The sequence below is a fragment of the Paenibacillus xylanilyticus genome, from assembly GCF_013359935.1.
In the GTDB taxonomy this organism is placed as follows: domain Bacteria; phylum Bacillota; class Bacilli; order Paenibacillales; family Paenibacillaceae; genus Paenibacillus; species Paenibacillus xylanilyticus.
In genome coordinates, this window is record NZ_JABMCB010000206.1 from 57,066 (window position 1) to 287,751 (window position 230,686).

The 230,686-nt window shown below is 47.0% G+C and carries 226 protein-coding genes, 2 tRNA genes, 1 pseudogene and 1 riboswitch (1 of these 230 running past the window's edge); of the genes and pseudogenes, 193 read left to right on the top strand and 36 right to left on the bottom strand.

Annotated elements, in window-relative coordinates:
• Positions 1 to 2: 2 nt before the first annotated feature.
• The 38 genes from HP552_RS32020 (at position 3) to HP552_RS32200 (ending at position 23,663) form a co-directional block, all read left to right on the top strand.
• A complete protein-coding gene (locus tag HP552_RS32020) occupies positions 3 to 491 on the top strand; it encodes a cysteine hydrolase family protein (RefSeq protein WP_175399387.1) in 489 nt (162 codons plus the stop codon).
• A gap of 226 nt (positions 492 to 717) precedes the next feature.
• Entirely contained in the window at positions 718 to 1,203 is a 486-nt protein-coding gene (locus tag HP552_RS32025; RefSeq protein WP_175399388.1) for a hypothetical protein, read from the top strand.
• A 44-nt stretch (positions 1,204 to 1,247) separates the two neighbouring features.
• Positions 1,248 to 1,391, top strand: coding sequence for an NUDIX domain-containing protein (locus HP552_RS35220; protein ID WP_246311153.1), 144 nt, complete (start codon positions 1,248 to 1,250; stop codon positions 1,389 to 1,391).
• A gap of 165 nt (positions 1,392 to 1,556) precedes the next feature.
• Positions 1,557 to 2,204 (top strand): hypothetical protein, encoded by a 648-nt coding sequence (locus HP552_RS32035; protein WP_175399389.1) that lies wholly within the window; start codon positions 1,557 to 1,559, stop codon positions 2,202 to 2,204.
• A complete protein-coding gene (locus HP552_RS32040; protein ID WP_175399390.1) occupies positions 2,192 to 2,674 on the top strand; it encodes a GNAT family N-acetyltransferase in 483 nt (160 codons plus the stop codon). Before HP552_RS32035 ends, HP552_RS32040 begins: the two co-directional genes overlap by 13 nt.
• A gap of 99 nt (positions 2,675 to 2,773) precedes the next feature.
• Positions 2,774 to 3,280 carry a DUF4188 domain-containing protein gene (locus tag HP552_RS32045; protein WP_175399391.1) on the top strand — a complete coding sequence of 169 codons (507 nt, stop codon included), beginning with the start codon at positions 2,774 to 2,776 and terminating at the stop codon, positions 3,278 to 3,280.
• A 50-nt stretch (positions 3,281 to 3,330) separates the two neighbouring features.
• Positions 3,331 to 3,837 (top strand): hypothetical protein, encoded by a 507-nt coding sequence (locus HP552_RS32050; RefSeq protein ID WP_175399392.1) that lies wholly within the window; start codon positions 3,331 to 3,333, stop codon positions 3,835 to 3,837.
• A 53-nt stretch (positions 3,838 to 3,890) separates the two neighbouring features.
• A complete protein-coding gene (locus HP552_RS32055) occupies positions 3,891 to 4,235 on the top strand; it encodes a hypothetical protein (RefSeq protein ID WP_175399393.1) in 345 nt (114 codons plus the stop codon).
• Positions 4,236 to 4,449: 214 nt separating this feature from the next.
• Positions 4,450 to 4,893: a LytTR family DNA-binding domain-containing protein gene (locus HP552_RS35690; RefSeq protein WP_175399394.1), complete on the top strand. Its 444-nt coding sequence runs from the start codon at positions 4,450 to 4,452 to the stop codon at positions 4,891 to 4,893.
• Positions 4,890 to 5,303 carry a hypothetical protein gene (locus HP552_RS32065; protein ID WP_246311154.1) on the top strand — a complete coding sequence of 138 codons (414 nt, stop codon included), beginning with the start codon at positions 4,890 to 4,892 and terminating at the stop codon, positions 5,301 to 5,303. Before HP552_RS35690 ends, HP552_RS32065 begins: the two co-directional genes overlap by 4 nt.
• 15 nt (positions 5,304 to 5,318) lie before the next feature.
• Entirely contained in the window at positions 5,319 to 5,723 is a 405-nt protein-coding gene (locus tag HP552_RS32070) for a hypothetical protein (protein ID WP_175399395.1), read from the top strand.
• On the top strand, positions 5,720 to 5,929 hold the full coding sequence (locus HP552_RS35955) for an immunity protein Imm33 domain-containing protein (RefSeq protein ID WP_446686457.1): 210 nt from the start codon (positions 5,720 to 5,722) through the stop codon (positions 5,927 to 5,929). Before HP552_RS32070 ends, HP552_RS35955 begins: the two co-directional genes overlap by 4 nt.
• A 29-nt stretch (positions 5,930 to 5,958) precedes the next feature.
• A complete protein-coding gene (locus HP552_RS32075) occupies positions 5,959 to 6,462 on the top strand; it encodes a GNAT family N-acetyltransferase (RefSeq protein ID WP_175399396.1) in 504 nt (167 codons plus the stop codon).
• Between the two features lie 183 nt (positions 6,463 to 6,645).
• Positions 6,646 to 7,311 carry an HAD family hydrolase gene (locus tag HP552_RS32080; RefSeq protein WP_175399397.1) on the top strand — a complete coding sequence of 222 codons (666 nt, stop codon included), beginning with the start codon at positions 6,646 to 6,648 and terminating at the stop codon, positions 7,309 to 7,311.
• A gap of 44 nt (positions 7,312 to 7,355) precedes the next feature.
• Positions 7,356 to 8,066, top strand: coding sequence for a class I SAM-dependent methyltransferase (locus tag HP552_RS32085; RefSeq protein ID WP_175399398.1), 711 nt, complete (start codon positions 7,356 to 7,358; stop codon positions 8,064 to 8,066).
• A 36-nt stretch (positions 8,067 to 8,102) separates the two neighbouring features.
• Complete coding sequence (locus HP552_RS32090) at positions 8,103 to 8,612, top strand: hypothetical protein (protein ID WP_175399399.1); 510 nt, start codon at positions 8,103 to 8,105, stop codon at positions 8,610 to 8,612.
• 60 nt (positions 8,613 to 8,672) lie between these two features.
• Positions 8,673 to 9,521, top strand: a complete 849-nt coding sequence (locus HP552_RS32095) for an adenylyl-sulfate kinase (RefSeq protein WP_175399400.1) — start codon at positions 8,673 to 8,675, stop codon at positions 9,519 to 9,521.
• A 26-nt stretch (positions 9,522 to 9,547) separates the two neighbouring features.
• The gene (locus HP552_RS32100) at positions 9,548 to 9,799 is read left to right on the top strand and encodes a DUF7660 family protein (RefSeq protein WP_175399401.1); all 252 of its coding nucleotides are present in this window, start codon (positions 9,548 to 9,550) and stop codon (positions 9,797 to 9,799) included.
• A gap of 267 nt (positions 9,800 to 10,066) precedes the next feature.
• A complete protein-coding gene (locus HP552_RS32105) occupies positions 10,067 to 10,558 on the top strand; it encodes an NUDIX hydrolase (RefSeq protein ID WP_175399402.1) in 492 nt (163 codons plus the stop codon).
• A 7-nt stretch (positions 10,559 to 10,565) separates the two neighbouring features.
• On the top strand, positions 10,566 to 11,132 hold the full coding sequence (locus tag HP552_RS32110) for a histidine phosphatase family protein (protein WP_175399403.1): 567 nt from the start codon (positions 10,566 to 10,568) through the stop codon (positions 11,130 to 11,132).
• A gap of 20 nt (positions 11,133 to 11,152) precedes the next feature.
• Positions 11,153 to 11,665 (top strand): GNAT family N-acetyltransferase, encoded by a 513-nt coding sequence (locus HP552_RS32115; RefSeq protein WP_175399404.1) that lies wholly within the window; start codon positions 11,153 to 11,155, stop codon positions 11,663 to 11,665.
• Positions 11,666 to 11,691: 26 nt separating this feature from the next.
• Complete coding sequence (locus tag HP552_RS32120; RefSeq protein ID WP_175399405.1) at positions 11,692 to 12,066, top strand: hypothetical protein; 375 nt, start codon at positions 11,692 to 11,694, stop codon at positions 12,064 to 12,066.
• A gap of 100 nt (positions 12,067 to 12,166) precedes the next feature.
• Positions 12,167 to 12,832 carry a Type 1 glutamine amidotransferase-like domain-containing protein gene (locus tag HP552_RS32125; RefSeq protein WP_175399406.1) on the top strand — a complete coding sequence of 222 codons (666 nt, stop codon included), beginning with the start codon at positions 12,167 to 12,169 and terminating at the stop codon, positions 12,830 to 12,832.
• Positions 12,825 to 13,718 (top strand): PhzF family protein, encoded by an 894-nt coding sequence (locus HP552_RS32130; protein ID WP_175399407.1) that lies wholly within the window; start codon positions 12,825 to 12,827, stop codon positions 13,716 to 13,718. Before HP552_RS32125 ends, HP552_RS32130 begins: the two co-directional genes overlap by 8 nt.
• 24 nt (positions 13,719 to 13,742) lie before the next feature.
• Positions 13,743 to 14,513 (top strand): aminoglycoside adenylyltransferase domain-containing protein, encoded by a 771-nt coding sequence (locus HP552_RS32135; protein WP_312884383.1) that lies wholly within the window; start codon positions 13,743 to 13,745, stop codon positions 14,511 to 14,513.
• A 76-nt stretch (positions 14,514 to 14,589) separates the two neighbouring features.
• Positions 14,590 to 15,021 (top strand): cytidine deaminase, encoded by a 432-nt coding sequence (locus HP552_RS32140; RefSeq protein ID WP_175399408.1) that lies wholly within the window; start codon positions 14,590 to 14,592, stop codon positions 15,019 to 15,021.
• Between the two features lie 16 nt (positions 15,022 to 15,037).
• Positions 15,038 to 15,349, top strand: coding sequence for a GNAT family N-acetyltransferase (locus HP552_RS32145; protein WP_246311155.1), 312 nt, complete (start codon positions 15,038 to 15,040; stop codon positions 15,347 to 15,349).
• A complete protein-coding gene (locus HP552_RS32150; protein ID WP_175399409.1) occupies positions 15,333 to 16,331 on the top strand; it encodes a phosphotransferase in 999 nt (332 codons plus the stop codon). Before HP552_RS32145 ends, HP552_RS32150 begins: the two co-directional genes overlap by 17 nt.
• Positions 16,332 to 16,473: 142 nt before the next feature.
• Positions 16,474 to 17,175, top strand: coding sequence for an inositol monophosphatase family protein (locus HP552_RS32155; RefSeq protein WP_312884384.1), 702 nt, complete (start codon positions 16,474 to 16,476; stop codon positions 17,173 to 17,175).
• A 77-nt stretch (positions 17,176 to 17,252) separates the two neighbouring features.
• The gene (locus HP552_RS32160; RefSeq protein ID WP_175399410.1) at positions 17,253 to 17,843 is read left to right on the top strand and encodes an HD domain-containing protein; all 591 of its coding nucleotides are present in this window, start codon (positions 17,253 to 17,255) and stop codon (positions 17,841 to 17,843) included.
• Between the two features lie 45 nt (positions 17,844 to 17,888).
• Entirely contained in the window at positions 17,889 to 18,344 is a 456-nt protein-coding gene (locus tag HP552_RS32165; protein WP_175399411.1) for an NUDIX hydrolase, read from the top strand.
• 18 nt (positions 18,345 to 18,362) lie between these two features.
• Complete coding sequence (locus HP552_RS32170; protein ID WP_175399412.1) at positions 18,363 to 18,701, top strand: HIT family protein; 339 nt, start codon at positions 18,363 to 18,365, stop codon at positions 18,699 to 18,701.
• A gap of 481 nt (positions 18,702 to 19,182) precedes the next feature.
• Positions 19,183 to 19,962, top strand: coding sequence for a hypothetical protein (locus HP552_RS32175; protein ID WP_175399413.1), 780 nt, complete (start codon positions 19,183 to 19,185; stop codon positions 19,960 to 19,962).
• Positions 19,963 to 20,049: 87 nt separating this feature from the next.
• Positions 20,050 to 20,751: a hypothetical protein gene (locus HP552_RS32180; protein WP_175399414.1), complete on the top strand. Its 702-nt coding sequence runs from the start codon at positions 20,050 to 20,052 to the stop codon at positions 20,749 to 20,751.
• 14 nt (positions 20,752 to 20,765) lie between these two features.
• Entirely contained in the window at positions 20,766 to 21,182 is a 417-nt protein-coding gene (locus HP552_RS32185) for a YhfM domain-containing protein (RefSeq protein ID WP_175399415.1), read from the top strand.
• Positions 21,183 to 21,214: 32 nt separating this feature from the next.
• Positions 21,215 to 21,775, top strand: coding sequence for a GNAT family N-acetyltransferase (locus tag HP552_RS32190; protein ID WP_175399416.1), 561 nt, complete (start codon positions 21,215 to 21,217; stop codon positions 21,773 to 21,775).
• Between the two features lie 120 nt (positions 21,776 to 21,895).
• Positions 21,896 to 22,672 carry a Cof-type HAD-IIB family hydrolase gene (locus tag HP552_RS32195; protein WP_175399835.1) on the top strand — a complete coding sequence of 259 codons (777 nt, stop codon included), beginning with the start codon at positions 21,896 to 21,898 and terminating at the stop codon, positions 22,670 to 22,672.
• A 328-nt stretch (positions 22,673 to 23,000) separates the two neighbouring features.
• Complete coding sequence (locus tag HP552_RS32200; protein WP_175399417.1) at positions 23,001 to 23,663, top strand: HAD family hydrolase; 663 nt, start codon at positions 23,001 to 23,003, stop codon at positions 23,661 to 23,663.
• A gap of 177 nt (positions 23,664 to 23,840) precedes the next feature.
• On the opposite strand, the gene HP552_RS32205 is transcribed toward HP552_RS32200, so the two are convergent.
• Positions 23,841 to 24,998, bottom strand: a complete 1,158-nt coding sequence (locus HP552_RS32205) for a glycosyltransferase family 4 protein (protein WP_175399418.1) — start codon at positions 24,996 to 24,998, stop codon at positions 23,841 to 23,843.
• 230 nt (positions 24,999 to 25,228) lie between these two features.
• Between HP552_RS32205 and HP552_RS32210 the strand changes: the two genes are divergently transcribed.
• The 3 genes from HP552_RS32210 to HP552_RS32220 are packed head-to-tail and all read left to right on the top strand — an operon-like array spanning position 25,229 to position 26,669.
• Positions 25,229 to 25,798, top strand: coding sequence for a DMP19 family protein (locus HP552_RS32210; RefSeq protein ID WP_175399419.1), 570 nt, complete (start codon positions 25,229 to 25,231; stop codon positions 25,796 to 25,798).
• A 25-nt stretch (positions 25,799 to 25,823) separates the two neighbouring features.
• A complete protein-coding gene (locus HP552_RS32215) occupies positions 25,824 to 26,351 on the top strand; it encodes an AAA family ATPase (RefSeq protein ID WP_175399420.1) in 528 nt (175 codons plus the stop codon).
• 24 nt (positions 26,352 to 26,375) lie between these two features.
• Entirely contained in the window at positions 26,376 to 26,669 is a 294-nt protein-coding gene (locus HP552_RS32220; protein WP_175399421.1) for a hypothetical protein, read from the top strand.
• A 117-nt stretch (positions 26,670 to 26,786) separates the two neighbouring features.
• Here HP552_RS32220 and HP552_RS32225 read toward each other — a convergent pair whose 3' ends face one another.
• Together HP552_RS32225 and HP552_RS32230 are read right to left on the bottom strand one after the other, a co-directional pair.
• Positions 26,787 to 28,157, bottom strand: a complete 1,371-nt coding sequence (locus HP552_RS32225; RefSeq protein WP_217506630.1) for a hydroxysqualene dehydroxylase — start codon at positions 28,155 to 28,157, stop codon at positions 26,787 to 26,789.
• 173 nt (positions 28,158 to 28,330) lie between these two features.
• On the bottom strand, positions 28,331 to 29,104 hold the full coding sequence (locus HP552_RS32230; protein WP_175399422.1) for a sporulation protein: 774 nt from the start codon (positions 29,102 to 29,104) through the stop codon (positions 28,331 to 28,333).
• A 224-nt stretch (positions 29,105 to 29,328) separates the two neighbouring features.
• On the opposite strand from HP552_RS32230, the gene HP552_RS32235 reads away from it, so the two are divergent.
• The 15 genes and pseudogenes from HP552_RS32235 (at position 29,329) to HP552_RS32300 (ending at position 41,536) form a co-directional block, all read left to right on the top strand.
• Complete coding sequence (locus HP552_RS32235) at positions 29,329 to 30,027, top strand: class I SAM-dependent methyltransferase (RefSeq protein WP_175399423.1); 699 nt, start codon at positions 29,329 to 29,331, stop codon at positions 30,025 to 30,027.
• A 60-nt stretch (positions 30,028 to 30,087) separates the two neighbouring features.
• Entirely contained in the window at positions 30,088 to 30,639 is a 552-nt protein-coding gene (locus HP552_RS32240; RefSeq protein WP_175399424.1) for a hypothetical protein, read from the top strand.
• Positions 30,636 to 31,097: pseudogene (locus HP552_RS35230) on the top strand (GNAT family N-acetyltransferase); the annotation flags it as partial. The gene HP552_RS32240 and the pseudogene HP552_RS35230, both read left to right, overlap by 4 nt.
• 90 nt (positions 31,098 to 31,187) lie before the next feature.
• A complete protein-coding gene (locus HP552_RS35235; protein ID WP_246311210.1) occupies positions 31,188 to 31,712 on the top strand; it encodes a YfiT family bacillithiol transferase in 525 nt (174 codons plus the stop codon).
• A gap of 18 nt (positions 31,713 to 31,730) precedes the next feature.
• Positions 31,731 to 32,207, top strand: a complete 477-nt coding sequence (locus HP552_RS32250; protein ID WP_175399426.1) for an NUDIX domain-containing protein — start codon at positions 31,731 to 31,733, stop codon at positions 32,205 to 32,207.
• Between the two features lie 54 nt (positions 32,208 to 32,261).
• Positions 32,262 to 32,753 (top strand): GNAT family N-acetyltransferase, encoded by a 492-nt coding sequence (locus HP552_RS32255; RefSeq protein WP_217506632.1) that lies wholly within the window; start codon positions 32,262 to 32,264, stop codon positions 32,751 to 32,753.
• A 291-nt stretch (positions 32,754 to 33,044) separates the two neighbouring features.
• A complete protein-coding gene (locus HP552_RS32260) occupies positions 33,045 to 33,782 on the top strand; it encodes a class I SAM-dependent methyltransferase (RefSeq protein WP_175399427.1) in 738 nt (245 codons plus the stop codon).
• A gap of 2 nt (positions 33,783 to 33,784) precedes the next feature.
• Positions 33,785 to 34,525, top strand: coding sequence for an SDR family NAD(P)-dependent oxidoreductase (locus HP552_RS32265; RefSeq protein ID WP_175399428.1), 741 nt, complete (start codon positions 33,785 to 33,787; stop codon positions 34,523 to 34,525).
• Positions 34,526 to 34,741: 216 nt separating this feature from the next.
• A complete protein-coding gene (locus HP552_RS32270) occupies positions 34,742 to 35,431 on the top strand; it encodes a response regulator transcription factor (protein WP_175399429.1) in 690 nt (229 codons plus the stop codon).
• Positions 35,428 to 36,432 carry a sensor histidine kinase gene (locus HP552_RS32275; protein WP_175399430.1) on the top strand — a complete coding sequence of 335 codons (1,005 nt, stop codon included), beginning with the start codon at positions 35,428 to 35,430 and terminating at the stop codon, positions 36,430 to 36,432. Before HP552_RS32270 ends, HP552_RS32275 begins: the two co-directional genes overlap by 4 nt.
• Before the next feature lie 100 nt (positions 36,433 to 36,532).
• Entirely contained in the window at positions 36,533 to 37,288 is a 756-nt protein-coding gene (locus HP552_RS32280) for an ABC transporter ATP-binding protein (RefSeq protein WP_175399431.1), read from the top strand.
• Positions 37,285 to 39,210 carry an FtsX-like permease family protein gene (locus HP552_RS32285; RefSeq protein ID WP_175399432.1) on the top strand — a complete coding sequence of 642 codons (1,926 nt, stop codon included), beginning with the start codon at positions 37,285 to 37,287 and terminating at the stop codon, positions 39,208 to 39,210. The genes HP552_RS32280 and HP552_RS32285 overlap by 4 nt, the downstream gene beginning before the upstream one ends.
• A 428-nt stretch (positions 39,211 to 39,638) precedes the next feature.
• The gene (locus HP552_RS32290; protein WP_175399433.1) at positions 39,639 to 40,262 is read left to right on the top strand and encodes a hypothetical protein; all 624 of its coding nucleotides are present in this window, start codon (positions 39,639 to 39,641) and stop codon (positions 40,260 to 40,262) included.
• A gap of 237 nt (positions 40,263 to 40,499) precedes the next feature.
• A complete protein-coding gene (locus HP552_RS32295; protein WP_175399434.1) occupies positions 40,500 to 40,937 on the top strand; it encodes a GNAT family N-acetyltransferase in 438 nt (145 codons plus the stop codon).
• 176 nt (positions 40,938 to 41,113) lie between these two features.
• The gene (locus tag HP552_RS32300; protein WP_312884385.1) at positions 41,114 to 41,536 is read left to right on the top strand and encodes a hypothetical protein; all 423 of its coding nucleotides are present in this window, start codon (positions 41,114 to 41,116) and stop codon (positions 41,534 to 41,536) included.
• A gap of 51 nt (positions 41,537 to 41,587) precedes the next feature.
• Here the strand turns inward: HP552_RS32300 and HP552_RS32305 are convergent, their stop codons facing one another.
• From HP552_RS32305 to HP552_RS32315, 3 genes are read right to left on the bottom strand one after another with little or no spacing between them, the layout of a single operon-like run.
• Entirely contained in the window at positions 41,588 to 43,045 is a 1,458-nt protein-coding gene (locus tag HP552_RS32305; protein ID WP_246311156.1) for an erythromycin esterase family protein, read from the bottom strand.
• A gap of 60 nt (positions 43,046 to 43,105) precedes the next feature.
• Complete coding sequence (locus HP552_RS32310) at positions 43,106 to 43,309, bottom strand: helix-turn-helix transcriptional regulator (RefSeq protein ID WP_175399435.1); 204 nt, start codon at positions 43,307 to 43,309, stop codon at positions 43,106 to 43,108.
• Positions 43,310 to 43,332: 23 nt separating this feature from the next.
• Entirely contained in the window at positions 43,333 to 43,839 is a 507-nt protein-coding gene (locus tag HP552_RS32315; protein WP_175399436.1) for a DUF6773 family protein, read from the bottom strand.
• 298 nt (positions 43,840 to 44,137) lie between these two features.
• Here HP552_RS32315 and HP552_RS32320 point away from each other — a divergent pair, with 298 nt between their 5' ends.
• Both HP552_RS32320 and HP552_RS32325 read left to right on the top strand, forming a co-directional pair.
• Positions 44,138 to 45,358 (top strand): RtcB family protein, encoded by a 1,221-nt coding sequence (locus HP552_RS32320; protein ID WP_175399437.1) that lies wholly within the window; start codon positions 44,138 to 44,140, stop codon positions 45,356 to 45,358.
• A 247-nt stretch (positions 45,359 to 45,605) separates the two neighbouring features.
• Positions 45,606 to 46,784 (top strand): DUF4272 domain-containing protein, encoded by a 1,179-nt coding sequence (locus tag HP552_RS32325; RefSeq protein ID WP_175399438.1) that lies wholly within the window; start codon positions 45,606 to 45,608, stop codon positions 46,782 to 46,784.
• Between the two features lie 95 nt (positions 46,785 to 46,879).
• On the opposite strand, the gene HP552_RS32330 is transcribed toward HP552_RS32325, so the two are convergent.
• Positions 46,880 to 47,920, bottom strand: a complete 1,041-nt coding sequence (locus tag HP552_RS32330) for a LacI family DNA-binding transcriptional regulator (RefSeq protein WP_246311157.1) — start codon at positions 47,918 to 47,920, stop codon at positions 46,880 to 46,882.
• Positions 47,921 to 48,439: 519 nt separating this feature from the next.
• Between HP552_RS32330 and HP552_RS32335 the strand changes: the two genes are divergently transcribed.
• The 10 genes from HP552_RS32335 (at position 48,440) to HP552_RS32380 (ending at position 62,388) form a co-directional block, all read left to right on the top strand.
• Positions 48,440 to 49,822: an ABC transporter substrate-binding protein gene (locus HP552_RS32335; RefSeq protein ID WP_175399439.1), complete on the top strand. Its 1,383-nt coding sequence runs from the start codon at positions 48,440 to 48,442 to the stop codon at positions 49,820 to 49,822.
• A gap of 117 nt (positions 49,823 to 49,939) precedes the next feature.
• Positions 49,940 to 52,867 carry an extracellular solute-binding protein gene (locus tag HP552_RS32340; RefSeq protein ID WP_175399440.1) on the top strand — a complete coding sequence of 976 codons (2,928 nt, stop codon included), beginning with the start codon at positions 49,940 to 49,942 and terminating at the stop codon, positions 52,865 to 52,867.
• A 75-nt stretch (positions 52,868 to 52,942) separates the two neighbouring features.
• A complete protein-coding gene (locus HP552_RS32345) occupies positions 52,943 to 53,854 on the top strand; it encodes a carbohydrate ABC transporter permease (RefSeq protein ID WP_175399841.1) in 912 nt (303 codons plus the stop codon).
• A gap of 2 nt (positions 53,855 to 53,856) precedes the next feature.
• Entirely contained in the window at positions 53,857 to 54,720 is an 864-nt protein-coding gene (locus HP552_RS32350; protein ID WP_017689719.1) for a carbohydrate ABC transporter permease, read from the top strand.
• Between the two features lie 11 nt (positions 54,721 to 54,731).
• Positions 54,732 to 56,198 carry an NHL repeat-containing protein gene (locus HP552_RS32355; RefSeq protein ID WP_175399441.1) on the top strand — a complete coding sequence of 489 codons (1,467 nt, stop codon included), beginning with the start codon at positions 54,732 to 54,734 and terminating at the stop codon, positions 56,196 to 56,198.
• Positions 56,179 to 56,799: a YIP1 family protein gene (locus tag HP552_RS32360; protein WP_175399442.1), complete on the top strand. Its 621-nt coding sequence runs from the start codon at positions 56,179 to 56,181 to the stop codon at positions 56,797 to 56,799. The genes HP552_RS32355 and HP552_RS32360 overlap by 20 nt, the downstream gene beginning before the upstream one ends.
• 14 nt (positions 56,800 to 56,813) lie before the next feature.
• Positions 56,814 to 59,399 (top strand): DUF5696 domain-containing protein, encoded by a 2,586-nt coding sequence (locus HP552_RS32365; protein WP_175399443.1) that lies wholly within the window; start codon positions 56,814 to 56,816, stop codon positions 59,397 to 59,399.
• The gene (locus HP552_RS32370; protein WP_175399444.1) at positions 59,396 to 60,295 is read left to right on the top strand and encodes a carbohydrate ABC transporter permease; all 900 of its coding nucleotides are present in this window, start codon (positions 59,396 to 59,398) and stop codon (positions 60,293 to 60,295) included. Before HP552_RS32365 ends, HP552_RS32370 begins: the two co-directional genes overlap by 4 nt.
• Before the next feature lie 82 nt (positions 60,296 to 60,377).
• The gene (locus HP552_RS32375) at positions 60,378 to 61,334 is read left to right on the top strand and encodes a carbohydrate ABC transporter permease (protein ID WP_376769005.1); all 957 of its coding nucleotides are present in this window, start codon (positions 60,378 to 60,380) and stop codon (positions 61,332 to 61,334) included.
• 91 nt (positions 61,335 to 61,425) lie between these two features.
• Positions 61,426 to 62,388 carry a glycosyl hydrolase gene (locus HP552_RS32380; protein ID WP_217506634.1) on the top strand — a complete coding sequence of 321 codons (963 nt, stop codon included), beginning with the start codon at positions 61,426 to 61,428 and terminating at the stop codon, positions 62,386 to 62,388.
• Positions 62,389 to 62,539: 151 nt separating this feature from the next.
• Here HP552_RS32380 and HP552_RS32385 read toward each other — a convergent pair whose 3' ends face one another.
• Positions 62,540 to 63,850 (bottom strand): amidohydrolase family protein, encoded by a 1,311-nt coding sequence (locus HP552_RS32385; RefSeq protein WP_175399446.1) that lies wholly within the window; start codon positions 63,848 to 63,850, stop codon positions 62,540 to 62,542.
• Positions 63,851 to 64,011: 161 nt separating this feature from the next.
• On the opposite strand from HP552_RS32385, the gene HP552_RS32390 reads away from it, so the two are divergent.
• The 9 genes from HP552_RS32390 to HP552_RS32430 all read left to right on the top strand — a co-directional run bounded on the left by HP552_RS32390 (position 64,012) and on the right by HP552_RS32430 (position 74,787).
• A complete protein-coding gene (locus HP552_RS32390) occupies positions 64,012 to 64,440 on the top strand; it encodes a MarR family winged helix-turn-helix transcriptional regulator (RefSeq protein ID WP_175399447.1) in 429 nt (142 codons plus the stop codon).
• Between the two features lie 183 nt (positions 64,441 to 64,623).
• Positions 64,624 to 65,142: a GrpB family protein gene (locus HP552_RS32395; RefSeq protein WP_175399448.1), complete on the top strand. Its 519-nt coding sequence runs from the start codon at positions 64,624 to 64,626 to the stop codon at positions 65,140 to 65,142.
• Positions 65,143 to 65,672: 530 nt separating this feature from the next.
• The gene (locus HP552_RS32400) at positions 65,673 to 67,253 is read left to right on the top strand and encodes an extracellular solute-binding protein (RefSeq protein ID WP_246311158.1); all 1,581 of its coding nucleotides are present in this window, start codon (positions 65,673 to 65,675) and stop codon (positions 67,251 to 67,253) included.
• Between the two features lie 24 nt (positions 67,254 to 67,277).
• Entirely contained in the window at positions 67,278 to 68,249 is a 972-nt protein-coding gene (locus HP552_RS32405; protein ID WP_175399450.1) for an ABC transporter permease, read from the top strand.
• Positions 68,250 to 68,304: 55 nt separating this feature from the next.
• Complete coding sequence (locus HP552_RS32410) at positions 68,305 to 69,177, top strand: carbohydrate ABC transporter permease (protein ID WP_175399451.1); 873 nt, start codon at positions 68,305 to 68,307, stop codon at positions 69,175 to 69,177.
• 43 nt (positions 69,178 to 69,220) lie between these two features.
• Positions 69,221 to 71,638 (top strand): helix-turn-helix domain-containing protein, encoded by a 2,418-nt coding sequence (locus HP552_RS32415; RefSeq protein WP_175399452.1) that lies wholly within the window; start codon positions 69,221 to 69,223, stop codon positions 71,636 to 71,638.
• A 30-nt stretch (positions 71,639 to 71,668) separates the two neighbouring features.
• Positions 71,669 to 73,186 (top strand): sulfatase family protein, encoded by a 1,518-nt coding sequence (locus HP552_RS32420; RefSeq protein WP_175399453.1) that lies wholly within the window; start codon positions 71,669 to 71,671, stop codon positions 73,184 to 73,186.
• A 39-nt stretch (positions 73,187 to 73,225) separates the two neighbouring features.
• Positions 73,226 to 73,681: a rhamnogalacturonan lyase family protein gene (locus HP552_RS32425; RefSeq protein ID WP_376769006.1), complete on the top strand. Its 456-nt coding sequence runs from the start codon at positions 73,226 to 73,228 to the stop codon at positions 73,679 to 73,681.
• Between the two features lie 23 nt (positions 73,682 to 73,704).
• Positions 73,705 to 74,787, top strand: a complete 1,083-nt coding sequence (locus HP552_RS32430; RefSeq protein WP_175399455.1) for a formylglycine-generating enzyme family protein — start codon at positions 73,705 to 73,707, stop codon at positions 74,785 to 74,787.
• Positions 74,788 to 74,799: 12 nt separating this feature from the next.
• Here the strand turns inward: HP552_RS32430 and HP552_RS32435 are convergent, their stop codons facing one another.
• The 3 genes from HP552_RS32435 to HP552_RS32445 form a co-directional block, all read right to left on the bottom strand.
• A complete protein-coding gene (locus HP552_RS32435) occupies positions 74,800 to 75,918 on the bottom strand; it encodes an MFS transporter (protein ID WP_246311160.1) in 1,119 nt (372 codons plus the stop codon).
• Positions 75,919 to 76,004: 86 nt separating this feature from the next.
• On the bottom strand, positions 76,005 to 76,535 hold the full coding sequence (locus tag HP552_RS32440) for a TetR/AcrR family transcriptional regulator (protein ID WP_175399456.1): 531 nt from the start codon (positions 76,533 to 76,535) through the stop codon (positions 76,005 to 76,007).
• Positions 76,536 to 76,612: 77 nt separating this feature from the next.
• Positions 76,613 to 77,383: a DeoR/GlpR family DNA-binding transcription regulator gene (locus HP552_RS32445; RefSeq protein WP_175399457.1), complete on the bottom strand. Its 771-nt coding sequence runs from the start codon at positions 77,381 to 77,383 to the stop codon at positions 76,613 to 76,615.
• A gap of 201 nt (positions 77,384 to 77,584) precedes the next feature.
• Between HP552_RS32445 and HP552_RS32450 the strand changes: the two genes are divergently transcribed.
• The 19 genes from HP552_RS32450 to HP552_RS32535 all read left to right on the top strand — a co-directional run bounded on the left by HP552_RS32450 (position 77,585) and on the right by HP552_RS32535 (position 90,484).
• Positions 77,585 to 78,550, top strand: coding sequence for a metallophosphoesterase family protein (locus HP552_RS32450; RefSeq protein WP_175399458.1), 966 nt, complete (start codon positions 77,585 to 77,587; stop codon positions 78,548 to 78,550).
• A 34-nt stretch (positions 78,551 to 78,584) separates the two neighbouring features.
• Positions 78,585 to 79,445: a DMT family transporter gene (locus HP552_RS32455; RefSeq protein ID WP_175399459.1), complete on the top strand. Its 861-nt coding sequence runs from the start codon at positions 78,585 to 78,587 to the stop codon at positions 79,443 to 79,445.
• Positions 79,446 to 79,524: 79 nt separating this feature from the next.
• Positions 79,525 to 80,409 (top strand): glycoside hydrolase family 43 protein, encoded by an 885-nt coding sequence (locus HP552_RS32460; RefSeq protein ID WP_175399844.1) that lies wholly within the window; start codon positions 79,525 to 79,527, stop codon positions 80,407 to 80,409.
• A gap of 201 nt (positions 80,410 to 80,610) precedes the next feature.
• Positions 80,611 to 81,162 carry a nucleotidyltransferase family protein gene (locus HP552_RS32465; RefSeq protein WP_312884386.1) on the top strand — a complete coding sequence of 184 codons (552 nt, stop codon included), beginning with the start codon at positions 80,611 to 80,613 and terminating at the stop codon, positions 81,160 to 81,162.
• Between the two features lie 91 nt (positions 81,163 to 81,253).
• Positions 81,254 to 81,985, top strand: a complete 732-nt coding sequence (locus tag HP552_RS32470; RefSeq protein WP_175399460.1) for a YdcF family protein — start codon at positions 81,254 to 81,256, stop codon at positions 81,983 to 81,985.
• 189 nt (positions 81,986 to 82,174) lie between these two features.
• Positions 82,175 to 82,693, top strand: a complete 519-nt coding sequence (locus tag HP552_RS32475; protein WP_175399461.1) for a hypothetical protein — start codon at positions 82,175 to 82,177, stop codon at positions 82,691 to 82,693.
• Positions 82,694 to 82,772: 79 nt separating this feature from the next.
• A complete protein-coding gene (locus tag HP552_RS32480) occupies positions 82,773 to 83,657 on the top strand; it encodes a TIGR01777 family oxidoreductase (RefSeq protein WP_175399462.1) in 885 nt (294 codons plus the stop codon).
• A 251-nt stretch (positions 83,658 to 83,908) separates the two neighbouring features.
• Positions 83,909 to 84,079 (top strand): hypothetical protein, encoded by a 171-nt coding sequence (locus HP552_RS32485; protein WP_175399463.1) that lies wholly within the window; start codon positions 83,909 to 83,911, stop codon positions 84,077 to 84,079.
• A gap of 24 nt (positions 84,080 to 84,103) precedes the next feature.
• Positions 84,104 to 84,973, top strand: coding sequence for an SDR family oxidoreductase (locus HP552_RS32490; RefSeq protein WP_312884387.1), 870 nt, complete (start codon positions 84,104 to 84,106; stop codon positions 84,971 to 84,973).
• Positions 84,974 to 85,008: 35 nt separating this feature from the next.
• Positions 85,009 to 85,131 (top strand): hypothetical protein, encoded by a 123-nt coding sequence (locus HP552_RS35500; RefSeq protein WP_281366175.1) that lies wholly within the window; start codon positions 85,009 to 85,011, stop codon positions 85,129 to 85,131.
• Between the two features lie 20 nt (positions 85,132 to 85,151).
• Entirely contained in the window at positions 85,152 to 85,733 is a 582-nt protein-coding gene (locus HP552_RS32495; protein WP_175399464.1) for a DJ-1/PfpI family protein, read from the top strand.
• Positions 85,730 to 86,278 carry a GNAT family N-acetyltransferase gene (locus tag HP552_RS32500; protein WP_246311161.1) on the top strand — a complete coding sequence of 183 codons (549 nt, stop codon included), beginning with the start codon at positions 85,730 to 85,732 and terminating at the stop codon, positions 86,276 to 86,278. The genes HP552_RS32495 and HP552_RS32500 overlap by 4 nt, the downstream gene beginning before the upstream one ends.
• Positions 86,275 to 87,159: a serine/threonine-protein kinase gene (locus HP552_RS32505; protein ID WP_175399465.1), complete on the top strand. Its 885-nt coding sequence runs from the start codon at positions 86,275 to 86,277 to the stop codon at positions 87,157 to 87,159. Before HP552_RS32500 ends, HP552_RS32505 begins: the two co-directional genes overlap by 4 nt.
• Positions 87,160 to 87,286: 127 nt before the next feature.
• On the top strand, positions 87,287 to 87,982 hold the full coding sequence (locus HP552_RS32510; protein WP_175399466.1) for a GNAT family N-acetyltransferase: 696 nt from the start codon (positions 87,287 to 87,289) through the stop codon (positions 87,980 to 87,982).
• Positions 87,983 to 87,995: 13 nt separating this feature from the next.
• Complete coding sequence (locus tag HP552_RS32515) at positions 87,996 to 88,175, top strand: hypothetical protein (protein WP_175399467.1); 180 nt, start codon at positions 87,996 to 87,998, stop codon at positions 88,173 to 88,175.
• 2 nt (positions 88,176 to 88,177) lie between these two features.
• Entirely contained in the window at positions 88,178 to 88,618 is a 441-nt protein-coding gene (locus HP552_RS32520) for a hypothetical protein (RefSeq protein ID WP_175399468.1), read from the top strand.
• A gap of 25 nt (positions 88,619 to 88,643) precedes the next feature.
• A complete protein-coding gene (locus HP552_RS32525; RefSeq protein WP_175399469.1) occupies positions 88,644 to 89,030 on the top strand; it encodes a hypothetical protein in 387 nt (128 codons plus the stop codon).
• 95 nt (positions 89,031 to 89,125) lie between these two features.
• Positions 89,126 to 89,908: a glutamate racemase gene (gene murI / locus HP552_RS32530; protein WP_175399470.1), complete on the top strand. Its 783-nt coding sequence runs from the start codon at positions 89,126 to 89,128 to the stop codon at positions 89,906 to 89,908.
• Positions 89,909 to 89,923: 15 nt separating this feature from the next.
• On the top strand, positions 89,924 to 90,484 hold the full coding sequence (locus HP552_RS32535; RefSeq protein WP_312884388.1) for a histidine phosphatase family protein: 561 nt from the start codon (positions 89,924 to 89,926) through the stop codon (positions 90,482 to 90,484).
• A 72-nt stretch (positions 90,485 to 90,556) separates the two neighbouring features.
• On the opposite strand, the gene HP552_RS32540 is transcribed toward HP552_RS32535, so the two are convergent.
• Positions 90,557 to 90,919, bottom strand: a complete 363-nt coding sequence (locus HP552_RS32540) for a DUF423 domain-containing protein (protein ID WP_175399471.1) — start codon at positions 90,917 to 90,919, stop codon at positions 90,557 to 90,559.
• Positions 90,920 to 90,980: 61 nt separating this feature from the next.
• Positions 90,981 to 91,910 (bottom strand): type I pantothenate kinase, encoded by a 930-nt coding sequence (coaA, locus tag HP552_RS32545; protein WP_175399472.1) that lies wholly within the window; start codon positions 91,908 to 91,910, stop codon positions 90,981 to 90,983.
• Positions 91,911 to 92,105: 195 nt separating this feature from the next.
• On the opposite strand from coaA, the gene HP552_RS32550 reads away from it, so the two are divergent.
• The 9 genes from HP552_RS32550 (at position 92,106) to odhB (ending at position 100,706) form a co-directional block, all read left to right on the top strand.
• Positions 92,106 to 92,891: a DUF3891 family protein gene (locus tag HP552_RS32550; RefSeq protein ID WP_175399473.1), complete on the top strand. Its 786-nt coding sequence runs from the start codon at positions 92,106 to 92,108 to the stop codon at positions 92,889 to 92,891.
• Positions 92,892 to 93,037: 146 nt separating this feature from the next.
• Positions 93,038 to 93,532 carry an 8-oxo-dGTP diphosphatase gene (locus HP552_RS32555; protein WP_175399474.1) on the top strand — a complete coding sequence of 165 codons (495 nt, stop codon included), beginning with the start codon at positions 93,038 to 93,040 and terminating at the stop codon, positions 93,530 to 93,532.
• Positions 93,533 to 93,672: 140 nt separating this feature from the next.
• A complete protein-coding gene (locus HP552_RS32560) occupies positions 93,673 to 94,095 on the top strand; it encodes a GNAT family N-acetyltransferase (protein ID WP_175399475.1) in 423 nt (140 codons plus the stop codon).
• 180 nt (positions 94,096 to 94,275) lie between these two features.
• On the top strand, positions 94,276 to 94,761 hold the full coding sequence (locus HP552_RS32565; protein ID WP_175399476.1) for a GNAT family N-acetyltransferase: 486 nt from the start codon (positions 94,276 to 94,278) through the stop codon (positions 94,759 to 94,761).
• Positions 94,758 to 95,135, top strand: a complete 378-nt coding sequence (locus tag HP552_RS32570; protein WP_175399477.1) for a cupin domain-containing protein — start codon at positions 94,758 to 94,760, stop codon at positions 95,133 to 95,135. Before HP552_RS32565 ends, HP552_RS32570 begins: the two co-directional genes overlap by 4 nt.
• Positions 95,136 to 95,271: 136 nt before the next feature.
• On the top strand, positions 95,272 to 95,703 hold the full coding sequence (locus HP552_RS32575; protein WP_175399478.1) for an NUDIX domain-containing protein: 432 nt from the start codon (positions 95,272 to 95,274) through the stop codon (positions 95,701 to 95,703).
• Positions 95,704 to 95,910: 207 nt separating this feature from the next.
• Positions 95,911 to 95,984: transfer RNA gene (locus HP552_RS32580), tRNA-Pro, on the top strand.
• A 559-nt stretch (positions 95,985 to 96,543) separates the two neighbouring features.
• A complete protein-coding gene (locus HP552_RS32585; RefSeq protein ID WP_175399479.1) occupies positions 96,544 to 99,417 on the top strand; it encodes a 2-oxoglutarate dehydrogenase E1 component in 2,874 nt (957 codons plus the stop codon).
• A 5-nt stretch (positions 99,418 to 99,422) separates the two neighbouring features.
• Entirely contained in the window at positions 99,423 to 100,706 is a 1,284-nt protein-coding gene (gene odhB / locus HP552_RS32590; protein ID WP_175399480.1) for a 2-oxoglutarate dehydrogenase complex dihydrolipoyllysine-residue succinyltransferase, read from the top strand.
• A 122-nt stretch (positions 100,707 to 100,828) separates the two neighbouring features.
• On the opposite strand, the gene HP552_RS32595 is transcribed toward odhB, so the two are convergent.
• The 4 genes from HP552_RS32595 to mnmL form a co-directional block, all read right to left on the bottom strand.
• Entirely contained in the window at positions 100,829 to 101,809 is a 981-nt protein-coding gene (locus HP552_RS32595; protein WP_175399481.1) for an alpha/beta fold hydrolase, read from the bottom strand.
• Between the two features lie 27 nt (positions 101,810 to 101,836).
• The gene (locus HP552_RS32600; protein WP_175399482.1) at positions 101,837 to 102,814 is read right to left on the bottom strand and encodes a type I phosphomannose isomerase catalytic subunit; all 978 of its coding nucleotides are present in this window, start codon (positions 102,812 to 102,814) and stop codon (positions 101,837 to 101,839) included.
• A gap of 212 nt (positions 102,815 to 103,026) precedes the next feature.
• Positions 103,027 to 103,611, bottom strand: coding sequence for a tRNA 5-(aminomethyl)-2-thiouridylate-methyltransferase MnmM (gene mnmM, locus HP552_RS32605; protein ID WP_175399483.1), 585 nt, complete (start codon positions 103,609 to 103,611; stop codon positions 103,027 to 103,029).
• Between the two features lies 1 nt (position 103,612).
• Complete coding sequence (gene mnmL / locus HP552_RS32610) at positions 103,613 to 104,566, bottom strand: tRNA modification radical SAM protein MnmL/YtqA (protein WP_175399484.1); 954 nt, start codon at positions 104,564 to 104,566, stop codon at positions 103,613 to 103,615.
• A 304-nt stretch (positions 104,567 to 104,870) separates the two neighbouring features.
• Here mnmL and HP552_RS32615 point away from each other — a divergent pair, with 304 nt between their 5' ends.
• Both HP552_RS32615 and trmB read left to right on the top strand, forming a co-directional pair.
• A complete protein-coding gene (locus tag HP552_RS32615; RefSeq protein ID WP_175399485.1) occupies positions 104,871 to 105,071 on the top strand; it encodes a hypothetical protein in 201 nt (66 codons plus the stop codon).
• A gap of 151 nt (positions 105,072 to 105,222) precedes the next feature.
• Positions 105,223 to 105,972, top strand: a complete 750-nt coding sequence (gene trmB / locus HP552_RS32620; RefSeq protein ID WP_175399486.1) for a tRNA (guanosine(46)-N7)-methyltransferase TrmB — start codon at positions 105,223 to 105,225, stop codon at positions 105,970 to 105,972.
• A gap of 323 nt (positions 105,973 to 106,295) precedes the next feature.
• On the opposite strand, the gene HP552_RS32625 is transcribed toward trmB, so the two are convergent.
• Both HP552_RS32625 and HP552_RS32630 read right to left on the bottom strand, forming a co-directional pair.
• On the bottom strand, positions 106,296 to 107,438 hold the full coding sequence (locus tag HP552_RS32625) for an MGDG synthase family glycosyltransferase (protein WP_175399487.1): 1,143 nt from the start codon (positions 107,436 to 107,438) through the stop codon (positions 106,296 to 106,298).
• Between the two features lie 50 nt (positions 107,439 to 107,488).
• Positions 107,489 to 108,016 carry a phosphatase PAP2 family protein gene (locus HP552_RS32630; RefSeq protein WP_175399488.1) on the bottom strand — a complete coding sequence of 176 codons (528 nt, stop codon included), beginning with the start codon at positions 108,014 to 108,016 and terminating at the stop codon, positions 107,489 to 107,491.
• Positions 108,017 to 108,715: 699 nt separating this feature from the next.
• Between HP552_RS32630 and HP552_RS32635 the strand changes: the two genes are divergently transcribed.
• From HP552_RS32635 to HP552_RS32675, 9 genes are all read left to right on the top strand, one after another.
• Entirely contained in the window at positions 108,716 to 109,954 is a 1,239-nt protein-coding gene (locus HP552_RS32635; protein ID WP_175399489.1) for a glycosyltransferase family 2 protein, read from the top strand.
• 309 nt (positions 109,955 to 110,263) lie between these two features.
• Positions 110,264 to 110,758 (top strand): translation initiation factor IF-3, encoded by a 495-nt coding sequence (infC, locus tag HP552_RS32640; protein WP_110821116.1) that lies wholly within the window; start codon positions 110,264 to 110,266, stop codon positions 110,756 to 110,758.
• A gap of 24 nt (positions 110,759 to 110,782) precedes the next feature.
• On the top strand, positions 110,783 to 110,986 hold the full coding sequence (gene rpmI, locus HP552_RS32645; protein ID WP_017689665.1) for a 50S ribosomal protein L35: 204 nt from the start codon (positions 110,783 to 110,785) through the stop codon (positions 110,984 to 110,986).
• 90 nt (positions 110,987 to 111,076) lie between these two features.
• Entirely contained in the window at positions 111,077 to 111,436 is a 360-nt protein-coding gene (gene rplT, locus HP552_RS32650; protein WP_095288335.1) for a 50S ribosomal protein L20, read from the top strand.
• A 556-nt stretch (positions 111,437 to 111,992) separates the two neighbouring features.
• Positions 111,993 to 113,033, top strand: a complete 1,041-nt coding sequence (locus tag HP552_RS32655) for a BMP family lipoprotein (protein ID WP_175399490.1) — start codon at positions 111,993 to 111,995, stop codon at positions 113,031 to 113,033.
• Between the two features lie 333 nt (positions 113,034 to 113,366).
• Positions 113,367 to 114,905 (top strand): ABC transporter ATP-binding protein, encoded by a 1,539-nt coding sequence (locus HP552_RS32660; protein WP_175399491.1) that lies wholly within the window; start codon positions 113,367 to 113,369, stop codon positions 114,903 to 114,905.
• The gene (locus tag HP552_RS32665) at positions 114,898 to 115,977 is read left to right on the top strand and encodes an ABC transporter permease (protein ID WP_095359125.1); all 1,080 of its coding nucleotides are present in this window, start codon (positions 114,898 to 114,900) and stop codon (positions 115,975 to 115,977) included. The genes HP552_RS32660 and HP552_RS32665 overlap by 8 nt, the downstream gene beginning before the upstream one ends.
• Complete coding sequence (locus tag HP552_RS32670) at positions 115,978 to 116,940, top strand: ABC transporter permease (RefSeq protein WP_175399492.1); 963 nt, start codon at positions 115,978 to 115,980, stop codon at positions 116,938 to 116,940.
• A 208-nt stretch (positions 116,941 to 117,148) separates the two neighbouring features.
• Positions 117,149 to 117,529 (top strand): hypothetical protein, encoded by a 381-nt coding sequence (locus tag HP552_RS32675; protein ID WP_175399493.1) that lies wholly within the window; start codon positions 117,149 to 117,151, stop codon positions 117,527 to 117,529.
• 6 nt (positions 117,530 to 117,535) lie between these two features.
• On the opposite strand, the gene HP552_RS32680 is transcribed toward HP552_RS32675, so the two are convergent.
• Positions 117,536 to 117,979: a GNAT family N-acetyltransferase gene (locus HP552_RS32680; RefSeq protein ID WP_175399849.1), complete on the bottom strand. Its 444-nt coding sequence runs from the start codon at positions 117,977 to 117,979 to the stop codon at positions 117,536 to 117,538.
• 601 nt (positions 117,980 to 118,580) lie between these two features.
• Between HP552_RS32680 and ilvB the strand changes: the two genes are divergently transcribed.
• The 4 genes from ilvB to HP552_RS32700 all read left to right on the top strand — a co-directional run bounded on the left by ilvB (position 118,581) and on the right by HP552_RS32700 (position 123,886).
• Complete coding sequence (ilvB, locus tag HP552_RS32685) at positions 118,581 to 120,332, top strand: biosynthetic-type acetolactate synthase large subunit (RefSeq protein WP_175399494.1); 1,752 nt, start codon at positions 118,581 to 118,583, stop codon at positions 120,330 to 120,332.
• On the top strand, positions 120,329 to 120,811 hold the full coding sequence (gene ilvN / locus HP552_RS32690; RefSeq protein WP_175399495.1) for an acetolactate synthase small subunit: 483 nt from the start codon (positions 120,329 to 120,331) through the stop codon (positions 120,809 to 120,811). The genes ilvB and ilvN overlap by 4 nt, the downstream gene beginning before the upstream one ends.
• A gap of 301 nt (positions 120,812 to 121,112) precedes the next feature.
• A complete protein-coding gene (gene ilvC / locus HP552_RS32695) occupies positions 121,113 to 122,105 on the top strand; it encodes a ketol-acid reductoisomerase (RefSeq protein WP_095288327.1) in 993 nt (330 codons plus the stop codon).
• 239 nt (positions 122,106 to 122,344) lie between these two features.
• The gene (locus HP552_RS32700; protein ID WP_175399496.1) at positions 122,345 to 123,886 is read left to right on the top strand and encodes a 2-isopropylmalate synthase; all 1,542 of its coding nucleotides are present in this window, start codon (positions 122,345 to 122,347) and stop codon (positions 123,884 to 123,886) included.
• Positions 123,887 to 124,057: 171 nt separating this feature from the next.
• Here HP552_RS32700 and HP552_RS32705 read toward each other — a convergent pair whose 3' ends face one another.
• On the bottom strand, positions 124,058 to 125,038 hold the full coding sequence (locus tag HP552_RS32705) for an aldo/keto reductase (protein WP_175399497.1): 981 nt from the start codon (positions 125,036 to 125,038) through the stop codon (positions 124,058 to 124,060).
• Positions 125,039 to 125,248: 210 nt separating this feature from the next.
• Here HP552_RS32705 and leuB point away from each other — a divergent pair, with 210 nt between their 5' ends.
• The 14 genes from leuB (at position 125,249) to HP552_RS32775 (ending at position 146,137) form a co-directional block, all read left to right on the top strand.
• Positions 125,249 to 126,331: a 3-isopropylmalate dehydrogenase gene (gene leuB, locus HP552_RS32710; RefSeq protein ID WP_175399498.1), complete on the top strand. Its 1,083-nt coding sequence runs from the start codon at positions 125,249 to 125,251 to the stop codon at positions 126,329 to 126,331.
• Positions 126,332 to 126,604: 273 nt separating this feature from the next.
• Positions 126,605 to 127,144 (top strand): peroxiredoxin, encoded by a 540-nt coding sequence (locus HP552_RS32715; protein WP_062320195.1) that lies wholly within the window; start codon positions 126,605 to 126,607, stop codon positions 127,142 to 127,144.
• Positions 127,145 to 127,503: 359 nt separating this feature from the next.
• Positions 127,504 to 127,920 (top strand): hypothetical protein, encoded by a 417-nt coding sequence (locus HP552_RS32720; protein ID WP_175399499.1) that lies wholly within the window; start codon positions 127,504 to 127,506, stop codon positions 127,918 to 127,920.
• Between the two features lie 449 nt (positions 127,921 to 128,369).
• Entirely contained in the window at positions 128,370 to 129,473 is a 1,104-nt protein-coding gene (locus tag HP552_RS32725) for an ATP-binding protein (RefSeq protein WP_175399500.1), read from the top strand.
• Positions 129,474 to 129,595: 122 nt separating this feature from the next.
• On the top strand, positions 129,596 to 130,564 hold the full coding sequence (locus HP552_RS32730; protein ID WP_175399501.1) for an AAA family ATPase: 969 nt from the start codon (positions 129,596 to 129,598) through the stop codon (positions 130,562 to 130,564).
• Between the two features lie 2 nt (positions 130,565 to 130,566).
• A complete protein-coding gene (locus HP552_RS32735; RefSeq protein WP_175399502.1) occupies positions 130,567 to 131,691 on the top strand; it encodes a DUF58 domain-containing protein in 1,125 nt (374 codons plus the stop codon).
• Positions 131,688 to 132,995, top strand: a complete 1,308-nt coding sequence (locus HP552_RS32740; protein ID WP_175399503.1) for a DUF4129 domain-containing protein — start codon at positions 131,688 to 131,690, stop codon at positions 132,993 to 132,995. Before HP552_RS32735 ends, HP552_RS32740 begins: the two co-directional genes overlap by 4 nt.
• Before the next feature lie 108 nt (positions 132,996 to 133,103).
• On the top strand, positions 133,104 to 134,060 hold the full coding sequence (locus HP552_RS32745) for an aldolase catalytic domain-containing protein (protein WP_175399504.1): 957 nt from the start codon (positions 133,104 to 133,106) through the stop codon (positions 134,058 to 134,060).
• Between the two features lie 382 nt (positions 134,061 to 134,442).
• Positions 134,443 to 136,569 (top strand): bifunctional diguanylate cyclase/phosphodiesterase, encoded by a 2,127-nt coding sequence (locus HP552_RS32750; RefSeq protein ID WP_175399505.1) that lies wholly within the window; start codon positions 134,443 to 134,445, stop codon positions 136,567 to 136,569.
• Positions 136,570 to 136,789: 220 nt separating this feature from the next.
• Positions 136,790 to 136,860 (top strand) — tRNA-Gly (locus HP552_RS32755).
• Between the two features lie 560 nt (positions 136,861 to 137,420).
• Positions 137,421 to 139,316 (top strand): ribosomal protection-like ABC-F family protein, encoded by a 1,896-nt coding sequence (abc-f, locus tag HP552_RS32760; RefSeq protein ID WP_175399506.1) that lies wholly within the window; start codon positions 137,421 to 137,423, stop codon positions 139,314 to 139,316.
• A 418-nt stretch (positions 139,317 to 139,734) separates the two neighbouring features.
• Positions 139,735 to 140,769, top strand: coding sequence for a phenylalanine--tRNA ligase subunit alpha (pheS, locus tag HP552_RS32765; protein ID WP_175399507.1), 1,035 nt, complete (start codon positions 139,735 to 139,737; stop codon positions 140,767 to 140,769).
• Between the two features lie 67 nt (positions 140,770 to 140,836).
• A complete protein-coding gene (gene pheT, locus HP552_RS32770) occupies positions 140,837 to 143,290 on the top strand; it encodes a phenylalanine--tRNA ligase subunit beta (protein WP_175399508.1) in 2,454 nt (817 codons plus the stop codon).
• Between the two features lie 138 nt (positions 143,291 to 143,428).
• Positions 143,429 to 146,137: a cell division protein ZapA gene (locus HP552_RS32775; protein WP_175399509.1), complete on the top strand. Its 2,709-nt coding sequence runs from the start codon at positions 143,429 to 143,431 to the stop codon at positions 146,135 to 146,137.
• A 105-nt stretch (positions 146,138 to 146,242) separates the two neighbouring features.
• On the opposite strand, the gene HP552_RS32780 is transcribed toward HP552_RS32775, so the two are convergent.
• Both HP552_RS32780 and HP552_RS32785 read right to left on the bottom strand, forming a co-directional pair.
• Positions 146,243 to 146,635 (bottom strand): cytochrome C oxidase subunit II, encoded by a 393-nt coding sequence (locus HP552_RS32780; RefSeq protein ID WP_312884389.1) that lies wholly within the window; start codon positions 146,633 to 146,635, stop codon positions 146,243 to 146,245.
• Positions 146,636 to 146,880: 245 nt separating this feature from the next.
• Entirely contained in the window at positions 146,881 to 147,243 is a 363-nt protein-coding gene (locus HP552_RS32785; RefSeq protein ID WP_127539412.1) for a phage holin family protein, read from the bottom strand.
• A gap of 189 nt (positions 147,244 to 147,432) precedes the next feature.
• Here HP552_RS32785 and HP552_RS32790 point away from each other — a divergent pair, with 189 nt between their 5' ends.
• From HP552_RS32790 to HP552_RS32805, 4 genes are all read left to right on the top strand, one after another.
• Entirely contained in the window at positions 147,433 to 149,799 is a 2,367-nt protein-coding gene (locus tag HP552_RS32790; RefSeq protein ID WP_175399510.1) for an endonuclease MutS2, read from the top strand.
• Positions 149,800 to 149,871: 72 nt separating this feature from the next.
• On the top strand, positions 149,872 to 150,291 hold the full coding sequence (locus HP552_RS32795) for a DUF350 domain-containing protein (RefSeq protein ID WP_312884390.1): 420 nt from the start codon (positions 149,872 to 149,874) through the stop codon (positions 150,289 to 150,291).
• Between the two features lie 125 nt (positions 150,292 to 150,416).
• A complete protein-coding gene (locus tag HP552_RS32800; protein ID WP_175399511.1) occupies positions 150,417 to 150,980 on the top strand; it encodes a hypothetical protein in 564 nt (187 codons plus the stop codon).
• 122 nt (positions 150,981 to 151,102) lie between these two features.
• Positions 151,103 to 152,302, top strand: coding sequence for an MFS transporter (locus HP552_RS32805; RefSeq protein WP_175399512.1), 1,200 nt, complete (start codon positions 151,103 to 151,105; stop codon positions 152,300 to 152,302).
• 80 nt (positions 152,303 to 152,382) lie between these two features.
• On the opposite strand, the gene HP552_RS32810 is transcribed toward HP552_RS32805, so the two are convergent.
• Positions 152,383 to 153,603, bottom strand: coding sequence for an NAD(P)/FAD-dependent oxidoreductase (locus HP552_RS32810; RefSeq protein WP_175399513.1), 1,221 nt, complete (start codon positions 153,601 to 153,603; stop codon positions 152,383 to 152,385).
• A gap of 98 nt (positions 153,604 to 153,701) precedes the next feature.
• Here HP552_RS32810 and HP552_RS32815 point away from each other — a divergent pair, with 98 nt between their 5' ends.
• From HP552_RS32815 to HP552_RS32845, 7 genes are all read left to right on the top strand, one after another.
• Positions 153,702 to 153,935, top strand: coding sequence for a hypothetical protein (locus tag HP552_RS32815; protein ID WP_175399514.1), 234 nt, complete (start codon positions 153,702 to 153,704; stop codon positions 153,933 to 153,935).
• A gap of 33 nt (positions 153,936 to 153,968) precedes the next feature.
• A complete protein-coding gene (locus HP552_RS32820) occupies positions 153,969 to 154,364 on the top strand; it encodes a spore coat protein (protein WP_175399515.1) in 396 nt (131 codons plus the stop codon).
• Positions 154,365 to 154,510: 146 nt separating this feature from the next.
• On the top strand, positions 154,511 to 155,011 hold the full coding sequence (locus tag HP552_RS32825; protein WP_095288304.1) for an Lrp/AsnC family transcriptional regulator: 501 nt from the start codon (positions 154,511 to 154,513) through the stop codon (positions 155,009 to 155,011).
• Positions 155,012 to 155,024: 13 nt separating this feature from the next.
• Positions 155,025 to 156,233 (top strand): aminotransferase class I/II-fold pyridoxal phosphate-dependent enzyme, encoded by a 1,209-nt coding sequence (locus HP552_RS32830; protein WP_175399516.1) that lies wholly within the window; start codon positions 155,025 to 155,027, stop codon positions 156,231 to 156,233.
• Between the two features lie 222 nt (positions 156,234 to 156,455).
• Positions 156,456 to 156,644, top strand: a complete 189-nt coding sequence (locus tag HP552_RS32835; protein WP_312884395.1) for an aspartyl-phosphate phosphatase Spo0E family protein — start codon at positions 156,456 to 156,458, stop codon at positions 156,642 to 156,644.
• A gap of 158 nt (positions 156,645 to 156,802) precedes the next feature.
• A complete protein-coding gene (locus HP552_RS32840; RefSeq protein ID WP_175399517.1) occupies positions 156,803 to 157,354 on the top strand; it encodes a hypothetical protein in 552 nt (183 codons plus the stop codon).
• 36 nt (positions 157,355 to 157,390) lie between these two features.
• On the top strand, positions 157,391 to 157,927 hold the full coding sequence (locus HP552_RS32845) for a bifunctional adenosylcobinamide kinase/adenosylcobinamide-phosphate guanylyltransferase (RefSeq protein WP_175399518.1): 537 nt from the start codon (positions 157,391 to 157,393) through the stop codon (positions 157,925 to 157,927).
• A gap of 120 nt (positions 157,928 to 158,047) precedes the next feature.
• Here the strand turns inward: HP552_RS32845 and HP552_RS32850 are convergent, their stop codons facing one another.
• Complete coding sequence (locus HP552_RS32850; RefSeq protein ID WP_175399519.1) at positions 158,048 to 158,659, bottom strand: DedA family protein; 612 nt, start codon at positions 158,657 to 158,659, stop codon at positions 158,048 to 158,050.
• A 236-nt stretch (positions 158,660 to 158,895) separates the two neighbouring features.
• Between HP552_RS32850 and HP552_RS32855 the strand changes: the two genes are divergently transcribed.
• The 8 genes from HP552_RS32855 (at position 158,896) to HP552_RS32890 (ending at position 166,181) form a co-directional block, all read left to right on the top strand.
• On the top strand, positions 158,896 to 159,471 hold the full coding sequence (locus HP552_RS32855) for a cob(I)yrinic acid a,c-diamide adenosyltransferase (RefSeq protein ID WP_175399520.1): 576 nt from the start codon (positions 158,896 to 158,898) through the stop codon (positions 159,469 to 159,471).
• Complete coding sequence (locus HP552_RS32860; protein WP_175399521.1) at positions 159,468 to 160,454, top strand: RluA family pseudouridine synthase; 987 nt, start codon at positions 159,468 to 159,470, stop codon at positions 160,452 to 160,454. Before HP552_RS32855 ends, HP552_RS32860 begins: the two co-directional genes overlap by 4 nt.
• 134 nt (positions 160,455 to 160,588) lie before the next feature.
• Positions 160,589 to 160,954: an arsenate reductase family protein gene (locus HP552_RS32865; RefSeq protein WP_175399522.1), complete on the top strand. Its 366-nt coding sequence runs from the start codon at positions 160,589 to 160,591 to the stop codon at positions 160,952 to 160,954.
• A 366-nt stretch (positions 160,955 to 161,320) separates the two neighbouring features.
• Positions 161,321 to 162,214, top strand: coding sequence for a 5'-3' exonuclease (locus HP552_RS32870; protein WP_175399523.1), 894 nt, complete (start codon positions 161,321 to 161,323; stop codon positions 162,212 to 162,214).
• Positions 162,215 to 162,219: 5 nt separating this feature from the next.
• A complete protein-coding gene (locus HP552_RS32875) occupies positions 162,220 to 163,326 on the top strand; it encodes a phosphodiester glycosidase family protein (protein ID WP_217506636.1) in 1,107 nt (368 codons plus the stop codon).
• Positions 163,327 to 163,358: 32 nt separating this feature from the next.
• Positions 163,359 to 164,048, top strand: a complete 690-nt coding sequence (locus HP552_RS32880) for an MOSC domain-containing protein (RefSeq protein WP_175399525.1) — start codon at positions 163,359 to 163,361, stop codon at positions 164,046 to 164,048.
• Between the two features lie 72 nt (positions 164,049 to 164,120).
• On the top strand, positions 164,121 to 164,999 hold the full coding sequence (locus HP552_RS32885) for an ROK family protein (protein WP_217506637.1): 879 nt from the start codon (positions 164,121 to 164,123) through the stop codon (positions 164,997 to 164,999).
• 180 nt (positions 165,000 to 165,179) lie between these two features.
• Positions 165,180 to 166,181: an HRDC domain-containing protein gene (locus HP552_RS32890; RefSeq protein ID WP_175399526.1), complete on the top strand. Its 1,002-nt coding sequence runs from the start codon at positions 165,180 to 165,182 to the stop codon at positions 166,179 to 166,181.
• 101 nt (positions 166,182 to 166,282) lie between these two features.
• On the opposite strand, the gene corA is transcribed toward HP552_RS32890, so the two are convergent.
• Positions 166,283 to 167,218: a magnesium/cobalt transporter CorA gene (corA, locus tag HP552_RS32895; RefSeq protein WP_175399527.1), complete on the bottom strand. Its 936-nt coding sequence runs from the start codon at positions 167,216 to 167,218 to the stop codon at positions 166,283 to 166,285.
• A 49-nt stretch (positions 167,219 to 167,267) separates the two neighbouring features.
• Here corA and HP552_RS32900 point away from each other — a divergent pair, with 49 nt between their 5' ends.
• The 7 genes from HP552_RS32900 (at position 167,268) to HP552_RS32930 (ending at position 175,048) form a co-directional block, all read left to right on the top strand.
• On the top strand, positions 167,268 to 167,411 hold the full coding sequence (locus tag HP552_RS32900; protein WP_175399528.1) for a hypothetical protein: 144 nt from the start codon (positions 167,268 to 167,270) through the stop codon (positions 167,409 to 167,411).
• 261 nt (positions 167,412 to 167,672) lie between these two features.
• Positions 167,673 to 167,798: riboswitch (SAM riboswitch) on the top strand.
• Positions 167,799 to 168,029: 231 nt separating this feature from the next.
• The gene (metA, locus tag HP552_RS32905) at positions 168,030 to 168,947 is read left to right on the top strand and encodes a homoserine O-acetyltransferase MetA (RefSeq protein ID WP_175399529.1); all 918 of its coding nucleotides are present in this window, start codon (positions 168,030 to 168,032) and stop codon (positions 168,945 to 168,947) included.
• Between the two features lie 24 nt (positions 168,948 to 168,971).
• Positions 168,972 to 170,159 (top strand): PLP-dependent transferase, encoded by a 1,188-nt coding sequence (locus HP552_RS32910; RefSeq protein ID WP_175399530.1) that lies wholly within the window; start codon positions 168,972 to 168,974, stop codon positions 170,157 to 170,159.
• Entirely contained in the window at positions 170,152 to 171,339 is a 1,188-nt protein-coding gene (locus HP552_RS32915; RefSeq protein ID WP_175399531.1) for a trans-sulfuration enzyme family protein, read from the top strand. The genes HP552_RS32910 and HP552_RS32915 overlap by 8 nt, the downstream gene beginning before the upstream one ends.
• 371 nt (positions 171,340 to 171,710) lie before the next feature.
• Positions 171,711 to 172,850: a cyclic dehypoxanthinyl futalosine synthase gene (mqnC, locus tag HP552_RS32920; protein WP_175399532.1), complete on the top strand. Its 1,140-nt coding sequence runs from the start codon at positions 171,711 to 171,713 to the stop codon at positions 172,848 to 172,850.
• 222 nt (positions 172,851 to 173,072) lie between these two features.
• The gene (locus HP552_RS32925) at positions 173,073 to 174,035 is read left to right on the top strand and encodes an aldo/keto reductase (protein ID WP_175399533.1); all 963 of its coding nucleotides are present in this window, start codon (positions 173,073 to 173,075) and stop codon (positions 174,033 to 174,035) included.
• Entirely contained in the window at positions 174,035 to 175,048 is a 1,014-nt protein-coding gene (locus tag HP552_RS32930) for a zinc-binding alcohol dehydrogenase family protein (protein ID WP_175399534.1), read from the top strand. The genes HP552_RS32925 and HP552_RS32930 overlap by 1 nt, the downstream gene beginning before the upstream one ends.
• A gap of 123 nt (positions 175,049 to 175,171) precedes the next feature.
• Here the strand turns inward: HP552_RS32930 and HP552_RS32935 are convergent, their stop codons facing one another.
• The 4 genes from HP552_RS32935 to HP552_RS32950 all read right to left on the bottom strand — a co-directional run bounded on the left by HP552_RS32935 (position 175,172) and on the right by HP552_RS32950 (position 178,635).
• Positions 175,172 to 176,077 (bottom strand): YitT family protein, encoded by a 906-nt coding sequence (locus HP552_RS32935; protein WP_175399535.1) that lies wholly within the window; start codon positions 176,075 to 176,077, stop codon positions 175,172 to 175,174.
• 112 nt (positions 176,078 to 176,189) lie between these two features.
• Positions 176,190 to 177,428 (bottom strand): cation:proton antiporter, encoded by a 1,239-nt coding sequence (locus HP552_RS32940; protein ID WP_175399536.1) that lies wholly within the window; start codon positions 177,426 to 177,428, stop codon positions 176,190 to 176,192.
• A gap of 4 nt (positions 177,429 to 177,432) precedes the next feature.
• A complete protein-coding gene (locus HP552_RS32945; RefSeq protein ID WP_175399537.1) occupies positions 177,433 to 177,927 on the bottom strand; it encodes a cation:proton antiporter regulatory subunit in 495 nt (164 codons plus the stop codon).
• Between the two features lie 303 nt (positions 177,928 to 178,230).
• Positions 178,231 to 178,635, bottom strand: coding sequence for a hypothetical protein (locus HP552_RS32950; protein ID WP_175399538.1), 405 nt, complete (start codon positions 178,633 to 178,635; stop codon positions 178,231 to 178,233).
• 173 nt (positions 178,636 to 178,808) lie between these two features.
• Here HP552_RS32950 and HP552_RS32955 point away from each other — a divergent pair, with 173 nt between their 5' ends.
• The 16 genes from HP552_RS32955 to HP552_RS33030 all read left to right on the top strand — a co-directional run bounded on the left by HP552_RS32955 (position 178,809) and on the right by HP552_RS33030 (position 197,005).
• Positions 178,809 to 179,762, top strand: coding sequence for a putative sporulation protein YtxC (locus tag HP552_RS32955; RefSeq protein ID WP_175399539.1), 954 nt, complete (start codon positions 178,809 to 178,811; stop codon positions 179,760 to 179,762).
• A gap of 442 nt (positions 179,763 to 180,204) precedes the next feature.
• The gene (thrS, locus tag HP552_RS32960; RefSeq protein ID WP_175399540.1) at positions 180,205 to 182,142 is read left to right on the top strand and encodes a threonine--tRNA ligase; all 1,938 of its coding nucleotides are present in this window, start codon (positions 180,205 to 180,207) and stop codon (positions 182,140 to 182,142) included.
• 400 nt (positions 182,143 to 182,542) lie between these two features.
• Complete coding sequence (locus HP552_RS35505; RefSeq protein ID WP_175399854.1) at positions 182,543 to 183,085, top strand: 3D domain-containing protein; 543 nt, start codon at positions 182,543 to 182,545, stop codon at positions 183,083 to 183,085.
• Positions 183,086 to 183,198: 113 nt separating this feature from the next.
• Positions 183,199 to 183,417, top strand: a complete 219-nt coding sequence (locus HP552_RS32970) for a hypothetical protein (protein WP_175399541.1) — start codon at positions 183,199 to 183,201, stop codon at positions 183,415 to 183,417.
• Positions 183,418 to 183,595: 178 nt separating this feature from the next.
• Positions 183,596 to 184,633 (top strand): cell wall-active antibiotics response protein LiaF, encoded by a 1,038-nt coding sequence (gene liaF, locus HP552_RS32975; RefSeq protein WP_175399542.1) that lies wholly within the window; start codon positions 183,596 to 183,598, stop codon positions 184,631 to 184,633.
• Between the two features lie 3 nt (positions 184,634 to 184,636).
• Positions 184,637 to 185,674, top strand: coding sequence for a HAMP domain-containing sensor histidine kinase (locus tag HP552_RS32980; RefSeq protein WP_175399543.1), 1,038 nt, complete (start codon positions 184,637 to 184,639; stop codon positions 185,672 to 185,674).
• On the top strand, positions 185,671 to 186,333 hold the full coding sequence (locus HP552_RS32985) for a response regulator (RefSeq protein ID WP_175399544.1): 663 nt from the start codon (positions 185,671 to 185,673) through the stop codon (positions 186,331 to 186,333). The genes HP552_RS32980 and HP552_RS32985 overlap by 4 nt, the downstream gene beginning before the upstream one ends.
• A gap of 147 nt (positions 186,334 to 186,480) precedes the next feature.
• Positions 186,481 to 188,157, top strand: coding sequence for a S1C family serine protease (locus HP552_RS32990; RefSeq protein WP_175399545.1), 1,677 nt, complete (start codon positions 186,481 to 186,483; stop codon positions 188,155 to 188,157).
• A 187-nt stretch (positions 188,158 to 188,344) separates the two neighbouring features.
• Entirely contained in the window at positions 188,345 to 189,034 is a 690-nt protein-coding gene (locus HP552_RS32995; protein ID WP_175399546.1) for a response regulator transcription factor, read from the top strand.
• A gap of 1 nt (position 189,035) precedes the next feature.
• Positions 189,036 to 190,496, top strand: a complete 1,461-nt coding sequence (locus tag HP552_RS33000; RefSeq protein WP_175399547.1) for a sensor histidine kinase — start codon at positions 189,036 to 189,038, stop codon at positions 190,494 to 190,496.
• 68 nt (positions 190,497 to 190,564) lie between these two features.
• Complete coding sequence (locus tag HP552_RS33005; RefSeq protein WP_175399548.1) at positions 190,565 to 191,518, top strand: 4-hydroxy-3-methylbut-2-enyl diphosphate reductase; 954 nt, start codon at positions 190,565 to 190,567, stop codon at positions 191,516 to 191,518.
• Positions 191,519 to 191,752: 234 nt separating this feature from the next.
• Positions 191,753 to 192,817 carry a 3-deoxy-7-phosphoheptulonate synthase gene (aroF, locus tag HP552_RS33010; RefSeq protein WP_175399549.1) on the top strand — a complete coding sequence of 355 codons (1,065 nt, stop codon included), beginning with the start codon at positions 191,753 to 191,755 and terminating at the stop codon, positions 192,815 to 192,817.
• 404 nt (positions 192,818 to 193,221) lie between these two features.
• Positions 193,222 to 194,646 (top strand): type I glutamate--ammonia ligase, encoded by a 1,425-nt coding sequence (gene glnA / locus HP552_RS33015; RefSeq protein WP_175399550.1) that lies wholly within the window; start codon positions 193,222 to 193,224, stop codon positions 194,644 to 194,646.
• 232 nt (positions 194,647 to 194,878) lie between these two features.
• Positions 194,879 to 195,967 (top strand): 3-phosphoserine/phosphohydroxythreonine transaminase, encoded by a 1,089-nt coding sequence (serC, locus tag HP552_RS33020; protein ID WP_175399551.1) that lies wholly within the window; start codon positions 194,879 to 194,881, stop codon positions 195,965 to 195,967.
• A 147-nt stretch (positions 195,968 to 196,114) separates the two neighbouring features.
• On the top strand, positions 196,115 to 196,579 hold the full coding sequence (trmL, locus tag HP552_RS33025; protein ID WP_175399552.1) for a tRNA (uridine(34)/cytosine(34)/5-carboxymethylaminomethyluridine(34)-2'-O)-methyltransferase TrmL: 465 nt from the start codon (positions 196,115 to 196,117) through the stop codon (positions 196,577 to 196,579).
• Positions 196,580 to 196,750: 171 nt separating this feature from the next.
• The gene (locus HP552_RS33030) at positions 196,751 to 197,005 is read left to right on the top strand and encodes an AbrB/MazE/SpoVT family DNA-binding domain-containing protein (protein WP_024629045.1); all 255 of its coding nucleotides are present in this window, start codon (positions 196,751 to 196,753) and stop codon (positions 197,003 to 197,005) included.
• 105 nt (positions 197,006 to 197,110) lie between these two features.
• Here HP552_RS33030 and HP552_RS33035 read toward each other — a convergent pair whose 3' ends face one another.
• Positions 197,111 to 198,028: a serine hydrolase domain-containing protein gene (locus tag HP552_RS33035; protein WP_175399553.1), complete on the bottom strand. Its 918-nt coding sequence runs from the start codon at positions 198,026 to 198,028 to the stop codon at positions 197,111 to 197,113.
• Positions 198,029 to 198,495: 467 nt separating this feature from the next.
• Here HP552_RS33035 and HP552_RS33040 point away from each other — a divergent pair, with 467 nt between their 5' ends.
• From HP552_RS33040 to HP552_RS33070, 7 genes are all read left to right on the top strand, one after another.
• Positions 198,496 to 199,260: an alpha/beta hydrolase gene (locus HP552_RS33040; RefSeq protein WP_175399554.1), complete on the top strand. Its 765-nt coding sequence runs from the start codon at positions 198,496 to 198,498 to the stop codon at positions 199,258 to 199,260.
• Positions 199,261 to 199,271: 11 nt separating this feature from the next.
• Positions 199,272 to 200,231 (top strand): ABC transporter permease, encoded by a 960-nt coding sequence (locus tag HP552_RS33045; protein ID WP_175399555.1) that lies wholly within the window; start codon positions 199,272 to 199,274, stop codon positions 200,229 to 200,231.
• Between the two features lie 18 nt (positions 200,232 to 200,249).
• Positions 200,250 to 201,152: a carbohydrate ABC transporter permease gene (locus HP552_RS33050; protein WP_175399556.1), complete on the top strand. Its 903-nt coding sequence runs from the start codon at positions 200,250 to 200,252 to the stop codon at positions 201,150 to 201,152.
• 54 nt (positions 201,153 to 201,206) lie between these two features.
• On the top strand, positions 201,207 to 202,805 hold the full coding sequence (locus HP552_RS33055) for a type 2 periplasmic-binding domain-containing protein (protein WP_175399557.1): 1,599 nt from the start codon (positions 201,207 to 201,209) through the stop codon (positions 202,803 to 202,805).
• 133 nt (positions 202,806 to 202,938) lie between these two features.
• On the top strand, positions 202,939 to 205,104 hold the full coding sequence (gene bglX, locus HP552_RS33060; protein ID WP_175399558.1) for a beta-glucosidase BglX: 2,166 nt from the start codon (positions 202,939 to 202,941) through the stop codon (positions 205,102 to 205,104).
• Positions 205,105 to 205,231: 127 nt separating this feature from the next.
• Positions 205,232 to 208,603 (top strand): GH36-type glycosyl hydrolase domain-containing protein, encoded by a 3,372-nt coding sequence (locus HP552_RS33065; RefSeq protein ID WP_175399559.1) that lies wholly within the window; start codon positions 205,232 to 205,234, stop codon positions 208,601 to 208,603.
• A gap of 60 nt (positions 208,604 to 208,663) precedes the next feature.
• Positions 208,664 to 209,680, top strand: coding sequence for a LacI family DNA-binding transcriptional regulator (locus HP552_RS33070; RefSeq protein ID WP_175399560.1), 1,017 nt, complete (start codon positions 208,664 to 208,666; stop codon positions 209,678 to 209,680).
• Between the two features lie 354 nt (positions 209,681 to 210,034).
• On the opposite strand, the gene HP552_RS33075 is transcribed toward HP552_RS33070, so the two are convergent.
• Both HP552_RS33075 and HP552_RS33080 read right to left on the bottom strand, forming a co-directional pair.
• Entirely contained in the window at positions 210,035 to 211,099 is a 1,065-nt protein-coding gene (locus HP552_RS33075) for a phosphodiester glycosidase family protein (protein ID WP_175399561.1), read from the bottom strand.
• Positions 211,096 to 211,506: a uroporphyrinogen-III C-methyltransferase gene (locus tag HP552_RS33080; protein ID WP_175399562.1), complete on the bottom strand. Its 411-nt coding sequence runs from the start codon at positions 211,504 to 211,506 to the stop codon at positions 211,096 to 211,098. The genes HP552_RS33075 and HP552_RS33080 overlap by 4 nt, the downstream gene beginning before the upstream one ends.
• A 441-nt stretch (positions 211,507 to 211,947) precedes the next feature.
• Here HP552_RS33080 and HP552_RS33085 point away from each other — a divergent pair, with 441 nt between their 5' ends.
• From HP552_RS33085 to HP552_RS33095, 3 genes are all read left to right on the top strand, one after another.
• Positions 211,948 to 212,604 (top strand): response regulator transcription factor, encoded by a 657-nt coding sequence (locus HP552_RS33085; RefSeq protein ID WP_175399563.1) that lies wholly within the window; start codon positions 211,948 to 211,950, stop codon positions 212,602 to 212,604.
• Positions 212,605 to 212,746: 142 nt separating this feature from the next.
• The gene (locus tag HP552_RS33090; protein WP_175399564.1) at positions 212,747 to 213,970 is read left to right on the top strand and encodes an aminotransferase-like domain-containing protein; all 1,224 of its coding nucleotides are present in this window, start codon (positions 212,747 to 212,749) and stop codon (positions 213,968 to 213,970) included.
• Between the two features lie 245 nt (positions 213,971 to 214,215).
• Entirely contained in the window at positions 214,216 to 214,842 is a 627-nt protein-coding gene (locus HP552_RS33095) for an FMN-dependent NADH-azoreductase (RefSeq protein WP_175399565.1), read from the top strand.
• 89 nt (positions 214,843 to 214,931) lie between these two features.
• On the opposite strand, the gene HP552_RS33100 is transcribed toward HP552_RS33095, so the two are convergent.
• Entirely contained in the window at positions 214,932 to 215,792 is an 861-nt protein-coding gene (locus tag HP552_RS33100; protein WP_175399566.1) for a DUF2161 domain-containing phosphodiesterase, read from the bottom strand.
• Positions 215,793 to 216,150: 358 nt separating this feature from the next.
• Here HP552_RS33100 and HP552_RS33105 point away from each other — a divergent pair, with 358 nt between their 5' ends.
• From HP552_RS33105 to HP552_RS33120, 4 genes are all read left to right on the top strand, one after another.
• Positions 216,151 to 218,046 carry an ATP-dependent protease PrkA gene (locus tag HP552_RS33105; protein WP_175399567.1) on the top strand — a complete coding sequence of 632 codons (1,896 nt, stop codon included), beginning with the start codon at positions 216,151 to 216,153 and terminating at the stop codon, positions 218,044 to 218,046.
• A gap of 244 nt (positions 218,047 to 218,290) precedes the next feature.
• Positions 218,291 to 219,295, top strand: a complete 1,005-nt coding sequence (locus tag HP552_RS33110; protein ID WP_175399568.1) for a globin-coupled sensor protein — start codon at positions 218,291 to 218,293, stop codon at positions 219,293 to 219,295.
• Positions 219,296 to 219,423: 128 nt separating this feature from the next.
• Positions 219,424 to 220,428, top strand: a complete 1,005-nt coding sequence (locus HP552_RS33115; RefSeq protein ID WP_175399569.1) for a LacI family DNA-binding transcriptional regulator — start codon at positions 219,424 to 219,426, stop codon at positions 220,426 to 220,428.
• 373 nt (positions 220,429 to 220,801) lie between these two features.
• Positions 220,802 to 223,285, top strand: a complete 2,484-nt coding sequence (locus HP552_RS33120) for a bifunctional diguanylate cyclase/phosphodiesterase (RefSeq protein ID WP_175399570.1) — start codon at positions 220,802 to 220,804, stop codon at positions 223,283 to 223,285.
• An 80-nt stretch (positions 223,286 to 223,365) separates the two neighbouring features.
• Here HP552_RS33120 and HP552_RS33125 read toward each other — a convergent pair whose 3' ends face one another.
• Both HP552_RS33125 and yhbH read right to left on the bottom strand, forming a co-directional pair.
• Positions 223,366 to 224,802: a SpoVR family protein gene (locus HP552_RS33125; RefSeq protein ID WP_175399571.1), complete on the bottom strand. Its 1,437-nt coding sequence runs from the start codon at positions 224,800 to 224,802 to the stop codon at positions 223,366 to 223,368.
• Complete coding sequence (yhbH, locus tag HP552_RS33130; RefSeq protein ID WP_095288248.1) at positions 224,799 to 225,965, bottom strand: sporulation protein YhbH; 1,167 nt, start codon at positions 225,963 to 225,965, stop codon at positions 224,799 to 224,801. Before yhbH ends, HP552_RS33125 begins: the two co-directional genes overlap by 4 nt.
• A 259-nt stretch (positions 225,966 to 226,224) precedes the next feature.
• Between yhbH and HP552_RS33135 the strand changes: the two genes are divergently transcribed.
• From HP552_RS33135 to HP552_RS33145, 3 genes are all read left to right on the top strand, one after another.
• Entirely contained in the window at positions 226,225 to 227,562 is a 1,338-nt protein-coding gene (locus tag HP552_RS33135; protein WP_175399572.1) for an MFS transporter, read from the top strand.
• Positions 227,563 to 227,926: 364 nt separating this feature from the next.
• On the top strand, positions 227,927 to 229,198 hold the full coding sequence (locus tag HP552_RS33140) for a sulfotransferase family protein (RefSeq protein ID WP_217506639.1): 1,272 nt from the start codon (positions 227,927 to 227,929) through the stop codon (positions 229,196 to 229,198).
• Positions 229,195 to 230,686, top strand: the 5' portion of a protein-coding gene (locus HP552_RS33145) for an asparagine synthase-related protein (RefSeq protein WP_175399574.1). 446 nt of this gene lie beyond the right edge of the window; 1,492 of the gene's 1,938 nt are visible here — the first part of the coding sequence; its start codon is at positions 229,195 to 229,197; its stop codon lies off the right edge, out of view. The genes HP552_RS33140 and HP552_RS33145 overlap by 4 nt, the downstream gene beginning before the upstream one ends.

The following is a 230,686-nucleotide window of genomic DNA, read 5'->3' on the forward strand; positions in this document are numbered from 1 at the left end:
GGATGAAAATAGGCTTTTTAATCGTGGATATGCAAGAAGTCATCGTGCGGGATCGACTGGAGAAAAGAGTGCTGGACCATGCCTGTGAATATATCAACCATGTGGCAGACGTGCTGCGTTCCAACAATCATGTTGTAATCCATGTTCAGGATGTGGAGGGCATGGAGGAATCGAATCGGGAAGTGTATCGGATTATACCCGAGGTTGACATACACGAGCAGGATCACACGATCACCAAGGAAAGCTCTAATGCATTCTGGCAGACCAACCTGGAGGAAGTTTTACGCAGTCTTGGTGTCGAGCTGCTGATCATTTCCGGTTTTGCCGCAGAGGAATGTGTCCTGTTTACCTATAACGGGGCGAGCGAGCGTGGATTCAAACCGGTTATGCTGCAAAATGGAATTCTCAGTACACATCACGAAGCGGTGACGTCAACGTACAGGGACCGAAATGTTATCTCGTATCCTGTCGTTGATTATTTGATCCAATAAGCGAGGGGAACTAAAGTGTTCATCGTTATCGCTGCTGGAGCAGTTCCACAATAATCTAAAAGAAAGATCCTGATATCGCCTTAGAAGAGAGGCCTTACCGGGGTCTTTTTCGATTGAGCAGGAATAGGAAGTTTGAACGTGAAACAACTTCGCAATTTCCAAAACATGGGTTATGATGAATGGGAAAGGAAGCGAAAACAAATTCAATAGTGTGGGGGAGCAATATATGCCGATGATCCATAACTTTGTTATTGAAAATATATCGGATATAAGCGAAGTTATCCATACTTCCTACTCAAGGGATAGACACGGGAAAATACATAAAGGTGGACTCTCACCAGACAACCAAGCTCACTTGGATGACGACTTTATTTCGTATATACAGGATTCCCTTCAATGGTTAGATACCGGAAATCCGTCTACGGGCGAGAGAACAAGCGGATTAAACTATTATGGCATTACTGTTATTGAAGATAAACAAGTGTTGCAAAGGCTTCATCATATCATGCATGCATGGATTGATTTATTCAGTTCAGCACCTGATCCGATCATACTTAGAGGGAATTACTGTATTGTTGGTGGAGAGAACAAAGGTTACTACGAGAAATTGGTGTATACCAAAACTGACCTGATCACTGAATTAAAAAAGCTTGCCATGATGGCAAAACACGCTGATGAGCATGGGAAGTGTATTATGCATTTTGGTATTTAACAGTAAGTTATCTCATATTCAATGACGAGAGAAGGGCGGCGGAGATGACAAGTCGAATTGTGGTTACAGGCGGGGCCATTATTAGAGATGATGGTGGGAGAATTCTACTGCAGCGAAGGTCCGATTATGGGGACTGGGGATTGCCTGGTGGGGGTATGGAGCCCGGAGAGTGTATTGAAGAGACTTGAAGACGAACACCAGGAGTCGTTGCAATTGATTTTTACAAGCTTGGATGAAGTCGATATCGATAGGATTAATAAGGTACAGAAGCCTGTATTCATGGATTTGCTTCAAGAGAAGCAGGGGATTCTGCGTTAGTAAGGCTATAAATTAACGAAAATGGAGTGATTTCAATGCCTTGGCCCATGGTTCATTTTGCGATTGCATCCGAATTTATATCTAATCCATCCCCGGAATTCCTACTGGGAAGCCTCGCTCCTGACTCCATCCATGTGAGAAGCAATGTGCGCAGTGAAAAGGCCAAAACACATCTAATGATCGAAGAAGGCAGGTTCGCGACAGATGAAGAACTGCGGGCATTTGTGGAGTCCAATAGGCTGCAGGCGGAGCATGATCCTGCATTCTTGCAGTATTTGTGTGGTTACATCGCCCATGTTTATACGGATCGCGTGTGGACCTTCAACATCTATCCTGCATATGAGGAACACACCGATGGAAGAAGTATATATACGCATGACGTGACGAAGTTGGAATTTATGATTTTGCGGAATCACTCTGGAGCCTACGATCTACTGAATAAACTGGGTACTGGTAAAGCTTATGATTTGGGTGGTTTGCTGGAACTGGAGGTGTATCAGTATAGGGAAGAGAAGGTTGATTTTTTAAACAATCCTGCCCATGAGCCGCTAGGAGATTTGAGGATTTTGTCCATGGAAGTTCTGGAAGGATTCATTCATGCAACTGCCAAGGAACTGAAACAGCTACTGGCCGGATGGATCGACCAAATTGAAAATAGAGGTGAGCCCCTATGGAAAAGTTGATTCATCTCACCATGTATCATGAACGATATGATGAAGCATTAGCTCGTTTTTCACTGACGGGGGAACAGTTTACGTTTACGGCACTGCCTGCAGAAGTCATTGAGGAGGCCATTTCGAACCCCGACAAGTTTCCCATTGTTATTCTAAAAGAGGAGACGCCGGTGGGCTTCTTTATTTTACATAAAAATTCGGAATACGCTGAAGGAAAGAGATATTCCAGTGCCATCTTAATACGAGCTCTATCTATTACATTGGAGCATCAGGGTAAAGGATATGCGCTGGCTGCCATGAATGCACTTACCCCATTGCTTCAGCAAATTGACCCCGAAATGAAGGAAGTCATACTCGCTGTAAATGAACAGAATGTTGCAGCACAGAGCCTGTATTTGAAAGCAGGTTTTCGGGACACGGGAATTCGCAGGATTGGTGCACATGGTCTCCAGTTCGTTTTTCATCGAAAGGTGGATTAAGGAAGACCTGATGAAGAGCGAAGCCATTCAAATGGCCGGCAATATCAAGTTTGTTGAACTGGAAACCAGGACCAAGTTGTCTGAAAAAGGAGACGTGACGTGGGGAATATTCATAAGGGAAGACATACGGCTGAGATTGATGGAGAGTTTGTTGTTTTTATCATTGGTATGCGAATAAACCGCCTATGGGCCGTACATAAGTGGTTGCCTGTATTTAAGGCAATGGGGCCGATGATCAGAGAACTGTACATGAATCCAGATACTGGATTTCTGGGGACGGAATATTTTATAAGCTGGCGGGGTGTCACCCTTCTGCAGTACTGGAGATCTTATGATGAACTGGAGAAATACGCACGTGGCGGTCTGCACCTGGAGGCATGGAAACGATTTAATAAGTCGATTGGTTCAGATGGAAGTGTTGGGATCTATCATGAAACGTACAAGGCTGGGCCAGGTTCCTATGAATCCATCTATGCCAACATGCCGAAATTTGGTTTAGCCAAAGTATCCAACCATGTTCCCGCGACAGGCAGAATGGAGACATCCAGGCGCAGAATGGGGGGCGAGAACGAACCGGCTGTGCAGACACCTGATCATGAAAAGTAAGGATTCTAGTAATTGTGTTACATTCATTGGAGAGAAGAGAGGAGCATGTTATGAGGGCAAAAATCAAACAAGCAGACCTGGGATCAACGCAGCTTAGCTGGTTGTGTGTTCAGCCGATGCTAATTTCTGTTCGAGGTAAAGATGTTGCAGCCAAAACAGAGATGTACCGTCAGTTAAATGAAGGCCAGCAAGCATTATTTCTGTTTTATTCCTATCATAACCATACGAAAAGTCTGGCGGAGTTTTATTGGTTTTCGGCCTACAATATCATTGAGATGAAGAGTTGGAGCGGCATAAAGAACGGAATGTTTTATTTTAATCAAGATGAAATGGCAGCTCTGCTAAACGAAATCGAACGTGTAATTACAGAGAAAAATAGAGCCGGGGAAGAATGGCGAGAGTTTTCGCCAACGGATTTAGAGCAAGATCCACACTTGTTCCAATTAATCGAAGATCTGTTCATTCGATATCGAGCGAAGGCTCAGGAAGTCATTGCAAGGATGAATGAGAAGATCCAGCAAAATCAGGAGATGTATCTTGAAATCAAGGAAGAGTAGCGGCTCCGACTTAATAAGTATATAGATAGAGATTGTGGTAAGGGGACTACAATATGAGATTTGAATATCAGAATTTTTCATGCGATGTGGATGTATTTCGTAGGGATCTGGATATTGTGGTGAGGTTCTATGATGGATCAAGAGAACCTGCCGAAGAAGAGATTGTTAACTTGGTGATTGCCGATCCAGGATATGGCTACCTTATGCTGAAATTCAAAGGGGATGCTGCGTTATTGAGTGGTTTCTTGGATGAGTCCGTTTTCGCATCAGATGAAATGGTAGAGGCTGCGATTGATTTTATCGAACATTTGTCACCTTATTCTCAGAGTGTGTATATGCCATATCATGTCGCACGCTTCAGACAAACGAGTTATGTAGAATACAACGGGGAATATTGAACATTCCCCGTTTGGTATCCTTGAAGAGTTTGATATCTGATGAATAATTCTCATAACAACGTTAAAAGGATTTGTTTAATTATGTGCGAATTATCCACTTCTTGTACGAGAACTAGCTAAGTGCAACAAACCTGCAATTTCTTGCAACAAAACGCAATTCAGTATGCCAGGTTCAAGTTTGCCTGTAATATGAGTTGTGAGAGGAGGACAACACGTGAAAGTGATTTTTGAAACAGATTCATCCATGGAACGAAGGATCGCCAAGGTCGTTACCAACCCTTCGGAACAACTGCATTGGGAGGGGATCGATGAAGCAATCAGTCAATTGGAAAGAAAGCTGGTCGTCATCAATCCGAAGAATAACCGGAATGTCCAGATTCAGCCAAGTTCAATCCTTGCCATTGAGTCCGAGGACCGAATGTGCAATGTACGTTTGATTTCGGGAGAGCGCTATCTGCTGGGCAAACGTCTTAAATTTGTGGAAGAAGATATCGATTCGTCCCACTTTCTGAAGATTAACAACTCGACGATCATCAACACGAAACACATTAAGGCGTTCGCCGCAACAGACCATGCCAGAATTCAAGTTGAACTTGCAGATGGTTCCAGCTACTACGTCAGTCGATACTATATCAAAAATTTCAGGGGGAAATTATGATGATCGCAAATCTCAAACATTCGTTTTTTCAGGTATTTACAGTAACTTCGTTATGGGTCACGCTGCTGCTAACCCTATTCTTCAAAGATCATACACTCCAGATGGGGTATCTATGGAACTTGGCCGGAATTGCGTTCATAGCAGCCGTAGTATTTGGAGTCATGTACAATGCGCTGTGGAACTACTTTACGTTGAAACCGATTTGGAATATTGCGATCTCGTCCACATTTAATATTCTCGGAGGCATGGCAGGTGTGTGGTTGTTTTCAGAGGAAATGTTCCAGCTTATTGCACCGTGGTTCCCTGGCATGTGGCTTTTATCGATTGTGCTGCACACGATTGCCTTTTATTTTTATGCTAGAATAGATAGCAAGAAAAAAGCGGAAGAATTAAACAAAATACTGAAGTAGACAAGAGGAATCCATATGAACGAAGAAGAGGCGCTTCAGGAGTTCGGCTTGGAGCCGGGCTCCGGGGACAGGGAGCGCATTCGCAGACTGCTGCAGCAAGAGTTCGACAATACAAGTGCGGAGGACAACGATTATCTCAAAACTTTATGTATTATGCTGTTTGCGATCGGTCACGTAGAGGACACTCAGCTAATCTGGCAGGCCAAAAGAAAGAACCAGGATACGGGCAGTTATGTGGAAGTACAGCTGCTGTGTGGTGCCGGGTTTGAGGACACGATCATGTATCTGGAACAAAAGGGCGGTCAGCAAGCAGGGGAACAGTTACAATATCTCAGACAGTGTGAAGCTTATGATTTTGTAGACTTCTCCAAAGAGGAATGGCTCTCAAACTATAAGCAGTATTATGATTTTGAAAACTGAGGTTATCCAGTTGGGCGGATGAATATTCAGATGAAGGTGCAAATGACTTTTCCGTACCTCTACATACAGCGCATGTGGATGAATGGGACCCTAAAATCAAGAAATCCCTAGGGCTCGCGCCAGGTTGGCGCTTTCTAATTGCGGAAGAGGATGAGGATGTATGGTTTGATGAACAGTTGCTAGGCAGGGAACTTAAGAACAGGTGAATAACGATACCATCCAAGGAGAAAACATCATGAATAGCCCCACTATCGATATAAAAGAGTACTCTTCCAAGTATCAATCCCAAGTCCTTGATTTGATTTTGCAGATTCAACAGCAGGAATACCATATTCCCATTACCAGAGAGGATCAACCGGATCTGCTTGCAATCGAAACCTTTTATCAAAAAGGGAACGGGAACTTCTGGGTCGCTGTTGCCAATGACGAAGTGGTGGGCACGATTGCTTTGCTTGATATTGGAGAAGCGAACGTTGCGCTTAGAAAGATGTTTGTGGCTGAAAATTATAGAGGTAAGACACTGCAAGTATCGAGCAGACTCCTGCATCAGGCATTTCAGTGGGCCCGGGAAAACGCTGTGCATGACATCTATCTTGGAACGACTCAGCAGTTCGTGGCAGCCCATCGGTTTTATGAGAAAAATGGATTTGTTTCGGTTACACGTGAGGAATTACCTGATGCTTTTCCGTTGATGAAAGTAGATACAAAATTTTATCACAACACCACGCCCTTTGCATGAGGCAAGTCATGCACAGCGGCGTGTTTTTTTTATTCGAGAGAGTTAGGGAATGAAAAGATAGCGTACTTGGATCATTCGCAAATTCCACATTATGGGTTATGATGTATCAAAGAGAAAATGTAACATACATAGGAAGTTTGAATCGTACGGTTTTGGATTTTGAATGATTGGGGAGGAAGCGGGATGAAAGCCATTTTTCTTGATTTCTACGGGACGATTGTGCACGAGGATGACGATATTCTTCCGGTGATTTACGAACAGGTACAATCTACGGCGCGTGTTGAATGTACTGCAGATGAAATAGGCGATTATTGGTGGAAGGCATTTTCAGAAATGTTTTATGCAAGCCATGGCAGTCAGTTTACTACGCAAAGAGTTCTTAATGTGCAGTCCTTGGCAGAAACGATTCGGCATTTTCAATCGGATGCTGTCGCAGCGCTGCTTAATCAGGAGCAGTTGGCTCACTGGCGTAATCCGGGGATATTTGAGGATTCCATTCCCTTTTTGCAATCGGTGGAAATCCCGGTGTATATCCTCTCCAATATCGATACAGATGATGTAAGAGCGGCAATGAAGAAGCATGGCATCAAGGCAGCAGGTGTGGTTACCAGTGAAGATGTTCGATCTTACAAACCGAGAACCGAGATGTTTAATGAAGCATTAGCCAAATATGATTTATCCCGAAACGATGTCATTCATATAGGAGATTCGCTGACAAGTGACGTTCAGGGAGCACAAAATGCAGGAATCCAGGCTGTCTGGTTAAATCGAAAAGGTAAATCCAAACCTGGGCATATCCATCCGGAATATGTGTGTAGGGATCTGATAGAGGTCCTGAACATCTTGTAGTGATTCGGGTATTGGATAAAGTCATATTGGGGACGGTGCTATCCATGGATGAGTTGAAAAAGCAGTTGGCAACGCATCATGCAGGGCAGGTGTTGGAGGTTGGTACAGGATCAGGGAAATTTATACCTACCCTACTTGAGATTTTAAGTCGTATCGAACAGATCACGGGCATTGATACCGACACGGATTCTTTACGCAAGGCAGCCGCTGCATATGCGATCAACGATAAGATCCAGTTTAAGCCAATGAACGCATCAAAGATGGAGTTTGCAGATCAAACTTTTGATACTGTCTGTATTTCGAACGCATTGCATCATTTACCCCCTTACGCAAACGTCATAAAAGAGATGAAGCGCGTGGTGAAGAGCAGCGGTCTAATTCTCATTAATGAGCTGGTCAGTGATGATCCCAATGAAGCCCAGCTGACGCACATCATGTATCACCACTTTAGTGCCGATATAGATCAGCGTTTGGGAATTTATCATCGTCATACGTATACACGTCAGGAAGTTAAAGATATCGTAACTTGTGGAGGAATAAGCATCCGTTGGACTTACGAATATAACGAGCCAAAACAGGATGTCATGGCAGAACAAGACATTCGGTTGGTATCCGAGGCCTGTAAGAAGCACATGGAAAGGGCAACAGCGTTCGAAGATTATGCAGCGTTTGCTGAACGCGGTAATTCCATCATGGAGCGTCTGAAGACCGTTGGTATCCAGCGACCAACACAGATCATGATCTTGGGTGTTTGAAAGAATAATAGAAGCAGGAATGTGAGGGATAGGACTGTGAAAAAGTTAACCATAATGCTTGGTCTATTTCTATTCTTAATCGCCTGTCAGGATAAAACCAATCATGAAGATGCACAGAAACCGACGGAGCCTGTATCGGAAAGTGTCACTGCAGAAGAAACGCAAAAGAAGGGAGAAGGTTTGACATCTGAAGAAGACGAAGACATCCCGCCTGTATACATCGATGAAACGAAATATACAGGTGATGAACTGGAAATCGTCAAACTTATGAACACCCGCTTACGTTACTTATGGGAAGAGGATGAAAAGGGGTACATGAGCCTTATTGATCCACAATCGCCCGTATCGGGCATGAGCCGAACCAAAGTCCGCAAGGTTATCTCCATGAGCGACATTACCATTCAGGAACAAAAGAAACTCTACGAGGGGGTAGTAGAGGTTACTGAACTAAAGGAGAACGACGTTGAATCCAGCAGCATAATGGTTTTTTGGAAAAAGAAAGAAGATGGGGATTCGGCACAATGGATTATTGCAGATATTGATTAACAATAGGTCATGATCATTAAAATCTAGCAAATTTAAAATGAAGTTAAGGGTGATGACATAATGGCAAGACGATTAATACTTGTTGAAGGGTTACCAGGTTCAGGAAAGTCCACGATTGCCAAGATGGTTTCCGACATTCTGATCCAGCAAGGGCTGCAGGTGCAGCTTTTCCAAGAAGGTAATCTGGATCATCCCGCTGATTATGAAGGTGTTGCTTTTTATGCAGCAGAAGAATTTGAGGATTTATTGAGTACTCATGAGGCATGCAGAGGCATATTGGAGAGCGGAGCCACAACTTATCATAATGGTTATCTGATTCCTTATCGGAAAATAAAAGAGGAACGTGGACAGGATTTTCCCGACGATGTGGTGCAAGAGATATTCAGCCGGGATATTTACGAGTTACCTTTTGAACAAAATGTAGACCTAATCACCGCAAAATGGCGGAGCTTCGCCGAAAGTGTGTTAAGCGCTCCGGATGATTCTATCACCATATTTGAATGTTGTTTTATTCAGAATCCACTAACGATAGGTTTGGTCAAATGCAATCAATCGAGAGAAGATAACATGCAGTATGTATTGGATTTGGAACGCATCACTGCGCCATTAAATCCGCTATTAATCTATATTCATCAGCAGGATATCGCCTATACCTTTGACAAAGCGGTGAAGGAACGGCCCAAGGAATGGTCCGATGGTTTCATACACTATTACACGAATCAGGGGCTGGGAAATTCAAAAGGGTATCAGGGAATTGAAGGCACGGTGGAGGTTCTTCAGGCAAGAAAAGAGTTGGAAACCGAGATTTATCATATGCTGAAGATCGATAAACACTGGCTGGATAATTCGGATTATAATCTGGTTGCTTGCCGGGAGGAGTTGGAGGGAATTTTAAGAGAGGCGTTTTAAAATACGGAAGGAGAACAGTGTAAGAAATGGGGAAGACGTTATTTGAGCTTGTTAACGAAGTCGAGAGTGAAGCGACTTTTATGGATTTTTTACTAGAATTAAGCAAGGACCGTGAAGAGCAAACCGATGAATGGCAAAATGATTCGATAGAATCGTTTCTGGAAGCGGCTGCCCGGTGGGGACAGGATTCGGTGGATGGATTACGACATTACGAGAAGTCTGACAACCCATGGGAGAGGTGTGCTCAGATTCTGTATATGGGCAAGATTTATGAGTAGCATGGTTCCGTCAGTTTTTGCAATTTAGAAAGGAGGAAAGCCGAAGCATGATTGAAATGCCAATACATAACGGAGGTTCAGATTTATGACATTTGTTGAGGTAGTACTAATCGCAACAACCGCCCTATTGTTGATCATAGGTGTGAGGGGCAAACGAAGATCAGTTCTCATATGGGGGATCGTCAGTTTCATAGCATTGCTTGTCCTCATTATTCCTTCGTTCATGAACGGATTCGTAGATGGATTTTCCGATGGGTGGTCAGAGAGATGACAAATTCAGATATCAATAACATATCGTATGAGCGAAACAACAACAAATTCAACTTCCGCGTGGCAGGCATTGTGATGGATGCGGGAAGAGTTCTTTTGCATACGACGGAACAGGACGATTTCTGGAATCTGCCCGGAGGACGGGTCGAATTGAACGAGACGACAGAAGCGGCCCTTGTTCGAGAGATGACAGAGGAACTAGGCATCCATGTTGAAGTGAAAAGACTTGCATTTGTTAGTGAGGATTTCTTTGAGTATGATGGCCTGAAGGTTCATGAGATTGGATTTTACTATGTCATTACGTCACCGGAAGCTCATAAGCTCTATAGTGAAATTGAATTCAAAGGGCTGGAGGATAACGGCAAGTTAATATTCCGTTGGTTCTCCTTAGAGGAGCTTGAGCAGATGGAGGTCTACCCAGTCTTTTTGAAAAAGGAACTGAGTAACCTGCATGATGCGAAGAGCATCCAACACTACATTCAGAAATAGAGGGTCTATGGACATTACATTTATTCGTCATGGGCATGCTGAGCATTTGCTTGATTACCCGAACCAATTAAATTGGCTTCATCCGGGACTCACTGAACTGGGGAAAAGTCAGGTGACAGCGTTGCGAAAACAGGTGATGCTTGAGCCTAAAGACGTCATTTTGGTGAGCCCAACGAAACGTACCATTGAAACAGCACTTCTTCTAACTGCAAGAGAAAATCTTATGATCTGTCCACTTGTTGGCCCAAGAATGTTTCCTCAGAATCCGGAGTTCGTTCCTTTAGTCTGCGATCAGATCTATTCAAAAGATGAACTTCATGCTCAGTTTGCCGGTATACGATTGGTTGACTTGGGATTGAATTGTTGGGATGAAGGTATTAATCGGATGGAGGAACATCGATTTGAAGTTTATGCCGAACAGCTGCTTCAATGGTGCAGGGAACAGGATGGCAATACCGTTATCATTTCACATGATGGCACGATAACCAACTACAGGATTTTACTCGGAGAAAAAGGATTAACAAGGAGAGATTTTCTTGGTGAGGCGGGGATGTACACAATCAGGAACTTTTAACGATGGAAGGGGCCTCCATTATGATTCATTTTCCGAAAATAGAGACTGAGCGATTGGTACTGAGGGAGCTGAATTTGGCAGACAGTGAAGCAGTGCTTATCCATTTTGCTAATCCGGAAGTCACGCGATTTATGGATATTGAGCCTTGCCGCAGCATCAAGGAAGCAGAAGAAATAATACAGTTCCATATGGATGATTCGGGTTGCAGATATGGTCTGTTTGATAAAACAAATGGTGGTCTCATTGGAACAGCAGGGTTTCACTGTTGGGCTCCAGAGTCACCGTCCAGTGCGGAGATTGGATTCGATTTATCCCCTTCATATTGGGGACAGGGCTTAATGCAAGAAGCTTTGAATGAAGTGATTAAGCTCGGATGGCATGTGATGAATCTGGAATATATCGAAGCGACGGTGGAACCGGAGAATGTTCGATCACAACACTTGCTGCACAAGCTGCATTTTCTGAAATCTGTTGAATTAAAAGACAATCTGTTCTACTACACATTAAAGAAGGAAGACTTTATTTGTGATTAATATCAGTTTTCTAATAGGGGGAGTATATGAAGTCCATTCCAATCTCAATTCTGATTGCTAGTGCTATTTTAGGAATTTCATTTATTATTGGCTGTCTATTACTATCGAACCAGGAGAGTGCCAACGAGCCGACTCAAGTGGCACAAGAAGAAGTTACAAGCGATAAAGCGTTAATGACGATTCATGAAACAGCGGAGTATCTGAGTATGACTGAAGAACAGGTGATGAGCATTATACGGGCCGAACAACAAAGTTTTACTATAGCAGGCTCCTTTGACGGCAAAATGTTTCCATTCATTAAGGTTCAGGATGAGCTTTTTGTTAGTAGAATCGAATTGGAGCTGTGGGTTCAGAATGCCTCTACATATCATAGAAGATACATTAACGGACAGATGCAGTGATCTGCTTGTATTTCAGATGTAGTCAAAGGGGATAGAATGTCATGGAATGGGTAGGAGAGAAGGTAAGACTAGCAACAGTTACAGGGCAGGAGGAACAACGATGGCCAAGTTGGTTTTGTTAAGTGACGTATACTTTAAAACAAATGAGGAACTGGATCAGAAAATATTGAATTTGCTGGATTGTGACGAGCCTTCCATAGGTTATATTCCTTCCTGTTCCGACCCTGATCGGAAATATTTTGAGCATACCGTGCGTTACTACAATCAACTGGGTATTGAAAGCATTCATTATTATGATCTGGACTTGGAATATGACCAAAGTACATTTGAGCGGATTTTTGAAGCCGATGCGATTCATTTATCAGGGGGAAATACATTTTATTTTCTAAGTCTATTACAGAAGAGAAATGTACTAGGATTATTGCGTTCCTATGTGAAGAGAGGCGGTATTCTGATCGGGGTTAGCGCAGGCAGTATTCTAACTACACCAACCATTGAAATAGCTGAATATGGCCAAGATGCAGACGAGAACCATGTGGACCTTCATGACAAAAAGGCTCTTGGACTCGTTGACTTCGAGTTTGCACCGCACTGGGACGGAGAGGAAGCCAGTCTCGATTCGCTCAGAGACTATGCAGATGCTAACGCTGCAAAAGTCTATGCCTGCCAAGACGGTGATGGGATTGTGATCGATGGAGAAGAAGTAGAGCTATATGGGGATGTGCGTCTACTTAATCACAGAGAGGGCGGTTCTAATTATGAGTGAGGTTACGGTCTATCATTATGATGCATTCTCCACCATTCCGGGCCAAGGTAATCCGGCAGGAGTGGTCTTCCATGCTGATGATTTAAGTGAGACGGTGATGCAGCAGATTGCGCATAAGGTTGGTTTTAATGAAACGGTGTTTGTGCTCAGCTCCGAAGCAGCCGACGTGAGACTGCGTTATTTTACGCCAGGCCATGAGATTAATCTGTGCGGACATGCGACGATGGCATCGCTGTATGGTTTGAAGACAAGAGGTCTGTTGGAGGGCAAAGAGTCAATCACAATCCAAACCAATGTAGGCATACTACCTATTCGATTTGAGCAGGATGGCGATACGATCAACATGGAGATGAAGCAGGACCAACCGCGTTTTGTGCCGTTCCAGGGTGATATCCAGAAACTGGCGAGTGCCATTAATCTAACTCTGGACGACCTGGATCTGTCCACGCCTATCGTTTATGGAAGTACCGGAACCTGGACATTATTAATACCCATTCGTAAACTGAATTCTTTTACAAAAATGAAACCGGATACTTCCCGATTCCCTGATATTTTACTTGAAAACCCCAAGGCTTCCCTACATCCGTTTACCTTTGAAACCCGTGATTCCGATGCGATGATGCATGCCAGACATTTCTCTTCACCATACTCAGGCACCACGGAAGATCCAGTGACAGGAACAGCCTCCGGGGTGATGGGCGCCTATTATTTAACGTATGTGAACCGTGAGGTTGATCAGGTGCAATTGGTCATAGAGCAGGGACATGAGGCCGGAAGAGAAGGAAAGGTTGAAGTGAGTGTGACGCGTGATGGGCAGGACATGGATGTAAGAATTATAGGGACGGCTGTTTTTGTTGGTGAAATGAATATTGAATTTAATACCTAATACATATCTGAAAGGGTGTCTGTCGTGGAACAGGTAATTTTGCAGCCCGTTATTCATGTGTTAAAAGAAGAGTTATCGGATTCCCTGGTGGGAATCTATCTGCACGGCTCCATGGCCATGGGATGCTTCCATCCGAATGAGAGCGATATCGATATATTGGTGGTATGCCGGGATAAACAATCTGCTGAGACCTATCGAAGCATTGCCATAAAGTTAATGCATATTGAAGAGGCGCAGAACATTACGAAAGGTTTTGAGATCAGTATTGTATTGGAATCCACAATTGCGAACTTGGCATACCCAACTCCATTCGAATTTCATTATTCAGCCTATCACCGGGAAAAGTATAGAACTGATGAACAATATCTCTGCGGCGGATATGAAGATCCGGATTTGGTAGCACACATGGCTGTCATTTATGACCGAGGTGTAGTCTTATATGGCAAACCCATTATGGATCTATTCCATCCTGTACCTCGTGAATATATGATTGCCTCCATTACATCAGATGTGGGAGCAGCTCTGGAAGAGATTGCGGACAACCCTGTCTACTATGTACTGAATTTGTCACGTGTTTTGTTGTATGTGAGAGATTCGGTGATTTATTCCAAGCGAGAGGCAGGAGAACGCGCCCTAACAGAGTTTCCGTCTAAGTACCAGGGCGTCATCTCGCAATGTCTTGCAAAGTATAATGGTGAACTGGAAGAATTAGATCTTAGCGAACCGTTACTTCTGGAATATGCAGAATATATGTTGAGTGAGATAAATATCTGGACGGAGAAAACGGCTCAATAGTCTTCGTATATTGGTATTGTGCATTATTGATTTTACACATATTGAAAATTAATGAATTTTAGAAGGAGACACCAAGATGACCATAACAACAGAAGATATGGAACTGATTGAAGCAGCGAAGAATGTAATCAAGCGGTTATACAGAGAGGGTAAACATCACATCGGTGCAGCAGTACGAACGCAATCTGGAAGGATATATACTGCGGTGCATTTGGAAGCCTACATTGGTCGTGTTTCGGTATGCGCGGAAGCTATTGCGATTGGCAAAGCCATTTCAGAAGGTGAAACTGAATTTGCAACCATTGTTGCTGTTCGGCATCCAGAGATCGATCCGGACGATTCAACGGAAACTTCTGACCTGCAGTTGGATGTAGTATCACCGTGTGGCATTTGTAGAGAATTGATCAGTGATTATGGGAAGGACACACAGGTTATTTTGCAAGGGGAAGAGGGTTATACCAAAACAATGATTGGGCATTTGCTGCCACAAAAATACACAAGGACATAGTGAAGAAAGGAAGGTCATGATGTTCGAAATTGTTGATATTCGGCAAAAGCCGGACATGCTGCAGGCAGCTGTTCAATATTTTTGGAATAGCCGACAGGATCTCTTTCCTTGGTTTGCATGCCTTCACGTGGAGCCGGAGTACCGGGGCCAAAATCTGGGCGGACAATTACAGAATCACGCGATGAACGAGGCAAAGGCAAAGGGCTATGACAAGCTCTATTTGTGTACGGATTTGACGGACTATTATGAGAAACATAACTGGGCGTACATTGGCAAAGGTTATTTGCTTGATGATGCGGAGACACGAATCTATGAACTGCAAATTTGATGAGGTCATTCAGCATTACTTCGAAGATACCGAGTACACGTTACGAGCCGTTCCATTTGGCCTGACCAACTCGACCAAGGTCCTCGAGATCAATGGACAGAGATTTGTCGTACGAATCTATAACCGGCACATCAAAACAATCGAGGGCATTGAGCTCGAATCCCAAGTGACCGCATTACTTGCTGGCGCACATACTTCCTTCCAAGTTCCAAACTTTCTCAATACTCGTGAAGGCGAGAAATATGTGGTATTGAGAGACGGTTCGCTTGCGGCAATCACTACTTTTCTGGAGGGCAAGCTCCCACAGCTGTCTGACCTGGAAAGAGCAAAGAAGTTTGGCAGTTTGGTGGGAGAGTTTTCGTCTGAAATAAGTGTGTTCCCAATGGAAAAGAACGTTTACCGGGGCACATCATTTACTAAAATGTATGAAATTCACCCGCTGGCTAATCGTCAATCAATTAGGGCTTTTTTTGCGAGTATACCTTTTGAAATATCAGAAGAACTTTTTACCTTTTACCAAACGATGATTACCGACATGGAGAACTCCAATCTTGATCTCGAGGTATTACCGCAGCAGTTTGTTCATCATGATCTATTGATTTATAATCTGCTCGCTCAATTGGATGAGATTACAGGTGTATTGGATTTTGATTTTATTGGGATGGACGCTGCTTTTATGGAAGTGGTGATCAGCTTCAATCATATGATTCAGGAATCCGGAGGATCACTGGAAATGATGGAGGCGTTCCTTCAGGGATATTCTGTTAAACGAAAACATTCCGCACTTGAGATCAGTTACTTACCGTTACTTACCCAAATCTATTTTATAGCCGTTTTACATTTTTATATTGGTCAGTATTACGCGGGAGCAACGATTGAATATAACTTTGCCTACATGCTCAATCAGTTTGAGAGGAACATGAACTGGCTTGAAAAGCATGATTCGAAGGTTAAACAACTGCTACATAAGTATTTGGTTTAAGGGAATGCACATTTGAAGTCTAGTAATCGAACGGAGTGATGGTTATTGAACAGACCATTCGTCTAGCTCAAGAGCTTGCCGAAAGAGTGATTCGTAAAGCTGGACAGGTAGCCAAGATGGTTTTGATCGAATTACCTGTGCAATGGAAAAGGACCAATTCGGTGATGTTGTTACTGATGTGGACCATGAAGCAGAGCGGATCATATGTGATGAAATTAGCAGTACGTTTCCCGCGCATGAGATTCATAGTGAAGAACTGGGACATAATGGACAGAAGAGTGATTGGTTGTGGATGATAGATCCACTGGATGGGACAAACAACTTTGCAATTGGTTTTCCTGTGTTCTCTGTTTCCATTACACTGATATACCGTTCAGAGCCTGTGCTAGGGGTTATTTATGAACCAATGGTAGATCGTTTATTTGTAGCATCACGGGGAAATGGGGCGAGTTGTAACCTGAATCCAATGACTGTCAAAAAGAAAGAGAATATCCGTAAAGGAACAATGGGCTGGATACAGGGTCATCAGGTACAAAATGAAGGGAATGCTGTGCGGTTGCGTCAGTATCTGGATTTGCATTTTAAAAGAGTGATGAGATTGTGGGCTCCGACCTTACAGTGGTGCATGCTAGCCAAAGGAGATATCGATGGCATTGTGCTCTACAATTCAGAGGGGGACGATCTCTACTCAGGAATCCTGATGGTGAAAGAAGCCGGTGCCATCGTAATGGATTTTCAAGGGACTCCCTTCGAGGGTATGAGTTCAGAGCCTTATCTGATTGCCTGTCATCCGGAGCATCGCGACTATTTTCTGAGTGTCGTTCGGGAAGGAATGAACCTATGATTACCGAGCTTAACCAATAGGATGAATCTGGGACAGATCTATGTAGAGTTGGTATCGAATTTAAAGGAGGCTGTAATATGAACAAATCATTACAAGATCAGATACAATTTCTCGTTGAGATTGATAAACTGAAAACGATTGAACGGAGAACAAGAATTATCCATGGCGAGAGACGTGAAAATGATGCGGAGCATTCATGGCATCTGGCGATGATGGCGTTGGTTTTGCAGAGTCATGCCAACAAGGATGTGGATATCCTCAAAGTCATTAAGATGCTTCTCGTTCATGATCTGGTCGAGATCGATGCCGGAGATACCTTTGCTTATGATACGGTTGGGTACACGGATAAATACGATCGCGAGATCAAGGCGGCTCATCGGCTGTTTGGCATGCTGCCTGAGGCACAGGCTGAAGAACTGCTGAATCTGTGGTTAGAGTTTGAGGCGAAGGAGACGGATGAGGCACAATTCGCTTCGTCTCTGGATCGGTTACAGCCTTTGATTCACAATTATCAGAATGAAGGAGACACGTGGCAGAAATACAACATAACAAGTGAACAGGTCTTAAACCGAAATCGTGAAATAGCGAACGCTTCCGATACATTGTGGACGTATGCACAGCAGCTCATTCAACACTCTGTGGATCAGGGAATCCTGACCAAATCATAAGAATGCAGTGGAACTTATCCGTTAAGAGAAGAGGAAGGAGCTAATATGGGGTACATAATGGAACTTCGAAAACTGGTTGGTTCGCGACCGTTAATCATGGCTGGTTCGTGTGTGCTGGTGTTCAATGAACAGGGACATCTGCTGCTGCAAAGACGTACAAACAGTCTGGATTGGGGAACACTCGGTGGTTCGCTTGAACCCGGCGAGTCGCTGGAAGAGGCTGCTGCACGTGAACTGTATGAGGAGGCAGGATTGAAGGCAGAAGCGTACAGACTCATTACTGTTTTCTCAGGACCAGACATGTATTACAAATATCCGCATGGGGACGAAGTGTATAATGTGATGGCTGTTTATGAAGCTAAGGGGATCATGGGTACTCCAACGGTCATGGACGATGAAGGGCTCGAGCTCCGATACTTTGATCTGAACCAGCCGGTTCCAGAGATTAATCCGTTTACGGAATATGTGTTAAAAAAGGCAGGGTACATTCAATCCCAGTAAAAGAAAGGATGATGTGCATTGACACAGGATTTTTATTGTGACGAAGTGCTCAGTGGCAAAACAAAAGTGGAAATTGTCATGGAGACGGATACAGTGCTGGCCTACCACCATACTCGGCCGTACTACGAACATCATATTGTAGTTATTCCTAAGAACCATATTCAATCACTCATTTCCGAAGAAGAAGAGAACAACGATGAGTTGCTACTTGAAATCATGAGGGTTATTAAAAAGATTTCTGCAGGTCTGGTGGAACAGACGGGCGCTGCCAAAATTGTGACTAACCTTGGCCGGTACCAGGATTCGAAGCATCAGCATTGGCATGTAGTCAGTGGTGATCGGATTATGAATGATTAAATGATTAAAGGTCTGTTAGAAATCTTCCCTTTCCCTTTATGTGGGATGGGGATTTTTTATTTTTTCGGTACCCGCAGGCTATAACGAGGTTACTCAATGATCTACCAGAAAGTAAATTAAGGGAAAATATGCTAGAATAGGAACAATAACTAAAAATAAGAATGACCGCCTGTAGCTTTGCTGTTCTACAAATGTAGCAGGTTGATTAGGAGGAATAAGTGTGTTTTCTATCGTTTCTATATTTGCAATTATATTTAACTTGGTGTTATACGGATTGGGGTTTTATGCACTAATCTTATTTATAAAATTGGCTCAACGTGGCATTCAAGCGCTTGATATTTACTTGAGTGAAAAACGCGGAGAACGATTCTAAAACTCGTAAAATGAATCAACCATAAGATTATCATTTTTCTCTCAGTGTTTTATTTTTTCTGTTTTAGTATGATTAACACATTATTTAAGTTAAGAGAGGGCGAGTGACATGGTGGATACTTTTTTAGAGCAAATCAATGAGTTGAACGAGCTTCAAAAGGATTTGGTTACCATACATCCTTTATTTGCAGAGCATTATCCCGTGGTTGTCGCATTTGAGTCCCTATTATATATATATGATTACTCCGCAGAGAAAGGGCAATATGAATGGGTGAAAACCGTTCCGGATGATCTTCACATCCCTGACGAGTGCCTGGCAGCCATGCCAGTGCCTCATATGGACGAACGAATGTGTGCCATTGTGACGGACTCAGCCTTCCAAAATTTTGAGCAGAAAGTGTACCTGTTTCACGAGTATGTTCATTGTTACGTCTATGAGAAGTATGAGCAGATCAGGAATCGTCTTCAGATTAAACATACCATGGAGAAAATTAAACGTGTGACATGGGAGCTGGATTACGAATTCCCTTATGAGGATGAGAATGTGGTCCAGCGGATCAATTCGCTGTTGTCTATCTTAAAGAGCGGAGACTTAATCCAGGTACAAACTGCAAGAAAAGCATTGTTCAGTTCCTTAACTGAAGAACAAGGGGAGTACTGGAACTGGCTGGAATGGAACGAAGGTTATGCGAGATATATCGAGAATCGGATACGAGAAAAATACGAGCTTGAACTGAATCATTGGGGAGATACTGCCCCATATAATCGTTTGGTTTTCTATGAGTGCGGATCGGAGTACATAAGTCTGTTGGTTCGCGAACAGCCGGCTCTTCATACGGATTTGGAACAGTTGTTTAATACATTTGTGGTGGAACGAGTGCAGGGATGATCTTGCTGTTCCTTGGCTAAATGCTGTTAAGTCACAATTCAAGTCGTTACTAAGAGCAGCAGACTCTTATATAAAGGAGAAAGATCCATGCCACTGCCTATGGTTCACTTACATGTAGCTGTGCTATTTGCTAATGCTTGTCCAGAACATGTCGAACGAGGTTCATTCTATCTTGGGAATATCGCACCGGATTCGATCCATATGCGTGAAGGTACAACGAGGGAGGACAAGGAATACACTCACTTCAACCCTAAGGGTGATGAAAATTATGTCGCACGCTTACAAGAGGTTTACTCCACCTACATGGAGCAACGTTCAGATGAAGGATGGAAGTGGTTTGTACGCGGCTATTTTATGCATGTCCTGACGGATTATTTCTGGTTTCGGAGTCTGTATCCCGAATTCGTGGAGCGAGTTACCCGCACGGATGACAACAATGGTGTGAAGCGAACCAAGGATGAACTTGGCCGTTTGTACTACCAGGAGACGGATCAGATCGATTTTAACCTCTACCATCATGCTGGTTGGAGCGGTGATGTATGGCGTCTGCTTAAATGCACGCCGAGTTATGATGTAGTGGGTCGTTTAACCGCGGAAGAGATTCTGCGCTGGCGGGATCGTACCGTTTCTTTTTTTAACGAGCAAGCCAACGAGCCCGGAATTGTGCCCGCATACATGACTGATGACATGGTAAGTTCGTTTGTGACAGATACGGTGCAGCGATTAATCGTGTTAATCCATTCCTGGGACCCTGAGTTGCAGCGTCTGGATGTGAACCTGGGAAGCTAGGGAGGTGTCTACGAATGAAAAAAGCAGCGATCCTCTTATGTTTATTCGCTGTTTTCCTTGCGAGTTGTACTCATACCAATACTTCTGGTTCAGATGAAAATCTTCCTTCGCTCATTACCTTAACTTGCAACCCGGATTACACATATGAACCCTGCCAAGATGTTCAGTTCGATGAGCATGACGAGATTCGGATGATCATGGGTGCGATAGAAAACGCTGAACTTATACCCGGAAATCTTAATTATGGAGCGCAATACAAGATGAGCATAACGAATACGGACGATTCTGTGACTAAATATGATTTCTCAATAGGAACTGATCCTGAAATGAATGCCCTGTTGGTAGACGGTATAGACACCACCACGGGATATAGCATACCGCTAGAGGATGCAAATCAAATAAGATCATTAATCGAGAGACGCACAAATTAACCAGACATCGTGAAATGGAGAGGCAGTTATATATGAATCAACAGATTATCATTCAAGACTTAACCTCATCGGATGTGGAGAGTGCCTATCTGGTATTTGAACGTTCCATTACGGAGGCGTTTAATCAAGAAGGGCTGGGTTCGCTTCATGATGATATCAGGGACGAAATTGAACACAAGAAGGCACTGCTTCAATCCACATTGCACTCCGACAAGTCCAATAATTCCGATTCTTTTTTTCTGCTGGCTAAACGGGGAAATAGCGTAGTTGGGACGATTTCATATGCGCCCTGCGGTGAGGAGATCCGAATTCTGAGTGAAAATCGACTGAATCATATCGGTGAATTGGGCAGCTTATACGTACTGCCGGAAGCTCAAGGACAAGGAATTGGTTCAATGCTCATTGAGGCCCTCGCAACCGAACTTCGGAAGCGAGGCATTCAGCAATTTTGCCTGGATAGCGGCTACCGGACAGCGCAGAAGAAATGGCAGCGAAAGTTTGGACAACCCTACGCCGTTGCGCGAAATTATTGGGGCGAGGGAACAGACCATATGGTGTGGTTATGTGATGTGAAGGATTTTGCTGCAAACTAGAAACGTACAAAAAGAGATGACAACCTGGCTCGGACAGGAGTCATCTCTTTTACTAAGTTGTGATTTTTTAAGTACATCATGAAGTCCTGCAAATGACCAAGAGTAAAGGAGGAAAAACATCTGATTAGAATCGTATTTTTCGATGTTGACGGTACTTTGTTGAGCGAAACGGATCATAGTTTATCGTCGGCCACGGCGGAGTCCATTCGTGAATTGATACGTAAAGGCATTCGAATCGTGCTTGTCACAGGCAGGCCCTACAGTTTGTGTAAGGAATTCAGTGATTTGGGGATCGATACCATTATTTCAGCCAACGGGGCATTGATCAAAATCGGTGATGAAGTTATACATAAGTCCGTACTTTCCGCACAGATGATCCATGAATTTAGTGAATTTGCCGAATTGAACGGTCACAGCATTTCCTATTTTACAGAGTCATTTGCGACGAATGGATTATGTGCCACCGATATCCGCGTGAGCGATGCCTTGCGGGAAACCCTTGGAGTAACGGTTCCTCCGCAGAAAATGAATTCTTTGGAGCAGGAGGTGGTTTGCATTTGCTTATATGCGGATGAATATGAGGCAGAGAAATTCCAAACCAGATTTCCCTCATTACGATTCGTGAGATTTCATCCGTATGTCTGCAACGTTCTGGAAGAAAACGAAGTGTCCAAATCACTAGCTGCAGCAAGAGTACTTGACTACCTGAAGATACCCAGAGAGGAAGCCATGGCCTTCGGCGATGGGGGAAATGATATCGATCTGCTGGAGTATGTGGGCCTTGGCATCGCCATGGGAAATGGAGGAGAACGGCTTAAACAAAGGGCGGATTACGTTACTCTAAGAGCAAGTGAGGATGGAGTGACCCATGCTTTGAGGAAGTTTAAGTTGATATAAGGGTCTTTCATGGGGTGTGGAGGATATCCCAATTATGGATTTTAATATAAAATGATGGATATAGGTATGTGACAAGTTTTTTGATAAGTTGGAATTAGGATGCCGGTGATAAATAAAGCCATAAGTAGAGGTGAGAGAGATACTGGGATTAATTAGTTTCATATGTATCTTAATGATGACGGTCACATTACTTAGCATCGAAGTGAAAACCAAAAAAATAATGCAGGAGCAAGCCCGAATGAATCGGAAGCTGGAGCAGCTTATGGAGAAAGACACGTAACGGTGGCCAGAGACAAATTTGAGTAAAAGGGTAGGGTGATGAAGCACGATGGATCAGATTAAAGCGGTTATTTTTGACTTGGACAATACCATTTTGAACAGAACGCGAACTTTTGAAGGTTTTACCCAAAGCCTGATTAAGACGTATTTCAGTCACATGGAGACCACTGCCGATATCAGTCAGCGAATTATTGAACTTGATCAGGACGGTTATAAGGATAAACCACTTCTATTCACTGAGTTGCTGCAGGAATTGCCTTGGGCCGTATCCCCACCGCATACAGAGCTTATGGAATTCTATGGCACGGAGTATGTAAGAAGCGCGGTGCTGATGGAAGAGGCGCGAGAAGTTGTACAACAACTCCGAAGCAAATACCAAACGGGATTAATCACCAATGGAAAAACAGATATTCAGTATGGCAAAATCGATCAGCTCGGAATCCGTGATGATTTTGACTGCATTATTGTTTCTGAAGAGGCTGGAGTGAAGAAGCCAGATCCTCGGATATTCCAGCTTGCACTGGATCATTTCGGCCTATCTCCTGAGCAATGCATTTACATAGGAGATCATCCGGTGAACGATGTGGAGGGCGCTGCCAAAGTAGGCATGAACACCATCTGGATGGAGGTCAACCAGCCTTGGCAGGAAAGCATCACAGCGCGCCCTTTGCATGCCATTACGCATCTACGAGAATTGGTGGCATTGCTCTAGCGAAAAAGTATACCGGCAAAATCGGCTGTTTCTGTCCTCGAAACCACACAGAGCACCACTCTTTGAAGAGGTTGTTGTAGAGAGTGAGGAGGCTTGCCGCATCCTCACTCCTTTTTGCATATCCTGAGTAACTGCAAAGCTTAAACGTTCAAAATGCTTTGCCAAAGGACTAGATGATCAGGCAGTAATGATTCGAGACTTTGAGCGTCTGCTGCGGTTCTCAATCGCTTCTTCATAATCCCCGATCAATCCGTCAAAAATATGCTCCCAGGACCGCTGCAGAGCCAGCTTCCTGCCTTCCAGACCCATCAGCCGCAATTGATCCATGTGATTGCCCCAGAGACATATTTCACGGATCAAGGCCTCAGGATTACCTGGCTCAAACAAAACACCACTGCGGTGATGTGCCACGAGATCCTTAACACCTCCAGCATTCGCTGCGAGAACAGGGAGTCCCGAAGCCATGGCTTCCAACACCACATTTCCAAAGGTCTCTGTGCAGGAAGGAAATACAAACCAATCGGCCGAAGCATACATAGCCGCAAGCTCTTCACCATGCATATAACCGGTATAGGTAACATTGGGTGGGCATTGAGAACGCATTTTGGGAAGTAGAGGTCCGTCTCCGACAATGAGCCAGTGCACTCGGGACTGCATGTTTTCGGGCAGGTGCTGCATGGCAACCGTGAGCGTAGCCATGTCTTTTTCGGGGGCAATTCGTCCAACGTAGAGTAAAATAAGAGGGGCCGTTATATTGTAGCGAGTGCGAATCGCATCACTTCGTTTATCTGGTGTGTACAGATTGCAATCGATTCCGCGTGACCACAGCTTAAGCCGCTGAATGCCTTGCAATTGCAGTGTGTTTAAGGTCTCCTCGGATGGTGTTAGGGTTGCATCACAGGTTCGGTGAAACCACTTGATGTACTTCCAATAGAGAGGGATCATGCTTTTTAATTTGTAGTATTCGAGGTAGCGATCGAAATGGGTATGGTAGGAGATCACATGCGGAAGTTGATGTTTGAGTGCATACTTGAGACCAAGAAGGCCCATATTGAACGGTGTGGCGATGTGCAGCAGATCCGGCTGAAAGGCTTGCAGTTCTTGATAAATGGAGGCCCGGTTAGGGAAGGCGATCCGGCATTCCGGATACAGAAAAAAGGGGATATTGGCGACCGGTCTGACCGAAGCGGAATGGCTGCCATCGATGACAGACTTCGGAGTAAACAGCAGATGTTCAATACCTCTGCGGTTCATGTGATTACTCAAGCGGTGCAGCGTACCCGCAACACCATTGGTTTCGGGAACGTAGGTGTCGGTAAACAAGGCCAGGCGCATCTTTACCCCTCCCATGACTCTTGATGTCAAGATCATAACAACGGATCGTTTTCCGAAGGTCAAATGCAGGTTAACTTCAAGACGCTTTATGTAAATTTGAAGATAGCCTGTACTGGTGTAATCATGGATGTGTTCAATTGAAATAGCATATTCTGCTATGATGTATAGGGTAAGTGAGCGATAGATTTTTTTCTACGCATAGTGGGCAAGTGTATATAGGAGGCAGATCGATGAATAAGTTACAGGAAGAATTACAGCAATTGTTACCTTTGGATCAGCTTGAAGCCATGTCGGGTGAAGAAGTGGTGGGAAGTATTGCCATGGATTTATACCGCGCGGAGTTTGCGACGACTCGGGAATGTGGACCTGAACTTCCGATAGTCCTGCGTGACGCCATTCTGATTATTGATCTGGATACCGAGCTGTCCATGAATGGCATTACCGGATTTTTGGAAAATGCAAGCGGGCAGTTTTTGGAGGAAACGATAGAAGCCATGCAGCGAGTTGGAAATGAGGCTGATGCCGATATATTAAAAAAAATCCAGCAAGAGCTATCGGAAAATGGGGTGACCCCTGAGCAATTGAGGGAGAATGTAAATGCATTGTCTGAGCATGACGTAACAACGTCGCTGAAGACGCATGGCCCGCACATACATGAGGTCATCCAGCGGGTTGAATTGCAAGCCGGGAACTTAAGCATGCAGGAGGATAATGAAGAAAGTTTCGATCTTCTGTATCAATATGTGGAACATAACAAAGAGAGCTTGAAACAGGAATTGGAGCACATCTTGATGAATTAATTCCAGATACCAGGAGAGAGATGCCATGATTGTGATGATTAACGGCGCATTTGGCTCAGGGAAAACATCGGCTGCCAATAAGCTGCAACCGCTCCTCCCGACCAGCATGATCTACGATCCTGAAGAGATTGGTTATATGCTGAGAAATGTGATCGTGGATGATGTGAAAATGGATGAGGAGAAAACGGACGATTTTCAGGATATGGAGCTCTGGAAAGTCCTTACCGTGCAAGTCGCCCGTGAAATCAAGCAGAAGTACGGTAAACACCTGATCGTACCAATGACGATCTATAAATCCGATCAATTCGAGTACATCCATCGTGGCCTGAAAGAGCTGGATCCTAAGCTGTTCCACTTTACGCTGATGACTTCCATGGATACGTTACACGAAAGGTTGCTGAAGCGTGGGGATGCGCCTGGCGGCTGGACATTTAGACAAGCTGAGAAGTGTGCTGAAGCTTTCCATGGGGCTCGTTTTGAGGAGTATGTGGTGACCGACAGCCTAACGACAGATGAAGTGGTGAGTCATATATTCCCCAGAGTGACCGGATGAACTAACCATGTATAAGGGGGCCAAATGATGAGGATCAATAAACGTTTGTGCGTAGAATCATTACTGGTTACGATGTTCATGACTTTGGGTATCATCGGATGGAACATAGCTCAGGGTATGCTGCTGACAGCGAGTTATAAACCTGATTTGTCGGTGGCCTATTCCTCTTCAACGAACTTGCAATCCCAAGTCGCTTTTGGAGCCGTTGTTCAATGGGATTTCGCGTTAATTCTTTTCTGGGCTGCCGGTTTCATTCTATTTGCAGCCGCTTATTATGGAGTCCGGTCAGGACTTCAACACTGGAGGAAGCGTACATAGAAACGTAGTTACCTTAAATGGTCTTTATACTCGAAGGGCAGCCCTCTCGTCAGGTCATTGACGTAAAATGCTGCCCATTTTACTTTTGAATTCATCTAGGAGTTTTCTGTTCCAACCTTACGTCGATTCGTCAAGAATGCCAGCTGCGGCCTTCTGACCGGATAACACGGCGCCTTCCATCGTGGTGAACATCGGCTGTTTGGTGTAGTCACCAGCAAGATACAGTCCCCGAATAGGAGTCACCTGCTCAGGACGCTTACGTTCATTGCCTGGGGCGATCCGGTAAAAGTTTTCGTTACCCCGTACGATGCGGTAGTCTGTTACGGAAGACACTCCTTCGGCAAGACCAATATCAATTAAGCCTTTCTGAGTTCGATTCCAGATCTCTTCATCGGACAGGTCAATCAGTTCATCCGGATTTACCAAAATGATGGAGGCTCTCCCTGGACGCCCGCGAAATGTCGTGCGGGATTGTTCTCCAAACGACCCAATGTCGGTACCTGGCCCAAAAGTAGTCCGGTCCTCAGGAAGAAGAGGGAGTTCCGATTCAAACTGAACCGTAACATGCGGCATGGCATCCAGGCTCAGGAAAGGCTGAAACCATTCATGCTCACTGAAGTGCTCTTCAAGCAATTGTTGGGAACGACGAATATTGGCGGCAACAACAACACGAGTGGCCGGGATCAGTTCGCCGTCTTCCATTTCCACACCTTCCAGACCATCCATACCATACAGCAATCGGGTAACGGGAGCGTTGGTGCGAATTCGTCCTCCTTTTTGTTCGATTGCAGCAGCGAGAGGCGAGCACATTACATCGGTCATGCCTCCGGTGAAGGCACCGATACGCATTTTATGAATTCGCGGAATGCCCGGAAGGAAGAGGCCGAAGAAGGCGTAAGCCGAATATTGTTCAAGTGGCATGAAGAAAATACCGGAAGATAACGGTTCAACGATTCGCTGCAGAGCCTGCTCGTTTACCCCGTGCTGGTTTGCAAAATCAAGCAGCGATATCTCATCCAGTTCCTCTGGACGTGAGACGCAATCCTTGAAGCCGGCAGCAAGGAACGGTACAAGGGAAGCCTTATCTCCGGGCGTAATAAAATCATTGTTGCCTAGCATACCTGATAGTGTTTTAAGCGGAGCATGAATGATGTCCAGTCCAAATTCGCCGTACTCCTCTGCATCTGGATGGCGAACCTGCATCGTCGTTTCCCATACCAGCATCTCGTCCAGATCGATGCCTGCACGTTCAAGTAATTTTGGTAATTCTTTATAATATCCTATGAATTTATGAAATCCGGATTCCACTTCCATTCCACGCTCATTCCAATTGCCTGTTCGGCCTCCTACATAGGGTGCGGCTTCTAGTATCAGTACGGACTTTCCCTGATCCACAAGTTCAAAAGCACAGCTCAATCCAGCCAGACCTGCACCAATAATAATCGTTTGATCTTCGTTTCTTCCTAGTTCGTGGAGTTGTGCATTCAATGAATTCGCCTCCTCTTTTTGTATTTAATATACCCATTATTTCCAGAAGGAAAGCTGGCTTGAAAGATCACGGATGAGACTGTTTATGAAGCAGGCCGCTCTATACAAGAGAAAACAGCCCTCTAGCCGCATGAAATGCAGCCGGAGAGCTGTTGATATTGGGAAAAGGAAAATTACAGATGCTTGGAAATCACTTCTTCGATACCCTGGGCAACGGAATGAGCTCCCCGCTCCAGATGTCTATCGTATAAATGCAGGCGTACGAAGCTTTCATCGGTGCCCATCGCCTCCGAGAAAATGCCGCCAAGTCCGCGAGCGCGGCGGTCGATCTGCAGAAGCAGTTCCATGGAATCACCCATCGGGTAGAACATCACTTCCAGTTCATCCAGATATCCACGGAACTTGTTTGTCGGCACAAATTCGAATTCCTGTACAAATGGCAAATTGCCGCCAAGTTTTGGAGCGTAATCATTGGTCACTTCGCGCAATCGGAATCCAAGTATGTCGATGGCATCCAGCACGGTGCGCATATCCTGAGTAGGTACAACACGAAGTCTGTCCCGATCCGAAGGGTCTACGGCGCTTGAGATATCGAGGCCCGTCTCTACCCATACCTCTGCACTGTGGAGCGTGATTGGGAGATTTTCAGGCAGGTCAAACGTGAATTTCTTTTCCAGCTTCGTCCCGGGTTGAAGCGTAAATCCTTCAGTTAGTAAATATTTGGCCACTACGGCTGTTTCCTTCACTTTACGATCATCGCGTTCCCTTATGTAATGGGTGTTGATGGTGAGGTAGATCCGGTCCACATTTTGTTCCACATCTCCGCCTTGTATATATACGGTCCCCGAGAGAACCCCTCCAGGCATAACTTCGGGTGTATCGAGTTCCGTGTTGACCTTAGCTGCCCCCACACCTACACTGGCTAACATTTTCTTAAAAAAAGACATCCGCTCAACCTCCAGATCATATTGGTTTGTACATGGGAAAAAATACGACTTCGACCTTAATACGGAATCCGTGAGATTGTCGTTTCAAATTTAATGTGATTTGATGTAGTGAATCCAAAAGAAATTTTGGCCAGGCAAAAAGTTCGGGAAAAAGACAGGAGAATCAAACTCAGGTTGTCGAATATGGTTTAATCAGGAATTTCCTTCTGGAAGGAGAGCGGACGATGGGGATGGATTGGTATGATATGATTGCGCTTCGTAACGGGGGTTATAAGGGCAGGTCTATATATACTTGGGAGGGTCAATCAGCTGAAGACGTTTTTGAAGAACGGTTGATCCGAATGCTCTCACAACACCAATCCGTACTCGACGCAGGCTGTGGTCACGGTGAGTTTACATTAAAAATGTCCGCCCATACCGATCATATCACGGGTTTTGATAATTCCAAGGAACTGCTTCACATCGCTCAGGCTGGACTTGAAGCAAGTGACGTGAAGAACGTTAATTATGTGTACGCCACAACGAAGTCGAGGATGCCTTTTGAAGACGAACAGTTTGATCTGATTTATGATCGCAGAGGTCCTACTTCCATTATTGAACATGGGAGAGTACTGCGAAAGGGCGGCATCATTTTCGGCATACATACGGATGTAACCAAAGTAAAGGAACGATTGCATAATAACCGTTATGAGCAGATCAAGATTGAGGAGTTCAACGAGGCGTTGATGATTTTTTCGGATGAAAAAGAGTTCGCACTCTTTCTCTCTGATGTTCCAGGCAATCCGGATTACACATTGCCTGAGTACCATGAACAACTAAGGGCTAAGATTCAGGAGAATCTAATGGACGGAAGAATCGCTGTGCGAGAGCACAAGTACATCTGGAAAGCCGTAAAACCTGGCAATTACAATTCAATGGTTTGAGGTGCGACGATATGAATCGGAAATGGACTCGATTAAGTTAACACAGCGAGGGGCAGACATATGCGAAAACAAACGATATTTTGGATCACGGGAATTGCTATTGCAGTTGTTGTAGTACTGCTTGTTTACAACAACTTGGCCCCCAGTGTGAAAGAGCAGGATGTTAGCATGAAAGGCACAATCCGGCAGATCGGTACGGATGCGTACCAGGTGAATATGCAGATTATCCGTACCAAAGAAGACAACGATATTCACATGGTATACCCCGTGATCTTCGGGTGGGGCAACATGTCTTTCAGTGAAGAACAGGATGGTCCATATTTCCGTCCGTCTTCTGTTGGCACCTCAAGTACAACGGAACAGTTGCTTCATCAAGCATTGCAAGACGAGGGGATCAACACGAGTAACGAAAATGGGGAATTTTGGGGATTCTCCATACCTGATGAAGTGGGTACTTACAAAATGCGTTTCACGATTACTCCTTTAAGTGAAGGAGTCGATTCATTAGAAAATCCCATGATCTACTATGTGCATAAAGAGAAACTGCTCGGAAAAAATCTCAATTGGGTCAAGGGAGAACGCCTGGAGATGATGAAGGAGAATGCCGAGTGAAGCGAATATACAAGTCAAATGAGATCCTAGTACGATTGTTGGAAGAAGCAGACGAGCTTCAGCTCGTTCAGTGGTTAACTGACCCGGCGGTACTGCAATATTACGAAGGCCGTGATCGGCCGCAAAACCTCGATCTGGTAAGAGAACATTTTTACAGTCAGGATGATGTTGCGAATCGTTGCCTAATTGAATATGAAGGTAAGCCTATAGGCTATATTCAGTTTTACGAGCTTGAAGAAAACGAACGGAAGGAATATGGTTATGGAGACACGGATGAGATTGTTTATGGAACAGATCAATTTATTGGCGATGTTGAGTACTGGAACAGGGGCATTGGCACCAAACTAGTGCGATCCATGGTAGCCTTTTTGGTAAATGAGAAGCAGGCGCAGAAAGTGGTAATGGATCCTCAGGCATGGAATGTACGTGCGATAGCCTGCTATGAGAAGTGTGGTTTCAGAAAAATGAAGTTGTTAAAGGAACATGAGCAGCACGAAGGTCAGATGAGAGACTGCTGGTTGATGGAGTATGACAAGGAGGAATCGAAGATGGATTTGAGATATCCGATTGGCACATTTGAACACACAGGTGAGGTCACACCCGCACAGAGGGAACGGTGGATTAAGGATATTGCCGAGCTGCCGGAGCAGGCGAGAGAAGCTGTAAAAGGGTTAAGCGAAGAACAATTGAGCCTGCCCTACCGGGAAGGTGGCTGGATGGTCAAACAGGTTATCCACCATATGGCAGATAGCCACATGAACAGCATGATTCGTTTCAAGCTGGCGCTGACTGAGGATACACCAACGATAAGACCTTATTATGAAGAGCGTTGGGCAGAGCTCAGTGACTCACGGGATCTGGATATCGAGGTTTCTCTGCAACTACTGGATGCGCTGCATCGGCGTTGGACAGCGCTGCTAAACACATTGACCGATGCTGATTATGCCAAACAATTCTACCATCCGGGTTCACAGGAAACGACGCGACTGGATTACAACCTTGGGGTATATTCCTGGCATGGCAGACACCATGTTGCTCACATTACTTCGCTCAGAGACAGGCTGGGGATTTAACAGAGAGGTGTAACTATTATGGTGGAGCGGCAATGGTTGAGTTTGAATGAAGTAGTCCAATCGGAACGAGGAATTGCATTCGTTATTATGATTGCACAATTTCAGGAGAAATACGTCATCGTTTACAACAATAAACGCAATGGCTGGGAGTTTCCCGGGGGCACATGTGAACCTGGGGAAACTCCACTGGAAGCTGCAGGCAGGGAACTGTATGAAGAGACAGGAGCAGTAAGATTCATGCTGGAGCCCTTTGGAATCTACGAAATGAATGGGAACCTAGGTAAGGTTTATTACGCAGCAGTTGATCAGTTCGATTCCATGTCGTTAGAGCTTCCAAATCAGGAAATTGGAGAACTGAAGTTGGTAGATACCTTGCCGGCAGGCATGAGTTTCGGAGATATGTTTTATACCTTTTTGGATTACTGGACAGCGTATTCATTCAAGGGAACAAATCAGCTTAATATCGATCTGACGGGAGTTCACTTAATAAAATGAAATGAAATGATGCAGTTAAGGGAGCACACCTGATGAACACACATATTAAGAAGATTGAATGAGAATGATCCTGTCATCATCTCGCATGCATTTCAGGAACAAGGTTGGGAAAAACCCGTAGAACAGTATCTTCGCTATCTCGTAGAACAGCATAAGGGTGAACGGGTTACCTTGGTAGCCGAGCTGGATGGGGCGTTTGCGGGTTACGTCAATGTACTGTGGAACTCACACTATCCTTCTTTCAGGGAGCAGGGGATTCCGGAAATTAATGATTTCAATGTGCTGATCAAATACCAGCGTCAAGGAATAGGCTCACGATTAATGGACCGTGCCGAGGAATTGATTCGAGAACGAACAGATACAGCAGGGATTGGGGTCGGTGTATTCTCCGATTATGGCAAAGCTCAGATCCTATACGCCCACCGCGGATATATTCCGGATGGCAAGGGAATTCATAGGTATGATCGCTACCTTATGCCAGGCGATGAAACTGTAATCGATGATGATGTCGTGCTCTATTTAACGAAAAAGTTGAAGACCGTTTAACTATTTTCCACCTGAGTATGGAAGAAAAAGCACAGCTTAAGCAGAAGTTAATCACTGCTCTAGTTCTGTTTTTTTGTATGGATAAAAGCAGTCTACCCAAGGGAAAAAGTTACAGGAAAAAAAGAGAATTTTAGGTGGAAATGGTATAATAGAGTGAGGCTTTAAAGCTATAAAACGAGATAGAAGGGCCAATCCCTATAAAGTTTTTATTTTTTGAGATCAACAATGAGATTCATACATAAGAGGAGAACAGACAGAATCATGTTGAGGAATTCGAGGAGGAGTGAAGGCATGGAGAAAACGATCAAACATGTGCAGGATCTGTACGATATGCTCGATGCAGAGTTCAGATCAGCGAAGCAATTCTGGGAGCCATTTTATGAAGATCGGAATCGTTCGATTCCCTTTTTCCCTAACAAGCCCGATGAAAATCTGGTTGATCAAGTGAACTCAGGTTTGCTGACCGGAGGGAAAGCGATGGAACTGGGCTGCGGGCCAGGACGGAATGCGATTTATTTAACACAAGCAGGGTATAGCGTGGATGCGTATGACCTTTCGGAAACGGCGATTGCGTGGGCCAAGGAACGAGCTGCGGAAGAGCAAGTAAGTGTGAATTTTGAATGCCGATCTGTGTTTGAACTGGAACCGCAGCAGGAGTATGATCTCGTCTATGACTCCGGCTGCATGCACCACTTACTGCCACACCAGCGTATCCCATACATTCAGATGATTAACGATGCACTTAAGCCTGGAGGCTATTTTGGCATGACTTGTTTTGCTCCGGGTTATGGAGATATGGGTGGGCCAGAGAGCGTGATGAACGACTGGGAAGTATACCAGGAGAAGTCCATGAAGGGTGGACTCGCCTTTACGGAAGAGAAGCTTCGCTATTTGCTGGAAAATCCGTTTGAATGTGTGGAGCTGCGGCCGATGATTGCGATGGGGCAGGATGACCCTCGATTCGGCCTGCCGATCCTGTGGGTGACGTTGTGGAGAAAACCACTGTCTGGTGAAGAAAAGGGGGACTGAACGTGGAAAACAGGAGCTTTATTGTTACAGGAGCTTCCAAAGGAATTGGTATGCAGCTGGCTCAGTTGTTACTGGAACAGGGAGATCGAGTCTATGGAATTTCGCGAGGGGCTGCTGAGCATCTGTATGGCCATGATTTGTATAAGCATTTTCAGTATAATCTGAGTGATCTAACGGGTATAGAGCTGTTGGTGACAAGAATATTGGAGCATATTCCTTTGCAGGAAACCGGGTTCATAGGACTTATTAATAATGCGGCAATGCTTGAACCCCTGAAGCCGTTAGATCAATGCAGTACAGAGGAGATCATCCGGAATTTGAATATCAGTTTGGCAGCTCCTATGATTTTGAGTTCATCATTTATTCGTCAAACCAACCACCTTACCGCACGGCGGAAGATTGTGAATTTGACCTCTGGTTCAGGCAGTTATCCGGCACCTTCCATGGCTGCATACTGTACCTCAAAAGCCGGAATGAACATGTTTTCGGAGTGTGTAGCGATGGAGCAAGCCGAGAGGCTGAATCCGGTTGAGGTCATTGCATTTGATCCCGGCATGGTGGATACGGAACTACAGGCAGTGGCGAGAGGCAAAAGTACCGGTGAATTTGCGCTATCCGGTTTATTTAATCAAGTGTATGAAGCAGGCCAATTAAGATCACCACGAGATGTGGCGAAGCGGCTAATGGAACGAATCGAAGAGGATAGTGATAAAGGTAAGGTCTTACACACCATGGAAAGCTAATATAATACAGTTTTTATTTTCGCTTTTACTGCTCAGCATGCAGATCCCTTTGATATAACTCCATCTTCCCTGTAAACTGACAACATAGTGTACGCGTGGATATTAATCAGCGGGCATAATCTATTTCAAAATTAGTAAGCCGTAACGGCTATCCCGTAACAGCCGAGTCTAATTACCCTATCCAGCTTTAGAAGAACAGAAATGTGGTGAAGGAATTTGTTTAAAATTATGCTCATTGAAGACGATGAATCCTTATTCAGTGAGATCAGGGAACGGTTATCCCAGTGGTCTTATGACGTATACGGCATACAGGACTTCGGTAAAGTCATGCAGGAGTATAGTGATGTCCAACCACAGCTGGTCATCATTGATATACAATTGCCCAAGTATGACGGTTTTCACTGGTGCCGCATGATTCGTGCCCACTCGAATGTGCCCATTATCTTTCTGTCCTCACGGGATCATCCTACGGATATGGTCATGTCCATGCAGCTGGGTGCGGATGATTTTATCCAGAAGCCCTTTCATTTTGACGTCTTAATCGCCAAAATCCAGGCCACGTTACGGAGAGTATACAATTACAACACGGAGCGGATCGAACTTCGAACCTGGCGGGGGGCTGCGATAGAGTATGTGAAGAATACACTTACGCTGGGAGCAGAATCAGTCCTTTTGACCAAAAACGAGATGTTGATTCTCAAAGTGCTGGTGGAGCACAAAAATCAGATTGTCACCCGCGAGGAACTCATCCGGAGCTTGTGGGATCATGAGCATTTTGTGAGTGATAATACGCTGACGGTCAATGTTAATCGGCTGCGCAAAAAGCTCGAGCCATTAGGGCTGGATGGGCATATCGAAACCAAAGTCGGTCAGGGATATGTCGCAACGGAAGAGGCTGAAGCATGATCGGCAAATATATCAGAGAAAAACTCAGCTGGATCTTATTGCTGGTATGCATACAGCTCATCATTTTGTTTGTGGCGTATATTGATTCATCCATACCCATTCGCTCATTAGCATACGTGGTCATTCTGAATGCGGTAGTCTGCATCAGTTTTATCTGGGCGAGATATCCGAGGGAGACACGATTCTATAAAAAATTAACGACCTGGGACCATACATACGATCTAGGGGAGCTCGATATAGCGGAAAGTCCGTACGAACTTATCGTGCATGATGCCGTAACCTCCCAGACCGAGCGTTATCGGAAGGAGTCTTCATCCTACCTTATTTTGCTCGAACAGGAGAAGGACGAGATGTTATCCTGGATCCATGAAGTGAAGACACCCCTTACAGCGTTACAGTTAATGATTGAACGTACGCCGGATGATAAACTGCGGAATCAAATGACGTATGAATGGCTGCGAATTCATCAACTGCTGGATCAGCAGCTGCATCAGAAACGAATTCCGTTTATGCATAATGACCTGTATATTGAGGAGACCGAACTTGAACCGATACTGAATGCAGAGATTCGAGCCTTGAAGTCCTGGTGCATCTCCAAAGGCATAGGTTTTGATATGTCACTGAATATTACGCGCGTGCTGACGGACAGCAAATGGCTGGGTTTCATCATCCGGCAGCTGCTGAGCAATGCGGTAAAATACAGTGATTCCTCGGATATTATTATCGAAAGCTGGGAACAGGATGGACATCACGTTCTCTCGATTCAGGATCATGGACGAGGGATCGAAGCGCAGGATTTACCGCGTATTTTCGACAAAGGCTTCACTTCAACCCGGGGAAGGCTGGAAGGTGCGGCTACCGGAATGGGGCTGTATCTGACCCGACAGGTGGCACAAACGCTGCATATGGACATTCACGTAGAGTCTGCCCCCGGCGAAGGGACAACCGTCAAACTAACCTTTCCCCGGATAAATGACATGGTGCATCTTGCGGGCGTGTGACAACAATGTCACATGCTTTTTCGTTTTGTTCGGTGAATCGCACGATAAATTGGCAGATCCCGCCTATGATAGAGACATACCAAAGGAGAGTGTATGGGATATGTGGATACTGGAAGCCAAAAAAATCAGTAAAGTATATGGCAACAAACTCAATAAGCAGGAAGTTCTGAAAGGAATCGATCTTGGTGTTGGCAAAGGAGAATTTGTAGGGATTATGGGACCCTCGGGTTCCGGAAAAACGACACTGCTTAATGTGCTCTCCTCAATCGATCGTGTAAGCCAAGGCACCATTGACATCGAAGGCAAGGAGTTTACCGGAATGAAGGAGAAACAGCTCGCTGAATTCCGTAAACATCATCTCGGTTTTATTTTTCAGGAATATAACTTGCTTGATACGCTTACCGTGAAGGAAAATGTGCTGCTGCCGCTTTCCATTACGAGCATCCCGAAGCAGGAGGCACATCGGAAGTTCGAAGAAATTGCCCGTGAACTGGGCATCTACGAATTGAAAGACAAATATCCATCCGAAATTTCAGGTGGTCAAAAACAGCGGACTTCAGCTGCGCGTGCATTTGTCCACGATCCAAGCATTATATTTGCGGATGAGCCGACAGGCGCACTGGATTCCAAATCCGCTTCGGATCTGCTTGGCAAATTAAGCGACATGAACATTAAACACAAGGCTACCATCGTGATGGTCACTCATGATCCGGTTGCCGCGAGTTATTGCAGCAGGGTGATTTTCATTCGGGACGGGCAGATTTACACCCAATTGAATAAAGGAGACGAATCCCGGCAGTCCTTCTTCAACGACATTATCAAAACCCAAGGCGTGTTGGGTGGTGTGCAGCAATGAGTTTGCGATACATCATCTTCCGTAACCTGAGAAAAAACCTGAAGAGTTATTATTTATATGTATTTGCGCTGATCTTTAGCGTGGCCTTGTATTTTTCCTTCGTGACGTTGCAGTATGATCCTTCCATGGATGAGGTGGCGGCTTCGACCAAAGGAGCGGCTGCGATTGGTGCTTCTTCGGTGCTGCTGATTGTCATCGTGGGCATCTTCCTGCTCTATGCCAATACCATTTTCATCAAGAGACGCAGCAAGGAGATTGGACTGTTTCAGCTCATCGGGCTGACGAAAGGAAGAATTTTTGGCATCTTGAGTGCGGAAAATTGCATCCTCTACTTTGGCTCCATGGCGGTAGGTGTTCTCATCGGTTTTCATAGCTCCAAGCTGGTGCTGATGATTTTGTTCAAAATTCTCGGCATTGATGCGATTACGAAACTATACTTCTCACCGATGGCACTCGTCCAGACATTGATTGTATTTGCGGTATTGTATCTGCTCATTATGCTGATGAACTATGCCTTCATTAAGGCGCAGAGCATTCTCTCGCTCTTTCGGGTAACGGCCAAGGCTGAGCAGCAGGTGCAGAAGATGTCCGCCGGACAGATGATCATCGGCATTCTGGGTATAGCCCTGATTGTGTTTGGATATGTATTATCAGCAAGGATGTTCAGCGGTGAGGCGCTGGATATGCAGCAGCTGATGTATATGATGTTGATGATTTTGTTCTCGGTCATTCTGGGGACGTATCTATTCTATAAGGGATCGGTCAGTTTTTTGTTTAATCTGATTCGCAAAAGCAAAAACGGCTACCTTTCCATCCATGAGGTTCTGTCATTGTCCTCCATCATGTTCCGAATGAAATCGAATGCACTGCTGCTTACCATTATTACGACGGTGTCCGCGCTTGCGATTGGCATGCTGTCACTTAGCTATATTTCGTATTATTCGGCAGAATCTCAAGCGAAAGAAAGCTTGCCGGAGGATTTCTCTTTTGCTCAAGCGGATGTGAAGAATCGTTTTGTAGCAGAACTTGAGAATAAGCAGATCCCATATGAGGAGAAGCACAGACAGCCTGTTTATATTGATATTGATGCCAAAGAAGTAATGGATGATTCCTTTCCGGAAGAATTTTTGTTCAGCAGCGTGGTCAGCGACAGCATGGTAGATGATATCGATCTGAAACCGGGTGAAGTGATCTTCATGGGTTACGGAAGTGCCATTCAGCAGATGATTACCATTCAGGAAAAGGGTCCAATCGTGCTGCATGGCTCAAAACAAACCATTGATCAACAATTGATCGGCACGACCAAAAAAGGAATTCTTCCTGTCTACTACACCAAAGGTACACCTGTAGCTGTTGTCGATGAAACCGTTTATCAGCAGCTTCAGAAGGATCTCGATCCCAAGCTGCAGGAAGGCGAGTCGACTGACTATTATGGAGTTCGTATTATAAACGAGGATCAGGCTGAGAAGGCATATGCCATTTTTGAGGAGCAGCAATTGGAGGCGCCAAGCTTCTCGCAGATTGAGTTCAGAAATAACCAACGTACCAATATGGGCCTAATTATGTTCATTGTCGGTTTCCTTGGTCTGACCTTCCTGATTACATCAGGATGTATTCTGTACTTCAAGCAAATGAATGAGAGTGAAGAAGAGAAACCGAGCTATACCATTCTGCGCAAACTGGGATTCACCCAGGGCAATCTGTTGAAGGGTATCCAGTTCAAGCAGGTCTTTAATTTCGGGATCCCACTTGTAGTGGGGCTGAGTCATAGTTATTTTGCGGTAAAATCAGGGTGGTTCTTCTTCGGTACTGAACTGATGACACCTACGGTCATTGTCATGATTGTGTACACACTATTGTATTCGATCTTTGGTCTGTTATCTGTGTGGTATTATAAACGGGTGATTAAGGAAGCACTATAGATCGGAATAAGTATCATGACAAAACAAAATTCGAAAAGGGTCATGCTGTCTGTGAAGGACAGCATGACCTTTTTTTCATTGTAATGGATAATCAATTTTACCTTCTTCCAGCAGTTGTTTTAATCCATCAAACATCAAACTCCAACCCTGCTCTGAGCACAGGAAAGAAATTTTTGGGAAAACAGGTGATAGAGGGACTGAGGACGAAATGGTTGTAAAGTGGAATACGTCGATGGATATCGTAAAGCGGAAGGGGCATGTACGATGAATTTGGCTAATCGAATCACGCTGGCAAGGATGGCTTTAATCCCGTTATTTATGTTGTGCTTTGTTCCTTTATCGCCTTCAAATGTGGGATGAATTACATAAGGGTGAACTACAAAATGCTTCAATGAGGGAAGTAGAGAGACAAAGAATTCCGTTATTTTTTGGGTGAAGGAGGCGGAGGGCAACTGATTACAGCTAGAGTTATGCTGGTTAAACCAGGGTCATTCATTGAAGAGGAGACAGGGATAGATAACTGGTTAGCTGCTGTGAAACAAATGCCGGAAGTGCGGTATGCCGATGTAAATGATCGCATACAGGTAGAACGGTTGATGATGAGTCAAAAATTTGGACTAGATGCTCTTCAGATGGCTATTCATGTATTCGACGAGAGTGGACATCCATTAATCGGATATGAGGTCCCAAGTGGAATGAATATATGGCAAGATTATCTGCGAGCTATTCGCAAGTTGATGGAGCAGCGTAAAGCCTGTGTGAGTTACGGGATTGATCCTTATTTGCTCGAAATGGAGTACGTGGCTAATGGAAAATTAAGGTGTGCTATTCGTATGGAATTGGCCCCTCAGGATGTGCTCACTCAGTTCGTTACATCTGAAAAGGCGTTTTTACTAGAGCTGTTGAGAGCTATTGAATTTCTATGGAACAAGCTGCTGCATGAGTACCATACACAGAGTGGGCTCGATATAGCCAAACTGAGAAACAATGGAGAAGATATATTTATAGAGATTGATTCTTTGCGTGAATGGGTTTCTCAGTTACCCCAATAGTTTCTGATCCAATTTATATGTCTGACTAGCTTGGAAATATTGGGTTTTGGAGGGAAATGGAGATGTCCCAAGGAACGATGAATCACAGTACTGCGGAAAATTCAGCCTACGTTCGTCATCAATTGATGGCTACCATTGAAAATGCACCAACAGGGCATCGTCATTATTATTTAAAAAGGATCTCAGATAGGGTAGAGTAGAGTACGGAATAAGACAGAAAGTCAGGGGGATGGCTCTATGGTTACAATCAAAGCTATTGAATTTCAGGATTTACCGGCCTTAAGCAAACTGTACAATGAGTTAATGGGGACACCTACCAATGAGCAGCAGATGCAAAAAATGTTTCGCTACATACAGCAAAATGGTCATTATCACGTGCTGGGTGCTTTTTATAATGGCGAGCTGGCTGGATCTGTCATGGGGATCGAATGTATGGACCTCGTGGGTCAATGCAAGCCTTTCATGGTCGTGGAGAATGTGATCGTATCGGATCAGGTCCGCAGGCAGGGGATTGGTCAGAAGCTGATGCTCCAGATTGAACGGATTGCGAAGGATCTCGGGTGTGAGTACATGATTTTGGTATCTGGCGATCAGCGCAAGGAAGCCCATGTTTTCTATGAAAAGCTTGGATTCAAGGATGAGAAGGTTCAAGGGTACCGGAAGCATTTGAACTGAGATTTTGCATCCATTCAATAAGCGACTAACAATCTCAATATATAGCTCGAATCATTGAAAATGCTGAACTAATCTACAGGACGTAGAAATGTTTTTTGCCAGGAGGATTACTTAAGGAGTAAGGCGAATAAGGCATAGTCATAAATCAACAGTATGGATATGAGGGAGGCACTCTCGTGTTTAAAAAATGGGCTAATGTCTTGATGATTCTGAGTTTGGTATTTGCCGTATGTTCCCCAACATCCTACGCTGCCGCCAAAACGGTTAATGTAACCGTGACACTGGTCAGCGCGGAACTGGTAGAGAACAACTCCGTCGGTAACGATTGGGCCGTAGGTGCAAGTGTGAACGGTAAAAACCTAAATGAAGGTTCTTCTGTTACATTAAAGCTGAAATCAACTGATACGTTGAAATTAAAAGCGATTGCCGAAGAACAGGACAAGATTCCCGATATCGGAAGCAAAAGCACCAACGTTAAAGTATCCTCTTTCTCCAAATCGACCAATAAGACCCTTTCCGTTATTGTGAAAGAGAACAGGGGCCGTTATTCGGGTAACACGGCGATGTGGGAGTTCAAGTTCAAGATTAGCAAAAAGTAAAAACAGGAAAATGGTAAGAAAAAAAGAGAGCTGTCAGCTCTCTTTTTGTATTTATTCCTTACTTTGTTCTTTGGAGCCTGATGAGGAGGATCGAATATATTGCGGTGGATGAACGTCGCCAATCATTAAAATGCCGTCATACTGATCTCGCGGGACAAAACTCTCAGGGATCATGCCCCAGCTGTATGCAAATCGTGGTTCGAACATCCATGAGTTGCCTGTTTCCCTGTTCTGATACCGCAGGTCCAGGAAACTGTAGGGGGTATTCGTTGCTGACATGATGCCTTCAATGGAACCGGGTTTTGCCGGCTCAACGGCATGAAGTCCGCCGGAATTATCGGCCGTTTGACCGCTGGATGCATACAATCCCAAAACATAACTGGATTTTTTTATTTCTTCCGAAAGTTTTTCTCCCATCATGGTTATGGGATAAGGTGAGCCCATGACTTCGCTATGCGCCTTTCTTATGTGATCGTTATGTCCCCAAACTATAAATTTTTCGTTTGGATACACTTCGGTTGCGAGCCACATGAGATTGTCATGCATCGCCTGATCGCGCCACTCCATGGAGTCAAAAAACGTCTCATATTTTCCTTCATTCATTTCAGCCGCTGCACGGATCGAAAGATCGACATATTCCCTTGCTACATGAATTCGATCACTGAGGCTTCGCTCCAGCAGCATGGAAAGTTTCGGTTGATCCGGGTATTCTTTTTGCAGATAGGCCTGGTTCGATTTGGATTTCAGGGATTGAAGGACGTCTTTGTATACCTTGATAATTTCATTTTTCTCAGCGCGATAGGCTTTCAGATCCGTTCCGGCAGAGAAATTGGACAGCTTTTGTTCCGTTTGTGCGAGTCGCTTGGCGAGCTCTTTATCCTTCAGCCAGTTACCATCCAACAGCGGGAATTGCAGCTGCATGTCGAAACCGGTTAGAATCAGGGGTTGTTCAGTCTGTGCGCTCGTTTTGAGATAATCGAATAAAGGCATGATTTCCTTGGACCACCAGACGCCGAAGATGGAGTTTTTCATCGTTTGTTCGGGAAGTTGCTGTTTTACCATGGCATTAGCAAGCGATGTGTTGGAAAGGCCGCTTTCGAAGGCAAGAATGTTGTATCCCATTTCCTGATGCAAAAACTGGATCAGCCGGGTTTTCGCCAGATTAAATTCGGCAACCCCATGGGAGCTTTCACCCAGAAACACAATTCGCTTGTCATAGAGTAGAGGTTTCAGCATCTCCAGATCCGAGAAGGAATCAGGCTCCTGACCTGTCTTCACAGGCTGGATGCTATCCAGTCGATATGCGTGATCTCTAGCCCATTCGTTCCATTCTGCAATTTTCTCATCCGATGTTTTTGCGGATTGCACCTGAGTTACCTGCCCCTGAATGGTCTCCATGGTAGCTGATGCTGCAGCACCTGCAAGCCCTGTTGGATAGAGCGAACTTGTCAGTATGGCGGTAGTCAGAGCAAGTACAGCAGCCGTTTTTCTTTTCCTGAAATCGATCAAAATAATGCCTCCTTCATCATGTGCTTGATAATAAATGATTTCGTAATGGAACCATCCAGCTTATGTTTGTTCTTCGTCCCAGAACAGGTCATTCAGTGTTCTTGAGAGTGCCTTGCATATGGCAATACATAAGCTGAGGGACGGATTATACTTTCCCAGTTCAATGAGACCAATGGTTTGCCTCGATACACCAACGATCCGTGCCAGATCGTCCTGCGATAGATCCTTTTCGACCCGGGCGACTTTCAATCGTATATTTTTCATGCCCATTCACCCTTGTATCCTTTCTATGAATCCCACTGATCTTTTCGAGCGGCTTTTTGACTCGCCTTGTTTGCGAAGTGATGAACGATGACATTGAATCCTGCAAAGAGCGGAATATAAAGCAGCAGTGAAATAATAAAAACGAGGAAGAAATACCACCACTTCTCATGCGCCGTATCGGCAAACAAAACGGAACTTCTTATGCCCAGGAACAAGGCCATTGAGATACCGATAATCAGACCCGTAATTATGTTGCGCAGGCTATATGAAATTTTGCTCGTCTGGTCATGGACCTCAACTTCATCCGAATAAATGCCCAGCATGACGGAACGAACTCCGAAATAGATACTTCCTGCGAGAAGCACGATCACTTCCGTCAGCATGGAGTAAGTCTCCCAACTGAGAAAGCTTTTGATCAGGATGGAGATGCCGCAGATCCACATGATTAAAGTGTAAGCTTCCTTATACACCTTGTTTTTCAGATTGACGATACGCTCATCCTGATTTCCATTTGTTTTAAACCATTTCATGATTGACCTCTCCCTTCATAGAGATTGAGAATAATGTGGTAAATATTTCTTATGGGCTTCATGATAATACTATTTGAGTCTTTTTGCAATATATATATGTCATTTTGTTCGGTATAGAATACAATGTGATAAGATAAAACAATCTAAGGTTACACAATAACGTACAGCGAATGGTAGAGGACACTGTAATCGAAATGGCAATGTGTGTCATCCAACAGGAATTGATTTACTGCCCATATGGTATGGTTTTTGGTAATATATACAAAGTGTTTGATAAGACAGGAGGTTTACATAGAGGATGAGAATCGTGGATAACATCAAAGTTTGGGGGGAGCCGCTGGAGAATGCGGTTAGTCAGGCAGTGACCTGTTCACAACATGGAGATGTGCTGGGTGTTGCGCTCATGGCTGACCATCACAAAGGATACTCGCAGCCGATCGGTGGCGTGGTCGCCTACCGTAACATGATCAGTCCGTCAGGTGTTGGATATGACATTGCCTGCGGTAACAAAGCGGTACGCACCAACCTCTTGTGGGAGGAGATCAAGGATCAGATTGGCGTTATCATGGACGATATCAATGCAAACGTATCGTTCGGCGTGGGCCGGAATAATCCAACCCCAGTCGATCATGATCTGTTTGATGATGCCAGCTGGAAGTTGTTCGATACAATCGAGCCTGGATTACAGCACAAATTAAAAACACTGGCACGTAACCAGCTTGGCACGGTAGGCAGTGGCAACCACTTTGTAGATATTTTCGTAGAAGAATCAACGGGCAAAGTATGGGTTGCGAATCATTTCGGCAGTCGTGGGTTTGGTCATAAAGTCGCGAGCGGATTTCTCAATCTGGCTGCGGGTCGTGAGTTTAGCGGGAAGGCACCCGGAGAATCCATGGATCAGCCGCCTACGTTGTTTGACCTGAACAGTGAAATGGGTGAGATGTATTGGGACGGGATGACTCTCGCAGGCCGTTACGCCTATGCAGGCCGGGATTACGTTATCGACCAGGTGCTTGGTATTCTTGGAGCAAGTGCGGAGTATTCGGTGCACAACCATCATAACTTTGCATGGAAAGAACAGCATATGGGCGAAGATGTGGTCGTCGTCCGCAAGGGAGCAACACCGCTGGCTCCCGGGCAGCTTGGTTTTGTTGGAGGCAGCATGGGAGATATTTCGGTAATCGTCGAGGGAATTCACAGCGAGGAGAATACCGAGTCATTCCGAAGCACTGTACATGGGGCTGGCCGGATCATGAGTCGTACCCAGGCTGCTGGCAAAATGAATTACAAGCTGCGCACACGCATGGGCGGCGAAATCAGTGAGGAACAGATGCAGGCAGCAATTCGTGCCTATGGTGTCGAGCTGAGGGGCGCAGGCACAGACGAAAGTCCGTTTGTGTATAAAAAGCTGCAGGATGTATTGAATGCTCACGAACATACTTTGAAAATCAATCATATTCTGCGTCCCGTCGGTGTCGCGATGGCCGGAGGCAATGAATTCGATCCGTATAAGGACTAGTTATATAAGTTCAACTAACATTTACACAATAACGGAGAGGACAGAAATAACCTGAAGAATCGAAGCGTTCGCCTAAAAGCTTTCTGAAAAGAAAGCTACATCGGAAGCATAAGCTATCTCCGGATGTTCTCCTTTAAAAAAGGGAATCAAAAAATCTGGGGATACAGCGATCGGAAAGTTGTTCTTTCATCGGAGTGCCAGTGTAAATTTTCATTAGTTGAACTTATAGAAAGAAGAAGGTGACATAATGAGAAACTGCGCATTGTACAGCTCCCAGTTGGACCTGGATCAGCTGTTTGAACTCATTCAATCCATCTATCCACAGGATAAGATCGAGCGCAAGGAAGACAAAACCCATATTCAGGTGATTCGCAAAAAGTGGCTTAGCAAGAAAACCAAAGGTTTCAACATCATGACAAGTCAGACCAACCCCGGGGAATTCACCTCAATGATTCAGGGCATGATGGGCTTCCTGAGTCAAATTGAGGGACGTAATCTGGCAGTGCAGGAGAAAGTGCTGATCAAATGCTCGACCCTGAACATGGTCGTTGGCATTGAGGCTGAAGAGGACATATCCGAGGAGTTCTTCGAGGAATTATTGACGCTTGCCCAAGGACTGGATGCGGTTATTTTCTGGGGCGGAGGGTCCCTACTGAACGCACAAGGGCAGTTATTGTTGGATGTCAACGGAGAATCCGAGGTGGAAGATTACAAGGTAACGGCGCACACCAGCTTTTTGGATGATGTCAGACCGCATTCCGAGTCTGGAGCCCGGCGAAAAGAAAAATCCGAGTCCATTTTGGCAAAACAGGGCATTCCATTCAATGTTCATTTGCCCGCCAGGGCCGGAGATGAGCACACAATGATCCGAAGCGCAGAAGAAGTGGCACAGCGTGCAGTTGCCCTCTGTATCGCAGCACTCAAGGGTGAATGTCTGGGTGCCGGAGAGAGTGCGGAAGATACGGCAGCGCTGGTTCAGGAAGTCATCGACAAGTATGATGCGGCCTCATTTTTCTCACCTGTCGAGAAGAGGTTTATCGCGCAGCATGGGGCGGAACAACAGGATGTAATTTCTTTTTCATGGGGGTACGAGGCTTATCATGTGATGTTATGGGCGCTTGGTTACGTCGAGGAACTTGGAGCTCCAGTAGATCTGTGTAACGTTGGACAGGCTGTAGGATATTTGCAGCAAAAGGACACTTTTGAGGATTTTCTGGCCGAAGCATCCCTGCGCAGCAAAAGTGAAATTCTGGACGCTGCTGACCTGATCTACCGTTACAACTGGGTATGTGTAGACAGCCGTGTGAATGACCAGGCACCTCCTGCCGGGTTGAATGGTGGAGTCGCCTATGAACGTCACCGTGCGTTAAATTGGCTGATATGTTATCTGGATCAGGAATGGGATGATGTACGGACAGATACGTAACGTGGATACCCTAAACTGGATATATCTAATTTCAAATACCCCCAGCCAGTAACGTAAACCACTGGAATGGGGGTGTTTTTTGTCTATGCAGCTGTTTAACCGCTATGCCTGCTATATTGTTCCCGAATGATGACGTCTGCCATGATCAATTTTTTCTCCACATTACTCTCGGGGTTTACGATGCGCCACAACATCTGGTCCACTGCACGCGCACCAAGCAATTCCTTGTTTACGTTGACCGTGGCGAGCACCGGAATGTTGTCGTACAAATTATCAAAACCCGTGACAACACATTGGTCAGGTACGGTTATTCCCATACTCTCCAGTGCTTCAATCGTATAGAGCGCGGAGAAGTCATTCGCACATACAAACACCTCTGGCAAGTTGGCCTCATGAACTACCGACGTGAACGTTTGGCGGAAATCATCGACGGCTGGACTGCACAACTCCGGTATCTGATTCATTTCTATACCGTTGCCCATAAGCACAGAACTGTACGCGATCCATCGTTCATAGAAGCTGTGAGCATCGCTGATATTCCCGACAAATTGAAAGCTCTTGAAACCCTTACGAAGGAGATACAGCATGATTTCACGCATCGAAGTAAAGTTGTCTGTAAAAATGCTGTCACTGTGGAAGACCGGATCGAGATGATCAACCATAACGACGGGAATCCCCAGGCGCTTAATTTCAAGCAATATGGGGGTGGTGATTGAACCCACCGTAATAATGCCCCGAATGGCATCGGGATTGAGCAGTGTAAATAATTGGTCCGCAGAAGGCTCCGTCAGGGTAAGAATATTGATCCCTTTCTGGTTCAGTCTGGATGATATCCCGTTAAAGACGGGCCCCCAGTAGACAGACTCCTGGTTTTGGTAACGAACATTTGGAAACAAAATGAGGATCGTTCCGCTCCAACGCATGTGTTGTGGGTCGTGAAGATCATTGCTGTTGTTCATATCGCCAGATAACATGCTGTTATCTTTGAAATATCCAAGTTTGCCAGCGGCCTTAAGGATAATGTCCCGTGTCTGATCACTCACACCGGATTTCCCAGAGAGTGCACGTGAGACCGCAAATTTTGACAGACCCGTAAAATGTGCTATTTCCTGAATTGTTACCTTCGTCTTCATCATACCATCCTTACATTCTTAGTTCTGCCGTATTCTTGACCATGTAGCATGAAACTGATTCCAGTATATCATGATATATTTCCTCTAATCTAATAACGGACACAGAATAATAAATGTTAGTGGTCCCCAGGATTGTACGATGGAAATGGAACGACAGAGATGAAGTTTTTTGAGAGTAAAGCACGAATATTGTCTTAAAAATTATCAATTTGTTATTTTGTAAAATAACAAATTGTGAAGATTTAAAATTGCTTAATTATCGATACACTCAAAAGATAATGTGATTAAAATGCTGTTGAATAGCCTTTTTTTACTGGTTTAATCAGCATCATAACAGAAACAATAGAAAATGTTAACAATAAAATGTTGACGCTTACATTTTGCTATGTTAAATTTTGTTTGTTCAAAACAAACGATGAAATAACAAATGGCGGTGATGTTCTGATTTTATTAGGTGGGGTGAGGTTAGTTGTTTTTGCGTGACCGTATTAGACAAACACATTCGGGGAGGTTGTACAAATCATGAGAAGAAAGTGGAACGTTCTGCCGCTGATGTTACTGGCCGTGATGCTTTTTGTATCCGCTTGCAGTGGTGGGGGTACAACGCAGACGGGGACCGATGCAAGTGGAGCAACTAACTCAGGAAACAGCACCGAAGTCGCTGAGACAGATAAAGAAGGCGGAGCAGAAGAAGCGGCAGTCACTGTGCCGGATATGGGTGGACGCGTCATCAAGGTTGCTGCCTGGTGGGATCTGAAGCCCGCGGGGGAGACAGCCTCAGATAAGGCTCGTCTCGATAAGATTGCTGAAGTCGAGAAGAAATATAACGTGAAAATCGAGTTTGTAAATGTCCCGTTTGAAGAATACATGAATAAATTCACAACGACTGCACTGGCTGGCGAACCATTCGCAGACATCGTGCAGATGGAATACAAATCCGCACTTCCCGCCATCCTCAAAGGGCAGCTGCTGCCAATCTCCGAATTTACCACAGCTGAGAACAACATCAATCAGGAGGCTAACCTGATCACAAAATATCCTGCCATTGCAGGTGATTACTACTCATTCGATAACCCGATCAGCATCGGTCTGGGACTTCACTATAACCGCGATTTATTCAAAAAAATGTCGCTGCCTGATCCACAGGAGCTATATAGCAAAGGCGAGTGGGATTGGGACAAATTCATGGAACTGGCCAAACAGGCAACCAAAGATACGGATAATGACGGCAAGATTGACGTATACGGATTCTCCGGCTGGCCGATCGACGTGCTTCGTCACTTTACCGCTGCCAATGGCGGCACGATCGTAGATGACGAGAACGCAAAAGAAGGGTTGTCCGACCCCAAAACCATTGAGGCTGCCGAATTCGTTAAACGCCTGTTTAACGTGGAGAATGTCGTGAAGGTCAAGACAGGCGACAAAACCAACTGGGAGGAAAGCAATACATTCAAGGATGGAGACGTTGCCCTGTTCACCGCCGCTGAATGGCAGCTTGGGGATATCACCTTTGCTGCTGGTGTAGTCCCTATTCCGAACGGACCTCAAGGCAGCAAGGATGTGACTTACGCCAACAACGCAGCCTCCGCCAAGTTCATTCCCAAAGGTGTAGAAGATCCTAAGATGGTATACCAAATTTACGAAGAGACCTTCGACATCCCGCAGATTGAAGAATACCCGGGTCAGGATTACCTGGAGAGTCGTTACACCGATGAGAAGGACATCGCCATGATTCGCGAACATATTGCGGGCACTGGACGCATCTTACTGGATGATGCCTACACAGCCTATCCGATCGGTGATTATGTCAACGATATCATCAAAGATAATGCTTCCGTTACTGCAACAGCCGAGAAGTATAAAGCGCAGGCACAAGCTGCGATTGATAAACTCGGCAAACAATAACACCAGCCGTATATCAGGCAGAGGTGCTGCGTGCCCGAGAGTTTGCGCGGCGCCTCTTTTCCTGAACCCTGAAACAGGGTGGAGCTGGCATCAGCCTTGATGAGGAGGACTCGTAGAATGGCTGGAATTCTACAACGAAAGAAATGGATCCTGCCCACAGTAATCGTAGCAGCGGCAGCCTGCGTCATACTGTATTTCACCTCCGGTACGGACGTAGAGAGTGCAGATGTTCCGCCTGGCAGTCTGCCTGCCATTGAGGTGGATGCCATTTTGCAGCAGACGAGGCAGAAGAAAGGGTATGAACAATATCTGTCCAAAGCAGGTGAGGCCCCACTGCCGAATGTGGACATTCTCATTGAAGCAGAGGACTACAAACGGGCGGAAGGTGAAGAGGTACGCAAACTGAGTGATTATGAGGGCATGGCAGGTGTATCGCTTCATACCGGAGAGACGGGAGAGGTTGACTGGGTTGTGGATGTGCCGGAAACCGGACTGTATAACCTATCCGCTGTTTATTTTCCCGTAGAAGGCAAGAGTTCTGCAATTGAGCGCGCATTGTATATTGACGGTGAACTTCCGTTTGCAGAAGCCGCCTATTTGCAGTTTGACCGGGTATGGGGCAATGAGAAAGAAGCCGCCCAACAGGATAATCAGGGCAATGATCTTCGTCCCAAACAAGTGGAGAAACCACGCTGGATGGAAGAAACGTTTCAGGACTCAGACGGGTACGAACAGGCTCCATTCAAGTTTCATTTGGAAAAAGGGGAACACACCCTAACGCTGAAATCATCGCGTGAACCGATGGTGATTCGATCGATACGGCTATTCAATGAGAAGCCTGCCGTTCCATATAAGGAGACCGCAGGGGCGCAGCAGCCGGATTCTACCGGGCAACCGAAAGATGTGCTCATTCGGGTTGAAGGAGAAGCGGCAGTGGCCAAATCTTCACCTACGCTATACCCGACCAGTGAAAGATCAAGTTCAGCGGTATCTCCTTACAGTGCTTCCCAGGTACGCATCAATACGATTGGTGGCTATAACTGGCGTCTGCCAGGACAGTGGATCGAATGGGAAGTGGATGTGCCGGAGAGTGGACTTTATCATATCGGTTTTACTGCACAGCAAAATTTCGTAAAAGGCATATATTCCACGCGCAAGCTGACCATCGATGGTGAAGTTCCGTTTGCCGAGATGACCAAAGCGCCTTTCCGTTACCAAAGTGACTATCGCATTGACGTGATGGGAGGCAAGGAAGCTTACAAGTTTCAGCTCGAAAAAGGCAAACACGTCATACGGCTGGAGAACAGCCTTGGTGACTTCGCGCCACTCATCCGCAATGTGGAGGACAGTCTGTATAACCTGAACTCCATGTATCGGCGAATCCTGATGATCACGGGGACCAAGCCTGATGAATTCCGGGATTACCGGGTGGAGAAGCAGATTCCGAATCTGCTGGAGGTGTTCAGCGGGGAGAGCAAACGCTTGAAGGAAGTAGCCGCGCAGCTTCGCATTCTGTCAGGTCAGTCCAGTGATCAGGAAGCATTGATCAAAACGATGGCCCAGCAGCTGGATGAGATGATCGACAAGCCGGATACCATTCCAAGAAGGCTTGCCGCTTACAAAACGAACACAGGCGGGCTCGGTACATGGGTGCAGCAGGCTCGTGAGCAACCGCTCGAAATTGATGCCCTGTATGTTGCGTCCCTCGACCGCAGCATTCCCGATACAGGCATGGGAGCGCTGGCGAAGATCGGCCACGAAGCAAAGACTTTTTATAATTCATTTTTCATCGATTATAACCAGATCGGAAACGTATCCACATCAGAAGATCAGCGCACGGTGACGGTATGGATCGGGAGTGGACGTGATCAGGCCAATACAATGAAAGCAATGATTGATGAGACGTTCACACCGGAGAGTGGGATCAGCGTCAATCTGAAGCTGGTTAACATGGGCACGTTATTGCCAGCCACTTTATCGGGTGAAGGGCCGGATGTAGCGATGCAGATCGGCAATGATCTGCCGGTGAACTTTGCCATGCGTAACTCGGCCGTTGATCTGACCAAATTCAGTGACTATACCTCGGTGGAACAGGAATTCCGGGAAAGTGCGATCGTACCGTACGTCTATGATTCAGGCGTATATGCCTTGCCGGAAACACAGACCTTCAATATGTTGTTTTACCGAAAAGATGTCATGGAAGAGTTGGGCCTTGAAGTTCCTCAAACGTGGGATGATGTCGAGAGCCTGCTGGCGATACTGAGCAAAAATCATATGGAATTTGGCATGCCTGTGGTGGCCCAGGCCAACATGCAGGGCGTCAACATTCCGCCTAACTCGCAGTATGCAACGATGCTCCTGCAGAACGGAGGCTCGTTCTATCGCAATGACGGCAAGGAATCGGATCTGGATTCCCGCATCGGTATTGAGACATTTAAGAAATGGACAGAGTTTTACACCGATTACAAGCTGGAGCGGGAATACGACTTTGCCAACCGTTTCCGGACAGGGCAGATGCCGATTGGTCTGACGGATTACACGATGTATAACCAGCTGTCCGTATTTGCACCGGAGATCCGCGGATTATGGGGGTTTGTTCCTGTCCCAGGTACTGTGCAGTCGGATGGAATATTGAATCGGGACGTTCCGGGCGGCGGCAGCGCGGTCATGATGCTCGAGAGTGCCAAAGATCAGGAAGCTGCATGGGAGTTCATGAAGTGGTGGACGAGTACACCGGTCCAGGCCGAGTTTGGTCGTGAGATGGAAGGGCTGATGGGTGCAGCCGCGCGTTATCCAACCGCCAACATCAAAGCACTTGATTCGCTCCCGTGGCCTGCTGAGGATTATGCGAACCTGAAGGCACAATTCGAGACGGTGAAGGGTATTCCTGAAGTGCCTGGTGGTTATTTTACCGGACGCCATCTGTTCAATGCCTTTTACAAGACGGTTGTCGGCCAAGTGGAGGCAAGGGAATCCATTATGGACTACACCCAGTATATTCAGGACGAGATTCGCGTCAAGCGTAATGAATTTGGTCTTCCGTAAGCAGAGGGAGGGTTAACCGTGTCACAAATATCACTCCGAGATGGGCAAAACAGTCCTCCTGAGAAAGCATCAAGGATGGGCATGAAATCATGGTGGAGCTGGAAGCTGCAGGAGATGAAGGCCAGCAAACATTCCTATGTCCTGCTGGCCCCCTATATGATCCTGTTCACCATGTTCACCGTGATTCCGGTAGTTATCTCGATCATACTCAGCTTCACCTATTTCAACATGCTGGAGTTTCCGCGTTTTATTGGCTGGCAGAACTATACACGGCTGTTTCTGGAAGATGACGTATTCCTGATTGCCATCAAGAATACGCTGCTCTTCGCAATTATTACCGGACCCATCAGTTATATTGCCTGTTTCGTGTTTGCATGGATCATTAATGAATTAACACCGAAATGGAGGGCGTTCATGACGCTGATTTTCTATGCGCCGTCCATTTCAGGGAATGTCTATTTCATCTGGCTGATGATTTTCTCAGGGGATCGTTATGGTATAGCCAATGGACTCCTGATCAAATGGGGCTTTCTGCTCGAGCCAATTCAGTGGTTGAAGACGGAAGCCTACATTATGCCGATCCTCATTCTGGTGCAATTGTGGCTGAGTCTGGGCACGGGCTTCCTGGCATTTATCGCCGGTTTGCAGACGGTTGACCGGACTTTATATGAAGCGGGAGCCGTGGATGGGATCAAGAATCGCTGGCAGGAGCTATGGTATATTACCTTGCCTTCAATGCGTCCACAGCTGATGTTCGGCGCAGTCATTCAGCTCACGACCTCGTTTGCCGTGGCAGATGTGTCGATAGCACTTGCCGGGTTTCCGAGCGTGAACTATGCGGCAGAGACTGTGGTCACCCATTTGATCGACTTCGGTACAACACGGTTTGAGATGGGTTACGCCTCGGCCATTGCAACCGTGCTGTTCATGATTATGGTAGGCACCAACCTGCTGGTACAGAAACTGCTTCGAAGGGTGGGAGAATAGCTATGGCTGCAATTGCGACAGGCAAAAAGCGGGTAAATCGCTCGCTGTCGGGAAGTCTCTCCCTGTTTGCCCTTCTGCTCGTATTTGGTGCCTTCATGGTGCTGCCGCTGATCTATGCAATCAACAATGCATTTAAACCGCTGGATGAGATTTTTACCTTTCCGCCAACACTTTTTGTCAAAAATCCCACGTTCAGCAACTTTACGGATCTGCTGAATCTGCTAAGTGACTCGTGGGTGCCGTTCTCGCGCTATATATTCAATACGGTATTTATTACGGGTATTGGCATCGTGGGTCATGTGCTCCTGGCTTCCGCAGCGGCTTACCCGCTGGCTAAACACAAATTTCCAGGCAAAGTGTTCATGTTCCAGGTGGTTGTACTGTCGTTGATGTTCACACCTGCTGTGACGGCGATCCCGAACTATATGATCATGTCATGGCTTGGATGGATCGATACGTACTGGGCTGTCATTATCCCGGCATTTGCCTATTCATTAGGTTTATATCTCATGAAACAGTTCATGGAGCAAATTCCGGATGCGCTGCTGGAAGCAGCCAAGATTGATGGTGCCAGCGAATACCGGATCTTCTGGTCCATCGTCATGCCGAATGTGAAGCCAGCCTGGCTTACATTGATTATTCTGCTGTTTCAGATGCTGTGGGGCAGTGACGGCAATGGATACATCTACAGCGAGCAGCTCAAGACACTGCATTATGCAGCAGGCCAGATTATTCAGGGCGGAATATCCCGGGCAGGAGCGGGTGCAGCGGTAGCACTTATTTTGATGAGTGTGCCGATCACGCTATTTATTTTCTCTCAGAGCCGAATCATTGAGACGATGGCGAGCTCGGGCATGAAGGATTAAGGGGGAACGATATGGCACGCACAGTGAAAAGATGGCTTGTTCTCCTGGCGACAGTATCTCTGCTGCTGGTGAATGCCGTGCCTGCGGCGGCCTCCCCGGCGCCGTATGAGAGTTATAACTACAACTATTGGAAAGAAGCCGTTCCTTCGCCGGATGCCTATCTGCCCGAGCGTACCATATCAGGCAGCGACCTCGGCATTAGTGAGTTCAAAGACCCCGGTGATGTGAACGTTTCTCCCTCCGGGTTGATCTATATTTTGGATACCGGCAACAGTCGAATTATCGTATTGGACACCGATTATAAACTGCGGCGCGTCATTGATGAATTTGTGATGGATGGCAGCAAGGAGACATTCAACCTTCCAGGCGGATTGTTTGTGGATGAAGAAGAACACATATACGTTGCAGATACGGGCAACAGTCGCGTGGTCGTCCTTGATGGAGAAGGTGGGCTGATCCATACCATTACGAAGCCCGAGTCCGATATTCTCGCGACCAATTTTCAGTTCCAACCGCTGAAGCTGACCGTTGACCGTGTAGGTCGGGTATTCGTGGTGGCTCAGGGTGTGTATGAGGGAATTATGCAATTCGATGAAAAGGGGAAGTTCATTGGATACGTCGGCACCAACAAGGTAGAACGGGACTACGGCGAATATATCTGGCGGATGTTATCGACCAAAGCCCAGCGGGCACAGATGGTCCTGTTTGTCCCAACAGAGTTTTCCAATGTGGATATGGACCATAAAGGATTTGTATATGCAACGAATATTGACCCCGGCTCGAATGAACCGATCAAACGCCTGAATCCCTCCGGTGAAGATGTGCTGAAGCGTTTTGGTTATTTTGACGTCAAAGGAGACATCCGATTCCGCAATAACCCCGGGCCATCCAAGCTGATTGATGTGAAAGTTCTCGGCAACGGCATGTATAGTGTACTGGATGCGACCCAGAACAGGGTGTTCACTTATGACGATGAAGGTCATCTGCTCTACATATATGGTGGCAAAGGAAATCAGGTAGGCACACTCAAAACTCCCGTCGCCATTGAGCAATCCGGTGAGCATCAGTTGGTCCTTGACCGGGGCAGAAGCAATCTGGTTGTCTATGAGCCGACACGGTTCGGAGCGAGCGTGAATGAGGCGGTTGCTCTTCACTATCAGGGCGAGGATACAGAGGCCGTCCATATTTGGAGAGAAGTGCTGAAGCTGAATGCCAACTATGATATCGCTTATATCGGGATCGGTAAGTCCCTGCTGATGGAGAAGAAAAACGAGGAAGCGCTGGGTTACTTCGAACTTGGGATGGATCGCAAGAGTTATTCTGTCGCGTTCAAAAGGTATCGGCGGGAGATGATGAAGGAACACTTCGGAACGTTCCTGACCGCCTCGATCGCGTTGATTTTCATTCTGATCCTGACCCGGGTGGCGGTTAAATGGAGACGGAGGAGGCAGGTTGATCGTGAAGCAGGACTACATTAAGTTTCCGCTGCATCTCATTTTTCACCCCATCGATGCATTCTGGGATCTCAAGTCGGATAACCGTGGCCGGCTGCTTGTCGCTTTTGCAGCATTGGCGCTTACCATTGTCATGATGATTTTGCAAAAGCAATACGCGGGATTTCTCGTGAATTACATCGATCCTCGCACAATCAACAGCATAGGGGAGATCGTAACGGTTGCGGTACCGTTCTTTCTTTGGTGCATCGCCAACTGGTCGGTAACCACCCTGATGGAAGGGGAAGGAAAGTTCAGGGAAATCGTTCTGGCCACAGGATACTCGCTGATTCCGATTATTGTGATCTACGCCCCGATGATTATCGTTAGCAGGTTTATGGTACAGGAAGAAACGGCTTTTTATTATCTGTTCAATGCCATTGCGTTCTTCTGGTTTATGCTGCTTTTGTTCATCGGCATGATGACGGTACACCAGTACACGGTGATCAAAACGTTGATGACCATACTGCTGACGGTCATCGTCATGGGCATTATCGTATTCCTTGGAGCGCTCGTCTTCAGCATGCTGCAGCAATTATATGAATTCGGTTACAACATCTATCGCGAGTTGATTTTTCGGACCTAAAGGAGGCGGCATCCGTGAACAAAAGGCAACGATTATATACGGTGCTGGCCAGTGGTGCAGCTGTGATCCTGATTGCAGCCGGACTGCTGTATATGAACAACAGGGGAGTTCCTGCCGTGGAAGCAGCGGCTTATCTTGAAGCGACAACCGAGGCCGTCCCAACCGAAACGGAGCCACTGCAATTCCTTACAGATTCTTCTCAGGGGGTTCCTGGTATGCAGCTGATTGCCGAAGATCAGGGACTGGCACTGTACTATAACGAGGAGACAACGGAAATCGCAGTACGTGACGGGAAGAGCGGAGAGATCTGGTACAGCAATCCAAAAGAGCGTCATCAGGATGGTCTGGCATCCGCTTATGAAAAGGAAGTTCTGTCCTCCCAGCTGAATGTGTCCTACCGGGATACAATCGGTACGTTAGAGAATTTCCCCAACTTCAGCTCCAGTATTAGTAACAAACAATTTGTTGCTGCCAACGTGGATCAGGGAATTCGGATTACCTATACGCTTGGAGATACCTCGCTCGGGATTGATGCGCTGCCCAAGTTGATTAGCAAGCAGCGTCTGGAAGAGAAGGTTCTTTCGAAACTGGATGCTACAGTCGCAAGATACACGTCTGCCCGTTACTATCCGACCAAGAACAATCCGGATGTGCTGGAAAGGCTCGATGGACAGATTTCGAAGCAGCTTGTCCTGAACAAGATGCTGGATGCCTTTGAGACAGCAGGTTATACCGCTGATGATCTTGCTTTTGACAATCAGGAGAACGGGGTGGAAGGCGGTGGCGCATCGGATAAGCCAACCTTCGTCATTCCGGTAGAATACCGGCTGGATCAAGGCTCGCTGATGGTGACCGTACCTCTGAACCAAGTGGAAGAAAGTGGACCATACCGTATTCGTAATATCGACTTGCTTGCTTACTTTGGGGCAGCGGATACGGAGGGAGAGGGCTATATGTTCGTGCCTGACGGTTCAGGCAGCCTGATTCACCTGAACAACGGAAAGATCAAGGAAGAACAGTATGTACAACGCGTATATGGTGCAGACCCCAACGATAATTCGCTTAGTCGCCCGCAGGTTAGTGAATCTGCACATATGCCTGTGTTTGGTTTGAAGAACGGGGAAAATGCCTGGTTTGCGGTAATTGAAAAAGGGGACGGCATGGCAAGCATCACTGCGGATATTGGAGGCAGACAGAACAGCTACAATCATGTTCATGCGACCTTTTCTCTACGCGGCGAGGGTGAACTGGAAATGTACACCTCGCAGAATATGCAGGAGATTCAGCTGCTAAGTGAAGAGCCTTATCGAGGAGATCTTCAGGTCCGGTACCATTTCCTTCATGGAGAAGATGCCAGTTACTCTGGCATGGCCCGCTTGTATCAGCAGCAGTTGGTAGAGCAGGATGTACTAAAACCGTTGACAGAACAGATGGAGCTGCCATTTTATGTGGATGTGCTTGGTGCCGTGGACAAAAAAGCTTCGTTTCTTGGCGTTCCCTATCGGACCACGTTAGCCATGACCACATACGAACAGGCAGCCGAAATGGCCGCGAAGTTACAGCAGGAAGGTGTGAATCACGTGCAAATGCGATATCAGGGATGGTTCGGCGGTGGTATTAGCCATCATATGCCAACCCGGGTGAAGCTGGACAGTGAATTGGGCAGTCGTTCCGAGTTACAGGACCTGTCCGCCCAGTTGAAGCAGTCCGGGGGTGCATTATTTCCTGATGTGGCATTTCAACGGATCTATCACGATGACTGGCGTTTTGCGCCATCTTCCGATGCAGCACGTTTTGTAACCAAGGAGACAGCTGAATTGTATCCTTACAGTCCTGCACTCAACCGGATGGATCAGAGCAAGGACAGTTATTATCTCCTTTCGGCTGCCAAGCTTCCTTATGTGGTGAGCGAGTTTGCCGCGAAAACAAGAAAATTGAAACTAAGTGGATTGTCACTTCGTGATCTCGGGCAGGTTCTGGCTTCCGATTATCGGGATAGCCGTGTAATCCACCGAGAGACCGCGAAGAACATTGTGAAGGAGCAGCTCGGCAAGCTGCAGCAGGAATATCCGGACATGATGTTATCATCGGCTAACGCTTATGCGTGGGGATATGGGCAGCACATTGTTGATGTGCCATCAGGCTCCAGCCGATTCAACATTACCGATGAGGAAGTTCCTTTTTACGAAATGGTCATTCATGGATATATCAACTATGCCGCTTCTCCAATGAATACTTCCGGGGATCAGGACTTGCGCAAGAAGCTGCTGCAAAGTCTCGAACTTGGTGCAGCTCCGCAATTCCAGTGGACCTATGAACCGTCATCCAGGCTGAAGTTAACGAATTATGATTCGGCTTATGCTACAGCGTATGGAGACTGGGTGGATGATGCGGTTGCCTTGTATAAGGAAGCGAATGAGGTGTTAAAAGGACTGGGAAACCAGCAGATCTCCAAACATGAACGGATTCAGGATGGCGTGGTCCGGGTCACGTACAGCGGCGGTGGTTCAATTCTCGTGAATTACACGAACCAGCCGGTTAACGTGGGGGGAATTACGGTTGGCGGTGCAGATTACGCGGTGGAAGGAGTGAGCCGATGAGAACCCTTCGTTTATCGTTGAAATCTCGGAGAGCGCTGCTTGGCCTTGCGTTTATCTCGCCATGGCTGATTGGTTTCATCTTCCTTTTTGCGACACCACTGCTGCAATCGATCCGGTTTAGTTTCAGCAATCTGTCGGTTGCTCCGGGAGGGTATGTTCTCGACTTTATCGGATTGAAAAATTTCAAGGATGCACTTCTGGTTGACGCCACATTTAACCGGATATTGATTGATTCGGTTGGGGCGATGCTGCTGAATGTGCCCATGATTCTGTTTTTCAGCCTGTTTACAGCAACACTGCTCAACCAGAAATTCAAGGGCAGAACCATGGCGCGAGCCATCTTCTTCCTGCCTGTCATTCTGGCCTCCAGTGCAGTGGCAGCAGCGGAGTCAGCCGGGTTAATCAACTTGATGGGGGACGCCAGTGCTGTTGAGTCGACTGCGGATGGGGGAGCTTCGTTCAACGTTGTTTCCATCGTCAGGATGCTGGCCAATGTTGGTTTGCCGATGGCCTATGTGGATTACATTGTCGAAGCGATCATGCGAATTTACGAGATCATCAGCAGCTCGGGCGTTCAGATTCTGATTTTTCTCGCCGCATTGCAATCGGTACCGGGTTCCATGTACGAAGTAGCCAAAATTGAAGGGGCAACAGCCTATGAATCATTCTGGAAGATTACATTTCCCATGGTCAGTCCGTTGATATTGACGAATGTGATCTATACCATTATTGATTCATTTGCAGGAAGTCCGGTCACAGAGGCCATTTATCAAACGGCATTTAAAACCCAAAATTTCGGACTGAGCTCGGCTATGTCCTGGCTGTATACGCTGGTCATTGGCCTCGTATTGATCGTGGTTGGCTGGGTGCTGTCACGGCGGGTACATTACAACTGACGGTTAACGTTAAAGGAGGGCATCAGACATGGCTGTGTCGGGAACGGATCGCATGGTGGTGGTTCCGAAGCAGAATTATCACATGCAGCGGGTGCGAAACAAAACATCGGACCTCCTGTATTCCATATTCAGATATGCACTGGTCATTGGCATTTCTTTTATTATTTTGTACCCGTTATTTCTTAAAATATCGGTTGCGTTCAAAGATAAACAGGACATCTACAATCCGACCATCTATATGATTCCCCAGCATTTTACGCTGGACAATATCAAACTTGCGGCGCAGGTGATGGATTACCTGCCTTTGCTGGCAAACACTTTGCTGTTTGTCACGATCACGACGCTCTTGACGGCCATGTCCTGTGCGCTTGCCGGATATGGCTTCGCCCGGTTTACTTTTCCAGGCAGCAATATACTCTTTGTACTGGTTATCCTCACCATTCTGGTTCCGACAAGTACCCTGATGGTGCCGATGTATCTGCATTTTCGCAGTTTTGACTTTCTGGGCATCATTCATCTGTTTACGGGGCGTGAAGGGATCAACCTGTTAAATACGTACTGGCCTTCCATGATTACCGCAGCGACGGCAGGAGGGCTCAAGGCAGGACTGTTCATTTATATTTTCCGTCAGTTCTTCAAGGGCATGCCGAAGGAAATTGAAGAAGCTGCGCTGATTGATGGTGCAGGCGGTTTCCGGACATTTGCCCGGATCATGCTGCCCAACGCCATTTCACCACTGATCACGGTCATTCTGTTCTCCTTTGTCTGGCAGTATAATGATACGTTCTATTCGGCGCTATTCATGAGCGAAAGTCCGCTGATCTCGCTGAAGGTGGCATCCTTACCCGCTCAGGCGAACCAATTGATTCCGCAACTCATGGGTTTTGGTTCAAGTTCCGGCATGAAGGCCGATCCGAACTATGTTGCCATGATTGTGGATACGGGCATTTTGCTGGCGATTGCGCCGCTGATTATTTTGTATCTCTTTGTACAGCGCTATTTCGTGGAGAGTATTGAACGTTCCGGTGTTGTTGGGTAAGTGGGCTTGGAGTAGGCGTATAGGAAGCGTAATTCGGGTGTTTTTGATATTTGGGTTGCTATGTATCATGCCTTGGAATGGGGGATTATCAATGACGGAACAAAAGATAAGCAGGACTTTGGTGAATAAAGATGCGACTTCCGAGGCCAGAGAACTGATGAAGTACCTGGCAGAGCACTATGGGAAAGGGGTTCTGTCGGGTCAGCAGGATTACGGCAATCTGAACTGGATTAATGAAAACACAGGCCGGAAGCCCGCTGTGATTGGCTTTGATCTCATGGAATACTCTCCTTCAAGAACCGAGCGGGGGGCAACCTCCGAGGAGATTCGGGATATGATTGCATGGCACCGGCAAGGCGGGATCGTGACTTTATGCTGGCATTGGAATTCACCATCCAATCTTATCGATGAACCAGGTAAGGAATGGTGGCGGGGATTCTATACGGAGGCTACGACATTTGATCTCGCTGCCGCGCTGGCTCACCCCGAATCGGATGAGTATGCGTTGTTGATCCGGGATATCGATGTGATCGCCGGGCATCTGCAGGAGCTTAAGGACGTTGGAGTGCCTGTGTTATTTCGGCCCCTTCATGAAGCTGAAGGAGGTTGGTTCTGGTGGGGAGCGAAAGGGCCCGAGTCGGCCAAACAGTTATATCGTCTGATGTACGATCGATTAGTCAACAAGCATGAGCTGGGCAATCTCATCTGGGTATGGAACTCGGAAAAGCCAGAGTGGTATCCGGGTGATGATCTGGTGGACATCGTGAGTGTTGATGTATATCCGGAGGCAGGGAATCACAGCCCGCTTGCTGAACGCTATGAGAATCTGCGTGAACTGGTGAATGACAGTAAAATTATTGCACTGGCCGAGAACGGCTCCATTCCTGATCCGCAGCAGATGAAGGAGCAGGGCGTTCATTGGAGCTGGTTCTGTACCTGGACAGGAGAATTCCTGAGGGGCGGCCAGCATAATACAGTGGATTTCTTAAAGGAAGTGTACAATAGCAAATATGTCGTAACTTTGGATCAGCTGCCAGAGTGGAGTTGGAAATAGTCATTCCAACTTAAACTGTACAGCACATCGTGAACCTAAAAAAGCGTTAGCATGGCATAAGAATTTATGCGGCTGCTGACGCTTTTTTTATTGTTTATTGTGTACGATACGATGTGGCCTGAATGAATGAAACAGGGCATTTTCTCTGGTTCTAGCCTAGTTGCTGCGAACCATTGAACCAGACCGATTTGATTGACAATGTATCCGAAATATTAGTGGTCGGATCACCATTAACGAGAATAAGATCTGCACGAGCACCTTCGGTAATCCGGCCGCGATCATGGAGACCGAAGCAACGGGCTGGTTTCGAAGTAGCCGACTGAAGAGCTTCGATCGGAGTGAACCCGGCCTTCACCAGCAGCTGCATTTCATGGTGAACACTGGCCCCATGAGCAAGGCCGCCAAGGTTCGGAACGGGAACCGGTGCAACATCCGTCCCTACCAGAATATCAACTCCGGCACGGTGAAGGTCCATCACATTCTTAAAGCTGTTCTCCAAATTGCCTTGCGGGAACGTATTGAAGCTTGAGTTCAAAATATCGATCCAATCCGGACTTAATTTGGAATGAACACGAGGATCATTTGCCAATTCCGATGCCGGATTTCCAATAATCGATGAGTTCAACACCAAGCACGGTGTAACAAAAGCACCTGAATCGGCAATGGATCTTACTACATCGTGCGTGTACTCGGGTCTGTCGATAAACAAGTGGCCCAAACCGTCGACTCCAAAATCGATGGCTTCTTGCGATGAAAGAGCGGTCAAGACGTGAGCGATGACCAGCTTATCGAACTTGTGTGCTTCGGTCACGGCTGTTTTTAGAATCTCGTCGCTAAGTACTGGTAGGCCAGGTGCACCCATGACCGTTCCTTCTTCAATCATAATCTTAATATAGTCGGCTCCATTTTCCACTTGAGTATGCACATGTTTAATCGCTTCTTCCACTGTCGTCACTTGCGGTATTTCTTCATGATCGTGAGCGTATGCGGCCAGCATTGCTTCCCGGTCTTGCTCCGACAACTTCTCTAGTTCCTTTAATATGAATTCAGGTATTTCACCATCATCAGGCACTAATTCATCCGGATGTCCGCCCGGAGCGCTGATCGCGGTGCCAGCAGAACGGACGTCTGCGACGTCATTCAAATTATTCAGCTGAATTTCGCGCCCTCTTTGAGTAAAATCACCGTTCATTTCGAGTTCTGTTGTAACGCCAAATTTTAAGGCATCTCGTAATCCGCCGATTGAGGTATGGACATGTGCATCAATCAGACCAGGTATCAGAGTCGCATTTTCTCCATTTATAATCGTTGCATTGGCTGGAATGTCTCCGCCCACTGAAATAATGGACTCCGCTTTAATGACAACATGCCTGGGTGTAATCATTTGATATCCATCAAATATACGTACATTTGTAATCGCCGTGACTTGTTCTGACGCAGAATTTCGAGTTAACTTTTCCATTTGAATTCTATCCCCCTAAGTGTTTGGCTTCCAACAATTCGGAGTATAACTGTTAGGTTTCTAACTGTCAATGAACTAATGTTTTTTTGACAATCTTAAACGATCGCTTTATAGTTTATTTACTTACAATTAGACTTCTAACAATCGGAGGAGGGGCGATAATGGAATCTCGAAAGGATACGCCTTATCTGGATTTGTTTCAGATTATCGGACTTAAGCTAAAAAAAAGAGCGGACGAGAGTATAAAAGAGCTAGGATTAAGCTCTCAACAAGGAAAAGTAATCGACTACATTTACGAGAATCAAGACAAGGATATTATTCAAAAGGATCTAGCAGATCGGTTTCATCTGCGTGGGGCTAGCATTACAAGCATGCTTCAGGGTCTAGAGCAAAAAGGGTACATTGAGCGCAAAATCCCGGCCAATAATGAACGGCAAAAAAATATATATGTATTACCAAAAGCGATTGAATTGATTCAAAGCTTTAATGATTCATTCCAAAAGGTGGAGGATGAAATCGTTCAAGCCCTTACTGACGAGGAAAAGCAAATCTTAAAGAAATTGCTGACCAAAATTAATGAAAGCATATAAAGAAGAGGATTCCCGATGAGAATATGGAGGCGTGTAGAAATAAGATGGAAAACCCAATGAATTGGCAACAGGCTCTCCAGTGATAAAAGAAAGATGGAGGAACGATAATATCATTTCAATCAAAGTTCACATGATGTACACTATGGCTAATAAAAGTAAGAGACTGAAAGGCGTAAACCTATTATGAAAGAAGAAGTGATTGTATCCGAATATGACCCAAGTTGGGTAGAGGATTATAACGCAGAACGCGTAGAAATCATGAGGGTCCTGACAGATATCTGTGTGGATTTCGAACACATCGGAAGTACATCCGTGCCGGGTCTGGGCGCGAAACCATTAATCGATATGATGGCAGGAGTGCATGATTTGGCTGATGTACAAACATTACATATTGAAGCTTTGGCGGAACTGGGTTATGAATATGTGCCCAAGCCGGAATTTACGGAGCGCCTGTTTTTTCGTAAAGGGCAATGGAGAGCAGGTACCCACCATCTTCATGTATATAAGTATAAGAGTGTGGAATGGAATGAACATTTGCTGTTTCGCAATGCTCTCAGGAGAGACCCTGAAGTTAGGCAAGCGTATTATGTATTGAAAAAGAAGCTGGAACAGCAGTTCAGGCATGACCGTGTTGGATACACGGCTGCCAAGGCTCCGTTTATTCAATCTATTATTCAGAAAACCAGGCTGTACGAGGAATAGACGATGTAAACGCAAAATACATACACACATTAACGGAGAGGCAGAACCGGAAGATGGTACTGCACTCGCAGTGGCCTTGTGTGATTGAGTAGTGAGGTTTATAAAGAATTTGTATTCACATCGCTAACAAAAAAGGCCGTGATCTGTATGACAGAATTGAACGCATATCATTATTTTGAAAAAAGTGTCGGACCGTTCGCTACTTATCGGAAATCCTAGACGTCATTCAATCCTATGGATGGCCTCAGGAATGGAACCGAAATGGCGATCTCGGTCCGGAGCGTTATATTGAAGTACAGGTGTGGGACGAGCGTATCATCCAACCGTACACGGGTATATAAGGCTGGTTGAAAGCCGATTTACGAGTGCAAAAAAGTGCAATTGCAGGAAATACGGGTGTTCGTTATAGTGAGTGAAAGCTTTGATTTGGCAAGGAGGATCCTTCCTCATTAGCCTGTCAAAGCCCCTTTTTTAATCGTTAATCCGATTAATACGATAGGTTTAAGAGACTAAGGAGGATGAGGAAGCCTATGCAAAAAGTGGGGAGACGTAACACCCGTAATCTGGCCTGGATCATATCCATTGTCATGGTCATGTCTGTCGTTCTCAGTGCATGCGGAAGTAAAGGAGAAGCGCAGACGAATGGAAGCAGCAGCGGAAATCCAGATGCTCCATTGGAAGTTAGCATCATGACGATTACACCAAGTGCAGTTCCTGCAGCTGATGATAATGTAATCAAACGCGCGATTGAAAAAGCAACCAACTCCAAAATGAGTATTCAGTGGGTCTCGAACAATATTTATGGCGACAAGCTGAACCTGACGCTTGCATCCGGGGATCTTCCCGATTTAATCATGATTAATGATCCGTTTGGAAGCACCTTCACCAAGATGGTCAAGCAAGGTGCATTCTGGGATATAACACCTTACATCCAGGACTATCCAAACCTGAGCAAGGGCATTCCGGATATTGCCTGGGAAACAACTAAGGCAGCAGACGGCAACAATTACGGCATACCGCGGCCTCGGCCGGTAACGGGAGATTCTTTTTTCATTATCCGCAAGGACTGGCTCGACAAATTAAACCTGCAGGTGCCGGAGACGACAGATGAATTGTTCGATGTGATGAAGGCGTTTGTGGAACAGGACCCGGATGGAAACGGACAATCCGATACCACGGCACTTGCCGCTTATGTCAGTCCGGATGATCTGGGTTGGGGCGGTAATCTGGGACCGGTACTGGGTGCCATTGAAAGTTCTTTTATTGGAACCAACAGCAGTTGGAAGTGGGATGAAACAGAGGGCAAATTGGTCTACAGGGAACTGCTGCCCGAGGTAAGAGAGTCCCTTCAATATCTGACGAAAGCCTACAGCAGCGGCATGATGCCTGAGGATCTTCTTTCGCTCAAGCTGACGCAGGCAAGAGAACTGTTCAAGCGTAATCAGGCGGGCATTATTGTGGACAAGACAGGCACGATGCGCAAAATCTATGCCGATGATCTGAAAAAGGTTGATCCTTCTTTTAAGTATACGGATTTTTATCCTCTGACCAATCTGAATGGATATAACCCGAAAGGATCAGGGTACAACGGCATTTTGGCGATCCCTGCTAGCGTGCCGGAAGAGAAAATGAAACGAATTCTCCAACTCGTCGACACCTGGATGAATCCGGAAGTGTTTGAAATTCAGCAGTTCGGAATTGAAGGTACGCATTATAAAGTGGTCGATGGCAAAAAGGTAGCGAGTACCGAGAAATTAACGGCGGACAACGCCTCGGATTTCAATCATATCGTTAACGTCATTGATCTGCCTTGGGATACCACAGGCGAAACGGATGAGGAGACACAGGCGAATGAACTGTTCAAGAAAGTGGAGGCCGAACGGGACAAAACGAGTGTGGCCGACCTATCCGCTGGTCTTCAATCGGAAACAGGACAGAAGATTCTGCCTGAACTGAACAAGAAGATCCAGGATCTCAAGGCGAAAATTATTTTGGGTCGTGAGCCAATTGAAGCATGGGATACCTTTGTGGAGTCCCTGCGTAATGATCCGAATGTTCAGGCTATGAGTGATGAGATGACGGAGGCTTACAAGAAAAGAAACGGACAGTGAATCTGAGGGAAGGAGCTGCTAACCATGAGCGTAACCGAGCAACACCTTAGCACCCACAAGGGAAAGCAGACTTCAGCCAAAAGAAACAGACGGACGAAATGGCTCTCCGCGCTGCGGCGCGATCGATCGTTATATTTGCTTGCACTGCCCGGCATCCTGTTCTTTCTCGTTTTCAAATATATCCCGATGTGGGGCATTGTCATTGCGTTCCAGGACTATTCCCCCTTCAGGGGGATTCAGGGCAGCGAATGGGTTGGATTGCAGCACTTTACTGCGCTATTTGCCAACCCGGACTTTGCCTTACTGTTTCGAAATACCCTTGCCATCAGCCTGCTGAATCTGATCTTGTTTTTTCCTTTTCCGATTCTGATCTCGCTGGGGCTCAATGAACTCCGCAATGTGACGTACAAGAGACTGATCCAGACGGTCATATACATGCCGCACTTCCTCTCCTGGGTGATTATTGCAGGACTGACGTTCCTTCTGTTCGCCAAGGGAACAGGACTGGTCAACGAGCTATTTGCCTTATGGGGCTGGCCGAGGGTGGACATTCTAACGAACCCGGACAGCTTCTGGATCATGGTCACCTTGCAAGCCATGTGGAAGGAAGCGGGCTGGGGAACGATCGTGTTTCTGGCCGCCATGGCGAGTGTAGACACCCAACTATATGAGGCAGCACGAATGGATGGAGCAGGGCGGCTGCGCCAGATCTGGCACATTACGCTGCCTGCCATCCGCAGTGTCATTATAGTGCTCTTTATTTTAAGACTGGGGGACATCATGGAGGTCGGGTTCGAGCAGATTTTCCTCATGTATAACGGCGCTGTATCTGAAGTGGCCGAAGTATTCGACACCTATGTATATCGTACGGGGATCGAGCAGGGCGATTTCAGCTATAGTACGGCGGTTGGACTGTTTAAATCAGTTGTCGGGCTGGTGCTCGTAGTGGCTGCAAACCGTTTGGTGAAACGCATGGGTCAGGAAGGGGTTTATTAGTGTCCGCTTCAGCCCATGCCCTTAACCATATCAAATAAAGGGAGGAGGATTAGGAATGTATCGCTTGAAATGGAGTGAGAGGATCGGTCAGTCCCTGAATGCTGTCGTGCTTGGGCTGCTGGCAGTGGTCATGTTTTTTCCGCTTTATTATGTTTTTGTTGTTTCGTTCACGGATCCCGGAGAATATTTGCAAAAGAAAATCGTACTTTTCCCGGAACAATGGTCTGTCGAAGCATATACCTATTTGTTGTCCACGCCTGCCTTTGCACGCTCACTGGGAAACAGTGCCTTTCTGGCAACCGTAGGTACAGTGTGCAGCCTGGCTGTATCCTCTTCCCTGGCCTATGCCCTTTCCCAGAAGAGGTTTTATTTCAGAAAAGTACTGATGTTCCTGATTGTACTGACCATTTTGTTCAGTCCGGGAATTATTCCGAATTACCTGCTGGTCCGGGAACTGGGGCTGATTAATAACATCTGGGCATTGATTCTGCCTGCGCTCGCCAATGGCTGGACGGTGCTGCTCATGAAAAATTTCTTCGACAGCCTGCCTGCGGAGATCAGCGAGGCGGCTTCCATTGACGGTTGCAGTGCAATCCGAACCTGGTACACCATTGTGCTGCCTTTGTCGATGCCGGCGCTTGCTGCATTTGGTTTGTTTTTCGCGGTGGGGTACTGGAACCAATTTTTCGCGGCACTGTTATATCTGAACGATTCTGCGAAGTGGCCCATCCAGGTGCTGCTGCAAAACATGCTGCTGAACGCGTCGAACATTGACCTGGTTGCACCTGGACAGCAGGTGGAGACACCTCCGACAGAAATGTTGAAGATGGCAGCTATCATTGTAGCCATTTTGCCTGTGCTGGTGGTATACCCTTTTGTACAAAAGCACTTTGCCAAAGGAGCCATGATCGGCTCGGTCAAAGGATAAATCTGCATTCAGGCCGGTATTCCCGGGAAGGAGGTACAGACAGATGTTATTCAAGCGCACAGGAGACCCCATGCCCAAAGGGCGTTATTTCAGGCGCAGCCTGATGATGATTCTGTTGATCGCCTGCATTCCGGGAGTCATTACAGGGGTACTGCTGTATGGATGGGTTACCGTCAAAATGGAAAATATTCTGCAGCAAATCCATCTGCGACAGTTTGAACAACGCACCGCATGGGTCGGCGGACAATTGGATGCGCTTGAACTGACTTTCTCCCAGTGGGCTTTCGATCCGGTTTTCGATAATCGCCTGAAAGAACTCGATTTTGTATACAAGTATAAGCAGGTTCATGAGCTCTACCGTTTGCTGCTGATGATTCAGAATTCCAATACACTCATTGGCAAGGTTCAACTGTATCTTGAAGGACCAAGAGAAGTGAAGATGGATTCAGAGCGCTATGATTTTATGGATGACCCTAATGAAATTGAGAAGTATAACAAGTTAACGGAACAGCCGCGGGCCACCTATTGGTCTCGTTCCATGGATGGCGTGTCCATGATGATGGTGAATCGACTTCCGGGTGGAAGTGACGATGCTCTGGGGGCATTAACCATTACGCTGGATAACAAGCAGCTTGGCATTATGATGCAGACCTTGTCTCCGTATGAAGGCGGGACGACATTTTTGCTGGATGAGCAGGGAAAGCCCATGCTTCCACAGGACCAAGAGCTGGGTGGATTACAGAATGCAGTCCGTGATCATGTGCTCAATCTTGAAGAGAAACCTGCTTCCTTCCTGATGGAACACGAGGGCATAACCTATTCGGTGCAATCAGGTACTTTTCGCAGATTGGGTACAGATTGGACCTATGTGTCCGCCGCTCCGTTAAACGAAATTGTAGCTCCGATTGTGTCGGTACCCCGAATCGTTCTGCTCGTAAACGGATGTGGACTATTACTGGCTTTACTCCTGTCATGGATCGGTTCGCTTCAGCTCTACAAACCGTTCACGAAATTGCTGCGAATGTTTACCGCAACCGGAGAATCTGCAGAGGCTGTAAAACCTGTTCAGCCTTCATGGCAAAGAGGAACGGCAGCTTCTGCGCTGCCTCAAAGCCCGTCCCTGCAACTTGATGAAATTAAGCATATTGAACAGCACTGGATTGGTGTGAATCGGGAACGGGCATCCTTGCAGCAGCGCTTGGAGGAACATCTCCCGCTCGCGAGGGAAAGCCTGCTGCTCCAGCTGACATTAGGTCATCTGTTGTTACCCTCTGATCGTGAATGGAGGGAACGTTTGTCACAGCTGGGATGGGCTCTGCATGATGAGCAGTTCATAATCATGCTGGCCCAGATTCGGCCGGGTGCTGCTGTCCTTCATGGGAGTGGCTACCCAAATCGGAGTGAATCACAGGAATGGATCAGCCTGGCTGCAGCTGATATTTTGAAAACACAGCTGGAGGAATTTGCTTACCGAGCAGAAACGCTCAATTATCACGACATGTCGATCGCTCTGCTGCTCGCCGTTCCTCCAGAGGCCCAGCCAGAGACTCTTGCATTCCGCGAGGAATTAATGGGAATGGGGCAGCATTGGTTGGAGACATTGCAGTCCGAATTGGATGTGCGCATGATGATCGTTATCAGCAAGCCCACATCGGATGCCTCGCATATTCCACAGCTGGTCAGAGAGTCAAGATCTGTTTTGAGGCAAAAGCAATTTTCTTCAGGTCCAGCCATTATCGATATGAGTGAAGAGGCAGAAGAGCATGTGAAGGAACAGGGGGTTTATCCGCTTGAATTGGAACAGGACATCCTCTCGGCATTACGAAACGGCGATCAGGAAGCAGCCATGGAGCATTTCCGATTGTTCATTGGCAGCTACGCCCGTTCTGAGTCAGCAGAAGATCATGCCAGGCAGGCTCTGTTTCAACTGCTCGCCCGGATCCAACATACGCTTTTGCAGTTAGGCGAAGACCCGGTTAAACTGTTCGGTTTGGCGGTATATGAAGAGGTTATGCAGCTGTATGAGCTGGAGGAGTTGTTCCTATGGTTCAGGGAACGAATCGTGCACGTATGTGTAGAGGAATTCACGGGCAAGGAGGAGAAGCAGATACAGATGGCAGTTCATCAGATCAAGGAGCATGCCGACCAGCAGTATGCTGAAGCGTTATCGCTGGATGAACTGGCAGACCTTCTCGGGATTCACTCCTACACGTTAAGCCGGGCGTTCAAGCAGGCATTCGGGCAAAATTTTGTGGATTATTTGACAGAGGTGAGACTCAATCGGGCAAAGATGCTGCTTGAATCCACTGACGTCAAGATTAATGAAATTGCGGAGCAGGTCGGCTATCAGCCCAGTTATTTTAACCGTTTGTTCAAAAAAAGCGAGGGAACAACGCCCAGTCGTTACCGGGAGGACGTTCGTAAGCAGAGCGGGCATACTCGGGGCAACTGCTCCGTCTAATTTTCCGATCAAGGGAGAGTGGAATGCATTGTGTCACAGGACAAACCGAACATTATTTTTCTCATGACGGATCAACAGCGATGGGACTGTATTGGAACATTTAACGAACATATTCATACGCCGAACCTGGATCGGCTGGCTTCCGAGGGAATCACATTCCGTGAAGCTGTATGCCAATCCCCCATGTGTGCACCAAGCCGGAGTTCCATGATGATGGGATATTATCCCTCACAGCTTGGGGTTCGCACGAATTACGGCGGTTTGTTTGAGGAAGACAAATTGCCATCCGAGCCATTGCCGGCATTGATGAAGCGTGCGGGGTATCAGACAGCCGGATTTGGGAAAACGCATTGGAATCATAGCGAAGGTGTAGACGAGCCGTCCACGCGCGGGTTTGAGGTGAGGTCGATCGGTCTCTCCCGTCAGAGCGGTCATTATGAGCAGGGTGCAACGATGATGGGGGACACTCATCCTGAAGCGCTTGAAGCGTATCATCAGGAGACGAAGGACTTTGGCGGCGGGGAGGAAAACGTCAACGGCTACACGGGTCTTACGAGTCAGATTCCCATGAATCAGCATCGGGACGGCTGGGTAGCCGAGCAGGCACTTCAGTTTTTGGATGATGGGATAGACCCGGAACGACCGTTGTTTTTTTATCTGTCCTTCCTGAAGCCGCATGCCGGATTCAACGTACCTCGGGAGTTTGAAGAACTCTACAAGCTGGAGGATATCCCGGACATTCCCCAGCCGCCATGGGAGGATGAAACTCACACGCATCTGGCCGCTTCGGATGATCTGAATGTGAACAGCCGTGAGTCTTACCTGGACAAGAAGAGAGTATGGGAGCAGCGCAGTCCGGAGGAGCGACGGAGAACAACACTGAGGTACTGGGCGAATTGCTCCTGGCTGGACCATTATTTTGGACAGGCTCTTGAGAAGTTGGAGGAACAGGGAAGGCTGGACCATGCGCTGGTTGTATTTGTATCGGATCATGGCGAGATGCTGGGGGAACGGCAGTATCGCTTCACCAAATATAATCTGTATGACAGCAGTGTAAGGGTGCCTTTCATACTGGCTGGTTCCCATATCCCGCCGGACAAGCGAGGAACGATTGATCTGCAGCCAGCGGAATTAGTGGATCTGGTACCGACGCTAACACGTGCAGCAGGACTTGCAGCGAACCCGATGCTACCGGGGGTGGATTTGCTGGGCAATCTCAGGCACCGCGGAACCTTTTGCGAATTTCATGGCAAAGGTGTTACGGCTCCTCATTCAGCGCCAGCTTATATGTGGCGGACAACGGAGTGGAAGCTCATTCTGTACATTGAAGGTTCCGTAGCGGAGTCTGCATCCAGAGTGCATGAAACGAAAGGCGAATTGTATCATCTGACCGTTGATCCGTATGAATGGACGAATCTATATGAAGATCAGCAGCATGCAACCATCAGGGAGCAGCTGAAGACGGAGCTGCTGATGCACCTGGCGGTTAGCTGGGCGAAGGGCCCTTTTTTCTACGATCGTGGAGGAACCAAACCGTTAGAGAAGTGAGAGCGATCGTTGTTCTAAACCCCGTCCAGCTCAGGCAATATCTACAATGTGGACGGAGAAGAGATCAGTTCGGTTCAGCCTTCGACCAATTTTAGAATTTGGTGGGATGGTGATGTGCTCGGCGAGCTGCTGGATAAGGACTTTGTAGAAAAATGGGATTGGGAGCAGAACACGACCACACGTTTGTTTACAGCCGATGATGTTCGCATAAATTCCAGAAATGCCCCAGTACTCTATGGCGATCTGCTGGGGGATTGGAGAGAGGAAATTCTCTATGAAACGAGTGATTTCAAAGAACTGCGTCTATACACGACAACGATACCGTCGGATGTTCGCATCTACACGCTGCCGCATAACCCGGCATATCGCAATGGCCTGGCTGTAAAAGGGTATATGCAATCCCTGTTGACGGATTATGATCTGGGTGACGGAATATCGACATCTCCTTATCCGAATATTCGTCCAACCGTGTACAATAGGGATACGGAGTCATAAACCTGCGGAAGGAGATGCGTCAAATGCCTGAAGAGATTCCTCAAATAAAATCTTCTTGCTGCTGCGCTGCAAGCCGAGGAGGTCGGTTGGAGGAGAAGATCACCTCACAGGATGCACCAGAGATTGCAGTTTCCAGTGAACTTAATACGCCAGCCACTTACACATCACCGCATTCGGACATCCTTCATGTCAATGAGGCCGGGGGAAAGGCACATCATGGTAATACGGATGATGCTGGTAAGAAGGATACGGAGCGCCTTCTAATCACAGGCGGGCGTTTCCTGATGGGCACAAATGACCCCGAAGCCTTTGCGGCCGATGGGGAAGGCCCTGTGAGGGAAATCCAGGTAGACTCCTTTTATCTGGACGCCTGCACGGTCACCAATGCCGAGTTCGAACAGTTTATACGAGAGACAGGGTATCGAACTGAAGCAGAGCAATTCGGCTGGTCCTTTGTTTTTCACTTGTTTGTTTCTTCGCAAACGGCGGCACAGGTTCAAACGGTGGTGCAGCACACGCCCTGGTGGTGGGTTGTCGAAGGTGCAGACTGGGCGCACCCCGAAGGTCCGGACACTCATATCCGTGACAGGGCTGACCATCCGGTTATTCATATCTCCTGGAACGATGCTAACGCCTATTGTCATTGGGCTGGTAAACGACTGCCAACAGAAGCCGAGTGGGAATATGCAGCCCGGGGCGGCTTGATTCAGAAAAAATACCCCTGGGGTGATACCTTACGGCCTGAAGGCCAGCACTACTGCAACATCTGGCAGGGCGTTTTCCCAACAAAGAACAATGCAGCGGATGGTTATGCGGGCACGGCTCCATCCAGATCTTTTCCACCTAATGCATACGGGTTGTATAACATGTCGGGCAACGTGTGGGAATGGTGTGCAGACAACTACGTCACAGATCACGAGAAATCAATAATGGCTGACATTGCGGCCCCTTCCCATGAAGTTCGCAAGGTGTTAAAAGGGGGTTCCTACCTATGCCACCGTTCCTACTGCAATCGTTATCGAGTGGCAGCAAGAATCCCCAACACGCCGGATACATCCACTGGACACATCGGTTTCCGATGTGCAGCGAATGTATTGACCATATAGCTTGCGTAGTCGTCAATCTGCTACCTTAACCCGAATCAGCAATCCGAACAGTCCAAGAACAGCGAAGGCCAGAAATGCTGTTGTGTTGGAGAACAGATCAATGGTATACCCTGCAATGGACGAGCCGAAGAACTGTCCCGCACCCAGTGCAAGAAAGGCAAGGCTGATTCCGATTGACGTATTCGGACGAAATAGTCTGGTCGCCCACACGATAAACACGCTGGTCAGAAAAATATAGGTGCTCCCGAACATGACGGCAGAGCTCAGGCTGGCAGTCATGGAAGGCAGAATAATCACACCGAGTGAAATGGCTAGCAGCAGGATGCCCACATGATAGGAACGTCCAATACGAATGCGTTCAATGATTCGACCGGCGCATCCACCCAAGATACCCATAATCCCCATCACAATCCAGAACACTACGGCTTCCATATCGGAGGCCCCTTTTTCGTCGGTCAGAAAGCTTCGCGCGAACGTCCAATAGATCGCAGAGCTGAAGCCTGTCAAGAGGGAAGCCATAAGCAGAGCCATACCGGGTCTGGTTGGTTTCATGCATGCCCAGAGGGATTTGGTGCAAGGTTCGGTTTTGCGTGTCGAAAGAACACGTCTGTTCCAAAACAAAACCAAAACACCGAGAACAGCGAAAAAAATGTACGACCAGCGCCAGTATTCACTAAACAATAAGTAGATCGGACCGGAAACGATAATGCCAAAGCTTGTCCCCGTGTTAATCCAGCTGTTGCCTCTGGCCTGCTGCTCAGGCGGAAGTTCAGCATGGACGGTGTTGCCCAAGGCAGGAGAAGCCAGTCCTGTACTTAGTCCTGCCAGAAATATGGCTATGGTCAGGACCAGAGCATTCGGAGAAAGGGCAATGCCAAGTAAACCGAGTATCGCGCTGATTCCCGCCATATGAATAACGTGGTAGTGACCGATACGATTAATAAACAAAGGTGCTGCGAGTAAAGAAAGACAATAGGCAATATAAGTAGCAGAATTGATTGCACCGGACTGGGTATCATCCAGCTGCAGGGATTCTGAAATTTCGGGCATAAACAGGCCATAACTGAATCTTCCAAACGCATAACATACCGAAATAAGTGCAATCCCAGGAAAAACAATTTTTTTCAACATATCCACCGCCTTTTTAGATAGAACGATCATTATATTTCTGCTGAAATAAAAAAAGTGAGTTGAACTATAACTCACCCGTTGTGGGACTACTTGAAACTGTCACGTGTCATTCCCAGAAGCTCCTGGCAGACGATTTTTACATCTTGAGTCTCAGCGAGCGCGGTGGAGCCCTCCAAGAGCAGGGAGAAGCGGATTAAGTCCTGATCCGTAATGGACGAATCCAATTTTTTTATCAGGGTCATCACATGTTTTTTGTGCGCATTGACAGTCTGGACGATTACGTGATCGGGATCGGCGCCAAATTCTTCCTTGGCACGCAGAAACATGCATCCTCGGGATTCGTGGTCCATCAGCCAGCGTGCATGCCCTTCGGCTAGATTCTGAAACAAGGGCTGTGCCTTGTTATCTGCATACTGTCTCAGTTGTTCCAGATATCGCTGCTCTCGCCGAAGAAGCACTTCGACGATCAGATCATCCTTGGAATCAAAGTGATTATACAACGTCATAATGGCAATCTCGGCATCCGTGATGATCCGCTTCAAGCCGATAGAGTGAAATCCATGGTGATAGAATAAGTCCTCCGCCACGTTTAACAGCATTTCCTTCTTGCTGCTCATATCCGCAATTCTCTCCCTTTATGCATCAGATAGAACGATCATTATACCACCCAAAATATAACAATCGGATCCAGTTGTCAAATGCTGTGCACCATCTCGATTTCCATTTGATGGAGAGCGTTCACCCATTCTGAGGGACAACCCGAGTCCGTTATCACCATGGAAATCTGGTCCATGGGAGCGATCTTCGCAAAGGTAGAGCGTCCAAACTTGGTATGATCGGCTACAAGGACAGATTCCTCTGCACATTCCATCATCTTGCGGGAGATCAGGGCTTCCTCCAGCATATAATCCGTGATGCCGTCCGTTAACGATATACCTCCGGCAGAGATGAAGGCTTTGTTGACTTTGAACTGATTCAACAATTCATGAGCTACAGGTCCGGTCGAGGCTTGTACCGCGTTATTGATTTCGCCTCCGGCAAAAATGATTTTACCTGCAAAGTCCTCCAACGCACAGGCAAGAATGGGCACAGAGTTGGTAATAACGGTGACCTGTGACCGACTTCGCAGCTGTCGCATGATCTCCAGCGTGGTTGTCCCATTGTCGAGCATTACTGTTTCCCCATCTTCAATGAGTGAGGCTGCCGCAGCACCGATGCGCTGTTTTTCGTTCAGTTGCAGTAACGAACGCTTCTGGAAGGGGGCTTCAATCATTCCCGAGCGCACACGAACCGCACCCCCATATACTTTGCGCAATTCTCCTTCCTTTTCAAGCCGATCCAGATCCCGCCGGATGGTTTCCGTGGATACCTGGAAAAGTTCAGCAAGTGCTTGAACCTGAACCTTGCCCTGAGTCGCCAGTTGAGCAAGAATGGTCTGTCTGCGTTCTTCATAGGTTAACGACATGAGTTATGCCTCCCAGTTTTCTGTCTAGTTCTCTTCTTATTCTACGTCAATTTTCATACTGCTAGCTACACGGATGGTCCAAATCATGTATTGACAGGATGAAGAGGGGGAGATAAGATCGGATCAAACAAACAACATAAAACCACAAGATACCACATATCTGTGGTATATGTACATAACGCACTTATAGGGGGATGCAAGGTGAAACGACAGTTAGCATTTCAAGCAAATGAAACCTTCAAAATCGTTCAGTTCACGGATTTGCACTGGAAAGATGGTCGGCCAGAAGACATCCGCACCCGTCAATTAATGAAAACGGTGATCGAAGCGGAGCAGCCGGATCTGGTGGTATTTACGGGAGATGTCATTTATACAGGCCCTGTCGATCCTGGGAAGAAGGCATGTGAACACCCTGAACAGGCCTTTCGTGAAGCCGTATCGGTTGTGGAGGAATGTGGTATTCCTTGGGCGTTTGTATATGGCAACCATGATACGGAAAATCGGATTACTCCAGCTGGTCTGATGGAGGTTGTCCAGAAACATGCCCATACGGTGACAGAACCGGGTCCAAGCGGGATTGCAGGTTTGGGCAATTACACACTGGAGATTGCAGGAGTGGACGGCAGCCCGGCAGCGGTATTGTACTTTCTCGATTCGGGGAGCTATTCGGAGGTCCCGACGGTACCCGGTTATGGCTGGATTCAGCCCAATCAGATCCAATGGCTGATGTCTGAATCCACACGCGTGAATCCCGGCCGCAGCCGCGGGGAGAAGCTTCCAGCTCTGGCGTTTTTCCATATCCCGATTCCGGAATATCAGGTCATGTGGGACACACAGACTTGTTACGGCAGCAAGCATGAACCCGTCTGTTCTGCGCAGGTTAACTCCGGTCTGTTCTCGGCGCTGCTGGAGATGGGAGATGTAATGGGTACCTTTTGCGGGCATGATCACGTAAATGATTTTCAGGGGGAACTCCACGGCATTCGTCTCTGTTACGGGCGTTCGAGTGGGCATAACACCTATGGAAGAGAAGGCATGCTGCGCGGAGGAAGAGTCATTCAATTGCAGTTAGGACAGCGCAGTTTCGACACCTGGCTTCGTTTGGAAGACGGATCGGTTGTCATGGAACAGCCAGAACATCACCCGGAGAGCGCTGCGGCGAAGTAAGTTGGAAGGGCATCGGTTTAGAGAGGAATTTTAAATGATGATTTTACCGATATTTCTGGTGCTTGCATCCGGCATGGCCCATGCGGTCTGGAGCATGTTCACCAAACGAAGTTTGAATAAGAGTGTGTTTTTGTGGTCCATTATGATGATCCCTACGGTGATATTGCTGCCTGTCCTTATTGTGGAGTTGGTGCGTGTGCCCTTATCCATGTCAGCTTATGCACTGCTGGTTCTGTCGATGGCTTTGCAGGCTTTGTATTCCTGGCTGTTGTCTCACACCTATGAACTCGGTGACTTGTCGCAGATTTATCCGATTATGCGGGGAACGAGCACTTTGCTGGTGCCTTTGATCGGGGTAATTTTTCTCGGGGAGACATTATCTTCGTTCGGGTGGATCGGCATTGCCTGCATGCTTGGTGGATTTATGGTACTCAGCGGTGTAGGAAGCAGGGGGGCTAAGACAGGCACACAGGCACAGGGATCGAAGCCGGTCTTGATGGCACTATGTGTGGGGCTATGTACAACCAGTTATGTATTCGTAGACAAATTGAATCTAGAGCATATCTCGCCTTTGTCGCTGCTTGAGGTGACGAACATTGGCTTTGTCGCCGGACTGACTCCAGCGCTGCTCGCTTCCCGTCAATTGCGTCAGGAATGGAAAGTGAATCGATCCACCATCCTGCTTGGAGCGCTGTTAAACCCGGGTTCGTACCTGTTATTCCTGTTTGCGCTGCAGCAGGCACCGATGGCGAGACTGGGCCCTTTGCGTGAGGTGGGAACGGTATTTGCAGCGTTTCTCGGCATTCTGCTATTGAAAGAACAGCAGGGGAAGAAGCGCATCCTCTGTTCAATCGTTATATTTGGTGGCATCCTGCTTATTGGCATGTGGGGATGAATGGAATTCCAGATTCTGGAGATATGGTGTATACTCGTGAATATTGAACCGCTTTCACAAGGAGGATGAATCATTGAACATGCACCGTTTGGAAGATATCCATTTTCGTGACCCCTACATACTGGCTCTGCCATCCCGGAAGAAATACTATTTGTACGGCTCCATCGGACAAAATGTGTGGAGTGGCCCAGCGATTGGCTTCGATGCCTATGAGAGCGAAGATTTGGTTCATTGGCATGGCCCTATTCCGTGTTTCCGTCCGCCTGCGGACTTTTGGTCAGATCATCACTATTGGGCGCCGGAAGTGTATGAATGGGAAGGGCGCTATTATATGTTTGCCAGTTTCAAGGCGGAGGGTATCCCAAGGGTAACCGGAGTGCTGGTGGCTGATCAGCCGGAAGGTCCGTTCACATTGTGGAGCCGCTCTCTGACTCCCCCGGATTGGGAATGCCTGGACGGCACACTGTATGTGGATGATCATGGTGATCCCTGGATGATCTTTTGCAAAGAGTGGGTACAGGTCGAGGATGGCGAGATGTATGCAGTTCGTCTGACGCCCGATTTAAAAGGTCCGATTGGTCAGCCCGTTTTGCTATTCCGAGCTTCGGAAGCTTCATGGTCCATCGGAAGCGGAGAACAGCATAACCGCTATGTCACGGATGGTCCCTTTCTGTATCGGATGCAAAATAATGAACTGGTCATGATGTGGTCCACAACGGGACAAGATGGCTATACCCTGGGTCTTGCCCGCTCGATATCGGGAAAACCGCAAGGTCCATGGAAGCAGGATGACTCACCACTATTCACCAAAAACGGAGGGCATGGCATGTTATTTCGTACGTTCGAAGGACAGTTGTGTCTGACCATCCATGCACCAAACGATCACCCCAATGAACGCCCGGTTATTTTCCCCATCCAGGAGAAAGACGGACAACTTAAGCTTCTTGATGATGATTCAAAGTAATTTATTTGTAATTTATTTAATCCCCTCAGATTAACCGAACCTCAAGGAACATCTGTCCAGATGCTCTTCAAGGTATGGACTGAGGGGATTTGTTCATTTTATCGCAGGTACATAAACATGATATATTGGAGTCAGACGTGTTCAAAAAGGTAGAGTAAGTAGAGTCGGCTGAAGAGAGCATGCAGTAAGGAGAGGGTTCAAGTGCTACACGAGGCGAAATTAATCCAGTCAATAAGAGCACATGAGCGGTTGATGCATGACTTGCGGCAAGTCCGGAGCCTTGCACTGCCTCAGTGTTATATAGGTGCAGGGTATATTCGCAATTATATATGGGACGTTCTTCATGGATATGCCCAGCGCGAGCTGCATAGTGATATTGATGTCGTTTACTTTGATGCCGAAGACATGGATGAGGTGCGGGATGTGCGGCTGGAAAATCAGCTGCGAGACGAAACGGGTAATCCCAAGTGGTCTGTAAAAAATCAGGCCAGAATGCATCTGCGCAATGGCACAGGACCCTATCAATCCACAGAAGACGCCCTTCGGTACTGGCCCGAGATTGTAACAGCAATAGGCGTGCAGCTGGATGAGAAGGACCAAATTGGCATCTGTGCCCCGTATGGGTTGGATGATCTGTACGCGTTAACCGTTCGCCGAAGTCCGTTGTACACGGATGCGAAGGGGTACAACCAGCGTGTAGAGCAGAAACGTTGGCAGGACCAATGGCCGAAGCTTACCATCGTTAAAGCATGAGTTTTCTTATGTTGTTTATTTGGTATAAAACAGCCTGAGATCAGGTTTAGTGAAATGCGGTGCAGGTACAAGAAGGAGTGTTGCTGGATTTATGAAAAAGTTCCTACGAGAAAAAGGCCTGATTATTGATCTTGCTCTGCTCGTCTGTTTTATCATTTTTCTGATATTCTGGGGCCAGAGGTTCGCGGTGATATTTTTTGGCTTGCTCACGGTGGCCTTTATCGTGCTTCGACGGATTGATTATCAGAAACATGTGGTACTTAAGCGCATTTTGTTAACGGGATTCGGGATAGCGGCCGTTTCCTTTGTCATCATCGAAGCATTGGTATTTACACAGTTGAATGCGAATGATCCGGAAGAAGCAGATTATGTCATCATTCTGGGATCAGGCATCAAAGGTACAGAGCTGTCGTTGACCTTAAAGCAGAGGCTGGATGCGAGCCTGGATTACATCCGTAACCATCCGCAAACGCCAGTGATTGTGTCCGGAGGGCAGGGACCGGGGGAGTCGATTCCTGAAGCTCTCGCGATGAAAAACTATCTTGTGGATCAAGGCATCAAGCCAGCCCAGGTCATCATGGAAGACCAATCAACCAGTACACAGGAGAATATGGCTTTTTCCAAAAAGATAATAGACAAATCAGGGCTGGAGCATCCTGAGATTATGATTGTCACCAGTGACTACCATATGTTCCGGTCGAAGTATCTGGCTGCCAAGAATGGATACGCTGCCGAATATGGCATATCCGCTCCGTCACCGGGTTACCTGAAACCGATCAATATGATCCGTGAATATTTTGCGGTGGTCAAGGCTTTTATGTAGAGTTCATTTTTTCTATTCTCTATTAAACGTTTTACAAGGTTCCTGCAGTACAGAACATGCAAAAAGCAGTTGAGCAGAATGTATTCAGGCTTAACTGCTTTTTGTCGTTCTTCAAGTGAATTCAAGGGTAACCAGCCAAATCATGATATAATATAGGTTACGAATAGAAGAATGATGTAGGAGTGAACGATGATTACAGCATTTCCATTACCCGCTCTCTATGAGCAAAAGAAGATTTCAACGAACGATTTGGAAGAGATTGTACGCCTGCTCGCACACGCACCGTTACTATATGATGACGGACTAAGCATTCAGGTTGAGGATTTTACCGAAGGTTTGGAAATGGAGCTTAAGCATGAAATACGGCCGGCTGTCATCGAGCTGTATGAACTGGCTGTTAAGGCTTGCCGACAATTGTCCAATCCCTCTGCGTATGAGCAGCTTCAGGATACTCTGGGATTACAAGCAGAACTGTGGCAGGAAGGAGTGCTTGATCTTGCCTCATGGATGGATTGGCTGAAGCAGGTTGGTGAAGGACGCAGAGCCCTGCCGGAGTATGATTTCACGACCATGCTTGGAGCACTCCCTGAGGGGTTTATGATTCATGACTTCTATGATGAACTGCGATATCAACTAGAGCAGAACTCCTCGAATGCTTGGGCTATTCAGGAGCGAGATCGCTTATATGCAGCCATGGGTGTCAGATAATATCGAACGAAACGTGTAGAAACCGTGTTTATCCATATATAAGGGTTTGTCTTATCGCTTATGGAAATGAGGGGATACCGTGAAGAGGGTTGTTTTGGCTGGAGGTACGGGATTTGTTGGTCAGGATTTTGCGCAAAGATTCAAGAACCTTGGATATGAAGTACTCATTATCTCACGTCAGTCAGGTCATATTGCCTGGGAGGATCGAGAGGGAATCAGACAAGCGCTTGAAGGTGCAGAAATGTTGATTAACCTTGCGGGTAAATCCGTAAACTGCCGTTACACGGACGAGAATCGCAGGATTATTCTGGAATCCAGAACCCGGACAACCCGTATTCTTGGCGAATCTGTCCTTGCTTGTGACCATCCGCCTGAGCTATGGATTAATTCGAGCACAGCCACGATATACAGACATGCAGAAGACCGCCCCATGACGGAAAAAGAGGGAGAGATCGGCTCCGGTTTCTCGGTCGACGTTGCCAAGGCGTGGGAACAGGCTTTCTTCGAATTCAGTCCGCTGCCGTCTACCCGTCAGATTGCCCTGCGAATTGCGATTGTGCTCGGCAAGGGCGGTGTCATGGAGCCGCTTACGAATCTGGTTCGTTTTGGCTTGGGAGGATCACAGGGGTCCGGATCACAGCAATTTAGCTGGATTCATATCGAAGATCTGTTTCGCATGGTACTCTATTTTCAACAGCATCCAGACCTTGAGGGAATATTTAATGCTTCGTCTCCGCATCCCGTTACGAATCGTCAACTGATGGAGGGTCTGAGACGACAGATGGGTGTTGGTATCGGACTGCCATCCCCTCGCTGGATGCTGGAACTGGGAGCTCGATTGATTCGGACGGAAACGGAGCTGGTGCTCAAAAGCCGATGGGTCATTCCCGAGAGGCTTGAGCAGGAAGGTTTTACGTTTATCTACGATACGCTCTACACCGCACTACATGAGATTTTGAAATAGACAGATCACTAAACAACAGTTGAATAAAAAGGTTCATCCAGAAGGGCAGATGCATCTGCCCTTCTGCTGTATGTTCCAAAGAATTTTCGCTGACGTTTCGCCATCTCAGGTGCAGTGTATGAGTCATTTAATTCAGTCCGATGGAACAGAAAAAGGTTGGGGAAATGCAACTGAGAAGAGTGAGAATTGTTGGAACCGGCAAATATCTGACTGAGCGGAAAGTGTCAGACGAGGAGTGGATCTCCGCTTGAATGTGCCCTCTGGCTGGGTCACCAAAGCTACTGGTAGGTGTGCGTCATTATGCTTCTGGCGAAGAGACGTCTTCGTTCATAGGCGCAAGGGCTGCAGAAGCTGCGCTTGTCGATGGAGGATTGCAATTCTCAGATATGGACAATATGGTGGAGCCGGTATGCTCAAGGTGAGATGAATACATTCAGCAGAGGAAGGTGGAGAGGGAGCTGGTACAGAAGACTAAGGTGGAGACTGCACCCGTAACATTAATTACGGGTACTTCGAGTGGGTTCGGCATGCTTACTGCCATTTCACTTGCGAAGCAGGGATACCGGGTTGCCGCAACCATGCGAGATTTGAGCCGGAACGGAGAGTTGGTTAACCTGGCGGAACAAGCAGGTGTTGCGGATCGATTGCACTATATGCGTCTGGATGTGACGGATTCGGATTCAATACAAGCGGCTGTCGCGACTGTTCTTCAGATATATGGCCGGATCGACATGCTGGTCAACAATGCAGGGTTTGCGGTTGGTGGTTTTATTGAGGAAGTATCGATGGATGATTGGCGGCGGCAAATGGAGACAAATCTCTTCGGTCTCATTGGGATGACACGTGCCGTTATTCCTGTCATGCGTAAACAGCAGCAGGGACTCATCATCAATCTCTCCAGCGTTAGCGGGTTATCCGGTTTTCCGGGCTATGCGCCTTACGCGGCTTCCAAATTTGCCGTGGAAGGTTTCACGGAAAGCCTTCGCCATGAAATGACGTCGTTTGGGATACGGGTTGTTTTGGTTGAGCCGGGAGCTTATCGCACCCCCATTTGGGACAAAGGACTGGGTGAAATTCACCGAAGTGATGACTCTCCGTATAAAGATAAACTGGATGCGGTTCTCCGGTATTCCAGGCATGCGGGTCAGACTGCGCCCGATCCGCAGGAGGTGGCCGACTTGATTGTCCGAATTGCCCGGATGCGTTCACCACGGCTTCGCTATGCTCTGGGTAAAGGTTCACGTCTGCTCATCTTTGGCAAAACGCTGCTTCCCTGGAAGTGGCTGGAGTGGATTATTGCCCGTGGTCTGAAATAGGGCAGTCAGGAATTCAACGCAGGAGGTACTTGGTCATGTTCGAAATCATCGTTATCATATTGCTTTTAGCTGTTGTGGGACTGCTTTTTCGAATCAATAGTAAGCTGCCTGAACGTGACTGGGTCAAGGAAGCGATGGAACGCGACGCGTCGAAATAAAAATACGGGAGGTCTTTTCGATGAAAATGGCTTTTGTTTTGTTTGATGGCCTGACTTTTCTTGATTTTGCAGGATTTTATGATGTGATCAATCGGCTGAATTTCTTTGAACCAACCAAGGGCAGCACATGGGAAACCTGTGCGATGACAGATCAGGTCACGGATGAATCCGGATTAACGCTCAAGGTGGACCGAGTGAAACCGGACTTGGGGGAGTACGATCTTGTGTTTGTGCCTGGTGGCATGGGTACGCGCAAGCTTCGGTTTGATGAGGCTTTCGTGGGATGGTTACGACAGGCGGAGAAGGTGCCGTTGAAGGTATCGGTGTGCACAGGCTCATTGCTGCTGGGTGCAGCGGGTTTTCTTACTGGTAAAAAAGCAACGACACATCCCAATGTGTATGATCTGCTTCAGCCTTACGTCGCGGAAGTTGTTCAGACCCGGATTGTAAAAGACGGGAATGTAATCACAGCCGGAGGCGTAGCCACGTCGATTGATCTCGGAATTTATGTGCTCGGATTGCTTGCCGGGCAGGAAGCGGCAGAGAATGTGAAGCTTCAGATCGATTATCCATATGTCATGCAGGGAGTGGTGGAGCAATGAGTGAAGAGCGGAAACAGGACATGTTTACTATTCGCAATATTCGGCGGGATGAGGCGGACAAGTACTGGCCTTTGCGCCTGGAGGCTCTGAAAAATCATCCGGAGGCCTTTGGATCATCGTATGAGGCGTCCGTTCCGCTTCCCATGAATGAAGTGCAGGATCGCATACATAACGAACCCGATGATTACATCCTTGGAGCGTTTACAGAAGAAGGAATGCTCGTTGGAACGATGGGGTTCAAAAGAGAATATGGTCTTAAACTCAGACACAAAGGGTTCATCTGGGGAGTGTATCTCGCTCCGCAATTTCGGGGGAATGGGCTTGCTTCCCGGTTGCTCCGTGAAGTGTTGGATCGTGGAAGTGAACTGGAGGGCATCAAGCAAATTAATCTGAGCGTTGTTACAACAAATGAATCAGCCAGACGTCTATACGAAAAATATGGATTTGAAACGTATGGGATCGAGAAACACGCCCTCGAAGTTGAGGGACAAGGTTATGATGAAGCCCACATGACGTACGTTTATCCCCTCAGGAGGTCTATATGACAGATCAATTTCAGCTCGAAATGGACGGTGTTTCCTTCGTTTTATTAGAGCCTCATTCTTTCGAATGGCTGCGGCCTTTCGGTAATGTATTTCGTGTGTTTGATCAGCAGGATTCAGGGAATCTGTCTTTTGGCATTGTGCAACAGGATGGACACAGGCTGTTTGTAAAATATGCAGGAGCAAGCACCATTCATGCGAGTAGTACAAATAGTCCTCCGGAAGCGATTCGTAATCTGAAATCATCTGTTTCAATCTATGAAAATTTGGCGCATGATACCCTGATTCGATTAACGAATCATTTTGCAACAGACCAGGGTTATGCCTGTGTATTTGATTGGGTGGATGGAGAGGGTCTGCATCCGCATTGGAGTTTTCCGCCACCTGCCAAATATGAAGATCCGCGTTCACCGTACTATCGTTTCAAACAGCTTCCTGTAAAGGCACGGATTCAGGCGATGGAGCAGATTCTGGATTTTCACATGGAGGTGGAACGGAAAGGGTATGTGGCTGTTGATTTTTACGATGGCAGCCTGATCTATGATTTTGAGCAAAACAAGATCAAGGTATGTGATATCGATCTGTATAATAAGGGCTCTTTTACCAACACCATTGGACGCATGTGGGGCTCATCCCGCTTTATGTCTCCGGAGGAGTTTGAGCTTGGCGCACCTATTGACGGAATAACCAACGTATTTAATATGGGGGCGATGGCATTTTCGCTGCTTGGAGGGGAGAAGGACCGCTCGTATGCCAGGTGGGATGCTGAAAGAGCGTTGTATGAGGTTGCTGTTCGGGCAGTTGATCCTGATCGGGTCCGTCGCTATGCATCCGTAGCAGATCTAGGTGAAGCCTGGAAGCTGGCGATGAAGCAGGGGCTATGAGTTGTTGTTCGTGAATGGTGGATAAAAAAAGATCGGTACATGCTCCATTCGCAATTGTGCATTTTACATTCGTATCTGCATGAAATATCCCGTATAATGGAAATTAATGAGGGGGTGCAGCCCGAGCATGTGTCCAATATCAAACATCGCACCGTCGGAACTGATGGAAATACAGGCACAAACCCTATATACGATGAACACACAGCAGCGTCTGACAGGCATTAACGAACCGGAAGGTGGTCATGCTCCGGCCCTGTTTATTGGCGTGTCGTCTGCAGGCCCTCTTCCTTATTACCATGAGCAGTTGCCGCTGGAACTGGTTCATCAGATGGGTCATGACGTGAAGCTGCCGATTGATATTCCGAAGTTGATGCGGAGGGTTGAGACGTTTAAGCCCGTGAAGGAAATATGGATGGGTCCTGCATATACTTTTCGGGAGAAGTATGACGAATGGAACTTGAATGTACAGTTCATTGATTATAATAACCATTTCCTGCTATCAGAGCATTTCCCGGAATTAATGGATAATTTGGGTGTGAAAATGCCTGTGGCCGCTTATGTTATTGCAGATTCGGCCGTTGCTGTATGCTGCTCTGCCCGGGTTTCACAGCGGGGCGCTGAGGCGAGTTTATACACTGTGCCTGCATACAGGGGCTATGGATATGCAGTAGAGACGGTAAAATGCTGGCAGTATCATGTTCAAGAGAGCGGTCGCATTCCTCTCTACAGTACATCCTGGGACAATCTCCCTTCACAGCAGGTAGCCCGCAAGTTGGAGTTAATTCAGTTCGGCATGGATTTCAGCATCACGACTACATCATAAAGGGTGGATTCTGTTGATTCGAACGTATGTACAAAAGGATCTGCAATATGTCATTGAAGCCCATATCCGTATTTATCGGGAAGAGTATAATTATAATGATCGCTTTGCTGAATTTATCACGAATGCGGTGAATGCATTTGGACTTTCGGACAATGACACAGCTCTCGCTCTGGAGCAGGAACAGGAGGCTTGATCATGAAAACAGAACCGGTCTATGCGCAGAATACCATTACAGGAGTCCAATTTCATGGAACGTGGTGCTGGTATGTAACCGAGCGGGAGTACTGGTTTCTGAATGTGGAGATGGAGGGACGGTTCGGCATTGAAGTGCTGAATGAGGACACCGCTGCCCGATTCCTGCAGGCCATTCAGGACGAGCAAGTGACCGCCACAGAGCTGAGATACTACCTGCATCAATTCAGGGAACAGCACAGGGAAGGCGATGAATGGTTGAAGTTTGTACCGTCATTCCTTGTGGATTTTGACAAAAGGCAGTTTTGCTCCATGTTCCCTGAGCCTGCGTCCTTTGAACATTACATGCCTGAAGGCTGGATTGGAACTTATGAAGATTTTCTGGATCGGGTGCCTGTGGAGGAACGATACTGGGAAATGGACGGCAAGTCCCTGTTTCGTTAAACTCTTTGTTGAAAGGAGTGGTACAGTGATTCGTAATCGTTTGGTACGCGGCATGGTATCTCTGAGTACAGTATTCATGATGGCTGCGTGCTCCACTCAGACGGAAGAACAAAATATAGCAGGGACAATTGAACGCAGTCTGCAGCAGATGGTTAGTAAACCTGTTATTATGGCCAGCAGTAATCCGAATGACTATATTGCTGGCAGCCCGGATGCGTATGAACAAATCTTGAATACGGGTGAGGAAGGACTGCGCGTTCTGTTAGAGGAACTTGAATCCAGTACGGAGAACGGTCTCAAGGAATGGATTATGGCACAGGCAAGTACGGAGCTGCTCGGGGAGCAGAATTTCGTGAACGAATGGCATAGTGGCAAAGACTGGCTCAGGCAGTATAAAATAAACGAAGAATAAAACAATTCTCGAGAAACATACCTCACCTCCAGTCATCATGAGCAGGAAATAGAGGTTCCTGGAACCCAAAAGAATACGTTATAGAGGTGAAACCCTTGAATAAGAAAATTGCATTTTTTGACTCGGGCATTGGCGGTCTAACGGTCCTGCATAAGGCTATGCAGCAGCTGCCGCAAGAACAATTCCTGTATTATGCTGATACACTTCATGTTCCCTATGGAACCAAATCTGCAGATGAAGTAAGAGGACACATCTTCGACTGCGTCGAAGCAATCGTTCGGGAAAATGTAAAAGCGATCGTTATTGCGTGCAACACGGCGACAAGTCTTGCTGTGAAGGATTTGCGTGCCATGTATGATATTCCGGTCATTGGGATGGAACCTGCTGTGAAGCCAGCAGTAGAGATGAACCGTGAAAGCGGAAAAAGAGTGCTTGTATTTGCAACGGCTCTGACCTTGAGTCAGAACAAATATAACGAACTGGTATCCCGTGTGGATGACCACCACAGTGTGGATTCCATACCGCTTCCTGAACTTGTGGAGCGGTGTGAGCAGCTGGATTTTGATCCGGAAAAGAGTGCAGCGTATTTTCGCCGGAAGCTGGCTGATCTTGACCTGAATGCATACGGGACGGTTGTTCTTGGCTGTACGCATTATCCGTTCTATACACCAATTTTACGTACCGTTCTGCCGGATCACGTGCAAATTATTGATGGCAGCACAGGCACAGTCAACCGCCTGAAACACCTGCTCGGATTGACGGAGCAAACTGGAATGAGACCGAGGGAGCAGGTGACATTTCTCAGCTCATCAGGTCGTATGGAAGATCAGGAGAACATGAGACGTGCACTGGAGTACCTTGACACCAATTACATGTGAATGGATCCCTAGGAGGTGAGAACCCTGCAGTCTATTTACCTCATTCGTCACGCCAAGGCTACAGGACAGGAACCCGATGCAGAACTTACAGATGAAGGACTTCGTCAGGCGAAGAATCTGGCCGAAATGCTTGCTGTACATTCCATATCCTACATTGTATCCAGTCCGTGGAAAAGGGCACTCCAGACGGCACTGCCGCTCGGTAGGACAGCAGTGCAGCATATACATACCGATGAGCGGCTTCAGGAAAGGGTGCTTAGTACCCGTCATCTGGAGAACTGGATGGAAGTACTGGAACGTACATACACGGACGAGGACTGGGTCGAAGAAGGCGGAGAGTCATCGCGTTACGCTGCTGCGCGCGGGATGGAAGTGTTGAAGGAGCTATGGAGCCGTCCAGAGCATTGTGCAGCTGTAGTAACTCATGGCAACTTGTTATCCTTGCTCCTTCGTCATTATGATATGTCCTTTGGCTACGAAGAGTGGAAGCTGCTCACAAATCCTGATGTATATGTGCTGGAACGGCAGCAAGGAGATCATGAGTCACCTTCCATTCGCAGAATCTGGACGAATTAAACAACAAAGAGTGCTCCAGCGATCATTTACATCGGCTAGAACACTCTTTTTCTTCTATAATTCAAGGTTTTATTACAATGCGGCGATCATCACCATGATCCATCCGGCCAGAAAAGCGACTCCGCCAAGCGGCGTGATGGCACCAAGTTTGCGAACTCCCGTTATGCTTAGCGCATAGAGGCTGCCCGAGAACAGGAGGATGCCTGCGAACAGCAGCCATCCGGCTACCATAATGAGCGAAGGCTGTTCCAGGCGATCAGCAATCAGTCCAAGCAGAATTAATCCGAGACCGTGAGCGATGTGATACTGAACCCCGGTTTCGTAGATTTTGATCATGTCAGCAGATAATTTGCGCTTGAGCGCGTGTGCACCGAATGCTCCGAGTGCTACGGCGAGAAACATCATGATACTACCGAGTACAACTAAGGTTTGCATAGGCTATTGTCTCCTTTAGAAGAGGGGTAGATTGACCTTCAGTATACCTTGCTGAGAGCACTTACAGTTTACGCAGTTGTATATGCTGAATAGAGTGGTCGGCTTCTTTTCTTAAGATCAGTCTGGCCCGCCCCTTGGTTGGCAAAATGTTCTCGTGCAAATTTTTGGCGTTAATATCCTGCCAGATCTGACTGGCCGTAAGTACTGCTTCCTCTTCACCAATATTCGCAAAGCGGTCATGGAAAAAGGAATTCGCATTTTGAAACGCTGTGCTGCGCAGCAGCTTGAACCGCTCAATGTACCAATGACGGATGTGCTCCTCTTCCGCGTCAATATAGATGGAAAAGTCAAAAAAATCGCTGACCAGCAGCGGTGTTTCCTTTTTCACCTGCAGGACGTTAATGCCTTCAATAATGAGTATGTCGGGCTGGCAGATCGTTTGCTCTTCCCCTTGAATGACATCATAGGCGAGATGGGAATACACTGGCGCTTTTACTTCCGGTTTACCCGATTTCACATCGCCCATGAACTGAATGAGTGATTTGATATCGTAACTCTCGGGAAATCCCTTCCGGTTCATGATGCCCTTCTCTTCCAGAATGGCATTGGGATATAGGAAACCATCGGTTGTAACGAGGTCAACCTTAGGTTTGTTTTTGCCTCTGGCAAGCATGGCCTGTAGCAAACGGGCGGTTGTGCTTTTGCCCACGGCAACACTGCCCCCAATACCGATGATGTAGGGAGCGGGATATTGTTCCTTTTTCAAAAAAGAAGCGGTCAATCGATTCAATTCGCGCGAAACTCTTGCATATAAGTCAATAAAGTGGGTAAGAGGTAAATAAATATCTTCTACTTCCTGAATGGATACCTCTTCATTCAATCCCTTTAGCTGTTCCAATTCGGCTTCCGTCAGTGGAAGAGTGGTCTGATGTTCCTTCAGTTCAGCCCATTCCTTGCGGTTAAACTCGATGTAAGGAGAGTATAAATTCATGAGATCCCGCTTTCTGTATGTAATGTAATCAGTGACACAATCTTTAGTGTACCAAATTTCAGGGAACTGACAACACCTTTACATTTGCAATTCCGTTACGCTGCCCCATGAAGATGAACAAATGAAGTGATATCCGAAAGATTTGCACCAGTAGTTGTTAAATTCGAAGTATACCATGCGGAAGGGTGACAGCAAATGATCGTATATGAGAGAGAGCATGATTTTGTTTTGACCGCACAGCATGAGCATGGACAAGTAGCCGGTGTAATGGCTTCCCATTGGAAAGATGAACTGCTTGCCGATTCCCGTCACCGGGAGGAGCTTATCCTTGCTGCAAGAGAACATGACCGGGGCTGGATCGAGCTGGATTCTGCACCGTTCTGGAACGATTACAGCCAGTCGCCGTATTCATTCCGCGATTTTCCGCTGCGTCCGCGTTTTGTATTTTACCAAAAAGGGATTGAGGAAGTCCGTCAAAAAAGTCTGTATGCAGGATTGTTGTGCAGTATGATGTACACCGAGCTGTTTCAGAATACCCTTGGTGCTAACCCTATTGATGATGATGATATCAGGGACTATCTGAACGAAGAACAGAAGCTGCAGACGGATTGGGAGCAGCAGTTGGGCGGAGGAGAGCCGCTTAAGAAGAGACTGCAGAGCGATTTGGAAATTATGCTCTTCTGTGATCAGCTAAGCCTCTTTCTCTGTATGGAGGAGCCGGGCACCCCTGCGTCACGTTATGATTTTTTTGCCGAGGGACTTAGCTGCACCTTTGATGCATGTGGGAGACAACCGATTCGGGCCGAATGGCTCACCAGTGATAAAGTAGGACTCTCTTACTTTCCATTTACGCAGGAATTCACAGTTGCTCTGCCTTACAAATCGGTCCCCAAAGCAAGTATCCGCAAATTTGGACTGCTTCAGGCATACCGGCGCGCCGAGTGGAAAGAACGCAGAGTATTAATTACAAGTATGGACTGAACATGAACGTTTAGTAGTAGGCCTCGAAGAAACCTTCGGGGTCTGTTTGCTTTTATTTTTTACCTATGCGAAGAGGCAGGAAAATCTATGGGATGACCAGAAATGTTAATGTACAGCCATGTGAGATCAGCAGTAGGGGGAGCGTAATGAATACGAGAATTGAAATATTCACGATGTGTATGGTATGGGATAAGTTAATTGGAAAGGTCTTGTTGATGAACAGGCCTGATCGCAAAGGATTTCCGGGATACATTGCACCTGGAGGCAAGGTGGATTTTCCGGAAAGCATCGTGGACGGAGCCATGCGGGAAGTTCAGGAAGAAACCGGACTAAGGGTCAGTGAGATTACATATAAGGGATTGGATGAGTTTTGTGACCCGGAGCAGGGATTGCGTTATATGGTATTTAATTATTTGGCAACTTCATTCAAAGGTGAATTGCTGCAGGATCCGCCTGAAGGCGAGTTATTATGGATTCCGGTTGAACAGGCACTTGATCTGCCCATGCAGGATTGGTTTGCGGAGCGATTTCCGCGATTTTTTCAGGAGGGAACGTTTGAACGAAGTGTCATTTGGGAAAAGTCGACGAACCGTACGCTAAAAGAAACGTTTATGATATATACCGATGCGGTATTGAAATAGTAGGCCGCTTGAAGGATACATGCAATAATCTGGCCTTATCCCAAAAAAGGATTGAACAGAATGTATCATCCATTTCTATGTATACGTATCCATATATTGTGATATAATGAAGTTTGCTTTTTTGAAGGGAGATATGAACGATGAAGGTCTCATACCGATCGAAGCTGGACGGAATAGGTGTTGAACAACTAAGCGGAAATTTTTTTGATGGTTGGCCGAATCCCCCATCCCCCGCGACTTTTCTGAAACTGTTGGAACAATCTTATGCTGTTGAACTGGCAGTGGATGATGAGACCGGAAATGTCATAGGTTTTATTCAGGCGATTTCGGACGGGGTGCTCAGTGCGTATATCCCTTTGCTGGAAGTGGTGCCGGAGTTTCAGGGCAAGGGAATCGGGACAACGCTGACAGAGAGAATGCTGAACAGGCTCCAAAGTTTATATATGATCGATCTGTTGTGCGATGCAGAAACACAGCCTTTCTATGAGAAGACGGGTATGCGCAAAGCCAGCGGCATGATGGTTCGCCATTATGCCAATCAGGATGGAGCGGCAGAACAGTAGAGTTTTGATCACAAGTGGATTATAACCAGATTAGAAGATAACTTAATACGTTACGCTACTACGATATAAATCTAGTGGCGTGATTGACGAGAAACATCAAGTTTAGAGATTTTGCCGATACATAGGCTTCCGCAAACGGGCCGTAAATGAATATTGTACGATGAAAAGGTGGAGATTGGCATGAGACTAACGTTCCGGATATTGGACTGGGAAGAAGAAAAACCATACGATCTTTTGTTAATGGCTGATCCCTCCAAAACCAAGGTGGACGAATATTTAAGTCGAGGAGTTTGTTTTATTGCTGAATATGAAGGTGAGATGGTAGGCGAGTTTGTGCTGCTTAAGACTCGGCCCGAGACTGCAGAGATTGTGAATATTGCCGTTCAGGAAGAATTACAGGGACAGGGCGTTGGCAAGCACATGATCAAGGAAGCGATCGAAGCTGCAGGCAGGCTGGGCTGTCGTACCGTCGAGATCGGAACAGGCAATTCAAGCTTTCACCAGTTGAAGCTCTATCAGCGCTGCGGTTTCCGTATTGTAGGGGTCGATCGCGATTTCTTTGTGAGACACTATGAGGAAGAGATTGTGGAAGACGGTATTCGTTGTGTGGATATGATTCGTCTGGCCTTGGACCTGGATACCCTTACAAAGGAGAACGACAAGTGAAATTATATCGCATGGAAGCTGAGAATTCGCGAGTCATTACGGCCTTTGGCAGTAGCGGAGCAAATATTACACCGATTCTCCAAAACGCATCAGGATGCCATGTGTCTCATCTAAAACTGGCAGCGGGAGGGCATCTTCTAGGGCTGCATCCAGCGGTGGGTGAGCAAGTATTTATGGTGCTGGAAGGTGAAGGCTGGGTTGAAGGAGAGGCAGGTGAAAATGTGGTTATCCGTGCTGGAGACGCTGCGTTCTGGAAGGATGGTGAACATCATCAATCCGGTTCTGAACTTGGATTAACTGCCTTGCTGATTGAAGGAGATGAGCTGGTTATTCGTTTGTCGTTACAGGCAAGTGAATCTGAGAAGGGGAGCTGAAGCTTTTGAGTATGATCTGGGTGGTTGTGTTTATAACGGGGTTAATCTTCACTCCATCGTTTTATCAGATGAATAAGCGGATACGTAAACTGGAGGAACAGGTCAGGTATTTCACAGACGAAAGAAGGAGTCATTAATGGATCGACATACACATCTGGGAGTATACGGTCTGGTCCAATGGCAGCACAAGGTGCTGTTGATTCATAAGGCACGCGGGGCTTATGAGGGGCAATGGGATTTGCCTGGTGGCAGGCTTGAGTTTGGAGAAAAACCCGAAGCTGCTCTTCACCGCGAGATTGAAGAAGAAACGGGTCTTACGGATGTGCAAGCGATCATTCACTCTACGGAATCCAATGTGGTGCATTGGGTCCATCAGGGAAAGCCGGAAGAGATGCATCATATCGGTATTTTGTATCATGTGTATTTGAAATCAGACAGTCAGGCTAATGAGATCAGGAAGGAACCGGATGGTGAGGATTCATTGGGTGCCGATTGGTTTACTTTGGAGCAGGTTCGACATCTCTCCCTAACACCATTTGCATCGCATATGATCCATGGGCGTAGTTGAAATCCGGGATTCAATTTAAAAATATGGATGAGATGTACTAAAGTTATTTTTGGGAAAATAGACATGATGTTATATATTGCCAGGCAAAGTTGCTGTAAGGTATAATCTGGATAATGTTTGAACTAAAAGCCCGATTCGAGGTCAGATGACCGGTGGTATGCAAAAGAGATGCAATTTATAATTCGCGAATTCGATTTGCGATTATATCGGGGTATAGCGCAGCCTGGTAGCGCGCACCCTTGGGGTGGGTGAGGTCGTGGGTTCAAATCCCGCTACTCCGATTCGGATTTTTACACGGGGCAAAGGCTGTGAATCTGCGGATTCACGGTCTTTTTTTGTTGAATTAGTTCTCAAATGGTTAATGTTTAACTTGACGGTTTGTTTTGGCTGGTTATGGACCACAATTCTTATTAAAGGGGGTTAACGCGGAAAATTTGGAGCTTATTCATCTCCGATATGCAGAGTTTATGCTTCATTTATCTGATTCATCTAATTTATGCATCAATTGAACTAAAAATAGGAAATGCTCCTGAGCGCAAAAGTTTATAGAATAGACAGTAGAACACGACTTCAATTCTAAGTTGAGCTAGGTGTAACCCTCGAACGGATCCGGACAGTATTCGACATCTGTGCGACGGTATATACAATTATTGTTTATTATGTTATTGAAAACGCAGACAAACCTTGACGGGAGCGTCGAAACAACGTAATTTACCTCCAACAGCACGATGATTGGACTTCATGAAAAATTTCGCTTAAAATGTTGAACGAACGCAAATTACGGCTTAGTCAATGATTTCCGTCAAAAAACACGACTAAATCAAGACGGAGGGAACGTCGATGACGATCGAGGAAGGCAACAAGAAGCCCTGGGAAAGTTACTATGGACCCAATCTGGGATACGTACAGGAACAGTATGAATTATTCTCTCAAGACCCTAATTCGGTTACACCGGCATATCGGGATTTATTTGAACAATGGGGTGCTCCGCCGATGCCCGGCAGAGATGCACATACAGCCACTTATTCCGGCAACGCCCAAACGGCTTCCGGGAGCGTGGATATTCAGTTATTACAGAAAGCGGTTACAGCCGGGAAACTGGTTTGGAATATTCGAACGTATGGACACCTTGCCGCGGATATTGACCCGCTTGGCATAAGTGAAGATTCAGATACATCTTTATTGGAACCGAAGCATTTTGAATTAAATGAAGAAGATTTGAAAGCACTGCCCGCTTCCCTGATTTGGGAAGGTGCGGATGGACAGACCACAAACGGCTGGGATGCAATTCAGCGTTTGCGTCAGATCTATACTGGACCGATGGCATATGAATTCAGCCATGTTCATGAAGTGCATGAACGTGAGTGGCTTAACCGTCGTGCGGAATCCCGCACGTCTCCTGCACCGTTGGATCAGGAGGAACGGAAGGCATTGCTGGAACGTCTGGTTGAGGTGGAGCAGTTCGAGGATTTCCTTCACAAAACATTTGTGGGACAAAAGCGCTTCTCCATCGAAGGGAACGATGTGCTTGTACCGATGCTGGATGAAGCGGTACGCATTATGGCGCAAGCAGGCTCGAGTCACATTTTGATGGGGATGGCCCACCGTGGTCGCCTGAACGTACTGGCTCATGTACTGGGCAAACCGTATAGCAAAATTTTCTCTGAATTTCATCATTCCCCGAACAAGGATCTGGTTCCGTCAGAAGGATCGACTGGAATCAACTACGGATGGACGGGGGATGTCAAATATCATCTCGGTGCGAATCGTTTTGTGAAAGATGGCGAAGCAGTACAGGCTCGTCTGACGTTGGCTAATAACCCAAGTCACCTTGAATACGTGAACCCTGTAGTTCAAGGTTTTGCTCGCGCGGCACAGGATGATCGGCGTGATCCGGGATATCCGAAACAGGACGTTACAAAAGCAGCGACGATTCTTATGCATGGTGACGCGGCTTTCCCTGGTGAAGGCATTGTGGCGGAAACACTTAATTTCAAAGCACTTCCGGGCTACCAAAATGGCGGAACAATACACATTATCGTGAACAACCGCCTCGGTTTTACAACGGATAGCAGTGATTCCCGTTCCACGTATTACGCGAGTGACCTCGCCAAAGGCTACGAGATTCCGATTGTTCATGTAAATGCGGATAATCCGGAAGCGTGTATCGCAGCTATTCGTATGGCAGCAGAGTATCGCAACAAGTTCAAGAAGGATTTCCTGATTGATCTGATCGGTTACCGTCGCTACGGTCACAATGAAACAGACGATCCGGAAACAACGCAACCGAAAGTATATGAAAAAGTGAAGAATCACCCTACAGTGAGTCATCTGTATCAGGACCACCTCAAACAGGAGTCGGTTATCGATGACACATCCATTAATAGCATTCGTGATGCGGTGACAGGCCGCCTAAAAGAAGCTTACGAACAGATGAAGAAAAACGAAGTTCATGAACAGTCCCAATTGAAAGCCAGTCAGCCGGAGGCAGTGTCGCTTATTCCAACAGCAGTACCGCTGGAGAATCTGCGGGACATCAATGCCGATCTGCTGAAATGGCCAGAGAACTTCAATGTGTATCCGAAGTTGCAGCGTATCCTTCAGCGTCGCAGCACTGCCCTGAACGAGGGTGAAAAAGTGGACTGGAGTCTTGCCGAGACACTTGCTTTTGCTACGATCCTCGCTGATGGCAAGCCTATCCGGATCAGCGGACAGGATGCAGAGCGTGCAACATTTGCTCATCGGAACCTGGTATTGCATGATTCAGAGAACGGCACGACGTTCTGCCCGCTGCATCACTTGCCGCAAGCACGTGCGGCATTTGCGATCTACAACAGTCCATTGTCTGAGGAATCGGTGCTTGGATTCGAATATGGATACAATGTATATTCCCCGGATACGCTTGTCATCTGGGAAGCCCAATTTGGTGATTTTGCCAACTGTGCGCAGGTTATTTTTGACCAATTTGTATCCGCTGGCCGTGCCAAATGGTCTCAAAAATCGAGTCTGGTCATGCTGCTTCCTCACGCAAACGAGGGACAGGGACCTGAGCATACAAGTGCCCGTCTCGAACGTTTCCTGCAGCTCTGTGCAGAAGATAATATGACGGTTGCCAATTTGACGAGTGCATCCCAGTACTTCCATCTGCTGCGTCGTCAGGCATCGTTGACAGAAACGGAAGATGCACGTCCACTGGTATTGATGTCGCCGAAAAGCCTCATTCGCAATCCGCGTGTGGCGTCACCCGCTGCAGCATTTAGCGAAGGCAAGTTTGAGCCTGTACTGGAGCAAGCTGGGTTGGGAGCCAAACCGGATCGCGTTGAACGCATCATTTTGTGCAGTGGTAAAATCGCCATTGATCTCGAGGATGCTTTTGAGAAAGACAAATCAGACTGGTCCTGGCTTCATATTATCCGTGTTGAACAGCTGTATCCGTTCCCGGCGGAAGAAATCAAGCGTGTACTTTCACGTTTCAGCAATCTGAAAGAACTGGTTTGGGTTCAGGAAGAGAACAAAAACATGGGAGCCTGGACATACATGGAACCTCGCTTGCGTGCCATTGCACCGGAAGGAACAACCGTGAAATATGAAGGCCGTCCGGAGCACGCGAGTCCTTCCAGCGGTTATCAAAGTGTGCATAGCATGGAGCAGCAACTGATTATTACATCCGCGTTGAAGCAAACGACGAAGAATAATATTCCACTGGGGAGGTAACAGCTGTGAGTGAAATTAAAGTACCTGCAATGGGTGAATCAATTACCGAAGGAACGGTTTCCAGATGGCTTGTCAAAGAAGGGGAAACCGTGAATCAGGGCGACGTTCTTCTGGAACTGGAAACAGATAAGGTCAATATCGAAATCAGTGCGGAAGAGAGCGGAGTACTCGAGAAAATCATTCGTCAGGAAGGCGAGACAGTTGAAATCGGAGAAACGATTGGTACGCTCGGCGCTGGAACTGGAGGAGGAAGCGGAGCATCCGCTTCTGAGCCCGCAGCAGAACAGAAACAGGCAGCGGTGTCAGCACCGGAAGCAGTAGCGGTAGCAGCACCTCCTGCTCCTGCTGCTGTAGCAACGGAATCTTCCGATAACGGAACCAAAACAGCGTCACCGGCGGCACGCAAGCTTGCTCGCGAGCGTGGCATTGAGCTGGATCAGGTTCAGAGCAAGGATCCGATTGGACGTGTATACCAGGAAGACGTGAAAAGTCATAGCACGCAGGCACCCGCTCCGACGCCAGCTCCCGTAAGCAAAGCCCCGGCAGCACCAGCAAGTGCTCCTGCAGCTGGAGGATCGACCTATGCGAAACCGGTAGAACGTCAACGCATGTCTCGTCGCCGGGCTACGATTGCGAAGCGTTTGGTTGAAGCACAGCAAACCGCGGCGATGCTGACAACTTTTAACGAAGTAGACATGACTGCGATCATGGATGTTCGAAAGCGTCGTAAGGACAAGTTCAAGGAGAAACACGATATTGGTCTTGGATTCATGTCTTTCTTCACCAAAGCAGTTGTTGGGGCACTGAAAAAATTCCCAACGATCAATGCTGAGATTGATGGGGAAGATGTTGTCCTCAAAAAGTATTATGATATCGGAATCGCGGTATCTGCCAAGGAAGGTCTTGTTGTTCCTGTCGTTCGTGATGCAGACCGTCTGGGCTTTGCCGAGATTGAAAAGAGCATTGCGGACTTAGCTTCCAAAGCGCGCTCGAACTCACTTGCACTTTCCGATCTGCAAGGTGGTACATTCACGATTACCAACGGCGGAACATTTGGCTCCCTGTTGTCGACCCCGATCCTGAATACACCTCAAGTAGGTATTCTCGGGATGCATAAGATTCAGCTTCGTCCTGTTGCGATTGATGCAGAGCGGATGGAAAACCGTCCAATGATGTATATCGCATTGTCGTACGATCACCGTATTATCGACGGAAGCGAGGCAGTGCGTTTCCTTGTCACAGTGAAGGAACTGCTGGAAGATCCGGAATCCCTGTTAATTGAAGGGTAACTCGATTGAAACATAAACAGCTATCATTATAGATTTGTGAAAGTGAAAGCCCCTACGGAAGCGCAGCATAAGCTGTACTCATCGGTAGGGGCTTTCGTTCGTATAGGATATGATGAAGAACATTATACAGAATCAGCGATAACCTCATTAACCTCAGGAGGGCTGTCTTGACCGAAAGCCGGCATATGACGCTCTAGCCAGTCCACTACATGCAAGCATACTTCTTCACGATTGGTTTCGTGCAGCATCTCATGGCGTCCATCAGGATACAGGCGGTACTCCACATCATGAAGCTGAAGCTGCCTATATTGGGCGACCAGGTTATGGACGCCTTTACCATGCAATCCCACCGGGTCCTGTTCCCCGGAGAAGAGGTACACCGGTTTATCTTTTGGGATTCGCTCCATATTCTCGGGCATATGAATTTCCAGCAGCAGCTTGAAAAAGTCACGAAAGAATCCGGCGGTACAGATGGCCCCGCATAATGGATCGTCGATAAATCGTTTGACTTCATCTGCATCTCGCGATAGCCAATCAAAAGGTGTGTTTGCCGGACGGAAGGCACGATTAAATCCGCCGAATACAATGGCATTGAGCAGCATACTCGGATGCGTGGCACCCTGAATACTACATTGCATAACAGCAAGTTTTTCACCAAAACGGAGAAAGTTGCGCTTCCCATTGGTTCCGGACAAAATAAATGCATGGTAACGTTCATGTCCAGCATACATCAGATGCTGCACCAGGAACGACCCCATACTATGTCCCATCAGAAACAAGGGGACTCCCGGATGTTCCTTGGATGCGACCTCACCTAGATTGATCATATCACTTGCCATCCAACGAAAGGCGTCTGCTCCGGCATTGCCGAGCAGTTTCGGATTCTCGACAGATTTCCCATGTCCTCGGTGGTCATTGGCGTAGACAGCATACCCGTGACTGGTAAGACACTCGGCGAATTCTGCGTATCGTGCTGCGGTCTCGGCCATGCCGTGCGCAATTTGTACAACGCCTCTGATATCGCATTCCGGATCGGGAAGCCAGCGGTAGACATGAATACGGGTACCATCATTACCCACAAGGGCAAACGTAGATTCCTGCATCGTGTAACCCCTCCTTCACTGGTTTGATTAAGGTAGATAAGAACGAAGAACTGTCGTATTGCCATCCAGCGTATAAGCTCCAAGATTGGCAGGCAGCAGGTAGCATTGTCCAGCGCTCAGTTCAATTTTTTCCTGCGTATCATTGTCCCATTCCAAGGTTCCGTTCCCTTCACAAACTACGAGAATGGTGAAACTGTCAGCTTGGGTAGAGAGTTCCCACCGATCCGTAACAATTCCTTTTTCTACGACAAAATAAGGGCATTCCGCCAGCTTCAGCCATTCTCCAGGTGTCGCGTTATTGGTTTTCATTGTGGTAGCACCAGCGCCCTCATAAGCAGTCACATTCAAGGAATCTTCAACATGCAGCTCGCGTGGTTTTCCATCCAGTCCTGGGCGATTATAATCGTAGATCCGATAAGTTGTATCCGAATTTTGCTGGATCTCGGCAACGACCACTCCTGCGCACAGAGCATGTACCGTTCCGGCAGGGATGAAGAACGTATCTCCCGCTTCAACCGGTACTTGACGGAGCGTATCCATCACGGTGCCATTCTCCAATGCTTCCTTCAGCACCGCACGATCGACTCCTTCGTTTAAACCATAGATGATGTGCGCTCCCGGTTTCGCGTCCAGCACATACCACATTTCCGTTTTGCCAAGCTCGCCTGGAGGAAGGGCTTCATAATCATCAGTAGGATGAACCTGTACGGATAGATCATCATTGCAGTCCAGCAGTTTGATCAAGAGGGGGAAGCGTCCGCCTTTTTCAGATACACCTTTTGTTCCGAGCCACGAAGTGCCTAGCTGTTCCCGCACTTCATCCAGACCTTTACCAGCAAGTTCGCCATTAATGACTTTGGTTGTACCGTTAGGATGATCTGCAATCATCCATCCTTCTCCAATATGTCCTTCAGGTGGTGTCAGACCGAATTGCTCCAGCGCCCGACCTCCCCATACACGTTCCTTAAACTCGGGTTGAAATTGTAGTGGGTATGGCTTAGACATCGTAATCTCTCCTCTAGTATATGAAGTGGTGAATCGCTTTAATCAAATCCATGCCTGTGCATTCCGGATTGTATACGGTTGCAGCAGCCAAATATGTAAAGCACGCATCGTCATAGTAAACGAGCCAAGGTTAGAGCTTGGCCCATATTCATGCACAGCGATGTCGTGCTATTTAATGTGTTTATTTTATGGCATTTGGAGAGTAAAGGAAATTACTTTTTCTCAATACCAATCAGAAATGGAGAGGTTGCGCGCTGCAGCTGGCGGTACATCACAACTTGTGCCTGGTCTACAGGCAAAGCCGAACACCAGGCCAGTACTGCATCTGCCTCCTGTGCACCACCCTCATGGCCCGGATACAATACAGCTGTAATTATGCCGCGTGGTCGCAATAGGCCCAGTGCTGCTTCCAATGCCCCAATCGTGCTGTCCGTTAGAGTAATAACAGAAGCATCCGCACCTTCGGCGGGCAGGTATCCCAAGTTGAACATGACTGCGCCCACTTGGCCCTGCCATTGCTCGGGAACAGCTTCAGCCATGCGGTCATGGCTTAACTCCATTAGGGAGATGGAACCGAGCTTCGTACCGTCTTCCTGTTTGCGAATTCGGGCTTGTGCCAGAGTCAGCGCTTGACTTTGAATATCGAAGCCGATCACCTGGCCGCGTTTGCCAACTTGCTGGGCCAAAAAAAGTGTATCCGCACCAGTCCCTACTGTGGCATCGATCGCATAATCCCCAGGCTGCAAACGGGAGGATACCCATTGTTGGGCACAGCTTAGAACAGAAAGAAATCCCATTTTATGCTCCCCTCCAATATTTACCCTGCCATGAATCGCGTAATCGCAGTTCCCGGTCAATGGAATTCAGCACTTCCCACTTTTTCATGGACCACATGGGACCAATCAGCAAATCACGCGGAGCATCCCCAGTAAGGCGGTGCACAATCATGTCCGGTGGAAGCATCTCCAGCGTATCGACAATCAGTTTAATGTACTCGTCCTGTTCCAGGAAACGAAGAAGTCCGGCTTCATATTGTTTAACCATTGGCGTTTTGCGCATCAGATGAAGTAGATGAATCTTAATGCCCTGCACGTCCATATTGGCTACAGCACGTCCTGTATCCAGCATCATTTCATGCGTTTCTTGAGGCAAGCCATAAATGATATGCGTACAAACGCGAATATTCCGTTTCCTCAGCTTCTCAACCGCTTCTTCATAACATTTGGTATCGTGCGCACGGTTAATGAGCGTCGAAGTGGACTCGTGAATGGTTTGAAGCCCCATTTCAACCCACAGGTATGTACGCTCATTCAGTTCGGCCAAGTAATCGACAACATCATCTGGCAAACAATCCGGCCTTGTGGCAATGGAGAGACCAACGACGCCAGGCTGCTGTAAAATGACTTCAAAATACTCACGCAGTTCTTCAACAGGAGCGTATGTGTTCGTGTAGGCCTGAAAGTAACCGATGTATTGGGCCGTTGGCCACTTCAGATGCTGTTTATCTCTAATTGTATTAAATTGAGTGACCAGATCATCCCGTCTGCTGCCGGCAAAATCGCCTGATCCCCGGGCGCTGCAGAAGGTACATCCGCCTTTGGCAATCGAACCGTCACGGTTCGGACAGGTAAATCCCGCGTCAAGCATAACCTTGAACACTTTATTGTTAAACTCGTTTCGCATCTCATAATTCCAGGTATGGAATCGTTTATCTCCCCAGGAAAGAGGAGTTTGTATTGCAGGTGCATTCATCTTCAAGGTGCTCCTTTGGCTGCCGCATTCCTTCTTGGAAGTGACATGTGTTTATCTATTCACGTGATAGAACGGATCCTCAAATCCGTGTCTCCATGGACTTTATCCATTGTATCAAAAAACTCAAAAAAAGGGGAATTCGAACGCAAAAATAGACTGTAAAATCAAGGTTTTCCCCTTGCTAAAGTTTACACCTTGTGTTATATTTAACTTAACGTCAGACAGCATCCAATGGGTACTACTCATCATAGCATTTGAATCAAAATTGACGTCATGGACCATACTATACCGTGAGGTGATATGAATGAATTCCCAAGTTAAAAACAGTAATCTTCATCATGTTTCAGTAGAACTGACGGCAGAAGAGGCACTGGCCTTGACAGGTGTTCGTTTCAATGGCAATCCAAAAGTGGAAGCGGCTGCAAGACAAAAAGTCCGCAATGCTTTCGAAAAGACATTTGATTTTTCACACCAAGATAAGGTAGACTATGAACTATTAAAGTAGTTGGACCCCAATTCCAAATAAATCGAAGAGGGAATCTTTGAGATTTGCCCCAAGTGGCAGATCCGAAGATTCCTTTTTCATTGCTCTTTACAATTGGCCGGTTCTTCGGCAAAATGAGTCTGAGACAAGTATGGACAAACGGAGGAATAAAATGCGTTTACGTGGCAGAAAAGGGATTCGGGAAAATCTGGAGGAGCAAGTGGATCTCGTTGTTCTGGATCCCAAACAGTTCAAGGGGAAATGGTCTGAACTGTTTGGCAATGACCACCCGATCTTTGTTGAATTTGGCATGGGTAAAGGTCAATTTATCAGCCAAATGAGTTATAAATATCCGCAATACAATTTTATCGGCATTGATATGTATGATGAACTGGTGCGCCGGGCAAGTGAAAAGGCTCGTAATGCGTGGAGTCAGGCCGATGTGGAAACCCCGCCCAATGTGAAGCTTGTACTGGCGAACATTGAACAGATCGAGGATGTATTTGAAACGGGAGAGCTGGAACGAATTTATTTGAACTTCAGTGATCCATGGCCAAAAGCCAAGCATGCACGCCGACGTTTGACGCATCTGCGTTTTTTGAAGAAATACACGGAATTGCTTAACAGCAAGGGACAAATTCATTTCAAAACCGATTCGGAGACATTGTTCGAGTTCTCACTTAACGCAATTGCCGACTTTGGTCTGCAAATGACCAATCTGTCCCTCAACCTTCACCGTGATGGATTGAATGAAGAGCATGTCATGACCGAATACGAGCAAAAATTCATGGGTAAAGGCATGAACATCCATCGTGTGGAAGTGATCGTAGGCGAAGAAGCGCTGCGTGAGTATCAGCAAATGCGTCTGGACAAGTATAAAGTACGTGAAGCTTCGGATGAATCCGGAGACGATCAGGAGTAAAAATGTACAAGCGACACAGTGAGGAAGGATTCGTCTGCCTCGTGTGTCGCTTTATTTGTTCGTAATTCGTGTGATAAAAAATGGATATGCTGCTGTCTCATTGACAATGTCAGTATAGATTTGTTTGGCTACGCACGTTTTGCCTGTCTTCGGGCAATCAATGAGCTGCCGTTCTGTACTTCGTATTCGAAGTCGGCAGGCATTACAGTAATTTGTATTTTATTGCATCCATAAAGACCAAAAAAAGGCACCTTCGATTGAAGGCACCTTTTTTTCTATGCATATGTGCACACGGCTTGTTTGTCGCAGTCCATTCATGGCAATCAGGCCTGATCCGGCTGAAATGGCCTCAGATCCAGAAGATCGATGATGCTTTGTGCACTTTCCATCGGACGATATTTGGCGATCTGTGCCAAATGGCGTTTGCGTTTGCGAACGATGTCGGGATATTTATGTACCAATTTGTTCATCCATTTGACCACAACATCAAGGGAAGTAATCGGCTCTCCCAGTCCTCTGGCTGTAAAGTATTGAACATTCTCTTCTTCCTGACCCGGAATGGGATTATGGAACAACATCGGAATGCCTTTGGCAAGACCTTCGGTGCAGGTCATTCCACCGGGCTTAGTGATAAGCAGATCGGATACTTCCATTAATTTGTCCACTTCTTTGGTGTAACCGATAATGTGAATGTTTTCCTTCCGATATTGCGTATTCTGTTCCATGCTGATCCGGATTTTGTCATTCCGTCCGAGACAGAAAATGATCTGAATATCATTGTGCCATCTAGTCAGAAGCTTATTAACAACTTCGTCACTTAGCATTCCCCAGCCGCCGCCCATAACAAGAACGGTGGGCATATCTTTCAGGTTGAACTTGTTGCGAATCTCATCCCGGCCCGGATGTTCCCAGAAGTTGGGATGAACCGGGATGCCTGTAACTCGTATTTTGTCTGCGGAAACTCCGCGAAGCATTAGTTTGGACTTTACCTCATCTGTAGATACCAGATACAGGTCCACTTCGGGACTGATCCATGTGCCATGAGCGTCATAATCTGTAATGACAGTGCAGAGCGGCACTTGAACCCCCAGACGCTTCAATCTGGATATGACGGCACTCGGAATCGGGTGTGTGCATACAATGGCATTTGGACGCAGCTGCCGTACGATGCTGCGTGTATGAGTGTAAAACAGCTTGTGCAGCGCCAGTGTAGTCAATCGGTTTAATGACTTTTTATATTGATGCCTGTATACGTATCCTACAAGTTTGGGTTGGTTGATTACCGTTTTTTTGTATGCCGTAATAATGAGTGGTGCAACTCTGGGATTCAGAAAACTTCCGAGCTCAAGCACTTTGGTTTGTACTTCCGGAGAGAGCTTTCTCAAACTGCTGGACAGTGCATAGGCAGCTTGCGTATGACCTGCTCCAAAGCCTTCGGATAGTAGTAATACTCGTTTTTTTTCCACGCTTGCTTCACCTGTTCCTGCTAGGTTTTCCTTAGTCTAACATATCCGCTTTAAGTCCATAATGCAACTGTTGCAAGTGCGACTAAAGTACCGATTGTAGCCCCTGCGAGCACATCCGAAGGATAGTGCAATCCCAGATAAATTCGGGAGAATCCGACAATCAGCGCAACCGGCAGCAGCAGCATCAGCAAATAAGGTTCCATAGCCATAAACGGTACGGTTACTGAGAAGACAGCGGTTGTATGACCTGAAGGAAATGAGTGGTCCGTCAGGGGATTGCGGAATGTAATCGTATCCGGCATGGCCAGATAAGGCCGGATGCGGGGATACAGCCTTTTGGCAATCGCCACGGGAATATGGCTGACAGCCAGTGCGATGCAGGCCTGAAGACCCGTCGTATTCCAAGGAGCTGGAGCGAGCAGCCATACCAATAAGGATACAGCAATAGAAAAGGTTGCTCCGCCCAGATGGGTGAGATAATACAGCCAAAAATTCATAAATCGATTATGAAGTCGACCATTAATCCACATAAACACGTTGCGATCATACTCTTGAAACTTAACGAATAAACGGCTCATGTTGGCCTCCTGCCAGTCAGGCCGCCCGAATTGGCGGCAGTATTTCCGGTATGTTTCCTGTGTCCGGTGTTGTCCTGATTACTATATAACCGTTTTTCGTGAAGTTCAGGTTATTTCAGGTATATGTTTATCATATTTTTAAATGTTGTCCTTTTCAAGAAGAAGACATGTGAACAACGTAAAATTCATGTTAAAGAGTGGTTAATCATCCAACTTAACTTTTTGACTCGGACGAGCTAAAAAAGATACAATGATTCAACATGGCTGAAATGAGGTTAAAAAAATGTGAGTTTTATATTGAACTTTTTGGTGCCTGTTTGCGTTATTTAGGTAAAGCCTCTGGTTGGACAGTACTGGGTAATGAAAAAAGCAGGGACTTTAGAAATAAAAATCAAGCAAACGGCTGAAAATAAGATATAACAGGCATGAATGCGAGGGTGCAGTATCACGAAGTGCCAATTCAGCGTTTAATGTTCACATTTCTGCTTCAGGAAGTGAAATTGCGGTTTTGACAAATGGCTGAAAAGCATCCAAAATCGATAAAGCAGCCAAATTGGTAGCAACCATGCTTGAAACACATGCGTAATTAACAAAAGACCAGGGTCATATTCTGCACATTACAAAAAAACAAAGATGCAGAATCAGGTAGAGAAACGCTAAAGTAAACAGGGTTTGAAAAAAAGGGGGTAACAGAGAACGATGTTGGACGCTATATTCGTCACGATGCAGGTCATATTGGCACTGCTAGCCGTGTACCAATTCACGTTTTCGCTGTTCGGTCTGTATAAGAAAAAGAAAAAGAAACATTATCCTGCGACAAAGTCATTCGCTGTACTCGTTGCAGCGCACAATGAAGAACAGGTCATTGGTGCGTTGATGGAAAACCTGAAACAACTCGATTATCCGGAAGATCTGTACGATGTATTTGTTATCTGCGATAACTGTACGGATGGTACGGCTCAGATCGTCAGAGAACATGGCTTGAATGCATGCGTGCGTACAAACGCCGACCTGAGAGGTAAAGGCTACGCGATTGAATGGATGCTTAAGTATCTGTGGAAATTGCCGCGTCAGTACGACGCCGTTGTGATGTTTGATGCCGATAACCTGGTTGATCGCAATTTCTTGCTTGAGATGAATAACGACTTGTGCAACGGTTCGCGTGTTATTCAAGGTTATATCGATACGAAAAATCCAGAGGATTCCTGGATTACTGCAGCTTATGGCGTATCGTACTGGTACATCAACCGTTTGTGGCAATTGTCCCGTCACAACCTGAACATGGCCAACTTCCTTGGCGGTACAGGTATGTGCTTTGAAACGAACTTGCTGAAGGAAATCGGCTGGGGCGCTACGAGCCTGGTTGAGGACTTGGAGTTTACGATGCGCAGTGTGCAGCGTAACGTATATCCCGTATTTAACTATGATGCAAAAGTATTCGATGAAAAGCCTTTGACATTCAAAGCTTCGGCCAGACAGCGTCTGCGCTGGATGCAAGGCCACTTTACGGTTGCGCGGAGATATTTCTTCCCGCTGCTGTGGCAAAGTATCAAGGAAAGAAGTTTGGTCAAATTTGACCTTGCAGTATATGGAGTGAACGTATACGTTGTATTGCTGACCTTCCTGATGACAGCTGTTATGTGGGTTGATACTGCCATATTCAGTGGTCCGCACATCGCCAACATCTACGGTTACTTCCCATTATGGGTAGGATTCGTTGCCATCGGTTTGAACATTCTCACGTTCCTGCTGTCGATGGCACTGGAGAAGGTCACTTTTGCGAAAGTGTATCTGTATCTGATTGTGTTCCCGATTTATCTGTTATCTTGGTATCCAATTACGTTCTATGCGTTCTTCACGCAGAACAACAAGCAATGGAGTCATACCCAGCATACGCGTGTTGTACGTTTGGATGAGGTGCAGAGCAAGCAGGGATAGAATGGTAAATGGCTAAGAAACCAATGTTTTTAAGGAAATTGTTTAAAAGGTGTTGACTATAGTCAACAATGATGGTATAGTATTCAAGTGCGTTAAATGAATAGTGATGGAATCACAAGCAGAAGTCCGACTTCTCACCTGACCAACATTCACGTTGGCTGGTCAACGATCCCAATAATTTATGAAGTGTATACTCATGAAGAATTGTGTTGATTACAGGGATGTCGGTAGCTTGACCGGCATCCCTTTTATTTTTGTTTAACAGTATTCAAAATGACCTGGAGGTGGACGGTTATTAGTAAAGATCACATGATTAATGATGAGATTCGGGCGAAGGAAGTACGCCTTGTCGGAGCTGAAGGAGAACAAATTGGGATCAAGCCCATTCGGGAAGCACTGCAAATGGCGATTGATCTGAACTTGGATCTGGTCAATGTGGCACCACAGGCTAAACCGCCGGTGTGCCGCATCATGGACTATGGCAAGTTCCGCTATGAGCAGCAAAAGAAAGACAAAGAAGCCCGTAAGAACCAGAAAATTGTTGACATTAAAGAAGTATGGTTCCGTTCCAATATTGAGGAGCACGATTATCAAACGAAGCTTCGTAATGTAGTTAAGTTTTTAAAAGAAGGCGACAAGGTTAAATGTTCTGTTCGTTATCGCGGACGTGAAATTGCGCATGCCGCCATTGGTCAACGGATTCTGGAGCGCGTTAAGGTGGAGGTTGCAGAACTCTGCACCATCGAACGTCAACCGAAACTGGAAGGCCGCAGTATGATCATGATTCTGGCTCCTAAAGCCTGATAACATTGAAGGAGGAAACACAAAATGCCTAAAATGAAAACACACAGCAGTTTGAAAGGACGCTTCAAAATTACCGGTTCCGGTAAAGTCCTTCGTTACAAAGCACACAAAAACCACTTGCTTTCCCACAAATCCAAACGTGCTAAGCGCGTTCTGAACGGTAACCCAGTAATGGCAGCCGGGGACGTAAGACGTTTGAAACAAGGTTTGGCTAACTTGAAAGGCTAAATTTAAAATTAGTACATTCCGTATGGGGGATCGGCTACGGCCGTACACATACCACGGATACATTTATATTTATTTGGGAGGTTCTTTAATATGGCAAGAGTAAAAGGCGGTTTTGTAGTACGTCGTCGTCATAAAAAGGTTTTGAAACTGGCTAGAGGTTATTTCGGTTCCAAACACCGCATTTTTAAAACAGCTAACGAGCAAGTAATGAAATCCCTGGTTTACGCATACCGTGACCGTCGCAACACAAAACGTAACTTCCGCAGACTGTGGATCGTTCGTATTAACGCAGCAGCACGTCAAAACGGTTTGTCTTACAACAAACTGATCCATGGATTGAAACTTGCTGGAGTGGACATGAACCGCAAAATGTTGGCTGATCTGGCCGTTAACGACATCAATGCGTTCAACTCTTTGGCTACTGTAGCTAAAGGCAAAATCAACGCTTAAATTGTATTATGCAAGCCGCCGTACCTTATGGCGGCTTTTTTCACGCCAGAAAGCGCCGGACGAATACAGTGTGGTCCGAGAGGACAAACTTAGATTGGATGCGGTTGACAGCTATCAGACCACTGGCAGATACATAAAAACCGAACGGTCATATAATGCAAATGAAAACTAGGAGTTACTGGTTATTGGTGATAATGATGGTATAATTTTGTTATATAACATCACATCGTTGTAACGTTAGTGTGTTAAACCGCTAAAATTTTAAGCGTTTTCAACAATAAAAGACTAAAAATATGTGATTTTTGGTCATGAAACATCTGGATTTTAACACTGGTTGAATGTATAATCACCTCTAGTAGGCAAGTCCTAAACATTTCTCTCCTAGTCATAATGTTCGGTTTTTCGGCTGATGATCCGGTAAAGTTAAGACGTGAATGTGCTCTTTATGTCGAAGAAACCATACATTCCGCTTGAAAATGATATCTGACATCTGTTCATCGTTCACTATCGACCTGGGTAGGAATTAGGTATATATCATTAAGGGGGAACAAGAGAAATGAAAAAGATGCTCAGCTTGTCTTTGGTCATGTTGCTGGCAGTTTCGGTAATGCTCGCAGGTTGCGGAAGCAAACCAAAGGAAGAAACAAATGCCGGAGGAACTACAGGTGGAGAATCCACTGAAGCAAAATCCGATTTGCAGATCGGTATGGTTACTGACGTAGGTGGCGTAAACGACAAATCCTTTAACCAATCCGCATGGGAAGCCCTGCAGGCAACTGAAACTGAAACAGGTACTGCTGTAAAATACCTGCAAAGTAAATCTGATGAAGAGTACATTCCTAACCTGAACGAGTTCGTTAAAGGCGGATATGACCTGACTTGGGGTATCGGTTTCCAATTGGCTGATGCAATCAAAACGGTTGCTGACCAAAACCCTGATTCCAAACTGGCGATCATCGACAGTGTCGTTGATTCTCCTAACGTTAAATCCGTAACATTTGCTGAAGAGCAAGGTTCCTTCTTGGTTGGCGTTGTTGCCGGTCTGACTACAAAAACGAACAAAATCGGTTTTGTTGGCGGAATGGACAGCCCACTGATCAAGAAATTTGAAGTTGGTTTCAGAGAAGGCGTTAAAGCAGTTAACCCTGACGCTGAGTTGATCTCCAACTATACAGGTGCATTCGACAAACCAGACCTTGGTAAAGCAGCAGCTGCTACAATCTACAACCAAGGCGCGGATATCATTTTCCACTCTTCCGGTGCTACAGGTAACGGCGTGTTCAACGAAGCTATTGCCCGTAAAAAACAAGGACAAGATGTTTGGGTAATCGGTGTGGACAAAGACCAATCCCTTGAGTTCGGTGACGATGTTACCCTGACTTCCATGATCAAAAAAGTTGACGAAGCAGTTAAGAAAGTAAACCAAGAAGTTATCGACGGCACATTTGCTGGCGGTTCCGAAAACCTGACTCTGAAAGAGAACGGTGTAGGTATTGCTGATACTTCTACAAAAAATGTTTCTGCTGACATCCTTGCTAAAGTAGACGAATACAAAGAAAAAATCATCAACGGCGAAATCAAAGTACCTACAGAGTAATTCGCCTGCGAATTGAATAATCACAGGGCCGGTCTTGACCGGCCTTATGATTGTCAGGATAGGAAAATTTGCTCAGGCCATCATAACATTTGTACGTTGTTTTATAAGATGCTTGTTGGAAACCTTCCAAATGCAGAATCAATGTTTTAGCAATATGCTCCGTAAGGAGCTTTTCTTAAGATTATGGAATTTATACGTTTCAGCTGAGCTGAATGGATTCGATAATCTCAAGAAAAATAACCGCAATCGCGGTCTTTTCCCTTGAACATACGTCGATAGGACGTTTTTCTTACGTTTACGGAACCACACTATATCAGTTATAAGGGTGATTACATGGGTGCAGCAACCCCCGTCGTTGAGTTAAAACAAATCACGAAGCGTTTTCCAGGCATTGTTGCCAACGACGCCATCAGCCTTCAGCTTCGTAAAGGCGAGATTCATGCCCTGCTGGGCGAAAACGGCGCTGGTAAGTCAACGTTGATGAATATTGTATTTGGTCTCTATCAGCCAGATGAAGGTTCCATTGAAGTGAATGGCAAGCCTGTCATGATCGACAGCCCTAACAAAGCAATCGAACTGGGTATCGGCATGGTGCATCAGCACTTTAAGCTTGTACAGCCGTTCACGGTAACAGAGAACATTATTTTGGGATCTGAACCAACGAAAGGTCTCAACATTAACTATAAAAAAGCGGCTGCCGAAGTGCAGCGTTTATCCGAGCAATACGGACTCAAAGTGAATCCGCATGCCAAAATTCATGATATTTCTGTCGGCATGCAGCAGCGCGTTGAAATTGTAAAAACGTTGTACCGCGGTGCTGACATCCTGATCTTTGATGAACCAACGGCTGTTTTGACTCCTCAGGAGATCAAGGAACTGATGGTCATCATGAAAAAGCTCGTCGCCGAAGGCAAATCCATCATTTTGATTACGCATAAGCTGAAAGAAATCATGGAGATCTCCGATACGGTCACCATTATTCGTCGCGGAAAAGTGATCGATTCTGTAAAGACGTCGGAAACGAATCCCAATGAGCTTGCCGAAAAAATGGTTGGGCGTAATGTTACGTTCAAGGTGGATAAAAAACCGGCTACACCTGGAGCCAACGTGCTTGAAGTCAGTAAACTGACTGCCAAGAACAAAGAAGGTATTTCCGTCCTGAATGAACTGAATCTGAATGTTCGTGCAGGTGAAATTTTGGGCATCGCGGGCGTTGATGGTAACGGGCAGAGTGAACTGATTGAAGCCCTGACCGGATTGCGTAAGGTAGATAGCGGATCAATCCGTCTGCAAGGGAAAGAATTGTCCAACCATTCGCCGCGTCATATTTCGGAATCGGGAGTAGGTCATATCCCGGAAGACAGACATAAACACGGATTGGTTCTGGATTTCTCTGTCAGTGAAAATATCGTTTTGGAATCTTATTATAAATCTCCTTACACGCGTAAAGGATTCCTTAATTTCGATGCGATTAAAAAGCAGGCAAAGCGTCTTGTTGAGGCGTTTGATGTGCGGACACCTAGCATTGAAACGAAAGCACGTTCTTTGTCAGGGGGTAACCAGCAGAAGGCAATCATTGCACGGGAAGTCGATAAGAACCCGGAACTGCTTATTGCGGCTCAGCCAACGCGTGGCTTGGACGTAGGTGCTATTGAGTTTGTCCAGAAACAGTTGATTGCTCAGCGTGATCAAGGAAAGGCGGTACTGCTCATTTCCTTCGAGCTCGATGAAATTATTAACGTTTCGGATCGGATTGCTGTCATTTATGAGGGCCAGATCGTCGGTGAGGTGCTGCCGGAAGAAACGAATGACAGGGAGCTCGGCTTGATGATGGCGGGCAGCACCCAAAAGAGAGGTACTGTACATGAGTAAAGTATTGAAATGGTTTACCCGTGATTCCTTTATTCTGCCTATTGTTGCGATCCTTATGGGATTGATCTTGGGCGGTATCGTCATGCTAATTGGAGGATACAACCCCATTGAAGCGTATGGCGCACTGTTTAAAAAGGTCTTTGGTGACATGTACAACTTCGGAGAAGCCGTACGTGAGATGACGCCGCTCATCATGACCGGTCTTGCGTTTGCTTTTGCGTCCCGTGCGGGACTGTTTAATATCGGTGGGGAAGGACAATTTCTCGTTGGTATGACAGCAGCTACATTTGTGGGGGTTAAATTCGCAGGTCTTCCGATCTATATTCATGCTCCACTGGCACTGATTGCTGGTGCAGTATTCGGTGGTCTGTGGGCAGCGATTGCGGGTTATTTGAAGGCCGCTCGCGGAGTGAACGAAGTTATCAGCAGTATTATGCTGAACTGGATCGGTCTGTATTTGGCTAACCTGATTGTACGCCAGTTTTTGCTGCTTCAAGGGGAGAACCGTTCAGTCGATATCAGTGAATCAGCTTCTATCAGTTTGACTTGGTTATCCGAACTCATGGGCAATTCCCGTGTTCACATGGGAACATTGATCGCCCTGGTTATGGCTGTGCTCTTTTATATCTACATGTGGAAAACCAAGCAAGGATATGAAATCCGTGCTGTAGGTTACAACCCGAATGCGGCTGAGTATGCAGGTATGCATGTCAATCGTAATATCGTAAAAGCTATGTTTATCAGTGGTATGCTTGCAGGTCTTGGTGGAGCTTTCCAGGTGCTTGGCGTATTCCAGTACCAGACAGTAATGTCGGGATCTCCAGGAACAGGTTTTGACGGCATTGCCGTTGCCTTGATTGGTTTGAACCATCCGTTTGGTGTGCTCCTGGGAGCGTTGTTGTTTGGTACGCTTACCTATGGATCTGCTGGTATGAGTTTTGCTGCGGACGTACCGCCGGAGATTATTCGGATTGTAATTGGATCGATTATCTTCTTCATTGCGGCACAAGGCATCGTGCGCTGGGTACTTAAACCGTTCTATTCCAAGCGCAAGAAAGAGAAGGTGTTGTAGATGGACTTGTTGACAATTGGGCAAATTATCAATACGACGCTTGTCTTTGCTACCGCATTGATTTTTGCTTCCCTTGGCGGGATATTCTCAGAGAAATCCGGTGTAACTAACCTGGGACTCGAAGGTTTTATGGTCTTCGGTGCATTTGCAGCCGGGATCGGGGCGCACTATGCCCAAGAAGCAGGTATGGGTGGTACAACATCTGCCTGGATGGGTGTTTTGGTTGCTGTGGCATTGGGCGTGCTGGTATCTCTTATTCACGCCGTTGCGTCGATTACGTTTAAGGCAGACCAGATTATCAGTGGTATTGTTATCAACTTCCTGGCAGCAGGAAGTACGCTATATTTGGTTAAATTGCTGTTCGAAGGTTCAGGAGACTCGCCTTTGGTACAGGGCTTCAGCAAATTTGATGTGCCGCTCCTGAAGGATATTCCTTTGCTCGGAGAAGCGTTGTTTAAGAACGTCTACCCAACAACATATTTGGCGATTATTCTAGTGTTCCTGACGTATTATGTACTCTTCAAAACGCCATTTGGACTTCGTCTGCGTTCTGTGGGTGAACACCCGAGTGCAGCCGATACTGTAGGTGTGAAGGTTCGTCGCTATCGCTATGTTGGCGTAATGATCAGTGGTGCACTTGCGGCTATTGGTGGTGCTGCTATCACACTGACAACAACAGGCACGTTTTCACATAATACGGTTTCCGGTCAAGGATACATTGCAATTGCGGCCATGATATTTGGTAAATGGAATCCAATCGGAGCTTTCGGTGCTGCTGTATTCTTTGGATTTTCACAAGCGATCCGAAATTATGTGCAGTTGTTCGAGTGGTCTCAAAGTATTCCCCAGGAAATTATTTATATGCTGCCATATCTTCTCACGATTATCGTGCTTATCGCGGCAGTCGGGCGTTCTTCTGCTCCGTCTGCACTCGGCGAACCATACGATCCGGGGAAAAGGTAAGACAAGCAATCGATTAAATTTTTTAACAAGTTTTATAGAGAAAAGGGTCCGCTGCGTGCGGCCCCTTTTTTTTGCTGTCTAACAAGCTATTTTCTCAAATCAGAGTGTTAGGTAGAATACCCATATTTTTTAGTAGGGACAAAGAAACAGGCGAAGAAGGTCTTGGACGAATACACTGTTTTGAATGATCCGAGGAGGAGGGGAAAGTATGAAACAACATGTTACGCGTCGTGAAGCGGTGAAATTCATAGGCAAAAATATCGTTGCGGTGAAAAAAGACGGCACTCGGGTTACGGGTAAGCTGTTGAAAGTATCCGGTAATAAATTAGTGCTAAAGCGCATGGATGGTAAAAAAGTGCGCACAAAGGCTATTTTGCCACTGGTATTGTTTGATCTGCTCGCTATTGCTACACTGCCTTATGCTTATGGTCCTGGCCCTGGATTCGGTCCCGGATATGGACCTGGACCGAAACATGGCCCTGGATATGGTCCAGGCTACGGACCGGGATATGGACCTGGCGGCGGCTTTGGCCCTGGCCCTGGATTCGGCCCTTATGGTCCGGGTCCACGTCCACCAGGGTTTTTCTAGGCCATTCTACAATGTTTTTTCCATCTCGTAACAGCGGCTTATCATAATATAACGAACGGTACTGTAACCATTTTTTTGATAAAATTGCAGTCCCTTCATGTTGCCTTCGTCGACCATCACTTTGGATCTTTTACAACCCCGCGATGCAGCGAAGTTTTCGGCCTTTTGCAGCAAAGTCTGCCCGTACCGTTTGCGCTGCTCCTTCGTAGCCACAGCCATCATATCCACATATAACAGCTCGCCATGCATGAGAAAATGAACAAAAGCAACAGCCTCTTTATTCGGCTCCGGCGAGATTACAAAGGTCATGCCCCTGTTCATTCGCAGGGGTATATCCTTGCGTATTTTGTTGATTTCATTTGTACTCATATGGGAAAGAGGAACAAGTTGTGAGTCAATTAAACTCATGATGGCCCCATCATCCAGCCTCGATTTGCGTTGCCGAATCACCATGCGTATTCTCCTTTCAGGACCAGTCGTGCTGCTCGTATATCCTATGCCTGCAGCAAGAGAAAAGGTGACTGTATGAAGTGCAGGGAATGGGGATACGGTAAGAATCAAAGTAGTGTGATGGAAGAAGTTTAAAATTTTTATCTGAATCAGGTATTGACTTATCGGTTAGAGGAATCATATAATGTTCCTAACATTTAACGAGAATATTTAATCGGCTATGAAGAGGACGAAGTTTTAAGGGCTCTTTTGCTCAGAGAGTGGCTGGATCTGCTGAAACCACCACCATAATCCCTTATATACGAGCTCACCTCGGAGCTGTTTTCCTGAAAAGCACTGGATGTCACTCCATCTGCGTATTAGGGAAAATCGTATGTCTGCGTTACAGACAACAGGTATGGAAAACGGCTGTGTCCGTTTGATCTATCGTTTTTTGTACCTGGTAAGGTCCGTTATTGCGAAATTTCGGACAAAGTTGGGTGGTACCACGGAAGCAACAACCTTTCGTCCCTCGCAAGCATTAACTTGTTTGCAGGGATGAAAGGTTTTTTTTGTAACTTCAAATGTCAGAATGGTGTAAATTCCGAGAGGAGGATGACTGATGGGAGCTCAAATTCCAGAAGTACGATCAACAGATGAATTACGTGAAAAATGGATGAAGCCGGAGGTCATTAGCGGATCCGAAATTCTGCTAAGAAGCTTGTTGCTGGAAGGCGTAGAGTGCGTCTTCGGTTATCCAGGTGGTGCAGTGTTGTACATTTACGATGCCATGTATGGTTTTGAGGATTTCAAACACGTATTAACACGTCACGAACAAGGAGCCATTCATGCAGCAGACGGATATGCACGTGCGAGCGGCAAAGTGGGGGTTTGTATTGCTACCTCCGGTCCGGGTGCGACGAATCTGGTAACCGGTATTGCAACGGCTTATATGGATTCCGTACCACTCGTAGTTATTACGGGTAACGTCATTTCCAGCCTGATCGGCTCGGATGCTTTCCAGGAAGCGGATATCACCGGTATTACAATGCCAATTACCAAACACAGCTACCTGGTAAAAGACGTTAAAGATCTGCCGCGTGTCATTCATGAGGCATTCCATATCGCGAATACAGGCCGTAAAGGTCCGGTGTTAATCGACATTCCGAAGGATGTATCAGCCAACAAAACGTTGTTTGAACCAATCACTGAACCGGTTACGCTGAGAGGTTATAACCCTCGGACGGTTCCCAACAAGCTTCAGGTTGATCGTCTGGCTCAAGCGATTCAGGAAGCAGAACGTCCGATGATTCTTGCAGGTGGCGGGGTTGTTTACTCGGGTGGACACGAAGAGCTGTTCGAATTTGTTGAAAAAACGGGCATTCCAATTACGACAACGCTGCTTGGACTCGGAGCATTCCCAAGCGGACATGAACTTTGGACAGGAATGCCGGGAATGCACGGAACATACACATCGAATCAGGCAATTCAACAAGCGGATTTGCTGATTAACATCGGAGCACGTTTCGATGACCGGGTTACGGGTAAACTGGACGGTTTTGCGCCACATGCCAAAATTGTACACATCGATATTGACCCGGCGGAGATTGGCAAAAACATTGCAACAGACATCCCGATCGTTGGTGATGTGAAGACGGTACTCGAAATAGCGAACAAGGAAGTGCAGCGTGCAGAGCGTGCGGATGCTTGGAGAGACCAGATCAAACAATGGAAACAAGAGAAACCTTACAGTTATACAGATTCCGAAGACGAGTTGAAGCCGCAGTGGGTTGTTGAACTGTTGAATGATACAACCAAAGGTGAGGCAATCGTTACCACAGACGTTGGTCAGCATCAGATGTGGGCAGCGCAATATTACAAGTTCAATCAACCGCGTTCATGGGTAACCTCTGGCGGTCTAGGAACAATGGGCTTTGGATTCCCTTCGGCAATCGGTGCACAGATGGCGAATCCTGACAGACTGGTAATCTCAATTAACGGTGATGGCGGAATGCAGATGTGTTCACAGGAACTGGCAATCTGCGCGATTAATAACATTCCGGTCAAAATTGTCATTATCAACAACCAGGTGCTTGGAATGGTTCGTCAATGGCAGGAAATCATCTATGAGAATCGTTACAGCCACATCGATCTTGCGGGAAGCCCGGATTTTGTAAAACTGGCTGAAGCATATGGTGTTAAAGGACTGCGTGCCACGAACAAGGAAGAAGCTGAACGGGCATGGCAGGAAGCGCTGGATACACCGGGACCGGTCGTTGTAGAATTTGTTGTACGCAAAGAAGAAAATGTATATCCAATGGTTCCGCAAGGAGCAACAATTGATCAAATGCTGATGGGGGATGCTGAGGAATGATTAGACATACGATTTCGATTTTGGTCAACGATCAGCCTGGCGTCCTGCAGCGGGTATCCGGATTGTTCGGTCGACGTGGATTCAACATTGAGAGTATTACGGTAGGCCAGTCGGAAGAAGAGGGTTTGTCGCGTATGGTCATTGTCACCATTGGTGACGACAAAACGCTGGAACAGATTGAGAAGCAGCTCTACAAAATCATTGACGTAATCAAAGTGGTGGATTTCAGCCTTAAGCCGATGGTCGCCCGTGAACTCGCATTGATTAAAGTAAAAGCAGAACCTTCCGAACGTCCTGAAATTATGGGTGTGGTAGAAACGTTCCGCGCGTCAGTTGTAGACATTGGTCCAAGCAGTCTGATGGTTCAGGTGGTTGGGGATACCGACAAAATTGATGCCATGATCGAATTGCTTAAGCCTTATGGCATTCGCGAACTGTCGCGGACTGGAGTAACTGCACTGGTACGTGGCAACGTATAATTGCCAATAGATCTAATTGTATGGTCTAATATGCATATCGGGAAAGTGACAAGGGTGCGAAAAGAAGCAGTACCAACATACTTCGACTGATTCTTGAATGACATCGTAGTCCTGCATCTGCTGCAAGTCGACATTTTAGTGATGTAACGCTTGAAAAGATAGCTACACCCCCGCTTTAAAGGGCGGGTGTCTGAACGGATCGGATCAGACCCGAGTTGCTGGAACAACCAGCATGCCGGTCCCTTGAGACACCCGCTCATTAATGAAGGGTTCTTTACAATACAAAGGAGGACTTATAAACATGCCAGTAACTACTTATTATGAACAGGATGCAGAGCTTAGCGTATTGAAAGGAAAAACGATCGCCGTAATTGGTTACGGTAGCCAGGGCCACGCCCAAGCACAAAACTTGCGTGACAGCGGCTTGAACGTAGTCATCGGACTTCGTGAAGGTAAATCGTTTGACACTGCGAAAAACGACGGATTCGAAGTATTGTCCCCGGCTGAAGCAACTAGCCGTGCAGATGTGGTTCAAATCTTGCTCCCTGATGAAACGCAAGCTTCTGTATACAAAAACGAAATCGAACCAAACCTGAAAAAAGGCGCAGCATTGCTCTTCTCTCACGGTTTCAACGTTCATTTCGGTCAAATCGTTGCTCCAAAAGACAGCGATGTACTGCTGGTAGCTCCTAAGTCCCCTGGCCACATGGTACGTCGTACCTACGTGGAAGGATTCGGTGTACCAGGCCTGATCGCGATCGAGCAGGATGCAACTGGTAAAGCAAAAGACATCGGTCTTGCTTACGCAAAAGGTATCGGCTGCACACGTGCAGGCGTTATCGAAACGTCCTTCCGTGAAGAAACAGAAACAGACCTGTTCGGTGAGCAAGCTGTTCTGTGTGGCGGTGTAAGTGCCCTGGTAAAAGCTGGTTTCGAAACATTGACAGAAGCGGGTTACGCTCCTGAAATGGCATACTTCGAGTGTCTGCACGAATTGAAACTGATCGTTGACCTGATGTATGAAGGTGGACTGGCTAGCATGCGCGATTCCATCAGTAACACAGCTGAGTACGGTGACTATGTAACTGGACCTCGCGTTGTGACTGAAGATACGAAGAAAGCAATGAAAGAAGTTCTTTCTGATATCCAACAAGGTAAATTCGCACGTGACTTCATCCTGGAAAACCAATCCGGTCGTGCTTTCCTGACAGCAACTCGCCGCAACGAAGCTGAACACCCAATCGAAGTGGTTGGCGGACAATTGCGTGAGATGATGCACTGGATCAAGAAGTAAGCATTTGCACTTAGAGGTAGTCCAAAAAGTCCTCAATTGATCACGAAGTAGCCCATGAAGCGAACTCGACATCGAATCTTGCGTTTACCTTCTCGGTGCTGAATCGTTGACTTTTTGAACATGCACTTATAGAATAAGCAATTTTACAGCTTTAACCGGAAATAGCGGCCGTGCTTATGCGTGTGCCGCTATTGCTGGTTTAGAGGCAATCATACATTACAGTCTAGGAGGTGCGAGGCGTGCGTAAAATCTATGTATTTGACACAACGCTGCGTGATGGTGAGCAATCGCCGGGAGTCAATCTGAACACTCGTGAAAAGGTAGAAATTGCCCATCAGCTCGAGCGGCTTGGGATTGACCGGATGGAAGCCGGTTTTCCGGCAGCATCTCCAGGCGATCTGGCAGCCGTAAATGCAGTAGCGAAAGCGGTTAAGAATATTACAGTTATCGGCTTGTCCCGCTCCAGAGAGCAGGATATTGATGCGGTTAGGGAAGCGCTGAAAGGTGCGCAGGACCCGTGTATTCACGTTTTTCTGGCAACCTCACCTATTCACCGCCAACATAAATTGCGCATGGACAAAGGGCAGGTGCTGGATACTGCTCGTTCAGCCATTCGTTATGCGAAGAAATCTTTTTCCAAAATTGAATTCTCCCTGGAGGATGCAGGCCGTACCGAATATGACTTCCTCGTCGAGATGGTAAACATGGCCGTAGAGGAAGGCGCATCGGTTGTCAACATCCCGGATACGGTGGGATATCTGAGCCCATACGAGTACGGTAACATTTTTAAACATCTCAAAGAGAATGTGCATGGCATTGAAAAAGTACAGCTGAGCGCACACTGCCACAATGACCTGGGAATGGCAACAGCCAATACACTGGCTGCCATTCTGAACGGTGCCGATCAGATTGAAGGTACGATTAACGGAATCGGTGAACGCGCAGGGAACACTGCAATCGAAGAGATTGCCATGGCGCTGGAGACACGTCAGGAATTTTTCAAGGCGAAAACTTCGCTCCAGCTCTCGGAAATTGCACGCACCAGCAGGCTTGTCAGCCGTTTGACAGGGATGGTTGTCCCTGGAAACAAAGCCATTGTCGGCGCCAACGCCTTCGCACACGAATCCGGTATTCATCAGGATGGTATGCTGAAGGAGAAAACAACGTACGAGATCATGACGCCAGAGACCATTGGTCTGAAGGAAAGCAAGCTCGTATTGGGTAAACACTCCGGGCGCCATGCCTTCCGTGAGCGTTTGATTGAGCTTGGATATGAGCTGGAGGACGAAGCATTAAATCGTGCTTTTGCTCAATTCAAGGATCTGGCCGACAAGAAAAAAGAAGTTACAGACGAGGATTTGCTGGCCGTAATTGAAGAGAAATTGCAGGATGCACCTGAGGTGTACAAACTGGAATCCATTTTTGTGACGTATGGGGACGAATCGACTCCGACAGCCAAAGTCCGCATTGCTACACTTGACGGCAGCACGGTTGAAAAGCAAGCGGAAGGAAACGGTTCCGTAGATGCCATTTACAATGCGATTGACCAGGTAAGCGGGGAAGAAGTAACGCTGTCCGATTACTCCATCAAATCGGTTACACATGGTAAGGATGCGCTCGGCGAAGTGCATGTTGTATTGACTCAAAATCAGGTTTCTGTTCAGGGACGCGGCGTAAGCACCGATATTTTGGGCGCAAGTGCACGTGCCTATGTGGACGGCCTTAACCAGCTGATTGAGAAACGCAAAACATATACCAATCGGGTTAACGTGAACCTCTAATAATTATTGCAGCAAGCATAGGATGCATGGATATCTGCGAAGCAGATGGATGCACAATCTAAAAAGTCTGACCCTCAACGATTTCGGAAGGGTCAGACTTTTTGTTATAACTTTAAGTGAACAGGTTTATGAATTAGGACGGATTACGGATTATTGTTTAGCTAGCTCTCATTACCATGCATACGCGTTAGGCGCATGTCCACCCGGACCAGGGAAAATCTCATCAAGACGTTTAAGTACCGCTTCATCCAGAGTGACTTCCAGACATTTGAGCGCGGTTTCGAATTGTTCCAGCGTACGAGGTCCGATGATCGGTGCTGTAACGGCCGGATTGGCCGCAACCCAGGCCAGAGCGATAGTGTCCTGTGGTTCACCGAGATCACGGCACAGTGCAGCAAATTCCTCAAGCTGTGTTTTATGACGCTCAATATGCTCAGCGATGCCGCCACTGCGTGTGCCCTCCAGTTTCTGAAGTGCATTGCGACCCAGCAAGCCACCATCAAGTGGGCTCCAAGGAATCACGCCGAGACCCAGTTCTTTGGCTGCAGGCAGCACCTCAAGTTCAGGCAAACGGCAGTTGAGACTGTATTTATGCTGCTCGGAAACCAGGCCGAGGAAATGACGATTTTTGGCTTCACTTTGAGCGATCGCAATCTGCCATGCAGCGAAGTTGCTTGATCCAACATAACCAATTTTGCCTTGATGAACAGCATTTTCGAATGCACCCCACAGCTCGTCCCAAGAAACCGCCGGATCAACATGGTGCATCTGGTACAGCTCGACATGATCCGTTTGCAGGCGGCGAAGGGAACCCTCCAGATGACGTCTGATTTTATAGGCAGAAAGGCCGGCGTCGTTGTTGGGACCATCTGTTTCGTCATGCATGGAACCATACACTTTGGTCGCGAGTACCACTTTTTCACGTCTGCCGCCACCCTGGCTGAACCAGCGTCCGATGATTTCCTCGGTGAGGCCGGAATTCTCACCCCAGCCGTAAATGTTAGCGGTATCAAAAAAGTTAACGCCGGCATCGAGTGCTGCATCCATGATGCGGAATGCTTCTTTTTCGTCTGTAGCAGGCCCAAAATTCATGGTGCCAAGACATATCCGGCTGACTTTGAGACCTGATTTTCCCAAGTACGTGTATTGCATGGTTGCAATCCCTCCTGAGTTACCTGAATTTGACTTCAAGTTATATTTTACCCTAGCCAGACGAGCAGAACAACAGACTCTAACCCTCTTATAGGCAAAATCTATTAAAGTCATAGATTGTATATCTTGGTCAAATGACCACTGAATATGATACAAAAGAGAGAGTTAAGTATGACACGTACGTAGATGAATGAAGGAGTTGGACAACCCATGACAGACGTAAAAAAAATTGCAGTCATCGCAGGTGACGGAATCGGTCCGGAAGTTGTAGCAGAAGCAGAGAGAGTACTCAAGCGCACGGAGGAAGTGTTTGGATATCGTTTTGAAACTGAACATGCACTGTTTGGCGGAATTGCCATCGACGAGAAAGGCACACCACTTCCAGAGGAGACGCTCAGCGTTTGCAAAAGCGCAGATGCAGTACTGCTCGGAGCTGTTGGTGGTCCAAAATGGGACAACAACAGCAAGGAACTTCGTCCCGAAACGGGCTTGCTGGGAATTCGCAAAGCACTCGGATTGTTCTCCAACTTGCGCCCAGCTGTTGTGTTTGACTGCCTGAAGGATGCATCCACCTTAAAACCTGAAGTACTGGAAGGTACAGATCTGATGGTGGTGCGAGAGCTGACGGGAGGCATTTACTTCGGGGAGAAGTTCAGACGTGAAGGATCACAGGGTGAAGAAGCAGTCGACACCTGTGTATATAATGTAACGGAAGTGGAGCGGATCGTTCGTCAGGCGTTTGAGATTGCTCAAGGACGCCGCAAAAAACTGGCTTCTGTCGACAAAGCAAACGTCCTGGAAACCTCCCGTCTCTGGCGTGAAGTCGTTAACCGGGTAGCCCCGGAGTATCCGGATGTTGAAGTGGAACATGTACTCGTAGACAACTGTGCAATGCAGCTGTTGCGTCGTCCAGCAAGCTTTGACGTTATCGTAACGGAAAATATGTTTGGAGATATTCTCAGTGATGAAGCAGCAATGCTGACAGGTTCGATTGGCATGCTGGCCTCTGCGTCACTGGGCGAAGGCAGCTTCGGATTGTATGAGCCGGTACATGGTTCGGCGCCGGATATTGCCGGTCAAGGGTTGGCGAATCCAATCGCAACAATTTTGTCTGTAGCGCTTATGTTCCGTACAACCTTCGGTTATGCCGAAGGCGCGGATGCCATCGAGGCAGCCGTATCCGAGGTACTGAATGCCGGACATCGTACGAGCGACATTGCAGTAGATAAGAGCAAAGCCATCAGCACTACGGAAATGGGCGATCTGATCGTTGCAGCGATCCGTAAGCAATAATAAGACATCATGATCAGGCAGCCCTTAGCTTTCCAGCAGGAAAGATAGAGGGCTGTCCCTTTATCTTTTTGGCACGAAAATTTCTTATTTATAATAATTATAAAAAAATAACGTTTATAATCTTGACTTTGAGAAGTCCGGATGATAACATTTTACTTGTACTTGTTATCAAGTATCAAACCGCTTTAATAACAGGAAAAACGTCCGCGTTTTTCTTGATGATGAGCAATCCATAGGATTGCTTACATAATCCCAAAGGAGGAATTTTTAGTTATGGCAGAACGTTTGGTTGGTAGACCAGCACCAGATTTCGCAATGGAAACAGTATCGGGAGACGGACAAGATTTTGGTTCCGTGAAACTGTCCGATTATCGTGGCAAATGGCTCGTATTCTTCTTTTATCCTTTGGACTTCACATTTGTGTGCCCAACTGAAATTACAGCTTTGAGCGATGCTTCCGAGCAATTCAAAGCTTTGGATACTGAAATTCTTGGCGTGAGCGTTGACTCAGTACACAGCCACAAAGCTTGGATCAACACACCTAAAGACAGCAATGGCCTGGGTCAATTGAACTTCCCACTGGCTTCCGACATCACGAAGCAAGTGGCTAAAGATTACGGCGTTCTGATCGAAGAAGAAGGCGTTGCATTGCGCGGTCTGTTCATCATCGATCCAGAAGGCGAACTGAAATATCAAGTAGTTAACCACAACGATGTAGGCCGCAGTGTTGAAGAAACACTTCGCGTACTGCAAGCTCTGCAATCCGGCGGATTGTGTGCAATGAACTGGAAACCAGGCGACAGCAACCTGTAAGCCTGATTAACTTGAACGTTTATTGTTCAAGCCCTCATCCCTATCGGGATTGAGGGCTTTTTGCACCCTTTTTCCCAATATAAGATGAGGCTGTACAAGGGTGTTTAGACAGGGTAAGAAACGTGTTAATGATGTATTATAGGAATGAGAGGTTTTTTACATCTCTCGAAAGAGGAATTGAAGAGCCTGAAGGCGAATAGGGTATGGAAACCCCGGAAAAATTTCGGGGCATGGCAATGATAATATTTTGATGAATGTGTTACACTGATGGAACGATTCCTTTTCAGTAAAGCTTCAAGTGTACGGGAGAGCCGGTTCTAATATAAGATCCCGACACGTAATAAGGAGGGTGAACAAAAATGAGTTACTGTTGTGGGGCAAGTATGGTGGGAACGAAGGGCACGCTGAAGCATTACCGCACCCAGGTTCATAATGTTCCCCTGCTGTTTTGTCCGGTATGCCACCGGGTAGAGGTGCATTACAAAGTGGAAAATGAATATGAAATTTTGGCTGAATATGCGCATGGTGACGGTGCTTCCGAAATTGATTTTCAGGATTATGTGACTGAGGATGAAGATGCAATCTTCGAAAATTGTGTAAACCGCGAGAGCGAGGATGCAATGGTCATCGTGCAGCGACAGATCGACATGGCCTTGGACCTGCTAAGGCTTGCCAAGGAAATGAAGGATGAGAAGTGGGAGAGCGAACTCAAACGCCGATTAGCCGTAATGAGCCAGCGCAGACTTAAAATTCAGCATAACAAAAGCGGGCTATAGATGTAATATGCATGATATAGATCGTGATCGGATACGAACGGAGCTGATTCGCAATTTAAGCGAAAAGGCTTCGTTTTTGTGTTTTCGAAAACGCTATTTCGAGGTTTTTCTTAAAATAATTTCCATTCGACACTTTCTCCGATTGACTCTCTTCTATAAACTTGTCTATGATAAAAACAGACTTGCAAAAGAGGCGGAGCAAAAAAAGTGTTCGTGTTTGGGAATAGGAGATCGGTTAGAATGGAACAAACGTATATTATTTTCCGGATCAACTGTTGGTTACCGGGAAAAGACCAGCTAGGGTTCCGGACGTGCCATCCATATTTTCGGCTCAGCCCCCCAATGAAAGGGCACCGGTAATGAAAAATAAAATCGGCCCTTCCTGTTTCTGTGATGATATGATGTCCGAATGGCAAGTTTATCATTTACGTGAAAAGGAGGAACCTGACATGATTAGTGAATTTCAGGACACAGTGCCTCACCCAACGAACGGATTCCCGCCTGTACATCTCGATAACAACAAATATGAAAATGTTCTGGAACATTTGGATAGTGGTATTATGTTGTTTGACAGCAACGGTGTATTGACGTTTATTAACGTTCAAATGGCAAAATTGTTGGAGCTTCCCCGAAGTCTGTTGAGCGGCTGCACCCTGATGCAAATGCTGCATCATCCACAGATGAGCCGATTCAAGAAAAAGAAAATTTTACGTATCTATCGGGAAACCATTTTTCACCGTAAGCGCTATCATGAACTGATTGACGAGTATGGCAGACACTGGCTGGTCACGGTAACGTACGGAGATCAGATGGATGGAGATTTTTTGTTCAGTGTCAAGGACGTATCCGATTATAAACAAATAGAACAGACCGCTTATCAAAATGACAAACTTGCCATGCTTGGGCGCATTTCGGCATCCATTGCTCATGAAATTCGCAATCCTTTGACAGCGATCCGCGGGTTTATACAGCTGCTGCGCCCCCATTTGCTACAATTGGGAAAAGATGAATACGCCAGGATCATATTGACGGAGATCGACAGGGCGAACGATATTATCTATGAGTTTCTAAACTCATCCAAACCGTCAGCGCCACAGAAGACGATTATGTCTGTAGACTCTCTGCTCAAAGAAGTGGTCCTTCTGACGGAAAGCGAAGGCTTGATGAAAGGTTGCGAGATTACGCTCGATGAAGGGGACTCGCCGATGAACGTCTCCATCGATGTCAAACAGATTAAGCAGGTTATTTTGAATATGGTAAAAAATGCGATGGATGCTATTGAGGACGTTGGTGAAGAGCATACAGGTCTGATTCGAATTTCCACTGGAGCCGAGAACAGATACGCACAGATCTCTATTGCCGATAACGGTCAAGGCATGGATCATAACACGCTTGTACGTCTGTTTGATCCATTCTTTACAACCAAAGAGAGCGGGACAGGTCTTGGACTCTCTGTAAGTTATCGTATTATCAAAAACCATGGGGGTACGATCTCTGTTGATAGTAAAAAGGGTGAAGGAACCCGGTTTATGATTATGCTCCCATTGGTGTAACTGCAGGACATTGGAAAGGAATCGGCGCGTTCGTCGATTCCTTTTGTTTTTTTTGGGAACAATTCGGGTTATAGTTAGGATGAATGCGGATACATAATCATAGCTGTGAAAGGAAGGTCATTATGGATATTCAGGGAATGGAACAGATGAACAGGCATCTGACAGAGCATGTGGGTCAGGTTATTGTAGGCAAGGAGCGAACCATAGAACTGATCATGACAGCCATTATCGCATCAGGACACGTTCTGCTTGAGGATGTGCCGGGTACGGGCAAAACGATGCTGGCGAAATCGGTGGCATCATCTCTGGATTGCACGTTTCAACGCATACAATTCACCCCTGACTTGTTACCGTCTGATTTAACAGGGATTCACTTTTACAACCAAAAAGCCGGGGATTTCGAGTTTAGAGCCGGTCCGTTATTTGCGAACCTGGTGCTGGCCGATGAGATCAATCGCGCCACACCGCGTACCCAATCAAGCTTGCTGGAATGTATGGAAGAGCGGCAGATCAGTATCGATGGATCAACGAGACAGCTGGAGCGACCGTTTATCGTCATAGCAACCCAGAATCCGATTGACAACCAGGGGACCTTCCCGCTGCCTGAGGCACAAATGGATCGATTTATGATGAAAATTCGGATGGGTTATCCGACCAGTGACGAAAGTGTAGAAATTTTGAGACGTACTGTCGCCGGTCGTTCGGTCGACGATCTTACATCAATTATAAGTCGCGAGAAATTGCTGGAAGCTCAGCGTACATACCAATCTGTCCAGGTTGAAGAAGACCTGCTAAAATATATCATCCGTCTCACGGAAGAGACACGCCGACATCCCGAGCTGTCGCTTGGCGTTAGCCCAAGGGGAGCCCAAGCCCTGCTGAAGGCAAGTCAGGCATGGGCAGCGCTGCATGGCAGAGACTACGTGCTGCCTGATGATATCAAGATGCTTGCTGAGCCTGTGTTGGCTCATCGGCTAGTATTCCGTAACAGGGTTCGACAGCAGGAGGGGATGGCTGAGCGAATGATTCAGGAGATTCTGAGCCAGGCTGAAGTGCCTACGGAGAACATTGGCACCGCCAGTGGACGGTAAGTATGGCATTGTTATGGCTTGTCGTTGTCGGGAGCATTGTCATTGGTTTACAAGGCATATGGTTTGGACGTCCGGCATTGCGAAAACTGAAGTATACACGTGAATTCAGCAAACTTCGCTGTTATGCAGGGGACGAGCTGGAGATGGTGGAAACGATAGCCAATGAGAAGCGGGTTTCGGTTCACTGGCTGAGACTTGAGGCGATGATGCCTGGCTCTTTTGTATTTCGCAGCGGTTCAGGCATGGATATCAGTCAAGGCGATATTTATCAGAATCATAAAAGTATCTTTACATTAAAACCGTTTACGCGTATCACACGCAAACATCCCTTTGTGTGCACTCAACGCGGTATATATACTCTGAACACGGTGACAATGACCGGTGGAGATCTGTTTGGCATTTGGCGCACTTCAAAACCCATTCCTGTTCATCTGACCATGATCGTATACCCTTCTCTGGTCCATGCAGAGGAACTGCCCGCCATCTATCAGGTGTGGCAAGGTGAAGTTGAGGTGTCACGCTGGATCGTGGAGGATCCATTTCTCATTCTGGGTGTCCGTCCTTATGGTGCTGGAGACCCCATGAATCGTATTCATTGGAAAGCGAGCGCACGAACAGGTGAGCTGCAGGTATACAAGCAGGGATGGACAGCTGATCCACAGTCCTGGATTATTGTAAACATTCAGGAATCAGCGGATATGTGGAGCGTGGTGACACGGCCTGAGGTGATTGAACGTGCATTGCGATATGCTGCAACAGCTGCGGTGGATGCGATCGGCAGAGGGCTGCCTGCAGGTTTTGCCCATAATGGCTATCGGGTAAACGGAGGGCGTGATCCGCTTCGGATTGAGCCCGATTATGGCAGCCCACATCTGGAGCTGCTGCTGGAAGCGATGGCGGAGACAGAGCTGAAATGCATGGTTCCCATGGAGCAATTTCTGCATGATGAAGTGGAGCGCAATGAGGAAGCTCAGCAAGTTCGGAGTTATCTTTTGATCACATCCTATGTTTCTTCTGCGATGGAGCATGAAATTGCTCGCCTGCATGAGCAAGGTCATCGGGTAACTGTTCTGCCTGTAGAGCGGGAACAAAGCGGCGTGAAGAACAACAAGGCGGTGAGTGCATGAGTGAACCGACTTCGAGCAGATACAGACTCGGAATACCTCTGTCAGCAGTCCTACTGACAGGTATTTATATGTATCCGCTGCTAACCCTGACCTCGCTCTATGCAACCGGTTATCTGCCATACACATTAATGATCATTTACTTTTTAGCAAGCGGGTTAAGTGTGGTACTGAAACAAAAATTTCAGCGATTGGGAATGAATACTTGGATTCGGTTAGGTGCAGCTCTGCTTCTGGGAGCACTTGTCGCTTTGGTATTAACTTCGGCAGCCGGACTTTCATTGCCGGAGTTGTTCACAGCTCTTATATGGGGAATCATATCAGCCTACATAGGTTTGGCGCCCGAACCGACACTTCGCTCCACCTTGATGTGGAGATGGCAGATTTTCGGTGTGGTTGGTTCCATTATACTGAGTAGTTTCTCACGCTGGCTGGAACCTCTTTACCCGCTGCAGCCGTATGTGGGAACGTTATACGCATCAGGTCTAATCAGCTTTATGGGCTGTTTGCTGGTCGTGTACAGCTCGCAGCTGGACAGGGCTGTACTAAACGATGGCAGCAAAAGAATGGTGCTTCGGGAGTTTGCCAGATCGAATCATCAGCGGTTGATATGGATGTTGATTATCATTGCGGGAATTGGAGCATTTCCCAGTCTTGCCGCATGGCTAGCTCCTCTACGGGATCGTCTGCTCGCATGGATCAGGGGGTTAATAGGCTCATCTTCCAATCAGCAGCTGCCCATTACACCAATCTCTGGTATTGACCCGTCAATGCTTCCGGACAGAGTGGCGGAGCCTTCAGAACCATCTGTTTTCTGGGACATACTGGGTTGGGTCGTCTTAGGTGTATCTGCTGCTCTGATTCTATGGCTGATCTTCAAATTGGGACGGAAGGTGATAGATCGTCTTATGGACCGATTGAAGGGGATGATGGAACCCAAGGAACGGAGTGCCGAACCGCGAACCGAATACATCGATATTAGTGAAACGCTGGAAACGCCTGTGAGAGAACGAAAAACCTGGTTTCGAAAAAAAGAATTACCCCCATCAGAGGAAACCGAGCGTGTACGTTACTATTACAGGAAATGGATCGATAGTGCCAAACGTCGAGGGGTTGAAATTGAAGGCGCGCAGACTCCGCTGGAAGCAGCAGAGACGATCCTTCATCATAAGCGCTCATCAGGCAAGCAAGAGGAACGGAAACTCTCAGAGGTGTTGCCTGGTGCCTATAACGCAGTGCGCTACGGAAAAAAAGCTCCGGATCCTTCCGAGATGACCGAGATGGATCGGATCTGGAAGTCCCAATAGACCCAATAGACCCAATAGACCCAATAACGTGTTTATCCCTTTACTTTTCTTGTCACGTTCAAGTATCATGAGAGGAATACACAAGTTGGTCAGAAAAGGAGCAGACAAATGAAGACAAATCATTGCAAAATTGTAGATTGCACCATTCGTGATGGCGGATTGGTAAATAATTGGGACTTTAGCGTGGACTTCGTTCAACAGCTGTACGCTGGATTGAATGAGGCAGGCGTTGATTATATGGAAATTGGCTATAAAAACTCGCCGAAACTGCTGAAAGGTGCCGAAGAGGCAGGACCTTGGCGTTTCCTGAATGATGATTTCCTGCGCAAAGTGATCCCGCAAAAAGGAAATACCAAATTGTCTGCTCTGGTTGACGTTGGACGTGTGGACGAGAATGACATTTTGCCACGCAGCGAGAGCATGCTGGATCTGATTCGTGTAGCCTGCTACAGCAAGGATGTAGACAAGGCGCTTGCGCTTGTTCAAACATTCCACGATCGTGGATATGAAACGACTCTCAACATCATGGCATTGTCCAATGTTATGGAAAACGAGCTGCTCGAAGCCTTTGAATTGATCAAAGATAGCTCGGTAGACGTTGTGTACATTGTTGACTCCTACGGAAGCCTTGATCATAATGACGTGAAATATCTTGTAGAAAAATTTAAAACCCATTTGCCAAACAAACGTCTTGGTGTGCATACTCACAATAATATGCAGCTTGCGTTCTCCAACACCCTTGTGGCGGCTGAGCTAGGCGTTGAACTGCTGGACGCTTCTGTGTATGGTATGGGCCGTGCAGCAGGTAACTGCCCAACAGAACTTCTTGTTGCTCATCTGAAGGGAACGAAATACAATCTCCGTCCGGTTCTGGGCGTTTTGGAACAATTGATGGTTCCTCTGCGTGAAAAAGAAGAATGGGGTTACATCCTGCCATACATGATCACAGGTGCATTGGACGAGCATCCTCGTTCAGCTATGGCGCTGCGTTCGTCATCGGAGAAGGATAACGTTGTGGATTTCTACGATAAGCTGACAACGCCTGAAGTGAATTTCGATAAATAATTGCCGGTCAAATATTCACAAATTGACTGTCGCTTTTCTTTTCTGGACGAGACTCAATCGATTTATCAATAATATAGTCTGAAATGCAGTTGTAAACTAAAAAAACATGGACTCCAAGCGGAGATTCATGTTTTTTTAGTTCTTAGTACCTTGTTTTCTTACACAGATATGAATACATATTCCTATTTTAAACTAAATTTGTAGTTCACGTCCGCAGAATTAAATGTTATTATGTACCAGAAAGCATGTATGGGCATGTGAATTGAACGTTGGTAAATATTCACTGTCGAATGGTGTAACAATGAAAGTTTTCAAACCTGAACGTCACAACGCTGGCTAAAGGTTATTCAGGATAGGTGATCCCGGGAAGGAAAAACACGGCATGAAGGCAAATTCGCAAGATCAGAGAAAAGTAATTTGGGTCGCGCTAGGCGGCTTATTGTGCTTTCTCGCAAGTCAATGGTATCGTTCCTCTGCAAGCTCTGATCTAATCATATCCGGATACCCGGTTCTGACGCTATTGGGCGGATTCGTTGCAGCAGCAGCCTGTATCGGCATTTACAACCAAAGCTGGTTGTTCCAGACCCAAAAGCTAACCCTGCGCAGGGTCCTGATCACAACACTCTTCTTATTAATTGGTCTGTTTGAATTGATTCATATCGTTTCATATGCAGAAGAGGTGCCGAGCGGAGCGATGATGGAATCAGAGTTCTCGCTGAAAATGATGACCCTTGGCTCTGTGGTCTGTACAGCCGGATTACTGCTCATTTATGTAGTGAGAGAAAAAGAAATAGCGTTACCACGTAAATTTTTACTGTTCAGTGGAACATTGGGTACATTTATCATGTTATACACACTGGGTGTCCAGGAATGGATCTGGTTGCCGAAGCTAACCGAGGAAGGTCTGCTCAGCGGAACGTTTACGAGAATTCACCTTTTGACAGGTCTTCTGTGCGGTATTACTGCGGTTGTGCTGTTTCTGAAATGGAAAAAGGGCAAGGATGGAGATCTTCCCTCTATCCTGTGCGGAGCCCTTTGTTTTTTCTACGGAGAAGGCTACTTGGTCTCTGCTGCGGAAGTGAATGACCTGAATCTGTTGTTTGCAATGTGGATGAACTGTATGGGTTACTTTTTTATACAAAAAGGACTCTACACAACGGTCGTGGACACACCGTTCCTGAAACAGCAGGCCGCTGAAGCCAAAATGAACTATATTGCTCATCATGATGATGTGACAGGCCTGCCGAACCGCCGCCGCCTCTCCCAACGGCTGAGAACGTTACTGGACGATGCAGTGGAGCAGGAACAGCTAGTCGGTGTGCTTGTGCTGAATATTAACCGATTCAAAACGATTAACGATTCTCTTGGTCAGCAGGCTGCCAACCGCGTCCTTCGTCAAGTAGGGCAGCGACTCAAGCATTCTTCTCTGCCGGGCGAGGAAGTATATGGACTTGGACGGGACGAGTTTGTGATCACGATGACGGACTTCTGGACCACAGAAAATGCACTGCGCCGAACAAGATCGATTTTGCAGCTGTTTGAAAAGCCGGTTATGGTTGATGGCAATGATTATCATATTACGCTTGGCATAGGCATAGCCATCTATCCCCATGACGGGGGATCACCGGAGGAAATTATTCAAAATGCGGATACAGCCCTGCATAATGCCAAGGAACAGGGCATCGAGCTGAATCGTTATGCCCATGCAATGCAGATGAAGGCACAGGAACGCCTGCAGCTGGAGAATGATCTGCGCAAGGCATTGGATCGGGGCCAGTTCTACCTCGTATATCAGCCACAGATTAATCTCGCAAGTGGAATGATTGTAGGCATGGAGGCGCTGGTACGCTGGCAGCATCCGCAGCGTGGACCGATATCCCCGGCAGAGTTCATCCCTCTGGCAGAAGAAAGTGGTTTGATCGTGCCACTGGGTGAGTGGGTGCTTCGGGAGGCATGTGCGCAGAACAAGCTGTGGCAGGAAGCTGGGTATCGCAAGCTATGTGTATCGGTCAACCTCTCAATGAGACAATTCAGACATTCCCATTTGCTGGACAACATCAGTGGTATTCTAAGGGAAACCGGATTGGAGCCTGTTTGGCTTGAACTGGAGATTACCGAGAGCATGACATTTGATAAAGATCGTGCGTTTGAGCAGCTGCGCAAAATCAAAGAAATTGGTGTTCATATCAGTATTGATGATTTTGGAACAGGGTACAGCTCACTGCATTATCTGAAGGATCTGCCGATTGACCGGCTCAAAATTGATCGCTCATTCGTCAATGAAGTCATGGAGGATAGCAACAATGCGGCGATTGTATCGACCATTACATCCATGGCGCATCACCTGCAATTGAAGGTGACGGCCGAAGGGGTAGAGAACGAGGCACAACTCCTTTTCCTTCGTGATCAGCATTGTCATGAAGCACAGGGCTACTTTTTCAGTAAACCGATCGTTGCAGCCGATTTTGAGAAGCGGTTTCTACGAGATGTGGATAAACCTACAGGATAAACATCGGGCAGGGGCGTGGATCGCTTCTGTCTTTTTTATGTACCAAGGAAAAAGTGGGAAATGGAACTTGCAAGGATTGGAGGAACATGTTATATTAGTTTTTGTAAAAACCATGTTAAGATTCTTAGGAACTTAACGAACGTAGCTCAGCTTGATAGAGCACATGGTTTTGGAACCAGGGGTCACATGTTTAAATCGTGTCGTCCCGATCATCAATCGTGCGGGTGTAGTTCAATGGTAGAACTTTAGCCTTCCAAGCTAATAGCGTGGGTTCGATTCCCATCACCCGCTTAACTTCATTTAAGAAACCCTCTTGTTAATCACAAGGGGGTTTCTTTTTGTCCAGAAAATGGAAATTTCAGTGTTGTTCTAGACCACTCAAACCTTTGCATTTACTCCATCTTCTGGTACAATAATGGAGAATTGATACTATACATGAATGAGAGGTAACCACACGTCCCATGAAGTAAGACACATGAATTGAACCCCAGTAACTGCAGAACGTGTATGACGCAGTCAGCCGCAGCGGCTGAGCAATGAGATGATTCGTGTGTCCAAATTCAGCAATGGGATCAGGTGTGTGTGCGAGCCGTTTGTTGTGGTTTGCGTTTACCTTGTTTAGGGGTATATTTCTTCATGCCTGGAGTATCTTATGCTCGTTTTTTGACGCTTGATTCCAAACCTGAATTGCCAGACCGCCGGCGGATGCCAGCGGTTTTTTTTGTTCAGGAAATATTCGTTATGGATTTCCTGTGAACCGTGGCAGCTCCAATAGTGACTGAGATTATCGAGAAGATCTCTCATCAATGTTGGAGATGTATTCGATTTCAACACAGGAAGGATGAGGTCTTATGATGACATTGGTGCGCCTCCATGAAGTATCAAAAGAGTGGAACGGGATGGAATTGTTTACAGGATTGAATATGGAAATTAACGAAGGTGAGCGGCTTGCCATTTTGGGTCGCAATGGATGCGGGAAAACGACATTGTTACGTATCATGCTAGGAGAAGAGGAGGGTGGTGGACGCATTGAGCGCCATATTCCGCAGCAGGAGTGGGGATTCATGCGTCAGCGCTCCCTAATCGAACCCGGAATGAAGGTGCTGGATGCTGTACGGAAGGAAAGTGGCCGGATTTATGAAGTGAAACGTGAGTTAGAAGAACTGGAACGGAGCATGGGGAGGAGTGGGAGTGAAGAGGAGCCGCGGCTGCTTAAAGCCTATACCACAGCCATAGAGCAATATGAGCAGCTGAACGGATACATGTGGGAGACCGAGGTGGAAAAGATACTGACCCGTCTTGGGTTAAGCTCGGAATTTTGGAGCAGACCCTATCAATCCTTGAGTGGTGGACAAAAAACCAAGGCGAGACTGGCAGGACTACTGGTCAGCAAGCCTAAATTTCTGATTTTGGATGAACCGACGAATCATCTGGATGAAGACAGCATGCGATGGCTCGAAGAATGGCTATCTAATTATACAGGCACACTGCTCTTTGTTTCGCATGACCGAACATTTATAGATCAAGTGGCAACAGGCGTCATTGAGTTTACCCCACAAGCGTTGACCAAGTATAAAGGCGGGTACTCTGACTACAAAGTTCACAAGGAGAGGGAGCGGCGTGAGCAGGAAAGCCTTTACCGCAAACAGGAACTGGAGCGAAAAGCGCTTGAAGAGACCATTCGCAATTATCAGCAATGGTTCCATAAGGCCCACAATTCGGCAACGGATGTGGAGGTGAAGATCACCCAAAGCTTTTACAAAGCCAAAGCCAACAAAAACATCTCGCGTTACCACGCAAAACAGAAGCAGTTGGAACGCCTGGAGAATGAGCGGGTAGATAAACCTCGTGAAGCAGCAAAATTAAACATGGAACTGCAAGTCAACACACTGGCGGCACGCCAGCTTCTTGGTTTGAGTGAAGTCAGTTTTGCTTATCCGGGAGGAAAACCGTTATTTCACGATCTGCGAATGGCTGTCGAGCGTGGTGATCGGCTTGCCGTACGTGGGCGAAATGGTACGGGCAAGACGACTCTGCTTAAACTGATGATCGGGGAGCTCGAACCGGAGCGGGGGAAGGTGACACGGCACCCACAGCTGAAGATCGGATACTTTTCACAAGAGCTCGAGGGACTTCCCGAGAATTTGACCCTGCTGGAAAGTTTACTCACTCTCCCGTCCATGACCCAGAGCGCAGCACGAACCATCCTGGGATGTTTTCTGTTTACCAGAGAAGATGTATTCAAGCACATCGGGGACCTGAGTATGGGAGAGAAATGCAGAGTGGCGTTTCTAAGACTATACTTTGGCGGTGCCAACTTGCTGGTGTTGGATGAACCAACGAACTATCTGGATATCGATACCCAGGAAGTCATGGAAAATGTATTAAAGCAGGCTTCGGGTGCATTGGTGCTTGTATCTCATGACCGAATGTTGACCAAGATGCTGGCTAACCGTTTGGTTGACCTGGAACCGGGAGGTAGGGTTGCGGTATTCGAAGGAGGAGTTGAAGATTGGGAACAGTCAAGAAAACTTCGAAATTCTGCGCTCGACCAGCGGGACTCGGACGATGAACGATTACGGCTGGAATTGCGGTTGTCCGAGTTGCTGTCTCCGATGAGTGATGCGGGTAAAGGTGTATTTTCACATCCAGGAGCTGATGAGGAACGAGCTGTTGAAGCAGCCGAGATCCGGGAAATCCAAAAGCAGTTAGAACAGCTGAAAAAGAAGGATGGGAGCAAAAATTAGATGGATGACTGGCTTGCTATTTCGATTGAATTTGCATATAATTATGGACGATCATCGATAATTACGTCGATACAGGTTTGACTAACCAACAAACGTGATGATGGAGACAAGTAAGCAGTGCCTCTGGACAGGGAGGAAGCGCCGTAGATTGAGAGCGTTTCTGTAGAACAAGGCTGCCGAAATTCACTCCGAAGCGGTTCCCTGAACTTGGCTTTGCATTCATTTGCAGAGTGTCAGCAGTAGGGGCAAACGGTTAACGGTCGTTATTCCGTACAGAGTGAGACAGACGTGTTGCAGGCCGGAAGGGCTACGCAGCGCCGGATGTCTAACAAGGGTGGTACCACGGTCTTTTCGTCCCTTTTGGGGAGAAAAGGCCTTTTTTTGTTGCAATAACACCACATAAAGGGGGCAATTACACATGAAAGAACGTTTAGAGGCATTGAAGATCGAAGCGCTGGAACAGTTGTCCGGCGTAAATGATCCGCAGACGCTTGGTGATCTGCGTGTAAAGTATTTGGGGAAAAAGGGCGCATTGACTGAGATTTTGCGTGGTATGGGTGCACTTAGTGCGGAGGAACGTCCAGTGATTGGGCAAGTGGCCAACGATGTTCGCAGCGCCATTGAGGAAGTCATCGACAGCAAGCAGGAGCAGTTCCAGAAGGAAGAGACAGCGAAGCGCCTTCAATCCGAGAAAATTGATGTGACCCTGCCTGGACGTCGTGGACGTCAAGGCGGCCTGCATCCGCTAACCAAAGTGGTACAGGAAATCGAAGATATTTTCATCGGCATGGGATACCGCGTAGCGGAAGGTCCTGAAGTGGAAATGGATTACTATAACTTTGAAGCACTGAACCTGCCGAAGAACCACCCGGCCCGCGATATGCAGGATTCCTTCTATGTAACAGAAGACCTGTTGATGCGTACCCATACGTCTCCGGTTCAAGTGCGGACCATGCAGAGCATGAAAGGGGAAGTGCCTGTCAAAGTCATTTGCCCGGGTAAAGTATACCGCCGCGATGATGATGATGCTACGCATTCCTTCCAGTTCAACCAGGTTGAAGGTTTGGTGATCAGTGAGAACATTCGCATGAGTGACCTGAAGGGAACCCTGCTGCAATTTGTGCGTGAAATGTTCGGTGCTCATACGGAAATTCGTTTGCGTCCAAGCTTCTTCCCGTTCACCGAGCCGAGTGCGGAAGTGGATGTAACCTGTGTACAATGCGGCGGCAGCGGCTGTCGGGTATGTAAACAAACCGGATGGCTTGAAATTCTGGGCGGCGGTATGGTTCATCCGAAAGTGCTGGAAATGGGCGGATATGACCCTGAGAAATACAGCGGTTTCGCATTTGGTATGGGGGTAGAGCGTATCGCGATGCTGAAGTATGGTATCGATGATATTCGTCATTTCTATAACAGTGATATGGCATTCCTGAAGCAATTCGGACGGCTGTAACTTAACGATAAGCAAGCGCAACGCTTGAACTGCAAAACTAATTTATAGATTAAGGAAGTGAACGTCCATGAGAGTATCGACAGATTGGCTGTCTGATTATATTGCCCTTGAAGGTGTGACGCCACAGGAACTGGCAGAGAAAATTACACGCGCAGGGATTGAAATCGATGTAGTGGAAAACCGCAACCAGGGCGTAAACAAAGTGGTTGTAGGTTACGTGAAGAGCAAAGAGAAACACCCGGATGCCGACAAATTGAACGTATGTATCATTGATGCCGGACAGGAAGAAGATCTGCAGATCGTATGTGGAGCGAAAAATGTGGATGCAGGTCAAAAGGTAGCTGTGGCCCTGGTTGGAGCGAAACTCCCTGGTGGACTGGATATCAAAAAAGCCAAGCTGCGCGGCGTCGTTTCACTCGGCATGATCTGCTCTGCGAAAGAGCTGGGCATGAATGACAAGTTGCTGCCAAAAGATCAGCAGGAAGGCATTCTTGTCTTGCCGGAGCAAACCGAAATTGGCACGCCGATCAGCCAAGTGCTTGGTCTTGACGATCATGTGCTTGAACTGGATTTGACACCAAATCGTTCCGACTGCCTGAGCATGCGCGGAGCAGCCTATGAAGTAGGCGCCATTCTGGGTCGTGAAGTGAAACTGCCTGATCCAAAAGAGCAGCTGGTCGAGATCGGTGATGCTGCTGCGGATCATATCTCGGTGGAGATCGCAGCTCAGGAACAATGCAGTCACTATGCAGCACGTTATGTGACAGGCATTAAACTTGGAGCTTCTCCCCTCTGGATGCAAAACCGTCTGGTTGCGGCTGGTGTTCGTCCTATCAATAACATTGTGGATATCACAAACTATGTGATGCTGGAATATGGTCAACCGCTGCATGCATTTGATGCAGATAAGCTGGAGAAAGGTCATATCGAAGTACGTATGGCCAAGGAAGGCGAAACGATCGTGACTTTGGATGGCCAGGAGCGCAAGCTTGAACCGCACATGCTGCTGATTACGGATGGCGTGAAGCCGGTAGCCATCGCTGGTGTTATGGGTGGCGAGAATTCCGAGGTTTCGGAAAGCACCGTCAATCTTTTGCTCGAATCCGCCAAGTTCGACGGCGGTACCGTTCGGAAAACGTCGCGCCAACTGGGGCTGCGTTCCGAAGCAAGCATGCGTTTTGAGAAGGAAGTTGACCCGGGGGCTGTCATTACGGCACTGGATCGTGCAGCTGAATTGATTCAACGTTATGCTGAAGGGCAAGTGCACCAGGGAATTGTGGAAGCTGGAGCAGAAGTGGCAGAGAAACGCGTTATACAGCTGTCGCTGGACAGATTGAATCGTTATCTGGGAACAGAGCTGTCACTGCTTGAGGTGAAAACCATTTTTGCTCGTCTGCACTTCGCGTGCGGAGACGCCGAGCAGGGGCTGCTTGATGTGGAAGTGCCGACTCGCAGAGGCGACATTACCCGTGACGTAGATCTCTTCGAAGAAATTGCACGGCTCTATGGATATGACAACATTCCAACCACATTGATTGAAGGACCAACAACTCCAGGTGCCTACACGCGCTCCCAAGCAATGCGTCGCACCATCCGTGGCCTGCTTGCAGGAAGTGGCTGGCAGGAAATGATCAGTTACTCTTTTGTACATCCGGATAAAGCAACGTTGTTCCCGGCATTGACTGAAGGAAGCAAGGCTGTGAAGCTGGCTATGCCTATGAGTGAGGATCGCAGTGTTCTTCGCACAAGCATTCTGCCGCAAATGCTGGATGCAGCGGTCTACAACATGAACCGTAAGCAGGATTCACTGGCTGTGTTTGAAGTAGGCAGCGTGTTCTTCACTGAAGAAGAAAAGCTGACGAAACAACCGCATGAAATTCCGGTCCTGAGCCTGCTGCTTACCGGCAACCGTGCCTCCCAGCAGTGGAATGTGGCAGCAGAAAAAGTGGACTTCTTCGACCTGAAAGGTGCACTTGAGAACCTGTTCTCCTATGTCGGACTGGAACAACGTATTCGTCTTGTGGCAAACAGTCCTGAAGGCTTCCATCCGGGACGTTCTGCATCCGTATATCTGGATGGGAAAAATGGTGGCGAAGGCAAACTGATCGGTACCATGGGTCAGCTTCATCCTGAACTGCAGCAGCAATATGATCTGAATGATGTGTACATCGCAGAGATTGCTCTTGAAGCAATCTACAATGAAGCAGATGTGGACATTCGTTACCGCGAACTTCCGCGTTTCCCAGCCGTAGAACGTGATATTGCGGTAGTTGTAAGCAAGGACATTGAAGCTGGAGATATGCTGCGCACAATTCGTGAAGCAGCGGGTGAACTGCTGCAAACAGTACAGGTATTCGATGTGTTTACAGGCAGCAAACTGGGTGAAGATAAGAAGAGTGTAGCGATGGCTCTTGTGTATCGCAATCGTGAACGTACGTTGACGGATGAGGAAATTACTGAGGTACATGCTCGTGTGGTTGCCCGTCTGGAGGAGCAATTTGGAGCAGAATTGCGCAAATAGAACAGAACCCAATTTTTTGAACAAAGATTAGCAGGAATTGCTTGAAGTCACATCGAATCCTTAGCATTAGAGGATCGATGTGACTTTTTTGTCATTACAGCTTAGAATCAACATACAGACTTGAAGGAGGGCACAACAGTGACTACACCTGATCGTACACGCGTCACCGTAGAGATCTACGGGACTTCCTATAAACTGGTTGGCAGCAGTGCCGACTATATGAAACAAGTAGCTAATTTGGTAGATGAGCGCATGAGCGCAATTTCCAAGCATCACTCCCGTCTGGATACTCCGCGTATTGCGGTGCTGGCGGCTGTACATATGGCTGAGCAGTCTCTACAGACTCAGGAGATCCGGAATGAATTGAAAATGCTGACCGGTGAACGGACAGAACTTAGAAATGAAGTAAACAGGCTGAATGCGATTCAAAGTGAGCATCAGCAGGAACTAGAGCGTCGTGACCAGGCGCTTGCTGAAGCGACCAAGCAGAAGTCCGAGGTAGAGCAGGCCATGGCGAAACTGCAATCCGAGAAGCAGGCAGAGTTAAACAAGCTGAATGCCCTGCTCGAGCAGGAACGTGCACAGGCTGCAGCCCGTGAACAAAAATGGCAGTCGCAGACAGCCGCACAGCTCAAGGAAGCAGAAGAGAAGTTGAAATTGAGCCTGAGAGAAGCCGAAGAGAAGGCGGCAAACCAGCTTAAACAGGCCAAGGCTCAAGCAGCTGCCGAGCTCAAGGAAGTACAGGCACGTGCTGCAGCCGAATTGCAGCAGAGCCAAGCGAAAGCTGCTGGACAGTACAAGGAACTGCAAGAGAAGACAGCAGCCCAGCTCAAGGAAGCGGAAAGTCGTGCTGCAGCAGAACGCCAGAAAATCGAGGCGAAGGCGGTACAGCAGGTACAGGCAGCCAAAGAGGAAGCCGAAGCTGCGATCTTGTCAGAATTGGAGCAGGCTGAGAGTCAATTGAAAAAAGCTCAGGAAGAGGCCGACCTTCAATACCGTGAGCTCCAGGCCCAAACGGATCAGCGCTTGCAGGAGGCTGAGCAGCAGGCTGCTGAGCAATTAAGTTTGCAACTGGTCAAGGTGAAGGAAGAACAGGCAGCACAGCAACAACGATTGGAACAGAACCACGTAACCGAGATTGAAAAGCTAAAAGCCGATTTCCACGAATCCGCGGAGCAGTCTGAACTGGAATGGATGGAAAAGGAAGCTGCTTACGAGGAGCAATTGCAGCAAGCAAAAGAAGCGGCAGCCATTCAGTTTGCAGAAGCCGCGGCTAGTGCTGAAGCAACGTTGCAAGAAGAACGGGGAAAACTGTTGCAACAGCTGGAGCAAGAGCGCACGCAGGCAACGGATCACATCACGGAAATTGAAAACGAACGGAGCAATCTACGCAGGCAGCTGGCAGAGGCACAAGAAGTGGTTGCGGATCAGGAGCAGCAGCTTCAGCACGAACGCGATCAACTTGATACTTTGCGGAATGAACATGCGTTACGCAAACAAGAGCAGGAAGTTCATGTACGCCGGATAGCGGAACTCGAACAACAATTGGGACAGCTGAAGGAAGACAGTGTCCAGCTGCAGGAGCAGCTTCGCGAAACGGAAAATGCCTTGCAGCAGTCTCGTGAAACCGAACAAGAGTGGAAACAGCAATACAATGATACGGTGGAGCGAGAAACTTCTCTCACAGCACAGCTTCGCAAAATTCAAGAGCAGCATGGACTCCTTGAAAAGGATATTCAGAAGCTGCGTGAAGCCGAAGAGAAGTCGGAGAATGAACAACGCAGATTGCAGAAGGTTCTGGAGCAGGCACATGCTGCCGTACGTACATTGCAAAATGAAATCAGTATGCTTACCGAAAGTGAAAAGTCATGGAAGGACCTGGCAGAACAACGTCTTCTCGAAATGGGAGAGCTGGAGACTCAAGTGCTTGAGGCAGCAGAACAGAATGAAACATTGGAGTCTGGTGTACAGTCACTTCATGATGAATTATCCGTGGTTAAGGAAGAAGCTCGCGGGTACAGAGAAGAAGCGAATCGCTACAACGAGCAGGCAAGTCGTGAGCACCAGGAACGTGTGCAGCTCGAAGATGAGCTTAACCGTATCCGTGAAGAGCTGAACAAACTCCAGGAAACCTATAAACAAATCCGGAATGATTATGGGGATGCACTTCAGCGCGAAGAGGATCGGACTCGCGAGCTGGATGAACTAGGCCAAGAAAAGCAGTCGCTGGAACAGGCGCTAGCGAAGTCGAGAGAGCATGCCACCAAGCTATCGGAACAACTTGCTGAACAGAGCGGTTTGCTTGCACAGACAGAGGAGGAAGCGCTGGAATGGCAAATCAAGCATGAAGAATTGTCTGCGTCACAGGCAGAGCTCGCATCACGGCTGGACGAGTTAAAAGAGCGGGAAGCTCAGCTTCTTGCTCGAGCTGAACAAGCCGAACAGCAGGATCAGGTCTGGCAGCGTCGTGCAGAAGAATGGGCTGTACAGGAACAATCCTGGCAGGAACGCTGGAATCTGCTTGAGAACGAATTGAGCGTATGGCAGAAGGAAAGTGCCGCCACGGTTGAAAAGGTGGAAGAGCTGGAGCAGGAACGACAGCAGCTGGACCAACTGCGCGCGGAAGCAATAGAAGAGAAGCAAACGATGGAAAATGAACTGCTGGAGATTGGTGAGCGGTACGAGCTTGCAGCGAATCAGCTGCGTTTGCTGCAGGTGGAACGTGAAATGGAGCAGGAGAAGGCAGAGCAGCTGAACATGGAGTATCGCCAGCTGCACGATGAATATACGAAGTTGCAGACGGAATATAACGAATGGATCGAATTGATTGAACAGGATCAGACCTAACGAAATTAGATCATGATTGGAATCATGGACATCGTACGAATGTACAATTTGTTATAATACAGAAAGAGCTCCCGTCGCTGCGGGGGCTCCTTGTCTTGGGGCTTATTATTCTTCGACAATGATTTTGGAGATCATGCTGCTATGCCCACTTCCACAAAACACGGAGCAGGACATTTCGAATTCTCCTACTTTGTCGGGGGTAATCACTTTAGAGCTGTTTTTGGTGTCGAGCCGTAAATTCAGCTCAGGAACGAGAATGCCATGATTACCATTGACGTTTTCGTAAACAATGTTAACCGGGACCCCTTTTTTGAGATGGTATTCCGGTTGGTCGAATTCATAGTTGCTCGCCTTGATTACGAGTTCCTCGCTTGCGGTTACACCTGCATCGGTATCACCGCTGCTGCCCGAGCCTGCGGACTGTTTGCCTCCTCCACAAGCAGCGAGAACCAGGATTAACATGCAGGCTGCAAGCCAAGCCATAGTCTTTTTCATCATGTGCCTCCTTAAGCATGGTATAGATGAAATTTTAATCATTTCTCAAGTCATCATACCGCAAAATGATTAGGCCTGTACATGAAGGCTATGTCGTTTTTTTGAAGATTAACAAGTAGAATTTCTCTCTAATCCAGAGAAGCGGCTGAGATGCTATGGAAATGAAAAAACCTCATCAGGCATATTGGCCATCAGAGGTTGAAGGAGAACTCGTAGGTGTTTAAAGCAGTTGCAATATTAGGTGCTTCTTAGTTATTCTTGGAGCTTCGTCCCGCTTCGAAAGGTGTGGATACCGGAATGAATAGATCGATTATCCCAATCACCAGCGCAGCCAGAATGGCGCCAAGCAGACTAACTTCGACATGGTCAACAATATACTGACCGAGCCAGATCACCAATGCACTGACAATAAAGCCGACGATCCCACGGCCAAAAGGGGTGACCCTTTTGCCAAAGACGCCTTCAATGATCCAGCCGAGCAGTGCAATAACCAGAGCGAGCAGCAGAGCGCTCCAGAAACCACCGACAGCAAATCCGGGAACGATCCAGCTGACAACCATTAATACGATCGCAGCGATGATAAAACGTACGACATGTCCCAAGAAGTTCAACGTGTTTACCTCCTTTAAGTTCAGATCGGATTATGCATTTGTCATCCACATCACACGGAGAGGCTGCAAAATCCTGACACCTGTAGTTTGTAGCATGATGTCAGAACTTATGTGTGGAAGGATTCGTTAAATAGCGCGACATCGTTTCTTTCGTTATAATACAGATATAGTTTGGAAGGAGTTGTACACTTGGACACGAAAATTTTACACACACTGGAATACCGCAAAATTTTAAATACATTACAAAGCTATGCACAGACGACCATGGGAAAAAAGAAAGCGGAACAATTGGAACCCATCAGTGAGTTGGAAGAAGTAAAAAGATTACTCCAGCAAACGGATGAAGCATTCACATATGACCGTCTGAAAGGTTCACCTTCTTTTGGAGGCATTGTGGACATCACGGCATCCGTGAAACGAGCCGAAATCGGAGGAACCCTGAATCCGCATGAACTTCTTGGAATTTCCAATACAACTTTGGCAGCTCGCCGCTTGAAGCGGCAAATCGCGGCCCTTCATGAAGATGAAAAGATTGAGTCATTGTTTTTTATCAGCGATCAACTGTCGGAGCAAAAGGCGCTTGAAGACGCCATTCGTGTCTGTATTGATGACAACGCTGAAGTTGCAGACAGCGCGAGTGTAACACTTGCACAGATTCGGCGTGAGCTTCGGGGCGGGGAATCGAGAATTCGCGAAAAGCTGGATTCCATGATTCGTTCCTCTACGGTGTCCAAGATGCTTCAGGATCAGCTGATCACCATTCGTGGAGATCGATTCGTCATCCCGGTAAAAGCGGAATATCGTTCTTACTTTGGCGGGATCGTGCACGATCAATCCGGTTCAGGAGCAACATTGTTTATAGAGCCTGAGTCCATCGTAGCGATGAACAACAAATTGCGTGAGACCCGAATTCGGGAAGAACGCGAAATTGAAGTGATTCTGCAGAAATTGACGGCACTTGTCAGCGAGCAGGCTGAATGGCTGTTATATGACGTCGATTTGCTAGGATCTCTGGATTTTATCTTTGCCAAAGCGCGGCATGCCCGTGAACTGAAAGCCACGTTGCCTCGTATGAATGACCGTGGATTTATCAAGCTCAAAAAAGGACGTCATCCGCTAATCGCCATCGAAAACGTGGTACCGACCGACATTGAACTGGGCAATGATTATACATCCATTATTGTGACGGGGCCGAATACGGGTGGTAAAACAGTAACACTCAAAACGATTGGTTTGCTAAGCCTCATGGCAATGTCCGGTCTGTTTGTTCCTGCCGAAGATGGCAGTCAGCTCTGTGTGTTTGACGCAATCTATGCCGATATTGGAGACGAGCAGAGTATTGAGCAGAACCTAAGTACGTTCTCCAGTCATATGACGAACATCATTCGAATTCTGAAAAATATGACGACAAAAAGTCTGGTGCTGCTTGACGAGCTCGGCGCAGGAACAGACCCCGCCGAAGGATCGGCACTGGCCATTTCCATTCTGGAGCATATGCATCAAACAGGATGCCGCATGGTGGCAACAACGCATTACAGTGAGCTGAAAGCTTATGCATATGAACGTAAAGGTGTCATTAACGCCAGCATGGAGTTTGACGTGAATACACTGAGCCCGACGTATCGTCTATTGGTAGGCGTTCCGGGACGAAGTAATGCGTTTGCCATTGCTGAACGTCTTGGTTTGCCAGGATATATATTGGACTATGCTCGTGGCGAGGTGAAGGAAGAGGATCAGCGTGTGGAACACATGATTGCTTCTCTCGAAGAGAACCGGCTTACAGCGGAGCAGGAACGGGAAAATGCCGAGCGACTGCGTCAGGATATGGAGAAATTGCGCAGTCGTCATCAATCCGAGCTGGAGAAGCTGGAACAGCAGCGTGAACGCCGGATTGAAAAAGCAGAGGAAGATGCTCGCAATATTGTGGACAAGGCCAGAGCGGAAGCAGAGAAAATTATTGCGGATCTGCGTCAGCTCGCGATGGAAGAAGGCGCATCCGTAAAAGAGCATAAACTTATTGCTGCCCGTAAACAACTGGATGAAGCCGAGCCGGAGAAACGCAAGAAAACAGTGAAACGCACAGGGTCTGCATCCAAAACCCGCGCTATCGGCCCAGGCGATGAAGTGCATGTGTACAGTTTGAACCAAAAAGGTCATGTCGTCGAATTGTCCGGCAGCAAAGAAGCGGTTGTGCAGTTGGGTATCATGAAAATGAAAGTATCTCTGGATGATCTGGAACTGAAGCAATCTGCGCCTGAAGCGAAGGTCAAACAGAAACCAGTCACTGGCATGAAGCGCACACGTGACGATAATGTGAAGAGTGAATTGGATCTACGGGGAACCAACTTGGAAGAAGCATTGATGGAGACGGACCGTTTTATCGATGAAGCATTCCTGGCGAATCTGGGTCAAATTTACATCATTCACGGTAAAGGAACAGGAATTTTGCGTTCCGGTATTCAGGATTATCTCCGTAAGCATAAACATATTAAAAGTTACCGGCTGGGCAACTATGGAGAAGGCGGAAACGGCGTAACCGTTGCAGAACTGGAATAGCCGGACCATGAAACAACGATGTTCCATTGCCAGTGGTGAGAGGGGCAGTGGAACAGGGAAGGGGAACAGTGAGTGAAAGGGACGATTGACCAATTGCTGTCTCATCCCTTGGGGATGGTACTCGGTTTTTTCTCGGTAGCCATCATGGAGCTGCTTGTTTTTCTGGCTTGTTTTGAACTTGTAACCAAATACAAATGTTGGGATGAGATCAAGAAAGGCAATGTGGCTGTTGCCATGGCAACGGGAGGCAAGATCTTTGGAATCTGCAACGTGCTTCGCTTCTGCATTCAGGCCAAGTCTTCTGTGTATGAAGCGATGACTTGGTCTTTTGTAGGCTTTGTTCTTCTGCTCATTGCCTACTTTCTGTTCGAATTTTTGACACCCGTCTTCTCGATAGACAAGGAAATTGCGCGAGATAATCGGGCAGTTGGTTTAATATCCATGATTATTTCCGTCTCGTTGTCATTTGTAATCGGCGCGAGCATCATGTAGGGGGACCTGGCATGAAAATATTGATACGGATTTTGTTTGCGGCATCTATTGTGTTTTTTGCTATCGGTGTCATTTATGTCATGAACACCTGACAGGAAGATTGTATAAAGAAAGGTTGATCTAATATGGAAACAACAGTATGTCCATGGTGCCACACTGAAATCGTATGGGATGAGGAATTGGGACCTGAAGAAGAATGTCCGTATTGCCATAATGAACTGAAGGGTTACCGTACGCTGAACATTAACATCGGAGATGAAGAAGGTGATGAAGCAGACGATATTTACGATGTAGATGATGTTCAAGACCGTGACCAGACCTCTGATATTGCTGCATTGTGGGGAGATGAGGTAGAGCTGAAATTGCCCGAACTGCGTACCTTAACCAAATATGCAGATGAGGGCAACGATCTGATCCAATATGAAGAAGGTGTGGAAAAACAGCTTGACCTGCAGGAAGAAGTGCCGGAATGTCCACATTGCCGCGAATTCATGATTCTCGCTGGCACACAAACCTCCAAACCGGACACGTTCACACCTGTTGCCAATGCAGTTTCACGGGAAGATTCCCTGCTGGACGCACCGTTCACGGTTCAGATGTATGTATGCTCCGGATGTTTCCAAGTGCAATATAGTCTGTCCGAAGACGATCGGCTGCGTCTCATTCAAAATCTGAGCGCCAAGAAGTAATTTCCACTCCATTAAAAATGAATTATTCCTGAGATTCATCATGTTTTTCCTCTGCTTGGGGTAGGTTAACCTTAAGACCTGCCTGCGAAGTGCTGACTTCAAGTGGAATAAGGAGGGAGCAGATGAAGATATCTCTGGGCCGACAATCCATTCTGCTTCTGGGCGTGAATGGATTGTTTGTGTTAGCCGGAGCTTTGTCGGGAACGTTTCTGAATGTATATTTGTGGAAGAGTCGTCCAGACTATGCCATGCTCGGATGGTTTACGATAAGTCAGCAGCTTGCCCTTGGATTGACATTTTGGTTAGCCGGTAAATGGGTGAAGGAACATAATAAAATGAGTGCACTGCGGCTGGGCACAGCATTATCTGGCACATTCTATATGCTTGTTCTATGGGCCGGTCCAAAAGCGGTGGATTGGATATGGCCACTCGGTATATTGCTTGGATGTGCTTTGGGTTTATTCTGGATCGCCTTTAATGTGGTGTACTTTGAAGTGACCGACCGGGAAAACCGGGACCTGTTCAATGGATGGGTGGGATTGCTGGGCTCCATGACAGGAATTATTGGTCCATGGTTCTCGGGTTTGATTATTTCAAAGATGGTGGATAACTCAGGTTATCGGCTCATTTTTACCGTCTCACTCATAATTTATGTGATTGCAGTGGTCTTCAGCTTTTTTCTGAAAAAAAGAAAAGTCAGCGGTACCTACCGCTGGTCGGAACCCTGGCAGCAGTTATCCCGCTCAGGGAGTGAATGGAGGCCTCTTGGACTGGGATTGGTTGCCCAGGGGGTAAGGGAGGGCGTGTTTGCCTTTCTAATCGCGCTGCTCGTTTATGTAGCCACGGAGCAGGAATACAAGCTGGGTCAATTCTCATTGATTACATCCGCCGTAGCCTTGGTCAGTTATTGGATGGCAGGCAAGTGGTTCAAACCGCATTATAGATCCAAAGGCATGTTGACGGGGGCCATAATTCTATTTGTCGTTCTGCTTCCCTTAATCTGGAAAGTAAGCTATGGCACACTATTAATTATGGGAATTGGTTCAGCGCTCGCCATGCCGTTATACATGCTGCCCATGATTGCGGCAGGATTCGACTTGATGGGCATGAGCGGCGAAAATGTGGAGAAAAGGGTTGAACTTGTCGTATTAAGGGAGCTTTGCTTGATGACAGGGCGCTTGTCTGGTCTAGCTGTATTTATCCTCATCGTGATGAATGGTCCCTCCCTTCAGATGCTAACCTGGCTGATTGTGGTTTTAGGTGCTTTCCCGCTGATCGGCTGGATCTTTATGCGTAAAATGCTAACTCAAACACAGCAGTAACATTGCTGTCCCATCAGATTATCAGAATAAAAGAAGGTGCAGAAACAGGAAGGGATTCCTGATCTGCACCTTTTTTCATTTTACACAGGAGAAGGTTTATTGGTTCTGGTTAATGAGAACAACTCCATGTCCTCGTTCTTGCCCATAGTAATGACATCTGCAAGAATGGATGCGGCAATCATGCTGTATACCGTACCGTTGCCTCCATAACCTTCAATAAAATAACAATTGGGGTAATCGGGGTGCGGGCCGACAAAAGGGAGTCCATCATGGGTGCTGCCAAATACAGCTTCCCAAGCATAATCCATTTTCAGATCTGGCAGTGGGAAGTAGTCAGCTATTTTATGCAATAGAGTCTCACCCTTATTTCTGGCTCTAATGGCACGTTGGTCCTCATGTGGAATTTCCTCATCAAGTCCCCCGGCAATAATTCTGCCGTCGGGGGTTGTTCGCATGTATAAATAAGGGCGAGCCGTTTCCCATATCAAGCTACGTTTATACCAGCTGCTGAGATCCTTCAGTGGTTTGGTTGCAATAGCATAAGTGCTCTGCAGGTAGGCTCCGCGGTCATTCTTAATCTCCTGTGTCTCGTATCCTGTTGAAAAAATGACCTGCTTGGCACGGATTGTCCCACTAGGCGTGTAACAGACGACACCGTCTTCATCATAATCACAATGGATCATCTCGGTCCGTTCGTAGATCCGGGCACCCTTACTGTAAGCAGATTGAAGCAAGCCGTGCACCAGCCTGAAGGGATTAACTTCCGCATCTCCATTGGTGAACAATGCGATCGGCTTGCTAAAAGGGAAGTGGGTGCTGATTTTGTCCCGATCCCACATCTCCACATCGAACCCGTAGGTTTTGAGCGTGTGGTACTCCTCTTCCAAAAGAGCAACATCTTCTTCGCTGCTTGCACAATACAAACTTGTACGGGGGGTATACCATGGGTCAATCTCCAAACTGGAGGCCATGTCCTCCAGCTGCTGCAGGGCAATACGGCACAATTCATAAAATCGTACCCCACGTCGTTCTCCAAAGGTATGTATGCAGGAGGTGAGCGTCTTGTCGTTGGAGTATTGCAGCAGTCCCAAGTTGGCCATGCTGCTCCCATGGCCGATCTCTCTCTTATCAATGACTACCGTGCGCAATCCTCTTTCTGTCATAAGTTTGGCAGACAGGGCACCTCCCATGCCACCCCCGATAATGAGACAATCACAGATGATCTCACCTTCGAGAACCGGATAGTTGAAATGGGGTTGGAAAGTAGTAGACCAAAACGTATTGCCATTTATAAGTTCCATAATGAAATCACCTCAATTGAATGTTAAATAAGTATACTTTCGCAGGACAAGGTAAAAATAAACTCGCATAAACTTTAGATTAAGGAGGAAGACGATACATGCAAAATACACAAATGCAAGCACTTAGCCCCAAAGAACTGAACTATATTGCAGACTCGATCTCCAATGAAGAAATGCTGATCAAACAGTGTGCAGCAACAGCTTCTATCTCACATAACCCGCAAATCCAGCAGGCTCTTAACCAGTATGTTCACACACATGAACAGCATCTAAGTACACTCGTCAATGTGCTTCAGCAGCATCAGTCCATTGCGCCTACACAAGCTCAATAGTCCCGGAAATCTAAACACATAGGAGGAAATCGCATGCACTCTCAATCTTTGTCATCTGGTGGGAATTTTATGCAGGAACAGGACCTGTTGAAGTCGATTCTTGCTGATTTAAGACGAACTTCGCGTGAATACACAACAGCAACGACAGAATCTTCCTGCCCGGTGACCCGCAGAATGTTTACAGACCTGACGAACAGTACCCTTAGATTGCAGGGGGAATTGTTTCATCTGATGCAGCAGAACAACATGTACTCAGCCTCTTCGAAGGCCACTCGAAGCGAATTAGACAAGACGGTTCAGTCAGCACAACAAACGCAGCAAAAGTGCCATCAGTTCATTCAGGAAAAGAATACGCAAGCCAGTCCATACAGTCAGGCACCTAATGTGCCTCAGCATCAACCCAATTATGGTAACCCTTATTACATGTAACCTTTTTAAGCTCAAGTTTTTATGGACCATACCACCGCTTGCCTGAATTCAGGGCAGGCGGTTTTTGTCTTTGCATGGACGTTAAATTCATGTAATATAAGTATTAATTCATTTTCAGGAACCTGGATGACGCTGGAGGGAAAGTCATGAAAGATTTGAACGATCTGCAATTAAAAGTTCTGGATCTGCTGAAGGAAGACGCAAGAAGGTCTCCGGCGCTGCTGTCTACACTGCTGGGGGAGTCTGAAGACAAGATCAAGAACGCTGTGGCCCAGCTTGAACAGGATCACGTTATTGTAAAGTATGCAACCGTGGTTAACTGGAGCAAAATTGACGATGAGAAAGTAACAGCCCTGATTGAAGTACAGATCACACCGGAACGTGGTCGTGGTTTTGAGGGCATCGCCGAACGAATTTATCTATATCCGCAAGTGAAATCAGTTTATCTCATGTCAGGTGCATACGATCTGCTCGTAGAAGTGGAAGGTGGCAACCTGCGTGAAGTCGCTAACTTTGTATCGGAGAAACTGTCACCGATTGATTCTGTGCTTTCGACCAAAACGAATTTTATTCTTAAAAAATATAAGCAGGACGGGATCATTTTTGAAGACCATCAGGAAGATAACCGTCTCATGATCTCGCCGTAAAGGAAGATGTGTCATGATAGTGAATGAACAGACAACAGGGAACAACAAGAAGATGACCTCGTATCTGGCACCTCTGGTTCAACAGATACCCCCATCCGGGATTCGCAAGTTTTTCGACCTGGTGGGTGACAACAAGGATATTATTACACTGGGTGTTGGTGAACCCGACTTCGTTACACCTTGGCATATGCGTGAAGCTTGTGTATACTCCCTCGAAAGAGGCATGACAAGTTATACATCGAATGCAGGGATGCCCAAGTTGAGAGAAGCCATCAGTAATTACCTGGATACTCAATTCGATACCAAGTATGATCCCAAGGATGAGATTATTGTTACGGTTGGCGGCAGTGAGGCCATTGACCTTGCGCTGCGTGCTTTAATCGTGCCTGGAGACGAAATTCTGATTCCGGAGCCTTCATACGTGGCCTATTCTCCCATTGCTTCCATAGGCGGAGGAGTTCCTGTGGGTGTTGAAACCTATGCGAAAGATCAATTTAAATTGACTGCCGAGGCACTTGAAGCAGGCATTACGCCGAAGTCCAAAGTTGTGATTTTATGTTATCCGAGCAATCCGACGGGGGCCATCATGACGTACGAAGACTGGCTGCCGATTGCAGAAGTCATCAAGAAGCATGATCTCATCGTCATTGCTGATGAAATTTATGCAGAACTGACGTATACACAAAAACATGTCAGCTTCGCATCAATTCCGGATATGAAGGAACGGACCATTCTTGTGAGCGGCTTCTCAAAGGCATTTGCCATGACAGGCTGGCGGATCGGTTACATGTGCGGTCATCCTGAACTTATCGCAGCCATGTTAAAGATTCACCAGTATACTGTAATGTGTGCTCCAGCTATGGGGCAGGTCGCAGCGCTTGAAGCGTTAACGAATGGGCTGGGGGAGAAGGACCGAATGGTGGAGTCCTATAATCAGCGCAGACGTCTTATTGTACAGGGTTTCCGTGATATTGGCCTGGATTGTCACGAACCTCAGGGAGCGTTCTATGTATTCCCTAGCATTCAGAAAACAGGTCTCAACTCTGATCTTTTTGCAGAGCGACTCTTAACCGAAAATAAGGTGGCTGCTGTGCCTGGGAACGTGTTTGGCCCTCAGGGAGAAGGTTTTCTGCGCTGTTCTTATGCCACTTCAGTGACCCAACTGAACGAAGCATTGGAACGAATCGGAAATTTTGTTTACAAACTGCAAAAAGAGGGTTAATAGGAAGTAGAATCATTTTGCAAATGTGTCCATTTTGTAATTTAGAAAAAAATAACTTTCATTTACAAAATATTGTGATATAATTTCAATTTGAAATATGTTTTTCATATATTTGGAAACTAATTTTCCAAGGAGGGGTTGGCATTGTTTTGTGTTGAATATGATTTACCGACTAATCGTGGGCATTATCTGGCTGAGAGCGATCATGGCGACCGGTGGTCGGTGAGACCGGATCACGAATCTTTGCATGACATTTCCTTGGAAGATGAGATCCATATCCTTCGTCGCAAGATGGAACAGATTTTCCTGGAGGAGAAATCCTTTACTTCGGAAATTGTGATTGAAATCAGCAGCTTGCTGGATCTGAAGATTAATGAATATATGAAAGCTAACCCGATTAAAGGAAGATAAATTGCTGTTAACGAAAACGTTACCCATATGAAATGCAGAGAAGACCCTGACGGGTCTTTTTTTTGATATGGTTATGGAATCTCTTAAATGAACGGGTTATTTTTTTGCGTGGAACAATTGTGATATATTGTACTTAGGAGACTAAAGGGGGAACTGGAATGAAGAGATTTTGGGGGCTAACAGCAATCGTTTCATTGATTTTTCTGCTTGCTGGATGTGGTGGGAAGGACGGATTTACCATTTTCATCATTGATAATCAAGGTAATCCATCCGTAATCTCGGAGCAGTTACAGGCCAATTTGCAGCAGAAACTGGGTGAGGAGCCGAAAGTTGAAGTCATTTCGAGTGCAATGTACGATGTCCAGAAAATCATGGTTGAGTACGCAGCAGGGAGTCATGATATTTTCATCCTGCCGGAAGCAGACATGAAACAATACGGGAGCAACGGCTCCAATATCCCGCTTGATGATACTTTTGATCCAGAGAAGTATAAACGTGGTGTGTTTGACGGTGGAGTTCTTGTTGAGCAGGGTCAAGGAGATGACGGTACTGACATTAAGAAGGAATCACATCTCTATGGTATCCCGCTGGAAGAGATGCAAATGTTCAAGGATCTGGATTATGCCGCTCAAAATCTGTTCGCTACCATTCCGCTATCGGCAGCCAATGTCGAAGATTCCAAAAAAGTGCTGAAGGCGCTGACAGAATAGCGTAATACAGCATGGTAACTGAAGGAGGGGAGCGGATTGCTGATTACGGTCACTGGCGGTATAGGGAGTGGTAAAACCAGGTTTGCCCTGGGTTACGCAGCCCAAATCAGCCGGGAAGGAATCTATTTATCCACAGGCGATCATGATCCGGTGATTCCGGAACTGCCATCCGCTCATTATCGAGCCATTTCAGCCGGCAACGGTCATCATCTGACAGAGGTCATTCACCAGATCAATCGGGAATCGAATCTGTTTCTGGCTGATCAGCGAATAGTCATCGTAGACAGCCTGACCTCATGGATGGCTGCCGGGTTTAGAGCAACGGATGATCTGGATCAACAACGCGTACATACACAACAGCTGCTTGATGCCTTGCTATCTTATCAAGGCAAGCTGCTGGTCATTACTAATGAAATGCATGGTGCTCTGTATCCATCGGAAAAGGAACGTATCTTTGCAGCGAGGATGGCTTCGGTGAACCGTGCGCTCCAGGCCCACTCGGAACGCATGTATATGGTAGTATCTGGACTGGCGATTGATCTGAAAGATCAAGAAATGCGTTACGATGAGTAAAAGGGAATTGGATGAAAGAGATGTACAAGCATACAAAAGCCTCCGTACCACAATTGTGGTCGGAGGCTTATTTTATCTACGTAGTGTAAAATTACAATCAATTGTTGTGATGAACGATCTCTATTTACTTTTTTTCATACGTCTGATCCACCAGATGATGCAGCCAATCAGGATGATGGCGAGCAGCGCATAGACCACCAGAGAATAGACGTCCATAAAGTGCAAAATATTCTCCCAAGAAGCGCCAAGTGCAGCCCCGACCGAGACCAGAATAATATTCCAAGCGAGTGTTCCGATGGTTGTGAAGAGCACGAACAAACCGAATTTCATGTTGGACATGCCTGCAGGAATCGAGATGAGACTGCGAACAAGAGGTACCATGCGGCAAAATAATACAGTCCACATTCCATATTTGTCAAACCATGCATCGACACGGTGAATATCCTCTTTTTTGATTCGCAAAATATGTCCCCAGCGATCTACAATTTTCTCCAGACGATTCACGTCAATCAGAAGTCCGATACCATAGAGAATCATAGCACCCAGCACAGAACCAATGGTAGCTGCAATGATTACACCGGGAAGGGTAAGGCTGGTGTACGTTGTCATGAATCCGCCGAAAGGCAAAATAATTTCCGATGGAATGGGAGGAAATACGTTTTCTAGTGCAATAATGAGTGCTATGCCTATGTAGCCGTATTGTTCCATGAAATCGGTTATCCAGTTTTGCATAATCGTCTCCTCTACTTTTGATTTACCTGAATTTGACGTATACTCGGGCAGAGTACGCCAATTCATATATACGTGCAAAGGGTACAACCGGTTTCTGAAAAAAATGCATTTCCGTAACCATCTGAGGTCAAGTATACTGGTTAAGTTGAAGTTAGAAGGCATGAATACAAAAATGAACCGAATTAACCTAATATTCTGCCATGTGAATTAAAATTAAACGTTTGGAGGGATGGCAAATGGGCATCTATACACGAACAGGTGATGAAGGACAAACTTCGGTCATCGGTGGACGGGTTATCAAAGATGATGACCGGGTGGAAGCTTATGGCACTATAGATGAGTTGAATTGTTTTGTCGGCCAGGCGATCAGTCTGATTGATGATGCAGAGGGGAAATTCGAGGATTTGCGCGAACATTTGCTGGAGGTACAGCAGGAATTGTTTGATTGCGGGTCGGATCTGGCATTTGTGAAAATTAGCGAAACCAAGTACAAGGTACGGGATGACATGGTTACCCGGCTTGAACAATGGATAGACCAGTACGATGCAGAGAACCCCAAAGTGGAACGGTTTATTATCCCTGGCGGCAGTCCGCTGTCTTCAGCACTTCATGTATGCCGTACGGTATGCCGCCGTGCAGAACGCCGTGCCGTAACATTGGGGCAGCATACAGATATTAATCCTTCGGTACGTCGTTATTTGAACCGCCTGTCGGATTATTTTTTCGTTGTAGCACGGACCGCCAATGCCAGACAGCAGGTGTCGGATATTGAATATGTACGGAGCAAAAAAGTGTTCCGCCGCAAAGAATGAGCGGATATTATTCGCCAATCGTCTACACGATTCCTGAACAGGAAGATGGCTGGCTGCTGAAAACCGTGCTTCAGCGTCGGCTGCAGGTGTCACGCAAGCTCTTATCAAGGCTTAAGCTCACGGAGCAGGGAGTCATGTTAAATGGAGAACGCGTGTATATCAGCGTCAAAGTATCCGCAGGCGATGTACTGGAGATTCGAATGGAACAGGAGGAATCCGATGACATTCTGCCAGAGTCCATTCCTTTTACCATTTTGTACGAAGATGAGCATCTGCTCATCGTTAACAAGGATGCCGGCGTAATTGTGCATCCGACACATGGACATTATACAGGGACATTAGCCAATGGGGTTGTTCATTACTGGAAGTCCAAAGGAGAACGTTTCCGCTTTAGGCCTATTCATCGATTGGATCAGGAGACATCCGGGGTACTGGCCATTGCCAAAAATCCGTACGTGCACCAGCATGTGTCTGAACAAATGATCGCAGGAACGGTGGATAAAAAGTATATCGCTTTTGTCCATGGATCCCCAGTTCCTGAGCAGGGTTCCATTGATGGTGCCATCGACCGTGATCCCGAGGAGCCCCATCGACGTATTGTCACGCCTGACGGTTACGCAGCGAGAACACTATACACCACGATAACAAGGTGGGCTGGTGGGACTGCAAGTGCGGTAAACCTGAAGCTGGAGAGCGGCAGAACCCATCAGATTCGTGTACATATGACGTCTGTCGGATGTCCGCTGATCGGCGATCGAATGTACAAGACACTACCTGCAGATGAGATTGATGAGCAGACGGCTGCATTGCGAGAAGAACGGGACTTGTGGATCAATCGCCAGGCATTGCATGCCTGCGAGCTGTCGTTTGTACATCCCCTTACACAGGAACGCATGACGTTCCATGCACCGCTTCCTGCAGATATGGCTGCACTGGAGAAGCGTTTGAATGATGAGGCAGCTCCCCGAGAAGAGTTGAAGTAGTTTTCGAATCTATAGTTTTAATCATTTTTAGACGTATTGCGATGGTATCGATTTGGAGTGACTTTTGAATTTGCGAAGCAAACCAAGGGAAGCGAGAAATCAAAACCGGAGCAGCTCTAGGAGGAACATTTGTAATGAGTAATCTGAAAGTATACCAGTATGCCAAATGCGGCACTTGCCGCAAAGCTGTAAAATGGCTTGAAGCTCAAGGACATGAGCTGGAGTTAATCCCCATTTTCGACACACCGCCATCCGAAGCCGAATTAACCGATCTCATTCAGAAGAGCGGACTTGAAGTGAAGAAGTTTTTTAATACAAGTGGTGAGGTGTATAAGGAGCAGCAATTGAAGGACAAGCTGCCTGGCATGTCTTCAGAAGAACAGATTCGTCTGCTCTCTTCCAATGGTCGTCTGATTAAACGTCCAATTGTTACGGATGGGGAAAAGGTGACTGTGGGATTCAAGGAAGATACGTATGAACAGGAATGGACCAACGCATAAATAAGGACCGATTAGTGTGTTTGTCCGATTCTATATGAAGTGGCAATACCAGCCCTGAATTGTTCAAAATTCAGGGCTTTTTTGGCTGAACGATGCTTGGCGGAACTATGCTATAATGATAGAATTAGTTTCGATATTTTATTTGCTATATAAGTTGAATTTAACATTTACATGGGAACGGAAAGTGCAGAACCAATCTGGAGAAGCGGAGCGTTCGCCTTTATCCCCTGATTTTTCCCTTTGGAGAAGGGATTCAAAAAAATCAGGGGATAACAGTGATCGGAAGATGGTACTGCAATTGGAGTGGTCTAGTGTAATTCGTTAGTTTGAGTTATATAGAACCAGGATAGGAGAGAACAAAATCAAGTGAATCAACGTAATGAACCTACTTTGTTGCTGGTAGACGGTATGGCAGTGTTGTTCCGGGCATTCTACGCGACATCTGCAAGCGGATATATCAGACGTACAAAGGCAGGATTGCCAACCAACGCGGTATACGGATTTATCCGTTATTTCTGGGATGCGGTTCAGACTTTCGGACCAAGTCATGTGGTATGCTGCTGGGATATGGGAGGCAAGACGTTTCGCGGTGAAGAATATGCGGCATACAAAGGCAATCGCCCAGAAGCACCGAATGATTTGATTCCCCAGTTTGCACTGATCCGTGAGGTTATGGACAGCCTGGGTATTCCAAATATTGGAGCAGAGGGATATGAAGCCGATGATTGCATCGGTACACTGGCCAAGTATTACACCGAGCAGACCGAGATGAACGTGATGGTGCTGACCGGTGACCACGATATGCTGCAGCTGATCAATGACCGCACAAGCATTATTATTATGAAAAAGGGTCATGGCAACTACATGGTATACACCCCTGAATCTCTCATGGCAGAGAAGCAGCTGACACCTCGTCAAGTGATTGATATGAAGGGTCTGATGGGAGATGCAAGTGACAATTATCCGGGTGTACGTGGTATTGGTGAGAAAACGGCTCTGAAGCTTGTGCAGGAATACGGCTCTATTGAGGGAATCCTGGATAATCTGGATAAGCTGACACCTTCGGTGCGCAGCAAGATCGAGAACGATCTCGACATGCTGCACCTGTCCCGCAAACTGGCAGAGATTCACTGCGCTGTTCCGGTTGCCTGTGCACTGGATGTATGTGAATTGCGTCTTGATCCGGATATGGTGATGGACAAGTTTGAACAACTTGAGATGAAGAGCCTGGGCTCTTGGATGGGAGTGGCAATAGGGTGAGCAACATGCAGACAAAACGGGCCGGTAGAAAGTGGTGGACAGGGGCTATGGCCCTCGTCCTGGCTTTGCCGGTATTACTATCAGGCGCAGTAAGCGCTCCGCAAACAGCTGATGCAAAAGCGGCAATCAGCACCAAAGTACAGAAAGTAAAAGCAGCAGGACGAAATTTCACCGTACAAACGGTAAGCATTCCCAAAGGAACACCGGTGACTGTAGGATTAGCCAAAAAACAGGTGGGTCAAACGGCCACATTGCCTTCAATTGTGAAAGCTTATGGCGCCCAAGCTGCCATTAACGGCGCTTTTTTTGAAGCTTACAATGGAGCACCAGATCCTTACGGCATGTTAATAGCAAATGGAAAAGTTATACATATTGGGCGATACGGAACAACGATTGGTTTTAAGGAAGATGGTACAGCCATTATGGATTCACTTCAGGTAAGTCTTACAGGCAAAGTTACCGATTCAACAGGTAAATCACGCAGCTGGTATGCAACATTCATCAACCGTACGCCTTCCGCGAGTGCGAGCATTTCCATGCTGTACACCCCAGAACGCGGCCCAAAGGTCGGATTTAAAGGCGGTATTGCGGTTGTGATGGAAAAAGGGATTGTCACCAAAAAAGTGGCAAATAACAATGTGGCGATTCCGAAGAACGGGTCTGTATTGGTCTTCACGGGCAATCAGAAATCCTCTGCCGACCGCTTCACCGTAGGTTCAACAGTGGAAATGAATTATAAGTATACCAATGCAGCAGGCAAAGAAATCCCTTGGCAGGATGTGGTTACTGCCGTTGGTGCTGGCCCCCGTCTGGTGAAAGACGGTAAAATCGCCGTGAATCCAATAAGCGAAGGCTTCAAGGATACCAAAATTCTGAATGCCTCGGGGGCCAGAAGCGGGATTGCCATCATGGCAGACGGTTCGATCATGCTGGCAACCGTTTCGGGAGCGACAATCAAAGAGTGGGCGGCAGTCATGCAGAAGCTGGGTGCCAAGCAGGCGATGAATCTGGATGGTGGTGCATCCTCAGGGATGTATGCGGGTGGTAAGATGCTGACATCACCAGGGCGTCTGTTAAGTAATACACTTGTTTTTGGTGGCTCAGTCCGTTAAAGAACAGTTTATGAATGGGAGGTATGAAGCAGATGACACTCACACCTGATCAACAGCCAGCGGAGCAGGATACAGCTGTTCTTGCCATCAATGTGGGACAGCCTCAGCCCCTGCCTGGCCAGAAGCGTGAAGTGCTCAGCGGCATTGTGAAACATCCCGTATCCGGCCCGGTTTTCCTGTCATTCACTGGAATGACGGGAGATGCCCAGGCGGATCTGGTGAATCACGGGGGACCGGATAAGGCTGTTTGTGTATACGATTACAGTCGATATTCTGTGCTCGAACAACTGATGAATCGCAAGCTGGACTGGGGAGCCTTTGGTGAAAATTTGACGGTTAAAGGGTGTCCTGAGGATCAAGTACGGATTGGTGATGTATTTGAACTTGGCGGAGCCGCGGTACAGATTAGCCAGCCAAGACAACCCTGCTTCAAGCTCGCTGCCCGGTATGATTTCAAAGAGCTGCCTGTATATTTTCAGGAGAGCGGCTATACCGGATTTTATTTTCGTGTGCTGCAGGAGGGGGAAGTGGCACCTGCCTCTGCATTGCGGCGAATCCGCACCAATCCTGCATCCATGACTGTTCTTGAAGCCAACCGAATCATGCATCAGGGGAGGAAGGATGCTGCGGGAATGGGTGCACTACTGGCCATTCCAGAGCTGTCAGATAGCTGGAGGCAGACGTTATTGAAACGTTTGGACAAGCTGGAGAGCGGGCAATAGTTCTTCACCATATCATCGTCCAGAAACAAAAAAATGAATTCCATTTTAAACTAACTTGGGAGTGTGACTAACTTGACGATTTTAGGCGCAATTGAAGCTGGAGGAACCAAATTTGTATGTGGTATCGGTACAGAAAACGGAGAGGTGCTTGAACGGGTAAGCTTTCCTACAACGACACCGGAAGAAACGATGGCGCAAGTTATCGCATTTTTTGAAGGCAAGGGGATCGAAGCCTTGGGTGTAGGCTCTTTTGGCCCGATTGACCCGATTGAAGGAAGTCCTACCTATGGTTACATTACAACTACACCGAAGCCTCATTGGGGTCAGTATGATCTCATTGGCAAACTCAAGGAACATTTTGATGTGCCGATGACATTTGATACGGATGTGAACGGGGCGGCGCTCGGCGAAGCGACCTGGGGAGCAGCACAGGGGCTTGAGAGCTGCCTTTATATTACTGTTGGAACAGGGATCGGTGCTGGTGCCGTTGTAGGCGGCAAAATGGTGCATGGTTTGTCTCACCCTGAGATGGGTCATATTATTGTGCGCAGACATCCTGAGGATACATATGAAGGCTTCTGTCCGTACCATGGGGATTGTCTGGAAGGCCTTGCAGCTGGCCCGGCGATCAACAAACGTTGGGAGCAGCCAGCATACGAACTGCCCGCAGATCACAAAGCCTGGGAGATTGAAGCTCACTATCTGGCACACGCACTCATGAATTATGTACTAATTCTCTCTCCGCAAAAAATTGTAATGGGTGGCGGTGTGATGAAGCAGGAGCATCTTTTCCCTATGGTACGCAGCAAATTGCAGGAGCTGTTGGCTGGATATGTTCAGCACCCTGCTCTTCACTCCGGTATCGACGAGTATGTTGTTCCGCCAGGTCTGGGCGATAACGCCGGACTGTGCGGCTCGCTGGCTTTGGCAAAATTGGCATTGATCAAGTAAATACTTTTATCATCAAATGGTTGACGAATTTTTCCATTGTGGTAAGATATGAGCAACAGCATAATACGGTTAATGAGGAAGCACCTCTCTTGCATGAATTTGCAGGAGAGGTGTTTTTTTTGTTGCCCGAAGGCGGCTCATTTAACTGTGAATAGCTGCAATATTGAGGAGGGGAAACCAATGGAAGTTATTTTTATGAACAGATTGTCCAAATTGTCCGGTCAGCATGAAGAACACGCTCAGTTATGGATTGGCGAGGAAGAAGGTGCCTGGCACCTTGGGTGGAGTCGTTATGAGGAAGGGGATCGAGAAGACAGCAGCTGGTATGAGGGGAGCTCATGGGATGAACTGCTTCATATTTACCGCCACCAGTTGGCGATCCAGATGAGCGAAGGATATCGTCCACTGATTCAGGGACTCTTTCACGAAAGTGAGGATTTAAAGTCACGCAGTTATGGGGGACAGCGTCTCCATTGTTATAGTGAACGTTATGGGAATGAAGAGCTGTATGCAGATCTGTGCACATGGCGTAGAAGGAGAGCCGCAGCTGACCGGAAGGCGCCCTATTTTATTGCAACGAATCGTTTGCTGCGCATGATCAGCGCATTTGTTCCACAAACGATGGATGAGCTGATGCAGTTACCGGGTGTTGGGGAGAGCAAGGCAAATGAATATGGGCAGGAGTGGATGGAGCTTACGAGCGGGGTAGAACGTTCGACCGCATTTCCTCTCGATTGGGTACAGTCTGTTTTGTCCGAAGATGAATATGAGAGCTGGTTATACAAACAGAAAGAGCAGAAATACAAGCAGGAGCTGGACAAGTTCACCACCCGCAAGCAGGTGCTTGAGGGCATGAAGGAAGGATACACGCTTGAAGAGATTGTGAATCGCTCCGGATTGTCCCGCAGGGAGCTAATCGAACTGCTGGAGACACTTGATCTGGAAGGCTATGAAACGGATAGTCTTTTGGACGCGGAACTCGCGGTCATGCCCGAGCAGGAGCAGGAGGCCGTTTGGAATGCATACGAAGAACTAGGAGATAGCTTCCTGAAACCCGTATTACATAAAGTTTATGGTGGAGATAAGCCAGGTGGAGGTAATCTGGAGCAGGTATATGAGAGATTGCGCATGATACGCATTCGGTTCCGGAGACATGCAGAGGCGGAGCGGAATGCTGGATAAGAACCAAAGATAGAGTGACAAAAGTTACGCAAAAGCCAAAAAAGACGAAGCAGTCTCTCCCTGAAAAGGAGCGCTTCGTCTTTCTATTTGGTACGTTCAGTTCAAATCCAATCTTTTTTACGGAAAATAAAGAACATGCTTAAGCCCAGGGTTACCATCAGGCCAATGACGACAAAATATCCATACTTCCAGTCCAGCTCAGGCATGTTCGTGAAGTTCATCCCGTAGATCCCGGTGATGACCGTCAGGGGCATGAACACCGTTGTAATGGCGGTAAACACACGCATGATTTCATTCGCCCGGTTGGCGATACTGGATTGGTAAGCTTCTCGCAAGTTCCCCATCAGGTCCCGATAGGTCTCAAATGTCTCCGATATTTTCACGGCATTCTCATAGATGTCACTGAAGTACTTTTGCAGTTGATCATCGATCAGCCGCAAGTCTTTTTTATTGAGCGTATTAATAACCTCTTTTTGAGGCCCCAGCACCTTTTTGAGCCACAGAATCTCACTGCGCAGCCCGATAATTTCATTCAGATGGGATTTCTTGGTGTGCATCAGAATATCTTCTTCGAGCTTCTCGATGCGTGCTTCAATCCGGTCTCCGACCGTAAAGTAGTTATCCACAATCAAGTCGACCAGCAGATACAGGAGACGATCGGGTGTACTGACTTCCTGTTCCCACAGAATTGGCTTCAATGTACGAAGTTCGCTGACTTTCTGCTTCGTCACACTGATGATAAAATGTCTGCCAAGAAACAGGTTGACGGCACGTAAAAAGATCTCTTCATCATCAAAACGAATACTGTTGATTACAATAAAATAATGGCTCTCATAAATTTCAATCTTCGGGCGCTGTTCTTCATCACTCAAACAGTCCTCTACAGCCAGATCATGCATCATAAACAGCGGTTGAAGCACCGCCAGATCATCCACGTCTGCATCGATCCAGTAAAATCCCTCTGCTGGTGGCGTCAGCGCCTGCTGGATATCGTCCACCGGGATAAATACACCGTTGTTTACCAACCGGATTTTCATCGTTCATCCACTCCTTCTGCACCCGCCAAACAGGCGGATTTTCATCAATATGGGCGCAAAAAGAACAGATCAGCCGGTCGGCAGCGGAGCCTGGAGGTCAGGACTGCGTTCGCTCTATAAACAAACGGAAGTAACGTCCCGCTGCCGGCATGCTGATGTCAATTCTCTATGCAGTTTGTCGGAATACGGCTGACAGTCAGGCCTCGGGTCGCCATCCATTGAATATGTCACCTCTCACATAAGGGTATGCAACACTTGTTTAGTATACCGCTGGTACATGGTGCTTTCAAGCGCAAAAATGTGTCTATTTCGCGCCCTGAAGCAGTGTATGACAGCGAGAGACAAACGGTTCCGGCCTACATGAACAGACACAAAACTACATGCTTGACGTGAGAGGATTAATGTTTTAAAGTAGACGGTGAACCACACTAAGCACACAATTGAATATGGCGAAATCTTATCAAGAGTAGGTGGAGGGACTGGCCCGATGAAACCCGGCAACCGGCGGTATACCGCACGGTGCTAATTCTTGCAGCGACTAAGTGTCCAAGGAGACACTGTTGTAACTGAGAGATGAGAGAGGCGCATATCTATTTACATATGACCTTTCTCGGAATCCGAGAAAGGTCTTTGTTATATGCACCGACTTCTCAGCACTGATTTTCGCTACGAAACTTGAGTTTGTCACATGTGAGGGTTTCAATTCCAACCATCCCTGTAGACAAGCTCATGGCTGCCTAACGCTGAATTGACGCGAACACATCAAGCCAGCGGGCTGCATCTATCTATGCACAAGGAGGAGTTGTACATCATGCCAATCAAAATACCAGACACATTGCCTGCCAAGGAAGTCCTTGCAGGAGAGAACATTTTTGTCATGGACGAGACACATGCTTATCAGCAGGATATTCGTCCACTACGCATTGCTATATTAAACCTGATGCCTACCAAAGAAACGACAGAAACCCAGCTGCTGCGTCTCGTGGGGAACACCCCGATTCAAGTGGATATCGTCCTGGTACATCCCAAATCGCATACGTCGAAGAACACGTCACAGGAGTATCTGAATCTTTTCTACAAAACCTTTGACGAGATTGAACATCGCCGTTTTGACGGGATGATCATTACAGGTGCACCGGTGGAGCAGATGGATTTCGAAGACGTCAATTATTGGAAGGAAATTCAGGAAATCTTCGAGTGGACCAAAACCAATGTGACTTCGACCATGCATATATGTTGGGCTTCCCAGGCTGGACTGTACCATCATTTTGATGTACCTAAGGTCGCGCTGGATGAGAAGTGCTTTGGCGTATTTCCACATACGATCAACAAATCTCATGTGCCGCTGCTGCGTGGGTTTGATGAAGTGTTTAACGTTCCTCATTCCCGTCACACTGAAGTGCGGCGTGAGGATATTGAGAAAAACGAAAAGCTCGAAATTTTGGCTGAATCAGAGGAAGCAGGCATCTTCCTGGTTGCAACCAAAGACGGCAAGCAAATTTTTGTGACAGGGCATGCAGAGTATGATCCATTGTCTCTGAAATGGGAATATGACCGTGATGCATCCAAAGGATTGGATATCGCCTTGCCAAAGCACTATTTTCCAAACGACGATCCATCCCGTGTTCCTCCGGCAACCTGGCGGGCACATGCAAACTTATTATTCTCTAATTGGCTCAATTACTATGTGTACCAGGAAACGCCTTACGACATTGGCCCGCAAATCTAATCGAGATTACAGGAGGATGCTGCAATGGAAGACAATAAGTTGAAAATCGAGAGCCGCTTGGCTCAAATCGGGTCCGTTAATGAACCGGTGACAGGTGCCGTGAATTTTCCAATCTATCAATCGACAGCGTTTCGTCATCCGAAGCTTGGACAGAGCACAGGTTTTGATTATATTCGTACAACTAATCCAACCCGTAAGGTGTTAGAAGAAGCAGCAGCTGCACTGGAATCTGGCGATGCTGGTTTTGCCTGTAGTTCGGGCATGGCAGCCCTGCAAACCATCTTTGCGATGTTTGGACAGGGAGATCATCTGATTGTATCGCTGGATCTGTATGGAGGAACGTATCGTTTGCTTGAGCGCATCCTGTCCCGTTTCGGCGTGACCGCAAGTTATGTGGACACCAATGATATAGCGGCAATGGAAAGTATTCGTCAGCCGAATACCAAGGCCGTATTTATCGAGACGCCAACCAACCCACTTATGATGATTACGGATATCGAGGCGGTCAGCGCTTGGGCGAAAAGCCATAACCTGCTGACCATCGTGGACAATACGCTGCTGACTCCATTTTTCCAACGTCCTATTGAGCTCGGAGCAGATATTATTATCCATAGCGCAACCAAATATCTGGGTGGACACAACGATGTGCTGGCTGGATTGATCATTACCAAGGGTGAAGAGTTGTCGGCCGAAATGGCATTCCTGCATAACTCCATTGGTGCAGTGTTATCTCCAAGCGATTCCTATCAGTTAATGAAAGGCATGAAGACTTTGGCGCTTCGGATGGAGCGTCATGAGTATAATTCACTCACCATTGCCAAATATCTGCTGGAACATCCAGCTGTGGGTGAAGTGTATCATCCGGGTTTGTCGGATCATCCAGGATATGAAGTACAGAAAAAACAGTCCAGAGGTAATACAGGCATATTCTCATTTAAAGTCAAGGATGCCCGTTATGTTGAACCATTGCTGCGACATATCAAGCTGATAGCTTTTGCCGAGAGTCTTGGCGGGGTTGAATCGTTGATGACGTATCCTGCTGTGCAGACGCATGCGGATATACCACTTGAGATACGTGATGCTGTGGGTGTCGATGATCGTTTGCTGCGGTTCTCCGTTGGTATTGAGCATGCAGACGACCTGATTGCAGATTTGGGCAACGCCCTGGAAGCTGCACAGCGCGAGGTTGAAGGAGGCGTACATCATGAGTGAGCAGAACAACAAGCCCAATTCCAATGATCATTCACCTGAATTGAAATTTGATACCAAGCTGCTGCATTTCGGTGACGAAGTAGATAAAACGACTGGTGCTTCCAGTGTGCCGATCTATCAGGCGTCCACTTTCCATCATTTTGACATCTTTAATCCACCGCAGCATGATTACAGCCGTTCAGGTAATCCTACACGACAGGCATTGGAAGATTACATCACCCTGCTTGAGGGCGGGGCCCGGGGATTCGCTTACTCTTCAGGTATGGCTGCGATCTCCAGTGTATTCCTTATGTTCTCGGCAGGAGACCACATGATTGTGACGGAAGATGTGTATGGGGGAACATATCGCCTGCTCACGTCGATCCTTAGCCGGATGCAAATTGAGACGACGTTTGTGGATATGACCAATATCGAAGAAGTGAAAGCGGCCATTAAACCGAATACGAAAGCTGTATATATGGAGACACCTTCAAACCCAACGCTCCGGATTACAGACATCGCTGCTGTCACATCCTGGGCACAGGAACATGAACTGATTACAATTCTTGATAACACATTCATGACGCCATATTATCAGCGCCCGATTGAGCTTGGCGTGGATATTGTCGTACATAGCGCAACCAAGTTTCTGGGCGGACACAGTGACGTGCTTGCAGGACTTGCGGTTGCCCGTACCGAATCGCTGGGAAGACAACTCAAGCAGCTTCAAAATGGGCTTGGTACCGTGCTCGGAGCTCAAGAATCCTGGCTTTTGATGCGCGGCATGAAGACACTTGGAGCCCGTATGGCACACAGTGAACAGAGCACAGCCAAGCTGGCGGCTTGGCTCAGCGGACGAAGTGATATTACGGCCGTATACTATCCGGGACTGCTGGATCATCCGGGCCGTGAGGCTCACGAGCGCCAGTCCACGGGATATGGGGCGGTTGTCTCATTTGATGTTGGCTCAGGTGATCGTGCCAAAGCAGTGCTGAATCGAGTCAAGCTTCCAATCGTTGCGGTCAGTCTCGGTGCGGTAGAGAGTATTCTGTCCTATCCTGCTATGATGTCGCATGCAGCCATGCCTGCTGAGGTTCGACGAGATCGCGGAATTACCGACGGATTGCTGCGTTTCTCTGTTGGCTTGGAAGATATTGACGATCTGATTGCTGATCTGGATCAAGCTCTCCAGGAATCATAATAGATACGTTCTGAATGAGTTACAAACACAGTTAAGTCTAAAAGAGCTGGAATTATAATAGAATGAATATGTAAATATGTTTACTTATTTTTAAAGCACCTGTTCATAAGGTGCTTTTTTTCACATGTAACCTGTGTTACGATAGACAGAGTACAGAAATGCGATGTTGCCACCAGAACTTGCAAGCCCTGCGTCTTTTGCATAAATCCAAAGAAACAGTCTTTTAATTACAAAGATATGGATCGAAACGGTCCAATTCGTCTAGATCTTGTACGCAAGCGTTTGGAATCGAATTATGCATCAGGCTGGCAAATATACAAGTCGGGACGGATCGTGAACATATTTCTCTTCATGAGGGAGGCTTTTTTACGATGAGTACGGTAGACCGTATCTTAGATAAAGCCCTTCGGGGCGAACGTTTAGACCTGGAAGACACGATTCAGCTGTTTGAATCGAACGAAGTCGACAAAATCGGGGCAGCTGCCAATGTTATTATGAAACGCATGCATCCTGAACCATACAGAACATTTGTCATCGGGCGTAACGTCAACTACACCAACGTGTGTGATGTGTACTGCCGTTTTTGTGCTTTCTATCGCAGACCTGGATCAGACGAAGGGTATGTATTACCAGATGAAGTGATCTTCCAGAAAATTCAGGAAACACAAGATGTGAACGGGACCGAGATTCTGATGCAGGGCGGAACAAACCCTAACCTTCCTTTCAGCTATTACACGGACCTGCTGAAAGCTATCAAGGAACGTTTTCCTGACATTACAATGCACTCCTTCTCGCCAGCTGAAATTATGAAAATGGTAGAAGTATCTGATGGCCTTACATTGGAAGAAGTGGTTCGTGCCATTCACGAAGCTGGACTGGACTCCTTGCCAGGTGGAGGCGCTGAAATTTTGGATGACCGTACACGCCGCAAAATCAGCCGTTTGAAGGGTTCATGGCGCGACTGGATGGACGTGATGCAAACCGCACACCGGATCGGAATGAACACAACAGCAACAATGGTCATCGGATTGGGTGAATCGATGGAAGAGCGTGCGCTGCATTTGCTTCGTGTGCGTGAGGCCCAGGACGAGTGTATTGCCAACAAGTATGACTCGGAAGGTTTCCTCGCATTCATTCCGTGGACGTTCCAACCGGATAATACGAATCTGAAACTGGAGCGCCAAACGCCGGAAGAGTATCTGAAGACGGTTGCGATCAGCCGACTTGTACTCGATAATATCAAAAACATTCAATCTTCATGGGTAACCATGGGTCCAGAAATTGGTAAAAAATCACTCGAATTTGGCTGCAATGATTTCGGCAGCACGATGATTGAAGAGAATGTGGTATCTGCTGCAGGTGCTACATACAAAGTCAACATTGGCTCAATCCTGCAACTTATTCGTGAGGCTGGTTATATTCCGGCACAGCGCAATACGAGATATGATATTTTGCGCATGTTTGATGAAGAAGAGAACTCTGTTCAGCAAGATTTTGTCATGCAGAACTAATAAGTTTATATCCATAGGTGTTAAAATTAAAGATCACTGGTTACTCATATTATGGGGATCAGTGGTCTTTTTGTTGGTTACTGCTGGTGGTTACTCCCTCTTAAGATCTGTCCCAGGTCATGAAAGAGTACATATTACGCATTTGACGATATTTTATAATGATATTGAACTGATAAAATGAAAGAAACCTGGGTAACAGACATGCTGGGAAGGGGCAAGCCAATGAAGAAAAGAATACTTGGAAAGACCGGTTTGGAAGTACCTGTATTGAGCTTTGGGGCGTCTTCTCTGGGTTCTGTATTTCGCGACATTGACCGTGAAGAAGGTATTCGTACGGTACATGCAGCACTGGATGCAGGAATGAATTATATAGACGTATCCCCTTATTATGGTCTGACAAAGGCTGAGGCGGTACTTGGAGAAGCAATCCGCAGCCAGCCGCGCAGTTCTTTTATTTTATCTACCAAGGCCGGACGTTATGGGGAGAATGAGTTTGATTTTTCACGTAAGCGCATTCAGGAAAGTGTGCAGGAGAGTTTGAACCGATTGCATACCGATTATATTGATATTCTTTTCCTGCATGATATTGAGTTTGTACCGGCAGAGGTCATTCTTGAAGAAGCCTATCCAACCTTGCTGCGTTTGAAAGAGCAGGGCGTGATTCGTCATGCAGGGATCTGCGGACTGCCACTGCCCATGTTCGAGAAAGTGCTGCCGCAGATTGATGCAGATGCCATCATCTCGTATTGCCACTATGCATTGAATGATACATCATTACTGTCCTTGCTGCCCCTATTGGAAAAAGAGGGAATTGGCCTTGTCAATGCTTCACCTCTATCCATGGGCTTATTAAGCACGAGAGGCACGCCTGCCTGGCATCCTGCAGAGGAGCGCATCAAGCGAGCCTGTTTGAAAGCTGCACAATTCTGTGCAGAGCAAGGCACGGATATCGCTAAGCTGGCTGTACAGTATGCAACGGCAAATGAACAAATTCCAACCACACTGGTCAGCAGTGCGAGTGAACTCAATATCCGCAATAATGCGGCATGGGTAGATGAACCGCTGGATGAAGAGATGCTGGCAGAAGTACTGCGCATTCTCGCACCAATTCACAACGAGACTTGGTCAAGTGGTCGTCCCGAGTATAACGAACAGCTGCAGAATGCATCGAAGGAGGAACAGTGATGAAGGCCGTTGTGTGTGAAGAGATCAATCGATTGGTATTAAAGGATATTGACGAGCCCGTTCGTAATGAAAATGAGGCTATTGTATCGATAAGACGGATTGGAATCTGCGGGACGGATTTGCACGCGTATAAGGGCAATCAGCCCTTTTTCACCTACCCACGAATTCTGGGGCATGAACTGGCAGGGATCATTGACGACATTGGCCCCAATACAGCTGGTTTTCAAGCTGGGGATCAGGTAAGCATTATTCCTTATTTACACTGTGGGCAATGTATTGCCTGTCGAAACGGTAAAACCAATTGCTGTGCATCCATGCAGGTCATGGGTGTACATGTGGATGGGGGGATGCGCGAGAAAATTAGTGTACCTGTCTCACATCTAATTAAGGCAGAAGGATTGACACTGGATGAAACGGCGATGGTTGAACCACTGAGTATCGGTGCACATGCCGTCAGAAGAGCACGACTGCAGCCTGGGGAACAAGTCGTTGTGATTGGCGCAGGACCGATCGGCCTTGGAGTAATGGCTTTTGCCAAACAGGCAGGGGCGCGAGTTATAGCCGTTGATCGGAACCGGGACCGGTTGGAACTAAGCCGAATCTGGGCAGGGGCGGATGTTCTAATTCAGGCCTCGGATCAGGCAGTGGAGCAGGTCGCCGAAGTGACGGAGGGAGATTACGCTACAGCCGTATTTGATGCAACGGGTAATGTAGAGTCGATGAATGATGCGATTCGATATGTAGCTCATGGGGGGCAATTGGTTTATGTAGGTTTGGTCAAAGCGGATATTACGTTTCATGATCCCGAATTTCACAAACGTGAGATGAGTATTCTGGGCAGCCGAAATGCTACGCGAACGGATTTTGAGCAGGTGATGTCAATCTTACAGCAGAAGAAGCTCAGCATGGATGGGTACATTACGCATCGGGAGCATTTCACTCGGCTGCCTTCCTCCATGGACAAGTGGTTGCTTCCAAATTCGCATGTGGTGAAAGCGATAGTTGAACTGTAATCATGGAGCACTAGAAATTGAAAAAACGTTGATAAAACAAAAAACTCTCTCTAAACCTGGAGTGGTAACATATCACAGGGCATAGAGAGAGTTTAGTTTATTTCAGGCCTTCTTCATTCATGGTTATTTCTCCGAATGAGTGACAATTCCCGCGTGGGGATCAATATGTCGCACAATGGATTTCAACCAGACCATTTCCAGAAAATGAACTTCATAGTACAATGCCCCTGGGATGTTCTGAACCCATCCTTCAGCAGGAACGGAAGAAGCCAGATCAGTAGATGGTGAGGGAGAACCGGGTTCACGGCGCAGACGTTTCCGGACTGCTTTTTCAACCTGTGAGCTTTGTGTAGTCAAAATGTACAGTTTGCGTGTGGACGAAAATCCACGGAATGCAATATATACCATTTCATAAGCAATGAGATAGGCAATGACAGAGTACATGGCTTGATCCCAGCCGAAGACAACACCAGCGGCTGTCAGAATCAGCAAGTTGAGCAGCATGATTATTTTTTCGATAAGCATCCGTTTCCCGCTAAATATTCGTTCAGGTGGCCGGGAAGACGGATCACCGATTTCCAGCGTATCCAGTGTCCCGCCATACCGCACCACAAGTCCGATTCCAACACCCAGACATAATCCGCCGAACATGGCGGCAGCCAGTGGATGTTCAACCAGCGGCGGCATGGGATGAAGCACGATGGCACCGATCGAAAAGACAACCAGACCCAGCACAGTAACGAGTACAAATTTCTTTTGCACAAGCCTGTAGGATAAAAATATAAAGGGAACATTGAACAAAAACAGGAACAATCCAATCCTCATCTCGGTCCAATGGGCGAACAGAGATGATATGCCTGTGATGCCTCCAATAATGATCTTATTAGGGTGCAAGAACAATTCAAGTCCCACGGAGGCCAGAATCCCGCCTACAATCACCAGTAAAAGATTCAATAAGCGACGAGTGGATGATATTCTGGTCTTGGCGGTTTGTGGCACCGGATTAGCCGATATCAGAGGTGCTTTCATATGTCATCCTCCTTTGTGCGGCTGGCGAGCCATTCTCCCTGGGTTAATCACAGAAAGATCGGCGAAGAGCCGCTGGTTACGATCACATGCCTATTCTGCACAGGCACGGGTGTTATCCTTCTTTCTGTAAAACCTTCGGTTCCTCTTTCTTTTTCCGAGGATCTTTGAACTTGAATATTTTATCCAATATTTTAAACACATGTTTGGACTCTTTCGTCAGCAGTGGTCCAAGAATGGCCAGAATCAGTACATATAGCGCGGCGAACGGCTGGAGAAGCGGTAAAAGTCCACCAGCTTTACCCATGTTGGCCATGATTATCGAGAATTCACCACGGGATACAATGGTTAATCCTATATTGGCAGAAGCTTTTGGAGACAGTCCTGCACTGCGCCCGGCGAGCATGCCTGCCAGGAAGTTACCAAATAGAGTAATGACAACAGCAATCAATGCCAGCCATACGGCTTCGCCACCAAGGGACAGCGGATCAATGGACAATCCGAAGCTGAAGAAGAAGATGGCTCCGAAAAAGTCACGGAACGGCAGAATCAGATGTTCAATCCGTTTGGCATGTTCTGTCTCCGCAAGGACCAGACCAACCAGCAACGCACCAATCGCTTCAGCCACGTGAATGGTTTCAGAGAACCCGGCTACAAGGAACAATGCACCGAAAATCACAAGGGAAAACAGCTCGTTGGAGCGTATTTTAAGCAATTTATTGAGCAGTGGTGTCGCTTTGCGACCGAGAATGATAACAATGAGCATGAATCCAAGTGCAACAAGCGCGGATACGATGACACCTCCGATAGAGGATGAATCACTGAGTACCAATCCGGACAGGATGGAGATGTACACGGCAAGAAACACGTCTTCAAACATGATAATGCCGAGAATCATTTCCGTTTCCGGGTTGGCCGTACGTTTCAAATCAACTAGCACCTTGGCTACGATGGCGCTGGAGGATATGGTTGTGATCCCTGCAATAACAAGCGCTTCAGCAGGCGGGAAATCGGATGCAAATCCGAAAATCAATCCGAGTGTAAAGTTAATCGCGATATAGATCGAACCGCCGACGGCAATGGACTTACCCGATTTGATCAGACGACCAACCGAGAATTCAAGTCCCAGATAAAACAGCAGGAACAGGATTCCGATCCGGCCCATAAATTCGATAAAAGGCTGACTTTCAATAAAACGGAAGTCCAAATGCCATATTTTCATGGCATGTGGCCCAACGGCCATCCCGATCAGAATGTAAAACGGGACGACCGAAAAACGTAATTTGGCTGATAAGAGTCCAGCCGCTGCAATAAGCACGAGAGCCAGACCCACTTCAAAAATCAGATGATCCATCGACTCACCCCCTTCCGGTCAGGAGGAGGGATTTGAAGAGTTTCTGCTGGTTGCGTTCGCCAACGGCAACAACTGTTGATTCAGCAGTAATCACGACCTCAGGACCGGGGCTGATATGTTTTTTGTGGTTTTTCTCTACAACGGCAATAACCGTTGCCCCAGAGTTTTGACGTACATCCAATTCACCGATGGATTTGCCGATACTTCCGTAGGAGGATTCGACTTTGTACCATTCGATAATCAGATCGTCAAATGTAACTTCAATGTTCTCCAGCTGTTTTGGCTTATAAGTCAATCCGCCAACGATAGCGGCAATTTGTCTGGCTTCATAATCATCAAGCGTGATCATGGAGATGCTTTGATCGGGATCGTCGTATTCAAAATGGTACATTTCCCGACGTCCGTCATCATGAATAATGATCACAATTTTATCTCCGCTGCTCGTTTCCACCTGAAATTTTTTGCCGATTCCCGGCAAATCAGTTTCGCGTACATCCATGGTTAGTGTGCCTCCTTAAATTGAGGGCTGGCCACAGGAGACAGGCTTATTTCCCGAAAATAGAATGATCTGTATTTGAAAGGAACATTAAATGATGCGGGCAAACAGAGCCAGGTACTCCTGACACACAGCCGTTTACATTGAAATTTGAACAAAAGTGGACATAACAAATACAATATCGTTAATAAATAAAATCTGTCGTTATTTAACGTTTGCTGAAAGGGTTATGAGTTATGCACAAGCACACCGTCTATTTGGACAGAGGTGTCTCTATGCATGGCGACCAAACATACGGTGCAACGCCTAGCGAAGAGCGTTTACGTATCTCGGTGCAGTAGGGGCGAGGGACAAATACATACTGGTGAATTTAATGGGTAGCAGAAATAATCTGCGCTTAAACAGACAAATCAACGGTTTAAAGGGCAGACGCGGAGTAGGAATTCGCAGCATCAGCAACAAGGCAAGCACCAAAAATACAGGCTTGTTATTCGTCACTGCAATCAGCTTGACCATCACTTGTGAATATTTGCGGATGGCAGGTTTTTGCTGAGCCTCGGGTATTTGCAATAACACTTCCTTGTTGGAAGTGGCATCAATGGAAACACCAACAGCGGATTCTGTCTGCATCGGAATAGGGAAGCACAACGCTTGGAACAAACACAAAATGATGATTAAAGCACTGCGGAGCATTCTTGGTTGTTGTCTCATTTTGGCTTCCCCCCCTTTTCCGTGAAACATACTGTTATCAAAATAATAACACATTTTTGTCGTAACTCCAAACCCCTTTACAAATATACTGAGAAATCATGACACGCTTTCCATCAATCCGCTTCGTATATCCCCATCCGCCTTGCCATATACTTTGAACAGGAAGGAAAGGAGTGATTCTTGTGGAGCTGTTCGCCGTATGGACCGATGTATCAGGGCAGGAGGAAGCAGATCAATTTTATCGTTGCATCAAAGAAAAAACCAAAGGTTTACATATAAGCAAAAGAGGTTTCAGGCTCACCTTCAAACATAATGATGGCAAAGCAGCCTGGGTATGCCGAGGGAATGAAAATCATGCTGAATTTCAACAGTGGCTGCCCCAAATCAGTGATTTGCTTGCCAAAGGACTGGCTGATTTTATTATGGATACCCGGGAGCGCTCCATTGTAGAAAACATGATTTCCAAAGCCTGTTCTGTCATGGACGAATATGAGGTGGAAAAGGTGAATCGGATCTGTATGCCCTTGCTTTTCAATGGCGATCTGGATCAGCCCGGACTTCGCGAAAAGCGCCGCTTAACGCTCGCGAATGGTCTCAGACATGATTTGGAGGAGGTTCATTTTTTTCATCTCGAGGGCATTCTCCACTTTCGGATGAAGCAATACAAGCAAGAGCTGCACGAACTGGTGGAATACGCTCTGGATGAGTTTTGGATGGATCGTCAATACGAAGAATTTATGGGATTGTTAAAATATTTCGTGTTCTTTCAGGAAGCTAAAGTTCCGCTTGTCCATCTGGTACACAAAGGTTCACATGAATTTCAGGTACTGGATGCGGGGCTGAATCCGCTCCCTGTGCAAAAAGATGAACAAGTCGTAGTGGAAATGCCGGGTCTTGAGCTTGAAATGGATATTGAAGACATGATTGTAAGCACACTGATATCGATATCTCCTGAAAAAGTAATGCTGCATACTCGCACACCGGATCTGCCGATTATATCTACGATTCGCCAGATCTTTGAGGACAAGGTGCAAATATGCCATCACTGTCCGGAATGTGAAGTGCTTCGTTCCGGTTTGCTGTCAGGCCTTGACGCAAGTGATCTCGGCAATTATAATAACTGTTGATCCATGAATTATGGAACGTATTTTATGGATAAGATATAACCAATAACCAACAAGCAAAAGCGTTGACAAAGACAAGGACCATACGCACGGTCGGTGCAGAGAGAGGAAACCAGGCTGAAATTTCCTCCAGATGCCACGTTTGGTTTACCCCTTTGTAGCTGCAGTTTTGAAAACGGAGGAATGTTACCTTAATAAGGTAGTGGTCCGTGAGTAAGGATATGCCGGGTCATGCCCGTTACCGTCATGCCAATGAGGGCTGTACGTTCACTATAGAATGAAGCAGCTGAATTAGGGTGGAACCACGAGTATACAACACTCGTCCCTTTGCCGGGACGGGTGTTTTTTGCGTTCCTTTGCAAACAAAGTGCAGGAATAGCAATAGATCATCAGTCCATTAACATGATGATGGACGTAGGTTACATTAACAGGAGGAATGAGACAAATGGCAGTTAACATTAAACTACCGGATGGTTCGGTACGTGAGTATGCCGATGGCAGCAGTATTGAGGACGTAGCAGCATCCATTAGCAGCGGATTGCGCAAAAACGCCGTAGCAGGCAAGCTGGATGGAATCGTAGTTGACTTGTCCACCAAACTTCACGAAGGAGCCTTGGTGGAGATCGTAACTTTGGATTCACCAGAAGGACTTGAAGTGATGCGTCATAGTACAGCTCACTTGATGGCTCAAGCAGTGAAACGTTTATATGGTAACAAAGAGGTACGCCTCGGCATTGGCCCGGTCATCGAAGATGGTTTCTACTATGATATGGACCTCGAACACCCGCTCAATCCTGAAGATCTGCAAAAGATTGAGAAGGAAATGGAACGTATTGTGAACGAGAACTTGCCAATTGTGCGTAAGGAAGTTAGCCGCGAGGACGCGATCAAAACGTTCGAAGAAGTGGGCGATCCTTACAAACTTGAGTTGATTCGTGACTTGCCAGAAGACAGCGTGATCACTATTTATGAGCAAGGTGAATTCTTCGACTTGTGTCGTGGTCCTCACGTACCATCGACTAGCAAAATCAAAGTGTTCAAACTGATGAACGTTGCGGGTGCTTACTGGCGTGGAGACAGCAAAAACAAAATGCTGCAGCGTATTTACGGTACAGCTTTTGTGAAAAAAGCTCAGTTGGATGAGCATTTGCACTTCCTCGAGGAAGCACGTAAACGGGATCACCGTAAGCTGGGTAAAGAACTTGAAATGTTCACATTCTCCCAACTGGTTGGACAAGGTCTGCCAATCTGGCTGCCAAACGGAGCCAAACTCCGTCGTACGTTGGAACGTTACATTGTGGATTTGGAAGAAAGCCTTGGATACCAGCACGTGTACACACCAGTTCTCGGTAATGTGGAATTGTACAAAACGTCTGGACACTGGGAGCACTATCAAGAAGACATGTTCCCGAAAATGGTTATGGATAACGAGGAACTCGTTCTCCGTCCAATGAACTGCCCGCACCATATGATGGTGTACAAGTCCAGTATGCACAGCTACCGTGACCTGCCGATTCGGATTGCCGAGCTTGGCATGATGCACCGGTACGAGATGTCTGGTGCTCTGACAGGTCTGCACCGTGTTCGTGCGATGACCTTGAACGACTCACACATTTTCTGTCGTCCGGATCAGATCAAGGAAGAATTCGCTCGTGTTATTGAATTGATCCAAACGGTTTACAAGGATTTTGGTATTCATGAATATCGTTTCCGTCTGTCTTACCGTGATCCGCAGGATACCGAGAAATATTTCCAGAACGATGAGATGTGGGAAATGTCCCAGCGTATGCTGCGTGAAGTTGTGGAAGAACTTAACTTACCTTTCTATGAAGCAGAAGGTGAGGCAGCGTTCTATGGTCCAAAACTCGACGTGCAGATCAAAACAGCACTGGGCAAGGAGGAAACGTTGTCCACAGTACAACTGGACTTCCTGCTGCCAGAACGCTTCGAACTGGAATACGTGGGAGATGACGGACAGAAACATCGTCCGGTCGTTATCCACCGCGGCGTAATCAGTACGATGGAACGTTTCACTGCATTCTTGCTGGAGAACTTTGCGGGCGCATTCCCGCTGTGGCTTTCCCCAGTTCAGGCAAAAGTCATTCCGGTATCCGGAAACTTCGACGATTACGCACGCGAAGTGGAAGCAAAACTGAAACGTGCTGGAATTTCGGCTGAAGCTGATCTGCGGAACGAGAAGCTCGGATATAAAATCCGTGAGGCACAGCTTGAGAAAATGCCTTATATGTTTGTCGTTGGTGAGAATGAACGCAGTGCTGAATCGGTATCCGTGCGTAAACGCGGAGAAGGAGATCTCGGCATGAAACCGGTAGACGAAATCGTAGCTCAATTGAAAGAAGAAATTAGCACACGCTTAGTATAAGTATACGTTTTGATTGAAGGCCGTCTGGAACATGGGTATTACACCATGTGCAGGCGGTTTTTCGCTGTCGTCCCTTTACTGAAAACACCTGTGATCGGCCATGTGTATAACAACTTTGTTTTTTGGAAAACCTTTGCAGTAAGGGGGAGGTTTTCAAATGAAAAAGCAGTACACAATGACAACAAAACTTTTACGGGTTCTGATCTCAAGTTGTGCCGTATTCATCGGATTAATCTTAACTTGGAATCAGGCAGGGGCGTATACATTCGAAGAGGAAAGCGCAGTGCTGCATGTGGACAAACGGCAGAGCGTATTATCAACAACAGCGGGGCATATTGGAAATCAGCGTGAGCGATCCATCCACGATTATGAATACAGTGATCAGGCACAGGTCACGACAATGGTCTATATGGCTTTATTGTGGTCACCACAGCCCATTGTCATTCCGAAGCCCGAGGTCCCAGGCAAGCAGGTGGTACTGGATCCTTCAATGCCTGTCATGGCACCACGTTCGGAACAGGTGCTGGGAACTCAGAAAGTAACAGCGACTGGTTATACGGCAGGTGTGGAGTCAACAGGAAAAGGACCAAAGCATCCTCAATATGGAATTACTTACTCAGGAGTGAAGGTGCGAAGAGACAAGGAGACGGTGTCAACCATTGCAGCCGATCCCAAATTGTTTCCTCTGGGTTCCATTCTCTACATTCCCGGATATGGTTACGGCATTGTTGCGGATACAGGTTCAGCCATTAAGGGCAATAAAATTGATCTTTATTTTCCGACAACGAAGCAAGTATATAAGGAATGGGGCAAAAAGGACGTCGAGGTACAGGTGATCAAACAGGGTGACGGAAAATGCACGGAAAAGATGCTGGATGAGTTGTCCGAAGCGATCGATGTATATAAATCCGTGCCGGATTCGTGGTTGGACAAAGCCGTTTAATTTGGCATGTTAAAGGATGAATAACTAAAGTGCTCTCTTCACATAATACTGACTGGGGACGAACCCCGCGCAGCAGCAGTGCAGCGTAAATATGAAGAGAGAGGTGATTCGTTGTGGCTAAAAGAACACAAGGACAAGGGTACCAAACGCCGAACGAGAAGTACAATGCTGAGTTTGGACAAGAAACTGCGGCAAGCAAAGTGAAGCAATCCGAGCAAAATAAAGTACAAGAAAATTTCCAAACACCTGATGAAAAATACAATGCAGAGTTCGGTGTAGAAAACACTGGACAAACAGGCCAAACCGGCCGCGCAGGTAAATTCCAGAAATAAATAGAAATATTCACCACCCTGGAGCTAATGCTCCAGGGTGTTTTATTTTTGATCCATTTACATAAATATCCTCACGCCTCAGTCTCGAGACCGAGATGAATTCCATCTGCCGCCGCTGTTAACGAACACTCCTCTGAGGTACACTGGATACAGAATACAGACGAAGGAGACATGAGCGATGAAACGATCTACGCGGGACCGCTGGTGGGTTGGTATACCTCTGATTGCGATTGGCGCAATCATTTTGTTTCGGCAATTGGGTTATGACATTGATATAGGATATATATTCAGAACATATTGGCCGTTGTTTTTGATCTGGTGGGGGGTAAAAGGAGTGACCGAAATCCGGCGCAATGGCGGGTACGCATTCATTGGCCCTGTCATTGTGCTGGCTATAGGTGGGTACTTTCTGTCACGTAACCTGGGCTGGATCAACTACTCCATGGGTGAGTTCATCCGGTATCTCATTCCAATCATGTTGATTGGGGGCGGATTGTTTGTCCTGATCGGACCACGTCGCCGTGATCGCAAACATCAAGACAAAATGCAGCCACCCCCACCGCCTGAACCATACAAGCCGTTGTCTTCGGAGGATTTAGAGATGCCTTCATCTTTTGATGAACAATTCGAGAAGACTTTTGGCAAGCCGAAACAGCAGGAGAAGAAAGATAATCCCTTTGACTCATACTCGACTGGCCCTGAAGGTGAATCGCATCACGGACATCAGCATAAGAAAAAGCATCATTCTCATTCTCATGGACCGGATGGTAACGGGTATGGAAACCACTATGGTGATGGCGGATACGGTAGTGAATATGAAGATTACGGCAACAGAAATACCATTAACAAATCAGCATTTATCGGTGACCTCTACATGGGACAGGAAGTGTTCTCCCTTAAACCAATGAATATCTCGGCGTTTATCGGCGACACGGTTATTGACTTGACGAAAGCGCAAATCCCTTATGGCGAGACCAAGATCAACATTTCCTCTTTTATTGGGGATGTGAAAGTATTTGTGCCGGAAGATATGGATCTGGGTGTAACCGTCACTACTAACTCGTTTATTGGAGATATGTCGCTGTTGAACCAAAAACGGGGTGGGTTTCTAAGCAGCGCTCAGGCTGAAACTTCTCATTACCGCGAAGCAGGAAAAAAGGTACGGATCGTTGTAAGTGTATTTATCGGAGATGTCAAAGTAAATAAGGTGGGTTAACACATGATTCGAACGATTCTCAAGGCCAACAAGTGGGAGCTGATGATGTATTTTGCCCTGACCGGGCTAATTACTCTAGGCGGATTCTACTTGCTGTACGGAGAGGTGCTGATGGGTACGGGGCGCCAGCGCGCATGGACGTATGCTGCTGTGGTCGTGCTGGCAACCGTAATTACCGGATATATTGCTGCTCTGCGGCTTCAGCGCAAAATTGATCTTCTGGATCTGAATATGCTTAAAGTATCCAAGGGTAACCTGGCGGTTCGCATGCCTGAGGCAGATGATGCCTCGTTCGGCAGAGTATACCAGGAGTTCAATGTCATGATGGATTCGATTGAGAAAAAAATGAGACTGCTCCAGCGCCTGGGGGAGCAGGAAGTAATTGAGAAAGAACAAGCTTCCGAACGTGCCGTGCTTGAAGAACGCAGACGGATGGCGAGGGATCTGCATGATACGGTTAGCCAGCAGCTGTTCGCCATGCACATGTCTGCCTCATCCTTGCCACGGTTATTAGAGATGAATCCGGAACACGGGCAAAAGGTGCTTGACCAGTTAATCCAGATGTCGCATATTGCACAGCGGCAGATGCGTGGTTTGATTGCGCAGCTTCGTCCGGTAGAACTCGAAGGAAGGAATCTCGCTGAGGCGCTGGACAGCTGGTTTCCGGATTATTGCAGACAGAATGGATTAAAAGGCGTGAAGGAGCTGGAACTGGATGGCGGAGTCTCGGACGCCATCGAGCACCAGCTGTTTCTTGTTATTCAAGAGGCTGTTGCCAATGTGGTTAAACATGCGGAGGCTGGGCTTGTGAGTCTGTCCATCCGGGAAAGTGAACATCAGATCAGCATGAGCATTAGTGATGACGGTCAGGGCTTCATGCAGCAAACTGAGCGGCCGGGGTCCTATGGATTGTCCACCATGCGTGAGCGGGCAGAGAAGCTTGGCGGGCAGGTCCAGATTATATCGAAACCGGGAGCGGGAACGACAGTACGGGTGCTTATCCCGAAATTCCCGAATGAACCAGAGGGGGAAACGGAATGAACGGAAAAGTGAATGTAATGATTGTAGATGACCATGATATGGTGAGAATGGGTTTGAAAACGTATCTTATGCTTGAGCCCACATTTCATGTGATGGGAGAAGCGGGTAATGGACAGGACGCGCTTAACCAGCTGCGCAAGCTGAATAAGGAAGAGATGCCGGATCTCATTTTGATGGATCTGATGATGCCTGTCATGAACGGTGCTGAGGCTACGCAAGCCATCATGGGTGAATTTCCAGGGTCCAAGATTGTGATGTTGACCAGCTTCCTCGAAGACGATCTGGTCGTGCAGGCCATTGAAGCGGGAGCCGTCAGCTATGTCCTGAAGACCGTATCCGCTGAAGAATTGATCTATGCTCTTCAGGGAGCCTATCGGGGAATGCCCGTGATGACAGGGGACGTGTCCCAGGCTTTGACCCGTGGCATCAGGCAGCGCACAGCAAGAGAGAGCGAATCTGGTCTGACCGAACGGGAGAAGGAAGTCCTTTTATTGATTGCAGAAGGCAAAACCAACAAAGATATCGGAGAAGAACTACATATAAGTATCAAAACCGTCAAAACACATGTAAGCAACCTGCTCATGAAGTGTGAAATGGATGATCGAACACAACTGGCTATTTATGCTCATCGTCAGGGTTGGGTGAAGAACAAGGGTTAAAATGCTGATTTAACGGGAAAAATGTTCTATTATTGCGTGCTTTTATCTCCTTTTTAATTGTTTTTAAGGTACGGTTAAGGTTTAAAGTACAAAATAAGGACAGTTAAAGAATATCTCTTGCGAAGAAGAGATTGGGAGGTAGAAAGCATGGACGAACGTAATTACAGACCGAACCGTCAAGACGAGGAAAATCAAACAAAACAAGCGGAGAACCGCAATTCATCCGGAACGGACGAATCCTCCTACTATTATTCTTATGGACCTTTTCAGTCCGTGAATCAGGAAGATACAGCAAGCAGTCATGTGAATCATAACGACCGTGAAGAAGGCGACGTACAGATTACGAGACCGGAGCCTGTTAAGCCGCTTCCGATGTATTACAACAATGGATCAACGGACCAGGCTAGCCGCAGCAACGGAGACAGCGGTAACGGTTCTGGTAACGGCGGAGATAGCGGAAATGGTGGCAAAAACGGCAATGGAAACTGGAATTATAACAATCGCAAGCCGCGTTCCTCGGTCAGATCACTTTTGTTCTCTTTTATCGCGGGGATGCTGGTCATTACGGTATTAATGTACACGGCAGACCGCACGAACATGTTCACACCACAGGAAGCGTTGACAAGTGCAGAAAATCAAAGCACAGCCAAGGAATCAACTTCTACGAATACGGGCAGCAGCAACAATGTAACAGCATCGCTCCTGCCAACGGGCAAAGAGGATGTGTCTTCCGTAGTCACGAGCACAAGTCCTGCGGTTGTCAAAATTGAAACGCTGGCTACACAATCCACACGCAGTGGAAGTCAAGGTGGATCGACGATGAGTGATCCGTTGTACCAATACTTCTTCGGTAATGGAAGCAATGGGGGCAATCAAGGGCAAAGCGAACAGCAGCAACAAGGAAGCAATCAACTTGTTCCTCTGGGTATCGGTTCCGGATTTATCTTTGACAAAGAAGGATATATCCTGACGAACCAGCACGTTATCCAGGGAGCAGATGTCATTCAGGTTACACTGGAGAACAACAGCAAACCATACGAAGCCAAACTGCTTGGAAGCAGCTTCGATCTGGACCTTGCTGTATTGAAAATCGAGAAAAACAGCGGTGACGAAGATTTCCCTGTTGCTCCGCTTGGCGACTCGAACAGCACACAAGTTGGTGAATGGCTCGTTGCCATCGGTAACCCCGAAGGATTCGAACATACCGTTACTGCAGGTGTACTGAGTGCCAAAGAACGTACGATTAGCATTCCGGACGAAGAAACAGGCAAAACTCGCGAATACAGCCACCTGCTGCAAACCGATGCATCCATTAATCCGGGTAACTCGGGTGGTCCGCTGCTTAACCTCAATGGTGAAGTCATTGGTATGAACGTTGCCGTTAGCGCTGATGCGCAAGGTATCGGGTTTGCCATCCCTTCGACTGTGATCTCGGATGCAGTGAAATATTTGAAAGAAAACAAAGAGGTTCCAAAAGAGCCTGTACCGTTCATTGGTGCATCTCTGATGGCTCTGACGCCAGAAGTGGCGAAACAAATGGGAACAGATATCACTGAAGGTTCTGTCGTAGCCAGCACCATCTATCAATCTCCGGCATACCAAGCCGATCTGCGTGCCTATGATATTATCACTGGTGCGAATGGAACAGCCTACAGCACAAGCCAAGACCTGATTGATTTCATCAAAACGCAGGAGATCGGCAGCGAAGTCACACTGAATGTTGTTCGTGATGGCAAGAAGATGGATATCAAAATTAAAATTGGCAACAAAAACGATTATGATACTTCACAAACATCTGAACAACAGCAGCAAACACAACCATAATTAAGAGTGGTAATCAGAAGGTTCAAAAGAGCGGAAGGGTTTGAGGGCCCTTTCGCTTTTTTTGTCCCACATGAGACGGATGTTGAAGATGACTGGAAGAGGTGAACAGCAAAAACCGTTTCAAGATGCAGATTGTGCTAGTGCCTGTTACAATGGGAATAAAACGTGAGGATAAAGGAGAAAGACCATGCGCTCAACTATATTGATTGTCGATGATGATGAAAAAATCGTGTCCATGCTCCGCCGGGGGCTGGCATTTGAAGGTTATGAGGTGCAGACAGCCTCCAACGGGGCTGAAGGCCTCAGTAAACTGATGGATAAGGAACCGGATGTGGTGGTGCTGGATGTCATGATGCCCCAAATCGATGGATTTGAGGTATGCCGCAGATTAAGAGAAGCGGGCAGCAAGGTGCCTGTACTGATGTTAACAGCCAAGGATGAGGTTCAGAGCCGGGTTACCGGGCTGGATACAGGCGCGGACGATTATTTGGTAAAACCATTCGCACTCGAAGAATTGCTGGCACGCGTACGCGCATTATTGCGCCGCAAATCGGACATCGCAGATACGCCGGACAACCGGCTTGTGTATGAAGACATCATTCTCGACAACGATTCTCGCGAGGTAATGCGTGACGGACAGCGTCTTGAACTGACAGCCAAGGAATTCGAATTATTGAATTTATTTATGCAAAATCCAAAAAGAGTGCTCTCTCGTGATCTGATCATGGATAAAATCTGGGGCTATGACTACAGCGGAGAGTCCAATGTTCTGGAAGTATATATTGCAATGCTCCGGCAAAAAACGGAAGAGTATGGAGGTAAACGCTTAATCCAGACGATTCGTGGAGCGGGTTATATTCTGAGAGGTGACTCCTGACATGTCCATTCGGTTAAAACTAACCGCATGGTATTCTGGCATCTTGGCAGCTGTGCTTATTTTTTGGGGTGTCGTAATCTATGCCTTTGTTTATTTCAATACGTATCAGGAAGTCGAACAGCAGCTGAAGTCGAAGAGTGCACGAATTACGGACCAGATCGGGGTTAACCCGTTATCACAAACGCTTGATTTGGACCCGTTTACCGAGAGTCAGCTGCAGGAAGCTCAAATTTATATTCAACTCTGGGATTACCAGAGCCAGTCGGGCAAAATCTCCGGGAACATGGAGAAGGTTCGCATCCAATTTCCGGTTTTGAAGACGAATGAAATCCTTGAAAAACGCGGAATATCCAAGATTTACGTGAATGGCACTCCTTTTCTGGTTAATCAGCAGCCCTTGTCTCTTTCGGGAACCAATGAAATCAGAGGGCTTCTTCAGGTCGGTGCCAATGTGAGCTCACAGGAACGATTGCTTGAAGCACTGCTTAACATTTTGATCTTTGGCTGGCTTGTGGCTATGGCCCTTGCCATAACTTCAGGTCTCATTCTAGCACGCAAATCGATGCGTCCACTTGTGAATGTCATAGATGCAGCCAATCAGATTCAATCAGGCGATGACCTGAGTGTCCGGATACAGTATACCGGTCCCAAGGATGAAATCGGCCGTTTAATTGAAACAGTGAATAACATGCTCGAACGGACGGAACTTTCTTTCCGCGGCCTGGAGGAGACGAATGCTGCCCAGCGCAGATTCGTATCGGATGCTTCGCACGAACTGCGTACACCGCTGACTACCATTCGGGGGAATGTGGATTTCCTGAAAAAGTTATGGGATCAAGAAGGTAACGATCGACCGAATCTGGACGAGGAGACCGTCAAGGCGATGTCGCTTGAAGCGATTGAAGACATGGCGGATGAAGGCAAACGCATGAGCAGGCTGATTAGCGACATGCTGTCACTGGCGAGAGCAGACACTGGACAAAAGATCGAGCTTAATCCTATCCCGCTGCAGATTTTGGTGCAGGAGGTTGCGCGTCGTTCCCAATTCCTTGACCACAAGGCGGAGTGGCGGGTGGGCGATTTGTCCATTTTGAATGGGATATATGTAAACGGCAGCAAGGACTATCTCCAACAGATGCTCTTTATTTTTATTGAAAATGCATTCAAGTACACACCGGACGGTTCGGTAACGCTTGATGCGATTCTATACAAAGGTCAGGTTGGTCTCCGGATCAGTGATACAGGAATAGGGATGGATAAAGATGAGGTCCCGTTTATCTTCGATCGTTTCTATCGTGCGGATGAATCTCGCGGAGCTACACCGGGCATTGGACTGGGGTTATCCATTGCCAAATGGATTATTGAGGAACATCAGGGCTCCGTTGAGGTAGTAACCAGACGCGGTGAAGGAACAACTTTCATCGTCTGGATGCCGGTTGTCTTTGCTCCACCTATCGAATAAAGGTATAATAGACTGGACTGCAATTACATCGGCAGCTAGTGCCGAAAAAGAAAGCGGGTGGCAACCAAGTGGAAGTACTGCGAATTTCGCCGCGAGGGTATTGTTACGGAGTTGTGGATGCCATGGTTTTGGCACGTCAGGCAGCACGCAATCTGGATCTACCACGGCCTATATATATATTGGGTATGATTGTGCACAACAAACATGTGACGGATTCCTTTGAAGATGAGGGTATCATTACATTGGACGGTCCAAACCGGATTGAAATTTTGAGTCAGGTGGAGAGCGGTACAGTGATCTTTACGGCTCATGGAGTATCTCCTGAGGTACGCAAGATGGCACGGGACAAAGGGCTGACTACAGTAGATGCAACATGCCCTGATGTTACCAAAACGCATGACCTTATTCGGGAGAAGACGGCTGAAGGTTATCAGATCATCTATATCGGAAAAAGGAACCATCCCGAACCTGAGGGTGCTGTTGGAGTGGCACCAGACCAGGTCCATTTGATCGAGAAGGAAGAAGAAATTGATGAACTGAATGTGCCATCTGGCAGAATTCTCATCACCAACCAGACGACAATGAGCCAATGGGATATCAAGCACATCATGAGCCGTCTGTTGGAGAAGTATCCAGGAGCGGAAATTCACAACGAAATTTGCCTCGCTACACAGGTTCGTCAGGAAGCTGTGGCAGAGCAGGCGGGTCAGTCTGATCTGGTCATCGTTGTGGGTGACCCGCGCAGCAACAACTCGAACCGGCTTGCACAAGTGTCGGAAGAAATTGCGGGTGTAACAGCCTACCGGGTATCGGATGTGTCCGAGATCAAGCAGGAATGGCTGAAAGGCGTGAACAAGGTAGCTGTCACTTCCGGGGCTTCAACGCCGACACCGATTACGAAGGAAGTCATCAGTTATCTGGAGCAATACGAGCATGATCAGCCGGAGACGTGGGAAATTAAACGTACGGTCAACATGAGCAAGCTGCTGCCTCCTGTGCGGGAGAAGACACGTACAACTTAAATGAACAACGAGGAATCCTGTGTTTCAGCCCGAATTTTGGGTTGCGGCACAGGTTTTTTTGTACTTGGTGGACGAACAGTTATCTTGACGAGAAAGGCAGACTATGATATATTTACTTTAGTGGATAAAAGCTTAAAAGCGAACAAGCGTTTAAGCGCGACAGAACTTTATTTATAATCAGACGCACATCGAAACAGTTAGGTGCTCTTATACAAGGAAGGATGGGAATTAATTATGATCGTTATTGCAGGTAAAGCAACACCAGAGGAACAGATTCAGGATATCGTCGCTGTGATTGAAAAGGAAGGACTTCAGGTGCATATCTCCCGCGGGGAGGATCGTACCATTATCGGATTGATTGGTAAAGTGGAACCCAAAATGCAGGAGCACCTTCGTCAAATGAAGGGCGTAGAGAATGTCGTAAGAATCTCGAAGTCCTACAAACTGGCCAGCCGTGACTTCCACCCTGAAGATACAGTCATTTCCATTAAGGGAGTGGATATTGGCGGAAAAGAACTCGTCGTTATGGGTGGACCATGTGCGGTAGAATCCGCTGCCCAAATTGATGAAATTGCTGGTCTTGTTAAAGCTGCTGGTGGCCAGGTACTGCGCGGTGGTGCATTTAAGCCACGTACAGGTCCTTACAGCTTCCAGGGCACAGGTGTAGAAGGGCTCATCATGATGGCTGAAGCTGGCAAGAAACATGACCTGCTGACCATCACGGAAGTGATGACACCGGAATACGTTGATATTTGCGCGGAGTACGCGGATATTCTGCAAGTCGGTACTCGGAATATGCAAAACTTCGATTTGCTTCGTAAGCTGGGTGAATGCGGTAAACCGGTATTGTTGAAACGCGGCTTCAGTGCGACGTACGATGAGCTGTTGAATGCGGCTGAGTATATTCTTGCTGGCGGTAACCCTAATGTAATGCTCTGCGAGCGTGGCATTCGTACGTTTGAATCCTATACTCGCAATACGCTCGATCTGTCGGCTATTCCTGTGCTGCAGTCTCTTAGCCATCTCCCTGTCATTTCGGATCCAAGCCACGGCACAGGACGCCGTGAGCTGGTAGAACCAATGACGAAAGCTTCAGTGGCTGCTGGTGCCAATGGACTGATTATTGAGATGCACACAGATCCAGACAATTCCATGACCGGTGACGGGGTACAATCGCTGTTCCCTGACCAATTTGCCAACTTGCTGCAGGATCTGGAGAAACTAGCCCCAATTGTGGGCAAAACGTTTAATACGACCAAACAACCGGCTGAGTTTTTCCCGGCAAGAGTAGGCGTTTAATTTTCAAGAATATTGTGAATATACCCGGGCATTTCCCATGTTTCCGTTCTTAGTGAATGGAAGTGGGGGATGTCCGGTTTTTCATATCAAGGGGCTGCTGAATGCATTTATTAATCAATAGTGATAAGAAACATTTATGATGTAATGTTTTTCCCATGTTTTAGGGAATTATATCAGTTACTTTACCGCATTAACTCAATTAAATACTATATACATTCGTTGTTATATGAAGTTTTGGTATTTATAAAATGTAAGTATAGCTAACATACTCGCAAAAAATACCTTACATAAGTATTGACGATGTCATGTTTGAGATTTTATAATGACGACAGAAAAAAATTCGAATATGGACATTTTCTTTCGTGGGGTTGTTTATTGTTCGGAATATTTGGGAGGACGAATACATGTCGGTTGAAAACGTATTGAAATCAATTCAAGAGAACAACATCGAGTGGGTAGATTTTCGTTTTGTAGATTTAGCTGGTCGTGCACATCACATCTCGTTGCCAGCTTCGGCTGTTGATGCAGACACATTCGTAAATGGAGTAGCTTTTGACGGTTCTTCTATCCAAGGTTTCCGTGGAATTGAAGAGTCCGATATGGTTATGATGCCAGATCCTGAAGCGACTTATGTCGATCCGTTCACTGCACACCCTACATTGAATGTTATGTGCGATATCTTTACACCAGATGGCGAGCGTTATGAGCGTGACCCACGCAGCATCGCTGTTAAAGCTGAAGCTTTCCTGAAAGAGAGCGGAGTAGGTACAGCAGCATTCTTCGCACCTGAATCCGAGTTCTTCATCTTCGACGATGTACGTTATGAGAGCGGCACGAACAGCTCTTCCTACTACGTTGATTCCGAAGAAGCATCATGGAACACGAACCGCAAGGAAGAAGGCGGCAACCTGGGCTTCAAAGTTCGCACTAAAGGCGGATATGTACCAGTGGCACCAGTCGACACACAACAGGATATTCGTAGTGAAATGTGTCGTTTGTTGGAAGAAGCTGGCCTGTCGATCGAGCGTCATCACCACGAAGTGGCAACAGCCGGTCAAGCCGAAATCAACTTCCGTTTTGATACATTGAAGAAAACAGCAGATAACCTGCTTGTATACAAATACATCGTGCACAACACTGCACGTCAATATGGCAAAGTAGCTACATTCATGCCGAAACCATTGTTCGGTGATAATGGTAGCGGAATGCACGTTCACCAATCCATCTTCGATGGTGATTCCCCATTGTTCTATGACAAAGCGGGATATGCGAACCTAAGCGAAATGGCTCTGCACTACATCGGAGGAATTCTGTACCACGCACCGGCTCTGATCGCCTTGACTAACCCAAGTACGAACTCATTCAAACGTCTTGTACCTGGTTACGAAGCACCGGTAAACCTGGTTTACTCCAAAGGTAACCGTTCTGCAGCAGTACGTATCCCGGTTGCAGCCGTGACACCTAAAGGTTGTCGCATCGAATTCCGTACGCCTGACTCCACAGCTAACCCTTACCTGGCATTCTCTGCAATGCTGATGGCGGGTCTGGACGGAATCAAACGCAAAATCAACCCAACTGAGCTTGGATATGGTCCGCTCGACAAGAACATTTATGACTTGTCAGATGCAGACAAAGAAAACATCCGCAGCGTACCAGCTTCCCTGGAAGAGGCACTTGATGCACTGGCAGCGGACAACGAGTTCTTGACTGAAGGTGGCGTATTCACCAAAGAATTCATCGAGAACTACATCAACCTCAAACGTGATGAAGTAAAAGCAGTAGCGATTCGCATTCATCCGCACGAGTACAGCCTCTACTTCGACTGCTAATCCGGTCGGAACAGATTCTGTTCCCAAAATAAAAGCCTCCGGGACTCGCTCTCGGAGGCTTTTCCATGAATGGATGATGTAGTGCGTTAACTTTGCAGGGTGATAAAGTAATTTGATAACCCTGATCGGTGGCTTCAGTGCTTATTGCCCTTGAAGCGGATGGGGAATACTGATATCATAGCGATAATATTCACTTCATATGTAAGCTACGGATGGAAAGGGTGGGGGAAAAATGACAAACAGAGCGTATAATTTTAATGCAGGACCAGCGGCACTGCCACTTGAGGTTTTGGAGCGCGCGCAAGCAGAATTTGTTGATTTTCGTAATACAGGCATGTCGATTATGGAGATGTCACACCGTGGGGCAGTGTACGAGTCCGTACATAATGAAGCTCAGGAGCGCTTATTGTCGCTGCTAGGCAATCCGAAGGGGTACAAGGTTCTATTTCTTCAGGGCGGAGCAAGCACACAGTTCGCCATGCTGCCGATGAACCTGCTCGGGGCTGGCCAAACTGCAAGTTACGTAATGACGGGCAGCTGGGCCAAAAAGGCGTTGTCTGAAGCGAAGCTGATTGGTGAAACGCACATCGCGGCTTCTTCCGAAGCAGATAAATACATGAAACTGCCGGATGTATCCAATTTGAGTTTGCCTGATCGTACCGCTTACGTGCATTTGACATCCAATGAGACGATCGAGGGTACGCAATTCAAGTCTTTCCCGGATACAGGATCTGTACCGCTAATTGCTGACATGTCGAGTGATATCTTCTGTAAACCATTCGATCTTAATCAGTTTGGCATGATTTATGCGGGTGCACAGAAAAACCTTGGACCGTCCGGAATTACCGTGGTGATTGCCCGTGAGGAGCTGGTAAAAGAATCACCAAAAACGATTCCAACGATGCTTCGTTACAGTACCCATACCGAAAACAATTCCCTGTATAACACCCCGCCTTCTTTCTCTGTTTATATGGTGAATGAAGTTTTGAAATGGATTGAAGAACAAGGCGGACTGAAGGGTATCGAGCAAAAGAACATCAAGAAAGCGGAATTGCTTTATAACACGATTGATTCCTCTGGGGACTTCTATCGTGGTTGTGTGGATGCTGCAGACCGATCCCTGATGAACGTGACGTTCCGCCTTGCTTCGGAAGAATTGGAGAAACAATTTATTAAAGCTTCCGAACAGGAAGGGTTCGTTGGATTGAAAGGACACCGCAGCGTTGGGGGCCTTCGTGCTTCCATCTACAATGCAGCTCCTTATGAAAGTGTTAAGGCACTGACAGACTTTATGAGCCACTTTCAGCAAACAAATGGATAATTGATAAGGGACAAGATGATGAACCTTAGCATTCACATCTAAGCCCTTCCAGAGCCTTCCACATTGACGTGTGGGAGGCTTTTCTTTAGAATTAGAGGATTGCAACAGATACAACAGATACATGAATGTAAAGGAGATTGAACACATATGGCTTTGCATATCGTTCTGGTTGAACCGGAGATTCCCGCGAATACCGGCAATATTTCTCGCACATGCGCGGCTACGGGCACTCATCTGCATCTGGTTCGCCCACTCGGATTCCGGACGGATGATGCTACCCTGAAACGGGCTGGCCTGGATTACTGGCATGCAGTTCACATTGAATATCATGATTCATTCGCTGAGGTTCAGGAGCAATACCCTGAAGGACGCTTTTTTTACGCAACCACGAAGGCGAAGAACCGATATACCGATTTTACATTCCAGGATGGAGATTTTTTGGTTTTTGGCAAAGAAACTAAAGGGCTGCCTCCCGAACTGATTGCTGCTAATCCGGATACTTGTATGAAAATGCCCATGACAGGGGATGTTCGTTCGTTAAACCTGTCCAATTCGGCTGCGATTATCGTGTACGAGGCATTACGACAGCTTAATTTCCCGGGTATGGATTGATCCTATTTCGTGATCAGGTGACTGTTAGAATTCGCTAAAAAAACATTTTTCAAAAAAAAGGACAAAAAATGTTTATTTCCAGCAGGATTCGACAAAATCTTGGCGAATCTTTAAACATAGTACAATTGTACCTAGAAATTTAGAGTAAGATAGGAGAGGTGTGCCGTAGCTATGAAGCCAGCTGGAGTAGTTCGCAAAGTTGACCAATTGGGTAGGATCGTATTGCCTAAATCTTTGCGTAAAAGGTATCAAATGAATGAGGGAGATCCTGTAGAGATCTTAGTACAAGGGGACCATATCATTCTGGAGAGATACCGTCCAAAATGTATTTTCTGCGGATCGATGGAAGAAGTCAATGAGTTTAAAGAGCGTTACATATGCGCACAATGTCTGGATGAAATGACCCAGCTTCCACAGCACGGGTAAGTAAAATAAAGAAGTATCATGACCGATAAAGGCATGATGCTTCTTTTTGTTATCCGATATTTTTTTGCTGAATAGGGCTAGTCTTGAATAACTTATAAATCAGCTCTATAGATTGGTTTCAAGATGGGGGAGGATCTCGGACCAGATCAGGTCCAAAATGGCCTGCATGTTCAGTTCATCACTATTGATGGCAACAACAGCGTTGAGTTCGGGAAGGACCACGCATAATTGGCCATAGGCCCCGTCAGCGCGGTAGGCGTTATGGGAACACAGCCAAAACTGATAACCGTAGCCTTGACCCCAATCCCCTTCTCCAGACGTGGCGATCTGTCGAGTTGTGGCGAGATCTATCCATTCCGCAGGAATCAGTTGAGTGCCTTTCCAGTTCCCTTTTTGAAGCAATAGCTGTCCAAATCTGCCTAATTCCTCAGTTGTAAGCTGCAAACCCGCACAACCCAGGGTAATGCCCAAGGGAGAGGTCTCCCACTCCACGTTGAAAATCCCCAGTGGTTCAAACAATTTGGGAATTAAATAGTCCTTCACTGTCTGACCTGAGGCTGCCTGGAACATGGCCGAGATCATAAAAGTATCGGCACTGCTGTATGTAAATGCTTCACCAGGGACTCTGTCGAGTGGCAGTGACATGTAATATTTAGCCCAATCCTTTTCCTTAAGAGTAGCCCGCTCCTCTGCCCAGAGCACTGGAACGTCATGCCCTGAAGACATCCGCAGCAGGTCATACAACGTGAGGTCTGAAGGAGAAAAGGCTGTTAAATCAGGGGCAGGTGTCGGCCAAGTAAAATATTCTCCCAGCTTGGATTCAAGCGTCAATATACCTTCATCAAGAGCCATTCCTATAGCCATACAGGTAAACGACTTACTTATAGAATGCTGTAAGCGGCGAGTATCCTCGGTGCGGTTCCACTGTTCCCTTGTTTCACCGTGCTGCAGCACCCGAACAGAGAGTACGTTTAATTGCTGAGCTTCGATATGATGAACAAAAGTATTTACGATGCTGGACATAATAACATCCTTTCTGCAAAAAAAGACGCAATTTTAGAGTTGGTGAAACGTTTCCGCAATCTGTAACCAAAATTAGGGTTTATGTTATTACAAACCTGAAGTGATGTCAATGAAAGATGTGCAACCGGTTACCAAAAGATTATATTTTCACAATAAAAGTGCCTTTTGACGCAAATTTACACTTGAACAAGAAGTTTTTTGAGAAAAAAACGCGAAATTTGTAAAAAGGTTATTGACAGGATTTACTCATCGGGATTATGATTTATTCGAAACGATTCGAAGAAATCGCTTCCAAGTAAAAAGTGCTGTTTTTAAGACCATATGAATCAACGTTAGCTATGTTTTGAAACGATTCGAGAAAATCGTTTCGATGACCTAGTAAGCTACGGGGGAATGGCAAGGAGTTGTAGCAGGAAAACAAAAGTAGAGAGAGTACAGGCGACAACTGATGATGAAAGGGGTTCCATATGGCGCACATAACGATCGAAACCGGATCGCCTACACTATGCATGAACACAAGCATACATGTAGTGTCCTGTGACTCCGGAGAGACTTCAGGCGGTACGCTATATCTGCTGCATGGGGCAGGTGATAATGCGAGTACATGGCAACGATTGACTACAATCGAAATGTACGCTGCACAATATAGCTGTACCATCATCATGCCAGAGGCAAACCGAAGCTACTACACCGATATGGAATACGGCCTGAATTACTTCCATTACATTACTCAGGAATTGCCTGAGTTTTGCAGGCGTCAGCTCAACCTGAATACGGATCCTGCGAAGACTTACATTGCGGGTTTGTCCATGGGGGGATATGGTGCTTTAAAATGCGCACTGACTTATCCTGAACGTTATCGCAAAGTGGTCTCCTTATCCGGGGTAACCGACATTCGGACACGGCTTCATGATCCTCATATGCCACCAGGCATGATCAAGGAAATGAAAGCGGTTTTTGGAGAACGGTTACAGGTGAAGCCCGATCAGGACATCTACGCACTGTCAGCAAAATTGCTGCAAGAGGGCCGGCCCTTACCAGAAGTACTTAGCTGCTGCGGTGAAAGTGATCCATTTGTTGAAATGAACCGCAGATTCGCCGCGTACATGCAGGGGACTGCGTATCAATTCCGGTATGTTGAATCTCCGGGAGCTCATGAATGGAGATTTTGGGAGCAGCACCTGAGAACCATGTTTGATTTTCTGTATAACGACAAGACCATAGTAGAGTGAGGAGATGCAAATTGAAACCTGCAGCCGAAGGACCTAGCAAAAAGCTGAAGGGAAACTTGAAAGGCAATTCGCTCTGGAGTGAAATCTGGAAGCACAGAATGACGTACACCCTGCTTATTCCGGGGCTCGTCTGGCTTATTCTGTTCGCCTACATGCCAATGGGCGGCCTGTCCCTGGCATTCAAAGATTACAAGGCGAACCTGGGCATCTGGGGAAGTCCATGGAGCGGATTTGAGAACTTCAAATACGTTTTCCGGGATCCGACGTTCATAGATGCGGTATGGCGGACATTGTATATCAACATTTTGAAGCTGATTATTCAATTCCCGTTCCCGATTATCCTGGCCCTTTTATTGAACGAATTGCGGATGCGCAGAGGGAAAAAGTGGTTCCAAACCGTTCTTACTTTCCCGCACTTCCTGTCCTGGATTATCGTATCCGGGGTTGTCATCAACGTACTGGCGTATGACGGTTTGGTGAATAGTACGCTTGCGTTGCTCGGATTGCCAACCATTAACTTCCTTGGTTCCGAGTCGAACTTTGTACCGATGCTTCTGTTAACCGATATCTGGAAGTCAAGTGGTTGGAGTGCCATCATCTTCCTTGCAGCGATCTCCGGTATCGATCAGGATCAATACGAATCCGCACAGATCGACGGAGCGTCCCGTTTGCAGCAGATGTTCCGGATCACATTGCCGAACATCATGCCGACCATTACGGTTATGTTTATCCTGTCTGTCGGCGGATTAATGTCTTCCGGTTTCGATCAGATCTTCAACTTGGCGAATGCCGCTACCAAAAACGTATCGGAAGTACTCGATGTATACATCTATCGGATTACGTTCCAATCATCAACCGACTTCTCCTTCTCAACGGCGGTCAGCTTGTTCCGTTCCCTTGTGAATATGGTCTTGCTGCTTCTTGCTGACAGATTTGCGAAGCTGCTTGGCGGAGACGGATTGTTCCGATAAGAAAGGAGGAAAAATGAAATGAGCAAGAAAGCTACCAAAAAGTCGAAGATTGGTACAGAACGAATGACGCTTCTCGATTATGTTATCTTCGCCATATTACTTGTGCTTGCCTTGATGATCCTGATTCCGTTCTGGAATGTCATTATGATTTCGTTCGCAACACAAAAAGAATATGCCGACAATCCATTATTGATGTTTCCTAAAGAGTTCACTCTGGATTCCTATAAAGCGCTGTTCGCTGACGGAACTATTCTTTCGGGGTACAAAAACACACTGATCCTGCTTGTTATCGGCTTACCTCTTAGTATGTTCCTGACAACAAGCATGGCGTATGGACTAAGTCGGAGCAACTTTCCGTTTAAGAAATTTATCTTTTTCCTGGTGCTGTTCACCATGATTTTCAATGGTGGTATCGTACCACTTTACCTGATCATGAAATCACTTCACCTGACAGGGTCGCTATGGTCCGTTATTCTGGCGGGAAGTTTCAGTGCATTCAACATGATCCTGATGATGAACTACTTCTACACTTTGCCGGAATCGCTAATGGAATCAGCGCGACTGGATGGTGCAGGAGAGTGGAGAATACTGTTCAACGTCGTTCTTCCGCTCGCTACACCTATTATCGCAACGATCACACTGTTCTACGGCGTGGCCTACTGGAACAGTTGGTATGATGCGATGATCTTCCTGCGAAAGGCGGATCAGTTACCACTGCAGAATGTACTTAGGACGATTATCTCTACATCGCAGACCAATGCCTCCAATGCTTCCAGCGTGGATGCAACCCAAGTCAGCAATTTCTCAATGGGTATGAAAATGGCCGCGGTATTTGTCACTATGGTACCGATTATGTGTTTCTTCCCAATGCTGCAAAAACATTTTGCCAAAGGGGTATTAACAGGGGCTATCAAGACCTGATTATACGTATAGGATTTTGACTTAAAATTCTACTAAAAACATGGGGGTAAAAGCATGAAGACGAACAAAAAGTTGTCTGTTAGATCCATTTTTGCCATCACGCTCTGTCTGTTGATGTTGGTGGTGACAGCTTGTTCCAGTGGCAGTTCAGAAGGCAGCAACGAGAAGGATGCAGAGGGAAATTATACAGATAACCTGACCATTTCTGTAGCTAACCTGACGGAAGTGAAAAACGGGAACATGGATAACGAGTTCCATAAATTCTGGACAGACAAATTCAATGTAACTTGGGATTACAACTATATTGATTGGGATTCCTGGGGCGAGAAACTTCGCCTGTGGATCAACTCAGGTGATTTGCCGGATGTATCCGTATGGAACTATGTTCATGGTGATGCCTTGAATAATATTGATCAAGGACTCTTCTACAAATTCCCGGATGACTGGAAGGAACGCTGGCCAAACGTGGCAGCAGCCTACAACTTGACAGGACTCGGAGATAAGTTGGAAGAACTGACTGGCGGAACGTATCTCTTGCCTAGACCAATTTATTATGAGAACAAACCTGCTGATCCGCTGACAAACCAAATCGGGGTTATTGCTCTCCGTAAAGACTGGGCTGAAGCGGTTGGTTTCGAGCTGAAAGATGCGTATACAACATCTGAAATTAATGAATATGCTGCGCTTGTGAAAGAAAAAGATCCAGGCAAAGTAGGCAGCAAACTTGTACCTCTGTCCTACAATGCGGCAGACGCTATGACAAACATGATTATGCCGAACAGCGTGCATGCAATGACGGATTCTCCGTTCTATAAAGGTGAAGATGGTCAGTTCCACTGGGGACCAGCAGATCCTGAGACGCTGACAGGGCTGAAATTGATGCAAAAAGCCTATAAGGATGGATTGCTCAATCCAGAGTTCTACACATGGAAAAACAATGAAGGTCAAAACAACTTTAAAGTAACAGGTACTGCTGCAGTTACAAGTTTGGGTGGATTGGCTTCATACAGACAAGGTTTGGACACTGATATGAAGAAGAATCTGGGTGTAGATAGTGATGAGCTGGTACACACTGCAATCGTTCTTGGAGATGACGGGAAATACCGCAACCTGGAGCAAGCAAACTTCTGGTCCGCGCTGATTTTCAACCCTGAGATCAGTGACGAGAAATTTGAACGAATTATGGATCTGATCGACTACTCTGCGACAAAAGAAGGACAACTGCTTATTAACATGGGCTTCGAAGGAACGGACTGGAAATATGATGAGAACAACGAACTGGTTAGCTTGTTGCCAGAAGGAACAGTTCTGGAAGACAAATACCCAGCACGCTTCGAAGGTCTGTATCTCCTGGGTGACGACTTCAGTGTTGTAAACCCTGCTATTAAAAAGGATTACCGTGATAGAGCTGTAAAACTGTTCGAGGAAAAAGCAAAACTCGGTACAGAAGGTCAATCGCTCGCAACATACGACTGGGATGTCAACCTGTACGATTCCAAAGCTAAGAGTCAAGCTTCATTCGATTACCAGAACGAATATGCCAACCTGATCCTCAAAAGTGGAGATCTGGAAGCTAACTGGAAAGAATGGGTGAACAGCAAGATGTCCCTGGTTCAACCTTACCTGGATGAACTGAACAGCGAATTCAAGTAATCATTCAGTAGTTAACAAGATGGGACATGACAGGACGATTCTGTCAGCCCACCATTCTGAACCCGGTGCGCGGTCTCTCCCCGAACGCAGCCGGGTTCTTTATTTCAACAACGTGCAGTGGAGGATAATAGATATGAACAATGAGCAGCTGCTTGACCTTGTCAAACAAATGACGCTGGAGGAGAAAACCGCCCAGCTTCTTCAGCTGACCGCCAATTTTTACGAAGGAACAAATGTGGAGGGTCAGATTACAGGACCGATGGAAGAGATGGGCATTACAGAGCAATCTGTCGATGCCAGTGGCTCGATCCTGGGCTTGTCAGGCGCACAGGCCATTATTGATGTGCAGCAAGCTTATATGAAAAAAAGCCGACTTGGCATTCCGCTTTTGTTTATGGCAGACGTGGTTCATGGTTTCAAAACCATTTTCCCGATCCCGCTGGCTATTGGCTGTTCATGGGATACGGACTTGGCGGAGAAAAGTGCAGAGATCGCAGCCCGCGAATCGGCAGTGTCCGGTTTGCATGTCACATTTGCACCAATGGTCGATCTGGTTCGTGACCCGCGCTGGGGCCGTGTAATGGAAACGACAGGCGAAGATCCTTATCTCAACAGCCTGTTTTCGGCTGCCTTTGTACGCGGATATCAGGGAGACAGCCTCAAGGATGAGCCGGACCGTCTGGCTGCTTGTGTGAAGCACTTTGCGGCGTATGGAGCAGCAGAGGGTGGACGCGACTACAACACAGTAGACATGTCCGAACGAAACCTGCGTGAATACTATTTGCCGGCTTACAAAGCTGCTTTGGACGCAGGCGTGGAAATGGTGATGGCTTCGTTCAATACTGTAGATGGCATTCCAGCGAGTGGAAATGAGAAGCTGATGCGCGACATTTTACGTGACGAGTGGGGCTTTGATGGTGTATTGATCTCGGATTGGGCCTCCATCCGCGAGATGATTGCACATGGCGCAGCTGAAGATGACCGTGAAGCTGCATACCGTGCCATCCGTGCAGGAGTGGATATCGAGATGATGACTCCTTGTTATGTTAGTCATCTGCCTGAACTGATCCAGAGTGGTGAAGTGGAAGAATTGCTTATAGATGAAGCGGTATTGCGTATTTTGCAGCTGAAAGAAAAACTGGGATTGTTCGACAATCCAATCCGTGCAGCGGATCCGGAACGTGAGAGCGAAATTGTATTTTCGAAGGAACATCGTCAGGTATCCTATGAGCTGGCAACCAAATCGGCAGTCTTGCTGAAAAATGAGAACGGTGTTCTCCCGCTTCAGCCAGAAGCGAATGTGGCGTTGATTGGTCCCTTTGCCCAAAGCGAAGACATTCTCGGCTGGTGGTCCTGTGAAGGCGTGAAGGAAGATGCTGTCAAACTGGGATCCGCACTGCAGGAGCGTCTGCATGACGGACAGGTTCACATTGCCCAAGGTAGCGGTGTTCACACCATTACAGCGGAACAAATCGCTGAAGCACTGGAAACGGCGAGCAAGGCAGATCTTATCGTTCTGGCTCTGGGAGAAGACGCTGAAATGAGCGGTGAAGGCGGTTCGCGTACCGATATTCGTCTGCCAGCAGCTCAGCTTGAACTCGTCAAGCAGTTGAAGGCAACCGGTAAACCAATTGCCAGCGTGATTTTCAATGGCCGTCCTTTGGATCTGCATGGTCTGTTCGAAGAATCGGATGCCGTGCTTGAAGCATGGTTCCCGGGCAGTGAAGGCGGAGCAGCGATTGCCGATGTTCTTACCGGTGTGGTGAATCCATCCGCACGTCTGACCATGTCGTTCCCGCAATCCGTAGGTCAGATCCCGGTATATTATAACCATTTCAATACCGGACGTCCTCTGAATCCGGAGAAAACAGAAGAACGTTATGTTTCGAAGTATATTGATAGCCCGAACGAGCCGCTGCTTCCGTTTGGTTATGGCTTGTCGTACACCACGTTCGAATACGGTGATTTGGAAGTATCGAGCCAAGAAATGACTGCCAATCAACCGATCAGCATTCAGGTTCGTGTAACTAATACCGGCCAGCGCGCAGGTGTGGAGACTGTTCAACTATATGTACGTGATGTATCCGGTGAAGTGGTACGACCAATGCGAGAGCTGAAGGGTTATGCGAAACTTGCACTCGCACCGGGCGAGAGCGGTACTGCAACATTTTCTTTAAATGAGAAACAACTTCGTTATCATCATTCCGATTTGAGTTATCGCAGTGACAAAGGGACGTTCCAGATTTTTGTCGGTCCTAATAGCCGCGATACGCTGGAAAGTACGTTTAAGCTGGTGTAATTGCTCAGAACGTTAAGAATATTTCAGGTGAATGGACTTCACATAAAAATGCAGTGAAGCTGCACTGCCTTCTTCCTTTGCTGATCGGTAGAGGGACTAGGTAGGATAGGAGGATAAGAAAAAATATATGAATACGATGACTAAGTCGCAAATTAACGTTCAAGCCGGCGAACTGAGTTTTACGTTCTGGGAGAGCGGTGATTTGTTCCAGGCCGTAAGTGGACAGGCCATGATCAATCAATTAATGACGAGCCCGGTGGACGGTGCTATGAACAATCTCTATTTGCGTTTTCATAACAAATCCGGTATTCGTTTTGTTCCAATGCTTGGCATACATTCCGACAGTCAGGTCCATCATGACGGAGACCGTTTGGTGTGGACGGGAAATGCCGAAGGTGTGACGTATCAGGTTGTTTTAGCACCTGCTGCCCAAGGAGTTTGGTTCTGGGATGTCACGGTTAACGGGGAAGGGGAAGAAGTAGATGTTATCTACGGCCAGGACATCGGCATTGCCGATCCGGGAGCTGTACGTAGTAACGAAGCTTATCTGTCGCAATATATTGATCATGCCGTGTTTGAAGATGACAAGCTGGGCTATATTGTAGCTTCCCGGCAAAACCAACCTCAGGGCGGGGTGTTTCCTTATGTGCAGCAGGGTTCATTGACCCGTGCCATCGGTTATTCGACAGATGGTTTCCAGTTCTTCGGCTTAAGTTACAAGGAAACGAATATTCCGGAGAGCCTGCTTAAGCCGTCACTGGCCAATGAAGTATATCAGTATGAATTTGCGTATACGGCCCTCCAGTCGGAGAAAGTGGTTTTGAATGGCGAAACCCGCTTTGTCTTTTATGGCCTTTTCCAGGCGAATCACGCAGCAGCCGTGAAGGAACTGGAATATAAGGAAGTTGTGGAACAAGCCTGGGACGAATATGAAGCGAAACGTACAGCGAACGCAGCTGCAGCAGCTGGCTCTGCCAACGCTTTGCCCAAAGTTTCCCTGAACCCGGCTCTGGGTGAGCCGCTTCGTACTTTGGCTATGTCCGAGGATGAAGTGAATTCCCGTTTCCCGGCTTCAAAAAGACATCAGGAAGAACACGTCGATGGCGAGCTGTTGGCTTTTTTTACAGACACGTATGAACATATAGTTCTCAAGGAAAAAGAAATGCGCGTGGAGCGTCCACACGGCCATATTCTGATGAGTGGCAACAATGTGAAACTGGGTCAGAACGTGATCACAACCACTTCATATATGTACGGAATTTTTAACTCCCACATTGTTGTTGGTAATACGAATTTCAACAAGATGATGAGCAATGCGCGCAGTGCGTTGAATGTCGCCAAATCCTCCGGCCAGCGGATCTACGTGGAGATGGATGGAGTCTTCCATTTGCTCACGATGCCTTCCCTCTTCGAGATGGGCTTCAACTATGTACGCTGGTATTACAAAACGGCTCAGGACACGCTGATCGTCACCAACTATACAACATTGGATACTCCCGAAATACGTTTGCATGTGAAATCGGAAAAAGGAATTGCCTATCGCTATCTGATTACCAATCAGATCACCATGAATGTGAATGAATTCGAGCTGCCTGCCCGTGTAACCGAACAGAATGGCGAACTGAGCATTAAGGCGAATCCAAGTTCTCTTAGTGCCAAAGAGTACCCGAATCTGGAGTACCGCATGTCCGTAAGCGGAGCGGCAGTGAAGGTTGGGGATGAAACCCGATTGGCGAGTGGTGTAAATTCGGGCGATGGTTCACTCTTTACATTGCAGCTGGGCAGTACGGAAGAATGGACAATGACGATTCAAGGTCTGCTTGAAGGTGGACATGTGGTGTTGTCCCCACGCAGCTTCGAGGAAGAAGTTGACGCGTATCGTGCCTTTTATGGGGAAGTCATGAACGGGTTCCATCTGTCACGTCCTGGGAAGCAAAATGCGGAAGAGCTGTTCAAGGTCAATGCACTTGCATGGTGGTATACCCACAATATGCTGGTACATTACTCTGTTCCACATGGTTTGGAGCAATATGGCGGTGCTGCTTGGGGAACGCGTGATGTATGTCAGGGACCGGTCGAATACTTCATGGCTACACAAAAATATGAACAGGTCCGCGATATTCTGAAAATGGTGTATTCGCACCAGTATGAGGATGACGGCAACTGGCCTCAATGGTTCATGTTCGATCGTTATTTCAAAATTCAGCAGGAAGAGAGCCATGGAGACATCATTGTATGGCCGCTCAAAGTACTGAGTGACTATCTGATTGCCACCAAAGATTATTCTATTCTGGATGAAAAAGTTCCTTACACCGTTAAACACGGTTTCCACTTCAGTGAGGCTAAGGCAACGGTGCTGGAGCATGCACAAAAAGAGCTGGAGTATATCCGCAGTCACTTCCTGCATGATACGTTCCTGTCTTCATATGGGGATGGAGACTGGGATGATACACTTCAACCGGCAAATGCCCAATTGAAACAGTACATGGTCAGCAGCTGGACCGTTGCTCTTACGTATCAAACGCTGAGTCAGTTATCCAGAGCACTTGTGCCTGTACAGCCGGAACTTGCAGCAGAATTAAGCAGCATGGCAGCAGGTGTGAAAAAGGATTTTAACAAATACATGCTGGATACAGAGGTTATCCCTGGTTTTGTATATATGGAAGACCCGGAACAGGCTAAACGCATGCTGCATCCGGATGACAGCGAGACAGGCATCCAGTACCGCCTTTTGCCGATGACGCGCAGCATGATTGCCGAGCTTCTGGAGCCTGAACAGGCCGCTTCCCACTATCGTCTGATTAAGGAGAAGCTGTTCTGCCCGGATGGCGTAAGGCTCATGAACCGTCCAGCACAATACGATGGCGGGGTCAGCACACATTTCAAACGTGCAGAACAGGCATCGAACTTCGGACGGGAAGTAGGTCTGCAATATGTGCATGCACATATCCGCTACATTGAGGCAATGGCGAAGCTTGGTCATCCAGAGGAAGTCTGGAATGGTCTGGGCATCATCAACCCGGTAGGTATTCAGCAAGTCGTGCCTAACGCGGATCTTCGTCAAAGCAATGCTTATTTCAGCAGTTCTGACGGCAAATTCAACAATCGATATGAAGCACAGGAACAGTTTGGTAAGCTTCGCACTGGTGAAGTTCAGGTAAAAGGCGGATGGAGAATCTACTCCAGCGGACCGGGGATTTACATCAACCAGCTGATTTCAAACGCGCTGGGCATTCGTCAAGAGGAAGAAGATCTCGTACTTGACCCGATCTTGCCAGCCAGTCTGGATGGATTGCATTTTGACTTCCAATATAACGGGAAGAAAGTGACATTTGTCTATCATCTTACCGGAGAACCGATACAACACATGCTGTTGAATGGCAAGGAACTGGAAGCGACGAGACTGCAACAGCCATATCGTCAAGGAGGACTGCGCATTTCTCGCACAACCCTTGAACAGAACCTTGGCGAGAGCAATGTGATTGAGATTTACTGCTAAAAAAGAAGTCAGGTCCTCCAACCCGGAGGGCCTGATGAACAAAACAGGGGAGCGAAGATTGTGGTCAGTATCAAGGATATCGCCAAAAAGGCGGGAGTTTCGATCTCTACCGTGTCGTATGCGCTGAATGGCAGCAATAAAGTGACTGACGAGACCAGCTCCAAAATTTTGGCCATTGCCAAAGAGCTGAACTATGTTCCAAACGCTGCCGCGAGAACGTTGAAGAAACGCGAGTCCAAAATTCTCGGTGTATTTCTGACAGACTTTAGCGGAGATGTATACGGGGATTTGCTTAGTGGTATGAAGACCGTTTGCAATGCGCAAGGTTATGACCTGATTGTCTGCAGTGGTGAGCAATCACATCGGATGCTTCCGGAGCGAATGATTGATGGAGCGGTTATACTCGACCACACATTTGCCAGCAAGGAACTGCTGCAGTATGCCGATCGGGGTCATAAAATTGTCGTTCTTGACCGGGAATTGGATCATCCCAACATTAATCAGGTACTGCTGGATAACAAGGCAGGAGCTACACTGGCAATGGAGCATCTTATTGAACAGGGACATACGAAGATATATGTTGTTACAGGGCCAGAAGGTTCATTTGACTCTGCCCAGCGGATGAAAGCGGTGAGGCAGGTCACCGAGCGTGAAGCGAATGTGGAATGGATAGAGATTGAGGGGGATTTCGAGAAAAGTGGCGGAGAACAGGCAGCTGAGTTGATTATTCGGGACTATACGGAACCCGTTGCAGTATTTTGTCTTAATGACGAGATGGCGATTGGGCTATGTAACCGTCTTGCGGAAACCGATCTGCAGATCGGCCGGGATGTTGACGTTATCGGTTTTGACAATATTGAACTGAGCAAATATGTTCAGCCGAGATTGGTTACTATCGATTATTCCAAACGGAAATGGGGCTCCCTCGCAGCCGAGCAGTTAATCAAAATTATCGCGGGAGAACCCGTGGATCATGAACGGATCTACGTCACTCTGGTGGAAGGCGGCTCCGTTCGCAGCCAGGTTCAACAAGAGACTCGTTTGCCGAATCGCCATGAACGGGCGGTCAGCTATTAATGGCAGGGATTGTTTATTCAAAAGGGTTAATCAAGACCAGCTATAAACCGTGCTGTTGCTGCACCTCAAGAGACAAGGCTTAGAAGAATTACAGCATTCTTTTAAGCCTTGTCTCTTGGTATATACACGTATCTAGGCATAAAAAAACCTCTCCTAAGAGAGGCTCGGCCTTTAGAGGCCCTTGGTTTTGTCGTTGTTGTAGGATGCAGTGAAAATGCCTGTCATATACAATGCGAGTACAATTGCAATAATCCAGAATGTCAATGAGAACGACATACACTTGCCACCTCCTGCACAATTAGCACTTTCTTCTATTATAACCAATAAAGGAAGAAAAGGAATGCCTATTGAGGATCATTTGTAAAATAAAAAGTGAGTAGGCACGGGTCTGAGATTGCCATCCGATGGATTGTTCACAACCCGGTTGTTCAGGATCAACGAGGAGGAACCGCCGCCATCCAGATTATAGGCATCAACCACGCCCAGCTTGTACAACCGGCCTTGAAGCTCTTCAAGGGTGGCTCCCGAGCTGCCGTTTTCGTTATATCCATCCACAACAATAATAAGCAGCTGATCGTCCTTATAATTACCGATCACGGTACGAGGGGCTCTCTTGGGTGATACTTTCCATTTGGCTGGAATAACTGTTTTCTTCCCGTTCTGGAGCAGGACAGGCACAAAGGTTGCTCCGAATTGTGGTTTTAGGCGATCCAGCGAACTTTTATCGAAAAATTTACCGCCGACCAGTTTGCCGGTATCGTTGAGTCCTACAAAAAACAGGTCCTTGAAGCTGGCCTGGAAGCCGTTCACATACTTACCGTCCATGACCGTGGTACTGAGCGGGTAACGTTTGCCGCCACTATCTGCGAATCCGCCGGCATTGATTCCGGCGATTGCACCATTTCGCTTGACAGCCTGCATGGTCGTTTCGGCTTTTCCTGGTTCGCTGCTCAGAGCCATTTTCATGGCCGTAGGGTCTTTGAGTTTTATTTTCATGGCATAGCCCTTATACGAGCCTGGGTTCACTCTGTAGAGTTCGATCGTAAGCCGATCACTGTTAACCCGTTCGAGCGGAACGCCCAGCTTGGCTGAAATACGCTGATTGTAAATTGTTTCCGGACGTGCTGCCTGAACGGATGCCGATTGTACAATGGTAGACATCGTACTGGTCGTTCGATTATACAGCTCTGTCGTTCTTTTAATAGAAGAAGAAGTTTGAACGGCAGCTTCCTTAGCCCCAGCTAGCTCCTGACGAATGGCCTGGGTCTGGGGAGTAATGGTCTCCTCCGACAGTTCAGAATAAATGAAATCCCCGGTTTCGAGCGGGGGACGAAGCAGCAGCAAACAGAAGATCAGTCCAATAAAGGGAGCAAGTGCAAGCATAAAAAAACGATTAACCTGTTTGACGGGTGTAATCATTTGAGCAGGTCCATCTTTTTCTGGAGAGTTTCCAGTTGCTTTTTGACTTCGCTCAGTTGGGTGTACAACTTGTTGCTGTTATCCGTTTTGTCGCTTGCATTATCCTTGGTAAACGTCAGCAGCTCATTGAAGGATTGTACTTGTCCCTGCAAGTCCGCTACTTCCTTAGATATCGTTGTTAGCTGCTTTTCATAGTCCGCCTTTAGCGCGGCAATCTGCTGCTGATTATGGGCCTGAATCTGACTAATCATCTGTTTCTGAAGGTGGTTGCTATAATAGTAGGTTCCCATAACTCCCAGTGCAATGAGAACAATCCACATGACCAGAAATAGCTTGACTGAAGATCCGGCCTTGCCTTTGGCGCTCCGGGTGTGATGGATGTCAGAAGGTTGAGCAGAAGGTTTCATATCATCACTCCTGGTTATTAATAGATACTAAAAAAATTCCAGTCCTCATTCTATCATGCCACTATTGATTACGCAAAAATGAAATTCTTTAAGTAATAGGATAAAAAGAGATTGCATCGGAAGGAAGTCCTAGGATACAATTTCTTATAGATGCAATAAGTAGGAACTTTGGGCAGGATTTTCGACTTTTTTAGCTAGTGATGCAGGAAAATTATACTATATTTTGCATGGATGAGGTATATGAAATCCAGTGTCATGACGCTGTTGTGGTGAAATAAAGAAGAAAAATAGAAGCTATGCAGCTGTATCAATTGTTTTCCGTCATATTTCGACATTTTTCGACTTTGCTTCCTCTATAAGCGGACTGTCGCAGGTATGGTGGCGAATCAAGGCAAAAAAGCAGAAAAGTATTTGTCCAATACATAACCAGGGGGAACAACCATGAAAAAAGTATGGCAGGTGGTCATCGTAGATATCCACCCGACCAGCATGCTGGGTACCAAATTGATATTGGAAGAGCAGCAGGATTTGCTTGTACGGGGCATGACATCAACAGGTACAGAAGGACTAGAGTTGGTTAAAATCCATCAACCCGACCTGATCTTGATGGATTATCGGCTTCCCGAAGGACAGGCCGATCCATATATAACCCAGATGAAAAATCTGTCCGCACACAGTCATGTCATTATTTTGACAGATGAAGACAATGTGAAGCTGTTTCGTCATCTGATGGGTCTCGGTGCAAGCGGAATGTTGTCGAAACAGGCTTCCCCTAGCCAGCTGATTCACCTTATTTCGGGGTTGCGGGAGGGATGTGTGTCCATTCCGTTGTCCTGGCTCACAAGCACGGACTGGGCTCAGCCGGCTGACTCTCCGGTAGAAGAGTTTCTTGTTGAACTGACAGAAACTGAAACTTTTATTATGGAAAGAATTGTTCAGGGCGTAACCTATGATAAAATAGCCAGTGAGATTAACGTCAGCCGACGTTCCATTGATAACTACCTGCGCAAAATCTATGTAAAGCTGGATGTAAGCAGCCGCGCGCAAGCGATTGAACGTTACGCCTTATATGCGAGACAGGCCAAGACACTCTCCTGATCACCGTGCTTCATTTTTAATGAGCGTAAAGGTTTGGAACAGTAGGGAAGGTCAATCGTCATATTCGGCGTTCAGCAGGAATAGGTTGTAGTGGCTGCGGACTGCGAGCACAGTTCGGAATTGATGAAAGGGGAACGGACCGATGAAATATTTCTTCGCCTCCCGTACAAACAGGCTGTTGTCTTCACCACTCCGGGATATTCGTGAGATGTCTGGCCGTGATTATTTCATTTCTCTGGCCGAAGAGTTACCTGCAGAGGAATTATTTCCGTTCAAGCTGCTGGAAGAAGCGGCAGTATCTGTATTCAGTTCTGGACCATCTGCTCTTCAGTATGGTGAGCCGGCCGGCTACAGGCCTTTAAGAGAGTGGCTGGGCAAGGACTGGAATATCCGAAAAGACATACGTACAGTACCTGAACAGATTTTATTAACCACAGGAACCCAGCAGGCGATTGATTTGGTCATGCGTCTGCTGCTGGAGCCGGGGGATTCCGTTTTGGTGGAGCATCCCACCTCTCCAGGCTGTCTCGAAGTTTTGGAAATGCAAGGAGCCAAAATTGTACCTGTCCTTGGCGATTCTGACGGCATTTTACCCGATCTGTTGGAGCACCACATGCAGCAGCTGAGACCCAAGCTGCTTTTTGCTGCACCCAGTTTTTCGAACCCTACAGGCATATTATGGTCCATGGAACGGAGAGAGGCGGTGCTTGATCTGTGCTCCCGTTATGGAGTATTGCTGGTAGAGGATGACTCGTATGGCGAGCTTCACTTCGACGGTCTGGAGACGGCAGACTTTTATCGCAAGTTTCCCTCATTATTTGCGCTGGATACGGCTGATCAGGGCGGGCATGTTCTGTATATCGGCTCGTTCAGCAAAACGGTTGCACCTGCACTTCGTACGGGCTGGGCGGCAGGCCATCCTGCCCTGATACAAGCCATGGCTTCGGTCAAACGGATTGCGGACGGGCAATCCAGTCCAATGAATCAACGGTTGTTGTACCAGCTTCTCGCTCAGTCTCCATTTAAATGGAGTGACCATCTCTCCATGCTGAACCGGGAATACAAGATCAGACTTAAGCTGATGCTTGAATTGCTCAAAAGGCCTGGCTGGAAAGGTGTGCAGTATACGATCCCCAAAGGGGGCATGTACCTGTGGGTGCAGCTGCCTGAGGGTCTGGATAGCGGAGCATTGCTCAAAGTCGCACTGTCCAAAGGGGTATCCTTTCTGCCTGGCTCCCTCTGTTCCACAGGTGTTCCCGATCAGCGTCACATTCGATTGAATTTCAGTCATCCCGGCCGCGATGAGCTGCTGCTTGGAATGAACCTGATCAGTGAGGCCATCTCGGAATTTACGGCGCGAAATTAACCAGGTCAGATGGGAGAGATCGAGAGAGGGCTCCTTCAGATTGCAGCTGCAGCTATGGGGTTTAGGAAGTTTGAGATATTGAATCGTTTATAAAGGGTGTCATATCCCAAAGTAATTACGTTATTGCATCCACTAACATTTTTATATATAATATGTATTAATGAGTTGTTATTTTCTTTATATAAGCTGAATTCAATGCATTTCAGGAGAAGCACTCATATATTTTAATTAACGGGGGAACGAACATGTCCAACATTTTATTTGTAAAAGCAAACGACCGTCCTGCGGATCAAGCAGTCAGTGTCAAATTGTACGATGCATTTTTGAGCGCATACAAAGAATCCCACCCAGGTGATACGATCACTGAGCTGGATCTCTACAATACAGATATTCCTTACTACGGCAACACTGTAATTACTGGTGGATTCAAAGCAGCTAACGGAATCGAAGCAACTGCTGAAGAGCAACAAGCTGCTGCACTGGCAGCTCAATTGCAAGATCAATTCCTGGCAGCTGACAAAGTGGTATTTGCATTCCCACTGTGGAACTTCACTGTTCCTGCACCACTGGTAAACTACATTTCCTATCTGAGCCAAGCTGGCAAAATGTTTAAATACACAGCTGAAGGCCCTGTAGGTCTGGTTGGCGACAAAAAAGTGGCATTGCTGAATGCACGTGGCGGCGTTTACTCCGTAGAGCCAATGGCATCTGCTGAAATGTCCGTAAAATATGTAACAAACGTACTTAACTTCTGGGGTATCCAAAACCCTGAGCTCGTTATCGTTGAAGGTCACAATGCTTCTCCTGATCGTTCCCAAGAGATCGTGGACGCTGGCCTGAAATTGGCTGCTGAAGTAGCAGCAAGCTTCTAATCGCTATTATATAGAATCATTTCAAAAAGAGCCTGTTATCTCTGAGGAGATAATAGGCTTCTTTGTGCATCATGAGTGCTGCATGCTATTCAATCTTTGGACGCCGGGGCGGAAGTCCCCCCTTGATGCACCAGGTACGGTTCAATTACCTCTGCAATTTCCTCTAGTCCTTCAACGTTGAAGTCATCTATAGAATTCCGGCTGCCTGACACATGCATATTTTGTTCCAAAACCTCGTGGTCTTCCAGCATGTGCGCATGTTCGGTCAGGGCTTGAACCCCCATAATCGTGAGCACGTATTTCCCACGTGACAATCGTTCGAACCAGCCATAATAATTCTTCTGCAAAATGGCCGCAGCTGAGCCGACACCCGTTTGTCTCGCCAATACGGCAGGGGAGGCCTCTCCATGGCTTCGAAGGGCAGAAGCGACGCGCAATGCCTTTTCCCGGTATGCAGTTACCAACTGTCTGCGGGTACTGCCACCCGTATTATAGTCTCCGCTGCGCTCTTCAAACTCTCGCAGCAGCCGTTGACGCCTAACTCCACCTTTGCGGGAAGGGGCACGGCTTGGAATGTTCTGTGCCGCAGGTTCGCACAGCACATCAATGAGTGGTGACTTTGTTTTATAGAACGTCACGGTAATCAGGCCCAGCCCAAGCTGTTGGCACAGTGCTGCAAGTTCACTCCAGCGCTGATTGACAGCACCCCGTTTGCTCCGGTTCCGTTCTACCGCGAGATAAACGAATGGGCTGAGCTTCAATCGCTGCATCCCCTGCAGCAGCAGGGAGAGATTGAACGTTTTTTTCATCTCCACAATAAGTGGTTCATCCTGACCGGGTTTAACCCCAACCAGATCGCAATGTCTGACCTCAGCCTTGATGATGAAGCCGCGCTGCTCGAAGAAGGTTTTTAGCGGCGAATATAACTCGGTCTCGTATTTTACTGCCATCGTTTCTGCCCCTTTCCCAAGAAGTTGTCCGTGGCGGGACGTTGTCCGGTTTCCTGAATTTAGAACCTTTATTATATCATAACTGTGCTTTTTTTTCTGAGGGCACAAGATGTCTGATAGAACAGGGAATAGCCGAAATTAAGACCCTTGAATTGAAAAAAAGAGGTCAACTTATCCGATTTGCCGCATAGGTATGTAATACACTTTTCACAACAATACAACACGTTTGGACAGAGGGTGGCGGGACTAATCCGGACCGCAGATTGGTATTCAAGCAGGAGCTGCAATTCTATTGATTTCTTCATACCATTCGGAATGGTTGACAATCACACTAAAGGAGCCATGGGAGGTACCAAGCATGAATATTTTTGAACGCGTTGCGGAATATCGGGCAGAGAGTGACCGTTTGTCATGGAATGGAACATTTGAAGATTATATTGCATTGTTGAGAGAGGACCCGACTCCGGCAATGACGGCTCACGCACGAGTGTACCAGATGATTGAATCGTTTGGCGTGGAAGAAGTCGGGGGGCACAAACGGTACAAGTTTTTTGAACAGGAGATATTTGGGCTGGATCGCTCCATTGAGAAGCTGGTCGAGGAATACTTTCATTCAGCAGCACGCCGTTTGGATGTACGGAAACGGATTCTGCTCCTGATGGGTCCCGTAAGTGGAGGGAAGTCGACGCTCGTGACACTGCTAAAGCGTGGTCTTGAGCAGTTCTCACGTACAGAGAAAGGCGCCATATACGCCATTGAGGGATGCCCAATGCATGAGGAGCCGCTGCATCTGATTCCGCTTGAGCTTCGTCCAGAAGTGGAGAAGGAAATTGGTGTCCGCATTGAGGGTAACCTTTGCCCATCCTGCCAGATGAGACTTCGGACTGAATATGATGGTGATATCAGCAAGGTGCGGGTGGAGCGGGTCATTGTTTCCGAAGATAACCGGGTGGGAATTGGTACATTCAGTCCATCCGATCCGAAATCGCAGGATATTGCCGACCTGACCGGCAGTATCGACTTCTCGACCATTACCGAGTTTGGTTCCGAATCCGATCCGCGTGCGTATCGTTTTGATGGCGAATTAAACAAGGCAAACCGTGGATTGATGGAATTTCAGGAGATGTTGAAATGTGATGAGAAGTTTCTGTGGAATCTCTTATCGCTCACACAGGAAGGCAATTTCAAAGCGGGTCGATTCGCTTTAATTAGTGCCGATGAAATGATTGTTGCTCATACGAATGAATCCGAGTACAAGTCGTTTATTTCTAATAAAAAGAATGAAGCCCTGCAATCCCGGATGATCGTTATGCCCATTCCCTACAATCTGAAGGTTTCCGAAGAAGAGAAGATTTATGGAAAGCTCATTCAGCAAAGTGACATGAAACATGTTCATATTGCACCGCATGCCCTGCGGACCGCAGCCATTTTCTCCATACTTACCCGCTTGAAGGAAACGAAAAAACAAGGCATGGATCTCGTCAAAAAAATGCGGATGTATGATGGTGAGGAAGTCGAGGGTTACAAGGAAGCCGATCTGCGTGAAATGCAAAATGAGTATTTGGATGAAGGGATGTCCGGCATTGATCCACGTTATGTCATCAACCGGATATCCAGTGCTTTGATTAAGCAAAACCTTCAATGCATTAACGCATTGGATATTCTGCGGGCAATCAAGGACGGTCTGGACCAGCATGCTTCCATTACCAAAGAAGAGCGTGAGCGTTACCTGAACTTTATTGCCTTGGCACGAAAAGAATACGACGAACTGGCTAAAAAGGAAGTCCAAAAAGCGTTTGTGTACTCGTTTGAGGAGTCTGCCCGAACGCTGTTCGAAAATTACCTCGATAACATCGAGGCCTTCTGCAACTGGTCGAAAATTCGTGATCCGTTAACCGATGAGGAGATGGACCCGGATGAGCGCTTGATGCGTTCGATTGAGGAGCAGATCGGCATTTCCGAAAATGCAAAAAAAGCATTCCGGGAAGAGATTCTCATTCGAATCTCGGCTTACTCACGGAAGGAGCGCAAATTCGAATACAGCAGCCATGATCGTCTGCGTGAAGCCATTGAGAAGAAGCTGTTTGCTGATTTGAAAGACATTGTTAAGATTACGACCTCAACCAAAACACCGGATGCGACACAATTGAAACGTATGAATGAAGTGATCAAACGGTTAATTGAGGAACATGGATATACTGCAGCCAGTGCGAATGAACTGCTGCGTTACGTGGGCAGTCTGCTCAATCGCTAATCTGAAACAAACCATTCCGGATCAGGCTCCTGATGTCTGCTGTGAGGCTCCTTCACGGCAGACTAAGGAGTCTTTTTGCGTGAATATTCATTTAAACACCCGAAAAACTGACACAAAAGGTTAAATTCATGACAAATTAGTTCTAAAGATATATGTAAGTTTAGGTAGTTTAGTCTATAATCGGAACAGTAATTTTATAAACTGGAGTATTTTAGTAGTTATTAAGGAGTTGACGGAACTAGATATGAGTATTACTGCAGCAAGACAAAAGCAACTCGATTATATTGGACTTACCAGGGCAGATCTTCAATTGCTTGCAGACCACAGGCCGGTATTTAAAAAGGTTGTGCATGATGTGGTGGATCACTTCTACAATCATGTTGGGAATTATCCTGAACTCGCAGAGATGATTACCCGATTTTCATCCATTGACCGTTTAAAAGAAACACAGCAAATGTACTGGTTGTCCATGACTGACGGCATCGTGGATGAGGCTTATATTGAACAGCGTATTGCGATTGGACTGGTGCATTCCCGCATTGGTTTATCTGAAGATTATTATTTGGGGACATACATGGTTTATCTCGATATTGCCACAAGCATATTTCAGCAGGTCATTCCTGATTCCTGGCATCGTGTCATTCAGGCACTAAGCAAAATGTTTAATCTCGATTCCCAGCTTGTTCTTGAGGCTTACGAGAAGAAGGAAAAAGAAAAATTGCATCAGCTCGCCGCGGATCAGCAGCATACATTGCAGTCCGTTACGCAGATTACCCAGCAATTGACGGGCATGATTAGCGAACTGAACGAGAATGCTCAAGCCATCTCGGACGTTGCCAGAGAAACGGCAGCTTCACAAGACCAGGCCCATGAATTGCTGGAGGCATTGACAGGGGAAATCCATCAGATTGGCAAGATGGGAGAACTCATTCGTGAAATCTCGGAGCAAAGCCATCTCGTCGGTCTGAATGCAGCCATCGAAGCTGCACATGCAGGTGAATTCGGCCGGGGATTTGAGGTTGTTGCAAGCGAAGTCCGCAAGCTAGCTGCGAGCTCCCGGGAGGCACAAGGGAAAATTCAGGCGAACCTTGAACAGATTATGAAAAAGCTTGGAAGTGTACAACATGAATCGGAGCACACATCCCAAGGAGCAAGACGCCAGGCTTCACGCTCGGAGGAACTTGCCGTATTCGCAACAACGATGGAGAAACTTGCGCTCGATCTGAAGAAACTGGACCGCCCGCTATAGACATAAGCACCTCCTGATCCTGCGATACCGTTTCTGGCTGTTTTGAGCTATAATGGGGAGACAAACCTGCCGAATGTTATAGTGATGCAGCCGGAGACAGGGGATTTGAAAGAGGTTGAGGTGATCAGGTGGCTTCTATCCATGATGTGGCCAAAGAAGCGGGCGTATCTGTTGCAACCGTTTCCAAAGTGCTGAACGATTATCCCGATGTAAGTGACAAAACTCGCAAAAAAGTCAATATAGCCATCGAACTATTGAAATATCAACCAAATGTGGTGGCACGGGGACTTGTAAAACGCCGTTCTTGGACGGTGGGAGTACTGTTGACGGTTCCTTTTACCAATCCATTTGTTTCGGAATTGCTTGAAGGCATCAAGACAGCACTTGAGAATAGCGGTTATGATCTTGTCCGATTGTCCACACGTTTCGATGATCCGGGGTACTCGTTTATCAAACACTGCCGCAGCCGGAATGTGGATGGCGTTGTTGTGTTCGGGGAAGGCAGAGACAACAAAAGTATCGAGGAATTGGTCCAAGCAGAGATTCCAACCATGTTTATTGACACGGACTTGTTTGGCAAACGGGCAGGGTATATTACTACGGACAACTCCAATGCGATTGCGATGAGCGTCAGACACCTGCATGAGCTGGGGCATCACAAAATCGCCTATATCTCGGGTACACTTGGACCGGCTGTAGCCAATCTTCGGCTGGAAGGGTACCGGGAAGGATTGCGTGAGTGCGGCATTCCGTACTCGACCGTATATCTGGAGGTATGTGACTATTCCTTTGAAGAGGGAAGTAAGGCAGCGAGACGATTGCTTGCATTGAAAGATCAACCGACAGGAATCGTTTGTGCCTCGGACATGGCCGCATTTGGTGCGATCCATGAAATCGAGAAGCACGGCCTGAGTGTGCCTGAAGATATTTCCGTTGTTGGCTTCGATAATACGTATTATGCTCAAGTATTCAAGCCAGGGCTTACAACGATTAACCAAAATATTTATTCCATCGGCATCAAGTCGATTGAGTATCTGATTGCGATGATTGAGAATCCGGATTATTCTCCTCCGGTAGTTACAGAGCCATCCAATCTGGTTATTCGTCAAACCACTGCGCCTGTCAAAGCGTGAGGATTTACGAACCAAGCACAGCCGGTTGGGCTGTGCTTTTTTGGTGTGATCATTTATTGGTCCTGTAACGTAAAAATATACGGAAGGGCTAGGAAGAAACGGTTATAGGATATATCACTGTAAATTTTAAGATTATTAACCTTAATAATCCTTCGTTTACTGGAAAAAAGTGTTGATTTCCGACTCTAGGACGTTTAGACTATACACATCACAAATAAACGGGTTTCTGATGTATGGCTGCGATGTTTTGAAAGTTAGTGGTCATTAGTCAAAATGATGCGAAGGGAGCGCCTGTCACCCGGACAGTGCGCCCCTTCTTTTTTACATTATGCCTACATACAACAAGATCTTCCCGGTTGAAAGGAAAGACGGAGTGGAACAACACATACATGGAACGTATAATTTGGAACTGGTTATTTTATCATACATTATCGCTGCCCTTGCTTCTTATGCTGCGCTTGACCTTGCCGGCCGCGTAAGTTTGGCCAAGGGAATGTCCAGAATCGTATGGCTTACCAGCGGTGCTATGTCCATGGGACTTGGTATCTGGTCGATGCATTTTGTGGGCATGCTTGCGTTTGTCCTTCCCATGAATGTGTCCTATTCGATGGACAAAGTCGTTCTGTCCGTCCTGCTCGTAGTGGCTGCATCGGGTATTGCGCTACACATTGCGGGGCGTAAGTCTGGCAATTTACGACAAATTATTGTTGCTGGTCTGCTTATGACAGCGGGGATCACCAGCATGCATTATGTGGGAATGGCTGCCATGTCGGTTCCGATTAGTTATGAGGCAGATAGAGTATTTGTATCTGTACTGATTGCAGCAGGTGCTTCCTTTGCAGCATTATGGCTGATGTTTTCTTTGAGCCGGCATCAAACGCGGTTCACTTGGATGTACAAAATGGGTAGTGGGCTCATTATGGGGATCGGTATCACAGGCATGCATTATACAGGAATGTCAGCGGCACAATTTTATCACCATACGCATGTTCCGACGGCAAATTCCGTCATGCAGATTGAACCGGGATTATTGGCATATCTGATCGCAGCAGGTACGTTCATTACGCTTGGGTTTACACTTTTTGGGATTTATATTAATCAACGAATGTCCATAAAGGATCAGCGAATTCGTGAAAATGAACAGTGGTATCAGGCTTTGTATGAAAACCATTCGGCTGCCATTATTTCGGTGGATAATGTGGGGATTGTCAAAGGCATAAATGCTGCGGTTACGCGTATTACAGGATATCCGGAGAGGGCGGTTATCCATCGCTCACTGGATGAAATTGTGAAGCACGTCAATATTCAATGGAGTTCCGAAGGGCTCCAGAGCTCGGGCTGGACAAATAGCAGTCTTGAACGTCGTTATTATACGGCAAGCATGAGAGGGTTTCATGGGCAGCATCTGGATTTGAGCATAAGTGTAGTGCCTGTATTAATTGAAGGCAATGATGTCGGCAGTCATATTTTGATCAAGGATATCACTGAGGAGAAGAGGGCGCAGGAAACGATCCGTCATCAGGCTCTGCATGATCCGCTTACTGGACTGCCGAACAGACGTAAACTGGATGAGGTACTTGCCGAAACGATTGCATCTTCAGCAATATCTCAAAGTTCGTTTGCCGTAATGGTGATGGATATCGACCGTTTCAAAATGATTAATGATTCACTGGGACATTCCATCGGGGACGTATTTCTAAGGGAAGTTAGCGACAGAATCCTTAAGGCGATCCGTATATCCGATTCAAAAGGCATGGATAATGTTATGCTGGCCCGTATGGGTGGGGACGAATTTACGCTGGTGGTTACAAACGAGCAGGGGAATGTGGAACGTGTCACCAGCCTTGCGGAACAGATTGTTGGAGCCATCCAGCTGCCATATCGGTTAAAAGAGAATGACTTCTACGTTACAGCGAGTATCGGTATTGCCATGTATCCGGAACATGGAACAGAAGCGGATGCCCTGTTGAAACATGCGGATACTGCCATGTATGAAGTGAAGAAGAATGGCAAAAACGGATTTCAGTTCTATACAACCGAGCTGGATTCGGAATTGTATGAGCGCATTGAACTGGAGGGATATCTTCGCAAAGCGCTGGAACGTAATGAGATGGTGCTGTATTACCAGCCCCAGATTCGCACGGAGGATAGCCGGATGATCGGTGTGGAGGCTCTGATTCGCTGGAAGCATCCGCTCAAGGGGATTTTGGCACCCAATGTGTTCATTCCTCTTGCCGAGGAAACAGGCATTATTTATGACATAGGAAACTGGACTCTGCGTGAAGCCTGCAGGCAGATGAAACGATGGCATGCCAGCGGTGGTCCACTGATCCCGGTATCGGTTAACCTGTCCAGCCAGCAATTTCATCAGTCCAATCTGGTGGAGCAGGTTCAGAGTGCCCTTGCGGAAACGGGGTTGGAAGCCCGCTATCTGGAACTTGAAATAACGGAAAGCATGATGATGGATGCCTCAGTATCAACAGGCATACTAAATGAGCTTACTTCGCTTGGGGTCAAGATTAGTCTTGATGATTTTGGCACAGGATATAGCTCGCTGAGTTACTTGAAGCATTTTCCGATTCATAAGCTGAAGATTGATCGTTCGTTTGTTACGGACATTACGGAGAGCCAAAGTGACCAGGCTATTGTGGCAACCATCATAACCATGGCGCAGAATCTGAAAATGGATGTTATTGCCGAAGGGATTGAAACGAAAGGTCAGCTGGATATCCTGATGCAGAACGATTGCCGGGAAATCCAGGGATACTATTTCAGCCGTCCGCTGCCGGCAAATGAAGTGGAACATGATTTCTTTGTGCCGCTGCGCCTGCAAGGAGACCCCATCAATCTTGGGTGAGTTTAAATGCCAAGCGGCAAGTCCCCGCCATCTGCCAGGGACTTACCGCTTTTTTTGTCTTCCATTATATAGAAGGAAGTTTACATGAATTTGCGATGGTGCTTCTTGCCGTCATACGTAAACCAGATCGGTTTATCCTCGACGCGTGTCTCGACATGCACGGTTCGCCCCCAGAGCCGGTACAGATAAGGAAGGGTGCGTTCCATATATTTCAGATCGAGCTCAATGCCTTCATACTGGTGTTTGAGCACAAGCTCACCGGTGCGCAGGTAGTCTGCATCCTGAACGACCAGATACGGAGATCCTCCGTTAATGCGTGAAAAGACGAGCTGATCGCGTATGTTTTCCCAAGACTTGTCGGTAATTTTCCAGTCCGGGCCTTTTTTCTCGAATACGTAGAGGTCGAGGTCTTCGGTTAGCTGCTTGGTCATGTAATTTCGGATGAAAGAGGTATCGGAATCAAATTCACGAACCTCGAACATTTTGGCTCGGCCTTGGCCGGGTTTACGGCCCCAACGCTCCTGCTCTTCCCTGGACGGGTGATCCCAGCGGCGTTCAATATCCTCAAAAATTTTAAGCCCCAAATAGTAGGGATTCAAACTTTGTTTGGAAGGCTGCACGACAGAAGAGTTCAATTTGGCAAATTCGATCGTGTCTTCACTACTCAGGTCCAGCTCGCGTATAATGCGTTGATGCCAGTACGAAGCCCAGCCTTCGTTCATGATTTTGGTTTCCATTTGTGGCCAGAAATACAGCATTTCTTCACGCATCATACTCATGATATCCCGCTGCCAATCCGTCAACACTTCCGAGAACTCCTGAATAAACCACATGATGTCTTTTTCCGGTTCTGGTGGGAAGTGATGAACCTGTATTCCTTCAGCAGGGGACTCCTCGTTCTGCACATCATCAAGCGACCATAAGTCGTCATAACGTCCTTCCGGACGTGGTGGTTTTTCACCACGCTGCTCCCGCATTTTCATCTCCATATAGCGTTGTTTGTCCAAATGACGGGGTTTGATGAGTTGGGGGTCCACATGTTCCTGAATGGCAATAACGGCATCAATGAACGCCTCAACTGCTTCAGTCCCATACTCCATTTCGTAGTTGCTGATCCGGTCCGCCGTGGCGGCCATGCTTTCGACCATATTGCGGTTCGATTTGGAGAAACGGGCATTATTTTTGAAAAAGTCACAGTGCGCCAGCACGTGTGCGACAATCAGCTTGTTCTGAATAAGCGAGTTTCCATCCAGCAGGAAGGCGTAACAAGGATTCGAATTGATAACAAGCTCATAGATTTTACTGAGACCAAAATCATACTGCATCTTCATTTTATGAAAAGTTTTTCCGAAGCTCCAGTGACTGAACCGGGTTGGCATCCCGTAAGCCCCAAAAGTGTAAATAATGTCTGCGGGGCATATTTCATAACGCATTGGATAATAATCGAGACCGAATCCATCGGCAATCTCCATAATCTCGGCAATGGCGTATTCAAGGTCGCGGATTTCATCTGTCATCTTACGCTGCCTCCTTCCCGTTTCTGGAAAAAGCTGCGCAAAGCTTTGTACACTTCGCCTTTTTCTTTGATTACATAGTACATAAACTGATCCATCTTAATATGACGATACGCCGACATTAATGTGCTGCTGCGATTATATTGATTGACCTCGCCATATCCAAACATGTTGCTGCGTTTCATCAACTCACCGATCAGTTTTACGCAGCGCTCGTTATCCGAGGTGAGGTTATCGCCATCCGAGAAATGAAAAGGGTAGATGTTGTAGCTTGAAGGCGGGTAACGCCGGTCGATGATATCAAGGGCCTTCATATATACAGAGGAGCAGATGGTGCCTCCGCTCTCGCCACGGGTGAAAAATTCTTCCTCCGTCACTTCTTTGGCTTCTGTGTGATGGGCAAGAAATACAATCTCAACCTTTTCGTACTGACGACGCAGAAACCGGGTCATCCAGAAGAAGAAGCTGCGAGCGCAGTATTTTTCAAAGGAACCCATCGATCCGGATGTATCCATCATGGCGATAATAACGGCATTGGACTGCGGAATAATTTTGTCTTCCCACGTCTTGTAACGCAGATCATCCGGACTGATATGGTGAATGCCCGGATTGCCCGTTGTGGCATTGCGACGCAGATTCTCCAGAATGGTGCGTTTCTTGTCAATGTTGGACTGCATGCCTTTTTTGCGGATATCGTTGAAAACAACCGTGTGGGTTTCGATTTGATCCTTATCTTTCTGCTTCAGATCCGGAAGCTCCAGTTCGGAGAACAGCATATCTTCCAGTTCTTCAATGCTCACTTCGGCTTCTACAATATCATGACCAGGCTGATCGCCGGCTTTTTCGCCTTTACCCGGCTTTTGCGAGGCAGGATCACGACCGATGACATCTCCGACCTGACTGTCACCGTCGCCTTGACCGACATGTTTTTGCTTTTGGTAGTTATACACAAAACGGTACTCATCCAGACTGCGGATTGGTACCTTAATGATTTGTTGTCCATCGGACATGATAATGTTTTCTTCTGTAATCAGATCAGGCAGATTTTGCTTAATGACATCTTTAACCTTTTGCTGATGGCGCTGCTGGTCCTGGTACCCTTTGCGGTGAAGCGACCAATCTTCCCGGGATACGACGAACGAGTAAGGCTGGTGTGAATTTGACATGTAGGCACCCCCCATTGATTACGCGGCACAGTTTGGCCTGTCGGTAATTAAGTATATTCACGGGCGGTGACGATATGTGATGCGAGAGGAGATAAAATGATACAATTATGCGACTGCGTTTTTGGATGCAGCTCCAAATGCCTGCCGTATGCCGAACTTTTTACAGAAACGATGAACAAGCGTGACAAACTTCCTTTACAATAAAAACAGGCATTGAATTGGCATTCTGTCACGGATGCATGCAAAGGAAGGATCTGACTTGGATAAACGGGCAGTTAAAGCTTGGATTATGTATGACTGGGCCAATTCCGCATACGCAACGACGGTGCTGGCCGCGGTACTCCCTGTCTTCTATGCATCGGTAGCGGCAGCAACTCTGGATGCAGACACAGCCGCATCTTATCTGGCCTACACGCATTCGGTCGGAATGTTATGTGTAGCCTTGTTAACCCCGCTGCTGGGAGCACTATCTGATTTATCCGGCCGCAAAGGGGATTTTCTACGGGTATTTGCTATAACTGGAATGATTGCAACCCTTGGTTTCAGCGCGGTTGGAGAAGGGGACTGGCTGCTTGCTTCTGCCTTGCTTGTCATCTCGACCATAGGATTTGCGGGTGGTAATACCTTCTACGATGCCATGCTGCCTGATCTGGTGGCTGCAGACCGCAGGGATATGATCTCGTCCAAAGGGTATGCGTATGGTTACATTGGTGGTGGATTGCTTCTGGCCATCAACATGCTCATGATTCAGCAGCCTGGCTGGTTTGGCATGGGGAGCACCCTGGCAGGTACCAGACTCGCCTTTATTTCTGTAGCGCTCTGGTGGCTGTTATTCTCAATCCCACTGTTCCGTCATGCTCCCCGTCGTCCTGCTGCACCGAACATGCCTGGATCCTGGAAAGGTTATGCAGAGGTAGGGATGCGAAGGTTGCGTCAAACCTTTCGCCAGATGCTGCGTTTTCCCCAGCTGATTCGGATGCTGGTGGCTTTTTGGTTTTTCAATGATGGGATTAATACGATCATATTGATGGCGACCATCTATGGGACAAGTATCGGAATCGGGACAGCTGATCTGATGCTTGCGCTGCTGCTCACCCAATTCATCGGTTTCCCTTGCACATTGCTGCTGGGTGCGTGGGCACAACGCTGGGGAGCGAAGCAGGTACTGATGTTAAGTTTGTCTATCTACATATGTATTGTCATACTCGGATATTTTATGACGGAAGCGATCCATTTCTACTTGCTTGCGGGTCTGGTTGGCGTCGTACAAGGAGTCAGTCAATCGACTGCCCGCTCACTGTTCAGCAACCTGATGCCTTCTGGCAGAACAGGAGAGTATTTTGGCTTCGTAAATATTACTGGCAAATTCTCATCCATTTTTGGCCCATTTGTCTTTGGCTGGGTAGGTCAGATTACGGGTTCAAGCCGTTGGGGTATTCTTTCCCTGCTCTTTTTCTTCATTGCGGGTATGGCTGTTTTGATGACAGTAAAAGTCAAGCAGGGCATGAACGACGCACTTGAAGCAGATCGGGAGGATAACCGCATTTTGGAGGGAACCGTGCATTTCCATGGAGCGAATGCTGGACATAGCGGGTAATATTCCTTTATTTCAAGAAAACATAATAAAGAAATAGCAACTCCGGGTCTGTTCGCAAGAGACAGATTCGGAGTTTTTCATGTTTGTGCACAGTCATATTGGAGAGGGGCAGTGGAATAAGTATGAAGTGCTGAACTGATCCGGATGAGAATAGAGTGAAACGAAAAGGAAATTATGAAAAAGTGAAAATAAAAGATTGACATGATACATTTTGTATCATAGAGTAAAACTATGAATACACAACGTATCTAAAAGGTGTCGAAACTTCATAGAATTGCGATTGTACATCTTCTGTTTCAACAAAAAAAGGATGAGAATTCGATGATACCAACTGCATGCTCATTATATTTGGACAGAGGAGGAGATGCCAGTGGTAGATGTTCAAGGTAACGGACTTGTCTTTTTACTCTGTGTCCCTCGTAGTGGAAGCTCACTCTCCACCGTTATGCTGCAAAACCACAGCCGCATATTTGCAACACAGGAAATGTGGTTTCTGATGAGCCTGGTGGATCTGTCAAAAGCGGATGCTCGTCCTTACGGAGGAAGCCCCATTATTCGTCAATTTTATAGTGCCATGGTCTCGGATGACGTATTTGAGAAGGCATGCAGGAGCTTTGCTCTTGAAATATATAACGGATTTCTGCAGGGAAACGGAGCAGATTTCGTTGTCGATAAATCTCCGCGTTATTATTACATGCTTGAATGGCTGGATCGACTTTTTCCAGAGTCCAAGCGCATCCATCTTCAGCGTAATCCACTTTCCATCGCTGCTTCCTACAAGAAAGTAAACCGTAACAATGGAGAAGGGTTTAATCTAATTAGCAGTCTGCAAAGTCCAAACATGAATATGAAGGCCGTCGATCTAACACTCGGATTACTTCGGTTAAATGATTATTTCGCAGTACAACATGCGAACGCGTATGAGCTCCGATATGAACAGCTGGTCTCCCAACCGAGAGAGGAACTGGAGAAGTTATGCGAATTTCTCGGTGTTGGATATGAACAGGGCATGGAGCAATATGGTCGTCATGTGGAAAGTACGAAATCCAATATGTTCTACAGCATGGGGGTCGGCGACCCATTTTTGTCCACACATCAAGAAGCACACAAAAATTCTGTTAACAACTGGAAAAGTATACTGGATGCTTCTGAAGTAGAAACATACTGCCGCGTACTGGGCGCAGACGTATTTCACCGCATGGGTTACTCTGAACAGCTGCATGAGGCAGAACAATGGACAGGGGTCCGTTACGAAGCTGACCCGGATCAGGAAGTCATTGAACGACTAAGCCGTCAGTTTACGGAAGCAACAGGCTGCATATGGCAGCCGCATTATCACATACAGGGAGCTTCTTCTGCAGGTACACCGATAAATGAGGTCCATGGAATTACCAATCAGTCCGAGCCGAATACAGATCCGACACTGGCTGCACTCGCAACGATCAGACAACTGGAAGCTGCACTCCGTGCAGCAGATAACCGATTGGAGCGAGGCTACAGTGAACGGGAACGATTGAAGCAGCAGCTGGCTTCTGCTCACAGCAAGCTTCAGCGAATTAAATCCTGGATACCCTTTGGACAGCAAATCAGTGCCTGGGCATCCCAGCGCAAGATACTTCGGGGAGGAAAGTCATGAGCGCGATAGCGGGAATTGTTCATACCGATGGTCAGCAAGCGCTATGGGAAGATAGCTGGCACTTGTATGCAAGCCTGGGACATATTCCGGCGGATACAACCGGGGTATGGAAGGGGAATGAAGCATTCCTCAGCTGTCATGCTCAGTGGATTACACCAGAATCGGTCAACGAAAAACTGCCTCTGGCTGATGAGGCCAGCGGTCTCACGATTACCGCAGACGCTATTTTGGATAATCGGGAACAGCTTGCTGATCAATTGTTCATCTCCAGAAGTCAGTTGTCTGTACTCTCAGACAGTGAACTCATTATGAGAGCTTATCAGCGATGGGGTGAAGAAGCTGCGAGCAAGCTTCTGGGAGATTTCGCTTTTGCAATCTGGGATGAGCGCAAGCGGACATTGTTTGCAGCGAGAGATATTACCGGCATGAGGACGTTGTATTACCGTCATGACGGTAAACGTTTTTCATTCTGCACACTTATTGCTCCCTTGCTTGACTTGGAAGGGGTAACCAAGGATTTGAATGAGACATGGTTGTCCGAATTTCTGGCCATTCCAGAGATGCATGGATCGGCAGATATCCATATGACGGCTTATCGTGGAGTCAACCAGCTTCCACCTGCACACACCCTTGTCTTCCGGGCTGGAGTGGGAAAAGTGGAACTGAAGCAGTATCACCGCTGGAACGAAATTGAGCCGCTGCTTCTCAAATCGGACGGGGAATACGTCGAAGCGTTTCGTGAAGTATTCGCTCAGGCAGTCAGTGCCCGCTTGCGAACACATCGGCAGGTGGCAGCTGCATTAAGTGGAGGGCTGGACTCCGGGGCTGTTGCCGGTTTTGCTTCGGGATCACTGCGCAGCCAGGGGAAAAGGCTAAATGCATACAGTTATGTACCTGTGTCTGATTTCACGGACTATACTTCGAAAACGCTGCTCGCTGATGAACGGCCTTTCATTCGCTCCACGGTCGATCATATCGGAAACATTTCGGAGAACTACCTGGACTTCGAGGGCAGAAGTCCTTTCAGTGAAATAGATACCTGGCTGGACATGATGGAGATGCCGTATAAGTATTTCGAGAATTCATTCTGGATCCGGGGATTTTACGAAAAGGCAAGTCAGCAGGATGCAGGAGTTCTACTTACTGGAGCCAGGGGGAACTTCACCATCTCCTGGGGGCCCGCACTGGACTATTACGCCAGCCTGATGAAAAGTGGACGCTGGCTCCGCATGCTGCAGGAGATGAGACAATATTCTCAGCGGACCGGAATGAAATTTTCGAGGATTGCTCGCATAACAGCGCAAAAGGCATACCCGGAACGTTTCCATAACGCTTCAAAAGGGGCAGCGAGTGCCTCTGCCAACCAACTCATTCATCCGGAATTCGCCAGTAGAACGGGCGTGCTGGAACGGCTCGGATCACTGGTTCAGCTTCAGGGAGGCGCCAGAGCAGATGCACTGAAAGTCCGAGCTGAGAAGTTCAATAATC

Bases quoted from the DNA above. Each gene is read 5' to 3' on its own strand.
- HP552_RS32020 (WP_175399387.1), top strand. From the start codon at position 3: ATGAAAATAGGCTTTTTAATCGTGGATATGCAAGAAGTCATCGTGCGG.
- HP552_RS32025 (WP_175399388.1), top strand. From the start codon at position 718: ATGCCGATGATCCATAACTTTGTTATTGAAAATATATCGGATATAAGC.
- HP552_RS35220 (WP_246311153.1), top strand. From the start codon at position 1,248: ATGACAAGTCGAATTGTGGTTACAGGCGGGGCCATTATTAGAGATGAT.
- HP552_RS32035 (WP_175399389.1), top strand. From the start codon at position 1,557: ATGCCTTGGCCCATGGTTCATTTTGCGATTGCATCCGAATTTATATCT.
- HP552_RS32040 (WP_175399390.1), top strand. From the start codon at position 2,192: ATGGAAAAGTTGATTCATCTCACCATGTATCATGAACGATATGATGAA.
- HP552_RS32050 (WP_175399392.1), top strand. From the start codon at position 3,331: ATGAGGGCAAAAATCAAACAAGCAGACCTGGGATCAACGCAGCTTAGC.
- HP552_RS32055 (WP_175399393.1), top strand. From the start codon at position 3,891: ATGAGATTTGAATATCAGAATTTTTCATGCGATGTGGATGTATTTCGT.
- HP552_RS32065 (WP_246311154.1), top strand. From the start codon at position 4,890: ATGATGATCGCAAATCTCAAACATTCGTTTTTTCAGGTATTTACAGTA.
- HP552_RS32070 (WP_175399395.1), top strand. From the start codon at position 5,319: ATGAACGAAGAAGAGGCGCTTCAGGAGTTCGGCTTGGAGCCGGGCTCC.
- HP552_RS32075 (WP_175399396.1), top strand. From the start codon at position 5,959: ATGAATAGCCCCACTATCGATATAAAAGAGTACTCTTCCAAGTATCAA.
- HP552_RS32080 (WP_175399397.1), top strand. From the start codon at position 6,646: ATGAAAGCCATTTTTCTTGATTTCTACGGGACGATTGTGCACGAGGAT.
- HP552_RS32085 (WP_175399398.1), top strand. From the start codon at position 7,356: ATGGATGAGTTGAAAAAGCAGTTGGCAACGCATCATGCAGGGCAGGTG.
- HP552_RS32095 (WP_175399400.1), top strand. From the start codon at position 8,673: ATGGCAAGACGATTAATACTTGTTGAAGGGTTACCAGGTTCAGGAAAG.
- HP552_RS32100 (WP_175399401.1), top strand. From the start codon at position 9,548: ATGGGGAAGACGTTATTTGAGCTTGTTAACGAAGTCGAGAGTGAAGCG.
- HP552_RS32105 (WP_175399402.1), top strand. From the start codon at position 10,067: ATGACAAATTCAGATATCAATAACATATCGTATGAGCGAAACAACAAC.
- HP552_RS32110 (WP_175399403.1), top strand. From the start codon at position 10,566: ATGGACATTACATTTATTCGTCATGGGCATGCTGAGCATTTGCTTGAT.
- HP552_RS32115 (WP_175399404.1), top strand. From the start codon at position 11,153: ATGATTCATTTTCCGAAAATAGAGACTGAGCGATTGGTACTGAGGGAG.
- HP552_RS32120 (WP_175399405.1), top strand. From the start codon at position 11,692: ATGAAGTCCATTCCAATCTCAATTCTGATTGCTAGTGCTATTTTAGGA.
- HP552_RS32125 (WP_175399406.1), top strand. From the start codon at position 12,167: ATGGCCAAGTTGGTTTTGTTAAGTGACGTATACTTTAAAACAAATGAG.
- HP552_RS32130 (WP_175399407.1), top strand. From the start codon at position 12,825: ATGAGTGAGGTTACGGTCTATCATTATGATGCATTCTCCACCATTCCG.
- HP552_RS32140 (WP_175399408.1), top strand. From the start codon at position 14,590: ATGACCATAACAACAGAAGATATGGAACTGATTGAAGCAGCGAAGAAT.
- HP552_RS32145 (WP_246311155.1), top strand. From the start codon at position 15,038: ATGATGTTCGAAATTGTTGATATTCGGCAAAAGCCGGACATGCTGCAG.
- HP552_RS32150 (WP_175399409.1), top strand. From the start codon at position 15,333: ATGAACTGCAAATTTGATGAGGTCATTCAGCATTACTTCGAAGATACC.
- HP552_RS32155 (WP_312884384.1), top strand. From the start codon at position 16,474: ATGGAAAAGGACCAATTCGGTGATGTTGTTACTGATGTGGACCATGAA.
- HP552_RS32160 (WP_175399410.1), top strand. From the start codon at position 17,253: ATGAACAAATCATTACAAGATCAGATACAATTTCTCGTTGAGATTGAT.
- HP552_RS32165 (WP_175399411.1), top strand. From the start codon at position 17,889: ATGGGGTACATAATGGAACTTCGAAAACTGGTTGGTTCGCGACCGTTA.
- HP552_RS32175 (WP_175399413.1), top strand. From the start codon at position 19,183: ATGGTGGATACTTTTTTAGAGCAAATCAATGAGTTGAACGAGCTTCAA.
- HP552_RS32180 (WP_175399414.1), top strand. From the start codon at position 20,050: ATGCCACTGCCTATGGTTCACTTACATGTAGCTGTGCTATTTGCTAAT.
- HP552_RS32185 (WP_175399415.1), top strand. From the start codon at position 20,766: ATGAAAAAAGCAGCGATCCTCTTATGTTTATTCGCTGTTTTCCTTGCG.
- HP552_RS32190 (WP_175399416.1), top strand. From the start codon at position 21,215: ATGAATCAACAGATTATCATTCAAGACTTAACCTCATCGGATGTGGAG.
- HP552_RS32200 (WP_175399417.1), top strand. From the start codon at position 23,001: ATGGATCAGATTAAAGCGGTTATTTTTGACTTGGACAATACCATTTTG.
- HP552_RS32205 (WP_175399418.1), bottom strand. From the start codon at position 24,998: ATGCGCCTGGCCTTGTTTACCGACACCTACGTTCCCGAAACCAATGGT.
- HP552_RS32210 (WP_175399419.1), top strand. From the start codon at position 25,229: ATGAATAAGTTACAGGAAGAATTACAGCAATTGTTACCTTTGGATCAG.
- HP552_RS32215 (WP_175399420.1), top strand. From the start codon at position 25,824: ATGATTGTGATGATTAACGGCGCATTTGGCTCAGGGAAAACATCGGCT.
- HP552_RS32220 (WP_175399421.1), top strand. From the start codon at position 26,376: ATGATGAGGATCAATAAACGTTTGTGCGTAGAATCATTACTGGTTACG.
- HP552_RS32230 (WP_175399422.1), bottom strand. From the start codon at position 29,104: ATGTCTTTTTTTAAGAAAATGTTAGCCAGTGTAGGTGTGGGGGCAGCT.
- HP552_RS32235 (WP_175399423.1), top strand. From the start codon at position 29,329: ATGGGGATGGATTGGTATGATATGATTGCGCTTCGTAACGGGGGTTAT.
- HP552_RS32240 (WP_175399424.1), top strand. From the start codon at position 30,088: ATGCGAAAACAAACGATATTTTGGATCACGGGAATTGCTATTGCAGTT.
- HP552_RS35235 (WP_246311210.1), top strand. From the start codon at position 31,188: ATGGATTTGAGATATCCGATTGGCACATTTGAACACACAGGTGAGGTC.
- HP552_RS32250 (WP_175399426.1), top strand. From the start codon at position 31,731: ATGGTGGAGCGGCAATGGTTGAGTTTGAATGAAGTAGTCCAATCGGAA.
- HP552_RS32260 (WP_175399427.1), top strand. From the start codon at position 33,045: ATGGAGAAAACGATCAAACATGTGCAGGATCTGTACGATATGCTCGAT.
- HP552_RS32275 (WP_175399430.1), top strand. From the start codon at position 35,428: ATGATCGGCAAATATATCAGAGAAAAACTCAGCTGGATCTTATTGCTG.
- HP552_RS32280 (WP_175399431.1), top strand. From the start codon at position 36,533: ATGTGGATACTGGAAGCCAAAAAAATCAGTAAAGTATATGGCAACAAA.
- HP552_RS32285 (WP_175399432.1), top strand. From the start codon at position 37,285: ATGAGTTTGCGATACATCATCTTCCGTAACCTGAGAAAAAACCTGAAG.
- HP552_RS32295 (WP_175399434.1), top strand. From the start codon at position 40,500: ATGGTTACAATCAAAGCTATTGAATTTCAGGATTTACCGGCCTTAAGC.
- HP552_RS32310 (WP_175399435.1), bottom strand. From the start codon at position 43,309: ATGAAAAATATACGATTGAAAGTCGCCCGGGTCGAAAAGGATCTATCG.
- HP552_RS32315 (WP_175399436.1), bottom strand. From the start codon at position 43,839: ATGAAATGGTTTAAAACAAATGGAAATCAGGATGAGCGTATCGTCAAT.
- HP552_RS32320 (WP_175399437.1), top strand. From the start codon at position 44,138: ATGAGAATCGTGGATAACATCAAAGTTTGGGGGGAGCCGCTGGAGAAT.
- HP552_RS32325 (WP_175399438.1), top strand. From the start codon at position 45,606: ATGAGAAACTGCGCATTGTACAGCTCCCAGTTGGACCTGGATCAGCTG.
- HP552_RS32330 (WP_246311157.1), bottom strand. From the start codon at position 47,920: ATGATGAAGACGAAGGTAACAATTCAGGAAATAGCACATTTTACGGGT.
- HP552_RS32335 (WP_175399439.1), top strand. From the start codon at position 48,440: ATGAGAAGAAAGTGGAACGTTCTGCCGCTGATGTTACTGGCCGTGATG.
- HP552_RS32340 (WP_175399440.1), top strand. From the start codon at position 49,940: ATGGCTGGAATTCTACAACGAAAGAAATGGATCCTGCCCACAGTAATC.
- HP552_RS32345 (WP_175399841.1), top strand. From the start codon at position 52,943: ATGGGCATGAAATCATGGTGGAGCTGGAAGCTGCAGGAGATGAAGGCC.
- HP552_RS32350 (WP_017689719.1), top strand. From the start codon at position 53,857: ATGGCTGCAATTGCGACAGGCAAAAAGCGGGTAAATCGCTCGCTGTCG.
- HP552_RS32355 (WP_175399441.1), top strand. From the start codon at position 54,732: ATGGCACGCACAGTGAAAAGATGGCTTGTTCTCCTGGCGACAGTATCT.
- HP552_RS32370 (WP_175399444.1), top strand. From the start codon at position 59,396: ATGAGAACCCTTCGTTTATCGTTGAAATCTCGGAGAGCGCTGCTTGGC.
- HP552_RS32375 (WP_376769005.1), top strand. From the start codon at position 60,378: ATGCAGCGGGTGCGAAACAAAACATCGGACCTCCTGTATTCCATATTC.
- HP552_RS32380 (WP_217506634.1), top strand. From the start codon at position 61,426: ATGACGGAACAAAAGATAAGCAGGACTTTGGTGAATAAAGATGCGACT.
- HP552_RS32385 (WP_175399446.1), bottom strand. From the start codon at position 63,850: ATGGAAAAGTTAACTCGAAATTCTGCGTCAGAACAAGTCACGGCGATT.
- HP552_RS32390 (WP_175399447.1), top strand. From the start codon at position 64,012: ATGGAATCTCGAAAGGATACGCCTTATCTGGATTTGTTTCAGATTATC.
- HP552_RS32395 (WP_175399448.1), top strand. From the start codon at position 64,624: ATGAAAGAAGAAGTGATTGTATCCGAATATGACCCAAGTTGGGTAGAG.
- HP552_RS32400 (WP_246311158.1), top strand. From the start codon at position 65,673: ATGCAAAAAGTGGGGAGACGTAACACCCGTAATCTGGCCTGGATCATA.
- HP552_RS32405 (WP_175399450.1), top strand. From the start codon at position 67,278: ATGAGCGTAACCGAGCAACACCTTAGCACCCACAAGGGAAAGCAGACT.
- HP552_RS32410 (WP_175399451.1), top strand. From the start codon at position 68,305: ATGTATCGCTTGAAATGGAGTGAGAGGATCGGTCAGTCCCTGAATGCT.
- HP552_RS32415 (WP_175399452.1), top strand. From the start codon at position 69,221: ATGTTATTCAAGCGCACAGGAGACCCCATGCCCAAAGGGCGTTATTTC.
- HP552_RS32430 (WP_175399455.1), top strand. From the start codon at position 73,705: ATGCCTGAAGAGATTCCTCAAATAAAATCTTCTTGCTGCTGCGCTGCA.
- HP552_RS32435 (WP_246311160.1), bottom strand. From the start codon at position 75,918: ATGTTGAAAAAAATTGTTTTTCCTGGGATTGCACTTATTTCGGTATGT.
- HP552_RS32440 (WP_175399456.1), bottom strand. From the start codon at position 76,535: ATGAGCAGCAAGAAGGAAATGCTGTTAAACGTGGCGGAGGACTTATTC.
- HP552_RS32445 (WP_175399457.1), bottom strand. From the start codon at position 77,383: ATGTCGTTAACCTATGAAGAACGCAGACAGACCATTCTTGCTCAACTG.
- HP552_RS32455 (WP_175399459.1), top strand. From the start codon at position 78,585: ATGATGATTTTACCGATATTTCTGGTGCTTGCATCCGGCATGGCCCAT.
- HP552_RS32460 (WP_175399844.1), top strand. From the start codon at position 79,525: ATGCACCGTTTGGAAGATATCCATTTTCGTGACCCCTACATACTGGCT.
- HP552_RS32470 (WP_175399460.1), top strand. From the start codon at position 81,254: ATGAAAAAGTTCCTACGAGAAAAAGGCCTGATTATTGATCTTGCTCTG.
- HP552_RS32475 (WP_175399461.1), top strand. From the start codon at position 82,175: ATGATTACAGCATTTCCATTACCCGCTCTCTATGAGCAAAAGAAGATT.
- HP552_RS32485 (WP_175399463.1), top strand. From the start codon at position 83,909: ATGTGCCCTCTGGCTGGGTCACCAAAGCTACTGGTAGGTGTGCGTCAT.
- HP552_RS35500 (WP_281366175.1), top strand. From the start codon at position 85,009: ATGTTCGAAATCATCGTTATCATATTGCTTTTAGCTGTTGTGGGACTG.
- HP552_RS32495 (WP_175399464.1), top strand. From the start codon at position 85,152: ATGAAAATGGCTTTTGTTTTGTTTGATGGCCTGACTTTTCTTGATTTT.
- HP552_RS32500 (WP_246311161.1), top strand. From the start codon at position 85,730: ATGAGTGAAGAGCGGAAACAGGACATGTTTACTATTCGCAATATTCGG.
- HP552_RS32505 (WP_175399465.1), top strand. From the start codon at position 86,275: ATGACAGATCAATTTCAGCTCGAAATGGACGGTGTTTCCTTCGTTTTA.
- HP552_RS32510 (WP_175399466.1), top strand. From the start codon at position 87,287: ATGTGTCCAATATCAAACATCGCACCGTCGGAACTGATGGAAATACAG.
- HP552_RS32520 (WP_175399468.1), top strand. From the start codon at position 88,178: ATGAAAACAGAACCGGTCTATGCGCAGAATACCATTACAGGAGTCCAA.
- HP552_RS32540 (WP_175399471.1), bottom strand. From the start codon at position 90,919: ATGCAAACCTTAGTTGTACTCGGTAGTATCATGATGTTTCTCGCCGTA.
- coaA (WP_175399472.1), bottom strand. From the start codon at position 91,910: ATGAATTTATACTCTCCTTACATCGAGTTTAACCGCAAGGAATGGGCT.
- HP552_RS32550 (WP_175399473.1), top strand. From the start codon at position 92,106: ATGATCGTATATGAGAGAGAGCATGATTTTGTTTTGACCGCACAGCAT.
- HP552_RS32555 (WP_175399474.1), top strand. From the start codon at position 93,038: ATGAATACGAGAATTGAAATATTCACGATGTGTATGGTATGGGATAAG.
- HP552_RS32560 (WP_175399475.1), top strand. From the start codon at position 93,673: ATGAAGGTCTCATACCGATCGAAGCTGGACGGAATAGGTGTTGAACAA.
- HP552_RS32565 (WP_175399476.1), top strand. From the start codon at position 94,276: ATGAGACTAACGTTCCGGATATTGGACTGGGAAGAAGAAAAACCATAC.
- HP552_RS32575 (WP_175399478.1), top strand. From the start codon at position 95,272: ATGGATCGACATACACATCTGGGAGTATACGGTCTGGTCCAATGGCAG.
- HP552_RS32585 (WP_175399479.1), top strand. From the start codon at position 96,544: ATGACGATCGAGGAAGGCAACAAGAAGCCCTGGGAAAGTTACTATGGA.
- HP552_RS32595 (WP_175399481.1), bottom strand. From the start codon at position 101,809: ATGCAGGAATCTACGTTTGCCCTTGTGGGTAATGATGGTACCCGTATT.
- HP552_RS32600 (WP_175399482.1), bottom strand. From the start codon at position 102,814: ATGTCTAAGCCATACCCACTACAATTTCAACCCGAGTTTAAGGAACGT.
- mnmM (WP_175399483.1), bottom strand. From the start codon at position 103,611: ATGGGATTTCTTTCTGTTCTAAGCTGTGCCCAACAATGGGTATCCTCC.
- mnmL (WP_175399484.1), bottom strand. From the start codon at position 104,566: ATGAATGCACCTGCAATACAAACTCCTCTTTCCTGGGGAGATAAACGA.
- HP552_RS32615 (WP_175399485.1), top strand. From the start codon at position 104,871: ATGAATTCCCAAGTTAAAAACAGTAATCTTCATCATGTTTCAGTAGAA.
- trmB (WP_175399486.1), top strand. From the start codon at position 105,223: ATGCGTTTACGTGGCAGAAAAGGGATTCGGGAAAATCTGGAGGAGCAA.
- HP552_RS32630 (WP_175399488.1), bottom strand. From the start codon at position 108,016: ATGAGCCGTTTATTCGTTAAGTTTCAAGAGTATGATCGCAACGTGTTT.
- HP552_RS32635 (WP_175399489.1), top strand. From the start codon at position 108,716: ATGTTGGACGCTATATTCGTCACGATGCAGGTCATATTGGCACTGCTA.
- infC (WP_110821116.1), top strand. From the start codon at position 110,264: ATGATTAATGATGAGATTCGGGCGAAGGAAGTACGCCTTGTCGGAGCT.
- rpmI (WP_017689665.1), top strand. From the start codon at position 110,783: ATGCCTAAAATGAAAACACACAGCAGTTTGAAAGGACGCTTCAAAATT.
- rplT (WP_095288335.1), top strand. From the start codon at position 111,077: ATGGCAAGAGTAAAAGGCGGTTTTGTAGTACGTCGTCGTCATAAAAAG.
- HP552_RS32655 (WP_175399490.1), top strand. From the start codon at position 111,993: ATGAAAAAGATGCTCAGCTTGTCTTTGGTCATGTTGCTGGCAGTTTCG.
- HP552_RS32660 (WP_175399491.1), top strand. From the start codon at position 113,367: ATGGGTGCAGCAACCCCCGTCGTTGAGTTAAAACAAATCACGAAGCGT.
- HP552_RS32665 (WP_095359125.1), top strand. From the start codon at position 114,898: ATGAGTAAAGTATTGAAATGGTTTACCCGTGATTCCTTTATTCTGCCT.
- HP552_RS32670 (WP_175399492.1), top strand. From the start codon at position 115,978: ATGGACTTGTTGACAATTGGGCAAATTATCAATACGACGCTTGTCTTT.
- HP552_RS32675 (WP_175399493.1), top strand. From the start codon at position 117,149: ATGAAACAACATGTTACGCGTCGTGAAGCGGTGAAATTCATAGGCAAA.
- ilvB (WP_175399494.1), top strand. From the start codon at position 118,581: ATGGGAGCTCAAATTCCAGAAGTACGATCAACAGATGAATTACGTGAA.
- ilvN (WP_175399495.1), top strand. From the start codon at position 120,329: ATGATTAGACATACGATTTCGATTTTGGTCAACGATCAGCCTGGCGTC.
- ilvC (WP_095288327.1), top strand. From the start codon at position 121,113: ATGCCAGTAACTACTTATTATGAACAGGATGCAGAGCTTAGCGTATTG.
- HP552_RS32705 (WP_175399497.1), bottom strand. From the start codon at position 125,038: ATGCAATACACGTACTTGGGAAAATCAGGTCTCAAAGTCAGCCGGATA.
- leuB (WP_175399498.1), top strand. From the start codon at position 125,249: ATGACAGACGTAAAAAAAATTGCAGTCATCGCAGGTGACGGAATCGGT.
- HP552_RS32715 (WP_062320195.1), top strand. From the start codon at position 126,605: ATGGCAGAACGTTTGGTTGGTAGACCAGCACCAGATTTCGCAATGGAA.
- HP552_RS32720 (WP_175399499.1), top strand. From the start codon at position 127,504: ATGAGTTACTGTTGTGGGGCAAGTATGGTGGGAACGAAGGGCACGCTG.
- HP552_RS32725 (WP_175399500.1), top strand. From the start codon at position 128,370: ATGATTAGTGAATTTCAGGACACAGTGCCTCACCCAACGAACGGATTC.
- HP552_RS32730 (WP_175399501.1), top strand. From the start codon at position 129,596: ATGGATATTCAGGGAATGGAACAGATGAACAGGCATCTGACAGAGCAT.
- HP552_RS32735 (WP_175399502.1), top strand. From the start codon at position 130,567: ATGGCATTGTTATGGCTTGTCGTTGTCGGGAGCATTGTCATTGGTTTA.
- HP552_RS32740 (WP_175399503.1), top strand. From the start codon at position 131,688: ATGAGTGAACCGACTTCGAGCAGATACAGACTCGGAATACCTCTGTCA.
- HP552_RS32745 (WP_175399504.1), top strand. From the start codon at position 133,104: ATGAAGACAAATCATTGCAAAATTGTAGATTGCACCATTCGTGATGGC.
- HP552_RS32750 (WP_175399505.1), top strand. From the start codon at position 134,443: ATGAAGGCAAATTCGCAAGATCAGAGAAAAGTAATTTGGGTCGCGCTA.
- abc-f (WP_175399506.1), top strand. From the start codon at position 137,421: ATGATGACATTGGTGCGCCTCCATGAAGTATCAAAAGAGTGGAACGGG.
- pheS (WP_175399507.1), top strand. From the start codon at position 139,735: ATGAAAGAACGTTTAGAGGCATTGAAGATCGAAGCGCTGGAACAGTTG.
- pheT (WP_175399508.1), top strand. From the start codon at position 140,837: ATGAGAGTATCGACAGATTGGCTGTCTGATTATATTGCCCTTGAAGGT.
- HP552_RS32780 (WP_312884389.1), bottom strand. From the start codon at position 146,635: ATGATGAAAAAGACTATGGCTTGGCTTGCAGCCTGCATGTTAATCCTG.
- HP552_RS32800 (WP_175399511.1), top strand. From the start codon at position 150,417: ATGGAAACAACAGTATGTCCATGGTGCCACACTGAAATCGTATGGGAT.
- HP552_RS32805 (WP_175399512.1), top strand. From the start codon at position 151,103: ATGAAGATATCTCTGGGCCGACAATCCATTCTGCTTCTGGGCGTGAAT.
- HP552_RS32810 (WP_175399513.1), bottom strand. From the start codon at position 153,603: ATGGAACTTATAAATGGCAATACGTTTTGGTCTACTACTTTCCAACCC.
- HP552_RS32815 (WP_175399514.1), top strand. From the start codon at position 153,702: ATGCAAAATACACAAATGCAAGCACTTAGCCCCAAAGAACTGAACTAT.
- HP552_RS32820 (WP_175399515.1), top strand. From the start codon at position 153,969: ATGCACTCTCAATCTTTGTCATCTGGTGGGAATTTTATGCAGGAACAG.
- HP552_RS32825 (WP_095288304.1), top strand. From the start codon at position 154,511: ATGAAAGATTTGAACGATCTGCAATTAAAAGTTCTGGATCTGCTGAAG.
- HP552_RS32830 (WP_175399516.1), top strand. From the start codon at position 155,025: ATGATAGTGAATGAACAGACAACAGGGAACAACAAGAAGATGACCTCG.
- HP552_RS32840 (WP_175399517.1), top strand. From the start codon at position 156,803: ATGAAGAGATTTTGGGGGCTAACAGCAATCGTTTCATTGATTTTTCTG.
- HP552_RS32850 (WP_175399519.1), bottom strand. From the start codon at position 158,659: ATGCAAAACTGGATAACCGATTTCATGGAACAATACGGCTACATAGGC.
- HP552_RS32855 (WP_175399520.1), top strand. From the start codon at position 158,896: ATGGGCATCTATACACGAACAGGTGATGAAGGACAAACTTCGGTCATC.
- HP552_RS32860 (WP_175399521.1), top strand. From the start codon at position 159,468: ATGAGCGGATATTATTCGCCAATCGTCTACACGATTCCTGAACAGGAA.
- HP552_RS32865 (WP_175399522.1), top strand. From the start codon at position 160,589: ATGAGTAATCTGAAAGTATACCAGTATGCCAAATGCGGCACTTGCCGC.
- HP552_RS32875 (WP_217506636.1), top strand. From the start codon at position 162,220: ATGCAGACAAAACGGGCCGGTAGAAAGTGGTGGACAGGGGCTATGGCC.
- HP552_RS32880 (WP_175399525.1), top strand. From the start codon at position 163,359: ATGACACTCACACCTGATCAACAGCCAGCGGAGCAGGATACAGCTGTT.
- HP552_RS32890 (WP_175399526.1), top strand. From the start codon at position 165,180: ATGGAAGTTATTTTTATGAACAGATTGTCCAAATTGTCCGGTCAGCAT.
- corA (WP_175399527.1), bottom strand. From the start codon at position 167,218: ATGAAAATCCGGTTGGTAAACAACGGTGTATTTATCCCGGTGGACGAT.
- HP552_RS32900 (WP_175399528.1), top strand. From the start codon at position 167,268: ATGGGCGCAAAAAGAACAGATCAGCCGGTCGGCAGCGGAGCCTGGAGG.
- metA (WP_175399529.1), top strand. From the start codon at position 168,030: ATGCCAATCAAAATACCAGACACATTGCCTGCCAAGGAAGTCCTTGCA.
- HP552_RS32910 (WP_175399530.1), top strand. From the start codon at position 168,972: ATGGAAGACAATAAGTTGAAAATCGAGAGCCGCTTGGCTCAAATCGGG.
- HP552_RS32915 (WP_175399531.1), top strand. From the start codon at position 170,152: ATGAGTGAGCAGAACAACAAGCCCAATTCCAATGATCATTCACCTGAA.
- mqnC (WP_175399532.1), top strand. From the start codon at position 171,711: ATGAGTACGGTAGACCGTATCTTAGATAAAGCCCTTCGGGGCGAACGT.
- HP552_RS32925 (WP_175399533.1), top strand. From the start codon at position 173,073: ATGAAGAAAAGAATACTTGGAAAGACCGGTTTGGAAGTACCTGTATTG.
- HP552_RS32930 (WP_175399534.1), top strand. From the start codon at position 174,035: ATGAAGGCCGTTGTGTGTGAAGAGATCAATCGATTGGTATTAAAGGAT.
- HP552_RS32935 (WP_175399535.1), bottom strand. From the start codon at position 176,077: ATGAAAGCACCTCTGATATCGGCTAATCCGGTGCCACAAACCGCCAAG.
- HP552_RS32940 (WP_175399536.1), bottom strand. From the start codon at position 177,428: ATGGATCATCTGATTTTTGAAGTGGGTCTGGCTCTCGTGCTTATTGCA.
- HP552_RS32945 (WP_175399537.1), bottom strand. From the start codon at position 177,927: ATGGATGTACGCGAAACTGATTTGCCGGGAATCGGCAAAAAATTTCAG.
- HP552_RS32950 (WP_175399538.1), bottom strand. From the start codon at position 178,635: ATGAGACAACAACCAAGAATGCTCCGCAGTGCTTTAATCATCATTTTG.
- thrS (WP_175399540.1), top strand. From the start codon at position 180,205: ATGGCAGTTAACATTAAACTACCGGATGGTTCGGTACGTGAGTATGCC.
- HP552_RS35505 (WP_175399854.1), top strand. From the start codon at position 182,543: ATGGTCTATATGGCTTTATTGTGGTCACCACAGCCCATTGTCATTCCG.
- liaF (WP_175399542.1), top strand. From the start codon at position 183,596: ATGAAACGATCTACGCGGGACCGCTGGTGGGTTGGTATACCTCTGATT.
- HP552_RS32980 (WP_175399543.1), top strand. From the start codon at position 184,637: ATGATTCGAACGATTCTCAAGGCCAACAAGTGGGAGCTGATGATGTAT.
- HP552_RS32985 (WP_175399544.1), top strand. From the start codon at position 185,671: ATGAACGGAAAAGTGAATGTAATGATTGTAGATGACCATGATATGGTG.
- HP552_RS32990 (WP_175399545.1), top strand. From the start codon at position 186,481: ATGGACGAACGTAATTACAGACCGAACCGTCAAGACGAGGAAAATCAA.
- HP552_RS32995 (WP_175399546.1), top strand. From the start codon at position 188,345: ATGCGCTCAACTATATTGATTGTCGATGATGATGAAAAAATCGTGTCC.
- HP552_RS33000 (WP_175399547.1), top strand. From the start codon at position 189,036: ATGTCCATTCGGTTAAAACTAACCGCATGGTATTCTGGCATCTTGGCA.
- aroF (WP_175399549.1), top strand. From the start codon at position 191,753: ATGATCGTTATTGCAGGTAAAGCAACACCAGAGGAACAGATTCAGGAT.
- glnA (WP_175399550.1), top strand. From the start codon at position 193,222: ATGTCGGTTGAAAACGTATTGAAATCAATTCAAGAGAACAACATCGAG.
- serC (WP_175399551.1), top strand. From the start codon at position 194,879: ATGACAAACAGAGCGTATAATTTTAATGCAGGACCAGCGGCACTGCCA.
- trmL (WP_175399552.1), top strand. From the start codon at position 196,115: ATGGCTTTGCATATCGTTCTGGTTGAACCGGAGATTCCCGCGAATACC.
- HP552_RS33030 (WP_024629045.1), top strand. From the start codon at position 196,751: ATGAAGCCAGCTGGAGTAGTTCGCAAAGTTGACCAATTGGGTAGGATC.
- HP552_RS33035 (WP_175399553.1), bottom strand. From the start codon at position 198,028: ATGTCCAGCATCGTAAATACTTTTGTTCATCATATCGAAGCTCAGCAA.
- HP552_RS33040 (WP_175399554.1), top strand. From the start codon at position 198,496: ATGGCGCACATAACGATCGAAACCGGATCGCCTACACTATGCATGAAC.
- HP552_RS33050 (WP_175399556.1), top strand. From the start codon at position 200,250: ATGAGCAAGAAAGCTACCAAAAAGTCGAAGATTGGTACAGAACGAATG.
- HP552_RS33055 (WP_175399557.1), top strand. From the start codon at position 201,207: ATGAAGACGAACAAAAAGTTGTCTGTTAGATCCATTTTTGCCATCACG.
- bglX (WP_175399558.1), top strand. From the start codon at position 202,939: ATGAACAATGAGCAGCTGCTTGACCTTGTCAAACAAATGACGCTGGAG.
- HP552_RS33065 (WP_175399559.1), top strand. From the start codon at position 205,232: ATGAATACGATGACTAAGTCGCAAATTAACGTTCAAGCCGGCGAACTG.
- HP552_RS33075 (WP_175399561.1), bottom strand. From the start codon at position 211,099: ATGATTACACCCGTCAAACAGGTTAATCGTTTTTTTATGCTTGCACTT.
- HP552_RS33080 (WP_175399562.1), bottom strand. From the start codon at position 211,506: ATGAAACCTTCTGCTCAACCTTCTGACATCCATCACACCCGGAGCGCC.
- HP552_RS33085 (WP_175399563.1), top strand. From the start codon at position 211,948: ATGAAAAAAGTATGGCAGGTGGTCATCGTAGATATCCACCCGACCAGC.
- HP552_RS33090 (WP_175399564.1), top strand. From the start codon at position 212,747: ATGAAATATTTCTTCGCCTCCCGTACAAACAGGCTGTTGTCTTCACCA.
- HP552_RS33095 (WP_175399565.1), top strand. From the start codon at position 214,216: ATGTCCAACATTTTATTTGTAAAAGCAAACGACCGTCCTGCGGATCAA.
- HP552_RS33100 (WP_175399566.1), bottom strand. From the start codon at position 215,792: ATGGCAGTAAAATACGAGACCGAGTTATATTCGCCGCTAAAAACCTTC.
- HP552_RS33105 (WP_175399567.1), top strand. From the start codon at position 216,151: ATGAATATTTTTGAACGCGTTGCGGAATATCGGGCAGAGAGTGACCGT.
- HP552_RS33110 (WP_175399568.1), top strand. From the start codon at position 218,291: ATGAGTATTACTGCAGCAAGACAAAAGCAACTCGATTATATTGGACTT.
- HP552_RS33125 (WP_175399571.1), bottom strand. From the start codon at position 224,802: ATGACAGATGAAATCCGCGACCTTGAATACGCCATTGCCGAGATTATG.
- yhbH (WP_095288248.1), bottom strand. From the start codon at position 225,965: ATGTCAAATTCACACCAGCCTTACTCGTTCGTCGTATCCCGGGAAGAT.
- HP552_RS33140 (WP_217506639.1), top strand. From the start codon at position 227,927: ATGCCAGTGGTAGATGTTCAAGGTAACGGACTTGTCTTTTTACTCTGT.